This is a genomic window from Novosphingobium sp. HR1a (genome assembly GCF_015594425.1).
GTDB lineage: Bacteria > Pseudomonadota > Alphaproteobacteria > Sphingomonadales > Sphingomonadaceae > Novosphingobium > Novosphingobium resinovorum_A.
This window is the reverse complement of sequence record NZ_JABXWS010000033.1, coordinates 1-218,452: the sequence shown is the minus strand read 5'-3', so window position 1 is coordinate 218,452 and position 218,452 is coordinate 1. Positions and strand designations below refer to the sequence as shown.

Genomic DNA, 218,452 nt, shown 5'->3' with positions numbered 1-218,452 from the left:
CTGCGCCTCGATCGCGAGCAGTCGCTCAGCTTCCTCGAATTCAACTACATGATCCTGCAGGCCTACGACTTCCTGGAGTTGTCGCGCCGCGCCGCATGCCGCCTGCAGATGGGCGGATCGGACCAGTGGGGCAACATCGTCAACGGCGTGGAACTCGCGCGCCGCGTCGATGGCACGCAGGTCTTCGGCCTGACGACGCCGCTGCTCACCAATGCCGACGGCACCAAGATGGGCAAGACGGTCGGCGGCGCGGTGTGGCTGAACGAGGACCAGCTTTCGCATTTCGACTACTGGCAGTTCTGGCGCAACACCGACGACCGCGACGTGGGCAAGCGCCTGCGCCTGTTCACCGACCTGCCGCTGGACGAGATCGAGCGCCTCGAAGCCCTTGAAGGCAACGAAATCAACGCCGCCAAGATCGTCCTCGCCAACGAGGCGACGAAGCTGTGCCGCGGTGAGGAAGCCGCGAAGTCCGCCGAAGCCACCGCACAGGCGACCTTCGCGGGCGGCGGCATGGGCGGCGATCTGCCGACCATCGAGGCCGGAGCAGACGGCATCCGTCTCGGCGCGGCCTGTGTGGAACTTGGTTTCGTGGCATCCAACGGCGAGGCCAAGCGCAAGATCGCCGAGGGCGCGGTGCGTCTCGACGACGTGGTGATGGACGATCCCGCCCTGCTGATCACACTGGCGCCGGGCGAAAGCCGCAAGCTCAGTGTCGGCAAGAAGAAGCACGGCGTCATCACAAAGGCGTAATACTTAATCCCGCCGACCTGCCGGGGGCAAAGTCGGCGGGATTAACCGCTTGTTTGCCATTTGCGCCTAGAGTTCTTCGACGGCAAAAAGCAAAAGGCATGGAACCATGAGTGCAGGAGCGCAGCTCACTGTAACCGACAAACGGCGCGCAGCGCGTCACCCCGTCGATTACACCGTGATCGCCGAGCACCGCCAGCTCGGCGACCTCGACCTGCACATCGTGAACATTTCGGCCCAGGGCTTCATGATCCAGGGCGAGATGACGCTCGAGCGCGGCGAACGGCTGGTCATGCGCCTGCCCGTGGTAGGCCGGATCGAGGCGCACATGATCTGGACCCACGAGGGCCGTTCCGGTTTCCAGTTCGAGCGCATCATCCGGATCGATGACTTCCTCAAGCTGGTCGATACTCTCCAGCCCAATCCGCGCCTGCGTCCCAAGCGCTGAACATCAGGCAAGTCCCGTCAGGAAAATGCTGCGTACGCACAAAACCATATTGATATAATATAACATGACAATTAGAGGGCTTGGACATGACAGCCCGCCCTCCCCGAATCGCCCTGCTGGCCTGCGCCAGCCTTGTCGCAACCGTCGCCGCCGATCCCGCGCTGGCCCAATCCGTGCCGGGAGCGTCCGGACAGGAAGCATTTGGCCCCGCCACCGCGTCCAAGAGCGGCCACGCGCAGGAGAGTGGCCCTGAGATCATCGTCACCGGCCGCGTCATTTCCGGCAACGCCGACCCGATTTCGGCTCCGGTTGTGCTGACCGGCGATGCCCTCACCCGCAATCTGAAGCCGCAGATCGGTGACATGCTGAAAAGCCTTCCCGGCGTCACCAGCAGCGGTTTCGCCCCCGGCGTATCGCGCCCCATCCTGCGCGGCTTCGACGGCCCGCGCGTTCAGGTCCTGCTTGACGGTCTCGGCTCGCTCGACGCATCCGCCGTTTCCGCCGACCACGCGGTGTCGCTCGACACGCTGAACATCGAGCGCGTCGAAGTCCTGCACGGCCCGCGCGTCCTGCTTTACGCCAGCGATCCGGCAGGCGGCGCGGTCAACGCGCTGGACAAGCGCATCCCACGCGCGGTGCCGGACAAGGCGTTCACCATCGACGCGCTGGGCAGTTACGGCACCGCCGCCAACGACGTGAACGGCGGGGTCGCCGCCAACGTCAGGCTGGCCGACAAGTGGGTCGCGCACCTCGATGCCTCCTACTATCATTCCGACGATCTGCACGTCGGCGGCTACGTGCTTTCCCCTGAACTGCGCGCCGAGACTCTGGCTTCGGCCGACGCCCTTGCCGCCGACGGAGACGCCGCCGGCGCTGCCAATCTGACGGCTCAGGCAGGCCGCAAGGGCAAGCTCGCCAACAGCGGCACCGAGGGCTGGACATATGGCGGCGGCGTCGCGTTCATCGACGCGGGCGGCGACATCGGTGTCTCGGCCCAGCGCGTGGCCAACGACTACGGCATTCCCCCGCGCCCCTCGACGGATCCGTCCTCGACGATGATCAGCCTGCGCCAGACCCGCGTTGACCTGCGGGCGGGCCTCAACCTCGACGGTTTCCTCAAACGCCTCGAACTGCGCGGCGCGTACGGCGATTACACCCACGCCGAGATCACCGACGGCGCCGTCGGCACCCGTTTCAACAGCCAGTCGCTGTCGGCCCGGCTCCAGGCCGACCAGACGCGCCGGGGCATCTGGAGCGGTTCGAGCGGCGTCCAGTATTCGTCCTCCACGCTGGACATCACCGGCGACGAACTGCTGCTGCCGAACACCGAGACCAACCGCTTCGCGGCTTTCACGCTGCAGCAACTTGAAGTCGGCCGGTTCGATCTCGAAGCCGCGCTGCGCTACGAGAATACGCAGATCCGCGCCAAGCCCAATGGCGGCGACCTGCTGACCGGGCAGAGCCGCCAGTTCGACCAGTACTCCGCAGTCGTCGGTGCCGCATGGCACCCGACCGATACCTTGACCCTCTCGGTCAACTACCAGCACGGCGAACGCGCCCCGTCCGCGGAGGAACTGTTCGTCAACGGCGCGCATGACGCCACGCAGTCGTTCGAGGTCGGCAATCCCAACTTCACGCTCGAAAAGAGCGATGGGATCGAAGCCGGCATCCGTTACAGCGGCAGCAATTTCGCCGGATCGGTGACCGCATACGGCACCAACTTCGGCAACTTCATCGCCGCCGTCCCGACCGGCCAGATCGACGCGGAATCAAGCCTCCCGATCTACCAGTACCTTCAGGCCGCCGCTCGCTTCCGCGGCATCGAGGCCGAGGGCGCGCTGACCGTGGCCCGCACGCAGAGCGGCGGCACCTTCAAGATCGACAGCGGGGTCGACTATACTCACGCCAGGCTGGTCAATCTCGGCCCGGTCCCCCGCATCCCGCCGCTGCGCGTGCGCGGAGGGTTGGAGTACGATTCGCCGGTCTTCGACTTGCGCGGCGAAGTCGAATGGAACGCCCGGCAGAACCGCGTGGCCGAGAACGAGAACCCGACAGACGCCTTCACGCTCGTCAACCTCAGCGCCACCTGGCGCCCGGTCGGCGAGAAGGGGCCTCTCACCCTCATCCTCTCCGCCAACAACCTGCTCGACGCCTCGGGCCGCCTGGCGGCATCGCAGACCAAGGACTTCGTGCCGATCGCCGGGCGTGACGTGCGCCTGACGGCCCGGATCACCTATTAAAAGAAACAATCCGGTTTAGCCCAATCCAACTTGGCAAGGGGAGGCCACGCTGCCATGCAGCCCGCGTGAGTCTCCCCCATCCTTCTCCCGACGGCGCCCCCACTTCGCCGCTCCAGATCGCCGACTACCGCAAGTTCTGGCTGGCCCGCTTCTTCGCGGTGCTGGCGACGACGGGTACGGTCGTCATCATCGGCTACCAGCTCTACGACGTCGCCCGAACCGACTACGCCATGTCGATCACGCAGGCCTCGTTCCAGCTGGGCCTGCTCGGCTTCGCACAGTTCCTGCCGGTGTTCCTGCTGACCCCGGTGGCGGGCGTCGTCGCCGATCGTTTCGACCGCCGCAAGGTCGCCGGAACAGCCGCCCTGCTAGACATGTGCGTCGCGCTGGGCCTCGGCATCATCACCACGCTGGAAATCCGCAGCCTGCCGGTGCTCTATGCCTTCGCGGTGATGCACGGCATGGTCCGCGTATTCATCAGCCCGGCCATGTCGGCGATCGCGCCCAACATCGTGCCGCCCAAGCTGATCCCGCGCGCGATCGGCTTCAACTCGATCGCAATGCAGGCGGGCACGATCATCGGCCCTGCCGCTTACGGTTTCATGTTCGCGGCCCACCACGCCCTGCCCTACTGGTGCTCGGCGCTGTTCACGCTGGGCGCCTCGATCGCCATCCAGGCGATCCGCCACTTGCCCGCCATCCCGCGCGACCCGGCCAAGGCTCACCCGATCCGCCAGATCGTCGAGGGCTTCCGGTTCGTCTGGAGCGAGCGCTTCCTGTTCGGCTGCATCACGCTCGACCTCTTCGCCGTGCTGCTCGGCGGCGCGACCGCGCTGATGCCGGTCTTCGCCCGCGACCTGCTGCACGTCGGTCCCGAGGGTCTCGGCCAGATGCGCGCGGCGACGGCGGCAGGCGCGGCGGTGGTGGCGTTCTGGCTCTCGTTCCGCCCGCTGCAGTCGAACGTCGGCGTCAAGATGCTGGCGGCCGTCGTGGCCTACGGCGCCGCGACGATCGGCTTCGGCCTCTCGCGCCACTTCCTGCTGTCGCTCGCCTGCCTTGCCTGCCTCGGCGCCGCCGACATGATCTCGGTGTTCATCCGCAGCTCGCTCGTCCAGTTGCGCACGCCCGACACCGTGCGCGGCCGCGTCTCGGCGATTTCCGGTCTCGCCGTCTCGGCCTCGAACGAGCTGGGCGAGTTCCAGTCGGGCTTCGCCGCAGCCCTTCTCGGCGCTACCGGAGCAGTTGTCTTCGGCGGCAGCGCTGCCATAGTCATCACCCTTGCCTGGGCCTGGTTCTTCCCGGAACTGCGCCGGGCACGTACCTTCGAAGCCCGTTGGGAGCAGAAATCATGAAGGCCGACAGCATCCTCGCCACCATCGGCGATACCCCGCACATCCGCCTCTCCCGCCTGTTTCCGGACCATGAGGTCTGGGTGAAGGCGGAGCGCGCCAACCCTGGCGGCTCGATCAAGGACCGCATCGGCCTCGCCATGATCGAGGCGGCGGAAGCCGACGGCAGCCTCAAGCCCGGCGGCACCATCATCGAGCCGACTTCGGGCAATACCGGCATCGGCCTCGCCATGGCGGCAGCGGTCAAGGGCTACACCCTTGTCCTCGTCATGCCCGAATCGATGTCGGTCGAACGCCGCCGCCTGATGCTGGCCTACGGCGCCAAGTTCGACCTCACTCCGCGCGAAAAGGGCATGAAGGGCGCGATCGAGCGCGCCAAGGAACTGATCGAGGCGACCCCGGGCGCCTGGATGCCCCAGCAGTTCGACAACCCTGCCAACGTCGACGTCCACGTCAAGACGACCGCGCAGGAAATCCTCAAGGACTTCGCCGATGAGCCCATCGACGTGCTCGTCACCGGCGTCGGCACCGGCGGCCACCTGACCGGATGCGCCGAGACGCTGAAGGCCAGCTGGCCTTCGATGAAGGCCTATGCGGTCGAGCCGACGCTCTCGCCGGTGATCTCCGGCGGCCAGCCCGGCCCGCACCCGATCCAGGGTATCGGCGCCGGTTTCATCCCCGGCAACCTGCACACCCAGTCGATCGACGGGGCCATTCAGGTCGATCCCGCCGACGCCAAGGACTGGGCGCGTCGCTGCGCAACCGAGGAAGGCATGCTCGTGGGCATCAGCTCGGGCGCGACGCTTGCCGCCATCGCCCAGAAGCTGAAGGACCTGCCCGCAGGCAGCCGCGTCCTCGGCTTCAACTACGACACCGGCGAGCGCTATCTCTCGGTGCCCGACTTCCTGCCGGAGTGATATCCATCGTGACGACTACCCCCGCGCTCGAGCCCGTTTCCTACGAACACGCCGGTGTCGCCCTCACCGGCTGGCTCGCCCGCCCCGAAGGCGCGGCCCGCGCGGCCGTCGCCCTGTTCCCGACGATCGCCAACGTCATCCCGCTGATGGAGGAGCGCGCCCGCAAGCTCGCCGCAGAGGGCTATCTGGTGATGATCACCGACTTCTACGGCGAGCCGATCGAGAGCTTCGAGGCTTCGTTCCCCGTCGCCGAGAAGCTGCGCGCCGACAACGCCTACTACCGCGCCCGCATCATCGCCGGGATCGATGCGCTACGGGGGCTCGCCGATGGCATCAAGCTCTTCGCCGTCGGCCACTGCATGGGTGGTCAGGCCGTCCTCGAAGCCGCCCGCGCAGGTGAGGATCTGGCCGGCGTGGTCAGCTTCCACGGCACCCTGCCGACCACGGCTCCGGCCCAGCCCGGCGGGATCAAGCCCCGCATCCTCGTCTGCCACGGCGATGCCGACCCGCTCGTGCCCCGCACCGATGTCGTCGCCTTCTGGGAGGAAATGGATGCGGCCGGAGCCGACTGGCACTTCCACAGCTACGGCAACGTGAAGCACGGCTTCACCGACCCGCACAGCCCGGACAAGGGCATGGCCTTCCTCGACTACAACGTCAGCGCCGATCGCCAGTCCTGGGCCTCGATGCTGTCGTTCTTCAACGAGATACTGGGCTGACCTCCCATTCCTCCCTGAGCTTGCTCGGGGAGGAATTTGCAAACAAAGCCCGTCATCCCCAACATCGTCATCCCAGCGAAGGCTGGGACCGCTGGCCTGTTACGACCAACTATCGTCCGGACGCCCTGCCGAGGGTTGGGTTTTGCGCTGCCAGCGGTCCCAGCCTTCGCTGGGATGACGGGGGTGTGCGTGCAGTCAGCGCACGCAAAAACACCCGCTGGCGAGTGCGGGCATTACGCCGGGGAAATCAACGCATCCGAAGTGAACATCGGGTCGGCGTAGGGAGCGTCCAAGCAGGGACGCGGGGTTTTGTTTTCCGTGAAGCTCTGGCGAGCGGCCGGGTAACTCACGGTGCAGCCCGGCTCGACCTGTATTCCATCGGAAAGTCCCATGTGGCCGTCGTTAGGGTTCGCATCGTTATCGGCCGGAGGCTATCCGGGATGGCCGTCCCATGCCCAACGACGTGTCGAAGGATCGTATGGACGGCGTTTCCGGTAGCGCAGGGACAGTCCGGGTCTTCGAACGGACGCGTGGTTTGCGCGATCGCGGCTGAAACCGCATCCCGGCCCACGACGCCGACCCGATACACCTCTCCGGCGTGATCATCGCCGGATCGGATGTCGGGTCATATAACCTATTTGGCGATAAATGTCAAGAATGCGGCAGATGATCCCGGGTGCGCTCCAGCACTTCGCCATCAAGCCGCCGATAGAAGCAGCTGCGCGCACCGGTGTGGCAGGCCGGACCTTCCGGCGTCACGAGCAGTTCCAGCGCGTCCTGATCGCAATCGACGCGAATTTCCTCGACGCGCAGGGAATGGCCCGATGTCTCACCCTTCAGCCACAGCTTGCCCCGCGACCGCGAATGGAAATGCGCCAGCCCCGTTTCACGCGTCTTCGCCAGCGCCTCGGCATCCATGTAAGCGACCATCAGGATCTCGCGCGAGCGCGAATCGACGGCGATGGCGATGAGCAATCCCTGGGCGTCGAAGCGCGGCAGGAACGCCGTTCCCAGTTCACGCTCGGCGGCTGTCACGTCTGTCATCCTCGGACTAATCCCTGTTCCCGCTAACAGCGGCATAATTGTTGCACCACAGCCACAGCAAGGGACCAAAATCCACGTCAGTCAGCGAAGTCTCTTTCCAAAAAAGACGATTCGATGAATTCTGGCTTTGCAGCTGGGGGGCTGCTTCTGACCCACAGGTCGCTCGCAGGCAAGTGTTCGGCAAGGAACACCGGTCTGAAACGGAAAGCGGGCCACGGTTCAGGGAATGCTTTGATGAGGGATCGGACCAGGCGGTATCAGGGGCACCGCTGAACTGCGCAAGCAGGGTTCAAACAGTTTCGTCACGAGGACGCCCGGAACTCACAAGGTTCCGGGCGTTTTCGTATTCAGGGCGAATCGCCTCAGGTCACATCGAGAGCTTCATCCAGCACGCGGGCGAAGCAGGCGATCACCACACGCTCCGCTCCTGCCCGCTTCAGCGCCGAGACGCAGGCATCGCTGGTGGCACCGCTGGTCAGCACGTCATCGACGAGGACCACCTTCGCACCTTTCAGCGCTGCCTTCCGCTTCGGATGGACGGCAATCGCACCCGACAAGGTCCGCTTGCGTGCCAGCTTGCCCATGCCGCCCAGCGAGCGCGTCGCCTTGCGTCGCACCAGCGTATCGACCGCGAGGCCCGCGCCGCTGCGCCGCCCGATCTGCCGGGCCAGTTCCGCCGCCTGATTGTAGCCGCGTTTCCACAGCCGCCAGCGATGCAGCGGCACCGGCACCAGCAGCCAGTCGGCATCGACGAAAGGCAGCTTGGGCACCATCAGCCCGGCCATCATCGGTGCCAGCGCGATGCGATTCCCGTGCTTGAACGCCAGCACCAGCTTGCGCGAAGGTTCGTTGTAGAGCGTCGCGGCCGCGATCCCGGCATGGCGCGGCGGATCGGCAAGGCACGGGCCGCACGTGCCGCCCTCCGGCATCGTATCGCCGAAAGGCCGCTGGCAGGCCGCGCAGGCCGGATCGCCCGGGATCGCCAGCGTACTCCAGCAATCCGCACAGAGCCCCGCCGCCGAACCGATCGCCGCCCCGCACAGCGGACACCGCGGCGGAAACACGAGATCGACGAGCGGTGAAAGTACGTGTCCCAGGCCCATGGCGCGATCCTATGCACGCCGTGTTGCACGACAAGCACGCCACGAGGGCATTGCAAGGTTTTCATCGACGCGGCAGGGGAGCATCCATGGCAACCAAGGCTCCCCCCCGCATCTTCTCCCCCGCCCGCCGCGCCGCCCTGCGCCGCCGGATGCTCAGGCTCCAGCAGCAGCCGGATGCGCCGCGCTACCTGATCGACGACATGGTGGAGGACGTGCTCGAACGCCTCTCTTTCCTGCGCTTCGAACCGAAGACGGCGCTGGTTGTCGGCGACTATTCGGGCGCGCTGGCTCTGGCGCTACGGGCGCAGGGTGTGCCGGTGACCGAAGTGGACCCGGCCATTGGCTTCGTTGAGGAACAGCCCTGGCCGTTCGACGGCTTCGACCTCATCGCCAGCCTCGGCACGCTGGACACCGTCAACGACCTTCCCGGCGCCTTCGTCCACGCACGCAAGGCGCTGGCGCCGGGCGGACTGCTGATCGCCAGCTTCCTCGGCTCCGGCAGCCTGCCGGTCATGCGCGAAGTCATGATGGCGGCGGACGACGAGCGTCCCGCCCCGCGCCTTCACCCCTCGGTGGACGTGCGTGCAGGAGCGCAACTGCTCCAGCGCACGCTCTATGCCGATCCGGTGGCGGACCATCGCCATCTGGACGTGGGGTTCCGCAGCCTCGAACGCCTCGTCGGGGACCTGCGCGCGCAGGGTCTCGCCAATGTGCTCGCTGATCCCGGTCCGCAGCTGGGCAAGGCGGCGCTGGCGCGGGCGCACGATGCGTTTGCGGCCGCCGGTGAGGGCGGCCGCACGGTAGAGCGGTTCGAGATCATGACGCTGTCCGGCTGGAAGCGCTGAACCCGTAAATCTCATCGTCATTGCGAGGGCCGAAGGTCCGAAGCAATCCAGAGCGGCCCAAACCGCCCTGGATTGCTTCGCTCGCAATGACGAACGCTGGCTTGCTTACGCCAGCGCCGCCTGAGCCGCCGCCAGACGCGCGATCGGCACGCGATAGGGCGAGGCCGAGACGTAATCCAGACCCACCTTCTCGCAGAACGCGATCGAGGCCGGGTCGCCGCCGTGCTCGCCGCAGATGCCGAGCTTGAGGTCGGCATAGGTCGCACGGCCGCGCTCGGCGCCGAGCTGGACCAGCTGGCCCACGCCCTCGATGTCGAGGCTGACGAACGGATCGCGCGGGTAGATGCCCTTCTCGACGTAGGGGCTGAGGAAGCGCGCGGCATCGTCGCGCGAGACGCCCAGCGTGGTCTGCGTCAGGTCGTTGGTGCCGAACGAGAAGAACTTCGCTTCTTCCGCGATCTCGCCCGCCATCAGTGCCGCACGCGGCAGCTCGATCATGGTGCCCACGAGATAGTCGAGCGTCTTGCCCTTCTCCTCGAACACCTTGGCCGCGGCCTGATCGACGACCTTCTTGAGGATCGCCAGCTCGCGCTTGGTGGCGACGAGCGGGATCATCACTTCCGGCACGATCGCTTCACCCGAAGCCGCTGCGACGTCGCAGGCTGCCTCGAAGATGGCGCGGGCCTGCATCTCGTAGATTTCGGGGAAGGTGATGCCGAGGCGGCAACCGCGATGGCCGAGCATCGGGTTGAACTCGTGCAGTTCGTCCGCGCGGCGCTTGAGCGTGTCCACGCCGATGCCGATCGCGTCCGACAGCTCCGCGAATTCCGCGTCGCTGTGCGGCAGGAATTCGTGGAGCGGCGGGTCGAGCAGGCGGATGGTGACGGGCAGGCCCGCCATCACCTCGAAGATCGCCTGGAAGTCGGCGCGCTGTTCGGGGAGCAGCTTGGCCAGCGCCTCGCGGCGGCCCTTCTCGTCCTCGGCCAGGATCATCTGGCGCACGGCGGAGATGCGGCCTGCATCGAAGAACATGTGCTCGGTGCGGCAAAGGCCGATGCCTTCGGCGCCGAACTGGCGCGCCATCTTGCAGTCGGCGGGCGTTTCGGCGTTGGTGCGTACCTTCATGCGGCGGTGCTTGTCGGCCCACTCCATGAGCGTGCCGAAATCGCCTGCCAGTTCCGGCTCGATGGTGGCGACTTCGCCCGCCATGATCTCGCCGGTGGCGCCGTCGAGGGTGATGAGGTCGCCCTCCTTCAGCTCGCGGTTGCCGATGCGCAGGGTGCGTGCCTTCATGTCGATCGACAGCCCCGATGCGCCCGAGACGCAGGGACGGCCCATGCCGCGCGCCACGACCGCCGCGTGGCTGGTCATGCCGCCGCGTGCGGTGAGGATGCCCTTCGCCGCGTGCATGCCGTGGATGTCCTCAGGCGAGGTTTCCACGCGGACGAGGACGACCGCCTCGCCCATTTCCGCGCGCTTCTCGGCGGTGTCGGCGTCGAGCACGATCGCGCCCGAAGCCGCGCCCGGCGATGCGGGCAGGCCCTTGCCGAGAATGTCGCGCGGCGCCTTGGGGTCGAGCGTGGGGTGAAGCAGTTGATCGAGCGCCATCGGATCGACGCGCTTGATCGCGGTGGCTTCGTCGATCAGGCCTTCCTCGACCATGTCGACGGCCATCTTGAGCGCAGCCTTGGCAGTACGCTTGCCCGAGCGGGTCTGCAGCATCCACAGCTTGTTCTGCTGCACCGTGAACTCGATGTCCTGCATGTCGCGGTAGTGCTTTTCGAGCAGGTCGAACACCGCGGCGAGTTCGGCGTATGCCTCGGGCATCGCCTCTTCCATCGACAGCGGCTTGGCCCCGGCGCGCTCGCGGGCGGCCCTGGTCAGGTACTGCGGGGTGCGGATGCCGGCGACGACGTCCTCGCCCTGCGCGTTGACCAGCCATTCGCCGTAGTAGGCGCGCTCGCCGGTCGCCGGATCGCGGGTGAACGCGACGCCCGTTGCCGAAGTGTCGCCCATGTTGCCGAAGACCATGGCCTGCACGTTGACGGCGGTGCCCCAGTCACCGGGGATGTCGTTGAGGCGGCGGTAGACCTTGGCGCGGTCGGCGTCCCAGCTGTCGAACACGGCCTGGATCGCGCCCCACAGCTGCTCCTGCGGGTCCTGCGGGAACGGCTTGCCCAGTTCACGCTCGACGATCGCGGTGTACTGCTTGACCAGCCCCCGCCAGTCGTTCGCGGTCAGTTCGACGTCGTTGTCGTAGCCGTTGTCTTCCTTGGCGATCTCCAGCGCTTCCTCGAAAAGATGGTGTTCGACGCCGAGAACGACGTCCGAATACATCTGGATGAAGCGGCGGTAGCTGTCCCACGCGAAGCGGTCATCGCCCGAAGTCGACGCAAGACCCTCCACGGTCACGTCGTTCAGGCCGAGGTTCAGCACGGTGTCCATCATGCCCGGCATCGAAACGCGCGCGCCCGAGCGGACCGAGACCAGCAGCGGATCAGTAGAATCACCGAAGGACTTGCCGACCGACTTTTCGATATGGGCCAGCGCCTCGGCCACTTCGGCCCGCAGTTCGTCCGAGAAGTTCGCGCCCTCCGCGAGATACTTCACGCATTCTTCGGTGGTGATGGTGAAGCCGGGAGGCACCGGCAGGCCGATTCCGGCCATCTCGGCAAGGTTCGAACCCTTGCCCCCGGTGATCACCTTGTCCTTCGCGCGCGGATCGTCGTGCTTTACGCCGCCGCCGAACGTGTAGACCTGCTTAGTCATTAGTCCCAAATCTCCGGGATTTTTGCGCAAGAATGCAGACCGTGGGGAAACCCTCCTACCCCTCGATCCGCGAGAAATCCGCTACGTTGTGCACCGCAGCACGGAAGCGATCAAGCAGTGCAAGACGAGATGTTCTTTTTATGGAGTCAGTATCGTTGACTGTCACCTGATCAAAGAACCCGTCAATAGGTGCGCGAAGCGATGCCAGCGCACTCATTGCACTTGCGAAATCTTCTGCAGCAACGGCTGTGGCTGCCCGAGGTTCCGCAGCATCGAGCGCGTCGATCAACGCCTGTTCCGCCGGTTCGGCGGCATAGCCGAGCCCCGAACCCGCTGCAGCATAGATTTCCTGCATGTCGGGATCGTCCACGTTTTCGAGCGGGTCCTCGTCGCCGGTGTGCGGGTGCGCGGGTGCAGCATCGGACGCCGACCAGCCTTCCTTCTTGAGGATGTTGGCGGCGCGCTTGTAACCCGCGAGGAGGTTGGCGCCGTCCTCGCTGCCGACGAATGCCTGCAACGCATGGACGCGGGCGAGCAGGCGGACCAGATCGTCCTCGCCGCCGAGCGCGAACACCGCGTCGATCAGGTCATGACGAACGCCCGCTTCCTTCTGCTGGACCTTGAGGCGGTCGGCGAAGAAGTCGAGGAGTTCGATGATCTCTTCGTCGACAATGCTATCGCCGATGACGATCGCACCGGGTTCCAAACCTGCGGCCGTTCTAGCGTGATCAAGAATGGTTTCCTCATTCTTCACTGCGTCATCATGAACCGAAGCCATATGCTTCAAGAGTGTCGGTATTAAAGACAGCCGTATATTGGACGCCATCAGTATTTTGATAATGGCAAGTGCGGCTCGTCTAAGGGCAAAAGGATCTTTTGAACCGGTCGGCTTTTCACCAATGTAATAGAATCCAGCCAGCGTATCCAGCTTATCTGCCAGCGACACCGCCACAGTCACCCGCGCGGTGGGCACTTCATCGCCCTGCCCGACCGGCTTGTAATGGTCGCGGATGGCGTCGGCCACGGCGTCGGGCAGGCCCTCGGCGCGGGCGTAGTAGCCGCCCATGAGCCCCTGCAGCTCGGGGAACTCGCCGACCATCTCGGTGACGAGATCGGCCTTGCACAGTTCCGCCGCCTGACGCGCCAGCGCCGGATCGCAGTTCGGGACGATGCCCTCGGTGGCCAGCCACTCGGCCAGCTTGGCCACGCGCTCGACCTTGTCGGCGACGGTGCCCAGCTTTTCGTGGAAGGTGATGCGGGCCAGCTTCTTCGCCTGATCCGACAGAGTAACCTTGCGGTCCTGCTGCCAGAAGAAACGCGCGTCGGACAGGCGCGCGGCCAGAACCTTGCGGTTGCCCGCGACGATGCCCACGCCGCCGTCGGTGGCGTCGATGTTGGCGGTGCAGACGAAGGCGTCGGCGAGATTGCCGTTAGCGTCTTCGCAGACGAAATACTTCTGGTTGACGCGCGCGGTCAGCTGGATCGTCTCGGGCGGGACTTCGAGGAACGCCTCGTCAAAACGGCCGAGCAGCGGCACCGGCCATTCGGTGAGGCCGGCGTTCTCGATCACCAGCCCCTCGTCCTCGACCAGCTTGAGACCGGCGGCGGCAGCGACGTTGCGCGCCTCGTCGCGGATCAGGTCCTGACGTTCGACATGGTCGACGATGACGTGGCAGGCGGACAGCTTGCGGGCATAGTCATGCGCGCCGCCGATGGTGATCTCGCCGGGCGCGTGGAAGCGGTGGCCCTTCGTGGCATAGCCCGATCGGATGCCGCCGACTTCGCACTCGACAAGATCCTCGCCCAGAATGGCGACGATGCCGGAGAGCGGGCGCACCCAGCGCAGCGAATCCGTGCCGATCGACGCGGCGCCCCAGCGCTGCGACTTGGGCCAGGGGAAGGCGCGCACGATGGCGGGGATCGCCTCGGCCAGCACGTCCCTCACGGCGCGGCCGGGCTTCTCGACGACGGCGAAGTAGGTGTCCTTGCCCTTGACGTCGCGGACTTCGAGTTGGTCCTTGCTCAGGCCGGTCTTGCGCAGGAAGCCTTCGAGCGCCTGCTCGGGCGCGCTGGTGGCGGGGCCTTTGGTCTCCTCGCTGACGGCCTCGGTTACGTCCGGCAGACCGTTGGCGATCAGCGCGAGACGGCGCGGCGTGGACGATACGGTGATCTGGCCGGGCGTGACGCCAGCGGCGGCGAGTTCCTTGCGGAACAGCTTTTCCAGATCGGCGCGCGCGCCCGCCTGCATGCGGGCGGGGATTTCTTCACTGCGCAGTTCGAGAAGGAAGTCGGTCATGTCAGTGGCCCGTTTCGCGGGTTGATAGGTGGGCGCTGTGGTCCTTCGACAGGCTCAGGACGAGCGGAGTTGGGGGAAGACGTCCTTCTACACCCCGCTCAGGCTGAGCTTGTCGAAGCCTCATACGGTCCACCCGGGGAACTTGGCTTCCCACTTGTCCTTGTTCACGTCGATCCACGCCTGACACGATCCCTTGGCGAGATCGCGCACGCGGGCCATGTAGCTGGCGCGTTCCTGCACCGAGATCACGCCGCGCGCCTGTAGCAGATTGAACAGGTGCGACGCCTCGATCGCCTGGTCGTAAGCTGCAAGCGGCACCTTGGCGTCGATGCAGCGCATGCATTCGGCCTCGGCGGCCTTGAAGCCGGCGAACAGCGCATCGGTGTCGGCGATCTCGAAGTTGTACTTCGACTGCTGCTGCTCGTTCGCCAGGAAGACGTCGCCGTAGCTCACGCCTTCGTTGTTGAAGCGCAGGTCGTAGACCGAATCCACGCCCTGAATGTACATCGCCAGACGTTCGAGGCCGTAAGTCAGCTCGCCCGCGACGGGCTTGCAGTCGAAGCCGCCCATCTGCTGGAAGTAGGTGAACTGCGTCACTTCCATGCCGTCGCACCAGACTTCCCAGCCCAGACCCCAGGCACCCAGCGTCGGGCTTTCCCAGTCGTCCTCGACGAAGCGGATGTCATGCTCCAGCGGATCGACGCCGATCTCGGCGAGGCTCTGCAGGTACAGTTCCTGAAGGTTCTCCGGGTTCGGCTTCAGGATCACCTGATACTGGTAATAGTGCTGCAGCCGGTTCGGGTTCTCGCCATAGCGGCCGTCCGTCGGGCGGCGCGAGGGCTGGACATAAGCGGCCTTCCACGGCTCGGGACCGAGCGCGCGCAGCGTCGTAGCAGGGTGGAAGGTGCCTGCGCCCATGCGCATGTCGTAAGGCTGCAGGATGAGGCAGCCCTGCGCGCTCCAGAAGTTGTGGAGCGTCAGGATCATGTCCTGGAAGCTGAGCGGCTGTTTGGCGGCGGTCATCGGGGTTCCGTCGAATTCTTGAATGCGCGGCCTTTGGCGGATCGGGGCTGCCAAATCAACAACACAAAGCATTGCTTAGGGCATTGCGGCGCATTGCGGCACCGCCCGCGCCCGCGTCGTTTGCGGATCGTGTTCATCTCCATTGCCGTCTGCATCGTATGGTGCATAGGGTGGGACCGGCGTCGCTGGCGCTGATCCGTTCACGCCGCCTTACAGTTTCCTCCCCGATAGGTTTGCCATGCCCCGCGTTCGTACCCTTATTCGTAGCGGGCTCGGCTCCGCCCTGCTCGCCTTCACCGCCCTGTCGTCCCCGCTCGCCTCGGCGCAGGAGACGGCGCAAGCATCCGCCGTCCGACCGGCGCTCTGGAAAGTCGCGGACGAGGACACCACGATCTGGCTGTTCGGCACGATCCACGTCCTGCCCGAGCAGGTGGACTGGTACGCCGGTCCGGTCGCCAAGGCGCTCGACAGCGCGCAGGAATTGGTGACCGAGATACCCATAGACGACACCGAACAGGCGCAGGGCACGATCCTGCAGATGGCTGCGCGCAAGGATGGCAAGTCCCTGCGCGACACGCTCTCCGCCAAGGAGCGCACCGCCTACGAGGGCGCGCTGACATCCATCGGCATCCCGGCACAGGCTTTCGATGCCAACGATGCCTGGTTCGCCGCACTCATGCTGACGCTGATCCCGCTCAAGACCGCAGGCTACAGCACCGAGACCGGGATAGACCAGCAGGTCGCCGCCAGGGCGCGGGCGCGACATCTGGCCAACCATGCCTTCGAGACCGTCGACTACCAGATCGGCCTGTTCGACAATCTATCCGAGCCGACCCAGCGCGCCTATCTCGACGAAGTGGTCGAAGCGCTGCCCGACGTGAAAACCGACGTCGACAGGATGGTCGCCGCGTGGAAGGCAGGCGATGCCGACCACCTCGCCGAACTGATGAACGAAGACGAGAGCGATCCGGAAATCCGCAAGGTGCTGATCACCGATCGTAATGCCAACTGGGCGAAGTGGCTCAAGGCGCGCCTCGACAAGCCGGGTACGGTGTTCGTCGCGGTAGGCGCCGGGCATCTCGCCGGGCCGGGCAGCGTGCAGGACCAGCTTGCGGCGGCTGGCGTTTCCTCGACCCGGGTACAGTAGATGATCCGTCGTTTTGCGGTACTTCTGGCGATCGCCGGGCTGGTCGCCTGTTCGAGCGAGCCCCAGCAGGCCAACCCCGCGTTGTGGCGGGTCGAGGACGGTCGGGGCCACGTCGGTTGGCTCTTCGGCACGATCCACAGCGCCGAGCGCCCCCTCGTCTGGCGCACGGCGAAAGTCGGTTCCGCACTGGACGAAGCCGGATCGATCATGGTCGAAGTCGGCAACCTCGCGAACGAGGCGGAAGTCGCCGCCACTTTCGAAAGCCTCGCGCGCAGCGAGAACGAACCGCCGCTTTCCGAACGCGTACCGCCGAAAGACCGCGCCGCTCTGGCCACTTTGCTGAAAAAGAGCGGCCGGGGCGACGGCGACTTCGCGGCGATGGATACCTGGGCCGCAGCCCTGACGCTCGCCCGCGCAGGGGCTGACGAAGGCGATACCCGCAACGGTGTCGACCGCGCCGTGATCGCGGCGGCGGGGCAAAGGCCGGTGGTCGAACTCGAAGGCGCTGCCGCGCAGCTCGGCCTGTTCGACGCCCTGCCCGAGCGCGAGCAGCGCGACCTCCTCGCCGCAGTCGTCGCCGAAGCCGTCTCTCCCGACCGCGATCTTTCGGCCAGCTGGCGCAAGGGCGACGTGAACGCGATCGAGGCGGAGACCCGCTCGGGCCTGCTCGCCGACCCGGAACTGCGCGCGGTGCTGTTCACCGGCCGCAACCGGCGCTGGACTGGCCGGATCGCACAGGCGGTTCGCTCGGGCAGCAAGCCGTTCGTGGCTGTCGGCGCAGCGCACATGGCCGGGCCTGAGGGATTGCCCGCAATGCTGACGGCCGAGGGGTTCACGGTCACGCGGGTGGAGTGAGGCTTTGGGGGCTTCGACAAGCTCAGCCTGAGCGGAATTGGGAGATTTATTCCAACCCCGCTCACCCTGAGCTTGTCGAAGGGTCGCAACCGCCCCCTCAAACACCGCGACATCGCGCCCACGGACGCACGAACGGCTTGCTTTTCCGCCCATCTCCCAGTAAGGGCCGCGCCTTCCTGTCATGGTCATCCCTGGAGGCGTGGCAGGACGGTGCGCACCGATGAGCGGCGTGTCATCGCATTATTATCCAGTTTTGAAAGGCAAGATCCATGAGCGATACGCTTAACCTGCCGGCCGAGACGCGTGATCGGGCTGGCAAGGGAGCCTCCCGTGCACTGCGTCGTGAAGGTCGCGTCCCCGCCGTCATCTACGGTGGCAACGAAGAGCCCCTCGCGATCCACGTCCAGGAAAAGGAGCTGTCTCGCCAGCTCGGAACCGGCCACTTCTTCAACTCGATCATCGAAGTCGAAGTCGATGGCAAGAAGTTCCGCACCCAGCCCAAGGACGTTGCCTTCCACCCGGTCAGCGACCGCCCGCTCCACGCCGACTTCCTGCGTCTCGCCAAGGGCGCGACCGTGCACGTCAACGTGCCCGTCGTGTTCGAGAACGAAGAGCTGTCGCCGGGCCTGAAGCGCGGCGGCGTGCTGAACATCGTTCGCCACGACCTCGAACTGGTCTGCGACGCCGAGAAGATCCCGCACGAGATCACCATCGACGTGACCGGCTTCGACGTGGGCGAATCGATCCACATCAGCCACGTCAAGCTGCCCAAGGGCGTCGAGAGCGCGATCACCGACCGTGACTACACGATCGCGACGATCGCCGCTCCCTCTGCCCTGCGCAGCGAAGAAGGCGAAGCAGCGGCCGAGGCCGAGTAAGCTTCTCCTGCTTTCGGGTAGAAAACGGCCTCTCCCACCCCGCGTGGGAGGGGCCTTTTCTTTTCATGCAACCGCAAGGACGCAGGCAAGGAATACGGATGGCCACGCAGCTTTGGGTCGGTCTGGGCAATCCCGGTCCGCAGTATGTCTTCAACCGCCACAACGTCGGCTTCATGGTTGCCGACGCGATCGCCGAGATTCACGGCTTCGGCCCGGTCCAGAAGAAGTTCCAGGGCTGGCTGCAGGAAGGCCGCATCGGCAGCGACAAAGTGCTGCTGCTCAAGCCCGCTACCTTCATGAACGAGAGCGGCCGCTCGGTGGGCGAGGCGATGCGCTTCTACAAGCTGGACCTGTCCGCCCTCACCGTCTTCCACGACGAACTCGACCTGGCGTCGTTCAAGGTGAAGGTGAAGCAGGGCGGCGGCCATGCCGGGCACAACGGGCTGCGCTCGATCGACCAGCACCTCGGGGCGGAGTTCCGCCGCGTGCGGCTCGGCATAGGCCATCCCGGGCACAAGGACCGCGTCCACGGCTACGTGCTGGGCAACTACGCCAAGGCCGAGATGGACCCGCTGGCCGACATGCTGGGCGCGGTGGCGGCGGAAGCGGATCGGCTTGCGAACGGCGACGACGCCCGCTTCATGAACGACGTGGCGCTGCGCCAGCAGGACTGAAGGGTGTCGAGTTAGCTTACATATGGATCGCTTCACCCCTGCCTGATTCAATGAAATTGGCGGAAATTGGCGATTGGCACGGTGATTGCGTATTGCTGGTCAACCAACACGGGTAACTGGGGTAAGACTACGATGATCCGCAAGACTCTGATCGCTCTCACGATCACCGCCGGCGCCACCGTCGCCATGGCCTCGCCTGCGCAGGCGACCTATTCGAAGGGCAAGCATACGCACTCCTGCGATTGCGGCGACAAGATCGGCAGGAAGATGTGCGGCGGCAGCACCTCCACCAGCAGCTCGACTTCGGGCGGCACCACGACGACTTCGGGTGGCACGACCAGCACCTCGGGTGGCACGACGACTTCGGGCGGTTCGACCTCCGGCGGCACCACTACGACGACCTCCGGCGGCACCACCTCGACCTCGGGCGGTTCGAGCGGTGGTTCCTCGGGCGGCACCGCGGTTCCGGAGCCGGGCATGCTGGGCATGCTGGGTGCAGGCCTGATCGGCCTGGCCTACGCGCGCCGCCGCAAGGCCCGCGCCTGATATTTCGGCACTGGTGCCCACCCCGCTGCGACTAAGGCCTTTGGCCTAAGTCTCGCTCCCCTCCCGCAAGCGGGAGGGACGTCTCCGTTTCTCCCCTCCCGCAAGCGGGAGGGGGTGGGGGTGGGTTCTACCTAATCTGGCAAAAGGCCGTCGCCGGATCACCCGGCGGCGGCCTTCGCCTTTTTCAGTTCGCGCGCGATCGCACGGTTGGCGGGATCGAGATCGGCGGCTTTTTCAAGCAGTCGCTGCGCCTCGCCGAGATCGCGCCCCGCCACGACGCGCACCAGTCCGGCAACGAAAAGATAGTCCGGATTGTCGCTGCCCAGCGCTACCGCCTTGTCGGCAGCGCGGATGGCGGCATCCCCCTCACCCAGCCCGCTTCGCGTGAATGCGAGGCGCTTGAGCACCTCCGGGTCCTCACCGCGCATCAGCAGTCTCTCGTAGATTCCCGCCGCCGTGGCCCAGCGCTGCCCGGCGATGGCGGATTCGCCTTGGCCGACCAAGGCCATCGTCTCCTTGAGCCGCGCTGGATCGAGCCGCGCCTGCAGCGCCGCCGCCTCGGGCGCGCCGACCGCACGGGCAGCCTGTTCGGCAGCTTCCAGCACCTGCGGCCCGGCCAGCGTCGATGCCGCGAGCGGCTGCAGCGTTGCCCATGCCCCCTGACCGTCGCCGGTCGCCAGCTGCGACTCACCCAGCATCAGCCGGGCATAGGGATTGCCCGGAAGCGCCAGCACCGCCCGCCTGAAGATCACCCGCGCCTGCTCCGCATGGCCCAGCTGCAGCAATGCCTCGCCATAGCGCATGCTCAGCGTGGACCCTGCCGCCAGTTCGGATTCGCGCGTCTGGAGCGTGGTGCGGATCTTCTCCCACTGCCCTTGTTCGGACAGCAGCTGGATTCGCATTACCTCCACCTCCGGGTCGTCAGGCGCCACTTCGGCAGCCTGATCGACCAGCTTCGATGCTTCGTCCAGCTTGCCCAAACCGTCGTAATGCTCGGCCAGCGCCAGCATCGGCGCCGCACGGTCGGGAAACGCATCGATAGCTGTGCGATAGGCGCGCGCGGCATCCTCTTCGCGGCCCTGCGCCGATGCCAGATCGCCTGCCATCACCAGTGCCTCATACGATCGTGGCGCGATGCGCTGCATCTCTCCAAGCAGCGAAGCCGCGCGCGCCAGGTCACCGTTCTCCAGCAGATAGCGGGCGTAGGATTGCGCCAGCCGGATATCGCCCCCCGCTTTCATTCCCTTTTCGAAGGCATCGCGGGCGGCCTCTTCGTCTCCCAGCGCCAGTTGCGCCTCGGCGCGCACGCGCCATCCGTCCACCGAGGTCTCGTTGCCAAGCGTTGCCAATGCCGCCTTTGCGTCACCGCGCAGCAGGGCGACTTCGGCCTTCATTCGGGCCATATCCTTGCCCCCTGCCCGTTCGAGCCGTCCGATCGCCCCTTCGGCCCCGTCCGGATCGCCGAGCCGCAGTTGCGTCTCCACCAGCAGTGCCAGCATCGGGGCGTCCGTGGGCCTGTCCTTCAGCGCGGAGGCCACTTCCACACGCGCCCGCTGGTAATTCCCGGCGGCGAAGTCATCGCGCGCCTTGGCGTAAAGGGTTTCGGGACTGTCGCCACAAGCCGCCAGCGCGACGAGGGCCACAAGCGGAAGGGCTATGCGCATGGTGCTCTTCATGGCGGCGGGCTTACGGGTAAGACCTGAAATTTCCGTCAACCGCCTGCAACCGCTCTCGCTCTGGCCAAGCGCCCCGCACCCGGCTATGGGCGCGCCTTAAACAGTTTTCGGAGTTTTCGATGGGTTTCCGTTGCGGAATCGTGGGTCTGCCCAATGTCGGCAAGTCGACCTTGTTCAATGCGCTGACCGAGACGCAGGCGGCGCAGGCGGCCAACTATCCGTTCTGCACGATCGAGCCCAACGTCGGGCAGGTCGGCGTGCCCGACCCGCGCCTCGATGCGCTGGCGGAAATCGCGGGTTCGGCCAAGATCATCCCGACGCAGCTGTCGTTCGTGGACATCGCCGGCCTCGTGCGCGGCGCGTCCAAGGGTGAAGGCCTCGGCAACCAGTTCCTCGGCAACATCCGCGAAGTCGACGCGATCATCCACGTCCTGCGCTGCTTCGAGAACGACGATATCCAGCACGTCGACAACAAGGTCGATCCCATCGCCGACGCGGACACCGTCGAGACCGAACTGCTGCTTTCCGACCTCGAAAGCCTCGAGAAGCGCGTTCCCGCTGCCCAGAAGAAGGCGACGCAGGGCGACAAGGAGGCCAAGATCGTGGCGTCTGTGCTCGGCCAGGCACTCGACCTGCTGCGCGACGGTAAGCCCGCCCGCCTGACGCAGCCCAAGGACGAGGACGAAGCGCGCGTCTTCGCGCAGGCACAGCTGATCACCGCCAAGCCGGTGCTCTACGTCTGCAACGTCGAGGAAGAAGCCGCCGCCGAGGGCAATGCCTTCTCCGCGCGGGTATTCGAGAAGGCCAAGGCCGAAGGCGCCAGCGCCGTCATCGTCTCGGCCGCGATCGAGGCGGAACTGACCGGCATGGACATGGAGGACCGCATGGTGTTCCTCGAGGAAATGGGCCTTGCCGAAGCCGGTCTCGCGCGCATCATCCGCGCAGGTTACGAACTGCTCGAACTGCTGACGTTCTTCACCGTCGGCCCCAAGGAAGCGCGCGCCTGGACCGTGCACAAGGGCGCCAAGGCCCCCGAGGCTGCGGGCACCATCCACTCCGACATGCAGCGCGGCTTCATCCGCGCCGAAACCATCGCTTATCCCGACTTCATCGCCTGCAAGGGCGAGGCGGGCGCCAAGGAAGCCGGCAAGTTCCGCCAGGAAGGCAAGGAATACGTCGTCGCCGACGGCGACGTGATGCACTTCCGTTTCAACGTCTGAGTAAACGCAGAATAACCGTCGTCCCGGACTTGATCCGGGACCGCTGGCAGTCTTCCGGCGCGCCTCGTCAAGGACGCACCCTGCGGTTATGCTTCAATTCCATCTTCGTCATTCCCGCGAAGGCGGGAACCCATCTCCTGACTTCGCTTGTTGAACCGTCATCAGATGGGTCCCCGCCTTCGCGGGGATGACGGTTCTATTTTAACGGCAGCACTCCCCCTCCTCGAACGCCGCGATGATCGGGCATGGTCCGGTGTCGCTTCCGGCGCATTCCCGCTCCAGCTTGCGCAAGGCGTTTCGCGCCCGTTCGAGCCGGGCGATCTCCTCATCCAGATGCGCGATCCGGGCCTGCGCCATCGTTCGCGCCCGCGCCCGGTCGTCGCCCGCATCGAGGCCGAGCAATTCGGCAATCTCGTCGAGGATGAACCCGGCATCCTTCGCCGCCCTCACGAAGCGCAGGCGCCGCACGTCCTCCTCGCCGTAATGCCGCTGGCCTTTCGCCCCCCCGGTACTGGCTGGGCGCGGGTCGTGGAGGAGGCCCTTGCGCTGATAGAAGCGCACGGTCTCGACACCGACACCTCCGGCATGGGCGAGTTGGGAAATCGTCAGGGCCACGCTTGACTCCGTACTAGGGTACGGAAGTTATAAGCATGGCATGAGCGATCACCAAGCCCCCGCCAGAACCGCCGTGCTGTACCGCATGGTCATGGAAAAACACGTCTGCCCCTACGGCCTCAAGGCCCGGCACCTGCTGAAAAGCCGCGGTTACCGCGTAGAAGACCACTGGCTGACCACCCGCGATGAAGTGGACGCCTTCAAGGCCGAGTACGGCGTCGCCACCACGCCGCAGATCTTCATCGACGGCGAGCGTATCGGCGGCCATTCCGACCTCAAGCGCTTCCTCGGGCTCGATGATCAGGCCAAGCGCATGAGCTATGCGCCGGTGCTCTGGGTGTTCGGAACCGCCGCTGCCGTCGCGCTTGCCGCCAGTTGGGCTTCTCTCGGCTCCCCGCTGACGGTCCATGCGGCGGAGTGGTTCGTGGCTATCACCATGATGCTGCTGGCGATGCTCAAGCTGCAGGACATCGAGACATTCTCCTCGATGTTCCTGGGCTATGATCTGCTGGCGCGGCGATACGTGCCTTACGCCTATGCCTATCCGTTCCTGGAATGGTTCGCAGGCGCCTTCATGGCGGCGGGCGTGCTGAACTGGCTGTCGATCCCGGTGGCGCTGGTCATCGGCGGCGTCGGCGGAGCCTCGGTATTCTACGCGGTCTACGTCCAGAAGCGCGAGTTGAAATGCGCCTGCGTCGGCGGATCGGGCAGCGTGCCGCTGGGCTTCGTGTCGCTGATGGAGAACGTGTTCATGGTCGCCATGGCGCTGTGGATGCTGCTGAAACCGATGGCCATGGGATGAAGCTCAGCTGCGGCAGCGCATGACCCCGTCGGCGCGGTAAGCCACACGCTCCTGGGAATCGTGAACGATCAGACGGGCGGGCCAGGTCTGCTGGTCGCTGGCGTTCCCCGAGTCAGGGAGCCGCACGATATCGACCCAGCTCGACAGCCCGACATATGTGGTGCGCGCGCCGCCCGGCAGATCGGCGCTCTCGTCTTTCGCGGCGAAGCGCTTGAGGTCGGCTCCTACGCGCATGAAACCTTCGCCGCTGGTGGCGATGAAGATCGGGCCACGCTTTCCGGCGTCCTCTTCTTCGACCACGTCCTTCTCGAAATTGCACCCGGGCTTGTCGAGCCCATAGCGGTCCATGTCGAGTTCGGTGATCGGGATCGGCACGATGGGCTTGAAGGGTTCCTTGCTCATGCGTTCGACCATGGCGACGTCATGCGCATTCTCGGCGGCCTCCTCGGCAGGAGTTTCCCTGCCGCAGCCCGCCAGAAGAGCGAGCGCGGCCAATACCATCGCGTGTTTTCGCATCATTTCCGCCCGAACAGTTTCTCTATGTCGTTATGGGCAAGTTTAACCCACGTGGGGCGGCCATGGTTGCATTGGCCCGAGCGCGGTGTCCGCTCCATTTCGCGCAGCAGCGCATTCATCTCCGCGACCGACAGGAGACGCCCCGCGCGCACCGAACCGTGACAGGCCATCGTCGCCAGCACGAGGTCAAGTTTTTCGCCCAGCAGCAGCGCATCGCCGTTGCGCGCGAGGTCGTCCGCCACATCCTGCACCAGCGCGCCGACATCGCTCTTCGACAGCACCGAGGGCACCGCGCGCACCAGCATCGCCGCCGGTCCGAAGCGCTCGAGGATAAGGCCGTGGCGGGCAAGATCGGCCAGCTTGTCCTCCAGCGCATCGCAGGCGGCTTCCTCCAGTTCGACGACTTCGGGCAGCAGCAACGCCTGCGAGCGGTTCATCGCCTCCTCGGCGCCCGCCGCCTTGAGCTTTTCCAGCACGAGCCGTTCGTGCGCCGCATGCTGGTCAACGATGACGAGGCCGTCTTCCGCTTCGGCGACGATGTAGGTCCCCGCCACCTGCCCGCGTGCGACGCCGAGCGGATAGCGCAACGCTTCCTCGCTCGCTTCTTCGGCCGCTTCGGCGCGCGCGGCGGGCTGGGCCATGACCTCGGCCTCGTAGGAGCGCCACGCCGTGCCCGTCTCCGAAACGCGCGAGGGTTGGTAGTCACTGCGCGGCGCAGAATATTCGCGCGCGAACAGCGAGCCGATCGAGGGTGCGGGCGCAACCGGCTCGACCTGCCACATGTTCATCGCGGCGGCCTGAGGCGGCTGCGCGCTCTTCTGCCCTGCCCCCTCCAGCGCATGCCGCAGCGCGCCGACCAGGAAACCACGTACGAAGGCCGGATCGCGAAAGCGCACCTCGGTCTTGGCGGGATGGACGTTTACGTCCACTTCCTCAGGTGGAATCTCAAGAAACAGGGCCAGCACCGCATGGCGATCGCGCGCCAGCATATCGGAGTAGGCACCGCGCACCGCGCCGACGAGCAGCTTGTCGCGCACCGGACGCCCATTGACGAACAAGTACTGGTGATCCGCCACGCCGCGGTTGTAGGTCGGCAGGCCCGCCACCCCGGTAAGCCGCGCCGTTCCGCGCTCGGCCTCGATGACCACGCCGTCTTCGGCAAGCTCACGCGCGACGAGGCGGGCGACGCGGGCCGCCAGTTCCTCGCGCGGCTGCACGGAGATGGTGCGGCGCCCGTCATGCTCCAGCACGAAACCGACGTCGGGCCGCGCCATGGCGAGACGGCGCACAACATCGAGGCAGACCGCATATTCCGAGCGCGGCGAGCGCAGGAACTTGCGCCGCGCAGGCACTTTGCCGAAGAGATCCTCGACCCGGATGCGCGTTCCCGGCGGCAATGCGGCGGGCGCGTCCACCGCGACGGTGCCGTGATCGACCACCCGCTTCCAGCCCTCGGCAGCATCGTGCGGACGGCTTTCGATCGTCAACCGCGCGACAGAGCCGATCGATGGCAAAGCTTCGCCCCGGAAGCCCAGCGTGGCCACCAGTTCGATCGCCTCGTCGGGCAGCTTGGAGGTCGCGTGACGCTCCAGAGCAAGCGCGATCTCGTCAGGGCGCATGCCGCAGCCGTCGTCGGTCACCTCGATCATGTCGAGACCGCCCGAGGCGATCCTCACGGTGATCTGCGTGGAGCCCGCATCGATGGCGTTCTCGACCAGTTCCTTGAGCGCGGACGCCGGCCGTTCGACCACTTCGCCGGCGGCGATGCGGTTGACGAGGTGTTCGGGCAGGCGGCGGATCGTGGGCATCAGGGTCTCGGCAAAGATTGGGGGCTTCTCGACAAAATGCGGACGTTGAAGGCGTCATGGACGCATCGTGCGACGGCAGGTCAAACTAGCGACGAAACGGCGCTAATTCGAGACGGGCGATGAGCGTTTCCCCCCGGAATCGGGAACAAAATTTTGGCCTTTCGCGAATCGATGGGCTAAGGGGAGCCCTCCTACCCGCAACCCCCGGTCGTCGATGTCGAGAGTGATTCGGCAAACGATTGGTAAGAAACGGATTTTAGATGGCCGGCCCCTTCTCGCGATTCTTCAAACTCGGCTCCCAGAACATGGCGATCGACCTCGGCACAGCTAATACGCTGGTCTACGTACAAGATCGCGGAATCGTGCTGAACGAACCTTCCGTCGTTGCCATCGAAACCCTGAACGGCGTGAAGAAGGTCAAGGCCGTCGGTGACGACGCCAAGATGATGATGGGCAAGACCCCCGACAACATCGAGGCCATCCGCCCGCTGCGCGACGGCGTCATCGCCGACATCGAAATCGCGGAAGAGATGATCAAGCACTTCATCCGCAAGGTGCACGGCAAGAAGAACCTGTTCCGCTACCCCGAGATCGTGATCTGCGTTCCCTCGGGATCGACCTCGGTGGAGCGCCGCGCCATTCGCGACGCCGCCAGCAACGCGGGTGCCAGCCAGGTCTACCTGATCCTCGAGCCGATGGCCGCGGCGATCGGCGCCGACATGCCCGTCACCGAGCCGGTCGGCTCGATGGTCGTCGACATCGGCGGCGGCACCACCGAAGTCGCGGTGCTCTCGCTGCGCGGCCTCGCCTACACCACTTCGGTGCGCGTGGGCGGTGACAAGATGGACGAGTCGATCGTCTCCTACGTCCGCCGTCACCACAACCTGCTGATCGGCGACGCCACGGCAGAGCGCATCAAGAAGGACTACGGCATCGCCATCATGCCGGCCGACGGCATCGGCGAGACGATCCACATCAAGGGCCGCGACCTCGTCAACGGCGTGCCGAAGGAAATCACCATCAGCCAGGCGAACATCGCCGAGGCTCTGGCCGAGCCGATCGGACAGATCATCGAAGGTGTGCGAATCGCGCTCGAGAACACGGCGCCGGAACTCGCCGCCGACATCGTCGACCAGGGCATCGTCCTGACCGGCGGCGGCGCCCTGATCCAGGGTCTCGACGATTATCTGCGCGAAGAGACCGGCCTGCCCGTCAGCGTCGCGGAAGATCCGCTGTCCTGCGTCGCGCTCGGCACCGGCCGCGCGATGGAAGACCCGATCTATCGCGGCGTCCTGATGTCCGCCTGATCGAATAGGGAGCACCGCGCCGTGCGAGGTGCGGGCTCCTTGAAAAGCGCGGCGGATATCCTGCACCGGACCGCCGCGCGGGAATGACAGGAGTGCATGGCGCATGGCACCGCCAGCCAATCGGCGCTCCGGCTTTTCGCGCAGGGCGCAATATTCGACGTTCTTCCAGTACACCGCCGGCGTGCTCGGCGCGGTGGTGGGATTGGGCCTGCTCGTCGTCTCCATGGTCAATCCGAATGCGTTTTCGGCGCTGCGCGGTGCCGCTTCGGACCTGACGGAGTCACCTGCACAGGCGACCGCCGGCGGGCGGCGCGCTGGCAAGGACTTCATGGCGGAGATCGGCGGCTTCTTCCTTTCGGGACGCGAGCATGCCCGGCTGGAACGCGAACTGGCCGAAGCCAAGGTGCGCATCGCGCGGGCGCAGGCCACCGAAACCGAGAACCGCCGCCTCAAGCAGTTGCTCGATTTGCGCGAGGACGATGGGCGACCGGTCGCCTATGCGCGGCTGGTCAGTTCCACCGGCGCCAGCACCCGCCGCTTCGCGACGCTGGGCGCGGGGACCGACAAGGGCGTGGTAAAGGGCATGCCCGTCCGTTCGCCGATGGGCCTCGTCGGGCGCGTCCTCGAAGTCGGCATGTCGAGTGCGCGCGTGCTGCTCATCACCGATACCGAAAGCATCGTCCCGGTGCGCCGCGCGCGCGACGGCGTGCCCGCCTTTGCGCAAGGACACGGCGACGGCACGATCCGCATCCGACTCGTCAACCTCGGCCTCAATCCGCTGCGCAAGGGTGACGTGATGGTCACCTCCGGCTCGGGGGGGCTCTATCGGCCCGGCACGCCGCTTGCGGTCATCACCGAACTGCTGCGCGACGGTGCGATGGCGCGGGTCCTGAGCAACCCGTCCGACACCGACTACGTCGTCGTCGAGCGCGCCTGGGCACCGCCGCCCCCGCCGCCTCCCGCCGAACCCGCGCCCGGGAGCGAGTGATCGTGCCGCTGCTGTCCGGCAACGACACGGTCGTAAAGCAGAGGATCAACCGCAAGCCCTCGCGCACGATCGCGGGCGGGGTTCCGTGGCTGACGGTGATGCTGGGATCGCTGGCGCCGGGCTGGGTGCTGATCGCGTCGGCGCCCGTCCTGCCCCCGCTGGGCTTCCTCATGTTCATCGCCTGGCGGCAGTTGCGCCCCGGCCTGATGCCGATGTGGGCCGGACTCCCGCTCGGCCTCTTCGACGACCTGTTCTCGGGATCGCCGTTCGGCACCGCCGTGCTGCTGTGGTCCTTGTCGACGATCGTTCTGGACCATGTCGAGACACGCCTGCCCTGGCGCAACTTCCTGACCGAGTGGCTGGTGGCGATCGGGCTCATCGTGGCGTATATCGTACTTTGCCTCGGCGTATCGAACATCGCCGGTGCTTCCGCCCCCCTCAATGTGATCGTGCCCCAGATCGTGATTTCCGTGATTATCTACCCGCTCGTCGGCCGCTTCGTGGCCTTGATGGATCGCCTTCGCCTGACCCCCTTCGTGGTCATGCGATGAAGTCCTGCTCATGAAGTTCAATTTCAGGCGTCTGATCCGCGCCCCGCACGTCACCAACGGCACCCTGCGCAACAGCTTCGATCGGCGCACCATCGTCGTCGGCGGCATCCAGGGCGGAATCGGCTGCCTGCTCGCCGCGCGCATGACGTACCTCTCGGTCTTCGAGAACGAGAAGTACAAGCTCAAGGCGGAGAGCAACCGCGTCAACCTGTCGCTGATCCCGCCGCGTCGCGGCTGGATTCTCGACCGCCACGGCCAGCCTCTAGCCTCCAACCGCGCCGACTTCCGCGTCGACGTGATCCCCGAGCGGATGAGCGATCCCGAGCGCACCATCGCTGAACTCGGCAAGCTGCTGTCGCTCACGCCGATCGCGATGCAGGACCTGCAGGACAAGCTGGACCGCTCGCACGGGTTCGCCCCGGTCGAGGTCGCATCCCGCCTGGATTGGGAGCGTTTCGCCTCGGTCAGCGTGCGCCTGCCGGACCTTCCCGGTGTGGTCACCCAGCGCGGCTACTCGCGCTTCTACCCTACCGGCCCCTCTGTAGGCCATCTCATTGGCTACGTCGGCGCCGCCTCGGCCGAGGAGTACGAGAAGGACCATGATCCCGTCCTGCTGACCCCCGGCTACAAGCTGGGCAAGGATGCGCTCGAGAAGTTCTACGAGAAGGACCTGCGCGGCACCCCCGGCGCGCGGCGCGTCGAGGTGACCGCCTCGGGCCGCATCGTGCGCGACCTCGACACGCGCGAGGATGTTCCGGGCAAGACCATCAAGACGACCATCGACGCCGCGATCCAGGACTACGCGGCCCGGCGCATCGGCCCCGAATCGGCCGCCGTTGTCGTGATGGACTGCCAGACCGGCGACGTGCTCGCGATGGCGTCGATGCCCAGCTTCGATCCCAACAGCTTCTCCGACGGCATCGGCCGCCTCGAATGGAAGATGCTGTCGGACGACGATCACGTGCCGCTGCGCAACAAGGTGCTGCGCGGGCTCTATCCGCCGGGCTCGACCGTCAAGCCGATGGTGGCGCTGTCGTTCATGGAAGCCGGGCTCGATCCGAACGAAAGCGTGTTCTGCGGCGGTGGCCTGCGCGTCGGCAACCGCGTGTTCCACTGCTGGCAGCGGCGCGGCCATGGCCAGGTCAACATGGCCAAGGGCATCTACCAGAGCTGCGACGTCTACTTCTACCACTTCGCCCAGCGCATCGGCATGGATCCGATCGCGGCGATGGCCAAGCGGCTCGGCCTTGGGCAGGAGTTTCCGCTGCCGGTTGCGGGCCAGTCCTACGGCACGGTGCCGAGCCCCGCGTGGAAGCTCAAGAAGTACGATAAGCAATGGCAGACCTTCGACACGGTCAATGCCACGATCGGACAGGGCTACTTCCTCGTGAACCCGCTGCAGCAGGCAATCCAGGCCTCGCGCATCGCCAGCGGGCGGATCATCATGCCCAAGCTGATCCACGGCCACGAGCATGAGAAGCAGGCATCCCTCGGCGTGCCCGAGGAGCATCTCGCCTATATCCGGCAGGCCATGTCCGACGTCGCCAACGGTCCCGGATCCGCGCCCCATGCACGCTTGCCCTTCCCCGACATCAAGCTGGCGGGCAAGACCGGCACCGCGCAAGTCGTCGGCCTCAACGTCGGCAACGGCAAGGGCGGCTTGTGGAAGCACCGCGACCACGGGCACTTCATCTGCTTCGCCCCTGCCGATAACCCACGCTATGCCTGCTCCGTGGTCGTCGAACACGGCGGCGGTTCCGGCGCGGCCTATCCCATCGCGCGCGACGTGCTGACTTACATCTTCGACAAGGAGAAGGGCATGGAAGTCCTCACCGAACTCGAGACGAAGTGGGGCGGCACCGCCAAGGAGCGCCTCGACGCCCGCTTCCGCGCCTATTCCGCGCAGTACGGGGTCGGCGCCCCCAAGGTCTCGCCGGAAGAGGAGCGCCGCAAGCTGCAGGGCGCCGACCAGCCCGACGACCCGCGCCAGCCCATCAGCGAGGCGCAGTCGCCCGCGCCCGAGCCCGCCGATGACGCGGACCGGCCTGCGGCACCGCCCTCGCCCACTGCCACGCCCGCCACTTCGCCCGGGGCCGGAGGATCGCCGCAATGAGCCGCTCCATCGTTCCCGAGGCGATCTCGCGCCAACCCTGGCAGATGATCATCCCCCTATGCGGGCTCGTCGGACTCGGCGCAGCGGTGCTCTATTCGGCAGCCGGCGGCAGCCTGCAGCCTTACGCGCTCAGCCATGTCGTACGCTTCTGCGTGTTCCTGGTCATGGCCATGGTCATCGCCCGGATGAGCCGCAACCTGTTCCGGATGGCTGCCTATCCCATCTACGGCGCGATCCTGATCCTGCTGGTCCTCGTCGAACTGATCGGCGCGGTCGGCGGCGGCAGCCAGCGCTGGCTAAACCTCGGCTTCATGTCGCTGCAACCATCGGAACTGATGAAACCGGCGATCGTCCTCGTGCTCGCGCGCTTCTACGAGACATTGCCCCACGCCATGACCGCCAGCTGGCGCGGCCTCGTCCCGGCGGGCGTGCTGATCGGCGTTCCGGCACTGTTCGTGCTGATCCAGCCCGACCTGGGCACCGCCACCGCCGTATGCTTCGGCGGCGTGGTGACGATGTTCCTCGCAGGACTTCCCTTGTGGTGGTTCCTGGGCGCGGGCGGTGCCATGATGGTCATCGCCCCGATCGCGTTCTTCACGCTGCTCCACGATTACCAGCGTAACCGCGTGCTGGTGTTCATGGACCCGGAGGGCGACCCGCTCGGCACCGGCTATCACATCACGCAGTCCAAGATCGCGATCGGTTCGGGCGGCATCTTCGGCAAGGGCTTCGGCAACGGCACGCAGAGCCACCTGCAGTACCTGCCCGAACCCCACACCGACTTCGTCTTCGCGACCATGTCCGAGGAATGGGGTCTGATGGGCGGGCTGTTCGTCCTCTTCGTGTTCACCGTCGTGATCGGCTGGGGCATGGGCGTCGCCCGTCGCGCGCCCGACCGCTTCTCCAGCCTGCTGGCGGCGGGCATGACCGCGACGATGTTCTTTTACGTGATGATCAACCTGATGATGGTCATGGGCCTCGCCCCGGTCGTCGGAATCCCCCTGCCCTTCATGAGCCACGGCGGCACCTCCATGCTCACCAACATGATCTGCCTGGGCACGATCATGGCGGTAAACCGTTGGAATCAGGGCAGAGGCTCACTCGGCTGAAACTTTTTCAAGTTTTCGCTTCCAATGTAAAAATCTGCCGTTATAGGGGCCTCTCCGCCGCCGACCGGCGGGGCCGCAAGGCCCTTCGAGGACAGGTAGCGTGGACGCATAGCTCAGTTGGTAGAGCAGCTGACTCTTAATCAGCGGGTCCTTGGTTCGAGCCCAAGTGCGTCCACCATCCTGTTTCCACGAAGACCATGTGGGGACGCATAGCTCAGTTGGTAGAGCAGCTGACTCTTAATCAGCGGGTCCTTGGTTCGAGCCCAAGTGCGTCCACCATATACCAATCCTGCGGATACCCGTGGGGACGCATAGCTCAGTTGGTAGAGCAGCTGACTCTTAATCAGCGGGTCCTTGGTTCGAGCCCAAGTGCGTCCACCACCCCTTCTAAGCACCATGATCGTCTGCACCGCGATGGGTGACGCACCCCAGGCACATGGCCCGGGATGCGCCTGATAGGTCACAGATCGTGATCAGCAGCCACGCGACTTGAAGTGCTGCTCGATCGCATTGTGCAACCCTTTTCGGCCATGTTCGCCTGCGCGACCGAGCGCGTTGACAAACCCTCGGGGAAGCGAGCCTCGGCTCGATCGGATCGACTTGCCCTGATCCTTGGCAAAACCCACGACCGACTGCGCGGCCCTCGTCCCGGCCATGGCCTGCGTGCTGCCAAGCAGCGTGAAGGCAGCGGTCATCGCGACGAGAATCGTTCGTTTCATCATTGGAAGTGCGACCTTTCCGTTGGGAGTGATGCCGACGGTCGTACCCATCGAATTCAGCCCTTTCCCGTCGGCACGCAACGAATACCCCGGCCCGGTAAATATCGTCCGGACAACAGTGATGAAGGTATTGATTTAACGTCGGATTAAACATGCTGCAACGCAACATTCACAATCCGTCATCGCGGCGTCACTTGCCGGCTGAAGTTGCACCACAACGCAGCAATTCCATCATGGTCCGCTGGATTTCGTCGAAATCCTTCATCGAATTCCTGCCGCAAATGGCCTGGCGTCCGCCACGATGGTTAATCTTCGATGAGGGACGCCGAATTGTTGGCCTCGCATAAGGTTTCTCAGTTCGCCGATGGGCTCGCCTGGACCGGAATTCCATAAGCCTGACCCAGTTCCTGAATCACTCTTCCGGCGAGCGCACTGCGAAACTCGATGCCGACCGTGTTACCGTCCAGCCAGCGCACATGGGCAGGGATGGGCTTGAAGTTGGCGATGCGCAGTTCGATGGCCTCACCCGGCACGAAAGCCTCGGCGCTGCCGACAATGCTGCAGCCGCCTTGCGAAACGTCGCCCAGTTCGACCGGAAAAACGTGCCAACTCGATTTGCGGCACCGCGCCTGAAGCAGCACGGGGTGGCGCTGGGCCAGTCGGTCGTTCTCGTCAGCCAGCATTATACCCTCTTAGCTTCGCCTGAGGGTGCCTAGCGACCAGAAGTAAATCCGAAGTTTCAGTGCTCCGCCGAAAGTCCGTCGCTCTCGAGAGGCGGCGAACCGGTGGCGGCGATCTGTGCGTCGATCTCCTTGGCTCGGTCCACGATGGTCTTGTTCGCGGCCTTGTAGCGCTCTTCGAACGTCGGCTCGCGTTTGCAGCCCCCGAGGAGCGCTACAAGCGCGAATGCCGCGATCAGCCCCGTACGCATCAATAGTCCTTCTTGATGCGCACGTTCAGGCTGTTCACGCCCGAGCCGCCGGCCTGGCTGAGCACCGACAGCCACTTTGTCACGCTGACTTCCAGCTGCGTGGCAGTGAAGCCGCGCGCGTCGGTGATCAGTTCGACGTAGATGTCGTCGGTGAGGTACTGTCCTGCGGCGACGGCCGTGCCGCGACCGGCCTGCTCGTCCGGACCAAGGATACGCAGGCGGTCGATCCCGGCGGCGGAGCGCAGCTTGCCGAGCGGGTTGAGCCCACCGCCGGTCCCGCGCAGCGAATTGAGCGAGGATGCCAGCTGCACCGCCTGCAGTGCCGAAAGGTTGGCGATCGAGCTGCCGAACAGGATGCGCGATACCACTTCATCGTCAGGCAGGCTGGGATCGGACGAGAAGTCGATCTGCGGGTTCATCGCGCGCCCGGTGACGTTCACGTTGACGGTAACGTCCTCGATGTCGTCGGTAGCAGTGATCTGGACGGTGGGGTCGATCGTCGAGCCGCCAGTGAACAAGACGATGCCGTTTTCCAGCTGGAACGAGCGTCCGGCGAAGCCCAGAGTACCACGCACCAGCTTGACCTCACCCGAAAGCGAAGGGGCCGCGCTGGTGCCAGTGACGTTGAAGTCCGCACTCCACTCCGATTCGAGGCCCATGCCCGACACGTAGAGCTTCTCCGGCGCCCGCAGGTGCAGGTCGAGGCGAACGAGCGCGAAGGCGCTGGCGGCGGTCGGCGCGGGTTCGTCGCCGGTGATACGCTGCGGGCCGACCGGCGGCTTGAAGCGAACGCCGGTCAGGCGCGGCACTTGGGCGGCACCCTCGCGCACGATCTGGTAACGGGTTTCCGGCAGCTTGATCTCACCTGCGAGCAGGGCCGGCTCGCCCGCAACCTTGGTCAGGTGCAGGTTGCCCGTTGCCGTCGCCGAAAGCGCATCGCTGCGTGCAAGCCTTGCGCGGTCCAGCTTGACGTTGAGGTCCATCGGATAGCCCGCGTCGGCGGCGAGGCTGACACGGCCACTGGCGCTGACGGTGCCGTCTCCGGCCTTGGCGGTCAGCGAGGTCAGTTCAAGCGAGTCGCCGGTGAACTTGCCCGCCAGCGCCATGCGGCTGAGCCGCGTGCCATAAGCGAGGTTCTCGTAGACCATGTCCCGGCCCTGCACGACGCCGTTGATGCACGGGCTCGACACGCGGCAGGTGAAGTCCGCCGCCAGCCCGACCGAGCCTGTGAGCGTCTGTCCGGACAGCCCGGCGAACGAGAACAGCGTGTCGGCCGGACCGTTGTAGCGGATGCCGCCACCCAGCGGCGCATCCATCAGGCGCGCCATCCATGGGCCATCGCCCGGCGGCAACGGCTTCAGGCTTGCGGCCATGCGGCCGATGACGGTGCCGCGACGGCGGAACACCGCGCGTCCTTCGCCGCCATCCGGCAGCAGCTTGCCGACGAAGTTGATGTCGACACCCTGGCTGACCGCCGATGAACTGGTCCGGGTGAAATTGGTGAGGGAGAGGCGGGCATCGGCGCGGGGGAATGCGGTGGCGCTTGCCTGCTCGAAGTCGAAGCTGCCGCTGACCTTGCCGCCAATGCCGTAGCCCGGCGCGAAGGCGTTGAGGATGGCGAGATCGACGCCCTCCATGCGGCTCTGCACCTTGATGCCTTCGCCGTAAGTGCCCGCCAGCTTGAGGCTGCCGCCACCGAACGCGATGTTGGTGGGAAGCAGTTCGTACGTGCCGTTCTTCGGGATGATCCGCGCGGGCGTGGTCGTCTTGACGTCGAGGCCGCGCACCCTGCCCTGCAGCGCCACGCGCCACAGTTCGGGCTGCATGTCGGCGTTGAGGCCGAGCCGGAACGGTACGCCGCTGACGCCTTCGATCAGGCCCTTCGCCTTGCCGCGCCCGTCGCGATAATCGACGATTACGCGGGCCGCTGCCAGATCGAGCGCACCGATGCTGGTGCCCGCGATCTGCGCGTCGGCAACGACGTAAGGCTGGTCGTAGAGCACCGCCCGGCCGTCGATGATGGCCGATCCAATGGATAGCTTGGCAGGGCCGTCGAAGATCGCGTTCTTGGCGCGCAAGTTGAAGTCGGCCGCCTGGTACTTGCCCTCGGCATCCAGCCGCACGAGGCCGCCGATGCCGTTGCCGGTCGCGGTCAGTTGTCCCGCGAAGGGACCTGCAGGTGTCTGCACGATTCGCCCGGCGAAATCGACGCCGGACAAGTTGGCGCTGTTGATCTGTACCGAAGTCTGCTTGCCGAGGCCAAGCGTCACGTCAGCGCGCAGCGGTCCGTAGTCGGTGTCGCCCTTGGCATCGAGGCGATAGCCGCCCGGCGCGCCCTTGATCCGCGCATCGAGGTTGGCAAGGCCGATACCGAGACCCGGGCGCTCCGCCGTGACATGGGCGTCGGGGTTCGTGATGGTTCCCGTCACTCGAACGCCCAGGGCGCCGTACTGGCGCGAAGTCCCGTTCGCGGCGAGCGCAATGCGCCCGTCGGGCGACCAACTGCCCTGCCCGCCGGTGACTTTGAGCAGCGGCGCATTCATGCGGACGCTGGAGAAGCGCACCACGCCGTCCGAACCGTACTTCACGTTGGACGACGCCGAGAAATTGCCGCCGAGATAGGTCTGCAGGCTGGCGTTCAGCAGTTTGGTGGAGCGTGCGCGCACCGTGCCCTGCAGGGCGAAGCCCTGACCCTCGGTCTTGAGGTCCATGTTGGTACGGATGTTGAAGATGCCGACGCTGTCGACGCGGTAGTTGTCGATCTTGCCGTCGATCGCGCCGGTATAGAGCCCCTTGCTCATGTCGGCGACAAGGATCAGCCCGGCGTCGATACGATCGGAGCGCAGGCGCATGTTATCCGACAGGATGCGCGTTCCTTCGATCGCGAGATCACCGTTGAGCGTAACGTTCGCCAGCGTCCCCCCGGCGACGGTATCGAGCCCGGTGATCCGACCGACCCGTGCGGCGACGGGGATCATGATATGCCCGGCGTCCACTTTCGCAGCGCCGCGCGCCGTCAGGTTCTCCAGCCCCATGTCGTTCATCACCAGCCGCCGGGCGGCCAGCTGATAATTGACCACAGGCGTGGTGAACGCGCCGTCGAGCGCGAGGTCGGCGGTCAGGCCCGCACCGCTGAGGTTCTGCGCCATGGCGGCAGGCTTGAGCAGGACGAACGCGAGCTTGAGGTCCTCGAACCGGTTCTCGCCGAGATCGACGAGGCCGTTCGGGGTCAGGTTGAATGCGTCGCTCGAGATCATGCCCGACAGTCTGGCGCGGCGCTTATCGAAGGCCGCGGTCAGGTCGATATTGGTGATCGGCCCAAGCAGGCTGGCGGTCGGCCCGGTGAACATCCGGGCGATCTGCGTCGGTCCCTTGATGACGAACGTACCGTCCCGCGCGGTCAGCGCCAGCCGCGCCAGTTCGCCGCTGCCGAGGTTGGCATCGAGCTTGCCGTTCCAGGCCGCCCAGTCGCCCTTGCCCGCCAGCTTGAGCGTGACCGGCTGGGTAAACCCTGCGAGGCCCGCGATCAGGCCGCCCTTGGGCGCATCGATATCGACATCGAGGCCAAGGCGGTTGCGGTCGGGTACGGCGTCGAGCACGGCGTTGAAGCGATCGCCGCCGCCTTTGCCCGCGACGGCGATGGTGCCGCCCTTGGCGCTGACTTGCGCGCGGCCATCGGCGATATGCGCGCGTCCGGCGACCGTCATGATCCGGCGCTGGCCGGAAACCGGCGGTTCGGCAATGAAGCGGTCGATGCGCAGTTCGCCGACGTCGATATTGAGGTCGGGCAGCAGCGGCGCGTCGCTGGGCGGCGTCGCGCGGAAATGCGGGGTGCGGCGCAGCACCACGCGTTGCGCGGTAGCGCTGCGCACGTCCACATGGTTGTCGAGATAGGCGAACGGGCGCCAGTCCACGCGAATTTCGGGAGAGTACAGGAACTCGCCGCGCGGATCGCGCACGGACAGACCACGCAGGATCATCTTGCCGTAGAGCGAACCGTCGATCCGCGCGACGGTGATCTTCATGCCGTTCTGGAATTCAAGCGCGGCGATCTGGTCCGCGACGAAGCGGCGGCCGGGGCCGGTATTGATCCCCAGGACCACTGCGACAAGGAATGCGACGACGCCCAGCAGCACGAAGGCGACGGTCTTGAGCGCCCTTACGCGGATGCGATGCCAGCGCGAAGGCTGTTCGACCACGACCTCGGTGGCTTCGGTTTCCGGCTGGGGCGCCATGCCTTCGCTGTTCTCCTCCGGGCCGGCCATCAGAACGCCTGCCCGATCGATACGTAGATGTTGAAACGCGATTCACCCGGCTGCCGGTTGATCGGCGTCGCCACGTCGAGCCGCATCGGCCCGAAGTTGGTGTAGAAGCGGCCGCCGATGCCGACGCCATAGCGCAGATTGTTGAACTGCGGCATCGTCTCGCGGTAGGCCTGACCGGCATCGACGAAAGCAACGACGCCGTAGTTGCCGAAGCGATAGCGCGCCTCGAACGACCCCTCGTTCAGACTGCGACCGCCGACGGGGTTGCCGTCCGGCGCCTGCTCACCGAGTGCCTGATAGGCGAAGCCGCGCACCGAGCCGCCGCCGCCCGCATAGAGCCTGCGTGATGGGGCGATGTCGAACAGCCCTGCGCCCTGGATCGTGCCGAGGCGGATCCTTCCCGCCAGCACGAAGCTGTCGCTGATGGGGTAGTAGGTCGAGGCATCGAGCCGCGCGCGGATGTAGGGATCGAAGCCGTTCCTTACGGTGGCTTCCGGCTGGATCAGCGTAGTCAGGCGGTAGCCCTTGGTCGGGTTGAGCAGATCGTCGGAAGTGTCGAACCCGACCTGCCCGTTGAGCCCCGCAACGTAATAGGTGCGCCGCTTGCGAGTACCGCTTGCAGCATCGTAATCCGTCTCGGCTGTGCCCAGCATCTCGACGCCGAAGGCATAGGTGTAGCGCTTTTGCCAGATGGGCGTGGAATCCCGGGCGATGCGCGCGGCGATACGCCCGGTATAGGCGCTATAGGCGTCGTAGTCGTTGTGGAACGCCTCGGCGACCAGTTCGAAAGTGCGGTCGCGCTTGCCCGCATTGGAGCGGCGGAAGGTTACGCCCGCACCCTGTTGCCGCGTACCGGCGATGGCATGCGCGATCAACGCACCCTCGGGCGGGAACATATTGCGGTGAGTCCAGGTGGCCTGAGCCGTGATGCCCTCTCCGGCCGCATAGCCGACCGACCCGGCGATCGTGCGCGGCGGACCGGCATCCTGCTTCACGTGCAGCGTGACGTACTCGGTGCCGTCGCCGGCCTGATCGCCCGTCTTCTGCGGTTCGACCGCAACGGTCGAGAACAGGCTGGTGGCGACCAGCGCCTTGCGCAGATCATCGACCTTGCGGCTGTCGTAAAGCTCGCCGCGCTTGAACCGGGCGAGAACCTGAATGTGCTTCGCATCGAAGGCCATGTCACCGTCGGTTGTAAAACCGCCGAAGCGACCACGCGGGCCGACCGTCACCGGCAGCGTATAGACGCCGTTGCCCGCGTCCTGATCGAGCAGGATATCGCGCTGGCCGACTTCGGCGAAAGGATAGCCGTTCTCGGGAAGAGCCACGGCAACCCGTGCCTCGGCGCCCTGCACACGTTCCGCTACTATCGGCTCGCCCACCTTGAGCGGGAAGTTGTCCGCGATCAGGCTGGGCGGCACCGTCGGGTCGGCCTTCACCTGAATGTCGGAGAAGACATAGCGCTTGCCCGGGTTAACCTGAATCACCGCGGTCAAGCCTGGCTTGTCCTGATCCGATGACGGGTCCATGCGCGTACGCACCTGCGGGCTGTACCAGCCCTCGGACGCGAGGACCGTCTGCATGAGTTGGCTGTCCTCGGTCAGCCGCGCGGCGATCATGGCGCTGTTGGCGGCCTTGCCGTCACCCTTCTTCAGCGCGGAAAGCGCGTCGAACTGACCTTCGAGGTCGGTATCCGTCTCCTTGTCGGCAAGTTCGAGGCCCTTGATGTCGAGGCGATAACGCACCTCCACGTCCTTTTCGGCGGCATCACCCTCGGCGATCTGGACCGGAGTGACCTCGAACTGATCGATCGGCGGCAGCGGCGCAGTCAGTTCGGCGTCACGCACGGGTGCGTCGCCGATCGCCTCGACCGTGTCTCCATCCGCCAGAGCAGGGTCACCGGCGGGAGGCGCGGCACCTTCAGTGGGCTTCGCGCCACTCTGCTGCTGCGCCATGCGCCGTTCGAAAGCGTCGATCGATTCGAGCGGCTTGTCGAGTTCGGGATCGTCGGAGGTGTCGAGCGCAGGGATCGAGGAGTTGAACTCGCCATCGGGGATGATCGGATCGACCTGAGGCAGGGCGGAGTCGGACGGTAGCGCCGGCACCTGAACCTGCCCTGCTTCGAGATCCTGTGCCGCCCCCTGATCCGGCTTGGGCGAAGGGGCGGCGGTTGCTGTCTCTTCGGCAGGTTTCGTCTGCGCCGATGCATTGCCCGACGGCAACATCGTACCCAGAGCTAGTACCAGGGCGACCGCGCCGCCGGCACATCCATGACGCAAGGACAGGGAACGATCCGGCCGATGATCGATTAGCCTGAACATGGACACCGCGACGAATCACCCCTTTTCCGGACCGGTCTGCCCGGCCCCTCCTGAGAATGCCTATCGCATTGCAACAGCGAAAGTTCCCTCGTTCACACAGGCTTGTAGTGAATAGCGCGGGATCCGGGGCTGGCAACGCCGCATCCGAAACCGTCCCCGGCTCAGATGCCAGTTCCCCGCTGGCGATGCCGCGCGCGGCATGGTTTCGAGTGGTGAAGCGGGTCTATGTCATGATCGGGTTCCATGAACTGGGGCTTCTGTCGGCGGGGCTTGCGTTCTACACCTTCCTTGCCCTGACGCCGCTGATCGCCGCAACCGTGATGGTCTACGGCCTTGTCGCCGACGTCGGCATGGTGCGCGAGCAGATGGACAGCATCGTCGATGTCGTGCCGCCCGAAGTCGCCCGCCTGCTGGAAGAGCAACTCCTGCGGATCATCTCGACGAACTCGGGCGTAACCGGACTTGCCCTCGTTATCGCGCTGTTCTTCGCGGTCTATGGTGGCATGCGTGCGGCGGGCGGAATGGTCAGCGCGCTCAACATCATCAACGAGGAGCGCGAGACGCGCGGCGTGATCGCCCGCACAATGCGCACCGGCGGCCTGACGCTGGCGGCGATCCTGCTGGCCCTCACCGGAGTCCTCTCCGGCGGCGTCTTCGCCTGGCTGCAGACCGAGACCAGCGTATATCTCGGCAGCGCTACCCAGATGACGTTCAAGGTGCTGACCTGGGTGGCGGCAATCACGCTGGGCAGCGCCGGGTTCGCGCTCATCATGCGCTACGGACCGGACCGGCGCCCCGCCAAATGGCGCTGGCTGGCGCCCGGCTCACTGCTGGCCACGCTCTTGTGGCTGGCGGTGTCCTTCGGGTTCTCGCTCTACGTCGCCTACATCAGCGACTACAATGCGACGTACGGTTCGCTCTCGGCCATTGTCGTGTTCCTGATGTGGCTGTTCCTGTCGGCCTACGGTGTGCTGCTGGGCGCGCTGCTCAATGCCGAGATCGAGCGCCAGACCTTCTGCGACACCACGGTCGGTCCGGCTCGCCCAGCCGGAGAGCGCGGGGCGGTACTGGCCGACCTGATCGACGACGGCATACCGTCGGCAAGGCAACTCGAACGGCGCAAGCATCACCGCGCCGAAGCAGAGCGGCGTCGCGCGGACGGCGCCAGCGCCGAAGCGTAACGGCCGCGCGCCCGTAGCCGCCGATGGGCAAAGTGCCGAACCGATAGAAAGACGGCCTCCGCCATCGTGTCCGCGATGACCCGCCGCGACGGTTGAACCCGGGCCGCGACAGCGCATAGCTACGGGCAAAGGAAACGGCAGGTCCGGCCCCGGCCAGCACCACGCCCGTGAGAGGAAGGACCGACCAATGAGTGATGTTCTGGGCTACAAGGGCAAGCGCGTAATCGTCAGCGGCTGCTTCTCCGGCATGGGCGAGGCCGCCGCGAAGCTGCTGGTATCGCTCGGCGCCGAGGTCCACGGCTTCGACTTCAAGGAAAGCGCCGTGCCGATGGCCTCGTTCACGCAGATCGATCTGCGCGATCCGGCCAGCCTCGAGGCCGCCGTCAGCGGCGTAGGAGGCAAGATCGACGCCCTGTTCAATTGCGCGGGGCTGCCTGGCGGAGGCGGTTTTCCGGCCATGGACACGATGAAGGTCAACTTCCTCGGCACCCGTCACCTGACCGAGCAGGTCATCCCGCTGATGGGAAGCAAGGGCGCGATCGTCTCGATCGCCTCGACGGGCGGCCTCGGCTGGAGCCGCCGTATCCCGGTCCACATGCAACTGCTGGCGACGCAGGGCTTCCAGGCCGGTCTCGACTGGTGCGAGGCGAACATGGACCAGGTCGGCGAGGGCTACGCGTTCTCCAAGGAAGCCGTCATCGTCTGGACGCAGTTCATGGGTGCCCGCCTGATCAAGCAGGGCATCCGCATCAACTGCTCGCTCCCCTCGCCCACGCAGACGCCGATGATGGCGACCTTCCACGCGGTGTCCGGCAAGGAGGTCGTCGATGCCGCCGCCGAGCCGCTCGGCCGCTACACCACGCCGGAAGAACAGGCGGGGCCGCTGGTCCTGATCAACTCCGACCTCGCAGGCGTGGTCAATGGCGTCGTGCTACCGGTGGACGGCGGCTTCATGGGCGGCTTGGCCACGGGTCAGGTCGATATCACGAAGATGATGGCCCGAAAGCAGGATGCATAAGCAGGATGCATAGCTAGTCGTCGTCCCGGACTTGATCCGGGACCGCTGCCGGTCTTTAGGTTGAGCTTTCGACGCGACAGGACGGAAGAAGACAGGCGATGAGCGATGCGGTGCTGTACGAAATCGACGAGGAGGGCATCGTCCTCCTCACGCTCAACCGCCCCGAACTGCGCAACCCGATCTCCGACGCCGAGGTCATCGAGGCCCTGCTCGCCGCCCTCGCCCGGCTCGAGACGGACCCGCAGGCCCGTGTCGCCATCCTGACAGGCGCGGGCAAGGGCTTTTCCTCCGGCGGCAACATCAACGAAATGAAGCCCGGCGGCACCCTCAACGCCGGGTCTCCCGCCGCCACGCGTCTTTCCTACAAGCGCGGCATCCAGCGGCTCCCGCTCGCCTTTGCGGCGCTGGAAGTGCCGATCATAGCCGCCGTCAACGGCGCCGCCATGGGCGCGGGCTGCGACCTCACCTGCATGTGCGACTTGCGCATCGCGGGCGAGAGCGCGAAGTTCGCGGAGAGCTTCGTCAAGCTCGGCCTCATCGCGGGCGACGGCGGCTCGTGGCTGCTGCCGCGTGTGATCGGCTGGTCTAAAGCCGCCGAAATGGCCCTCACCGGCGATCCGATCGACGCCGCCGAGGCGCTGGCCTGCGGCCTCGTCAGCCGCGTGGTACCGGATGGCGAACTTCTCGACGCCGCCCGCGCCCTCGCCCGCCGCATCGCCGCCAATCCACCGCACGCGGTACGGATGACCAAGCGGCTGCTGTGGGAAGGCCGCCGTGCGGACCTTGCCACGCTGCTGGAGATGGCCTCGGCCATGCAGGCCGCCGCCCACGCCACGGCCGACCACGAGGAAGCCGTCGCCGCTTTTCTCGCAAAGCGGCCACCGCAATTCAAAGGCTCTTGATCCGAATGTGAAGCAAGCCTATTTCGATCACACTGAAATGTGAGATCGAACACTACAATGGCTACCGATGTGATCGACAAGGTCCGCAAGCTCGTAACCGAGGGCGGAATGAGCAAGTCCAGCCTGGCGCGCGCCGCCGGCCTCCACGCCAACACGCTGCGCGACTGCACCGAGGACGACTGGAACCCTACCGCCGAAACCCTCGGCAAGCTGGAGCGCGTCCTTTTCTCGAACGACGAGCGCGAAGTGCTCGTTCCGATCGAGGAGATCATCGACGAAGCCCGCAACGGCCGCATGTTCATCCTCGTCGACGACGAAGACCGTGAGAACGAAGGCGACCTCATCATCCCGGCCCAGATGGCGACTCCGGCCGCGATCAACTTCATGGCGATGCACGGGCGCGGTCTGATCTGCCTCGCGATCACCAGCCAGCGCGTCGATGAACTCGGCCTCAACCTGATGAGCCGCCATAACGGCACGCGCCATGAAACTGCCTTCACCATCTCCATCGAGGCACGCGAAGGCGTCACCACCGGCATCTCGGCGGGTGACCGTGCGCGCACCATTTCGGTCGCCATCGACGGCACCAAGACCCGCGACGACATCGTCACCCCCGGCCACGTCTTCCCGCTGCGCGCCCGCGACGGCGGCGTGCTGGTCCGCACCGGCCATACCGAGGCGGCGGTCGATATCTCGCGCCTCGCCGGGCTCAACCCCTCCGGCGTGATCTGCGAGATCATGAAGGAGGACGGCACCATGGCCCGCATGGACGACCTCATCGGCTTTGCGCGCCTGCACGACCTGAAGATCGGCACGATCCGCGACCTTATCGCCTATCGCCGCAAGCACGACCGCATGATCGAGAAGCGCAACGAGATCAGCTTCCACTCGCGCCATGGCGGCGACTGGGTGGCACGCTCGTACTTCAACCGCGCGACCGGCGACGAAACCGTGGCGCTGGTCAAGGGCCGCATCGACCCGTCGAAGCCGACCATGGTGCGCATGCACACCCTGTCCTTCTTCGCGGACATCTTCGGGGAGGACACCGGCGATCGCGGCGACCTGCTGCACCGCTCGATGGAAATGATCGGCGAGGAAGGCTCGGGCGTGATCGTGGTCATCAACCGGCCGATGAACAAGTTGATGTCGCGCGTGATGGACATCAAGCAGGAGTTCCGCAATGGCGGCACCCCGGACCTCGAGGAATTGAGGGACTACGGCGTGGGCGCGCAGATCCTGGCGGAACTGGGCATTCACGACATGGTCCTGCTGACCAACACGCACCACTCGCTGGTCGCTCTCGAGGGATACGGACTCAACATCGTCGGCGAGCGGCCCATCATCGCCCCGACCAGCGAAGGATCGAACTGACATGGCCCGTTTCCTCATCATCGAGGCGCGTTTCTACGACCATCTCAACGACATGCTGATCGCGGGCGCCAAGGCCGCGCTCAAGGCGGCGGGCCACAAGGCGGAGGTGATCACCGTACCGGGCGCGCTCGAAATCCCCGCCGCCATCTCGCTGGCCGATGCCACCGGCGACTATGACGGTTACGTGGCCATCGGCGTCGTCATTCGCGGCGAGACCTACCATTTCGAGATCGTCGCCGGCGAATCGGCGCGCGGGATCATGGCGCTGACCATGGACGGCATCGCCATCGGCAACGGCATCCTCACCGTCGAGAACGAGGAGCAGGCTCTCGTCCGCGCCGACGCCGCGCAGAAGGACAAGGGCGGCGAGGCCGCCAAGGCGGCCATCGCCCTCTACGACCTCAAAGGTCGCTTCGGCGGCTGAAAACCAATCGTCACGCGATGCCTGAAACGGATAATCCGGGGGCATCGCGTGATCGAATTGAATAAGTAACTATACCTAAATCCATTCAATACCGTTCACATCAGCGTAATTTCTCTACGATTAATCGCCGATTTCAGAATGTTCACTTACAGGACACCATCGGATTCGCGGTTTTCAATTATCATCCATCGTGTAGTTCGTGAGCAGGTCGCTCCGATTTTGCTCGAAAACGGATGTATAACCTAAAACAACTGACGCCGGGCAAACCGGCGGGTCGCAAACCATGGCTCGTGGTATCGGGTCCGGGAGGAGGCACTGCTTCCTCCCGCTGGAGAACGCTTGGGTGAACAAGGACGCAATCGCGAAGTCGCTGGCCGCCGATCTGGAGACGCGCCTCGACCAACTGGAAGAGATCGGCGCGATGATCGCCGCCGCCCATCTCCAGGCTGCCATCGAATCCTTATGCCGGGAATTCGGCATTCCGCGTAAAGCGTCCGATACGGATTAAGCTACGCGAGACGTTTCCTCGGAAGTTTGCCTATGATTTGTCCGTGGCGGATCAAGCAACACAGCGGCGACTGCAGGTCATAACCTGCTGAGCGCCGCTGCTTTTCTCGCAACGATGGGCATAATCGCCGCGATGACTTTCGCGAAGGAAGTCGTGCGGCCTGCATCAGGCGATCCTATTCGATGGAGAACACGGACCAGTTGATGCGCAATCGGGCGAAAGCGATCCGGCTGATCGGCATCGCCAACGAACTTCTGGCAATGGCGCGGGAACTGGAGATCGGAGAGAGTCCCTCGGCGATACTGGAAAGCCTCGCCATCACCGGGGAAGCTCGCGAACCCAAGGGCACGGCGAGCCAGGATCACCCGATCTGGGTGGAACTCGCCCGCCAGACTTACGACGACCGGCGGCGGCGCACCAAGATCTTCCGCTCGGAAGAACTGTTCGGCGAACCGGCGTGGGACATCCTGCTCGACCTCTTCATCGCCGCCAAGGAGCGCCGCCGCGTCTCGGTGACGAGCGCATGCATCGGCTCCGCCGTCCCGTCGACGACGGCGCTGCGCTGGATCGCGATTCTCGAAAAGCAGGGGCACCTCGTACGGGAGGCCGATCCCGGGGACGCGCGCCGGGTCTACGTCAAACTGAGCGCGCGGGGCTATGCCGCGATGCTCGAATACTTCGCCTCCGCATCCCGCTCAGTCGTGTTGATCGACGATACCGCAAGGGACAGTGTCGCCGCACGCTGAGGCGATCGGCCTCCAGCCACCTCTTCGCCCCATGGGGGGACAGGCTGGTCGCCGTGCGGAGGAAGCGGGTGATCGGCGCCATTTCCCCGGCGCCGATCACCCGCGACACTTCAGGTTCAGGCGCTCAGGCGACCGAACGCGCTCAGGCCCGCATAGCGCGCGGCCTTGCCCAGCTCTTCCTCGATGCGGATGAGTTGGTTGTACTTGGCGAGCCGGTCCGAACGGGCCAACGAGCCGGTCTTGATCTGGCCGCAATTGGTGGCGACGGCGAGGTCGGCGATGGTCGCGTCCTCGGTCTCGCCCGAACGGTGCGACATGACGGCGGTGTAACCGTTGCGGTTGGCGATCGAGACGGCTTCCAGCGTCTCGGTCAGGGTGCCGATCTGGTTGACCTTGACGAGCAGCGAGTTCGCCAGGCCCTTCTCGATGCCCATGGTCAGGCGCGCCGGGTTGGTGACGAACAGGTCATCGCCCACCAACTGCACCTTGTGGCCGATCTTATCGGTCAGCGCCTTCCAGCCCTCGAAGTCGTCCTCGCTCATGCCGTCCTCGATCGAGATGATCGGATAGGCTTCGGTAAGGTCGGCAAGGTAGTCCGCGAAGGCCACCGGCGACAGGCTCAGGCCCTCGCCGCTGATCTCGTACTTGCCGTTCTTGAAGAACTCGGTCGAGGCGCAGTCGAGCGCGAGCTTGATGTCGGTGCCCGGCTTGAAGCCTGCCTTCTCGATCGAGGCCATGATGAAGTCCAGCGCATCGCGGGTGCTGGCAAGGTTCGGCGCGAAGCCGCCCTCGTCGCCCACGGCGGTGGCGAGGCCCTTCTCGTGCAGGCCCTTCTTGAGCGTGTGGAAGATTTCCGCTCCCCAGCGCGCGGCTTCCGCCAGCGACGAGGCGCCGACCGGCATGACCATGAATTCCTGGAAGTCGATCGGGTTGTCGGCATGCTCGCCGCCGTTGATGATGTTCATCATCGGCACCGGCAGGACATGCGCCGAAACGCCGCCGACGTAGGAGTAGAGCGGCAGGCCGCGCGCATTGGCGGCGGCCTTCGCGGCGGCCATGCTGACGCCGAGGATGGCGTTGGCACCGAGGCGCGCCTTGTTCGGCGTGCCGTCGAGTTCGATCATGGCAAGGTCGAGGTCGCGCTGGTCTTCGGCGTCGAGCCCGACGAGCGCCTCGGCGATCTCCCCGTTGACCGAATCCACGGCCTTGAGCACGCCCTTGCCGAGATAGCGGCTCTTGTCGCCGTCACGCAGTTCCATCGCTTCGTGCGCGCCGGTCGATGCGCCCGAGGGCACTGCCGCGCGGCCGAAGCTGCCGTCTTCCAGCAGGACGTCCACCTCCACGGTGGGGTTGCCGCGGCTGTCCAGGATTTCCCGTCCGTGAATGTCGATGATCGCGGTCATGTCTGCGGTTCTCCTCAAGCGGGCGCATTACGCGCCATCCGTCCGGAGGCGGTCTTAGCAGGGGAACTTCGCGTGACAAGTTGCGTTGCAGCAAGGAACGACAAGTTGTGTTACTCTGTCCGCACATGGCTTATGATGCCAATTCGCGCCAAGGATAGACAAGGAAGGATAATCGCATGGTCGAACCCACCATCTCCGCCGGAAACGGCACCGAAAGCGCCAAGAATCACTTCTCCAAGGCGGTCGAGGAAGCCAAGGCCGGTGCGCAGGCTTTCGCCGGTGAAGTGTCTAGCGAATGCAAGACCCGCAGCGGCGAAGCCAAGGACAAGGCCAGCGCCTTCGCGGCCGATGCCAAGGTCAAGGCCGCCGGCTATGCAGAGGAAGGCAAGGCCAAGGCCAGTCAGGCGATCGTCGGCGTCTCCAAGCTGATCGACGACAATGCCGCCCTGATCGACGAGAAGGTCGGCGTGAAGTACGGCGATTACGCCCGCAGCGCATCGAAGTCGCTGGCCGACGCCGGAGCCAAGCTGGACGAGAAGTCGATCGAGGACATTGGCGAGGATGCCAAGACGTTCGTGCGCAACAGCCCGTGGCAGGCACTCGGCATCGCGGCCGCGACCGGCTTCGTGCTTTCCCGCCTGTTCAGGGGCAAGTGAAGGCGCTTCGGCGCCTGAGCTGACTTCCTGAGAGAATGCAGGACACCACACCCACCCTCGCCCCTGCGGCCGAGGATTACGAGAATCTGTCGCTGGCGCAGGATTTGCGCCAGCTGGCGGATGAAGCGAAGGTTTTTGCGCAAGCTGAACTCGCGTTTCAAAAGTCGCGCGCTGCATATGTTGGGTCGGAAACACGCACTATCGTCATGCTGCTCGTGGTGGCAGCGGTGCTGGTTTTCTTCGCTGTCATGGCCTTCGTCGTCGGTACGGTAATTGCTCTCGGCCCGCTGCTCGGACTGTGGGGCGCGATGGCGGTTATCACGCTGGTATTGCTTGCGCTTGCCGCATTCGGGGCCTGGAGTGCGCGCGCACGGCTGCGCCGTATGCTGCGTATCGCGGGCGGTTCTCAGGACGATTAATCTATTTAATCTATTACGGGGGCTCGAATGGGCAAGCAGGCAGCGCAGGTTCTGGTGGACCGGGCCGCGCGCGACGCCGCGAAGGCGAAGTTCGACGGACATTACCAGGCCTTCAGGGCCGACATGGACGAGCGCGGGATCGGCGGCCGGATCGCTGACGAGGCGCTCGATCAGGCCAAGCTGATGTTCGACGAGGCCGTTGCCGTTGTCGAGGAGCATCCCGCCGCAATCGGCGGAACCTTGGCAGCGCTCGTGCTTTGGTTTCTGCGTAATCCCATTATCGACCTGGCGCAGCGCCTGTTGGACAGTGCGCGCGACCGGGTCTCTTGACCAAGGAAGGAACGCCAGGTGAGCAAGACCGAGTCGTCCACCCCGATCGCTGCCGGTAAAGGCGCAAACGTCGTCGCCCTGCCCGCGAAAATCGCCGAGCCCACGCCGTCTGACAAAGTCATCGCCTTCGTCAAGAAGCACCCGGTACTGACCGTCGCAGGCGGTGTCGCCGTCGGCGTCGCGGTGAACGCCCTCCTGCCGCGCCGCGTCAGCAGGCGGATCGTCGCGCGCACGCTGGACCTCGCGGAGGCTGCCGGCACCGCCAGCGTCGTACTCGGCCGCAAGGCGGGCGACAAGGCGCATGACATCGGCATCGATGCACGCAAGCAGGCCTCGAAGTTCGCGGACAGCGCTGAAAAGGTCAGCGATCTGGCCATTCTCAATCTCGAAAAGTACGGCCTGGCTGCAGTAGGCGCCGCAAGTGCCCTCGGCCGTGCGACTGCCCGCCGAGCCAGCAGGCTTGGCGATGCGGCTGCCGACACCGCCAACCGCCTTGGAGACGCGGCGGCTGTCCGCTCGACTAAGGTTCTGCACATGGCCGAAGACCTCAAGAAGCGTGTCAGATCGTAAACGGCTCGTGAATTTCAGCTAAAGGCGCACCTTTTCGCTTACTGCGCGATCAAGGTGCGTCTTGTGCACTTGCTCCTTGACCTCTCCAAAATTATAGGCCGCTTATCTCCCAACCAGCAGGAAAGCGGCACTCTCCCATGCAGAAGCTTCACCTTGTAATGGGCGGCCGGGTCAAGGATCCGCGCAGCCTCGAATTCACCGACCTCAAGGCTCTCGACCTCGTCGGTGTCTATCCCGATTTCGCCGAGGCCCAGAATGCCTGGAAGTCGGCCGCGCAGCGCACCGTCGATGATGCCGAGATGAAGTACGTGATCGTGCATCTTCATCGCCTGCTCGAGCCGGAACTGCCGGCAGCCTGAGCAGCGGAAACGAAAAAGGCCGGCGGAAACGCCGGCCTTTTTCTTTATCCTGAAGCGGAGAGGATCAGATGAATTCGATCTTCTGCACCAGGTAGAACTTGTCGCCCGACGGGACGGTCACTTCGATCTCTTCCTCGACCTTGCGGCCGATCAGCGCCTTGCCGAGCGGCGAGTTGTAGCTGATGCGGCCGACCTTCGCGTCCGCTTCGTAAGGGCCGACGATCTGGTACTTCACCGGCTTCTCGTCATCGTCGAGAAGAGTGATGGTGGCGCCGAAGATGATCTTGTCGCCCGACAGCGTCGCGGGATCGATGATCTGCGCGCGCGTGATCTTGTCCTCAAGGTCGGCGATGGTCGCCTCGACCTGGCCCTGGCGCTCCTTGGCGGCGTGGTACTCGGCGTTTTCCGAAAGATCGCCGTGGGCACGCGCTTCCTCGATGGCGTCGACGATGAGCGGACGCTCATCGCGAAGCGCCTTGAGGTCCGCGGTCATCCGCTCGTAACCTTCCGCGAGCATCGGCAGCTTTTCGACACTTGCCATTCTAATTCATTTCCTCCTGCGGCCTTCCCCCAAAGGTCTTGCGACTAGTTTCCTGTCCCCGCCCTAGGCGGGCGGGGCCGATCTGCTGCGATGTGGGGGGAGGCGAGATCGATTTCAGCTATAGTAGTCCTGCAACGATCGCACTTCAAGTTTGCTCCCGCGAATTGTCGCGATCGCCTCCGCCGCAGCGACACTGGCCGCCGCCGTGGTGAAGATCGAAACCTTGCCGGTCAGCGCCGAGGCGCGGATCGACTGGGAGTCCACCAGGCTCTGCCAGCCTTCGGTGGTATTGAAGATCAGCGCGATCTCGCCATCGACGATCTTGTCGACGATGTGCGGACGGCCTTCGGCCACCTTGTTCACGAGATCGACCTGCAGGCCCGCCTCGGCCAGATACTTCTGCGTGCCGCTGGTGGCGACAATGCGGAAGCCCTGCTCGATCAGCGTCTTCACCGCGGGCAGGATCACCGGCTTGTCGCTGTCCTTGACCGAAACGAACACGGTGCCCTCGACCGGCAGCTTCATGCCGGCGCCAAGCTGCGCCTTGCCGAAGGCGCGAGCGAAATCGCTATCGATTCCCATGACTTCGCCGGTGGACTTCATCTCGGGGCTGAGCACCGGATCGACGCCGGGGAAGCGGTTGAACGGGAACACGGCTTCCTTGACCGCCATGTACGGCAGGTCGCGCTTGAACGGCGGGAAGGTGTCCAGCTTCTCGCCCGCCATGACGCGCGCAGCGATCTTGGCGACCGGCTGGCCCAGCGCCTTGGCAACGAAGGGCACCGTGCGCGAGGCGCGCGGGTTGACCTCGATGAGGTAGACCTCGCCGTCCTTCACCGCGAACTGGATGTTCATCAGGCCCTTGACGTTAAGGCCGAACGCCAGCTTCTCGGCCTGACGCTCCATTTCGGCGATGATCTCGGGCGGCAGGCTGTAAGGCGGCAGGGTACAGGCGCTGTCGCCGGAGTGGATGCCCGCTTCCTCGATGTGCTGCATGACGCCTGCCACGACCACGCGCTCGCCGTCGCACAGGGCATCGACGTCGCACTCGATGGCGTCGCGCAGGTACTGGTCGATGAGGACCGGGCTGTCGCCCGAGACCTGCACGGCGGTGGTGATGTAGTCGTCGAGCTGCTGTTCGCTGTCGACGATCTCCATCGCGCGGCCGCCCAGCACGTAGCTTGGGCGCATCAGCACCGGGTAGCCGATGCGATTGGCGACGTTCACCGCCTCGTCGCGGCTGCGGGCAATGCCGTTGGCGGGCTGCTTGAGGCCGAGCTTGTCGACCAGAGCCGAGAACCGCTCGCGGTCTTCGGCAAGGTCGATCGCGTCGGGCGAGGTGCCGAGGATCGGAATGCCCTCGTCTTCCAGCGCCTGCGCCAGCTTGAGCGGAGTCTGGCCGCCGAACTGCACCAGCACGCCGACGAGTTCGCCGCTCTGCTGCTCGACGCGCAGGATTTCCAGCACGTCCTCGGCAGTCAGTGGCTCGAAGTAGAGACGGTCCGAGGTGTCGTAGTCGGTCGAAACCGTCTCGGGGTTGCAGTTGACCATGATGGTCTCGTAGCCGGCCTCGGACAGGGCGAAGCAGGCGTGGACGCAGCAGTAGTCGAACTCGATGCCCTGCCCGATGCGGTTCGGACCGCCGCCGAGGATCACGATCTTCTTGCGGTCGGACGGCATGGCCTCGTCCTCGGGCTCGCCGAAGATCGGGGCCTCGTAGGTCGAGTACATGTAGGGCGTCACCGCCTCGAACTCGGCGGCGCAGCTGTCGATGCGCTTGAAAACGGGGACGACGCCCAGCTTGCGGCGAAGCTGGCGCACTTCCTTCTCGCTGGTGGCACCGGCCATGGCGCGCAGCGCGTCATGCAGCAGGCCCGAGCGCTTGGCCTGGGTCTCGCCCAGACCGCCCGCGACGCCGACCGAACGCACCGCCAGCGTGGCGAGGCGCTTGTCGGAGAAGCCCATCGCCTTCAGCTTGCGCATGCCCGCCGCATCGTTGGGCAGACCTTCAGCGAGGATCTTGGTTTCCTCGGCGATGATCTCCTCGATGTGGCGCAGGAACCACTTGTCGTAGTGGGCGATCGCGTGGATCTCGTCCACGGTGAAGCCTTCGCGGAAGGCCTGCGCGGCGTGCAGCAGACGCTCCGGCGTGGCGCGCGAAAGAGCGGCGGTGATGACGTCACGGCCGGCGCCTTCCAGCGCGGGCACGCGGTTGAAGCCGTCAAGGCCGGTTTCGAGGCCGCGCAGGGCCTTCTGCATCGATTCCTTGATGTTGCGGCCGATCGCCATGACTTCGCCGACCGACTTCATCGCGGTGGTGAGGTCGTTCTTGGCGCCCTTGAACTTCTCGAAGGCGAAGCGCGGGATCTTGGTGACGACGTAGTCGATGGTCGGCTCGAACGCGGCGGGCGTCGCGCCGGTGATCTCGTTCATGATCTCGTCGAGCGTGTAGCCGACCGCCAGCTTGGCGGCGACGCGCGCGATCGGGAAGCCGGTGGCCTTCGAGGCCAGCGCCGAGGAACGCGACACGCGCGGGTTCATCTCGATGACGATCAGGCGGCCGTCCTTGGGGTTCACCGCGAACTGGACGTTGGAACCGCCGGTCTCGACGCCGATCTCGCGCAGCACCTCGATCGAGGCGTTGCGCATGATCTGGTATTCCTTGTCGGTCAGCGTCAGTGCCGGGGCGACGGTGATCGAATCGCCCGTGTGGACGCCCATCGGATCGACGTTCTCGATCGAGCAGATGATGATGCAGTTGTCATGGCGGTCGCGCACGACCTCCATCTCGTACTCTTTCCAGCCGAGCAGCGATTCCTCGATCAGCACTTCGGTGGTCGGCGAGGCATCGAGGCCCGAACGCACGATCGCCTCGAACTCGGCCTTGTTGTAGGCGATGCCGCCGCCGGTGCCGCCCATCGTGAAGCTGGGGCGGATGATCGAGGGCAGACCGGTGCGCTCAAGCACCGCGAACGCCTCGTCCAGCGTATGGGCCACGCCCGAACGCGCCGAGTTGAGGCCGATCTTGTCCATCGCGTCGCGGAAGCGCTGGCGATCCTCGGCCTTGTCGATCGCGTCGGCGTCGGCGCCGATCATCTGGACGCCGAACTTCTCCAGCGTGCCGTCGTTGAACAGCGCCAGCGCGCAGTTGAGCGCGGTCTGGCCGCCCATCGTGGGGAGCACCGCATCGGGGCGCTCCTTCTCGATGATGCGCGCGACGACCTCGGGAGTGATCGGCTCCACGTAAGTGGCGTCGGCCATGTCCGGGTCGGTCATGATCGTGGCGGGGTTCGAGTTCACCAGGATCACCCGGTAACCGTCCTCCTTCAGCGCCTTGATCGCCTGAGTGCCCGAATAGTCGAACTCGCAGGCCTGACCAATGATGATCGGGCCTGCGCCGATGACGAGGATCGAGGAGATGTCTGTACGTTTGGGCATGTTAGATCGCAAAGCCTAGCAAATGAGCAATGAGCGCAAGGAGAGCGAGTGCCGCAGTACCTATAACGGCGGCGGCAGCCTCCTTCCCTATCCATTGCAGGGTTAACTTGGAACGTAGCCAAATTTCCTTTGGCCGGATAAACTCACGGTCCAGCGCATCCCCGAGCGCTGTAACTTCTTGCTCAGCTACGAGTTTCTCGCGCGAACTTAGATTTCCCACATCATTTGCGAGGGAAATTTGTTTGGCAAGCGAAGTCACCTCGCTCCGCACCTCGATAAACTGACGACTATTATGATCCAATCCGACTACGCGATCAGAGGCTGGAACCTCTTCAGATTCGTCAGCATCTTTCCGTCCATTAGCCCGGCCTTCGAGTTCTTCAGCATATTTGTAACCAGCGTCAGAAATCGCAAAACCATTTTCATCAACGTAGCTATATTCACCATCAACATAGCCACTCGACGCAAGATTTGAGACCGCCATCTCTACGCGCCGTTCAGACACGTCAAAATTCAAAAGTCTCTTGATTTGGCTGATCGTCAAACTTCCGCTGTGAACTTGAAAATAATTGTACAATGCGAGCAGAACGACTGCCTCTAATTCAGCTTGCTTGATCATATACCCGTTCTGCCCGCTCATTTTGCTTCAACCCATAAGATCGCCGAAGGCCTTGTCCCAGTAGTCAGGATCGGCTTTCGCGTTCTGGATGATGGGGTTGGCGTCCTGCTCAGTGCGAATGACTTCGCGAAAGCGGTCGGCCTGGAACTGGTGCATCGAGCCGCCGTACTCGCCCTGGTTGGTGGACCAGGCGCCCGTCTCGATCATGCGATCGATGAAGGCCTTGCCGGCTTCCTTGGAGTGCTTGCGCACCTTCGGGCCGAACTTGCGGACGGCGACGGAGACCTTGTCCTCGAAGATGAGCTGCAGTTCGCCGTAGGGATAAAAGCGCGGCGCGACCGAGAGTTCGGCCGCCGGCCCGGCGACGTAGTAGGCGATCATGTGGTCGATCAGAGCGGACATTGCGCTAGTCATTTCAGGCACCTTCTTTGTTATGAGGTGCCTGGATGCATAGGCAATCCGCCGGGCCGGGTCGAAAGCTCCCTTGGCCGCACCGGCAATCATCGCCGATGCGTGGGACGGCGCGAACGCCGCCAAGGGAGCCTGACCCGCTGCGACCATCAGCCGAGCATACCCACGAACTTCTCGAACAGGTAGAAGCTGTCCTGCGGGCCGGGGCTCGCCTCGGGGTGGTACTGCACGCCGAAAGCGCGCTTGCCCTTGATCGCGATGCCGCAGTTGGTGCCGTCGAACAGCGAGACGTGGGTTTCCTCGACATTGTCCGGCAGGCAGGTGTTGTCCACCGCGAAGCCGTGGTTCATCGAGGTGATCTCGACCACGCCGTCGGCATGGCGCTTGACCGGATGGTTGGCGCCGCGATGGCCCTGGAACATCTTGGCTGTCTTGGCGCCCGCCGCGATGCCGAGCATCTGGTGACCGAGGCAGATGCCGAAGACCGGCATGTCACGCTCCAGCAGCGCCGCGATTACGGGCACGGCATAAGCGCCGGTCGCCGCCGGGTCGCCGGGGCCGTTCGAGAGGAACACGCCAGCGGGTTCGAGCGACAGGATGGTTTCCAGCGAAGCCTCGGCCGGAACCACGGTGACGCGCGCGCCAGCCTTCACGAGATTGCGGAAAATGTTGTCCTTGGCGCCGTAGTCGATCGCGACGACGTGCGGGCGGGTCTCGCCGTCGGCAGTGCCGTAGCCCTCACCGAGTGTCCAAGTCGAGCCTTCCCAGCCCTGCTGGATTTCGCGGCTGACCAGCTTGGCAAGGTCCATGCCTTCGAGGCCCGGCCATTCCTGCGCCCGCTTGATGAGCGCGGGAATGTCGAAGTTGCCTTCGGGGTCATGGGCGATGACGGCGTTGGGCGCACCGGCGCTGCGGATGCGGCGGGTGAGCGCGCGGGTGTCGACGCCCGAAAGGCCGACCTTGCCCTTGCTCGCCAGCCACTCGGCGTAGCCGCCTGCGGAACGGAAGTTCGAAGGCAGCGTCACGTCCTCGCGGACGACGCAGCCGACGGCGCCGTCGACCAGCGATTCGAGGTCTTCCTCGTTCACGCCGACATTGCCGATATGCGGGAAAGTAAAAGTGACGATCTGGCCCGCATAGGACGGGTCGGTCATGACTTCCTGGTAGCCGGTCATCGCGGTGTTGAAGCAGACTTCACCCACGGACTCTCCGACATGACCGAAACCACGTCCCCAGACGACGTGTCCGTCGCTGAGAACCAGAACGCCCGTTGCCCCTTCGGGTTTGGGCGCAAGCGAAGATGCGGCGTCGGCCATGGTGGGTCGCTCCGTTGACGGCGTTTCTAACGTTGTGTGCTAAGACGCGGCCGCTAGAGAGGGTTGTGCACCGCGTCAAGGTGTGGGGGTGCAATTTGGGCGCGCACGTGCAAATCGGCGCGCAGGTTGCTAGCTTTGCCACACGCACCACCCCGTTCACTCAGTTCATTTGCAGGAAAACCCATGCTTCGTGATTCGATCAAGGCCGCGCAGATCACCGCCATGAAGGCCGGTGAGAAGCAGCGCCTCGCCACTGTCCGCCTCATCCTTGCAAAGATCAAGGACCGCGACATCGAGCTGCGCACCGCCGACACGCTGCCCGACGACGACGCGCTGGTGATCGACGTGCTGCAGAAGATGGTGAAGCAGCGCCGCGAATCGATCACCCTGTTCGAGCAGGGCGGCCGCCCCGAAAAGGCTGCCGACGAACAGGCCGAGCTGGAAGTCATCGAAACCTTCCTCCCCGCCCAGTTGTCCGAGGAAGAAACCATGGCCGCCATCGAGGCGATCAAGGCGGAGACCGGCGCCAGCGGCATGAAGGACATGGGCAAGGTCATGGGCGAACTGAAAGCCCGCCACGGCACCGTGCTCGACATGACCAAGGCGAGCGGCTGGGTTAAGGCGGCGCTGGCCTGATTTGCTGACAGGCGGCAGGTCTCGTGCTCACCCCCCAATGGCTCGACCAACTCCGGTCCCGCACCGCGCTTTCCGCTCTGATCGGCCGCTCCGTGCGGCTGCAGAAGGCGGGGCGCGAGCATCGGGCCTGCTGCCCTTTCCATAACGAAAACTCGCCCAGCTTCTACGTCAACGACGAGAAAGGGTTCTACCACTGCTTCGGCTGCGGCGCCCATGGCGACGCCATCCGCTGGATGACCGACCACCAGGGCCTCGCCTTCATGGACGCGGTCAAGGAACTGGCGGCCGAGGCCGGGATGGACGTCCCCGCGCCCGATCCGCAGATGGCGCGCGCGGCGGAGAAGCGCGACAGCCTGCACGACGTGATGGCCGCCGCGCAGGCGTGGTTCAAGGCCAGCCTGTCCGGCGCAGAAGGCGCGGCGGCGCGCGCCTATCTCGCCACGCGCGGATTCGATGCGCATACCGTGCAGCGCTTCGGCTTCGGCTATGCGCCCGAGGGGCGGCAGGCACTGAAAGAGGCCCTCTCCCGCTTCCCCGAGCCCATGCTGATCGAGGCGGGCCTGCGGATCGCCGTCGAGGAACGCGATCCCTACGACCGTTTTCGGGGCCGCCTGATGCTCCCCATCGAGGATGCGCGCGGCCGGGTCATCGCCTTCGGTGGCCGCATCCTCACCAAGGGCAAGACCGATGCGCCCAAGTACCTCAACTCGCCCGATACCCCGCTGTTCGACAAGGGCCGCACGCTCTACAACCTGCACCGCGCCGCGCCCGCCGCGCGCCAGTCGGGGCGGATCGTGGTGGTCGAGGGCTACATGGACGTCATCGCGCTGGCCGCCGCCGGGATCGCCGATGCCGTCGCGCCGCTGGGCACTGCGCTGACCGAGCACCAGATCGAGATGCTCTGGCGCCATGTCGAGACGCCGACCCTGTGCTTCGACGGCGACACGGCCGGCCAGCGCGCGGCGATGCGCGCGATCACCCGCGCCCTGCCGCTGCTGCGCCCTGCCCACTCCCTGCGAATCGTCCGCCTGCCCGAGGGGCTGGACCCCGACGATCTCATCAAGCAGCGCGGCTCCCGCGCGATGGAGGACATTCTCGGCGAGGCGAAGTCCCTCGTCGAAGTGCTGTGGGAGGCGGAGCGAGATGCCGTCCCGCTCAATACGCCCGAGGACAAGGCCGGCCTCAAGGCCCGCCTGATGGCCCACGTCGAGACGATCCAGCACCCCGACATCGCCGGGCTTTACCGTCGCGAACTGCAGGACCGATATTCCGAATTCGCCTTCCCGCGCCGGGAGAATCGCTGGCAACAGGGTGGAGCGCAAGGTGGTGGGGGAAACTTCCAGCCTCGCCAGAACCAGCGCGGAAGCGGCAAATGGAACGGCAAGCCGAGCCCTGCCCCCTCCTCGCCCGAATCGATCGAGCGCCTGAACACCCGATTCGCAGGCGCAGGCACCCGCGATGCGCTCTCCGCCGCGATCATCGCCGGGCTCATTCGCTGGCCCGCGCAACTTGCGCGCCACGCGGAAGCGCTCGCCCGCACCCCCGGTCTCGATCCGCGCTTCGAGACACTGGTGGACTGCTGCGGCGCCGCAGACGCGCTTGAAACCGAGGTTCTCGCCACCATATTGCGAGACAACGGCCTGGTGCAACCCAAGGCCGCCGAGTACGCAGGGCTTAGATTCGGCTTCCTGATTCCCGAAACGAGCGAGGAACAGGCGGCAGCCGAACTGGCCCAGGCGATCGACCTCCTCGTCGAGCGACCAGTACTCGAAGCGGCACTGGCAAAAGCAACGGCGCGGTTCGAATCAGAGCTTTCCGACTCGGCATTCGCCGAACAGCAGCGACTGCTGAAGAGAAAGCTGGAATTCGATAGCCGTCTCAGGCAAATGGCAACCAGACATGCGTCGTGATTGTATAATTATACAAGGTTTACGGACCCCAGGTTTACGCACTCACGACGGCACGGGATAACGGCGAACTGATGAGCAAGAACGACACCAACGGCGCGGACAACGAGGGTACGGACGCACCGCTGATCGACCTCAACGAAGGTTCGATCAAGAAGCTGATCGCGCGTGCCAAGCGTCGCGGCGTCATCACTTACGATGAGCTGAACGAGGCGCTGCCTCAGGACATGTCCTCGGACCAGATCGAGGACATCACCTCGGCTCTGAACGAGATGGGCGTCAACATCGTCGACAACGACGAGGATGCCGAAAGCCAGGAAAACGACGACCGCGATTCGGAAGACGATAACGACGACAGCGAAGGCGATGAAGTCTCGCCGCGCGTCAACGTCGATCCCGCGAAGAAAAAGGAAACGGTCGAGCGCACCGACGACCCGGTGCGCATGTACCTGCGCGAGATGGGCGCGGTCGAGCTGCTCAGCCGCGAGGGCGAAATCGCCATCGCCAAGCGCATCGAAGCCGGCCGCGACATGATGATCCTGGGCCTGTGCGAAAGCCCGATCACCTTCCACGCCATCATCCAGTGGTCCGAGGCGCTCAACAACGGCGAGATGCAGTTGCGCGAGATCCTCGATCTCGACGCGATGCTTTCGAAGGAGCCCGCGCCCGAAGCCCTGAGCGAGGACGGCGAGAGCGAGGACGACGGCGAAATCAGCGAAAAGACCGCCGGTCCCTCGTTCAAGGACGACGATTCCGACGACGAGGACAACTCCGAGGAACTCGACGAGGACGGCAACCCGATTCCCAAGCGTCAGGCCGAGGAAGAGGAAGAAGACAACACCCTCTCGCTCGCGCAGATGGAAGCGGCCCTCAAGCCGGAAGCGCTTGAGAAGTTCCTGCTGATCACCGAACTGTTCCAGACTTTCGAGCGCCTGCAGCGCGATCGTCTGGAAGCGCTGGCGCTGGGCATCGATTTCCCGGCCGCCAAGGAAGACCAGTACCAGCAGCTTCGTGAAGACCTCACGGCGCAGGTGGAATCGGTCAAGTTCCACGCGACCAAGATCGAATATCTGGTCGACAACCTCTACGCCTTCAACCGCCGCCTGACGACGCTGGGCGGGCAAATGCTGCGTCTGGCTGAGCGTCACAAGGTGAAGCGCACCGACTTCCTCGAATCCTACGTCGGCCGCGAACTGGACGATACGTGGATCACGGACGTCGCCAAGAAGGACAAGAAGTGGGCCGCCTTCGCCGAGAACGAAGCCGATCCGGTCGAGCGTATCCGTCTGGAAGTCTCGGACATCGCCGCCGCGACGGGCATGGCGCTTCCCGAGTTTCGCCGCATCGTGAACATGGTCCAGAAGGCGGAGCGTGAAGCGCGCATCGCCAAGAAGGAAATGGTCGAGGCGAACCTGCGCCTGGTGATCTCGATCGCCAAGAAGTACACCAACCGGGGTCTGCAATTCCTGGATCTCATCCAGGAAGGCAACATCGGTCTGATGAAGGCGGTCGACAAGTTCGAGTACCGCCGCGGCTACAAGTTCTCGACTTATGCGACCTGGTGGATCAGGCAGGCGATCACGCGCTCGATCGCGGATCAGGCCCGCACGATCCGCATCCCGGTCCACATGATCGAGACGATCAACAAGCTGGTGCGCACCAGCCGTCAGTTCCTCCACGAACAGGGCCGCGAGCCTACGCCCGAGGAAATGGCCGAGCGTCTGTCGATGCCGCTCGAGAAGGTGCGCAAGGTGATGAAGATCGCCAAGGAGCCGATCTCCCTCGAAACGCCGATCGGCGACGAGGAGGATTCGCACCTCGGCGATTTCATCGAGGACAAGAACGCGATCATTCCGGTGGACGCGGCGATCCAGGCGAACCTCAAGGAAACGGTCACCCGGGTCCTTGCGAGCCTTACCCCGCGTGAGGAGCGCGTGCTGCGCATGCGCTTCGGCATCGGCATGAACACCGATCACACGCTGGAGGAAGTCGGCCAGCAGTTCTCGGTGACGCGCGAACGCATCCGCCAGATCGAGGCCAAGGCGCTGCGCAAGCTCAAGCACCCGAGTCGGTCGCGCAAGATGCGCTCGTTCCTGGACCAGTAAGAGAAAAGCCCCGCTTCGGCGGGGCTTTTTTTACAGGCTCAATCGCCTTGCCCGCGCAGTTGCTCGCGAAACTCCCGCGCCGCTGCCTCGAGCCTTTCCGCGCCGACGTCGAACACCCAGCGTTCCAGAACCGGCGCCGGAGCAAGGCCCATGGGGACCAGCCTGTGCCGGGTGGCAAGCGCGGCGGCAAGCCCAGCGATCATGTGCGCGGGCGCTCCGGCCGTCCCGTCCGCCGAGAGGCCGCTGTCGCGCATGCCCGGTGCGAAGGCAGCGCTGCGCACACCGAGCGCCAGCGCGAAAGTGGCCGCCGAGCGCACCGCTTCGCGCAAGTGAAGCGGCGTCCACCCTTGCGGATGGCCCAGCCCGACCACCAGCAGCGCCTTGGCCGCAACCGTTTCGGGCGGCTGGGAAATCAGCAGGCATTCGCCCGGAGCACCGGTGAAATGGCCTTCGCGGCGCAGTTCGAGCAGCCGCCCGCCCAGCGCTGCGTCGAGGTGAGCCAGCCCGCCCGTGGGCGCGCCGGCCGGTTCCTCGCTGAACATCGCCGCGCACGAAAGGTCCACTTGCGCGCCCGCACCGTCCCACGCCGCCACATCCAGCGTCACGTCGAATGCCGAGCCGACGTTGTGTACGACGCCCCCGCTCCCGCTCATGCCGCCTCTCCCGCAGGACGGGCGGGGCGGAGAGGAAATGCGGGCCAGAGGGGCCAGTTGAGGATCATCGCGGTCTGCCTTCGTGAAGTTGCATCCCGGTGCTAGCCCGCCACCGAGGTCCGCATCAGACCAATAAGATCGTCGCAACTATTCGAAGAACCCGAAAACCCCGCTTCTGCCTCCGCGTCCGGCCCTCCTATTGCCCGCCGCGCTCGCAGGCGCCTGAGCTGACAACCCGGAACCCTTCGGCGCGCGCCATGCAGGCATTGCTGAAAGTCTGGCGATGGCGACGCTTTTGCGCACAGACCGGCGCATATTCGCGCGTACAGATCGCGGGCTTTTCCGGGCGCGGGCGATGGGGGCGATCCGGTCCCGGCATCGTCTCCAGACACCCTGTGAGAACCAGCACCCCGGCGAGGCTCAATGCGCGCATGACGGTCAGCTTCATGGCAATCCCCTTTCTTCTGTCGGCCCTGCGTCCGGCCTTTTCGGGCCAGCCTATCGGGAGCCGGAACTTGCGCCCCTGAACAAACCCTTGCAAGCATCATGCGGCTGAAACATCCATATGCGCTGCACAATTGCCCGCATGGCTCCATTGGCGATCCAAACGCTGTGCCCACAAGACTCGCAATATTGCAAAGCCGCGACTAAGGGAGCCGCAAACGAATCCCTCGCAGGCAGGAAGCACCTCTCCCATGCGTATCGCGATCGCATCCGACCACGCCGCCGTCGACCTCAAGGCGACCTTGCGCGAATACCTCATCGAGGCCGGCCACGAAGTCGCCGACCTCGGCCCCGAAACCGCCGACCGGGTGGATTACCCCGATTACGGATACAAGCTGGCCTCGGTCGTCGCCGACGGCACCGTGCAGTTCGGCGTCGCGCTTTGCGGCTCGGGCATCGGCATCTCGATCGCCGTCAACCGCGATCCCGCCTGCCGCTGCGCGCTGGTGGGCGAGCCGCTCTCGGCCGCCCTCGCCCGCGAGCACAACGACGCCAACGTCATCGCCATGGGCGCACGCCTGACCGGCGAGGACATGGCCAAGGCCTGCCTCGACGCTTTCCTCTCCACCGAGTTCGGCGGCGGCCGCCATGCAGGCCGCGTCGAAAAGCTCTCCAATCCGTCCTTCTGAAGGAGCCAAGAACCATGACCGTAGAAACCGCCATCCGTTCACCCGGCTTCTTCACCGACACGATCGCCCAGAGCGACCCCGCCGTCGCCGCCGCGATCGGCCACGAACTGAAGCGCGAACGCAAGCAGATCGAACTGATCGCCTCGGAGAACATCGTCTCCAAGGCCGTGCTCGAGGCGCAGGGCTCGGTGCTGACCAACAAGTACGCCGAGGGTTATCCCGGCAAGCGCTACTACCAGGGCTGCGAGCCTTCGGACGAAGTCGAGACCCTCGCCATCGAGCGCGCCAAGCAGTTGTTCGACTGCGGCTTCGCCAACGTCCAGCCCCACTCGGGCGCGCAGGCCAACGGCGCAGTGCTGCTCGCGACCGTCAAGCCCGGCGACACCATCATGGGCATGAGCCTCGACGCCGGTGGCCACCTCACCCACGGCGCCCGCGCAGCGCTTTCGGGCAAGTGGTTCAAGGCCGTGCAGTATGGCGTGACCAAGGACACCCACCTCATTGACTACGATGAGGTCGAGGCCCTTGCCAAGGAACACCAGCCCAAGCTCATTATCGCGGGCGGCTCGGCCTATCCGCGCGTGATCGACTTCAAGCGCATGCGCGAGATCGCCGACAGCGTCGGCGCGCTGTTCCAGGTCGACATGGCGCACTTCGCCGGGCTCGTCGCGGCTGGTCTGCACCCCTCGCCGTTCCCGCATGCGCACATCGCCACCACCACCACGCACAAGACGCTGCGTGGGCCCCGTGGCGGCATGATCCTGACCAACGACGAGGCGCTGGCCAAGAAGATCAACTCGGCGGTGTTCCCCGGCCTGCAGGGCGGCCCGCTGATGCACGTCGTCGCCGCCAAGGCCGTCGCCTTCGGTGAAGCGCTGCGCCCCGAATTCAAGGACTACGCCGCGCGCGTGATCGAGAACGCGCAGGTTCTGGCAGCCACCCTCAAGGCGCGCGGTGCCGCGATCGTCTCGGGCGGCACCGACACCCACCTCGCGCTGATCGACCTCTCGCCGCTGGGCGTCACCGGCAAGGACGCCGACGAGGCGCTGGAGCGCGCAGGGATCACCTGCAACAAGAACGGCATCCCGTTCGACCCGCTGCCGCCGATGAAGACGAGCGGCATCCGCGTCGGTTCGCCCGCCGGCACCACCCGCGGTTTCGGTCCCGAGGAATTCCGCGAGATCGGCAACATGGTCGCCGACGTTCTCGACGGTCTTGCCAAGTGCGGCGAAGCAGGTGACGCTCAGGTGGAGCAGAACGTTCGCACGCGCGTTGAAGCGCTGTGTGATCGTTTCCCCATCTACGAGGACTAAGTCTATGACCGACCCGCAGCGCCCCCAGAACTCCGGCCACTTCGTCAGCGATGCCCGCGAGGAACTCGCCGGAATGCTCAAGGATGGCATGGCTCATCCTTCGACCAAGCCGGTTCTGATCTGGGGCGCTGCGGGCGCGGTTGCGGGCGCGTTCCTGCCCTTCGTCTCCATCGGCCTCGGGCTGGCGGCGGGCGCAGGCTACAAGTTCTACAAGCGCGTCCGTCCTGAATGAAAGTAACCCACTGAATGCGCTGTCCTTTTTGCGCCCACGACGATTCCCAGGTCAAGGACAGCCGCCCGACCGAGGATGCCACTGCGATCCGCCGCCGCCGCCAGTGTTCAAGCTGCGGCGCCCGCTTCACGACGTTCGAACGCGTGCAGCTGCGCGAGATCGTGGTGGTCAAGAGCAACGATGCGGCCGGGCTCGAACGCCGCGAGCCGTTCGACCGCGCCAAGATCGAGCAGTCTGTCACCCTCGCCTGTCGCAAGCGCGGCATCGACCGCGAGAAGATCGAGCGGCTCGTCTCGGGCGTGCAGCGCCAGGTCGAGACGATCGGCGAGAACGAGGTGCCTTCGCGCGTCATCGGCGAACTGGTGATGGAAGGGCTGCGACAGCTCGACTCGGTCGCCTACATCCGCTTCGCCAGCGTCTACCGCGCCTTCAACGAGGCGAGGGATTTCGAGGAATTTGCAGGAACCGTGCGCGATGTCGGCGTCAATTGAAATGAAACAGCCCGTCATCGTACTGGTGCGCCCGCAGCTGGGCGAGAACATCGGCAAGGCCGCGCGCGCGATGCTCAACTTCGGGCTGACCGAGATGCGCCTCGTCTCCCCACGCGACGGCTGGCCGAACCCCTCGGCAGGCCCGGCGGCGGCCGGTGCCGACGACGTGCTGGAAAAGGCCGAGGTCTTTGAGACGCTCGCCGAAGCCGTGCACGACTGCGCCAACGTCTACGCCACCACCGTGCGCAAGCGGGGCGTCACCAAACCGGTCGTCACGCCCGAGGAAGCCGCGCGCGAGGTCTACGCGGCAACTGGCCGCTCGGCCTACGTGTTCGGGCCGGAGCGTTCGGGGCTGGAGACGGACGACGTTGCCCTCGCCCGCGCGATCCTGACGGTGCCGATCAACCCCGAGTTCGCCTCGCTCAACCTGGCGCAGGCAGTGATCCTGTGCGCCTACGAATGGTCGAAGGGCGCCGCATTGGCGCAGCCGACGGTTGAGGAACTGCTCCCCCCTGCCCCGCAGGACGAACTGGAAGGCATGATCCAGCAGTTCGAGAAAGTGCTGGAGCCGACCAAGTACTTCTACCCGGAAAGCCGCTCCGCCGCCACGCGCCGGACCTTGCGCAACATGCTTACCAAGCCGGGCTGGAACAGCCTCGAAGTGCGCACCATGCGCGGCGTGCTGAGCGCGCTGGGCGGCAACCGGCGGCCTAGGAATTCGGAAGAATAGCCTGGATTTCATTTGCGGGTTTATTGCTCCTGCGTAAAACGGCGGCTGCCTACAGTTTCGGGAATTTCTCAAACATGATCCGCATCATTACTGTCACCGCCCTGGCGCTTGCCACGCTGTCGCCCGCGATGGCCAAGGACAAGCAAGGCGAGCCGCTCAATCCCGACAAGAAAATATGCCGGTTCGAAGCACCCACGGGGACCATCATGCGCAAGCGCGTGTGCCATACCGCTGCGGAATGGAGTGCCATTGATTCGGCAGGTGCAAAACAGGCAGGGCAGATGATGGGGCGGGCCAACACCATGGGCAGCCCGCTCGGCACCGGTCAATAATCGCCCCAGACTTGGCTTGACTCCTGCGCCCGACCCTATAAGGGCGGCCCCTCACATGGCGCCTGCGTCTTCGCAGCACGTCCACTCGGCCCCGCACTCCCGGTGAAGCGGCGGCCGCATCCGGCATAATAGGCCTGATGGTGCGCCCCGGGGGAACCATGGATCGTGCAGCCACGATGGCCGCACGGCAAGCAGATTGAAGGACGACATTATGTCGAAGCGTCAAAGCTCGAAGTACAAACTCGACCGCCGCATGGGCGAGAACATCTGGGGCCGTCCCAAGAGCTCGGTCAACCGCCGCAGCTACGGCCCGGGCCAGCACGGCCAGCGCCGCAAGAGCAAGGTTTCGGACTACGGTCTGCAGCTGCGCGCCAAGCAGAAGCTCAAGGGCTACTACGGCGACGTGACCGAGAAGCAGTTCAAGCGCACCTACCAGGAAGCGTCCTCGATGAAGGGCGACACCAGCCAGAACCTGATCGGCCTGCTGGAGCAGCGCCTGGACATGGTCGTGTACCGCGCCAAGTTCGCGCCGACCATCTTCTCGGCCCGCCAGATCGTTTCGCACGGCCACATCCGCGTCAACGGCGTGAAGTGCAACATCGCCTCGCGTCGCGTGAAGGTCGGTGACATCATCACCCTGGGCAACAAGGCCAAGGAAATGGCTCTCGTTCTCGAAGCGCAGAACCTGCCCGAGCGCGAAGTGCCCGACTACGTCGCCCAGGACGGCACCGACAAGGTGACCTTCGTTCGCGTTCCGACGCTCGACGAAGTGCCCTATCCGGTGAAGATGGAACCGAATCTGGTCGTCGAGTTCTACTCGCGCTGATCCGGTTCTCCGGCAACGGAAACAAGAAAAGGCGGTCCTTCGGGGCCGCCTTTTTCTTATGTGTTTCGAACTGTTCAAACGACACGAAAAATTACACGATTTGCAGCACTTGTAAGGGAACTGCCGTCGAGATCGGGCATTAGCCTAGCATCATGACTCGCTACCGTTTCATCACTCCGCACCGCACCGGTAAATGGTACAATGATCTCAGGACAGCGCAGCGCCATGCCTGCGAGATCGGCGCCGGATTTCTCGACGAAATGACCGGCCGCTTCGTCGCCTATGTCGAGACGGTGCTGGAAACCATGCACGGCGAAGACGCACCGGGCATACCCGTCACTGCGTGACCGGGCTTCAGCTTAGCGGACGCTGATCCCCAGTTCGCCGAGAATCTGGCTTGCCTGCATGCGCGAGATGATCGCGCCACGGAACAGGGTAGCATCGACCAGACGCAGGCCACCCAAGTCAGCCCCACGCAGATCGGCGCCGTCGAACCGCGCCCCGGTCAAATCCGCATCGCGCAGGCTGCAGTCCAGCAATGCCGCTTGCCGGAAATCGCAGCGGCTCAGATCAGCCTGCGAAAAATCAACCTGCTGCAGCGTCGCGCCCCGGAACGAATGGCGAGGCAGGCGCGCGCTGACCAGCAGGGTCTCCTCGAAGACGGTGTCGAGAGACGCAGCATCCGACAAATCGGCACCCGTCAACTTGCACCGAGTTATCCTCGCCGAAGCCAGCGAAGCGCGTCGGAACGAAACGTTGTTGAAATCGCTGGCATGAAAACTGGCGCCGTCGAGGTCGCTCCCGGAAAAGTCGACGAAAGCGGCCCTGCAGGACTTCCAGGTCGTGCCGTCGAGCTTGGCCCTGCTCAAATCGGTTCGGCGCAGGCTGCAGGCCTCGAACGTCCAGCCCCACAGGTCAAGCCCGCTGAGTTGCGCCTCATCCAGATCGCAACCGACCAGATGGCGCACGGAATCGGGCAGCCGCTCGAAGTCGGCGCGCGTCAGTGTCCGGTCGCGAACGATGGTGCCGGTACTGTCGTCCATGCTCCGCTCCGACCGATCATTCCTTGCGGAAATAGTCCCGCCGGAAGTCGGCCGCGAACGCCGCAAAGCGTTGCTCTGCGATCGCGTCGCGCATGCCCTGCATCAGTTGCTGGTAGAACGAGAGATTGTGCTCGGTCAGCAGCATCGCGCCCAACATCTCGCCGGACTTGATGAGGTGGTGGATGTAGGCGCGGGTGTACGTACCGCAGGTCGGGCACTTGCAGCGCTCGTCGATCGGGCCGGTGTCTTCGGCGTGACGGGCGTTGCGCATGTTGAGCGGGCCGTTCCAGGTGAAGGCCTGCCCGTTGCGGCCCGAGCGGGTCGGCAGCACGCAGTCGAACATATCGACGCCGCGCTCCACCGCGCCGACGAGGTCATCGGGCTTGCCCACGCCCATCAGGTAGCGCGGACGGTCGGCGGGAAGCTGGCCGGGGGCGAATTCCAGCGTGGCGAACATCGCCTCCTGTCCCTCGCCCACGGCAAGGCCGCCGATCGCGTAGCCGTCGAAGCCGATCTCGGTCAGGGCATCGGCGCTGGTCTTGCGCAGGCCTTCGTCGAGCGCGCCTTGCTGGATGCCGAACAGGGCGGAACTTTCCGCATGCGCGCCACCGGTGTCGAAGGCGTCGCGGCTACGCTTCGCCCAGCGCATCGACATTTCCATAGAGCGGGCGATGACGTCGCGGGGCTCGTCGATCTTGGGGCACTCGTCGAAACACATGACGATGTCGGAGCCGAGCAGGCGCTGGATCTCCATCGACCGCTCGGGGCTTAGCATGTGGCGCGAGCCGTCAATGTGGCTGGCGAAAGTCACGCCTTCCTCGGTGATCTTGCGCAGATCCGACAGGCTCATCACCTGATAGCCGCCGCTGTCGGTCAGGATCGGGCGGTCCCAGTTCATGAACTTGTGCAGGCCACCGAGGCGCGCGACGCGCTCGGCGCCGGGGCGCAGCATCAGGTGATAGGTATTGCCGAGCAGGATGTCGGCGCCAGTGGCGCGCACGTCCTGCGGCTTCATGGCCTTGACTGTGGCAGCGGTGCCGACCGGCATGAAAGCGGGCGTGCGGATCTCGCCGCGGCGCATCTGGATGGTGCCGGTGCGGGCCTTGCCGTCCGTGGCGTGGATGGAAAACTGGAAACGAGGCTTCATGGCGCCGCCCTTAGAGCATTTTCAGGCGCGGTGGAAACATCCGATCGCCAACGATTTCGCCGCACCCTCCGTCACCCGCGAGCGCAGCTAAGCGCTCGCGGGTGACGAGAGGAAGGAGGACGATCAGAACCCGTAGACCAGCGAGAAGCGCGAGATCGTGTCGGTCTTGAGCGATCCGCTGGGCGGACGCGTCTCATGCTCGATGGAGTAGGACAGCTTGGCTTTCAGCCCCCTCATCATGCCGGCCTCGATCGCGGTCATCGAGGTGAAGGTGTTGTTGTCCGACCCGATGTAGCTGCTGGCGTCCTGCGTCAGCTTGATCGTCGGGTTGATCGTCCAGTCGAAGTCGATCGAGGTCAGCACCGACCATGTCGTCTGGTTGACGTCGTCCACATAGTTGGTGGCGCGAAACGCCGGACCTGCTTCCAGCGCCAGCGTCATGGCGGGACGGTTGAGCACCCGGTAACCGAGACCGCCCGAGAGCGTGTAACGATCAGCGAAGCCCTGAATGCGGTCACGCTCGTACTGCGTGCGACCATAGGTGAAGAAGCCGTCGTTCAGGGTGTAGCGCGGCTGGTAGCTGGCAGAATACTGTTCGCGGGTTACGGTGTCGCGATCTTCCTGATAGTCCGCGTTGGCCTGGATGATGTGCTCCCACTTGATACCCTTGCGGTTGAGCTTGAGGGCAGCGGTAAAACCGAAGTTCTCGGTGTTTCCTGTGGAGCGGAAGGCGCCGACCTCGATCTGGCCCTTCCACAGTTCGAGCACACCCGAGGCACGGATGCGGGCCAGTTCCGCCTCAGTCTTGGCGGCGATCTCCTTGGCGCGACGGTCGTTGTAGACCCGCTGCATGTCGCGGATCTCGTCCTTGTCGTAAGGCTGGGTCTGCTGCGCGAACTTGACCATCGCGGACACGGAGGCCCCGTCGTCGGTCTTCATCGCGGCTTCCAGCAGTGCGCGCACCGCCAGCGGCAGGCGCGGCCGCTCCGCCCTCACGTAAGGCACGAACTCGGGATAATCCGGCAGGTCGAGCACCAGCGGCGGCGGCGGGAGCGGGACCAGAACGAGCGGCTCGTCGAACTGGTGCACTTGCGCATGGGCGGGAACGGCAAGCAGCATAACGGGAAGGCCGGAGAGGACCGGTCGGAGCATCGTCATGCTGCAAACGCTAACGCGTCACGTGCGCAAACGCCACCCGCTCTTGAAGATCCATGTGATGAATCCGACGCAAAGGACGAGGAACAGAAGCGTCAGGCCGAGCGACAGCGCGATCGGCACGTCCGAACTGCCGTAGAACGTCCAGCGCAGCCCGTTCACGAGGTAGACCACCGGGTTCGCCATCGCAACCTGACGCCAGGGCTCGGGCAGCATGTCGATCGAGTAGAACGTGCCGCCGAGGAACGTCAGCGGGGTCAGGATCAGCAACGGTACGATCGTCAGCTTCTCAAAGCTGTCCGCCCAGATGCCGAGGATGAAGCCGAACAGCGAGAAACTGGCGGAAACCAGCAGCACGAAGAAGAACGCATAGACCGGATGCGCGATCGAGTAATCGACGAAAAAGCTGGCCGTCGCGAGGATGATCGCGGCAAGGATCAGCGACTTGGTCGCCGCCGCGCCGACGAAGCCGACGAGGGTTTCGGCGACGCCCACGGGCGCGGAGAGCAGCTCGTAGATCGCGCCGGTGAAGCGGGGCATGTAGATGCCGAAGCTGGCGTTGGAGACGCTCTCGCCCAGGATCGTCAGCAGCAGAAGGCCCGGTACGATGAACGCGCCGTAATTGAGGCCGTCCACCCCGCTCTTCATCTGGCCGCCGATCGCGGCCCCGAAGACGACGAAGTAGAGCGTGGTGGTCAGCACCGGCGCGAGGATCGACTGCATCGCCGTACGGAAGGCGCGCATCAGTTCCTGCCTGTAGATGGTCCAGGCGGAGCGGGCGTTGAACAGGCTCATGCCGCAGTCTCCTGAACAGGCGCGTCGGGCCCTTCGAGCAGGTTCACGAAGATGTCCTCCAGGCTCGATTCGTGGATGTCGATCGCGGTGTAGTCGATCCCGGCGCGGGTCAGGGCCTTGGTCAGTTCGGCGACTTCGGCGGTGCCCGCAGACGCCCCCTCCCCGCCGCCGCCGCGATAGACGAGCGTGCGGCCGTCCTCGGAAAGCGTCACGGGGAATGCCGCGATCCCGGCGGGAACTTCGGCCAGCGGCTGCGCGAGCGAGATCAGCGCTTCGGTGCGGCCCAGGCGTTCCATCATCGCCGCCTTTTCGTCCACCATCAGGATTTCGCCCTTGCGGATGATGCCGACGCGGTCGGCCATTTCCTCGGCTTCCTCGATGTAGTGGGTGGTGAGAATCACCGTGGTGCCACGCTCGCGCAGGAGGGCGATCTGCTTCCACATGTCGCGGCGCAGTTCGACGTCGACGCCTGCGGTGGGCTCGTCGAGGAACAGCAGTTCGGGTTCGTGCGCCAGCGCCTTGGCGATCAGCACGCGGCGCTTCATGCCGCCCGAGAGGTTGCGGATCTGCTCGTCGCGCTTTTCCCAGAGGCTGAGCGCCTTGAGGATGTCCTCGACCAGCGCCGGGTTGGGGGCGAGCCCGAAGAGCCCGCGCGAATGGTTGACCGAGCGCAGCACCGGCTCGAACATGTCGGTCGCCAGTTCCTGCGGCACGAGACCGACGCGCTTGCGCAAGGTGCGCCAGTGGCGGCCCATGTCCTCGCCGAACGCGGTGATCGTGCCCGAGGTCGGCCGCACCATCCCGCAGACCGCGCCGATCAGCGTGGTCTTGCCAGCGCCGTTCGGCCCGAGGAGCGCAAAAATCTCGCCCTTGTTGATGGTGAGATCGACGCCTTTGAGCGCCGTGAAACCGCCTGCGTAAGTTTTCGTCAGGCCGCTGATTTCGAGGATAGGCTGCATAGCCGCATGAATGGGGCCGAAACGTTCCGGTTCCAAGCCCCCGGACGCAGTATCTTTTGCAATGCGGCGTTGAGGAGATCAGCGCCGCCGATAGGGCTCGCAGGCGATCCCGTCGTTATCGCCGTCGAGTTGCGGGTTGTAACCCGGCTGCCCGCGCCGCATGGGCGCGGCACCGGCGGCACGCGCCTCCGCGCAGATGCGGAACGCCCCGGAAGGAACCGACCGCGCCACAACCGGGCGCGGCACGGTTGCGGATACCACGCGCGCTCCGGAATTTCGGGGATTGGCGGCGCGATAGACGGCCGGGGCATCGAACTCGGAACCCCAGATGCCCGCGCGCTGCGCCTTGCTGTGATCGGCAAGCGCGGCATAGCTGGCAGGCGCGTTGTCGAGCGCAATCGCCAGCCCCTTTTCCAGCATCGCCGCCGCAAGATCCACGCCCCCTGCCCGGCAGCTTGCGACCGTCCGGCCATAGACATCGCGGTCGCGGGAGGAGCAGGTCAGTTGCCGGGCATCGACCATGGCGCGCAAGGCAGCGGCTGCGTCGGAGCCGCAACTCCAGCTGCTCCAGTTCACGCGGCAGGTCTGGCGATATTCGGGTGCATCGATGCCGAACAGACGCACCTCACGCCCGCCGACGAACAAGGAGTCGCCATCCACGGCCCGGCCTGCGCCCGCGAATTCCTCCGCCGATGCGGGAGACACCGCCGCGACGAGCAATGCCGGCAATATCCAGGATTTCATGTGGCCGCCCCCATGCGCCCGGACCTTCCCGGGCATTGGGGCCGACAGTGCGCCGCAAAGGCTTACAGCAATTTAACAGCCATCCGTAACCTTCCCGTAACCACGCAAGTCACGGAAGCAGCAGCGAGGAATCCCCGTAGCTGTAGAAGCGATAGCCGTTGGCGATGGCATGGGCGTAGACCGCCTGCATCTTCTCCAGCCCCATCAGCGCCGAAACCAGCATCATCAGCGTGGACTTGGGCAGGTGGAAGTTGGTCATCAACCCGTCAATCGCGCGGAAGCGGTAGCCCGGGGTGATGAAGATCGCGGTGTCGCCCTCGAACGGACGGATCACGCCGTCTTCGCCGGTGGCGCTTTCGAGCAGGCGCAGCGAGGTGGTGCCTACTGCGATCACCCGGCCACCGGCGGCGCGCGCGGCGTTGAGGCGGTCGGCGGTGGCCTGATCGATGCGGCCGAACTCGGCGTGCATCTGGTGGTCCACGGTGTCGTCGGCCTTCACCGGCAGGAAGGTGCCTGCGCCGACGTGGAGCGTCAGCGTCTCGCGCGCCACGCCCGCCGCGTCGAGCGCCTCGACCAGTTCGGGGGTGAAGTGCAGCGCCGCCGTGGGTGCGGCGACAGCGCCCTTCTCGCGCGCGAACATCGTCTGGTAGTCGCTGGCGTCGGCCTCGTCGGTGGGTCGCTTGCCCGCGATGTAGGGCGGCAGCGGCATCCTCCCTGCACGTTCGAGCAGGACTTCGACCGGCTCGTCGCCCTCGAAGGCGAGCGTCCAGCTGCCGTCGGGCAGGCGGCTTTCCGCGATGGCGGTAACCTCCGCCGGGAAAGCGATGCGGTCGCCCTCGCGCAGGCGCTTGGCGTTGCGCACGAACGCCTGCCAGCGGCGAAGGTCGATACGCTTGTGGAGCGTGGCGCCGATGCGCGCTTCTCCGCGCGTGCCCTCAAGCTGGGCGGGGATGACGCGGGTGTCGTTGAAGACGAGGACATCGCCTGCGCGCAGTTGAGCAGGCAGGTCGCGGACGTGATGGTCGGCGAAGGGAGTGTCGCCGTCCACCACTAGCATCTTCGCCGCATCGCGCGGACGCGCCGGACGCAGGGCGATGCTCTCGGGCGGAAGGTCGAAGTCGAAGAGGTCTACGCGCATGGCGGCGCGCTAGACCAGAGCGGGGCTGCGGGCAAGGCGTCGTCCCGGACTTGATCCGGGACCGGTGGCTGTCTTTAGGCGCCCCCCGGCCACGGGTGCCCCGCCGGAAGAGGAGTTGTTTACGGCCAGCGGTCCCGGGCGAGCCTGGGACGACGCGATTGGCTCAGTTGGACTTGGAGTTGTTCAGGTCCGAAATCGAAGGCGCCTTCAGCGCAGGTGCCGCCGGAGCCACCGGCGCGGCCGGGGCCGGCTTGTTCTCCGACGCCAGCGAGGCCTGGACAATCTTCGTCGGGTCCTCGGGCGGCTCGCCGCGATGGATCGCATCGACGTACTGCATCCCCGAGATCACACGGCCGAACACCGTGTACTTCTTGTCCAGCGCGAAGCGCGGATAGAACACGATGAAGAACTGGCTGTTGGCGCTGTTCGGGTCGTTGGTGCGCGCCATCGAAACGGTGCCGCGGAGGTGCGGCATCGTGTTGAATTCGGCCTGAAGGTCGGGAAGCTGCGAGCCGCCCTGCCCGGTGCCGGTCGGATCGCCCGTCTGCGCCATGAATCCGTCGATCACGCGGTGGAATATCTGGCCGTTGTAGAAGCCCTGCGCCGCCAGCGTCTTGACCCGCTCGACATGGTGCGGAGCCCACTGCGGCATCATGCGAATGGCGACGCGGCCGCCGTCCGACAAGTCAAGCAGGAGCACGTTCTCGGGCTCATGCGTGATGTCGGTGTCGATCGTGGTCGGCAGGGGCGGAGGCGTCGGCGTGGCCGCTGCCTCGTCCTTTTTGTCCTTGTCCTTCGCGATGGCCGGGGCCGCGACGAGGGCGGCGCCGAGCATCAGCGCGGTCAGGGGAAGGCGAAACTTCATGTATCTGTCACCTGGGCAATGAACGGCCGAGCCGCGTAATCGGACGCGATAAAGCGCCCCCGCTGTCGGCACAATGAATGATTTCCACGCGGACCCGCCCATCCGCGCAAGCTCAGTAGTCCCCCAATAATCCGTTTTGCGCGATCCGCCCGACGACGTCCTCACGTACCGCCGGGCTGACGAACTTCACGATGTCGCCCCCGAACATCGCGATTTCCTTGACCAGCTTGGACGCGATCGGCTGCAGGCTGACGTCCGCCATCAGAAACACCGTCTCGATGGTGGAATTGAGCTGCTGGTTCATGCCGGCCATCTGGTATTCGTATTCAAAGTCCGCCACCGCGCGCAGGCCGCGCACGATCACGCTGGCGCCCTGCTTCTGGGCGAACTTCATCAGCAGCGCATTGAAGCCGACGACGCTGACGTTGTCGATCCCCATCGCCGCGACCTCGCGCTCGACCATGGCCATGCGCTCGTCCGGCGTGAACAGCGGGTTTTTCGACGGGTTGGTGGTGACGCCGATGATCAGCTTGTCCACCAGCTTGGCGCCGCGCCGGATGATGTCGGCATGGCCCAGCGTGATCGGGTCGAAAGTGCCGGGGTAGACGCCGATACGCTCAGCCGAAGCCATCAGTGATCCCTCTCGATGATATAGCGCGCAACGGCGCGAAGCAGGTCGGCTTCCTTCCCATGCTGGGCGAGATGGCCGACGGCTTGCTCGACCAGCATGCGCGCCTGTTCGCGGGCGCGTTCGGGGCCGAGCAGCGAGACGAAGGTTTCCTTGCCCGCCGCCGCGTCCTTGCCCACGGCCTTGCCCGCGAGAGCGGCGTCGCCCTCGTGGTCGATGAGATCATCGGCGATCTGGAAGGCCAGCCCGATGTCGCGGGCATAGCCGCGCAGATGTGTGCGCCCCTCCGGCGGAATGCGGCCGAGGATCGCGCCCATCTCCACCGCCGCGCCGAGCAGCGCGCCGGTCTTGAGCTGCTGCAGGCGGGTGACGGTCTGCAGGTCGAACTCGCTGGTTTCGGCGACGAGGTCCATCATCTGCCCGCCTGCCATGCCCTGCGCGCCGCTGGCGTGGCCGAGCGTGCGGACGAGTTCGATGCGGGTAAAGGGATCGGGCGTGGTCGCCGGATCGGACAGGACCTCGAAAGCGAAGGCGTGCAGCGAATCGCCTGCAAGCACGGCAGTGGCCTCGTCGAACGCCAGATGAAGCGTCGGCTTGCCATGGCGCAGGGCGTCATCGTCCATGCACGGCAGATCGTCGTGGATCAGCGAATAGACGTGGATCGATTCGATGGCGATACCGGCCCGGATCGCAGCTTCGCGCTGGACGCCGTACATCTCCGCGACGCTGGCGAGCAGCAGCGGACGCAGCCGCTTGCCCCCGCCGATCGCGGCATAGCGCATCGCCTCCACCAGCTTAGCGCGGGCATCGTCGGGAACGGCGAGCAGCGCGTCGAAGGCGCCGTCGATCTCCTCGGCGATCCGCGCGAGACCCTCGGCCAGCAGCGAATCAGGCGCGGCCACTTCGGTCACAGGTCGAAAGGCTGGGTGCCCGCCGCCGCGCCGTCCGGCCCGGCGACGATACGCTCGATCCGCGCCTGCGCAGCGTCGAGGCGCTTCTGGCAATGCTGCCGCAGCTTCTCGCCCTTTTCGTAGAGCGAGATCGAATCTTCCAGTGGCACGTCGCCGCTTTCGAGCTGGCGCACGATGGTTTCCAGCGCGCGCAGTGCATCCTCGAAGCTGAGCGTGTCGATGGTCGAAGTTTCGGATTCCATGGGCAAGCAATGGCGCTCGGCGCAGTAACGGTCAAGGTGGGGCCAGTATTTACCGGCCGTAACGTCGTATGGAAGACCTTGGTGCTGCCCAGCCCCTCTTCTAGACCCCCTTTAGGTGCCGTTGAGTGCCGTTATGTCCATACGCTCTGGCGCAGCCGGAAAGACGCGGCTAAGGGCTCCCCCATGAGCGGAATCACCCCTGACGTCGTCGAGGCGCATGGCCTCAATCCCGAAGAATACGAGCGCGTCCTGAATGCGCTGGGCCGCGAGCCGAACCTCGTGGAACTCGGCATTTTCTCGGTGATGTGGTCGGAGCACTGCTCGTACAAGTCGAGCCGCTTCCACCTCAAGAAGCTCCCGACGGAAGCGCCTTGGGTGATCTGCGGCCCCGGCGAGAACGCCGGCGTGATCGATATCGGCGACGGGCAGGCCGCCATCTTCAAGATGGAAAGCCACAACCACCCCAGTTATATCGAGCCTTATCAAGGCGCTGCGACCGGCGTGGGTGGCATCCTGCGCGACGTCTTCACGATGGGCGCGCGCCCGGTGGCGAACATGAACGCCCTGCGCTTCGGCCGTCCGGACCATCCGAAGATGAAGCACCTCGTCAAGGGCGTGGTCGCGGGCATCGGCGGCTACGGCAACTGCGTGGGCGTGCCCACGGTGGGCGGCGAGACCAACTTCCACAAGGCCTACGACGGCAACATCCTCGTCAACGCGATGACCGTCGGCGTCGCCGATACGAACAAGATCTTCTACTGCGCCGCCACCGGTCTCGGTAATCCGATCGTCTACGTCGGCTCCAAGACCGGCCGCGACGGCATCCACGGCGCCACCATGGCCTCGGCCGACTTCGGCGACGACATCGACGAAAAGCGCCCCACCGTGCAGGTCGGCGATCCCTTCGTCGAGAAGCTGCTGATCGAGGCGTGCCTCGAACTGATGGCGACCGACGCGATCGTCGCGATCCAGGACATGGGCGCGGCGGGTCTGACTTCCTCGTCGGTCGAGATGGCCAGCAAGGGCGGCGCGGGCATTCGCCTCAACATGAACAAGGTGCCCTGCCGCGAAGAGGCGATGACGCCTTACGAAATGATGCTGAGCGAAAGCCAGGAGCGCATGCTCATGGTGCTCCAGCCCGGCAAGGAAGCCATGGCCGAGGCCATCTTCAAGAAGTGGGAACTGGACTTCGCGGTCATCGGCGAAGTCACCAACACCGGCCACATGGTGCTGGAATTCGACGGCGAAGTGGTCTGCGACATCCCGCTCGGCCCCCTCGCCGACGATGCGCCGGAGTACGAGCGCCCCTACGTCTCGCCTGAGGAATACAAGGCCTGGGCGGCCGTCCCGGCGCTCGGCGAGGTGCCGGAAAGCACCGATCTCGGCGCCGACCTCATCAAGCTGATGGGCGGAGCGGACCTCGCTTCGCGCAAGTGGATTTGGGAGCAGTACGACAGCCAGGTCGGCGCGGACACGATGCAGAAGTCCGGCGGCGACGCAGCCGTAGTGCGCGTCCACGGCACGCAGAAGGCGCTGGCGATCAGCACCGACTGCTCGCCCCGCTACTGCTACGCCGACCCCTACGAGGGCGGCAAGCAGGCGGTCGCCGAGACCTACCGCAACATCAGCGCGGTCGGCGGGTTGCCGTTGGCGATTACCAACTGCCTCAACTTCGCGAACCCGCAGCGCCCCGAGATCATGGCACAGATCGTCGGCTGCCTGAACGGCATGGGCGATGCGTGCCGCGCGCTGGATTACCCGATCGTCTCGGGCAACGTCTCGCTCTACAACGAATCGAAGGCCACCGGCGGCGGCTCTGCGATCCTGCCGACCCCAGCGATCGGCGGCGTCGGCATCCTCGCCGACCATGACCAGATGGCGACAGTGGCGTTCAAGGCCGAGGACGAGGAAATCTTCCTGCTCGGCGGCGAAGGAACGCACCTTGGCCAGTCGCTGTGGCTCAAGGACATCGGCGGTCAGGAAGCTGGTGAGGCGCCGAAGGTCGACCTCAAGCTGGAAGCCCACAATGGCGGCCTCGTTCGCGGCTGGATCGGCGAAGGCAAGGTCACGGCGGTCCATGACGTCAGCGACGGCGGCCTGATCGTCGCGCTGGCCGAGATGGCGCTGGCAAGCGGCCTCGGCTGCACGCTGGACGCGGACCTCACCACCGCGCAGGCGTTCGGCGAGGACCAGTCGCGCTACGTCGTAACCGCGCCTGCGGGGACTGTCCTGCCGGAAGCGGTGAAGATTGGCACCGTCGGCGGCACTGCCGTTGCAGGCGTGGAGATCGCCGCGCTGCGTGAAGCCAACGAGGCATTCTTCAAGGACTGGATAGAGGGCTGAGAGCCCTTCCCCCGGCCCTTCGGGACAAAAGAAAACCCCGGCGCTCGAAGGAGCGGCCGGGGTTTTCTTTTGCTTCGCGTCTGGCCGATGGGGCTTCGACAAGCTCAGCCTGAGCGGGGACGGGAGGTTTGCCTTCGAACTCGCGCCACCTTGGAAACGGGGCGGTTTACACCAACCCCGCTCACCCTGAGCTTGTCGAAGGGTCGCCCCCCGTGTTTTCAGTACCTTACCAGCTCTTCTTCGGCTTCTTGTGGAACGGCTTGCCGCCGCCGCCACCCGCCGGACGGTCCTGGCGCGGACCGGTCGGGCGCGCGCGGTACGGGGCCGAGCCCTCGCCGCCGGGACCATCGGAACGCGGACCATTGCCGTGCGGACGGCGGCCACGACCCTGCGGGCCTTCGCGGTCGCGGCTGCGGTGACGGGCGGCGTCACGCGGCGCATCAGGCGCACGCTCGATGAGGATGGTGGCTTCGTACTCACCGTCTTCACGCGCGGTGCGGGCGACGGCGCGTTCGAACTGCTCGGCCTGCGCGGCAGGGATCTGGAAGTAGGTCTGGTCACCGTTGATGCGAATCTGGCCGACCGCATCGCGGGTGACATGGCCGCGGCGGCACAGCACCGGCAGGATCCAGCGCGCTTCGGCCCGCTCGTCGCGGCCCACGTTCATGCGGAACCACACGACGTCGTCGAAGCCCGGACGCTCGCGCTTCTGGCGGGATTCGGGCGAATTGCCGAGCAGTTCCTCGGGCTGCGGCATCGCGGCGCGGTGCGCGCGCACAAGCGCGGCAGCGACGTCCTCTGCGCTCAGCGTTTCCAGCACGACCTTCGCCAGTTCGCGGTCGTCGTCCTCGACTTCGACCGGCGCCAGCAGCTTTTCGAGCAGGCGGTCACGGTCCTGCGCACGGATCGCCTCGGGCGTCGGGGCCTCACCCCACTCGGCCTCGATGCGGGCGCCGCGCAGCATCATCTCGACGCGGCGGCGGCGCGGATACGGCACCAGCAGGACCGCCGTGCCCTTCTTGCCCGCGCGGCCGGTACGGCCCGAGCGGTGCTGCAGGGTCTCTGCATCGCGCGGAATCTCGACGTGGACGACGAGGCTGAGCGACGGCAGATCGATGCCGCGCGCGGCGACGTCGGTGGCGACGCAGACTTTGGCGCGGCGGTCACGCAGCGCCTGCAGCGCGTTGTTGCGCTCGTTCTGCGAATGCTCGCCCGAAAGCGCCACGGCCGAGAAGCCGCGCTCCACCAGGGTGGCATGCAGGTGCTTCACGTTGTCGCGCGTGGCACAGAACAGGATCGCGGTCTCGGCATCGTAGAAGCGCAGCAGGTTCACCACCGCATGCTCGATGTCGGAAGGCGCGACGGTGACAGCCTTGTAGGCGATGTCGCCATGGCCGCGGTTCTCGCCGACAGTGGAGATGCGCAGCGCGTTCTTCTGGTAACGCTGGGCCAGCGCCTCGATCGGGCGGGGCATGGTCGCCGAGAACAGCAGCGTGCGGCGGGTTTCCGGCGTCGCGTCGAGCAGTTCTTCCAGATCCTCGCGGAAGCCCATGTCGAGCATTTCGTCGGCTTCGTCGAGTACGACGGCGCGCAGGGCCGAGAGGTCGAGCTTGCCGCGCTCCAGATGGTCGCGCAGACGGCCCGGCGTGCCGACGACGATCGCCGCGCCGCGTTCCAGCTGCTTGCGCTCCTTCACCGGGTCCATGCCGCCGACGCAGGTGACGATGCGGGCGTGGGTCTTGGCATAAAGCCATTCCAGCTCGCGGCTGACCTGCTGCGCCAGTTCGCGGGTCGGCGCGATGGCGAGTGCCAGCGGCTTGACCGCGAAGGCGAGTTCGTCGTCGGCGAGCAGTTCGTCGGCCATGGCAAGGCCAAAGGCGACGGTCTTGCCCGAGCCGGTCTGCGCCGAGACGACGAGGTCGCGGCCATGCGCCTCCGATTCGGTCACGGCGGCCTGAACAGGGGTCAGGGTTTCATAGCCATGTCCGGTGAGGGCTTCGGCGAGAGGCGCGGGAATCTGCGGAAAAGTCATTATAGGGTCAACGGGTCCTGCCGCTTCGAGGCGGCTTTCAAAGAGCATAGGGAGGGCTGCGTGGCGGCCCTCGGGCTCACCTGTTGGGCGGCCCATAGACCAAACCGCGTGAATTTGCGCGCTACAATTTCACTTTCGCGACGATTCGTGCTGATTGACGGGATCAGGACTGCTCTGCCCAAAGCGGACGCGATGCCGGTTTCGCATCGGCGCATTGCTCGGGCAACTGGTCGAAACTCGGCTCGAAACCGAGCAGAACGTACATGTCCCGCTCAAGATAAGGCGCGGCATCGCCTGCACTCATATCGACACGGGCACACTCTCCGAGACCCGGCAATCGCGTCCTAAAAATTCCTTTGCGCACAGTACTTAAGCGCATGAGATTCACCCCCTGGAGTTGTCAGCCCGGCCTGCGGAGCGCCCGGCTAACGATCCCTTTTACGGCGATCAAGTCACACGAGAGGCTGTCATAATTCTGCAAGATGCACAAGCGCGGGACGATGCGGCGGGCGTGCTTGTGATGATGTCGTGACTTGCCCATAACCGGACGCAGATGAACCGCCCCGCCGACGCCGTTTCGATCTCCGCCCTGGTCGCTGCCGACCCTGCACGCGCAGTGCCAGTCTTGCGCGCCAGAATCCTGCGCGAACCCCGCAATGCCGTGGTCTACCGGATGCTTGGGCGGGCGCTGCGGGCCCTGGGGCGCGACGAAGAGGCGATTATGGCCGAAGGAGACGCAATCCGCGCTTCGGCGCACGACCCGGACCTCGTCATCATTGCCCGGGCGTTGTTCGCCGGTGATCTGCCCGTGGCGGAAGCCGGCCTGCGACAAAGGCTTCGCGACCAGCCCACCGATGTGGCAGCGATCCGGATGATGGCGGAGCTGGCGGGCCGCATCGGCCGCTATCGCGACGCCGAGGCACTGCTGCGCCGCGCCCTAGAACTGGCCCCCGGTTTCACGGCGGCACGCGCCAACCTCGCCATCGCGCTCTATCGGCAGAACCGTTTCGCAGAGGCCGTCGCCGTTCTCGACACAGTGCTCGCGCAAGGCGAAGCACAGGCGGGCGATCTGAACCTGCGTGCGGCGGCGCTGGGACGGATAGGCGACTATGCCGAAGCGCGGCGCATCTATGCGGACCTCACGGAAACGTTTCCGGATCACGCCAGGCTCTGGATGAGCTACGGGCACATTCTCAAGACGCTGGGCGAGCAGGCGCAAAGCGTTGCCGCCTACCGCCGCGCAATCGCCATCGAACCGGGGCTCGGGGAAGTCTGGTGGAGCCTGGCGAACCTCAAGACATGGCAGTTCAGCGACGCGGATCTCGCCGCGATGGAAGCCGCGCTGGAGGACGAGACGCTCTCTGACGACGACCGCCTGCACCTGCACTTTGCACTTGGCAAGGCGCTGGACGATCGCAATGTGGCGGACCTCGCTTTCAAGCACTACGAGACGGGTAATCGTGTGCGCCGCGAACAGCTCGATTTCGATCCGAAGGTCGTGCGCGAACAGGTGAATGCCGTGATCGCAGCGGTAACCCCCACACTGCTTGCCCGGATCGAGGGGGCAGGCCATCCCTGCCCCGACCCACTCTTCATCCTCGGCCTGCCGCGCGCAGGCTCCACGCTCATCGAACAGATTCTGTCGAGCCATTCCCGGGTGGAAGGCACCATGGAACTCCCAGACATTCCAGCCATGGCCATGCGGGAAGCACAGGCCTATGGCAGCAGCGCACGGGAATGGCCGGAAGCGCTCGCCGCGATGCCCCCTTCCCGCCTTGCCGAACTGGGCGCCGAGTTCATCGAGCGCACCCGCATCCAGCGCAAGACAGACAAGCCGTTCTACATCGACAAACTGCCCAACAACTGGGCTTATGCAGGCTTCATCGCCGCAATCCTCCCCAATGCCAGGATCATCGACGCTCGCCGCGCTCCGCTGGACTGCTGCTTCTCGAATTTCCGGCAGCATTTCGCGAAAGGGCAGGCGTTCTCTTACGATCTGGAGCACATCGGACGCTACTATGCCGAATATGTCCGCGCCATGGCACATTACGACGTGATCATGCCCGGACGGATCCATCGGGTAATTCATGAGCGCTTGCTGGACGATCCCGAAGCGGAAGTACGCGCCCTTCTCGCTTATCTCGCTCTCGATTTCGAGGAGGGGTGCCTTCAGTTCCATCGCAACGACAGGGCAGTTCGAACCGCGTCGAGCGAGCAGGTGCGCCGTCCCCTCAATCGCGATGGCGTGGACCAGTGGCGCCCCTACGACGCCTGGCTCGGCCCGCTACGCCGGGCACTTGGCGATCTGCCGGAGACGTATGCGACACGGTGAAGCGGCTCTGAAAATTGTGGCGAAAATGTCATACATTGCACTGCACAATTAGCGTTCGATTGCTGACCTATTGTCAAATCTCATGAATTGTGGCCGCTTCCCGATCAGGCAATTACAGGGGGAAGCGGGTGAATTCATCGCGTTTTGGTTGTCGTCGCAGCGTTGTCGTCGCGCTGCTCGGGTCGTCCGCGATTGCTGCAGCGCAACCTGCGTTGGCGCAAAGCGCTCCAGCCGCCGGTGAGGACGGCGTCATCCTCGTCACCGCGCAAAAGCGAACCGAAAACCTCCAGGACGTGCCGATCGCCATCACCGCGCTGGGCGGCGAGAAATTGCGCGAGTTGCAGGTCAAGGAACTGCAGGACGCGGTCAAGAACATCCCCTCGGTCACGATCCAGACTACTCAGCCCGGCTTCAGCCAGGTTTACTTCCGCGGTGTGGCCTCGGGGGAGAACGCCAATCACTCCGGTCCGCTGCCGACCGTGGGCACCTACCTCGACGAGATGCCGATCACGACCATCCAGGGCGCGCTCGATATCCATGCCTACGACATCGCGCGCGTGGAGGCGCTGGCGGGGCCGCAAGGCACCATCTACGGCGCAAGCTCGATGGCGGGGACGATCAAGATCGTGACCAACAAGCCCGACTACTCGGGCACCTACGGCGCGGCCGACATGGAACTGAACTCCGTCGCCCACGGCGATGTCGGCGGCGTGGCGCAGGGGTTCCTGAACTTCAGGCTGTCCGACCGCTCGGCCCTGCGCGTTGTCGGCTGGTATCGGCATGACGGCGGCTATATCGACAACATCGCCGGCAGCCGGACATACCCGGTCTCGGGCATAACCCAGACCAACGCAGACCTCGTCGAGAAGAATTACAACGACGTCGACACTTACGGCGCCCGCATGGCGCTGGGCATCGAACTGGACGACGACTGGACGATCACCCCGACGCTGATGGGGCAGGTCCAGAAGGTCAACGGCAGCTTCGCGCAGGAACGCTCGAGCGCGGTCAGCAAGAAGCTCCAGACCGTCCAGTACAACCCCGAAAGCAGCAAGGACGAATGGTATCAGGCCGCCCTCACCATCGAGGGCAAGATCGGCAACTGGGACCTCGTCGCCACGGGCGGCATCCTCAACCGCAAGGACCGCACGGAGTCCGACTATTCGGACTACTCTTACTTTTACGATGCGCTCTATGGCTCGGGCGAGTTCCTCTACGACAATGCGGGCGATCTCGTCAGCCCGAACCAGTACATCAAGGGGCGTGACAAATACCGCCGCCAATTCGGCGAACTGCGTATCTCTTCGCCGCAGGATAGCCGCCTGCGCCTGATGGCAGGGCTCTTCGCCCAGCGCCAGGTCCATGAAATTACGCAGAACTACATCATCGACGGCATCGCCGACGCCATCACCGTGCCCGGCACCGAAAGCGATATCTGGCTCACCCGCCAGAAACGCGTGGACCGCGACTATGCCGCTTTCGGCGAACTGAGTTTCGACATCACCGACCAGCTTACCGCGACAGGCGGCCTGCGGGTCTACAAGTACAAGAACTCGCTCGTAGGGTTCTTCGGCTACAGCGCCGGCTATTCGCCGCGCACCGGCGTCGCTGCCTGCTTCGAAGAGGCGAAGGTCGCCGGTTCGCCATGCACCAACCTCGATGCCAAGACGTCGGACACCGGATCTATCTACAAGGCCAACCTGACCTACAAGCTGACGCCTGACTGGCTGGTCTATGCCACCTGGTCGCGCGGCTTCCGCCCTGGCGGGATCAATCGTCGCGGCGGTCAGCCACCTTATGCGCCGGACACGCTGGACAACTACGAATTCGGCTGGAAGAGCCAGATCGGCGCGTTCCATTTCAACTATGCGATGTTCCGCGAAGACTGGAGCAACATCCAGCTATCATTCCTTGGTGAAAACGGGCTGACGCTTATCCGCAACGCGGGTCAGGCACGGATTTACGGCGTCGAATTCGACATGGGCTACCGCAAGGGCGGGCTGACGCTCAATGCCTCGGGCAGCTACAACGATGCCAAGATCACCAAGGATTTCTGCCTCATCGCCAATGCCACGTTCGATTGCTCGATTCCCGACGGGAACACCCGCCTGGCTCAAGCCGGAACGCATCTGCCGATCACCGCGCGCTTCAAGGGCAATGCCCTGGCTCGCTACGAATTCCCGATCGGCGAATGGACCGGTCATATCCAGGGCGCAGTCAATTACATCGGCAAGCGACGCAGCGATCTGCGCAATGCAGAGAACGCCATCAAGGGCGAATTCGCCGCCTACACCACCGCAGACTTCAGTATCGGTATAAAGAATGATATCTGGCGCTTTGATATTTATGCAAACAACATGTTCGACAGCAACGGGGTGATCAACAGCTCCGTCCAATGCCTTGAAACCACCTGTGGCGATCCCTTGGGGCAGACCGGTACGGGCGGCGTGTTCTACGACTATGTGATCCGGCCACGCGTGATCGGGCTGAAGATCGGACGGGACTTCTGATCGCTTGGACGTCGCAGGAGACGATACCGGTCCGCCCGCGGGAGTGAGCACCGCCAGCGATGGCACCGGCCTCGGCAAGGAGCATCTCGGGCTCCTTGCCGCGATGGCTCTGGTCATGGGCAACATGATCGGTTCCGGCGTCTTTCTCCTGCCGGCCAGTCTCGCCCCGCTTGGCTGGAACGCGGTCGCTGGATGGATCGTGACGACCGCAGGCGTCCTGGTCCTAGCTTACGTACTCACCGGATTGACCAAGGCCGAACCCGGCGCGGGAAGTCCAGCCGGCTTCGTGTCCGTCGCATTCGGTCAGATGACGGGTTTCTTCGTCAGCTGGATCTACCTCGTCTCTATCTGGACTGCGGTTGCGACGATCGCCGTAGCCGCAGTCAGTTATATGTCGAGCGTACTTCCAGCCCTGTCAGCCGCCCCATTCGGACCTGCGTTGGCGGCAATCGTCCTCTTGTGGCTGACCGCTCTCATCAACTTGCGCGGCTTGCGGTCGGCCGGCGGTTTTCAGATCGCGACCCTAGCCATCAAGATCGTGCCGCTGCTCGTCGTGATCGTCATAGCGGCAAGGCTGCTGTTCAACGGTGAAGCCCAGGTCATGCCGCTCGATGCCGTGCCGATCACACCGGGATCCATAAATGCGTCGGCGACGCTCACCTTGTGGGCTTTACTGGGGTTCGAATCCGCCAGCATCGTCGCGGCGCGGGTACGCAATCCGCAAGTGAACATTGCCCGCGCCACGCTATGGGGAACGGGACTAACCGGATTGCTGTACCTTATCGTCTGCTCCGCCATCGCGATGCTCTTGCCGATGAGCATCGCGGCCGCGTCCCCTGCGCCGTTCGCCACGTTCGTCGCGCGCTACTGGAACGGATCGGCGGCCGCCATGGTCACGCTCTTCGCCGTGGTCAGCTGCGTCGGAGCCCTGAATGGCTGGACCCTGCTCGAAGCCGAACTGTCACGCGACATGGCAGTTCGGGGACTACTTCCCCGGTGGTTTGCCTCCACCGATGGCGAGGGAACGCCCCGCCGCGCGCTTGTGGTATCGACCGGAATCACGACGCTTTTCGTGATCATGAACGGATTGCGCTCCATGCGCGGCCTGTTCGAATACCTGCTGCTGCTGTCCACTTCGGCGACCCTCTGGCTTTACCTCGCCTGCGCACTGGCCGCGTGGAAACTGCGGGTCTGTCGTCCGTTCGCCGCTCTGGGCACGCTCTACGCGCTGTGGGCCTTGTGGGGCGCAGGCATCGGCGCGAGCGGGATGAGCTTCATCCTCATGGCCTTGGGCCTGCCGATCTGGCTCTGGACCCGCCGCGAAACCTAAAGCAGCGCATCGAGCCACTTTTCGACGAGCCCTTCTGCTTCGTCAGGCGTAAACGGCGCCTTGCCCAGGCTAAGTTCCAACCACAGGCCATCGATCAGCGCAGTCAGGGCGATCGCAGGCAATCGGGCATCGCCCATGGCGGGATTCACTGCGAGGATAAGCTCCTCGATACCCGTCCTGAACTGACCGTATATCTGCTGATGTAGCTGGCCGATCCCGTCATTCACCGGGGTCATGCTCCAGAACGCAAGCCATGTCGCGAGCAGGGCCGGATCGGCGATCCGCGGCCGGAAACTGGCCGACAGATAGGCCAGAAGTCGCGCGCGGGGCTCCTCGCCCGCGGCGGCCACCGCATCCGCCAGCGCTTGCTCTACGCGGCCGCCGGTCCAACGATAGGCCTGTGCGATCGCATCGGTCACGCCTGCGAAGTAATGGCGCAGCAACCCCGGCGAGACACCCGCCTCGGCGCAGATCGCCCTTACCGACGTCCCGGCTACGCCATGTCGTGCAAGGCACCTGGCGGTAGCCTCCACCAGGCTCTGGCGGCGTTCGTCGGGATGCTCCCGCGTGAAGGATTGATGCTGGGCCATATGCTTGTTATACGATCGTATAGCAAGGAGCCCGCCATGGCAACGCAAGTCGCCGACGCCCCCATGACCGATCCGCTGGACGGCTGGAGCCTGCCCGCGTGGACTTACTCCGACGCCGAATTCTTCGAGGCGGAAAAGGAGCGCGTGTTCGCGCCCAGTTGGCAGATCGTCTGCCACGAAAGCGACATCCCCAACCCCGGCGACTGGCACACGCTCGACTATATCGGCGAGAGCGTGGTCGTGGTGCGCGGCAGGGACGATGCCCTGAGAGCCTTCACCAACGTGTGCCGACACCGCGGTTCGCGCATCGTCGATGGTTCGAACGGCTGCGCGAAGAAGTTGGTGTGCCCCTACCACGCCTGGACTTACGACCTCGACGGTCGCCTGACCGGCGTGCCGGACAGCGCCAGCTACCGTGCTTTCGACAAGGCCGGGCACGGGCTTGCACCGGTCGAGATCGAGGTCTGGAGTAGTTTCGTCTTCGTGCGGCTGGTGAATGACGGCGGCCCATCGGTGGCCCGGATGATGGCGCCTTACGAGCAGATGGTGGCACCCTATCGCTTCCGCGAATTGAAGGCGCTCGGCCGCGTGACCTTGCGCCCTCGCGATGTGAACTGGAAGAACATAGGCGACAACTATTCCGACGGGCTGCACATCCCGGTCGCCCATCCGGGCCTCACACGGCTGTTCGGTCGCAGCTATGGCGTAGAGGCTGAGGCAAACGTCGATCGCATGTGGGGCGACCTGATGGACATGCCCTCCGCCAACTGGTCGGAGCGGATGTACCAGCGCCTGCTCCCGCCGGTGCCGCACCTGCCGCCGGAACGGCAGCGTCACTGGCTCTATTTCAAGCTGTGGCCGAACGTCGCCTTCGACGTCTATCCCGATCAGGTCGATTTCATGCAATGGCTTCCGGTCAGCCCGACCACCAGCATTATCCGCGAGATCAGCTATGTCCTCGATGATCACCGGCGCGAAATGAAGGCGGCGCGCTACCTCAACTGGCGCATCAATCGCGAGGTGAACGCAGAGGATACCGCGCTCATCACCCGCGTGCAGGCGGGCATGGCGTCGCGCAGTTTCTCGATCGGGCCGCTCTCCGACAAGGAGGTCTGCCTGCGCCACTTCTGCAAGCGTATGCGGGAGATCATTCCCGCTGCCCGCTTCGAACATTCCCCCGCCCCCGGCTGGAGCAGGACCGCATGACCGACCGTTACGACGCACTCATCATCGGCGGCGGCCATAACGGCCTGACCTGCGCCTTCTATCTCGCCCGCGCAGGGCTAAAGGTGCGCATTCTGGAGCGGCGGGACATCGTCGGCGGGACGGCGGTGACGGAGGAGTTCCACCCCGGTTTTCGCAACTCGGTCGCCAGCTACACGGTCAGCCTGCTGCAGCCCAAGGTCATCGCCGACATGCGCCTTGCCGACCACGGCTACCGCGTGATCGAGCGGCCCATAAGCAATCTCCTGCCGCAAGAGGATGGCGGCTACCTCAAGCTCGGCGGCGGACTGGAGCGCACACAGACGGAGTTCCGCCGTTTCTCCGCGCACGACGCCGATGTTCTCCCGGCCTATTACGATGCCCTTGAAGGCGTCGCCGAGGTGCTGCGCGACCTCGCTCTTAGGACCCCGCCCGAGGCAGGCGGTGGTTGGCGCGCGCTGGTCGATGCGGCCCTGCAGGGGCGCAAGCTGGCTGGCCTGTCCATGGAAGCCCAGCGCGACGTGCTCGACCTGTTCACCAAGTCGGCCCGCAGCCTGCTGGACGGCTGGTTCGAGAGCGAGGCCGTGAAGGCCGCGTTCGGCTTCGACGCGGTGGTCGGCAACTATGCCTCGCCTGACACGCCCGGCAGCGCCTACGTCCTGCTGCACCATGTCTTCGGCGAGGTGAACGGCAAGAAAGGCGCCTGGGGTCACTCCGTCGGTGGCATGGGCGCGATCACGCAGATCATGGCCAAAGTCTGCCGCGACCTCGGTGTCGAAATCAGTCTGGAAGCGCCGGTTTCTCAGGTCATGGTCGATGGCGGCAAAGTCGCGGGCGTGCGCCTGGAAAGCGGTGAGGAGATCGCCGCACCCCGCGTGATCGCCAATGTCGGGCCGAAGCTGCTCTACGACCGGATGATCGCGCCCACCGACCTCGATGCCGACTTCCGGAGGCGGATGAAGGGCTTCAAGGCGGGAAGCGGCACGTTCCGGATGAATGTGGCGCTTTCGGAACTACCCCGCTTCACTTGCCTTCCCGAGCCCGGCGAGCATCATCAGTCCGGCATCATCATCGCCCCGACCCTCGATTACATGGACCGCGCCTTCATCGACGCCAAGCAGTTCGGCTGGTCGCGCAAGCCTATCGTCGAGATGCTGATCCCCTCTACCGTGGACGACAGCCTCGCCCCTCCGGGCCAGCATGTCGCCAGCCTGTTCTGCCAGCAATTCGCGCCCGAACTACCCGATGGACGCGACTGGGACATGGAGGAGGACAAGGCCGCCGATGCCATTATCGACACGGTGGAGGCGCATGCACCGGGCTTCCGCGCCTCGATCCTGGGACGACAGGTGCTCAGTCCCAAGGGGCTGGAGCGCAAATTCGGGCTGGTCGGCGGAGACATCATGCACGGGAATCTGACGCTCGACCAGATGTGGTCGGCGCGGCCGGTGCTGGGGCATGGCGCGTATCGGGGGCCGATCAAGGGGCTCTACATGTGCGGCGCGGGAACACATCCCGGCGGCGGCGTGACCGGGGCTCCGGGGCATAATTGCGCGCATGAGGTCATTGCCGACAGTCGCGGAATGGCGCTGGGTTTCGGTGGGATGTACCGACGTTTTCGCTAATTTTCAGCCGATTACGGCCAGGATCGCGGCGACAGCGGGGCGCGGAGTCAGGTCGGCGTTGAACAGGCCGAAGTTGTTCATCTCGCCGGGTCCGGCCCAGCAAAACAGTTCGTAAAGGCTGATCGCGCGGATGAAGGGCTGGGCGAGCGCAGCCTCAACATCGGAGGCGAGCAGGCTGGCCTGCTGGTCCAGCGAAACCGGCGGAGAAGTAACGTTTTTCGCGCTTCCACCCGTGGTTCTGCCCCATTCGGTGATCACGCCTTGTGTATGGCGACCTGCCTCTATCTTCTTGCCGAAGCCCTTCAGGCGGTCCGCTACCACGGTTGTGGGGCTGGGGTAGATATGGGCGTTGCCGTAAGTCGTGAAAGGCCCCTGGTCTGCCTGCATGAAGTCGTTGCTGGCGATGAGGGGAATCGTTTTCAGTCTTGATTCTGCTTTAAATTCTGCCGAGAAGTCTTTGATATACGAAATAAATGCCGGAGCATTTCCGGTTCTAAATCCTAGACGCGGATCGCGAACGCCGTTGTAGGTTACAGGATTCAGATCGGGCTCGTTCGGGAATTCGATGGCCCAGATCGCACCGGGAGCCTGAGCGGCGAAAGCCTTGAGATCGGCGATCGACTTTGCGATTTCCCGGCCGGAGAGGGTGAAGCAGAACGTCACGCCCGCCCGCGCGAGACCGATGTACGTGTTCCATCCGGGCGTCCCGCTGTAGGGCTCCCGGCATCGCATTCGCCGCAGGCCGCCAAGTTTATCCAGCGCAGGCAATATGTTGCGCACCTTGTAGAGCGAGGCCGTATCCTGCGGACGCCCCTGCACCATCACCCTGTCGAGCCGCGAGGGCGCCGCGCGGACGGTTGCCGGGACCAGCGGCAGGACCGCCAGCCCGGCCGCCGCTTGCCTGCGTGAAAACATTGCTGCGACCATGCGGACCTCCCGGCTACATAACGGCACTCAACGGCACCTAAAGATACCCTAACGCACCTCGACCATCGGACTACTTCGCTACCGCACCGGCCTTCATCACGTGGACGACCTGCTCCAGCACACGCACATCGGACAGCGGATCACCTTCCACTGCGATCATGTCGGCGAACTTGCCCGGCGCGATCGAGCCCAGTTCCTTCTCATGCCCGATCAGCGCGGCGGCATCGATCGTAGCGGCCCGGATCGCCTGCGCCGGGGTCATCCCGTAGCGGACCATGTACGCGAACTGCCGCGCATTCAGCCCGTGCGGATAGACACCCGCGTCGGTGCCAAAGCCTAGCTTCACACCCCGCTTCACTGCCTTGGCGAAGCCGTCGCGTTGCTGCTGCGTCGTCTCGCGGTTCTTGCGCAAGTATTCCTGCGGCCAGCCTTCGCGCGTACCCTGCTCGTCGATCCAGTCGCCGTCGTAGATGTCCATGACCAGCCAGACGCCCGCCTTCTTCGCCATGGCGAGGCCCTCATCGTCGATGAGGCTGGCGTGTTCGATGCTGTGTACGCCGGAGCGGATCGCCGCCTTGATGCCCGCCGCGCCGTGGGCATGGGCGGTCGCGTAGCTGCCGTGCGCCTTCGCGACGTCCACGACGGCGCGCATCTCGTCGTCGCTCAATTCGATCTGCCCCGGCTCGGTGCCGATCGCGAGGACCGCGCCGGTGGCGATCATCTTGATGAAGTCGGCGCCGTGATCGAACAGGTACTGCGCCTTCTCGCGCGCTTCACCGGCATTGTGGACGACGCCGAGGCGCATGTCGGCGGGAAGCTGGTCGTTGGGCACGATGCCGTTGAGTTCGCCGCCGCCGCCCGGCGACGTGATGTAGGCCCCCGCGACGAACATGCGCGGCCCCGGCACCAGCCCCTGCGCGATGGCATCACGCAAGGCCACGTCAGTCAGCCCGCGATAGGTGCCGACATCGCGCACCGTGGTGAAGCCCGCCTCCAGCGTCACTTTCGCGTTGTGCGCGCCGATCAGCGCCGTCAGTTGCGGCGAAGTCTTGAGCGGCGCGGCGACGTCGGCGCTCTGCCCGGTATCGGCGAGGTGCGTGTGGAGATCGATCAGCCCCGGCAGCACCGTATAGGCCGACCAGTCGGGCGTTTCGGCACCCGGCGGCGGCACGGCGCAAGGCTCGACCCTCGCCACCCGCTCGCCCTCAACCAGCACGCATTGCCCGGTGCTGGCAGTGCCGCTCTCCACGTCGAGCAAGCGCCCTGCCCTGACATAGACCGACGCCGCGCTCGCCGGAGCAGCCAGCCCCGCAAGAGCCAGAGCCGCAGCGAGCGCCGCCGCCCTCACTTGCCCGCGAGGTCCGTCAGCAAGGTGGTGTAGTAGACCACGCCCGGCGCGATGTTCAGCAGGCCGATGCGCTCGTTGAGGCCATGGGCGAATTCGTCGGAGTCCCGGATCATCGAGGCGCTGGCGCCATAGCTCGGCACGCCGAGCGCGCGATACCACATCGAGTCCGAAGCACCCGAGGACTGCGAGGGGATGATCGGCACCGGCCCCCAGGCCGCCTTTACCGCCTTGCCCACTGCCGCCACGAAGTCCGGCCGCACCGGCGATGCGGGCGCCTCGACCGAATCGTCGCCGGTCACGTCGGTGAACTTCGCCGCGGGCATCGCCGCCACCTTCTCCAGTTCCGCCATTATCTCGGGCCGGGTGTGGCCGGGGAAGATACGGCAGTTGATGTTGGCCGTCGCGCTCTGCGGCAGCGCGTTCTGGGCATGGCCGCCCGAGATCATCGTCGGCACGCAAGTCGTCGACACGCGCCCGACCGTCGCGGGATTGGCGCGCAGCACCTGCAACGCTGCCGGATCGTTCGGATTGGCAACGAAGGCCTTCATTGCCGCCGCGAGCTTGGGGTCGGGCTCGATCTTCGCGGCGCCGGTCCAGTACTGGCGCGTCACGTCGTTGAGTTCGGGCTTGAAGCGATAGGCGCCGATCCGCTCCATCGCCTGCGCCAGTTGCACGATCGCGTTATCGGGCCGGGGCGCGGAGCTGTGACCGCCGGGGTTCGTCACCTCGACCTTGTAGTCCACGTAAGTCTTCTCGGCCCCCTGCCAGCTCCAGTAGAGCGGCTTGCCCGCCTCCGACAGCGTGCCCGAGGAGCCGTCGACGTTGAGCACCAGTTCCGCGCCCTTCAGCCGCTCGGCGATGACCTTGGAGGTATCCATGGTCGTCTCCTCGTCGCCCGAATAGGCGATGACGATGCTGCGTTTCGGCCGGAACCCTTCGCGCCGCAGTTCGATCACCGAGGACAGCGCCAGCGCCGCCTCGAACTTGGTGTCGCTGGCGCCGCGCCCGAAGAGATAGCCGTTCTCCACCACCGGGGTGAAGGGATCGCGCTCCCAATCCTCCGGTTTCGCCTCGACCACGTCCATGTGCGCGGAAATGACGAGGGGCTTGAGGCCGGGGTCGCTGCCCTTCCACGTCGCGATCAGGTAGGCGGTGTCGCCGAGCGGCACGATCTCGATGTCGCTGGCGGTCCACCCGGCTTTCAGCAGCGCATCGCGGAACAGCGCCGCGACTTCGCCGGTCTTGTTGCCCGGCCCCTGCACCGAGCGAAGAGCGATGGCGCGCTTCGACAGGTCAAGCACTTGCGCTTCCGCCTCGGGATGGCCTTTCGCCTGCGCGGTACTCGATGCGAGCAGGCTGGCGCCGAGGGAAAGCAGGACCGGGATCGAAAAGCGCATCGTGATGAAGCCCCTGAACTTGGTGTCTTGCACGGTCGCGCCGACAAAGAATCGCCGCGATCGCGAGAGGGCTATCCTGTCGAGCGACCGGGGCCTGCGCAATCCCGCCCGCCACCCTTCGTCATTGCGAGCGCAGCGAAGCAATCCAGGGCAGCTTTAAACCGCCCTGGATTGCTTCGCTGCGCTCGCAATGACGGGGTGGGGGTGAAGTTGTCGCGCCATAGTGAGCACCACTCATCGCGACGTGAAGAAATCCCACACTAATCGCTGGCGCGATAAGCGCCTATCTCGCACTTGCGGCACGTGTGCCGATCCAGTTTCCATTTTCCTCCGACAGCAAGGACATTCCATGCAAGTCAACGCCTATGGCGCACATGCCGGCGACAAGCCCCTCGAAGCCATGACCATCGAACGGCGCGAGCCGGGCCCGCGCGACGTCGCGATCGACATCAGCTATTGCGGCGTGTGCCACTCGGACCTGCACACCGTGCGCAGCGAGTGGGGCGGCACCCTTTTCCCCTGCGTTCCCGGTCACGAGATCGTCGGCACCGTCAGCGCGGTGGGCGGCGAAGTCAGCCGCTTCAAGGTCGGCGACACCGTCGGCGTCGGCTGCATGGTCGACAGCTGCGGCCACTGCGGTTCGTGCCATGACGATCTCGAACAGTATTGCGAGAACGGCTTCGTCGGCACCTACAACGGCAAGACGGCGGATGCGCCCGGCCACACCATGGGCGGCTATTCGCGCGGGATCGTCGTCGATGAAGGCTTCGTCCTTTCGATCAGCCACCCGGCGGAGCAGCTTGCCGCCGTGGCGCCGCTGCTCTGCGCGGGCATCACCACGTACTCGCCGCTGCGTCACTGGAACGCCGGTCCGGGCAAGAAGGTCGGCGTCGTCGGCATCGGCGGTCTCGGCCATATGGCGATCAAGATCGCGCATGCCATGGGGGCCGAAGTCGTCGCCTTCACCTCGACGCCCGCCAAGCGCAAGGACGCGATCGACCTCGGCGCCGACAGCGCGGTGGTCAGCCGCGAGGCCGAGGAAATGGCTGCGCACACCGGCACGTTCGACCTGATCATCGACTCGGTCGCGGCGAGCCACGACCTCGACACCTATATCGGCCTGCTCAAGCGCGACGGCGCGCTGGTCATGCTGGGCGTGCCCGAGCATCCGCACCCCTCGCCCAATGTCGGCGGCATGATCTTCGGCCGCAAGACGATCGCGGGCTCGCTGATCGGCGGCATTGCCGAGACGCAGGAAATGCTCGATTTCTGCGCCGAGCACGGCATCGTCTCAGACGTCGAGATGATCGACATCCAGCAGATCGAGGACGCCTACGAGCGCATGATGCGCAGCGACGTGCGCTATCGCTTCGTGATCGACAGCGCGTCGCTCGACGCGGCGGCCTGACCGCAAGCCGGCGGTCGCCTTCGCAAGGAGGCGACCGCCGGCCCGGTGCTTGACGCGCGATCACCCAGGCCCGCGCGTTTGCTTGGCCTACGTACCTTTTCGGCGACGGCGCGGCGTTCGCCCCCGTCGGCATGGCGGCCGAAGTCTGGCGCTGGAACGTCCGGATACTGGGATCGAGGTGATCGATCACGGACGCCGCGCCCATACTCCTCACCCGGACACATCACACAGCGGGATTGCGCGCGCAACGATCGCTGTTGCAATTGTGTCGCAGTCGCGGAGCTTTCTCATCCGACCGTCTAAACGCAGCGGAATTTCGCTAAGAGTCATTTTATGATGCGTGCGATGATTTGAGCGCAACACCATGCCGCCCGAACGCCAAAGCGACGGGCTGGCTGGTGCGTACCGAGCCAGGGCGGTGCGGCAGGCATATCCAGAGGGGGATAAAGATATGAGGTTCGTTTCCAGCCACGCCGAGCGCAGCGCCGTCCGGAAAGCCTTGCTATGCGGCGCCGCGCTGACGCTGCTGCCGACCACCGCCTTCGCGCAGGACGCGACCGCCGAGGCCACCCTCGACACCAGCCGCACGACGATCGACGGCGAGAACGCCATCATCGTCACCGCGCCGCACTATGTGCCGGAAGGCACCAACACGGCCTCCAAGGCGAACATCCCGCTGATCGAGACGCCGCAGTCGGTGTCCGTCATCACCCGCGACCAGATCGACCTGCTCAACTTCGTCGATGCCCAGCAGGCCGTGCGCTATACCGCAGGCGTCTTCGGCGAGAGCTACGGCCCCGATTTGCGCTTCGACTTCCTGACCGTGCGCGGTTTCACGCCCAAGGAATACATGGACGGGCTGGCGACGCCGAACTCCACCTCGATCTCCAGCGTGGGCGTCGATCTCTACGCCTTCCAGTCGCTCGACGTGCTCAAGGGGCCTGCTTCGGTGCTCTACGGCTCGTCGCCGCCGGGTGGCCTTACCAACGAGACCAGCCGGCGCGCCAGCAGCGAATTCGGCGGCGAGATCGGCGTGAAGTACGGCACCGACGACTACAAGCAGATCGCCGGAACCATGACCGGGCCGGTCAGCGACATGCTCGACGTGCGCTTCACCGCCCTCTATCGCAATCGCGATGCCGAACGCGACCTCGTCCACGCCGAGCGCCTGCTCGCCGCGCCGACCGCGACGCTCAAGCTGGGTCCGGACACGAAGCTGACCCTGCTCGGCTACTATCAGTACGACACTGTGCGCGGCGACACCAACGGCTTCATGCCGGTCTACGGCACCCTGCTCGACAATCCGCTGGGCAAGATTTCGCACCGCGCCAACGTCGGCGATCCGAACAACCTCTACAAGCGCAGGCAATGGGGCGCGGGCTGGGATTTCAGTCACGACTTCGGCAGCGTCAGCTTCCATTCCAACACCAAGTGGAGCCGCTATAACGAAGATACGCCCACCCAGATCTACGGCAGCGGCGGTCTGATCGACAACAATTTCGACGGTATTCCAGACGATTATCGCACGGTCCTGCAGTCGAACTTCACCTACAAGGAACACGTCACCAGCTTCGCCACCGACAACCGGTTCGACGCGACGCTGGGAACCGGTCCGATCGAGCACAACCTGATCGCCGGAGTCGACTATCGCCGCACCTTCAACGATTCCGCCTATACCTTCAATTACGGGATCGGCACGGTGGACCTGTTCGACCCGGTCTACACCACCTACACAGACGCGCAGCTTCGCCCCGGCTATGCGACGCGCTTCAACACGCAGTGGCGCAAGCAAACCGGCATCTATCTTCAGGACCATGCCGCGATCGGCAACCTGTACCTGACGGTCAGCGGCCGGTACGACTGGGTCCGCATGAGCTACATGACGCCCTTCGCCGCAGCGGACGTCGATACCCCGCTCACCAAACAGAGGCAGAAGAAGTTCACCTGGCGCGCGGGCGCCAACTACGTCACCGACAGCGGCTTCGCGCCTTACGTCAGCTACGCGACCTCGTTCGAGCCGGTCGTCGGCACCGACGGCGTCACCCTGGCCCCGTACAAGCCGAGCGCGGGCAAGCAGTGGGAAGGCGGCGTCAAGTACGACGCGCGCGGCCTTGGCGAAGGCATCAAGCTGCTGGTGACGGCGACGGTGTTCAAGATCAACCAGACCAACGTGGTGGCGACGGCACCGTCGGTGTCCCCGGTCTTCGGCACGCAGTCCGGCGAAGTCGAGGTCAAGGGCGCGGAACTGGAATTCGTCGCCCGCCTGCGCGACCAGCTCTCGATCAACGGCGCCTACAGCTACAACGACAGCGAGGTCAAAAAGAGCAACGTTGCTGCAGAAATCGGCGCGCCGCTGCCCGTGACCCCCAAGCACAAGCTGTCGCTGTTCGTGGACTATACCATCCAGAAGGGCTCTCTGGGCGGTCTGGGCTTCGGCTTCGGCGGGCGCTACACCAGCGACAGCGCGGGCAGCCTGCCCGGCCCGTTCAATCCCGTGGTCTACTACGGAGAGGCGTCCACGCTGTTCGATGCGATCGTCCATTACGATATTCCGGGCTGGCGCATCGCGGTCAACGGATCGAATATCTTCAACAAGCTCTACGTCGCGCGCTGCTCGGGCCCGGCGGGCTGTACTTATGGGGCTGGACGTCAGGTAATCGGCACGGTTACCAAGACCTTCTGACCTGAATGACGGGAACTGCATGCGCGACATATCGGTACGACGGCTGATCGCGCATGCCGTCCTGCTGGCTCTGGCCACGGGAACTACACCGCTGCAGGCGCATGGTCCGCAGGAACTCGGCGAGCCACCGCTGCCTCTGTTGTCACCCACGGGCGGGGCAGCAGCCGAAGGTCCCTCCGGAACCCTGCCGCGCACCCCGGCCAAGGCCGGACAAACGCTGCCGCTCAAGCCCGACCGCAAGATCCGCTTCGACACGAGCGAACTGACGGCTGCCTCGATCGACCTGTCTCCGGACGGGCGGACCATCGTGCTGGATATGCTTGGCGACATCTACGTCATGGACGCCAAGGGCGGAGAGGCTAGGCCGATCAGCCGGGGTATGGCCTATGACAGCCAGCCCGCCTTCTCGCCCGACGGCAGGCGCATCCTGTTCCTCTCGGATCGATCGGGAGCCGAGAACCTGTGGGTCATGGATGCCGATGGCGGTGATGCCCGGCAGCTCAGCTTCTACGACGACGATCCGATATTCGTATCCCCCGTCTGGTCCAGCGACGGGAAGACGGCCTGGGTCAGCCGCTTCTGGCCGGACCGCAATGCCTACGAAGGCTGGCTCTTCGCCGCCGACGGCAGCGACAGGTTCGGCACCGCGGCGCTGCCGAACTGGCCGGATGCTGGCCAGACAGAGGACAAGATCAACAGCCTCGGACTCATGCCGAGCGCGGACGGCCGCTTGCTCTATTACGCCAGGCTCAAGGGATCGCCGGACTTCGACACCCTTGCCGAATGGCAGATCGCCCGCCGCGACCTCGCGACCGGCATCGACGATACGATCGTCAAGGCAATCGGCGACATTCGGCTCGGCCCCGTCCAGTCGAGCGCCTTTCGCCCCGTCCTCTCGCATGACGGACGCACGCTGGCCTACGGCATGCGCCGGGTGGGCAGGACGTTCCTCCACGTTCGCGATCTCGGCAGCGGCATGGACCGCGAACTGATCCGGATCGATCACGACGAACTTCAGGCATCGGCCTGGAGCGACATCATCCCCCACTTCGCCTTCACGCCCGACGACAAGGTGCTGGTACTGAACATGGGCGGCGGTATCAGCCGCATCGATATCGCCAGCGGCACGGCGACGGCCATCCCGTTCACCGCTCGCATCGACATGGACCTCGCCCCCCTCACCCGCCGTCCGATCCGGCAGGAGACCGGCCCTGTCCGCGCGCGGCTAATGCAGACGCCCGCTCTCTCGCCCGATGGAAGGACGGTCGCCTTCTCCGCGCTGGGCCATCTCTACACAGCCCCGGTCGAGGGCAGCGCACGCCCGCAGCGCATCGACGCCGACGAGACGCCGCAGTTCCATCCCAGCTGGTCGCCCGACGGCAAGCGGTTGCTCTATGTCACCTGGACGGCGCAGGACGGCGGCTTCGTGTGGGAGAAGCCGCTGGACGGTGGGCCTGCCCGGCGCCTGACCGATACCCCCGCGTTCTACACGCACCCCGTGTTCACGCCTGACGGCGCGTCGGTCCTCGTCATCAGATCGCCTCAGGCGGACCGGCTGAACAGCTATGTCGAATTCGGCCAGTTGCGCAGCGCCGACCTCGTGCGGCTGGGCAGAGGTGGGGATGACGACGGCGACAGCGACGGCGAGCAGGTCGTGCTGAGCGGCCGGATCGGCGGCACGCCGCATTTCGGGCCGCTGCCGGACACAGTCTACCTGAACGAGAGCGACGGCGTCCATGCCGTGAAGTGGCGGGGGCGTGCTAGCGACCACCTTGCCGTACAAGCTGCCGGGCCGAACTGGTATTTCGCGCAAGGCCTCGCGTCCGCCGACGATCTGAGGATCAGCCCCGACGGGCGCTGGGCGCTCGCCCATATCGCACAGCAACTGCATCTCTTCACCATGCCCGACAAGGCCGGCGAGACGGTGAACCTGACCGCGCCCGCCGTCAGGCACCGCCGCATCACCGACGTCGGTGCCGACTTCTTCGGATGGTCGCAGGACGGCCGGACGATATGGTGGTCTGTGGGGTCGACCCTGCACCGCCGCGCCCTCTCCGGCGTCAGGCTCGATGATGCGGGCACACCGCCCCGCGCGGCGGACGTCGGCGGCGCGGCGCGGCCGCTCGTCGTCACCGTTCCGCGCGATACGCCGCAAGGCACCCTGCTGCTGCGCGGTGCCCGGGCGATCACCATGAAGGGCGACGAGGTCATCCCTGACGCCGATATCCTGATCATGGACGATCACATCCGCGCCATTGGCCCCCGAGGCAGCTTTCCCGTGCCCGCCGATGCCGCGATCCGTGAGTTGGCAGGCGCAACGATCGTCCCCGGCTTCATCGACATCCACGACCACGTCGCCGACATCCGCCGCGACGTACTCGACATGCACAACTGGGGACCGGCGGCGAACCTGGCCTACGGCGTGACGCTGGCCTTCGATCCCTCCTCGCTCAGCATCGACATGCTGGCTTACGAGGACCTGGTCGACAGCGGCCAGATGATCGGCTCGCGCATCATGACGACGGGACCGGCCGTCTTTTCCTTCAACGACTTCCGCTCGAAGGCCGAAGTGAAGGCGGTCCTCTCCCGCTACCGGGACGATTACCGCCTCGGCAACATCAAGCAGTACCGCACCGGCAACCGCCGCACCCGGCAATGGGTGGTCGAGGCCGCGCGGGAACTGGGCCTCAACCCCACGACCGAGGGCGCGCTGTCCCGCAAGCTGGACATCACCCACATCATCGACGGCTTTTCAGGCAATGAGCACAGCATCCCTCCCGCCACACTGCATGACGATGTGCTGCAACTCCTCGCCCGCAGCGGCACGAGCTATACGCTGACCCTGCAGATCACCCATGGCGGCGTTCCGGGGCAGAACTACTTCATCGCGCGCGACGCTCCGCACGGCGATGCGAAGTATGCCCGGTTCGCCCCGGACTGGTTCCGCGACCAGAAATTCTGGCAGCGCGAGTGGCGCGATCCGGGCGAGTACCTGTTCCCCGATGTGGCGAAGAGCGCCGCCCGCTTTACGCACATGGGCGGCCTGCTCGGCCTCGGCGCGCATGGCGAAGTCCCGGGCCTCGGCACTCACTGGGAAATGCAGGCTTATGCCATGGGCGGGATGACGCCGCTGGAAGTGCTGCGCGCCGCGACGATCGATGGTGCCCGCGCGATCGGACGGGACGCCGACTTCGGCAGCCTCGAGCCGGGCAAATATGCCGACCTCGTCATTCTGGACCGCAACCCGCTGGATGGCATCGCGAACACGCTGTCGATCCGGCAGGTCATGAAGAACGGACGCCTCTACGAGAGCGATACGCTCGACGAAATCTGGCCACGCAAACGCGCGATGCCTCCGTTCTGGTTCAGCAAGCCGCGGGGCTAGGGTGTGATCGCATTTGACTGAAAAACCGTTCGTCATCCCCGCGAAAACGGGGACCCAACTGATGTCCTTGCAACAGTCACCATCAGGAGATGGATTCCCGCCTTCGCGGGAATGACGATGATACAGCTGAAGTCGATCACGCTATAGGACGTCAACGCATAAATGGACGTATCGATCGTGAAATGGTGCGCCCGACAGGATTCGAACCTGTGGCCCCCAGATTAGGAATCTGATGCTCTATCCTGCTGAGCTACGGGCGCGTGCCGAGGCGTCCTAGCGGCTGCATGGCAGCTTGGCAATCAGTTCGCCTGCTCGGGCGGGACAACCGGGAACGGCAGCGGCATGAGGCCGATTCCTTCCTCGATCAGTTCCTTCGCCTCGGCGGGGCTGGCCTGCCCGTGGATGGTCTCGACCTCACGCTCGCCGTAATGCATGGCCCGTGCATCCTTGGCGAAGCTCTCCCCGACATAGCGCGAGGATTTCAGCGCCTCGGCCTGCATCGTCGCCAGAGCCTGCATCAGTTCGGCGGCCTGCGGCGGCAGTGGAGCATTGGCGACGGGCGCACTCGGCGGCGGCGCCTTGGCGCGTGCCGGAGCAGGACTCGGCGCTACTTGCGGCAACTGGTTACCCTTACGCGCGAGACGCGGCGCCTGAACCGCCTTCGCCACCTCGCCGGAACCGCAATGCGGACACGCCACCAGGCCACGTTCCTGCTGGCGTGCATAGTCGTCCGAGGACTTGAACCAGCCCTCGAATCGATGCTGTGCCTCGCGGCATTCCAGGTCGAAAACGATCATGACACCAGCTATTTGGCGATGGTGCGACGGTTGGCAAGGCTTGGAAGCTGACCGCGCACTTCGGCGATGCGCGCCGCGTCGAGATCGACGAAACCCACGCCTGAGGTGCCACCGTCATCCGCACCGCCCATGTCGAGCAGGACCTCGCCCCAGGGGTCGATCGCCAGTGAATGGCCGTAGGTTTCGCGGCCATCGTCATGCCGCCCGCATTGCGCGGCCGAGAGCACGTAAGCACTGGCCTCGACCGCGCGGGCGCGCTGCATGAGGTGCCAGTGCGCCTTGCCGGTGGGCACCGTGAAGGCAGCGGGAATGGCGATCACGTCGCAGTGCGCACGGCCCAGCGCTTCGAACAGGGCCGGGAAGCGCACGTCATAGCAAATCGCCAGCCCCAGACGCCCGAGCGGCGTTTCCACCGTGACCACCTCATCACCGGCCACGTAAGCGTTCGATTCGCGCCAGCTTTCGCCGGTCGAAAGATCGACGTCGAACATGTGCATCTTGTCGTAGCGGGCGCGGATTTCCCCCGCGTCGTCGATCACGAAAGCCCGGTTGGCCCACTTGCCGTCTTCACGCGCGATGGCGAGCGATCCGATATGCACCCATATCCCTTCCCGCCGCGCCGCATCGCGCACCGCCGCAAGAACGGGATCGTCCGCCTCGCTCCGGATCGCCTCGCGCGCGCGCGCGCGCTTCCTGTCCAGCAGGCCGGACATCTCGGGCGTGAACAGCATGGCCGCCCCGCCCGCACGTGCCGCAGCGACGGCATCGACGATCGCCGCCGCATTGGCCTGCGGGTCGATGCCCGTCGTCATCTGGAACAGCGCCGCGCGGATCATCCGGTCAGAGCCCCAGTACCGGATCGAGCTTGCCCTCGCGGTCGAGCGCATTGATGTCGTCGAAGCCGCCGAAGGGCTTGTCGTCGATCAGGATCTGCGGGACCGTGGTGGCGCCGGGCACGCGCTCCAGCATTTCGGTGCGCTTCGGGCCGCCCATGGTCAGGTCGTATTCCTCGTAGGCGACGCCCTTCTTGTCGAGCAGCGACTTGGCGGCGACGCAGTAGGGGCAGCCCCACTTGGTGTAGATTTCAATCTTCGGCTGGCTCATGCCAAACTCCATTCAGATGCTCATTGAGGGTCAGGCCTTGAAAGGTCGGGCGGCTAGCATATCTAGGAATGCGAGTCATGGCCCGCCAAGGGGATGGCTCACAGAACGAGGCGCCGCATCGCGGGCCTCATCCACACGAAGATTGCTCATTGGAGGATTTTTGTCATGAACCGCATCGATTTTTCGCCCTATCGCCGCACCATGGTCGGCTTCGACCGCCTGTTCGACATGATCGAGAACCAGGCGCGCGCGAATTCGGGCGACAAGTACCCCCCCTTCAACATCGAACGGCGCGGCCAGGATGCCTACCGCATCACCCTGGCGGTGGCGGGTTTCAAGCCGGCCGACATCGACATCACCGCGCAGGCGAACCTGCTGGTCGTGAAGGGCCACAAGCCCGATGAGACCACCGATGGCGAAATGCTGCACGTCGGCATCGCCCAGCGCGGTTTCGAACGCCGCTTCGAACTCGCCGACTACGTGCGTGTCGATAGCGCAGACCTTGCCGACGGCCTGCTCGTCATCGACCTCGTGCGCGAGGTTCCCGAGGCGATGAAGCCTAAGAAGGTCGTGGTCGGAGGCAGCAAGCTGACCGTCGTGGAAACCGGCGAGGATACCACCGCAGCGGCGTAACCGCCCGCAACGGCGCTCGCGTTTCCCGTCCCTTTGCGTGAGTGCCGAGTACGGAGCTATGGGCGGTCCGGTTGTCCGGGCCGCCCTTTTGCATGCGATGTTGCGCAGAACGCATGCACGGTGCCGGATTAATCCTCGCATAGCGTGCTTCTCGACAGTAGCGCCTGCAGTCATGTTGCGGACCTTGTGCTCATGACCGCGATCCTCGGGATCGTGCTGCCCGTTTTCTCGCTAATCTTCGCCGGCTGGCTGGCAAGGCGGATCGGCGTCATGGGACCGCAAGCCACCAGTGAACTCAACCGCTTCGTCGTCTACCTCGCCCTGCCCGCGCTGCTGTTCGATATCGTCGCGAAATCCAGCTGGCACGAATTGTGGCAGCCCCATTTCCTGGCCGTGTTCACCCTCAGCACCATGGCGATCTTCACGCTGACGGTTGCCGCTCACGCCCGGCACTCCGGTTTCGAGGCCGATGGCCCCGTGCTGGGGCTCGCCGCGAGCTATCCGAACACCGGCTTCCTCGGCTTTCCCTTGCTCCTCGCCGCGCTGGGCCCATGGAGCAACACGCTCACGCTGATCTCCACGATCGTCGTCGCCTGCGTCCTGTTCGCGGGCGCCATCGTGCTGATCGAAATCCGCCTCCACGTCGGCAGCCATCCACTGCGCGTCGCTGCCAAAGTCGGCAAGTCGCTGGCGACCAACCCGCTCATCGTGGCACCCATGGTGGCCTGCTTCTTTCCCACCACCGGCATGGCCGTGCCTCAGCCTGTCGAGGTTTTCCTGAAACTGCTGGGCGGCGCGGCCTCTCCGGCGGCGCTGGTCGGCCTTGGCCTTTTCCTCGGAGAAAAGCGTCAGGCGGCAAAGGGAGCCGGTACGCTGACGGCGATGCTGGTGACGCTCAAGCTGGCGGTCCACCCGTTGCTGGCCTGGGTGCTGGCCGTCACGCTGTTCCCGCTTGACCCGCCCGCGCGCCATGCCGCCGTGCTCCTCGCGATGCTGCCGACCGGAACCGGCCCTTTCATGCTCGCGGAGTTCTATGGCCGTGAAGCCGGCGTCACCGCGCGCGTGATCCTGATTTCCACCGTGCTGTCGATCGTGACGGTTTCGGCCTACCTGACGATGATCGGCTGATCCGGAACCGCTGGACTCAGGCGCTGGAGACGGCGCCCGAGCCGCTGGCGGCAAGCGCATAAGCATCGAGCTTGCCGTGCAGTTCGCGCCGCAGGTCTTCGTCGATCCACGCGGCATCGAAGGCGTTGCGCGTCACGGTCAGCAGGTCTTCCCGTTCGAAACCGGCAAGTTCATGCACCATCAGCATGTTCTCGTTGATGTACTTGCCTTCCATGTAGGCCGGATCATCCGAGTTGAGCGTCAGCCGCAAACCCCGGTCCAGCATCCCCCGCGCGATCGACTGCCGCTCTCCGGGGCGCATCATTTCGTTCGCATACGGGCACACGGTGAAGAACAGCCCGCGCTCCCCGGCCATGGCGATCAGTTCGGGTCGGTCGAGCAGGTTGGCGCCATGGTCGATGCGCTCGACGCCGATCTCTTCGATCGCCTGCCGGATATGCTCGTGGGTATTCTTCTGGTCGACGTCGCAGTGCATCGTCAGCCGGAAGCCCTCTTCACGGCCGCGCCGGAATATCTCGGCGAACTTTTCGGGCGGGTTGTCCTTCTCACCGGAGTCGAGCCCCAGCCCGACGATCAGGTTCTTGTACGGCAGGGCCATCTCGAACACGGCCATCGCGCTTTCCGCACTGCGTTCCCGCACAAAGCACATGATCAGTTGCGAGCGGATACCGAAATCACGCTCCGCCTCGATGCGACCGCGCGTCAGGCCTTCGATCATCACCGAGAACGGGATGCCGCGATCGGTGTGCTGCTGCGGATCGAAGAACATCTCCGCATAGACGACGTTCTGCCCTGCGACCTTTTCCAGATAGGCGTAGACCAGATCGCGAAAGTCCTCCTCGCGGTGCAGGACGAAGCTGCCCTCGTAGAAGATCGCCAGAAAGCTGGGCAGGTCATGGTAAACGTAGCTGGCCCGCATCGCATCGACATCGGCGTAAGGCAAGTCCACCGCGTTGCGCGCCGCCAGCCTGAACTTGAGTTCCGCTTCCAGCGTTCCCTCCAGGTGGACGTGCAGTTCCGCCTTGGGAAGACCTGCGATGAACTCGACGATCGAACCGTTCCCCATGCTACCCCAAGCCTCCATTTTCGCGCGATCCTGCAGGCTATAACGGCGACGGCGAACGCGGAAGCGGAAATTGCTGCATTGCAAAAAGCGCTCAGGCGGCCACCTCCATCCGCGCGGGTGTGAGCAGCGAAGGCGCCGAAAAACGCCCTCCGACCTCTGCCAGATCGGCGAGCGTGGGTGCCACGCAGCGCAGCGACACGCGATCGGCGAGGCGCTCCGCCCGGATGCCCGGCCCCTTGATCCAGAACGCCCCGTCCGGATGATGCTTGCCGCTGCGCAGCGCCTCGAGCGGATAGAACAGGTCGGAGAAGCGCAGCACTTCGTTGGTGGCGGATGACGTCACCATCACGTCCTCACCCGGAGCCTGCTCGATCATGCAACCCGCATCCAGCATCGCGCCTTGCCGCCGCGCCCACATCGGCTGCCTGCCGTCGGACAGGCGCAGCGCCTCGATCCGTGTCGCCGCCGCTTGGGCCGACGCATCGCTCTCAAAGTGGAGCAGGAACTGTTGCGACATTACCGGGGCATAAGTCCACTCTGCCGCGACCCCACCGAACGCGAGCAGTCGATCGATATCCCGGTGCCGGAATATCTGTCGTCCGCCGTCTTCCTCGTGCGACAGCATAGGCTGCTGCCCCAGGGCGGTGACGAGCACGAGATTGTCGTCTTCCCTGGTCATGGCCAGCGCCTGCCCGACCATCCGGTCCATGTTGCGATAGCCGTCGAGCACGCTCCCCCCATATGTCTCCAGATCCTGCGCCGACGACTGGATGCTGAACAGCGCAGGCTCGAACTCGCGCCAGTGGAAATGCTGGAAATGCGCGGTGCTGTTCAGGAAGAACGTGGAGAAATGGGGGCGGGCGCTGCGGTGGATCGAGCGGAACAGGTCCCACTGCAGCCGGTCCAGTATCATCGCCCGTCGCCATTTGACGTTACCACTTCGCTCCCCCGCCAATTGGCGAATCGCGGCCAGCACCGACCTTGCGGAAAGCCCATGTGCGAGCATGAAACGGCCGAAACGCGCAAAGTCCGCCCCGGATACATCCGGTCTGGCGCTGTGTTCACGCACATAGCTGCGAACCAGCCCTGTGTAGGCGTCGAAATGGCCGGGCGGCTGGGCGATCGGCTCCGTCGCCCAGGGATCGGGCAGGAAATGCCCCCGGAAGCCCGGCTGCGACGCCGCATTCATACTACCGCAGATCCAGTTGCTGCGCCCGCTGCGGCTCACCAGATCCCAGATGCGCGGCGCATCCAGCGCGGCGCCGTCATTGAGCTGGAAACAGCGATGCTCCGCGTAGGAAAGCCCGGTGTGGACCGTGACCCACTGGATCCACGGTTCGAGATACGGCGCTTCCTCCTCCGCATCGGTGACGGCGACCAGCGCGCTGTCGCGCAGGCGCCGGAAGTTCGGCAGATGCCCCTCGGCTATGAAGCGGTCGAGCAGCCTTGGCGACAACTCGTTGAATTCGAGGACGATCGTGGACATCCGTGGCTCCGCATCGGCATTGCGCCAAGCATGCCCGGATGTGCCGTCCCGCCGCCAGACGAGATGGCTCCGTTACGGAGATAGGAGAAGCCCTTCCCCTCCCGCACCGGGAGGGGAAACAAGCATCGTCAGACCAGACGCGCCTGACGCAGCGCCGCGGCGACGAAGCCGGCGAACAGCGGATGCGGCTCGAACGGGCGCGACTTGAGTTCCGGGTGGAACTGCACGCCGACGAAGAACGGGTGGTCCGGGCGCTCGACGATCTCGGGCAGCAGGCCGTCGGGCGACATGCCGGAGAAGATCAGGCCATTGCCTTCCAGCGCCTCGCGGTACGAACCGTTGACTTCGTAGCGGTGGCGGTGCCGTTCGCTGATCTCGGTCGAACCGTAGATCGCGGCGACGTGGCTGTTGGGCGAGAGCGCGGCGGTGTAGGCGCCAAGGCGCATGGTGCCGCCAAGGTCGCCGCCTTCGGCGCGGGTCTGCAGGCCGTCCTCGGTCATCCACTCGGTGATGATGCCGACGACGGGTTCCTCGGTCGGGCCGAATTCGGTGGAGCTGGCCTTGGCGATGCCCGCCGAGCGCGCGCCCTCGATGCAGGCCATCTGCATGCCCAGGCAGATGCCGAAGAACGGCACCTGACGTTCACGCGCGAAGCGAACCGACGCGATCTTGCCCTCGGTGCCGCGCTCGCCGAAGCCGCCGGGGACGAGGATGCCGTGCATCGGTTCGAGCGCGGCGGCGATCTCGGAATCTTCCTTCTCGAAGATTTCGGCGTCGATCCAGCGCACGTTGACTTTCACGCGGTTGGCCATGCCGCCATGGACGAGCGCTTCGTTCAGCGACTTGTAGGCGTCCTGCAGGCCGATGTACTTGCCCACGACGCCGATGGTCACTTCACCCTCAGGGTTCTGGTAGCGGTCGGTGATGTCGTCCCAGCGCTCAAGCACCGGCGCCTTGGCCGATTCCAGCATGCCGAAGTGATGCAGGACTTCGGCGTCGAGGCCCTCGCGGTGATACTGCAGCGGCACGGCGTAGATGTTGGGCGCGTCGAGCGCCTGGATAACCGCCTGCGGGCGCACGTTGCAAAACAGCGCGATCTTGCGGCGCTCGCTCTCGGGCAGCTCGCGGTCGCAGCGGCACAGCAGGATGTCGGGCTGGATGCCGAGGCCGGTCAGTTCGCGCACCGAGTGCTGCGTCGGCTTGGTCTTCAGTTCGCCGGCAGCGGCGATGTAGGGGACCAGCGTGACGTGGACGAAGCAGGTGCCCTCACGGCCGAGTTCGTTGCGCAGCTGGCGCATCGCCTCGACGAAGGGCAGGCCCTCGATATCGCCGACGGTGCCGCCGATCTCGCACAGCACGAAGTCGAGATCCTCGGTCTCCGTCAGGGCGAAGTCCTTGATCGCATCAGTGACGTGCGGGATCACCTGCACGGTCGCGCCGAGGTAGTCGCCGCGGCGCTCCTTGGCGATGATGTCCTGGTAGATGCGGCCCGAGGTAATGTTGTCGGCCTTGCGACCCGAGACGCCGGTGAAGCGCTCGTAGTGGCCGAGGTCGAGGTCCGTCTCGGCGCCGTCGTCGGTCACGAAGACCTCGCCGTGCTGATACGGGCTCATCGTGCCCGGATCGACGTTCAGGTAGGGGTCGAACTTGCGAATGCGGACCTTGTAGCCACGCGCCTGCAGCAGAGCCGCGAGGCTCGCCGCCATGAGACCCTTGCCCAGCGAGGAGACCACGCCGCCGGTGATGAAAATATGCCGCGCCATGGGAATCGGGCCTTAAATTGCATGGGGGCCCTCAGGCAAGCGCCCGGAGCCTCATTCCACAGATCAAACACATGGAAATGCCGTCTGACTGCGCCAGACGGCATTCCGATTACGGTGAGGCGCTCGAAAGCGCCTGCAGGGATTACTGCTTGGCAGCACCACCAAGCGGATCGGTCGGAACCGAGTCGCCAGCGGGAGCACCCTGCTGGGGTGCAGCGGGAGCTGCCGGGTTGGCCGCGCCGCCGAGCGGATCGGCAGGCTGGACCGGAGCAGACTGCGCAGGAGCGGTGTTGCGCTGGAGCGAGGTGTCGATGTCGCGGCCGCTCGTCTCATTGACGGCGAGAGCGGCAAGACCGATGCTCAGCACCACGAAGACAGTCGCCAGAACGCCGGTCGCGCGGGTCAGGAAGTTGGCCGCGCCGCGCGCCGACATCAGGCCCGAGGGGCTGCCGCCGACGCCGAGGCCGCCGCCTTCGGACTTCTGCACCAGGATCACGCCCACCAGCATGGCGGCAACCAGAGCCTGCACCACGGTCAGGAAAAGGAACATCTTCGTCTCAGCCTTATTGCGGGGACATACCCCGCTTTCTTGACCGGGCAGATAGGCGCTCGCGGGCGAGCGCGCAACCCGGCAACTTTATTGCTGCGCCGCCCCGCAGGACGGCGCATGGATCGGGCTTACTCCGCGAGCGAAGCCGCCGCGCCGACGATCGCCAGGAAGCTCTCGGCGGTCAGGCTCGCACCGCCGACCAGAGCGCCGCCGACATCCGGCACCGCAAGGAGTTCGGCCGCGTTGTCGGCCTTCACCGAACCGCCGTAAAGAATGCGCACCTCGGCGCCGGCATCGCCATAGATGGCGACCAGCTTGGCGCGAATCGCCTTGTGCATGGCTGCCACGTCCGCGACCGAAGGCACCCGGCCGGTGCCGATGGCCCATACCGGCTCATAGGCGACCGAGAGCTTTTCCGGCGCGCCGTCTGCGATGGGGCACGAACCTTCGAGCTGCGCGGTGACTACGCCCTCGGCATCGCCCGCATCGCGCTGGGCCTCGGTTTCGCCGACGCACAGGATCACCGCCAGACCGGCCGAAAGCGCGGCCTGCGCCTTGGCGTTGACGTCCGCGTCGCTTTCGCCGTGATATTCACGGCGCTCCGAATGGCCGACGATCGTGAAATCGGCGCCTGCATCCTTGAGCATCGGTGCGGAAACGTCACCCGTGTAAGCGCCGTTTTCCTTCGCATGGCAGTCCTGCCCGCCGACGCCGATCAACTCGACCGCGTCCCGCATGCGGAAGATCAGGGTCGAGGGCGGCGCCAGTCCGACCTGCACCTTGGGGAAACGCTGGGCGGAACGATCGATTGCGCGCGCCTCGTTCAGCATGGCGCGCGTGCCGTTCATTTTCCAATTTCCGACGATGTAAGGCAATCCAGCCATTTCAATCCTTTGATCGATCTCGGCGAACCTTCGGGAACTCCCCCGCGGGTCCCCCTCGCAGATTTCCGGTAATGCCGTTGCCGCGGAACCGGGAATCAGGTCGTCGCTGTCGCCGGGCAGCTAGGGCACCAGAGCATCGCTTGTCAAAATTCATGGATGGTTAAGCGCGGGGATTCTCCACCAGTGTCGTAGTAATGCCACCTCGCGGCTTTTGCCCAAGGCTTGTGCAAGCGGCATTGCAGGATGCGCGAAGGCCCCCTAAAGCCTGCGCCGTTTACATGCGAAGCCTCACGGTTTCGCGCCAATATTCTGCTGATCGGCACGGTTCATGCTCCATTTCTTCCGCTCGTTTCTGAAGTCCAAGGTCGGCGCGATCGTCGGCCTCGTCGTTCTCGGCCTTATCGCCCTCGCGTTCGCCAGCGGCGATATCGCGGGCCTCGGCGGTTCCGGCAGCGCGGCTCCGGGGGTTGCCGTCGCCACCGTCGGCGGCGAAAAGGTGACCACCGATGAACTGTCCCTCGGCGCCAAGCGCGGCCTCGAGCGGGTCAAGCAGCAGAGCCCGACCGCGACGATGAAGCAGCTGATCGCCGAGGGCGGCCTCCAGCAGGTGCTGGACAGCCTGATCGACGGCGTCGCTTTCGCCGTCTACGGCGAGAAGCACGGCGTCGTCCTCAGCGACCGCCTCGTCGACAGCGAACTGACGCAGATCCCCGCGTTCCAGGGCGTCGACGGCAAGTTCGACCAGAACGTGTTCCGCCAAGCCCTCGCCCAGCAGGGCCTCTCCGAACAGGCGCTGCGCGAGGACATTCGCAAGAACATGATCGCGCAGGAACTGGTCGTGCCCGCGCAGATCGGCTCGGTCATGTCCGAATATGCCGCGAAGCGTTACGCCTCGCTGCTCAGCGAGACCCGCAGCGGCACCGTGGTCGCCCTGCCCTCGCTGCTCTTCGCGCCCGACAAGCAGCCGACCCAGGCCGAACTCGCTACCTTCTACAAGGCGCACACCGGCCAGTTCGTCCGCCCCGAGCGTCGCACGATCCGCTATGCGCTCGTCAGCGCCGACAAGATCCCGGCCCCGGCTGCACCGACCGACGCCGAGATCGCCGCGCGCTTCGAGGCGAACAAGGCCGCCTATGCCGCCAAGGACGATCGCCGCATCACGCAGCTGGTCGTGCCGACCGAGCCGGCCGCCAAGGCCATCGTCGCCGAAGTCGAGAAGGGCAAGTCGCTCGAAGCCGCCGCTTCGGAAAAGGGCCTGTCCGCCGCGAAGCTCGAATCGTTCAGCCGTGAGGATCTCTCGCGCCAGTTCTCGGCCGCCGTCGCGCAGGCCGTCTTCGCCGCGCCGGTCGGCAAGCTGGCCGCACCGCAGAAGAGCGTGCTCGGCTGGCACGTCATCCGCGTCGACGAGGAGATCAAGACCCCGGCCAAGACCCTTGCCGAAGTGAAGGGTGACCTCACCAAGCAGATCGCCGAGGAAAAGACCCGCAAGTCCTACAGCGACGCCTTCTCGAAGATCGACGCGCAGCTTTCGGGCGGCTCCAACCTCGCCGAAGTCGCCAAGTCGCTCGGCGCCGAGGTCAAGCAGACCCCGTCACTGACCGCTGATGGGCAAGTCTACATGAAGCCCGGCGAAACGATGCCCGCCGAATTGCAGCCGCTCCTCAAGACCGCGTTCGAAATGGGCCAGGAACAGCCGCAGGTCGCCGAGATCGAAAAGGGCAAGTCCTTCGCGATTTACGACGTCACCGACATCCAGGCGTCCGCCCCGGCTCCGCTGGCGCAGATCCAGAACGACGTGAAGCTCGCCTGGGCCATCGACGCCGGTTCGAAGGCCGCCAAGGCCGCCGCGCTCAAGATGCAGGCCGCGATCCGCAAGGGCCAGTCGATCGAGCAGGTCATGGCTGCCTCGGGCAAAAAGCTGCCCGCGCCGCAGCAGGTCTCGATGTCGCGCCCGACCCTGGCCGCCGCGCTGCAGTCGGGCCGTCAGGTGCCGCCGCCGGTCTCGCTGATGTTCCACATGGCCAAGAACACCGTGAAGGTGCAGTCGGCCGAGGGTGAACGCGGCTGGTTCGTCGTCCAGCTCAAGGACATCGTGCCCGCCACGATCGATTCGCCCGACATGATCCGCCGTGCCCAGACCGAACTCGGCCAGCAGCTCGGCCAGAGCTACGCCTCCGCGCTCGGTGCCGCGATGCGCAAGGACGTCGGCGTGAAGCGTCACGACGATGCCATCACCGCCGTGCGCGACCAGCTCGCCGGCACCGCCGCCGCCAACTGAGCCGAAGCGAGGGGTGGCAGCAATGGAGCGCGAATTCGATCGCAAGGCGACGCTTGAGCAGCTGGCGCAGGGCAAACCCGCGCTGGTCTGGCGCAAGCTCGTCGCCGACACCGAAACGCCGGTTGGCGCCGCCCTCAAGCTGATCGAGGACGGGCGCGGCGACTTCCTGCTCGAATCGGTCGAAGGCGGCGAGACGCGCGGGCGCTACAGCCTGCTCGGCCTCGACCCGGACCTCGTGTTCCGTGCGAGCGGCGAGGCCTGCGAGATCAACCGCGCATGGCAGGCCGACCGCGAGGCGTTCGCACCGCTCGGCGGCGGCACCCTCGCCGAACTGCGCGCGCTGGTCGAGACCTGCCGCTGCGAGGTTCCGGCCGCGCTGCCCAAGGCTCTCGCCTGCCTCGTCGGCTACTTCGGCTACGAGACGATCGGCCTTGTCGAGAAGCTGCCGCGCGCGCCGCAAAGCCCCCTCGAAGTGCCCGACATGCTGTTCGTGCGCCCGTCGCTGATCCTGATCTTCGACCGGCTTTCGGACGAACTGTTCTGCGTTGCGCCGGTGTGGCCGGAAACGGGTGACGCCGCTCTGGCCGTCGACCGCGCCGCCGAGCGCATCGACGAAGCCCTGCGCCGCCTCGCCGCCCCCGCACCCGTCGTGCCCGTCGCCACCGATCTCGCCGAGCCGGTGCGCACGCCCGTCGTCGCGCCGGAAGACTACAAGGCGATGGCCCTGCGCGCGAAGGACTACATCGAGGCGGGCGACATTTTTCAGGTCGTGCTGGCCCAGCGCTTCACTTGCGAATTCCCGCTCCCGCCGCTGGCGCTTTACCGCAGCCTGCGGCGCGTGAACCCCTCGCCGTTCCTCTATTTCCTCGACCTGCCCGGCTTCGCGCTGGTCGGCTCCAGCCCGGAAATCCTGGTGCGCGTGCGTGACGGCGAAGTCACCATCCGCCCGATCGCGGGCACCCGTCCGCGCGGCGCCAGCCCGGCCGAGGACAAGGCCAACGAAGCCGGCCTCCTCGCCGATCCCAAGGAGCGCGCCGAGCACCTGATGCTGCTCGACCTCGGCCGCAACGACGTCGGCCGCGTCGCCGCTGCAGGCACCGTCGAGGTCACCGACAGCTACACCATCGAGCGCTACAGCCACGTCATGCACATCGTCTCGAACGTTGTCGGCCGGCTCGACACCGCGAAGCATGATGCCATCGACGCGGTCTTCGCGGGCTTCCCGGCAGGCACCGTCTCGGGCGCGCCCAAGGTCCGTGCCTGCGAGGTCATCGCCGAACTGGAGCCCGAGACGCGCGGCCCTTACGCGGGCGGCGTCGGCTACTTCGCGCCGGACGGTTCGGTGGACAGTTGCATCGTCCTGCGCACCGGCCTGCTCAAGGACGGCGTGCTGCACGTGCAGGCAGGCGCAGGCATCGTGGCGGACAGCGACCCGGCCTACGAACAGCGCGAATGCGAAGCCAAGAGCGGCGCCCTCTTCGCCGCCGCGCGCGAAGCGATCCGCGTGGCCGGGGAACCCGGGTTCGGGCAGTGAGCGCCTTCACGACTGAATACCGCTATCCCGATTATCTGCACGCCAACCGGCTATATCTGCTCCGACAGTGGCTGACATTGCGGTCGGCCCTGTTCTTGCTGGCGCTGTTTGTGACCGTCTCCGCGCTGAACGTCGGCGCTTATGCCGGGTCCCTTCTTTCAAGGATCGGCGCATCGGCATTGCATTCACTGGCCTATTTCGTTGGAGCCGGAGTGCTGCTCGCGATCGGCTTTTTCTATTCGTTGCCCCGCACGGCCCTTACCCATTGGCAGAAAAACGATCTTGCCGGAAATGCCGCCAGCTATCGGATGCAAGGCGACGGCTTCACCGTGGCCAGCCCCTCGGTCGACCTGAGCCTTAACTGGAAGGACTTCCGCTGGTGGACCGAAGACGATCGGCTTCTCCTCGCCAAGCCTGAAGCTGGCTGCACCATGATATGGTTGCCCAAGGACCAGGTTGGCAACGACATTCTCGACAGCTTTCGCGAAGGCTTCGGGCGGTGTCAGGTCAAGCGGATCTGATCGCATGCGAACGCCCCTAGCCCTCGCAGCTTGCGCGATCCTCGCCGCCTGCTCCGCCGACGAACCCGCAGCCAAGCCATCGGCCCCGCCTCCTCCGCCATGCCAGGGCGCGAGCTTCGAGGGCGCCAGCTTCACGCACTGTACCGCCGTGCCGGGTCGTCACACCATTCACACCGTCCTCGGCCCCAAGGGCGGCGCGCCGTATCGCAGCCTCTCGCAACTCGCGGTGGACCGCCCGGCGCGCAGCCACGAAGTTGCCTTCGCGATGAACGGCGGCATGTTCGACGCCGATGGCAAGCCGATCGGCTACTACGTCGAGAACGGCGAGAAGCAGCATGCCCTCAATACCAACGAAGGCTGGGGCAACTTTCACCTCAGCCCCAACGGCGTCTTCTACGGCGACGCGGCAGGCAACTGGCATGTCCGCGCCAGCGACGACTTCGCAAAGTCCGTCACCGACCGTCCCGATTTCGGCACCCAGTCCGGCCCGATGCTGGTCATCTCCGGCAAGCTGCACCCGAAGATCGACGATGACGGCACATCGCTGAAGCTGCGCAACGGCGTCGGCATCGATGACAAGGGCCGCGCCCACTTCGTCATTTCCGACGAGCCGGTATCCTTCGGCAAGCTCGCGCGCTATTTCCGCGACGCCCTGAAATGCGACAATGCGCTGTTCCTTGACGGCAGCGTATCCTCGCTCTGGGACCCCGAACATGGCCGCGTCGACGGCGGCCCTCCGCTCGGCCCCTTGATCGTCGTCGAGAAAAGCGCAAAGGCGAAGTCATGATCCTCGTCATCGACAATTACGACAGCTTCACCTGGAACCTGGTCCATTACGTGATGGAACTGGGCGCCGAAGTGGAGGTCGTGCGCAACGACGCGCTCAGCGCAGGCCAGGCCATTTCCAGCGGTGCGAAGGGCTTCCTGATCTCGCCCGGCCCCTGCACCCCCAACGAGGCGGGCATCAGCCTCGACCTCGTCGGCGCGGCAGCGGATGCGGGGATGCCGCTCCTCGGCGTGTGCCTCGGCCATCAGTCGATCGGCCAGTATTTCGGCGGCAAGGTCGTGCGCGGCGGGCTGATGCACGGCAAGACCTCTCCTGTCACGCATGACGGCACCGGAGTCTTCGCCGGGCTGCCCTCGCCCTTCACCGCGACGCGCTATCACTCGCTGATCGTCGAGGATATCCCTGAGACGCTGGTGGTGAACGCCCGCTCGGACGACGGCCATGTCATGGGCTTCCGCCATGCGAGCCTGCCGATCCACGGCGTCCAGTTCCATCCGGAAAGCATCGCCACCCAGCACGGCCATGCCATGCTCGCAAACTTCCTGCGCACTTGCGGTATCGAGGCCAAACTGCCGGAACGGCTGAGCGCATGACCCTTCCCGACCCTCTCCACCCGATCGCCGAGGACGAGGCCCAGGCAGCCTTCGCCGCAATCCTCGACGGCGAAATGCCCGAATCCGAAATCGCCGAGTTCCTCGTCGCCTTGTCGGATCGCGGCGAGACCGCCAGCGAAATCGCGGGCGCGGCTCGCGCCATGCGTGAGCGGATGATCCCGGTGAAGGCGCCCGCAGGCGCCATCGACGTCTGCGGCACCGGCGGCGACGGCTTCCACACCCTCAACGTCTCGACCGCCGTTTCTCTGGTGGTCGCGGCTGCGGGCGTCCCCGTCGCCAAGCATGGTAACCGCGCTGCCAGTTCCAAAGCGGGCGCCGCCGATACCCTCGAAGCGATGGGGCTGAACCTCGACCGCGCCGTCGAGACTGCAGAATCCACGCTCGCCGAAATCGGCATCGGCTTCCTGTTCGCCGCGCGCCACCACCCGACGATGGGTCGGCTGATGCCGCTGCGCAAGTCGCTAGGCCGCCGCACGATCTTCAACCTGATGGGGCCGCTGGCGAACCCGGCGCAAGTCTCGCGCCAGCTAGTCGGCATCGCACGCCCGGCTTATGTGCCGATCTACGCCGATGCCCTGCTGCGGCTTGGCACCGAGCACTCGATGGTCATTTCCGGTGATGAGGGCCTCGACGAGTTGAGCCTCGCAGGCGGCAACGAAGTCGCGGATATTCGCGGCCGGGAACTGTCGATGCGCCGCGTCGCTCCGCAGGATGCCGGTTTACCGACGGCCGCAGTCGATGCCATTCGCGGCGGCGACCCCGCCTACAACGCCCGTGCCCTCAACGACCTGCTGATGGGCGCTCCCGGCGCCTATCGCGACGCCGTCCTGTTCAATGCCGCAGGCGCGCTGCTTGTGGCCGGTGAAGTGGACACCTGGGCCGAGGGCGTCGAAGAAGCGGCAGAAACGATCGACAAGGGCCTCGCCAAGGCTTTGCTCGACTGCTGGATCGCGGCAACCCGTGCCTGACGAGGATTCCATGTCCGATAAACTTACCGAAATCTGCGATACCAAGCGCGAGGAGGTCGCCGCCCGCAAGCCGCTGGCCACGATCGCCGATCTCGACGCCCGCGCTGCCATGCAGACGCCCCCTCGCGGCTTCGAGGCGGCACTGCGCGCCAAAGCCGCGACCGGCTACGCCTTGATTGCAGAAATCAAGAAAGCATCGCCTTCCAAAGGATTGATCAGAAGCGACTTCCAGCCATCACAGCACGCGGTCGCCTATGAGCGGGGCGGCGCCGCGTGCCTGTCCGTGCTCACTGATGCTCCCTACTTCCAGGGCCACGAGGATTTCCTCATCCAGGCCCGCGCCGCCTGCGGCCTTCCGGTGATCCGCAAGGATTTCATGGTCGATCCCTGGCAGGTCGCGGAAGCGCGCGCGATCGGTGCCGATGCCATCCTCATCATCGTCGCCGCACTGGACGACGTGCTGATGGCGGAAATCGAAGCCGCTGCGACCGAGCGTGGCCTCGACTGCCTCGTCGAAGTTCACAACGAATCTGAAATGGAGCGTGCAAGTCGTTTGAAATCGCGCCTTATTGGTGTGAATAACCGTGACCTGCGACGTTTCGCCACCGATATCGGCACGACTGAGCGCCTCGCCCCGCTGGCGCCGGCAGGCACGCTGCTGGTGAGCGAAAGCGGCATCAACGTCCATGCCGATCTGGTACGCCTGTCCTCGTGCGGCGCCCGGACATTCCTCGTCGGCGAAAGCCTCATGCGCCAGAACGACATCGAGGCAGCCACGCGCGCGCTACTAACCGGAGCCTGAACGCCATGGGTTCGCGATGAGCAAGTCCCTCACTCACATCGACCCGGACGGCAACGCGCACATGGTCGACGTTGGCGCCAAGGCCGAGACGCAGCGCATCGCCGTGGCATCCGGACGCATTTCCATGAGCGCGGATGCCCTTGCCGCGATCCGCGCCGGGAATGCTCCGAAGGGTGACGTGCTTGGAACCGCGCGCATTGCTGGCATCATGGCGGCCAAGCGGACGGCCGATCTCATCCCCATGTGCCACCCGCTGCCGCTCGATGCCGTAAACCTCGACTTCGCTTTCGAGGATAATGCTATCCGCGTCATCGCGAAGGCTTCGCTGACCGGTCGCACCGGGGTAGAAATGGAAGCGATAACAGCAGCTTCTATCGCACTTGTCACAATTTACGACATGGCCAAAGCGCTCGACAAGGGCATGGTCATCGGAGACATCCGCCTGGTCGAGAAAATCGGCGGTAAATCAGGCCATTGGAAGATGGACGGATGGACTGAATGAACGGCTCCGCGCCGCTCTCTCTGGAGGAGGCACAAGCTCGCCTCCTCGCGCTCGTCACCCCGCTGTCGATAGAGCGTGTCGATATCGAAGGCGCGCTCGGCCGTTTCCTGGCTGAACCGCTGCACGCCAGACGCACGCAGCCCTCCGCAAATCTGTCAGCCATGGACGGCTACGCCGTCACGGCAGGCGACATGCGCGGCCCCTGGAGGATCGTCGGTGAAAGTGCCGCCGGGCATCCTTATGTCGGCCCGCTCTCGCAAGGAGAGGCAGTCCGAATTTCGACGGGCGCGATGCTGCCGCCCGACGCGGCGGCCGTCATAATCCAGGAAGACCTGACACGCGAGGGCGCGAACCTTATACTCTCGGGCGAGCCGCCCGCACCGGCGCACAAGCACATCCGCCATTGCGGGATGGATTTTGCCCAGGGCGTGGAAGTCCTGCCCGCTGGTCTGCACATCGCGCCCGCGCAGATGGCGCTGGCGATCGCGGCCGGCCATACGCACCTTCCCGTGCATCGCACACCGCGCCTGACCGTGATCGACAGCGGCGACGAACTCGCCTCCGATCCGGAGCGCTGTGCACCGCACCAGGTTCCCGCCAGCAACGGCGCGATGCTGACGGCCATGGCGCGTTCGCTGGGCGTGGATGCGCGGCGGATCGGCCCGGTGCCCGATACGATCAAGGCAATAACCTCCGCTTTCGAAGCATCCGCCGATGCCGACCTCATCGTAACGAGCGGCGGCGCTTCGGTCGGCGATCACGACCTCATTCGTCCGGCACTCGAAAGCTGGGGCGCGGGCATCGATTTCTGGCGTGTCGCGATCAAGCCCGGCAAACCAATCCTAGTCGCCACCCGCGACGTGGCAGGACGCCGTCAGATCGTGCTGGGCCTGCCGGGCAATCCGGTCTCCAGCTACGTCACCGCTTACCATTTCCTGCTCCCCGTCCTGCGCGCGATGCAGGGGGCTGCGCGCCCCTTGCCCATGCGGCTGACAGCCCGGCTGGCCATGCCGCTGCACCCAAGCGGCCGTCGCCGGGAATTCCTGCGCGGTTGGTGGGACGGAGAAAATGTGACGGTAAGCCCGCTGCAGGACAGCGGCGCCCTGTCGTCCCTGGCGGCAAGCAACGTGCTGGTCGATCGGTCGGCGCTGGCCGGTCCGGCACAGGCTGGTGAAGAAGTCCGGATATACTTGCTCCAGAACGGCGGTATTGCCTGAAGTATCGGCAATTGGTTGCTTGATTGTTCCCTCAATGTTCACTACCAGAACAAACGCGATCAGGGTTTGCCTGGTTCGGAGGTCACGAGAAGGCAGCGACATGTTGACGCGCAAGCAGCACGAATTGCTCCGGTTCATCCAGGTCCGGCTTGAGGAGACAGGCATCTCCCCCAGCTTCGAGGAGATGAAGGAGGCGCTCGACCTCAAGTCCAAGTCCGGTGTTCACCGACTGATTTCCGCACTGGAAGAACGCGGCTTCATCCGCCGCCTTCCCAACCGTGCACGTGCGCTCGAAGTCTTGCGCCAGGCCGATGACACGGGAAGCAAGGCCCTGCGTCCTTCTGCAGCGAACAGCAATGATGGATTGGCGCGTCCGCAGACGCCGCGTCGTTCCGTCGAAGCCGCCAACGACGTTATCGAGATCCCGCTGCACGGGCGTATTGCCGCAGGTGTGCCGATCGAGGCTCTCGAAGGACAGTCCATGTTGCCTGTCCCTGCCGCCCTGCTTGGCTCCGGCGAGCATTACGCGCTCGAGGTCTCCGGCGACTCGATGATCGAGGCGGGCATTCTGGATGGTGATTTCGCCCTCGTGAAGCGCACGAATGCCGCTCGCGACGGCGAGATCGTCGTTGCCCTGATCCGCGGGGAAGAGGCCACCCTCAAGTACCTTCGGCGCGAGGCGGGAATGGTGCGGTTGGATCCCGCAAATGCCGCTTACGAACCGCAGATTTACGGTGCGGACGAAGTGGAAGTCCAAGGCAAGCTCGCCGGCCTGCTTCGACGGTACAACTGACACGGCCACGCTGCGCCATGAAGGCCTTGGCGCAGCAGCAACCGGTAATTACTGCGATTTGCGCGGCGCAGGAGCATTCCTGTAACGGTGAACAGGCCGGGGACGCCACCAGCCGTGTTCACCTTGGGTCTGGGCTACCGTATCGATACGGGCCTTGCCCAGATATACCGCCAGCCCGCCAGTCTGCCCAAGCGATCCTCGATCGGCCTTGAACCAGCGCGGCTTGCAACTGCGCGGCAGCCAGCGATCCGATATGACGATGTCGCTGCGTTCGCATGCAGCGGCGAGCGACCGTTCCGCGACGGCATCGCGGCCCCGCGAAACCAGCACATGCCACGTGGTGCCGGAGCGTCTGACCGGCAAGGCGCAGAAATCACGGTTGCAGCGGGCACCCGGGAACTTGTCGAACGTGACCGGGTCTGCCTCGATCCCGGCGAATTCCATGAGATTGTCCCGGGCGTAGCCGCTTTCGCTGTTTCGAAGCAGGTAAAGCCGTTTCCCGCCATCTTCGACCAGCCCGACATGGCGACCATCTCCGGACACCAGCATGTCCGCCGCCGGTGCGGTCGCCAGCAAGAACACACCGACCGAGGCGATCGGTAGCCCGGCCCAGCGAATGCGGCCGCTCCAAAGGCCCATCCACAGACCTCCCGCGACGAAAAGCAGGAATGCCCAGGTGTCTGTACCGGGAAGCAGGTTCACAGCGCCCGGTCTCGACGCGAACCAGCGGGCCAGGCCGACCAGCAGGTCTATCGAGATTCCGGCGAGCCACCAGACCGGCCCGCCCAGCCCGGCGATATCGAGGACCAATGCACAAGCCAGCAAAGGCATCACGACAAAGGTAGACAGCGGAATTGCCGCCACGTTGGCCAGCGCTCCATACACTCCGGCGCGGTGGAAATGATACAGGCCGATCGGCATGAGCGCGAGGTCGATGACCACGCCCGTCAGCAGCAGGAGGGAAAGATGGCGAAGCCCGGTCATGGCAAGCCCTTCGTCGCGCGGTCCAAGGAAGTGCCGCACGGGCTTGGCCGTACTGACGGCGATCAGCGCCAGGACCGCGCCGAAGCTCAGTTGGAAGCTCGGCCCGATCACCGCCTCCGGCCAGAGCAACAGGACGCAGAACGCCGCCACCGCAAGCATGCGCAGGGACAAGGGCTCCCGCCCCAAAGCCAGTGCGATCAGGACCAGGAGGGAGCCGATGCAGGACCGAACGGTCGGAACTTCCGACCCGGAAAGCAAAGTGTAAGCGACGCCTGCAGCGGCCCCCGCACCGGCCGCGACGACCGGCAGCCTCACCCTCAGGGCCACCCACGGGAACAGCGCCAGCAACCGGATGACCAGTAGATAGACCGCCCCGACCATCGCGCTGACATGCAGGCCGCTGATCGAGAGCAGATGCGCCAACCCCGAGTCGCGCATGGCCTGGTCGTCAGCCTCCGTAATGCCGCCGCGATCGCCGGTGACGAATGCAGCGGCGATGCCCGCTCGTTCGTCCCCGATGCGGGCGCGAATATGGTTCGTCAAAGATTGTCGGATATCCAGCAATCCCCACTCGCTTCGCTTGCCTTTCCGGACGACCTTCACCTCACCTGTGACCGAACCGCTCGCGGCGATGCCTGTGAACCAGGACGTGCGCGCAAAGTTGTAGGCGCCGGGCAGCATGGGCGGCGCCGGCGGCATCAACCGTGCCCGGAAAGCCACCAGATCGCCCACCGCGATCCCGGTCGTCGATCCCTTGCCGGGAACGTTGAGCCGGACCTTGATCGCGTTGCCGGGCGAAGCGTCATGGCCGGAGCCGCTCAGGGGGTCACGCATGGCCAGCAGCAACCTGTCGCGTCCCAAGGCCGGCTGCGATTCGATCGCCAGAACCTGCGCGCTGAAATTTCCCGATAGCGGGCGCTCGATGGCGGGTTGTCCCACCAGTTCGGAACGCGCCCAGACGACGAGGCAACCGGCAACCACCACCAGCGGCAACAGCGACAACGCCCGACCGAGATGCGGGTAAACCACGCGCAAGGGAAAGGATGCATAACAAATTGCACAAATTGCAACAAGAGCGCCGCAAAGGCCTGCCCAAGCAGGTGCCGAAGGCAGCCAAAACCACGCAATTATGCCGGTTGCGAAGGCCACCGTCACCCATGGTGCGCGTTCGAATTCCGCCCCGGAAAGAAATCGCTCGACGACTGCCAAAACCCTCGACAAGAGGCCCTTGGCGGTCCATGGCCCATGCTGCAATGCAGCGGTTCCGGGGCTTTCCGGAGGCGGAATTTCACAAGTTGCGGCGTGGGTCCCCATTGCCGCCAATAGGACAGGAAGGTCGGGTAGATGGCAAGCGGTAGTGCATCGGGCGAAGCGACTGGCAAAAAGGCCGTCGTAACGCGCTTTGCTCCTTCGCCGACCGGTTACCTTCATATCGGTGGCGCTCGTACGGCACTGTTCAACTGGCTGTTCGCGCGCCGTCATGGCGGCAAGTATCTGCTGCGTATCGAGGATACCGATCGCGCCCGTTCGACGGAACCCGCGATCGACGCGATCTTCGACGGCTTGTCCTGGCTGGGCCTCGACGGTGACGAGGCGCCGGTGTTCCAGTTCGCCCGCTCGGACCGTCATGCCGAAGTCGCTGCGCAGCTGATGGAAAACGGCCACGCCTATCGCTGCTACCTGACCCAGGAAGAACTCGCCGAGCGCCGCCAGAAGGCGCAGGAAGAACGCCGCCCGTTCCGCATCGACAGCGAATGGCGCGATGCCGATCCCGCGACCTGGCCGGCCGACCGTTCCTGGGTGGTGCGCGTCAAGGCCCCGCGTGAAGGTTCGACGACGATCGAGGATCTCGTGCAGGGCACGGTCACCGTGCAGAACGAGGAAATCGACGACTTCGTCATCCTGCGCGGCGACGGCACCCCGACTTACATGCTGGCCGTGGTGGTGGACGACAACGACATGGGCGTCACGCACGTCCTGCGCGGCGACGATCACCTCAACAATGCGTTCCGTCAGCTCGTCGTCATCAACGGCATGGGCTGGGACGTGCCGGTCTACGGCCACGTGCCGCTGATCCACGGCTCGGACGGCGCCAAGCTGTCCAAGCGCCACGGCGCGCTGGGCGTCGATGCCTATCGCGACGAAATGGGCCTGCTGCCCGAGGCCGTGTTCAACTACCTGCTGCGCCTCGGCTGGGGCCACGGCGATGAGGAAATCATCAGCCGCGAGCAGGCGATCGAATGGTTCGACATGGTCGATGTGGGCAAGAGCCCCTCGCGCTTCGACCTTGCCAAGCTCCAGAATCTCAACGGGCATTATCTGCGCGAGGCCGACGACGTGCGGCTTGCGGGCCTCGTCGAAGCGCGCCTCGATGGCGTCGACGGCGATGAGCCTGCCGACCTGCTGGTCCGCGCGATGCCCGTGCTCAAGGTCCGTGCCAAGGACCTCAACGAACTTGCAGAAGGCTCTGCCTTCCTCTTCGCCCAGCGTCCGCTCGCCATGAGCGAGAAGGCGCTGGCGCTCCTGACCGACGAGGGGCGCGAGCGCCTCGCCGCGATCCATGAGCGCCTGTCCGGCCAGGCCGACTGGACTCTCGAGGCATTGGAAGCCAACCTGAAGGCAATGGCCGAAGACCTGGGACTGGGTCTCGGCAAGCTCGCGCAACCCTTGCGGGCAGCCCTGACGGGTCAGACGACCTCGCCGGGGATATTCGACGTACTGGTATTGCTCGGACGGGAAGAGAGCCTCGCGCGCATCGGCGAGCAGGCTCAGGTTCCCGCCGGGTCGCAGTCATAAGGAGATAATTGGTGGGTGATCAGGCTAAACTGAGCGTCGGCGGCGCGGAACACGACTATCCCGTTCTCAAGGGAAGCGTGGGTCCGGACGTCATCGACATCCGCAAGCTCTACGGCCAGACGGGCGCGTTCACGTTCGATCCGGGCTTTACCTCGACCGCGAGCTGCGAGTCGGCGCTGACCTACATCGACGGCGACGAAGGCGTTCTGCTGCACCGTGGCTATCCGATCGGCCAGCTGGCCGAGAACTCCTCGTTCATGGAAACGAGCTACCTGCTGCTGAATGGTGAACTGCCGAGCAAGGACGAGCTTGCCACGTTCGAGAACACCATCACGCGCCACACCATGCTGCATGAACAGCTGGCGACGTTCTATCGCGGTTTCCGCCGCGACGCGCACCCGATGGCGATCATGTGCGGCGTGGTCGGCGCGCTTTCGGCATTCTACCACGACTCGACCGACATCGCCGATCCCGAGCATCGCAAGATCAGCTCGCACCGCCTGATCGCCAAGATGCCAACGATCGCGGCGATGGCCTACAAGTATTCGGTCGGCCAGCCGTTCCTCTACCCGGACAACAAGCTGAGCTACACCGGCAACTTCCTGCGCATGACCTTCGGCGTGCCCGCGGAAGAGTACGAGGTGGTTCCGGCGGTCGAAAAGGCGATGGACCGCATCTTCATCCTCCACGCCGATCACGAGCAGAACGCCTCGACCTCGACCGTGCGTCTTGCCGGTTCGTCGGGCGCGAACCCCTTCGCGTGCATCGCAGCGGGCATCGCCTGCCTGTGGGGCCCTGCGCATGGCGGCGCGAACGAAGCCGCGCTCAACATGCTCAAGGAGATCGGCACCCCCGATCGCATCCAGCACTACATCGACCGCGCCAAGGACAAGAGCGATCCGTTCCGCCTGATGGGCTTCGGTCACCGCGTCTACAAGAACTACGACCCGCGCGCGACGGTCATGCAGTCGACCCTGCGCGAAGTGTTCGAGGCCCTCAACGTCACCGATCCGCTGTTCGAGACCGCGCTGCGCCTCGAAGAGATCGCGCTCAGCGATCCCTACTTCGCGGAGAAGAAGCTGTTCCCGAACGTGGACTTTTACTCGGGCATCATCCTTTCGGCGATCGGCTTCCCGACCACCATGTTCACCGTGCTCTTCGCCCTCGCCCGTACCGTGGGCTGGGTCGCGCAGTGGAACGAAATGATCTCCGATCCCGGCCAGAAGATCGGTCGCCCGCGCCAGCTCTACACCGGCCCGACGCAGCGCGACTACGTGCCGCTCGACAAGCGCTAAGGTTCATTCCGCGCGCAGTCGTGGATATCCGAAGCAAAGGCCCTCGCGAAAGCGGGGGCCTTTTTGTTTGCCGTCATCGTCAAAACCGATCCATTTGAGCATTCACGCCACAATCCGGCCGCATCCGGCGTGCAGCCTCTCCTCGAAAGGGGCGCACAATCATGATGTTTGTTAGAATTCTGGCGACGACCCTTGGCCTGCTGATGATGGCGGCAGGGATTTTCGTGGTCTTGCAAGGCACCGGCGTGCTCAGGTGGCCGGCCGACAGCGTGATGGTTGCTGACCGGGCATGGGCCGTGCGCGGGGCAGTCTTCGCGATGGTGGGCGGCATTGTCGTGTGGCTCGCCCGCAGATGCTAAAACCAGTCAGGCGTCGGGATCGACCGGCACTGCGAGGATGAACCGGGCACCCTGCCCCGGCGAGCTTTCGATGGAAAGCTCGCCGCCCATCGCGCGGGCAAGGCGCCGGGAAATATAGAGACCAAGGCCGGAGCCGCCGTCACCGCTGCGGCCCAGACGCTCGAACTTCTCGAATACCCGGAGCTGATCTTCATCGCTGAGGCCAGGCCCCTGATCCGCGACGAAGACGATGGCGCGTCCTCCCTCGACCGAAACCCGCACATCGATGCGCGACCCTTCCGGCGAGTAGCGAATGGCATTGCCGATGAGGTTCAGCAGAACCTGCAGGACACGGCGGAATTCCGCCAGAGCCGGGGCATGGTCATCGAGCGGCGGCGCCACGATCGAGATGTCTTTCTCCCGCGCCCGGACGCCCAGGATACCGGCGGCCTGCCGCGAGACATCAGCGAGATCGATGTAATCCGGCGTCGTCGAGAAACCGTCCTCCTCTACGACTTCCAGATCGGCCATGTCCTCCAGCAGACCAAGCAGCAGCTTGCCCGCGCCGGCGATCTCTCCGGCATATTCGGCATAGGCATCGGGAAGCGGTCCGGCGAGGCGCGTGCGGATGGTCTCGGCGTTGGCGACGATCCGCGCGATCGGCTGCTTGAGCACCGGCGCCAGATCCTGCCCCACCAGTCCGCGGCGCTGCAGCGGCGCTTCAGGCTCCGCTACCGGCACCCAGTCCGACGGTGCCTCGTCGGAAAGCAGCAGCAGTTCGAAGCCCGACGGCTCGAAGCCGGGCCGGATATGCGGCACCAGCGAGACGCGCCAGGATCGCGGCGAGCCCGCGACGACCACCGGCGCGCCGTCGAGCAGTCGCCAGTGAAGCGGCTGCTGGTGCGTCACGTTCTCCGGCGGCAGGAAGTCGGTCCAGCAGCGCCCCGCGCCTTGCTCCATCGCGGCGGACACTTGCGCCAGTTCGGGAGAATCGCACGTCACCGCGACCAGACGCTGCCCCGCGTCGAGCCATGCACATAGTTCCGCGACATGGCGATCGGTCACCGCGCGGCGATGTTCGCCCGGACTGCCTTCTTCGGAATCCAGAGCGGCCGTCTGCCAGCTGCGCACATGGATCGAGCATCCCTCGCCCTCCGGCTCGACTTCGATCCACGAAGAAATCGCATCGTTGCCATCCTGCGCCCTGATCGCCTGAGCCAGGCGGCGGCGCGCCTGTCGGGCACGGCGCACCAGTTCGAGCAATTCCGGCACCGCGATCGTACCGGGCATTTCGCCACCACAGCGCAGCTGCAGTCCGGCGAGAGGCTCGTCGGCGCTGATCAGACGATCGTGCTCATCGCACGTCGCATGGGCCAGAATGGCGCCTTCGCCCGGGCTCATCGCGAAGTCGCACCGTTCGAGAGGATCGACGCAGCGCGCCATGCATCGATGCCGGATAGCCCGTTCGGAAGGTTCGCCCCCGCGTGAATCGCCAACACCTGCTCCTCGGCAAGACCGGAGGGCAGTTGCGCGGCGAGCAGGCTCAGCGCCAGTCGCGCCTGCTGGCCCGGCTGCGTCGCCGTGGCGGCCACGTCGCGTGGTTCTCCCGAACGCAAGGACAGAGCCGTCAGGAACAACGCGACCCCGGCATGAGATATCGACAAGGCCGTCTCGGTGTCCAGATCGGCGACCAAGCGTTCCGCCCACTGCAGCCGATTGGCGTGGGCCGCGTGATGACGCCGGGCCTCCGCTTCGACCGCAGACGCGCGTTCGGATAGAGCAGGTTCGGCACCGACAAGCGCCCGCAGGATCGCAAGCACCGCTTCCAGCACGGCGTCAGGCAGTTCCGCCAAGGGCAGAGCCATCCGCCGTTGCCCCTGGCTCCAGTTCGCCTGAGCCGCAAGGAAGCCGCGCGCCAGGGCATCGCCGCAGCCCGCTCGTTCGCGTATGAGCGGCGAAGCTACCGGGTCGAGGCCGATCCGCTCCTGCAATCGTTCGGTCAGTTGCCATTCCAGCGCGGCGGCGTGGATATGCGCCAGCAACACCGGCTCATCGAGGAAAGCCCGCGTCAGCACCGCGATTTCCTCGGGAGCATGCGCACGCCGGTCGGCACTTCCGATCAGGGCATCGAGCAATTGCCCGGCGATGTCGGCGAGAATGCCCTTTACGCGCGCGAGAATCTCTTCGCTCAGAGCCGCGTTCTGTTCGGCGGCGACGAGATAGCGCAGCACCGGAAGCGCAGACGCCGCCGCAGCGTCACCGCGCACGAGGTCGCGTCGCAGAGCGGCCTCCACGGCTTGCGTATCCGCCGGATGAGCGGCCTGATCGATCATATGACCCGTCTAACCGGCATCTGGTTAATTCGAGGTTAGCCGTCGCGCCGACGCGGCAGCACGAGTGCCGCAGCGACCAGCCCGGCCGAAAGTAGCCTCACGACAAGCAGCACCTGCCCGAACCCGGACGCGAACGCGAGGATCAGGCCCAGCAACGCCCGGTCTGCGAAGAGACCGGCGAACCGCCCGGCGGCGATGCGCGGCAGCAGCACCAGAAGCATCATGAGAACAGCCGGAGTGCACAGCCACGCCAGCACCGGCTCCCCCGGAAAGCGCGGCGTGTCCAGCAGTATCAGCGCGGCGAAGACCACGTCGACCAGCCAGACCAGTGCATCCGCGCGCGGGATCGCCGGAGATGCCTGGCCCAGCGCGTGCCGCTCCGCCGCGCGCAGCAGTCTGCTCGCCTCCACCAGCAGCCAGGCGATCGCCAGGAACCCGAAGGCGCACCACAGGAAGCCGAACCAGCCCGCACCCGCCGCAATAAAGAGCATGACCAGCACCGCCGCCGACACCACATTGCTGGCATTGCCCGCATGCAGCAGCGACGATCCGAAGCTCAGGACCGCAAAGCGCGCGATCGTACGTCCCGGCGTCCGCGCTCCCTCCTGCGCGAAGCGCGTACGCATCCACTCGTCCTCCAGCGCGTAGGCTTCCGCCTCGCTGCGGACCATACGCCAGCCTGACCCCGCCCGCGCCGCAGGCGGAACCTCGCGCATGGTGATGCCGGACTGGAGCGCGATGCGTGTCAGCGCCGAGATCGCATCCACGTCGAGCGGCAATTCGTGCAATCGCTCGACCAGCGCCCCCGGCACGCGCATCAGCCCGGCGGTGGCGCGATTGATGTCGATCCGCTCGAAACCGGCGGCAAGCGCGCCTTCGACCGGCTGCACCAGCACGGTCGGAGCCCGTCCTTCGAGAAGCGCCGCAGCCGCCGTCGGATCGGCGAAAAGCCCCTCCGAAACGACGATCAACTCGTCTCCGGCCGTAACCAGACCGGCCAGTTGACCCGCCCCCGTCGCAATGCCGAACTGAAGCCCCGCGTCCTCCGCATCGTGTTGAAGGGCGATCAGTTCTGGCGTGGTGCCGCGCGCCATGCAGATGACGCGCTGGCATTCCAGCGCCAGCGCCATACCGAGTTGGTGCTGCGCCACGCTCGCCCCTGCAACGCGCAGGAATGCGCGCGGGAACGGCTGCCCTGTCGCGGCAGGCTCCGTCATGGCCAACAATGCTATGCGCAAATCCGAAACTCCAGCACCCCGGCCAAGGATGTAGGCAGGTCGGAGCCCAGTGCCAAGCCCCAGTGCCAAACCCCAGTACCCGACCAAACCGGCAGTCGGCCTGAACGGGGGATCAGGTTCCGGAAAACTCCGTCAGGTAGGTCTTGAGGCGGCGCACCACGGCAGGCTCACCCGGCGCGGCATCGAGGGCATCCTGTGCCAATCCCAGCAGATGCACCGAGTGAAAGCTCGCCGCCAGCCCCTTCAGCCGCGTCGCTGCGACCACCCAGTTGCCGTCGCACCGCGCCCGCTCGAGGAGATCGACCTGCCGACCGACGCCCTCGATATAGGCCGCTCGCAGTTCCGCCATCAGTACGGGATCGCCCCCGGCTGCAGCGGCGAGAGTGGCTTCCAGGGCTCCTGCTTCATATGCCATTTCCCCAGTTTAATCCCGGAAGTCTTAAACCGGGGTTTATCGGTCCGGTGCACGTGGTATCCTGGCTGGATGGTTGGGGAAAACAGGATCATCGCGTTCGGCGCGGGCACCGGCGAGCCGTCGGACACCCAGATGTCGGAAACCGCCGTGGAATCGGCGACGGAGTCGGACACCTCCGAAACCTGGGACGACGCCTGGGTGGCGGCAGATGACGCCGGCGAATCCTTCACGCCCTCTTCCGGGCGCGAATGGATCGCGCCCGCCGTTGCCGGGGCGGCGGTCGTCGCATGGAGCGGCCTGTTCCTGTTCGCGCAAGTGCCCGCAATGAAAACCGGCCTGACGCTCGCCGCGGTTCCCGCGCTCGTCATGCAATGGTGTGTGCCCGTGCTGCTGGTCGGCGTCGTCTGGTTGATCGCGATGCGCCGCAGCACACGGGAGGCACGGCGCTTCGGGCATATCGCGCAAACGCTCTCGGCCGAATCCGCCCTGCTCGAACGCCGCCTCACCACGGTGAACCGTGAGTTGAGTCTCGCACGCGAATTCGTCGCCGCACAAGCGCGCGATCTCGAAACGCTGGGCCGCCTCGCAGCGGAACGTCTTTCCCAGAATGCCGAACGCCTGCAGGAACTCGTGCGCGACAACGGCGCGCGGGTCGATTCGATCAGTTCGGTCAGCACCGCCGCGCTCGACAACATGGAGAAGCTGCGCGGCCAGTTGCCCGTCATCGCCAGTTCGGCGAAGGACGTCACCAACACCATCGCCAATGCCGGTCGCACCGCCCATGCCCAGCTTGAGGACATGATCAACGGCTTCAACCGGCTCAACGAGTTCGGTTCCGCCAGCACCCGGCAGGTTTCGATGTTGCGCGATCAGGTCAACGAGACGCTCGACGGCTTCAGCGCCCGCAGCGAACAGCTCGAACAGGCCGTCACCGCGCGTTTCTTGGCCCTCGACGAACGCGGAGAGGAATTCCGCACCCGACTGGACAAGCACGAGGTCGATGCCCTCGCCGCGATTCGCGTCCGCGCCAAGACGCTGACCGACGAAATCGACGAAGGGCGTCGCCAGCTCGACCGTCAGGAAGCCGAAAGCCTCACCTCGCTGCGCGCCCGCCTCGGTGCCCTGCGCGACGAGAGCGACGTTGTCTCTCGCGCGCTGCGCCAGGCCGAGGAACGTGCGACCGAGCACCTGCGTACGTCGCTTTCCAACCTGTCGGAAGAACAGGCCGCCACCGGCGTCGCCATCATGGAGGCTCAGCAAACCGCTGTCGATGCGCTGGCCAGCCGTCTGGCGGCGATCGCCGGCGAAGCCTGCCAGATCGACGAATCGATCGGCCTTCGTGCCGAACACCTCGCCATGGAAGCCGAGGAACGCCAGTCGCGCCAGGTCGAGCAGGAGCGGCACGCGATCGCCCGCATCGACCACATGCTGGGTGAACTCGACGCCTCGATCGCCGAGCGGCTCGAACGGCACCGTATCCAGGCCGCTGCCCTTGCCGAACGCGCGGCTGCGGTCACCGGCGAACTCGGCCGTTTCGAGGCCCGCCTCGAAACCATCGCCGCGCAAACCGGCGAAGCGGAAGATCGCTTGTCCATCAGCCTCACGGCGCTCACCGACCGCCTCACTGCCGCGCGCGCCACGCTCGCGGTCACCGACGATGAGGTGGAGAAGCTCACCGAAGACAGCGTGCGCCTGCTCGAACTCATCCAGGCGAGCGCCCGCCAGACCGGCAGCGCCCTTCCCGAAGCGCTGGCGGTTTCGGAAGACCGCCTGCGGCGTATTCAGGAAGGGCTCGGCAGCGTGCTTGCGCAGCTGCGCGAAGCGGCACAGGGCGGCGAGGATGTCGCAGCCGAAATCGGTGTATCCGGTCGCGATCTCGACGCGCTCATCGGTGGACTTTCGCAGGCACAGGCGCAGATTTCCGCACGCGGCGCCGATCACGTCGCCTTGTTCGGGCGCCTGCAGGACACGCTCGGCGAGATCGACGCGGCCACACAGACGGCCGCCGACAAGGCGGGAGGCGCCCTGGTCGGCGCCCTCGCCGCGCTCGGCACCACCCTCGACGAGACGGTGTCCGCGATCGAGGAAGACAGCGCCGAACGCATCGTGCGCATCGCCGAAACCCTCGGCGACGAAAGCGCCGCCGCTATCGAAAAGGCCATGCGCGGCAAGGTTTCGGAGATTTCCGGCCAGCTCGAGCAGGCCGTGGCTCATGCCTCGGGCGTCACCCGCGAAGCCGCCACGCAGCTACGCGAACAGATCGCCAAGGTGGATGACCTCGTCGGCAATCTCGAAGGCCGGGTCACGCAGGCACGCGAACAGGCAACGGAGCAGGTCGACAACGACTTTGCCCGCCGCGCCGCGTTCATCACCGAATCGCTCAATTCAAACGCCATCGACATTGCCACGGTTCTGTCGAGCGACATCTCGGACAGTGCCTGGGCCGCATACTTGCGTGGCGACCGGGGCATATTCACCCGCCGGGCAGTAAGCCTGCTCGACGCCGGCGAGGCCAAGGCCGTCCAGCAGGTCTTCGAGCGTGACGACGCCTTCCGGGCCAACGTCAGCCGCTACATCCACGATTTCGAATCGATACTGCGGCAGGTGCTCTCGACCAGAGACGGAAACGCCCTTGGCGTCACCCTGCTGTCGTCGGACATGGGCAAGCTCTACGTCGCGCTGGCACAGGGCATCGAGCGCCTGCGCGGGTGAGGTTGGGCTGACCGACCTTTCGTCATTGCAAGCATGGTGAAACAATCCAGGGCCGCGCTGAACCGCCCCGGCATTGTTTCACCATGCTCGCAATGACACAATATTAGGACGTTGCGGCAGATACCTCAGCCCTCTTCGCGGCCTTATTCGCCCCGATATACCGCCCCGACATGAGCCTCACCCCGCCGGGCAGCGAGCTTTTCCTGCCGTTCGCGTTCGCGGTAGGCGGCGCGCTGTTCCTCGGTACGCTCACCGTGACAGGCCGGGCAACTGACGCCAATCTCATAAAATTCCGAAGCCCGGTCTTCGGCGCTGATCGGGCGGCGGCAGGCATGGCATAGTTCATAGCTGCCCGGTGCCAGCCCATGGCCGATGGTCACCCGCTGGTCGAAAACGAAGCACTCGCCTTCCCACAGGCTCTGCTCCTCCGGCACGGTCTCCAGATACTTCAGGATGCCGCCCTTGAGGTGAAAGACGTCCTCGACGCCTTCCTGCTTGAGAAAGGCCGTGGACTTCTCGCAGCGAATGCCGCCGGTGCAGAACATCGCCACTTTCGGCGCCTTGCCCTGCCCGAGCAGCCGCTCGCGCTCGCTACGGAACCACTCTGGAAACTCACGGAAAGTCTTCGTGTGCGGATCGATGGCCCGCGCGAACGTACCCACCGCTACCTCATAGTCGTTGCGGGTATCGATCACGATCGTATCCGGATCGGCAATCAGCGCGTTCCAGTCCTGCGGCTCGACATACGTGCCCACGATCGCCAGCGGGTCGATGTCGGGCTGGCCCATCGTCACGATCTCACGCTTGAGGCGCACTTTCATGCGGTGGAACGGCATGTGCGGCGCGTCGGAGAACTTGACGTCCACGCCCTCGCAGCCCGGCAGCCCACGCACATGCGCCACGATCGCATCGATCCCCGCGTCGGTCCCGGCGATGGTCCCGTTGATCCCCTCACCCGCCAGCAGCAGCGTGCCGCGAATGCGGTGCTCATGGCACAGCGCCTCAAGCGGCGCTCTCAGCGCCGCCGGGTCGTCAAAACGGGTAAAGCAGTAAAGCGCCGCCACGCGCAGGCGCGGCGCGCTGGTATCCAGTGGTTCCATGGCGTGCCTCTAGCGCGGAACGGCGCCAAAGCCAAAGCTCAGTAGCCGAGATCCTTGACCGGCGGCGTCCCGAACAGGTTGACGTCGTCCACGGTGATCCACCCGTTCGCGTAATTGGCGTAGTAGAGCCCGAAAAGCACCACCGCCACGATGGTCGCCCGGCGCGCGACCAGCTTTGGGCGGAAGTTCACCGGCGCGCTGGTGGCGTGGCCCTTCTCGATGACATGGCCCTCCACTTCGTCCGGCGTGCGCAGGCCGACCGGGAGGACGATGAACGCGCTGAGCACCCAGAACAGGGCGTAGATCGCGATCATCGAGGTCCAGTTCATCGCCATCGCATCAATCCTCCAGCAACAGCACCTGCACTTGCGGCTTCTTGCCCGACCAGCGCGTCGCAGCGCGGCGAGCGGCAAGGCGCGCGGCTTCGGAGCGCGTATCGCGATCCGCCTTGCCCGCGCGCTTCAACGCCTCAGCAACGTCGCGCCTGGCTTCCTCGACGAACCCAGCGTAGTCCTCGTCGAGCGGCAGGCCCAGCGCCGAGATTTCGACCCTGCCCTTGCGATCCGCTGCCACTGAAATGACGCCGTTGAAGGCGATGCGGCGGCGCATGATGATCGCCTCGCCGTCAGCGGGCGCGATGATGTCGCCGTCGAGCACCAGACGGCCCGCGCGCACTTCGCCGAACTTGCCCGGGTGGTTGGGCGCGAGGCGCACGAGATCGCCGTTCTTCTGGAAAATCGCCTTGGGAATGCCGCTGGCGACGCCGAGACGTGCTTGTTCCTTCATGTGGCGGATTTCGCCGTGCACCGGCAGCAGGATCTGCGGCCGAATCCACGAATAGAGCGCTTCCAGCTCCGGGCGGCCGGGGTGGCCCGACACATGGATTTCGCTCTGACGATCGGTGACGACGATGACGCCCTGCTCGGCCAGACGGTTCTGGATGCGGCCGATCTGGATCTCGTTGCCGGGAATCTGGCGGCTGGAGAACAGCACGACGTCGCCCTTGTCGAGCTTGATCGGGTGATTGCCCTCGGCCACGCGGGCGAGTGCCGCGCGCGGTTCGCCCTGACCGCCGGTGGCGACGATCAGCACGTCGCCGCGCGGCAAGTCCATCGCGGTGTCGGGATCGACGAGGTCAGGCAAGTCCTTGAGATAACCGCAGGACTGGCCGGTCTGGATGATGCGGTCGAGCGAGCGGCCCGCCACGCACAGCTGACGGCCGGTCTTCTTCGCCACATCGCCCAGCGTCTGCAGGCGCGCGACGTTGGAGGCGAAAGTCGTCACCAGCACGCGGCGGCCCTTGTGCTTCTTCACTTCGGCCAGCAGGCCCCGGTAGACGTCACCCTCCGAACCCGACGCTTCCGGATTGAAAACGTTGGTGGAATCGCAGACCAGCGCGAGCACACCTTCGTCACCGATGGCGGTCAGTTCAGCCTGCGTCGCCGGGGTGCCGACTTGCGGCTCGTCGTCGAGCTTCCAGTCGCCGGTGTGGAAGATACGGCCATACGGCGTCTCGATCAGCAGCGCGTTGCCTTCGGCAATCGAGTGCGCCAGCGGGACGTAGCGGATGCCGAACGGGCCGATCTGGAAGTTCTCCAGGTCATCGACCACGTTGAGTTCGACCCGGTCGAGGATGCCCGCCTCTTCCAGCTTGGCGGCGACCAGCTTGGCGGTGAACGGCGTCGCATAGAGCGGCACGCCCAGTTCCTCGGCGAAGTACGGGACCGCGCCGATGTGGTCCTCATGCGCGTGAGTCAGGACGATGCCGAGCAGGTTCTCGCGCTCGTTCTCGATGAATTCGAGGTCGGCGAAGACCAGGTCGACGCCGGGGTATTCGTTACCGGAGAACGTCATCCCCAGATCGACCATCAGCCACTTGCCCTGACAGCCATAGAGATTGACGTTCATGCCGATTTCGCCCGAACCGCCGAGCGCACAAAATAGAAGTTCCTTACCGGGAATCACTTAGAAGCTGCCCTTTCGGCAATGATGGCGAGGCCGTCGATCGTGAGATCGGCGTCGACCGCGTCGAAGATATTGGTGGCCTCGTCGAACAGGACGGCGAGGCCGCCCGTGGCGATGACCTTGGCGGTACGGCCGATCTCGGCACGGATGCGGGCGATCAGGCCCTCCATCATCGCGACGTAGCCCCAGAAGACGCCGATCAGCATCTGGTCCTCGGTGTTGCGGCCGACGACGCTGGTGCTCTTGGGCGCCGCGATGGCGATGCGCGGCAGCTTCGCCGTATTGCCAACCAGCGCGTCGAGCGAGAGGTTGATGCCCGGCGCGATGATGCCGCCCTTGTAGGCTCCGTTGAAGTCTATCACGTCGAAGGTGGTCGCGGTGCCGAAATCGACGACGATGAGGTCGCCCGCATGCTTGTCGTGCGCGGCGATGGCGTTCACCGCCCGGTCGGCGCCGAGCGAACTGGGCTGTTCCACGTCAATGTCGATGCCGTACTCGGCCTTGCCCTGCCCGGCGATCAGCGGCTCGATCTCGAAGTAATGGCGCGCCAGTATCTCGAGATTGTGCAGCGCTCGGGGCACGACGGTGGAAATCACGATCTGCGTGACTTCCTGCGCCTTCACGCCGCGAATGGCGAGCAATTGCATCAGCCAGACGGCGTATTCGTCGCCCGTGCGGCGCGGGTCGGTGGCGATGCGCCAGCGGCCCTTGATCGTGCGACCTTCCAGCAGCGCGAAGACGACATTGGTATTGCCGGCGTCGATAGCGAGCAGCATGCTCTTTCAGTTCCTCATACGAGCAGGACGTCACCCGCGTGGATCGTCCGGATCGATCCGTCAAGCAGGGCGAGGCGGAGGTTTCCGTCCTCCGCCAGTCCCGCGAACGCACCTTCGACCGCGTCTTCACCGGGCGGAAGCACCCGAAGCGGGGTTCCCTGCGGGTGTGCCGCACTCTGCCAGCGACGCAGCAGCGGGGCAAGGCCGACCGAGCGCCAGCGCTGCAGTTCGGTGTCGAAGCTGGCTGCCAGCGCCTCGGCGAAGATATCGCGGCTGGGGGCCAGCTCGCCCAGCGCAGCGGTCCGGCGACCCGGGACTTCGGGCGCATGGACGAGGTTCACACCGATGCCGACGATGACCACGCCCGAAACCATCTCCAGCAGGATGCCCGCGACCTTGGCTTCGTGAAGCAGCAGGTCGTTCGGCCACTTGAGCATCAAGCCGGAACTGACGAAGCGGGACAGCGCCTCGTGAACCGCAAGGCCCGTCAGCAGCGCCAGCGTGGCAGGCGACGGGTCGCCCGGCGCGATGCGCACCACGGTCGAGCCCATGAAATTGCCCGCACCGTCATCCCAGACGCGGCCAAGACGCCCCCTGCCCGCATTCTGCCGGTCCGCAACGAGCCAGCGGCCCTCTGGCAGGTATTCACCGCCGGAGAGCCGCTGCGCGAGATCCTGATTCGTGGACCCCGTTTCTGCTACGATTTCGATCAAAGCGTGTGGAACAGCGCGGTCGCGGCAGTGTCCGTCAGGCCCTGCAGCCATCCGCTCAGCAGATAGCCCAGCGGCGAGATGAACAGGCAGGTCACGACCAGGATCGCCTTGTGCCACACGTCGCTCTTCCACTTGATGGCATCGACCGGCTCATCGAAGTAGATCACCTTGACGACCTTCAGGTAGTAGAACGCGCCGATCACCGAGGCCGCGAAGCCGATCGCCGCGAGCGGCATCATGTTCGCATCGACGGCAGCCTTGAACACCAGGAACTTGCCCCAGAAGCCGAACATCGGCGGGATACCGGCAAGGCTGAACATCACGAATGCCAGCGCAGCGGCAAGACCCGGACGGGTGCGCGAGAGGCCCGCGTACTGGCCGATTTCCTCGACGTTGTCGCCGTTCTCGTCCCGCAGCATCAGCACGGTGACGAAGCCCGCAACGGTCATCGCGACATAGATCACGAGGTAGAACAGCATCGCCGAAGCACCCTGCGGGTTCGCCGCAGCGAGGCCCACGAGGATGAAGCCGACGTTGTTGATCGACGAATAGGCCATCAGGCGCTTGATGTTCTTCTGACCGATCGCACCCAGCGCACCAACCACGATCGAGGCGAGCGCCACGAAGACGATGATCTGGCGCCATGCGTCCGACTGGTCGCCGAAGGCATCGAGCATCACGCGCATGGTCAGGCCGATGGCCGCGACCTTGCCCGAAGTGGCGAAGAACTTCGTCACCGGGGTCGGCGCGCCTTCGTAGACGTCCGGCGTCCACATGTGGAACGGCACGGCGCTGATCTTGAAGGCAAGCCCCGCCAGCATGAACACGATGCCGAACAGCGCGCCGTTGGACAGGCCACCGGCCAGCGCGGCGTTGATGCCCGCAAACGAGGTGGTGCCGGTGAAGCCGTAAGTCAGGCTCATGCCGAACAGCAGGATGCCCGAGGCCAGCGCGCCCAGCACGAAGTACTTGAGGCCCGCTTCCGCCGAGCGTCCGTCGGTCCGCACGAAGGCGGCCAGCACGTAGGCGGCCAGCGAGTTCATTTCGAGGCCGATGTACAGCGCCAGCAGATCGCCCGCCGACACCATCATGCCGCTGCCGACCGCCGCGAAGATCACGAGGATCGGGAACTCGGCCCGCATCGCGCCGAGGCGCTCGAAGAAGGCAGGCGCGACGACGAGCGTGGCGGCGGCCGAAAGGTAGATCAGGATCTTGCCGAAGGCCGAGAAGGCATCGGCGTGAACCTGGCCGAAGAACGCGGAGTAGTCCGGACCCATGTGCCCGCCGCACAGCGCGGGGGCAACGAGGAATGCGGCCCCGACCAGCGCCGTGACGGCAAGGATCGAGATCAGGCGGCTTGCCTTGTCACCGCCCCAGGCGGCGATCAGAAGCAGGATCAGACCTGCAATGCTCAGCGTTTCTTCCGGCGCGATCAGGCGCAGGGAGTGCGACCAGTCCATCAGTGTGACCCCCCATGCGCAGCGGCTTCTTCGTGCGCAGGCTTAGCTTTTCCAGGTGTAGGCGCGCTGTCGCCGGCCGGCTTGGCACGGGCGAGGCGCGCGTCGAGCGCGGCGATGTCGGCACGCATCGGAGCGATGAAGCTCTCGGGATACACACCCATCCACAGCGCGGCGAGCGCGAGCGGGATGACCATCGCCAGTTCGCGGGCGTCGAGGTCGGGCATCGCGGCAGCATCGGCGTTCTTCTGCTCGCCGAACACGACCCGGCGGTAGAGGTACAGCATGTAGGCCGCGCCCAGGATGATGCCGGTGGTGCAGATCAGCGCCGTCCAGGTCGAGACCTGATAGATGCCGCCGAGGCTCAGGAATTCGCCGACGAACCCGCTGGTGCCCGGCAGGCCGATCGAGGCCATCGTGAACAGCAGAAAGAACACGGCGTAACGCGGCATGTTGATCGCGAGGCCGCCGTAACGGCTGATCTCGCGGGTGTGCAGGCGATCATAGATGACGCCGACGCACAGGAACAGCGCGCCTGCGACCAGACCGTGGCTGAGCATCACCAGCATCGAGCCTTCGAGGCCCTGCACGTTGAAGGCGAACAGGCCGATGGTGACGATCGCCATGTGCGCGACCGACGAATAGGCGATCAGCTTCTTCATGTCGCTCTGCACCAGCGCAATCAGCGAGGTGATGACGACGGCGGCCATCGACAGGCCCCACACCAGAGGTCCGAAATAGACCGAGGCTTCGGGGAACATCGGCAGCGAGAAGCGGATGAAGCCGTAGCCGCCCATCTTCAGCAGCACGCCCGCCAGGATGACCGAGCCGCCCGTCGGCGCCTGAACGTGCGCGGCGGGAAGCCAGGTGTGGACCGGCCACATCGGCATCTTCACCGCGAAGCTGGCGAAGAAGGCGAGCCACAGCCAGGTCTGGACATGCGGGTCGAAGTCGTAGGCCATCAGCGTCGGGATGTCGCTGGTCCCGGCCGTGTGGACCATCCACAGCATCGCGACGAGCATCAGCACCGAGCCGAGCAGCGTGTAGAGGAAGAACTTGTACGAAGCGTAGATGCGGTCCGCACCGCCCCAGATGCCGATGATGAGATACATCGGGATCAGACCGGCTTCGAAGAACATGTAGAACAGGTACATGTCCTGCGCCATGAACACGCCGAGCATGAACACTTCGACGAGCAGGAAGGCGGCCATGTATTCGCCCACGCGCTTCTCGATCGAGCGGCTCGCGCCGATGCAGATCGGCATGAGGAAGACCGAGAGCATGATGAGCAGCAGGGCGATGCCATCGATGCCGAGGGCGTAAGAGAAGCCCGAGAAGATGTTCAGGCGCTCGGTGAACTGCCACTGGGCGCCGCCCACGTCGAAGTTCATCCACAGGGCGATGCCGAGGACGAGATCGACGAGGGTTGCGAGCAGCGCGACGGTGCGCGCCGCTTTCGCTTCGAGGAAGAGGCATGCCAGTGCGCCGAGGAGCGGCACCAGCAGCATCAGGCTGAGGATCGGAAAACCAGTCATCATCTTATCCCGCGATCACCCAGCTGATGGCGCCGACAAGGCCCAGCAGCATGACAAGAGCGTAGCTGTAGAGATAGCCCGATTGGACTTTCTGCGCGTAAGTCGAACCCCTGGCGACGACAGCCGCCGCACCGTCGGGACCGAAGCGATCGATCACGCCGATGTCGAGCACCTTCCAGAACACGCCGCCCAGCCAGAAGGCAGGCTTGACGAAGATCGTGTTGTAGAGCTCGTCGAACATCCACTTGCGGTAGACGAAGGTGTGGACCGGGCCGAGTTGGTCGGCGACCGCCTTCGGGAACGCGGTGTTCTTGATGTAGCCGTACCAGGCGGTGACGAAGCCGATGGCCATGACCGTGAACGGCGCCCACTTCACCCACATCGGAACGCCGTGCATGGCGTGGATCAGGTGCTCGTGGAAGACCAGCGCGCCCTTCCAGAACTCGCCCTCGCCTTCGGAGACGAAGGCATGGTTGAAGACGAAACCGGCAGCTACAGCGCCGACCGACAGGATCAGCAGCGGCAGCAGCATCACCAGCGGGCTTTCGTGCGGGTGATAGCCACCCGTGCCGTCGCCATGGTCGCCATAGTCCGGACCGCGCATGCCGAGTTCGGCAGGTGCGTGGGCGTGGTCATCATGCGCCGCATCATGAGCGTGGTCATCGTGACCGTGCGCGTCGTGGGCATGATCGTCATGACCGTGGCCATGGGCGTCATGCACAGCGTGCTGGACGTGCTCCGACTGGTTCCAGCGCGGCTTGCCGAAGAAGGTCAGGAAGACCAGGCGCCACGAATAGAAGCTCGTCATGAGCGCGGCGAAAATGCCCATCCAGAAGGCGAACGTGCCGACCTGGCTGCCCGAACCGAAGGCCGCTTCGAGGATCGCGTCCTTCGAGTAGAAGCCCGCGAAGCCGATCACGCCGGCAATGCCGACACCGGTGATGGCCAGCGTACCCGCCGTCATCGTCCAGAAGGTGATCGGGATCTTCTTACGCAGACCGCCGTAGAAACGCATGTCCTGCTCGTGGTGCATCGCGTGGATGACCGAACCGGCGCAGAGGAACAGCAGGGCCTTGAAGAAGGCGTGCGTGAACAGGTGGAACATGGCCGCACCGAACGCGCCCGAACCGGCCGCGAAGAACATGTAGCCCAGCTGCGAACAGGTCGAATAGGCGATGACGCGCTTGATGTCCCACTGCGTGCAGCCGATCGTGGCGGCGAAGAAGCAGGTGCAGGCACCGATCACGGCGACGACGTGCATCGCGGTCTCGCTCTGCTCGAACATCGGCGAGAGACGGCAGACCATGAAGACGCCCGCGGTGACCATGGTGGCCGCGTGGATCAGCGCCGACACCGGGGTCGGGCCTTCCATCGCGTCGGGAAGCCAGGTGTGCAGGCCAAGCTGCGCCGACTTGCCCATCGCGCCCACGAACAGCAGCAGGCACAGCACCGTCATGGTGTCGAACCGGTGGCCGAGGAAGCCGATGGTGGAACCGGCCATCGTCGGCGCGGCGTGCAGGATCTCGGGGATCGAGACCGTGCCGAACACCAGATAGGTGCCGAAGATGCCGAGCATGAAGCCAAGGTCGCCCACGCGGTTGACCACGAAGGCCTTGATCGCGGCGGCGCCGGCCGAAGGCTTGCGGAACCAGAAGCCGATCAGGAGGTACGAGGCAAGGCCCACGCCTTCCCAACCGAAGAACATCTGCACCAGGTTGTCCGCCGTCACCAGCATGAGCATGGCGAAAGTGAACAGCGAGAGGTACGCGAAGAAGCGCGGCTGATCCGGCTCCTCGCTCATGTAGCCCCAAGAATAGAGGTGCACGAGCGCCGAGACCGAGGTGATGACCACGAGCATGACGGCGGTGAGCGTATCCACGCGCAGCGCCCAGTCGAAGGTCATCGTGCCCGAGGCCACCCACTTCAGGACCGGGAAGACGCTGGCTTCAGCGCTGCCGGTCAGGAAGGCAATGAAGATCGGCCAGGACAGGCCGCAGGCGATGAACAGCGCGCCGGTCGTCAGCACCTTGGGCACGACGAAGCCGAGCGACTTGTTCGCGAACCCGGCAAGGATCGACGCCAGCAGCGGCAGGAAGACGATGAGGTAGATCGACACGGACTTACCCCTTCATCCGGTTGACGTCGTCGACGGCGATGGTGCCGCGGCCACGGAAGTAGATCACGAGGATAGCAAGCCCCACTGCGGCCTCGCCCGCAGCCACCGTCAGCACGAACATGGCGAAGATCTGGCCAGTCAGGTCGTGCAGGAAGGCGCTGAACGCGACGAGGTTGATGTTCACCGCAAGCAGGATCAGTTCGATCGACATCAGGATGACGATGATGTTCTTGCGGTTGATGAAGATGCCGAGGACGCCGAGCACGAAGAGGATCGAGCTCACGACCACGTAATGTTCGACGCCGATCACAGCGAGACCCCCTTGCCGATTTCAGGCTTGACGTTGACCGTCGCGTCCTGCGGACGGCGCTGGTTCTGCTTGCTGATCTTCTGGCCGCGCGTGTCGTTACGCTGGCGATGGGTCAGCACGATGGCACCGATCATGGCGACGAGCAGGATGACGCCCGCTGCCTCGAACAGGAACAGGTAGCGGCTGTAGAGCAGTCCGCCGATCGCCTCGATGTTCGAGAGACCCGCAGCCGTTGCAGCAGTACCATCCGGCGTGCCCAGTTCCAGGTTACCGGCGCGGTAGGCACCGATGCCCAGCACGATCTCGGCCAGCAGCACGATGGCCACCAGCGCCCCGAACGGGAAGTAGCGGACGAAACCGGCGCGCAGTTCGGCGAAGTCGATGTCGAGCATCATGACGACGAACAGGAACAGCACCGCGACCGCACCGACGTAGACGATGACCAGCAGCGCCGCGATGAACTCGGCGCCGGTCAGCACCATCAGGCCGGCGGCGTTGAAGAACGCCAGGATCAGCCAGAGCACCGAATGCACCGGGTTGCGCGAGAGGATGGTGATGGCGCCGGAGGCCACCGTCATCACCGCGAAGAGGTAGAAGGCGATAATATGGATCATGGGAAGCCCGTTTCCTTGCGCGCGCCGGTTAACGGTACGGCGCGTCGGCTTCAAGGTTCGCGGCGATAGCACGCTCCCACTTGTCCCCGTTCGCCAGCAGCTTGGCCTTGTCGTAGAGCAGTTCTTCGCGCGTTTCGGTCGCGTATTCGAAGTTCGGCCCTTCGACGATGGCATCGACCGGGCAGGCTTCCTGGCAGAAGCCGCAGTAGATGCACTTGGTCATGTCGATGTCGTAGCGCGTGGTGCGGCGCGAACCGTCGACGCGGGGCGCCGCCTCGATGGTGATCGCCTGCGCCGGACAGATCGCTTCGCACAGCTTGCAGGCGATGCAGCGTTCCTCGCCGTTGGGATAACGGCGCAGGGCGTGCTCACCACGGAAGCGGGGCGAAAGCGGGTTCTTCTCGAACGGGTAGTTGATCGTCGCCTTGGGCTTGAAGAAATACTTCAAGGTCAGCCAGTGCGCCTTCACGAACTCCCAGAGCGTGAAGCTCTTGATGAGGTATGCGACGGTCATGCGAAGTGTCCGGTAGCCATGAGGTAGCCGCTGACGATCACGACGAAAGCGAGCGAAACGGGGAGGAAGACCTTCCAGCCCAGGCGCATCAGCTGGTCGTAACGGTAACGGGGCACCGTCGCCTTGACCCAGCTGAATACGAAGAAGAAGAAGAAGATCTTGAGCAGGAACCACACGAAGCCCGGGATCAGGTACAGAACCGGGATATCGAGCGGCGGCAGCCAGCCACCCCAGAACAGCGTCGCGTTGAGCGCGCACATCAGGAGCACGTTGGCATATTCACCCAGCCAGTAGGCGGCGAAGGCCATCGACGAATATTCGGTCTGGTAACCGGCGACGAGTTCGGATTCCGCTTCGGTAAGATCGAACGGCGCGCGCTGCGTTTCCGCAAGGCTCGACACCAGGAACATCACCCACATCGGGAACAGCAGCGGGTTCGCGACGAAGCCGTTGATGATGCCGAGGACGTGGCCCTTCTGCGCGAGGACGATGCCGTTCATGTTGAACGTGCCCGCCCACAGGACGACGCAGATCAGGATGAAGCCGATCGAGACTTCGTAGGAGATCATCTGCGCCGAAGCGCGCATCGCCGAGAAGAACGGGTACTTCGAGTTCGAAGCCCAGCCCGCCATGATCGTGCCGTAGACGCCCAGCGAGCTGATCGCGAGGACATAGAGCAGGCCGATGTTGATGTTGGCCAGGATCGCGTTCGAATTGAACGGGATCACCGCCCAGGCCATCAGCGCCACGGTGAAGGTCACGACCGGCGCGATCAGGAAGATGCCCTTGTTCGCGGCCGAAGGGATGATGGTTTCCTGCAGGAAGACCTTCAGGCCATCCGCGAAGGACTGCAGCAGACCGAACGGGCCGACCACGTTGGGACCACGGCGCAGCGCCATGGCGGCCCAGATCTTGCGGTCGACGTAGATGATCATCGCGACGGCCAGCATCAGCGGCAGCGCGATCAGCAGGATGCCGCAGATCGTCGAGAGCAGCCATGCCCCCTCGAAAGGCATCCCGAGGGACTGGAAGAACGAAGTCATTCCGCGGCCTCCGCGAACTCTTCACCGTGCAGCAGCTCGGCCGAGCAACGCTGCATCGTCGCGCTGGCGCGCGCGATCGGGTTGGTCATGTAGAAGTCCTTGATCGGATAGGCGATCGCGCCCGAAGCCGAACCGCCACCCGCCGGGAGCGCAGCGCCGTAGTCGGCCAGACCCTCGACGCCGAGCGCCGGGACCGAGGCGACCATGGCGGCGCGAAGCTGGTCGAAGCTGTCGAAGCCAACCGAGACGCCGAAGGCGTCGGCCAGTGCGCGCAGGATCGTCCAGTCCTCACGCGCGTCGCCGGGCGCGAAGACGGCCTTGTCGGCGAACTGCACGCGGCCTTCGGTGTTGACGTAAGTGCCGGCCTTCTCCGTGTAGGCCGAGGCGGGCAGGATCACGTCGGCAGCGTGCGCCGCCTTGTCACCGTGGTGACCGATGTAGACGATCATCGAGTCTGCGAACCTGGTGTAGTCCACTTCGTCGGCGCCGAGCGAGATCAGCACCTTGGGCTTGGCGGCGGCGAGGTCGGCGATGCCGCCCTTCTGCGCGTAGCCCAGCATCAGGCCGCCCATGCGCGAAGCGGCCATGTGCAGGACGTTGAAGCCGTTCCAGGCGGTGCCGTCTTCCAGAGTGCGGACAAGGTTGAACTGGCCTGCAAGAGCAAGGCCGGCTTCCAGACCGCCACGGCCGAGAGCCGCGCCGCCCAGGATCACCGCCGGGCGCTTGGCGCCCGAAAGCGCCTCCGCGACGTGGCCCGGCAGGTTGCCGATCAGCGAGAGGTCTTCGCCGAGGAACTCGCCGCCGAAGGTGGTTTCCCACTCGGGACCGATCAGGAACACCTTGGCGCCGCGCTTCACGGCCTTGCGCAGACGGACGTTGACCGTCGGCGCTTCCCAGCGAACCATCGAGCCGACGATCAGGATGGCATCGGCCGTCTCGATGTCGTTGAAGGTGGTGTTGAAGTTGACGGCGGCCAGGCTCGACGTATCGTAGTCCATGCCGGTCTGGCGACCTTCGAGGAGGGTCGAGCCGAGCGCACCGACGAGCGCCTTGGCGGCGAACATCGTCTCGCAATCGACCATGTCGCCCGCGACAGCCGCGATCGAGGCGCCGGGGTTCAGGGTCGACAGCGCGGCGAAAGCCTCGTTCCAGGTGGCCTGGACCAGCTTGCCGTCACGGCGCAGGAACGGCTTGTCGAGGCGGCGCTTGGTCAGGCCGTCGACCTGGAAGCGCGCCTTGTCGCTCAGCCATTCCTCGTTCACGTCGTCGTTGTTGCGCGGAAGTGCGCGGAGCACTTCGCGGCCGCGCGCGTCGATGCGGATGTTGGCGCCGGTCGCGTCCGAAACGTCGATCGAGAGCGTCTTCTTCAGCTCCCACGGACGCGCTTCGAACGCATAAGGACGGCTGGTGAGCGCGCCGACCGGGCAGAGGTCGATCACGTTGGCCGACATCTCGTGATGCGCGGCCTCCTCCAGATACGTGGTGATCTGCATCGTCTCGCCGCGATAGAGCGCGCCGATCTCGTCCACGCCGGCGATCTCTTCCGAGAAGCGCACGCAGCGGGTGCAGTGGATGCAGCGCGTCATCGTGGTCTTGATGAGCGGGCCCATGTACTTCTCGGTCACCGCGCGCTTGTGCTCGTGATACCGCGAACCGCCGCGACCGTAGGCGACCGACTGGTCCTGCAGGTCGCACTCGCCGCCCTGATCGCAGATCGGGCAGTCGAGCGGGTGGTTGATGAGAAGGAATTCCATCACCCCTTCCCGCGCCTTCTTGACCATTTCGGAGTCCGTGCGGATCTCCTGGCCTTCGGTGGCGGGAAGCGCGCAGCTTGCCTGCGGCTTGGGCGGTCCGGGCTTCACTTCGACCAGGCACATGCGGCAGTTGCCGGCGATGCTCAGGCGCTCGTGATAGCAGAAGCGCGGGATTTCCTTGCCGGCGAGTTCGGCGGCCTGCAGCACGGTGGCGCCTGCAGGAACGTCGATCTCGACGCCGTCTACTTTTACCTTAGGCATTATTCTGCAGCCTCTTGCAGCGAGCCGTGGCGCGCTTCGATACGGCGCTCGATCTCGGGACGGAAGTGCTTGATGAGGCCCTGGATCGGCCACGCGGCTGCGTCGCCGAGCGCGCAGATGGTGTGGCCTTCGACCTGCTTGGTGACCTGCTGGAGCATGTCGATTTCCTCGACATGCGCGTCGCCGGTGCGCAGGCGTTCCATCACGCGCCACATCCAGCCGGTGCCTTCACGGCACGGCGTGCACTGGCCGCAGCTCTCATGCTTGTAGAAGTACGAGAGGCGCGAAATGGCGCGGACGATGTCCGTGGATTTGTCCATGACGATGACGGCGGCGGTGCCGAGGCCCGAGCCGACCGCCTTGAGGCCGTCGAAGTCCATCGGCGCGTCCCAGATGTCGGCCGAGGGCACCAGCGGCACCGACGAACCGCCGGGGATCACCGCCAGCAGGTTGTCGCGGCCGCCGCGAATACCACCGCAGTGACGCTCGATCAGTTCGCTGAACGGGATCGACATCTCTTCCTCGACCACGCAGGGACGGTTCACGTGCCCGCTGATCTGGAAGAGCTTGGTGCCCTTGTTGTTCTCGCGCCCGAAGGAAGAGAACCACGAGGCGCCGCGACGCAGGATGGTCGGAGCCACCGCGATCGATTCCACGTTGTTCACCGTGGTCGGGCAGCCGTAGAGGCCCGCGCCGGCCGGGAACGGCGGCTTCAGGCGGGGCTGGCCCTTCTTGCCTTCGAGGCTTTCGATCATCGCGGTTTCTTCGCCGCAGATGTAGGCGCCGGCACCGCGATGGACGAAGACGTCGAAGTCGTAGCCCGAACCCGCCGCGTTCTTGCCCAGCAGGCCCGCCGCATAGGCTTCCTCACGCGCGGCGAAGAGCACTTCGGCCTCGCGGATGTATTCGCCGCGGATGTAGATGTAGGCTGCCCGCGCACCCATCGCGAAACCGGCCACCAGAGCGCCTTCGAACAGCAGGTGCGGATCGTGGCGCATGATCTCGCGGTCCTTGCACGAACCCGGTTCGGATTCGTCCGCGTTGATGACCAGGAAGCTGGGCTTGGGGTTGCCGTTCTGGTCGAGCGGCGGCTGCTTGGGCATGAAGGACCACTTCATGCCGGTGGGGAAGCCCGCACCGCCGCGACCGCGCAGACCCGATGCCTTCATCTCGTCGATGATGGCGTCACGTCCGCGCGCGATCAGGTCCTTGGTGTTGTCCCAGGCGCCGCGCGCCTGCGCTTCCTTCAGGTTCCACGGCTGGAAGCCGTAGAGGTTGGTGAAGATGCGATCCTTATCGAGGAGAGCCATTACCACTCGCTCCGATAGTCATGGTTTTCGGTCATCATGGCGACGAGGTTGGTCGGCTCACCCACCGGTTCCACGGTGTGACGGGCCGGGTCCTGCGTGCCCGCCTTCGGCGTCTCGCCGCGCGCCAGTGCGTCGAGCACGGCGTTCAGGCGGTCCGAGGTCAGGTCCTCGTAGTTGTCGTCGTTGATCTGGACCATCGGGGCCGAGGCGCAGTTGCCCATGCACTCGACTTCGGTGAACGACCAGAGGCCGTCTGCCGAGATGTGGCCCTTCTTCATGCCGCGCGACTTGCAGGTCGCCAGCAGATCGTCCGAACCGCGCAGCATGCACGGGGTGGTGCCGCAGACCTGCACGTGGAAGCGGCCGATCGGCGCGATGTTGTACATCGTGTAAAACGAGGCGACCTCGACCACGCGGATGATCGGCATGTCGAGCTCAGCCGCGACATATTCCATCACCGGGATCGGCAGCCAGCCCTGCGTGTTCTCTTCGGCGCCGACCTGGCGCTGGGCAAGGTCGAGCAGCGGCATCACCGCCGAGCGCTGACGCCCTTCGGGATAGCGCGCGACGATGTCCTTGGCCTTGGCGGCGTTCGCCTCGGTCCAGGCAAAATTACCCCAACGGGCCCGCAATTCGGGCGTATCGGGTTCGATATAGCGGTCAGCCATGCTTACCTCTGCGCTTCAGCCACTGATCCTGGCCGAAAAAGAAAATCTCGAAGCCGCCGATGGCAGTCGCCAGCATGGCGATCATCGGCGAGGGAGCGATCCCGAGCCAAAGAACGACGAAGTAGAGCCCGACGAGGAACAGACCCGTGAGGGTCGCCCAGATGCGGATCATTTCTACAGTGTTGAACTTCGTCACAGGTCCCACCCCTTTGCGATCATCAACGAATGAATTCGACGCGCGAACACTTGTCGCCTTCGAAGCTGTAGACCGCGATCACGTCGAACGGGTCCACGAGTTCCGAACCGTCGCTCGCAGGGCCGCGCGTCACGTGCTCGCGCATCAGCACGTAAGCGCCGATCTGCGAGGCTTCGACGATCTCGGCCTTGTTCTGCGGCCACTTGGCGAAAGCGGCGGCGAGGCCCGAGCGGGTGCCTTCCTTGCCTTCGCGCACTACGGCGCCACGATAGTTCGCTTCGCAGGCATCATCGGTCATGTACGAAACGTACGTGTCCACGTCCTGCGCGTTGTAGGCCGCGATCATGGCCTTTGCGGTGTCCAGGTTGCTCAACGGTCGCACTCCCCGAACACGATATCCATGGCGCCCAGGATCGCCGTGGCGTCAGGCAGCATGTGACCCTTGGACATGAAGTCCATCGCTTGCAGGTGACTGAACGCGGTCGGGCGGATCTTGCAGCGGTAAGGCTTGTTGGAGCCGTCCGAGACGAGATAGACGCCGAATTCACCCTTTGGGCTTTCGGTCGCGACGTAGACTTCGCCCGCCGGGACGTGGAAGCCTTCGGTGTAGAGCTTGAAGTGATGGATCAGCGATTCCATCGAGCTCTTCATCTCGGCGCGCTTGGGCGGAACCACCTTGCGGTCGGTGGAGGCCACCGGACCTTCGGGCATCTCGCGCAGGCACTGCTTCATGATGCGGGCCGACTGGCGCACTTCCTCAGCGCGGCACATGAAGCGGTCGTAGCAGTCGCCGCTGGTGCCGACGGGAACCTCGAAGTCCATGCGGTCATAGACGTCGTAGGGCTGCGCCTTGCGGATATCCCAGGCGATGCCCGAACCGCGGATCATCGGGCCGGAGAAGCCCCATGCCAGCGCGTCTTCCTTCGATACCGTGGCGATATCGACGTTGCGCTGCTTGAAGATGCGGTTGTCGGCGACGAGGCTCAGTGCATCCTCGAACAGTTCCGGCAGGCGCGTGTCGAGCCAGTCGGCGATGTCGGTCAGCAGCTTGAGCGGCACGTCCTGATGCACGCCGCCGGGACGGAACCAGGCCGAGTGCATGCGGGCGCCCGAGGCGCGCTCGAAGAAGTTGAGGCAATCCTCGCGGATTTCGAACAGCCACAGGTTCGGCGTCATCGCGCCGATGTCCATGATGTGCGAACCCATGTTCATCATGTGGTTGCAGATGCGGGTCAGCTCGGCGAACAGCACGCGAAGGTACTGGGCGCGCAGCGGAACCTCAAGGTTCAGCAGCTTCTCGATCGCGAGCACATAGGAGTGCTCCATGCCGAGCGGCGAGCAGTAGTCCAGGCGGTCGAAGTACGGCAGCGCCTGGAGGTAGGTCTTGTGCTCGATCAGCTTCTCAGTGCCGCGATGGAGCAGGCCGACGTGCGGATCGATCCGCTCGATGATCTCTCCGTCCAGCTCCATGACCATGCGCAGAACGCCGTGGGCCGCCGGGTGCTGGGGACCGAAGTTGATCGTGTAGTTGGTGATGACCTCGTCGCCGGTGGTGGGCGACTGTTCAAGCAGCATGCTCACTTGGCGTCTCCCTTGTCCGGACGGCTTTCGGTTTCCTTGGGCGCCTCAGGGGCCTTCCCGTCTTCGGTCTTGGCCGGAGCGGGCGCGGATTCCTTTTCGGCGGCCTTTTCGTTCGCCTTGTCACCGGCGCCGGTATCGGCCTTGCTCTCGGTCGCCTTGGGCGTCGGAGCGGCGGCCGGGGCTGCGGGCGCAGGCGCCTTCTCGTCACCCGGCAGGATGTAGTCGGCGCCTTCCCACGGGCTCATGAAGTCGAACTGGCGCAGATCCTGCGCGAGGCTGACCGGCTCGTACACAACGCGCTTGTCCTCTTCGGAATAGCGCAGTTCCTGGTAGCCGGTGAGCGGGAAGTCCTTGCGGAACGGGTGACCCTCGAAACCGTAGTCGGTGAGGATGCGGCGCAGGTCCTTGTTGCCGGCGAAGATCACGCCGTACATGTCGAACACTTCGCGTTCCAGCCAGCCGGCGTTCGGCCACAGCGTGGTGATCGTAGGGACCGGGGTGTGCTCAGCCGCCGTCACCTTCGCCATGATGCGATGGTTCTTCGTGACCGAGAGCAGCATGTAGACGACTTCGAAACGCTCAGGACGCGACGGATAGTCGACGCCGGCGATTTCCATCATCTGCTGATATTCGTGATCGTCGCGCAGGATGCGCAGCGCGTTCTCGATCTCGTCACGCGCGATGGTGAGCACGATCTCGCCATGCTCCTCCTTCGCGGAGACGAGCTTGGGGCCCAGCGCGGCGACGAGAGCGTCGAGGACGCCCTCGTTCGAGGCGATCTTCGGAGCGGAATGCAGAACGGGCATCTGGCCTTACCTCTCGACGGTGCCCACGCGGCGGATCTTCCGCTGCAGCTGCATCACGCCATATAGCAGCGCTTCGGCAGTCGGCGGGCAACCCGGCACGTAGATGTCGACGGGCACGATGCGGTCGCAGCCGCGCACCACCGAGTAGCTGTAGTGATAGTAGCCGCCGCCGTTGGCGCAGCTGCCCATCGAGATGACGTACTTCGGCTCCGACATCTGGTCGTAGACCTTGCGGAGCGCCGGGGCCATCTTGTTGCAGAGCGTGCCTGCCACGATCATCACGTCCGACTGGCGCGGAGAGGCGCGCGGCGCGGCGCCGAAGCGCTCCATGTCGTAGCGGGGCATGTTGACGTGAATCATCTCGACCGCGCAGCATGCGAGGCCGAAGGTCATCCACCACAGCGAACCCGTGCGGGCCCACTGGAACAGTTCCTCGGTCGAGGTGACCAGGAAGCCCTTGTCGGACACTTCCTGATTGAGATCCTTGAAGAACGACTGGTCGGGCGCGGTGATCGCGCCGCCGACCGGCGACATCGGGGCCAGAGGCTGGCCCGCCGAGTTAACGAGCGTGCTCATTCCCAGTCCAAAGCTCCCTTTTTCCATGCATAGGCGAGGCCGATGGCCAGTTCGCCCAGGAATACCATCATCGTCGCCCAGCCGGCCCAGCCCGTCAGCTTGAGCGACACGGCCCAGGGGAACAGGAAGGCAGCTTCGAGATCGAAGATGATGAAGAGGATCGCCACCAGGTAGAATCGCACGTCGAACTGGCTGCGCGGATCTTCGAAGGCGGGGAAGCCGCACTCATATTCGCTGTTCTTGTCTGCGCTGGGCTGGTGCGTGCCGGTCAGCCGGGCAACGCCCAGCGGAAGGAACACGATCACGGACGAAAGCCCAAGCGCGATCACCAGGAAGATGAGGATCGGCAGGTATTGCGACAGATCGGTCAATGTTCTTGCCTCTTACCGCGAATGCGACGTTGGCGGACTCGAATATGTCATGGTGAGCCCGTCAAGTTGGCGCGTCCTTAGGCCAGCCTACCGCGCCTCGCAAGGGTATCCCGGCACAATAATCCGCCATTCGCATTGCATTGCAACACGACAAAGTGTCCAATCCCGCAGTTTCCCGGCGCTTGCCCACCCCGAGGCGCCTGACGCAATCGTCAAGTCGCTTCGCGCAACCGGTTTATTGCGAATTGTTCGCGAAACGCGGCCGACATATCTTGGCAATCAGGCAAGGCTTCCCATCTCCTGGCCATCGTCCGAACGAAACCGGCGGGACGGTGTAGAGGCGGCTCGTACTGTCGCATCATTGCAATTGACGCAGCGCAACATTATCCCGTTCGTCAACTAGAACAGTCATCAGTGTGAAAGGTATGCCAATGGCCCAGATTTCGGCTTCCGACCCGATCGTCATCCTCTCTTATGCGCGCACCCCCATGGGCGGTCTGCAGGGCGTGCTGGCGGACGTATCGGCGACCGACCTCGGCGCGACCGCGGTGAAGGCCGCCGTCGAGCGTGCAGGCGTCGCTGGCGAGGACATCGAGCGAATCTACATGGGCTGCGTGCTGCCTGCCGGTCTCGGCCAGGCCCCTGCCCGCCAGGCCGCGCTGAAGGCCGGCCTGCCCAAGTCGGTGCAGGCGACGACCGTCAACAAGGTCTGCGGCTCGGGCATGCAGACCGTCATCATGGGCGCCGAGGCGCTGGCCGCCGGTTCGCTCGACGTGGTGATCGCGGGCGGCATGGAATCGATGACCAACGCCCCGTATCTTTCGAAGAAGCACCGTTCGGGCGCACGCGCCGGTCATGACACGATCTACGACCACATGTTCCTCGACGGTCTGGAAGACGCCTACGAAGGCGGCTCGATGGGCTCGTTCGCGCAAGTCACCGCCGACGAATACCAGCTGACCCGCGAGAACCAGGACGATTACTCGATCGAGTCGCTGCGCCGCGCGCAGGAAGCGATCACCTCGGGCGCCTTCGCCGCGGAGATCGTCCCCGTCACCGTGAAGACGCGCAAGGGCGAAGTCGTCGTCGATACGGACGAGCAGCCGCCCAAGGGCAACCCGGACAAGATCCGCACCCTGCGCGCCGCCTTCGCCAAGGACGGCACCATCACTGCCGCCAGCTCCAGCTCGATCTCGGACGGCGCGGCCGCCGTGGTGCTGACGCGCAAGAGCGTGGCCGATGCCAAGGGCCTGACGCCGGTGGCCACCGTCGTCGGCGTCGAGGCCCACGCACAGGAGCCGGCCAAGTTCACCACCGCCCCGGTCGGCGCGATCACCAAGCTGGTCGAGAAGGTTGGCTGGAACCTCGCCGACGTCGACCTGTTCGAAGTCAACGAAGCCTTCGCCTGCGTCGCCATGTTCGCGATGCACGACCTCGGCATCCCGCATGACAAGGTCAACATCCACGGCGGCGCCACCGCGCTCGGCCATCCGATCGGTGCTTCGGGCACGCGCATCATCGTGACGCTCATCAACGCGCTCAAGGAAAAGGGCCTCAAGAAGGGCGTCGCCAGCCTCTGCATCGGCGGCGGCGAAGCCACGGCGATCGCGGTCGAACTGGCCTGACGACAAGGAAATGCCCCCTGCCCGCAACCCGGGCAGGGGGCATTTCCTAACGCGCGGCGTGTCTTGTGGTGGGCGATCCGTGTCATCGTCATCCCCGCGAAGTCGGGAACCCCTCTCCTGACAGTTCCTGTTGCACCGGCATCAGCTGGGTCCCCGCCTTCGCGGGGATGACGAACGGTGTTTCAGTCAGACATGACCTCACTGCGGGAACAGAGTTAGGCCCGTGTTAACCAATCAACCCTAACAGCCATCAGGTTTCTGATGACTAGGGTTGCCGATGTTCGACGTTCTGCTGTGCATTCACGATCAGCATGACAGATGGTTTGTCCTGCTGGCAGCCGCGATCTGCGTCGTCTCCACCCTGTGCGCGGTGCAGCTGCTGCGTCATGCCCGTCACTTGTCGGGATCGGCTGCTCGCCATTGGATCGTGGGTGCGGGCAGCGCCATCGGCTTCGGCGTCTGGGCAACGCACTTCGTCGCGATGCTCGGCTACGGCCCGGGACTGGTCGTGGGATATCACGTTCCCGCTACCGTGATCTCGCTGCTCATCGCGGTGGTCATGACCTCGCTGTCGTTCGCGGTCTCCCTCGCCCTGCCGCATCGCAAGGGTTTCGCGCTTGCCGGCCTGCTCGCGGGCTCGGGCGTCATCGCGATGCACTACATCGGCATGTCCGCGATCGAGTTTCCCGCCGACATCCACTGGCGTCCCGCCTTCGTCGCGGTGTCGCTGCTCTTCGCGGTGCTGCCCGCCTGCCCCGCCCTCGCGCTTTCGGTCAAGGGGCGTTCGATTCCCAGCGCGCTGGCGGCTGCGGGCCTGCTGGCCCTCTCGATCGTGTTGCTGCACTTCACCGGCATGGCCGCGATGCAGTTGACGCCCGCGCCGCTCGACCTGCACGGCGGCACCCTGCTCTCCCCCGACAGCATGGCAGCCGCTATCAGCGCCGGATCGCTCGCCCTGCTCGCCATCAGCATCGCGGTCCTGAGCATCGCCCGCCGAGCCCGTCTGGTTCTCCATGCGACTGAGCGCGACATGAGCATTCTCGTCAAGGGCATCACCGACTGCGCCATCTACATGCTCGACCGCGACGGTCAGGTGGTCAACTGGAACGCGGGCGCACAGCGCCTGAAGGGCTACACTTCCGATGAAGCCGTCGGAATGCCGCTCGCCGCGTTCTACACGCCCGAAGATCAGGCCGACAACCTGCCCCGCCGCGCCGTCGCCGATGCCGCCAAGACAGGCAAGTTCAGCGGCGAGGGCTGGCGCGTCCGGCGCGACGGCACCCGCTTCTGGGCTCACGTCACCATCGAGAAGGTCGCCAACGAACTTGGCGAGCACATCGGCTTCGCCAAGATCACCCGGGACATGACGCGGTTCAAGGAAGACGAGGACCGCGTTCGTGAAATGACGGGCCACCTCGACGCGGCGCTGGCCAACATGCACCAGGGCCTGTGCCTGTTCGACGCGGACGGCCGCCTGCGCATTGCCAATCCGCGCTTCAACGCGATCTGGGGAATCGCCCCGGACACCTCCCTGTCAGGCATGAAGGCCGAAGCCGTCGCGGGCGCCGTTCTCGCCGCGCCCGCCGGGCGCTCGGCCTCGCGCGGGCGCCGCGATGACCTGCATCGCCATTTCACGCGCCCCGTCGCCGACATGGCCGCCGCGTCGGTCACCCTCGACCTCGGCGAAACCCTCGTCGTATCGATGACGAGCCGCGCGATGCCCGGCGGTGGGCGCGTCGTGACGTTCGACGACATCACCGAACGCCGCCGCTCCGAGGCGAAGATCGCGCACATGGCGATGCACGACAACCTGACCGGCCTGCCCAACCGCAACAGCTTCGCCCACTGGATCGACGCCGAACTGGAAGAGGCGCGCCACTTCGGGCACCAGCTTGCCGTAGTCATGATCGACCTCGACCGCTTCAAGGAAATCAACGACACCCGCGGGCATTCTGCGGGCGACGCCGCTCTGCAACATCTCGCCCAGCGCATGGTCGATGTGCTGGACGACGGCGAGATCGTCGCACGCCTTGGTGGCGACGAATTTGCCGCCGCCAAGCGCTTCCGCGACCGGAACGAACTCGATGTATTCCTGCGGCGCGTCGAAGAGTGCTTCGCGACTCCTTTCGGGACGGACGACAACGCCTTCCATCTCGGCGGCAGCATCGGCCTCGCGGTGTTTCCCGAGGACGGCTCCCGGCGCGAGCAACTGCTCAACAACGCCGACCTTGCCATGTACCGCGCCAAGGGCAGCGTCACCGAACGCATCGCCTTCTACGAGCCGGAAATGGACGAGACGGCGCGTGCCCGCCGCCAGATCGCCAATGACCTGCGCCATGCGGTCGATCGCGGCGAACTCACGGTGCTGTATCAGCCCCAGCATGAACTCGCGACCGGCAAGCTGTCCGGCTACGAGGCCCTGCTGCGCTGGCGCCACCCGACGCGTGGCCTTGTCTCACCGGTCGAATTCATCCCGATCGCGGAGGAGACCGGCGAGATTTTCCGCATCGGCGAATGGGTCATGCGCGAAGCCTGCCGCGAGGCGCGGTCCTGGCCGGATCACCTTAAGGTCGCCGTGAACCTCTCGCCCATCCAGTTGCTACAGAACGACTTCGTGGCGATCGTGCAGAACATCCTGATTGAGACCGGCCTGTCGCCGCGCCGCCTCGAACTGGAGATCACCGAGACCGCGATCATCGCCGACAAGCTGCGCGCCCTGCATTTCCTGCGCCAGATCAAGACGCTGGGGGTTAGCATCGCGATCGACGATTTCGGGACCGGCTATTCCTCGCTCGACACGCTGCACTCGTTCCCGTTCGACAAGATCAAGATCGACAAGTCGTTCGTGCTGCGATCACAGCAGAGCGTGGAGGCCTGCGCGATCATCAAGGCCGTCCTCGCGCTCGGCCACAGCCTCAACGTGCCGGTTCTGGCGGAAGGCGTGGAGACGATCGAGCAACTGGACCTGCTTCGGGAACAGGGCTGCGACGAGGCGCAGGGATTCTACTTCGGCAGGCCGGGCCTGTCCCCGAGCCTCATCGGCCAAGCGGCGGACAACCTGCAGGCCGGCTGAGAACCGAATCTCAGGGCTCCCCGGTGCCCCAAAGCTGCTCTTCGCGTACGAAGCCCTTGTGCCCGTCGGTGTCGAACGGACACCAGCCCTCCTTGCACTCGCCAAGCAGGCCGACCACGCCCGGCTCGACGCGCCAGAGCATGGCGGCCGCGCTGCTGCCCTTGGCGCGCATCTCGATCAGGCTGCCGTCCTTGACCATGGCCGCGCGCTGGCGGGACAGCAGGAGGTCGCGCATCCAGCCCTTCGAGCCCTCGGGGTCTTCCACCAGGCGCCACGGGCCTTCGCGGCGCAATACCTTCACCGGAAGATGTGGGCGGCGATAGACCCAGTCGATCCGGTACGAATCGCCCGGCCCTACGCGCAAGTTGGCGATCTCCGCATCGATCGAGGCCCAGTAAGGCACCTTGTCGTCATTGGCGGCGCGCGCGGGCTGCCCGGCCAGAAAGGCAAGGGCAACGAGAGGCAGAAGGAAGGCGGGACGGTTCATCGCGGCGATCTTACCGCGCGGCGCCGAGGCCCATCAAGGGTGCTTGACCACGCCCCTGTGGACGGCCTAGCCCATGTCCCGAAATGGACACCGCGCGCCCGCTCCCGCCCCGTCCCCGGGTGATCGTCACGCGGCGGCTTCTGCCGCAGGTGGAAGCACGCATGGCCGAGCTTTTCGACCTCGTCCCCAGCCCCGACGACAGACCGATGACACGGGCGCAACTGGAGGCGGCGATGCGCGATTGCGACGTGCTGGTGCCGACCGTCACCGACATGATCGACGCCGCGATGATCGCCGGAGCCGGAGAGCGCATCGCGATGATCGCCAGCTTCGGCGCGGGAACCGATCACATCGACCTCGCCGCCGCGCGCGCCCACCGCATTCTGGTGACCAATACGCCCGGCGTGTTCACCGACGACACCGCCGACCTGACGCTCGCGCTGATCATTCTCGTCTCACGGCGCTTCAGCGAGAATGCCAGGACCTTGCGCGAGGGGCGCTGGGAAGGTTGGGCACCTTCCTCGATGCTGGGCCATTCGCTCAGCGGCAAGACGCTGGGCGTCGTAGGCATGGGGCGGATCGGTCAGGCGGTGGCGCACCGGGCGCGGGCTTTCGGGCTGGAGATTCGCTACCACAACCGTCACCGCCTGCCCCCGGCGGTCGAGAACATGGTTTCGGCGCGATATGAGCCCGAACTCGACCGGCTCGTCGCCGAAGCCGACATCCTGACGCTCCATTGCCCGGCCGGACCGGAAACCGAGCACCTGATCGACGCGCGCCGGCTCGGACTGATGAAGCCGGGCGCGTGCATCGTGAACACGAGCCGCGGCCGCCTCATCGACGAGGAGGCACTGATCGCGGCGCTGTCCCACGACCGCATCGCCGCCGCTCTCGACGTATTCGAGCGCGAGCCGCAGGTCGATCCGCGTCTTCTGGCGATGCCCGGTCTCGTCGCCCTCCCCCACCTCGGCAGCGCTACGTACGAAGGGCGCGGCGCGGCGGGGCACAAGATCGTGACCAATATTCGGTCGTGGGTGGACGGCCATCGCCCGCCCGACATGGTGCTGCCCGACCTGATCTGAAATCGCAGGCACCGATCCACTTCGGGATCGCAACCCCTTGTCCCGAATTAGCTTCCTGATCTAACCCGGCGTAAAGGGTTCGGCCGCTATCGCGGGATCGAATCTCTTGAGGAATGACCGCGCGATGTTCAGGCGTTCGACAATGGCTGCTCGTCTGCTGCTACCTGCGGCGCTCGCCGCGCTGGCGCCGACGGCCGCCTTCGCGCAGGACGGGCGGCTCGACGTCGCGGACGGCGGCGACACCGCGTGGCTTCTTGCGGCCTCGGTTCTGGCGCTGTTGGTGCTGCCGGGCGTCGCACTGCTTTATGCGGGACAGGTCCGGGCGAAGAACGTGCTGTCCATCCTGATCCAGTGCGGTGCGATTTTCGCGGCGGCCTCCACGTTGTGGGTCATGGTCGGCTATACGCTCGCTTTCGGCGACCTGGCGGGAGGCTGGCTGGGCAAGGGCAATGCGTGGATGCTGATCGCGCTGGGCAACGTGCGCGCGGGAACTGCCGTACCGGAAAGCACCTATGCACTGTTCCAGATGGTCTTCGCCGCCCTAGCCCCGACCCTGATCGTCGGCGCCTGCGCAGAGCGGGCACGGTTCGGCTGGGTCGTCGCCTTCGCCGCGCTGTGGAGCCTTGTCGTCTACGCGCCGGTCGCGCACTGGGTCTGGGGCGGAGGCTGGCTGGCGCAAGGCGTGGGCACGCTCGACTGGGCGGGCGGGATCGTCGTCGATGTGACCGCCGGTGCCTCGGCGCTGGTCGTCGCGGTGATGCTCGGGCGGCGCAAGGGCGTCGTGCAGGGCCTGACCGCGCCGCATGCGCCCGCGCTCGCCATCGCGGGCGCTGCGCTGCTGTGGGTCGGCTGGCTGGCGCTGAGCGGAGGATCGGCCGTCGCCGCCAACGACGATGCCGCCGCCGCCATCATCGCCATGCACGTAGGCACCGCGGCCGCCGCCATGGCATGGCTTCTGGTAGAGCGGCTGACGATCGGCAAGCCGACCGCGATCGGCTTCGCGAGCGGCGCGGTCGCCGGAATGGCGACGCTGGCCCCGGCGGCGGGCTTCGTATCGCCGGGCGCCGCCATGCTGATGGGCGTGCTGGGCGGAGTGACCTGCCATTTCGCCATGCGGCTGGTGCGTCGCAAGCTGCTGATCGACGATGCCCTCGGTGTCTTCGCAGTGCAGGGCGTCGGCGGGATCGTCGGCTCGCTGCTGCTGGCGGTGTTCCTTTCGGAGGGTCTCGGCGGCGTCGGCTATGGCGAGGACATGAACCCGGTCGCGCAACTTGCGGCGCAGGGGATCGGCGTGCTGGTGGTCGCGGTATGGTCGATCGTCGGAACGGTGATCCTCGCGCTCATGGCGTCGCTGGCGTTCCCCATGCGGGTGTCGGAGGATGCCGAACGCGAAGGACTGGACAGCGCCACCCACGGCGAACGGGCATGGAATTTCGATTGACACCCACCCCCGCAAAACCGGAAATGCGGCGATGATCACCTATTTCCGGCAGGCTGGCCGCAGTGTCGCCCGCTCCCTGGACTTTCGGGGCAAGGCCGACCGCCGCGAGTTCGTCACCTACATCCTGATTTCACAGATCCCGGTCGCAGTGCTGGCCCTGGCGACGAGTTGGCTCGATCCCAGCCCTGTCCTGCGCGCCGTCATGCTGGGCGTACAGGTGAAGGTCGCTCTGCCCCTGTTCGCCCTGTCGATCCGCCGCTTCCACGACCTCGGCCGGAGCGGCTGGTGGAGCGCCCCTCTGCTGATCCTCGTCGCCCGCATGCTGCTGCTGGAACTCGTAAGCATCCTTGCCGGATGGAGCGTGCGCAGCGCGATCGAGGCCGTGCTCAGCTATGTCGACTGGTTGCTGACCTTGCCCGCCGTCGCCAGCTTCCTTGCAATGGTCGCCTGGCCGTCCCGCTCCGAAACCACAACGGCCGGCACGGATCGCTCCGTACCGGCCGCTTGAAAGCCGCGTTGTCCTGTCCGATCAGTCGCCGGTCAGGATACGATCCACCAGTTCCTTGACGGTCGGCGTGAAGCCATTCGAATAGAACGGGTCCTGCTTGAACTTATAGGCCGCGTGACCCGCGAACATCAGGTTCTCGTCGATCGGACCGCCGTGGGCGATGTCCTGCAGGGTCTTCTGGATGCAGAAGCTGCGCGGGTCGGCAAGGCGGCCAGTGGTGTAGTCGTCGTGGTCCTTCCACGAAGAGAAACCGCAGTGCGACAGGCAGCCCATGCAGTCGGCCTGATCCTTGCGGATTTCGTCGCGCTCTGCCGGGTTCACGAAGATGATCGTGTCGTCCGGCGTACGCAGGCCATCGGTGAAGCCCTGCGCCGACCAGGTCCGCGCGCGCTCCAGATCCTTGGGGGCGACCCAGAAGTTCTTGCCCTTCACACCGACGTCGAGACGCACGGTGTGCACGCCCGCCTCAACTTTCGAATAGGGGATCTGACGCTCCGAGCGCGCTTCCAGATTGCGCAGGAACGGGTTGCGCACGGCCGAAGAATAGAAGCCGGTGGGCGAGAAGCGGTGGAGCAGCACGTCGCCGGGCTCCAGCGTGCGCAGGTGGTCCTTCCACGCCTGCGGGATCGGGCTCTCGTGCGTCAGCAGCGGACGGGTGCCGTACTGGAACGCGATCGAGCCGAGTTCCGGGTTGTCGATCCATTCGTTCCAGTCACGCAGGAACCAGACGCCGCCCGCCATCACGATCGGCACGCTGTCCGGAACCCCTTCGGCGCGCATGGTGTCGCGCAGGGCCTTGACGCGGGGATACGGATCCTCGGGCTTGAGCGGGTCTTCGGCGTTGGACAGGCCGTTGTGACCGCCCGCCAGCCACGGATCCTCGTAGACCACCGCGCCCATCAGGTCGGCGACCTTGTGATAGGCACGCTTCCACAGCGCGCGGAACGCACGCGCGGAGCTGACGATCGGCAGGTAGTTGACGTTGAAGCGCGCCGCGATCTCGGACAGCTTGTAAGGCATGCCCGCACCGCAGGTGACGCCCGTGACCATGCCCCGGGTCTTTTCCAGAACGCCTTCGAGAATCTGCTGCGCGCCGCCCATTTCCCACAGAACGTTGATGTTGATCGCGCCCTTGCCGCCCGAAATGTCGAAAGCCCGGCGGACCTGCTCGACCGCGCCGTCGATTGCGTAGTCGATCAGTTCCTGGTGGCGCTCCTTGCGGGTCAGTGCGTTGTAGATCTGCGGGATGATCTTGCCTTCGGCGTCGTAGCTGTCGGCATTCACCGCGCTGACCGTGCCGATACCGCCCGCAGCCGCCCACGCGCCCGAACTCATGTGGTTCGTCGCGGCGACGCCCTTGCCGCCTTCGACCAGCGGCCAGACTTCACGGCCACCATAGATGATCGGCTTGAGACCCTTGAAACTCATTTTCTCTCGTCTTTCCCCAGGCTTTCGCGGCTCAGCCCTGCGATCCATTGGTTTTCGGCGGCGCTACCCCCGAAATTCGGCACGGCTTGATATCTGCCGGCGCAGGCCTTGCCCCTGCGGCTTCAAACTGCGCATAATAGCTCTGTAATTCGGGCTTGCGAACAAATTCCGTCAACCGATAGCCCACCGACGCAAATTCGCAGAAAAGCAGCGAAGGCGGCAGGCCATGCCCACCGGCGGGGCGATCGACATCCACGACCACCAGCTTACCGCCGGGACGCAGCGCCGGGCGCAGCCTCCAGAGGAAACCGTAAGGGTCGCCGACCTCGTGGTACATATGGACCAGGAAGATGCGGTCGAAACTCTTCTCGGGCAGGCTGGGATCGCTCGGGCGGCCCAGCTTGATCGAGACGTTCTCCAGTTCCTCGCGCATGACGCGCGTGGCGAGGCGTTCGTTGGCACCGCGATCGATATCCTCGCCCAGAACCCGGCCCTTCTTGCCGACGCGGTGCGAGAGGCGGACGGTGTAGTACCCCTCGCCCGCGCCGAGATCGGCCACGCTCATGCCGGGCGCCACGCCTGCAAGGTCCATTACCGTGTTGGCCTCGCCCGCGCTGTCGCGCTGGGCTTCGGTGGAGAACGTGCTGGAGGTGCTTTGCGCAACGGGGCGATCGGGCTTGGGGAACTTCGGCGCGCCCTTTTCCCGGCCGTCATCGACGGCGGGCTGCTGGCAGGCGGCCAGGCTCAACAGAGCAGGCACCAGCACGGCCGGAAAGAGGGTATGCGCGCGAAACATGCGGCCCCTTAGCGCCTGTGCGCCCGATTGGCAAAACGGTTGAAAGAGATCCGTCGCATTCATGCCCTCTCGCCCCGGCCACTGTCCCGGGACGAGACGGCCGCCACGTTTCAGTCGGCGTCTTCGACTTCGACCTTCTCGCCGGTCACGCGCTGCGACAGGGCCGCGGCCATGAACGGATCGAGGGCGCCGTCGAGCACGTCGTCAGGCGCGGTCGAGACCACACCCGTGCGCAAGTCCTTCACCTGCTGGTACGGCTGCAGCACGTAGGAGCGGATCTGATGCCCCCAGCCGATGTCGCTCTTGCTCGCGTGTTCGGCGCTGGCGGCTTCCTCGCGGCGGCGCATCTCGGCCTCGAACATGCGCGCTTTCAGCATGCCCATGGCGATTTCGCGGTTCTTGTGCTGCGAACGGTCGATCTGGCTGGCGACGATGATCCCCGAGGGCTGGTGCGTGATGCGCACGGCCGAATCGGTGGTGTTGACGTGCTGACCGCCCGCGCCCGAAGCGCGATAGGTGTCGATCTTCAGATCAGACGGGTTGATCTCGATCTCGAAGGTATCGTCGATCACCGGATAGACCCACACCGACGAGAAGCTGGTGTGGCGCCGGGCCGCGCTGTCATAAGGGCTGATGCGGACCAGGCGGTGGACGCCGCTTTCGGTCTTGGCATAGCCATAGGCGTTTTCGCCCTTGATGAGCAGGGTGCAGCTCTTGATGCCCGCCGCTTCGCCCGCGTGATAGTCGACCAGCTCGACCTTGTAGCCGTGGCGCTCCGCCCAGCGCGTGTACATGCGCTGAAGGATTTCCGCCCAGTCCTGGCTCTCGGTTCCGCCGGCCCCGGCGTGGACTTCGAGATAGGTGTCGTTGCCGTCCGCCTCGCCCGAAAGCAGCGCGGTGACCTTGTCCTGATCGGCGCGCTCGGCCAGCGCAGCGAGCGCCGACAGGCCCTCGGCGATGGTTTCCTCATCGCCTTCCATCTCGCCCAGTTCGACGAACTCGACGGCATCGGCCATCTCGGCGCTGATCGAGTTCACCGCGCCGATCGCGGCCTCGAGACGGCGACGTTCCTTCATGACCGCCTCGGCCTCCTTGGGCTTTTCCCAAAGGGTCGGGTCCTCGACGCGCGCGTTCAGCTCGTCGAACCGGCGCAGCGCGCGGTCCCAGTCGAGGAACTTGCGGACCAGCGCGAGGGCCTTCTCGATACGGACAATGTGGGCCTGCCCCTCGGCACGCATGGCGAAAATCTCCGATGAGCCGGGATCACGACCGGCCTGAAACAAACGAGCCGCACCGCTTAGCGCAGTACGGCTGTTTGTAAAGTGGCGCTCAGGCGGTTCGGCGCAAGGGGCCGGGTTCAACCGGGGCGCTTGGCCTTCATCGCCTTGACCGCCGCCAGCGTCATCGTGACGTGTTCGCGGTAGTCCATGTCGGAGTGGACGAAGGCGACGTGGCCGCTCTGGTCGATGACGTAGCTGACGCGCTGGGTCATACCTGCCGGGACGCCCGGCCGGGTGAGTGCGACGTCGTAATCCTTGGTCACCTTGGGGCTGGCGGTGGCGACCGCGAACTTGTCGCGGCATTCCTCGGTCGAGAATTTCTTGAGCGTCGGCAGGTCGTCCGCCGACATGCCCACCACGGTTGCGCCAAGCTGCGCGAACTCGGGCGTGGCTTCAGCGAAGGCGTGGGCCTCCAGCGTGCAGCCCTGCGTGAATGCCTTGGGATAGAAGTAGAGCACGACCGGCCCCTTCTTCAGCGCCTTGGCGAGATCGAAGTCGACTTCCTTGCCCGCCTTGGCGCCCTTGGCCGCGAACTGCGGCGCCTTCGCGCCGACCGCGAGACTGGCATGCGCGGTGCCCGAAACGGCGAGGAGCCCGAAGGCGGCGACAGCGGTAAGAAGGCGGTTCATGGCGCGGATAGTGACCCGACGATCCGCGCCTGTCCAGCCGGTTACTCGATCCAGCCGAGAACGGTGCCGACTTCGTAAGTCTCGCCCGTCTGCGTGACGATCTTGAGCGTGCCGGTGGCGGGGGATTCGACCTCGTTGGTGGACTTGTCAGCCTCCAGCGAGAACAGAGGCTGGCCTTCGGTCACTTGCGCCCCATCGGCGGCGAGCCATTCGGCGACCTGGCCCTCCTGCATGGAGAAACCGATCTTCGGGAGCAGGATTTCGACGGCCATGGTGGTTATGATCCCCTTCACGCGCCCGGCATGGCGGGCTGTTCGATCGATGGGTAGCGCACTCGCGGCGGCAGGCAAGCGAGGGGCGGACATATCCGTCTCGGCGATGTTGCGGGTGATCGGAGAGGGCTTCGACAGGCTCAGCCTGAGCGGGGTCGGAGGTTGGAAGAACCTTGCGATGGGGCAGGAAATCCACTCCACCCCGCTCACCCTGAGCTTGTCGAAGGGTGCCTGCGCTACCCCCGCCCGTCCTCGTGCGCCATCCAGTGCACGAAGCGGTGAAGCGGGTACATCGCGTCGTGCGGATTGCCGATGGTCGAAGGCCCCGCCTCTCCCAGATGCACGATGCGCTGCGCGCCCCCGGCGGCGAGGCGGTCGCGGTAGGCGGCCATGCGGTCGAACGGGTAGAAGCCGACCGTCTGCGTCGCCACGTTGATCCACTTCACCGCGTCGTCGAGGCTGTCCACGCGCACGACGTTGGCGGTCTTGTTGATCGGGTGGAAGTCCACCGGCTCATCCGAGCGGATCACCAAGCCCCGCCCGTCGGTGCGGCCCCAGACGCCGTACTCGTCATCCATCAGCGTCATCGATTCGACCGCCTCGCGCATGTCCCTATCGAGCGGGCGCACATCACCGCTTTCCGCCGCACGGCGAGCCACGTGATGGTGCAGGCGCGCGCAGAAACGGTCTACCGCCGCCTCGTCCCCCTCGACGAACTGGAAGCGGCTGGCGACGCAGGCCTCCTGGTTGAGCGTCATCACGTCCGCCGAGCACAAGTCCGCGACGCGGTCGATGGTCGCCTCGTCCACCAGCGCCTCGCGCCCGACCATCGAGATCGAAGTCTTGGGATCGAAGGACACCAGCTGGAAGCCGGGGCCGAGGTACTTGATGACGTTGTTGATCGCGTCCCCGCCGCCCCAGGCGACGATCTTGTCGAAGTACTGCGGGCGATAGAGCACCCGCTCGGTCGCATCGTCGCCGCCGCGCCAGTAGACCGCCGACATCGAGCGCACGATCGGATGGGTGGGATCGAGGTCCGCCATCGTGCGCAGGATCGCGACCATGGTGAAGGGATCGGCGCTGCTCATCTTGAACAGGTTGATGCCCTTGACCATCGCCCCCTGCGCCACCGACTTCACCGCGACGCCGGGAGAATTGCCCGGCAGCACATGGATCAGGCGCGGTGCGAAGGCGCGCACGAAGCTCTTGCGGCCGGTGAAGTCCTGCTTCGGCACCCATTCGTCGAGCGCGCGCGGATCGGGGAAGTTCTGCTCGACTTCGGCCATCAGCACCCGCTTGTCGAGATAGGCCGCCGCGTGGCGCGCGGTATTCTCGACGACGGCGCGAGGCAGGATATGCGTGCGGCACATGCGCTCGATGCATTCCTGCATGTGCGGGTTGTCGCTGGCGAGCAGGCGCTGACCGGTCTCGACGAGGAAGTCGATGATCTCGGCCAGCGGCACATTGAGGAGCGGCGGCACTTCGGTGCGCGGCGGCACCGCGCGATCGAACGGAATGCGCGGCGTAGCGAACGTGACGCCGAGGTCGCGCGACGTCTGGATCACGTCGGTCCCGTGCAGCACTTCGCCGCGCAGGAAGAACGGGGCGGAGACGAGGTCTTCGCTGACCTCAGGCTGTGCGATCTCGTTCATGCCACACCTCGCACATAAGCGTCGACCGTGCCTGCGCAGCCGATCTTGTCGTCGCCTTCCAGATCCGCATAACGGGCGATGTCGTCGCGGATCGACGGGCCGTGGTTCCCGCAGGCGCAAGGGGAATGGTCCAGCGAAATCCTGTCGCCGGTGATGACGCCGCCCCAGCGTCCGTCGAGCGAGAGGTCGAAGAACGCCGCGCGCCCTTCCTGTTCGCCGCCCGCATGGGGAAGCGCCTCGTCACCCGACTTGTCGAGCAGCACCGGCACGATCCACGGCGGCACGTGATAGCGCCCGCCCTCTCGGCACTTCGGCATGCCGGAGTTCAGTTCCTGCATCGAATAGTTCTGGAAATGCCGGTCGGCCGGGATGTTGAACGTCTCGAACACATAGTCCTGATAGTCCGCCGGAAGCTGCGCGCGCTTGAGCCCCCCGCCGACGTAGATCGAGTTGTCCGGATTGAAGTCCTCACGCCCGTAGCCCGCGTCGCGCACGGCCTTGGCGACCTGCCACAGCCCGTTCCACAGCCCCGAAAGCTGGAGCTTGCGGTGGCGGTTCTCGATGATGAACTGCGCCGTCGCGGGCACCGCATCGGCGACCAGCCGCGCGCGCTCGGCCGATGTTTCCTCGAAGGCGGCGATCTCGTCCGGACGGGCGGTGCCCTCGGCAATCTTCTTGCGCATGACCACCATCGCCGTCAGCGAACCGACCGTGATCGGCGGCACCGGATAGGCCCAGCGCGGCCACTCGGGATTGGCGAAAGCCTCGTACTGCGCCTGCGCGATCGCCGCGTTCTTGGGCACCGTCGCCACGGGCGCGCAGCCGACGATCAGCCGGTCCTGCGCCGGCACGACGCCCGAACCCCAGGCGAAGACGTTGACCGTGTCGATCCGTGACCAGTCCATGTCCTTCTGCGAGGCGATCAGCATCGCCGACTTGCCGGTGGTGCCGCTGGAGCAGGAGATGAAGTGCCCCTGCTCCGCCAGCCGCGCGATCCAGTCGTCGATCCCGGCGATCCCGTCCGTCGCGATGCCCTCGAGCGGATGGGCCGAGACCGTGCCGAGCCACTTGGTCAGCCGATCCCAGCGCTCGTCCATCAGGTAGCTTTCCGGATAGGACTTGTAGGCGGTGTGCGGAAACAGCACCGGCACCACGTCCTCGATCCGCGCGATGCTGTCGATCCCGGCGTCGCGGGCGCGCAGGCCGAGCAGCCTGATCCGATCGCGGCGCTCCTGAAACCGCTCGTCCAGCGCGGCGACCTGGGTTTCGCGCAAGTCGCCCGCGGAGAACGCGAAGCGCTCCGGGTCAGCGACCAGCGCAGTGAGTTTGTCCGCAGCAATGCCCATGCTTCCCTTACTCCTCTCCCTTGCCGCCGCGACGGACTGGACAGTCCATCGCGACTCGATTAATAACACCTTATGCGTTTCATTATTCACGAGCCTCTTGGCGACGCAAGCCAAATCGGGTCCATGGGGATCATGCTCGAAGACACGCACCCTGCGCTCCCCAAGGCGGGCCGGCCCACGCGCGAACAGGCGCAGGCCCGGCAGGTCGCCCTGCTCGACACCGCGCTCGAACACTTTCTCGACAAAGGATACGAAAGCGCCACGATCGAGGGGATCGCCGCCGACGTGAACATGACCAAGCGGACGGTCTATGCGAAGTACCCGGACAAGGCCGCGCTGTTCCGCGCCGCCGTCCGCCACGGCACCGAGGCCCGCGCGGTCGGTGCCGAGGTCATCGCCGCCACGCGCAGGGACACGCTGGAGGATACGCTCATTGCCATCGCGATGCTGCGGATCGGACTGGTGGGAGAACCTGCGGGTGCGAAGCTGCAACGGCTCATCAATACCGAGAGCTACCGCTTCCCGGACATCTTCCAGACCTATTACGACATCGCCGCGCTGCCGACCGTGCGGTTCCTCGCGCAGATCCTCGAGGAAGAGACCGAGGCAGGCCGCCTCGCCATCGGCGACGCGATGCTTGCGGCCAACGTGTTCATGAGCATGGTCGTCAGCGGCCCGGTGCGCTTCATTCTCTCGGGCAATATGCTGACCGCACAGGACATCGACCGGCGCGTGCGCTTCGCGGTCGATCTGTTCCTCAAGGGGGCGGAGCCGCGCTAGACAGGAAACACCGCGACCCGCGAACATCGGGCGCGGCAGGGGAGAATGCCGAAATGTCCGATAATTCCGCGAAGCCGCAGCCCGTCGTAGTGATCACCGGCGCCAGTTCCGGCATCGGCAAGGCCAGTGCGGCCGAGTTCGCCCGCATGGGCTGGCACGTCATCGCGACCGGGCGCGATCCGGCGCGCTGCGACGCGGCCGAGGCGCAGCTGCGCGCCTTCGGCAAGGTCGATTTCCTGCGCGGAGACTTCGCCGAAATGGCCGACGTGCGGCGCGTCGCACGTGAGATCGCGGCCCTGACCGACAAGGTCCACGTCCTCGTCAACAATGCAGGCGGCATCCGCGACGGGCTCTACGTGTCCTCCGAGGGACTGGAGGCGACTTTCGCCGCCAACCACCTCGCGCCGTTCCTGCTGACGCGCGAACTGCTGCCCCTGCTGGAGCGCGCGGGGCAGGACAGCCCTCCCGGCACGGTGCGCGTGATCGCCGTCTCATCGCTCGCGCATGAGCAGGCGAAAGCGATGCGCTGGGACGACCTGATGATGCTGGACGACTTCGCCACCGGTCCCGCCTATTGCCAGGCCAAGCTTGCCAATCTGCTGTTCACCCGCGAACTGGCCAACCGCCTCGCCGACAAGGGCATCACCGCGCAGGCCATGCATCCGGGCAAGGTCGGCTCGAATTTCTGGAGCCACGGCGAAGCCTCGCTGCAGGCCTATGGCAAGGGACAGGATCTCGTCTCGCCCGAGCAGTCGGCGCGCACGATCGTCTGGCTCGCCACCGCGCCCGAGGCGGGCGTGAACGGCGGGCGCTATTTCCACGACCTTGCCGAGATCGCCGCCGCCCCGCAGGCGCTCGACGACGCGGCGGCCGCGCGGTTGTGGCAGGAGAGCGAGCGCATTCTCGCCGATCTCTGAGGAAGTGCCCCGTGCCCGATCCTTGATGGAGCAGGTCACGGGGCGACGTCTGCGACCCGCATGGGCTACCGCTCAGGGCGCGGAGGAAGGGAGAGGACTCCGCGCCCCTGGCCGCGATGCGCGGGCGACCATTTGCGGCTGATAAAGGGTATATAGCAGGCAAACGATTGCAAATTGTTCTTTAGGCCTAGAGGAATTTGCGTAGCGGTTGGTCGATACCCTAAAAACCACGGCGCCCGCGCTTGACCCCGTGGCGCCGCGCGCCGCAAGGAGGCGGCGACATACTCGACACGGGAACCCGCCCTGATGACTCCGATCGACCGCCCCCGCCGCAGCGCGCTCTACCTGCCCGCCTCGAATGCCAAGGCTCTCGCCAAGGCGCGCACCCTGCCCTGCGACGTGGTGATCCTCGACCTCGAGGACGCGGTCGCGCCCGAGGCCAAGGAAGAGGCCCGCGCCGCCGCCGTCGCCGCGATCGCGCAAGGCGGCTTCGGCCACCGCGAAGTCGCGATCCGCGTCAACGGGCTCGATACCGAATGGGGCGCGGCGGACCTTGCGGCCGTCGCCGGGTCGAAGGCCGACGCGGTGCTGGTGCCCAAGGTCAACGGCCCGCAGGACATCGACCGGCTGCAGGATGCGCTGAGCGGCGCTCCCGAGGCCATGCAACTCTGGGCGATGATAGAGACTTGCGCGAGCGTCTTCGCACTGGAGCCGATCGCGGCGAAGGCCCGTTCGACGCGGCTGTCGCTTTGGATCATGGGCCTCAACGATCTCGCCAAGGAGATGCGCGCGCAGTCCGTGCCCGAGCGCACGCCGTTCCTGCCGTTCCTGTCGATGGCGGTCGCGGCCGCGCGGGCGCACGGCGTCACCGTGCTCGACGGCGTCTGCAACGAATTCCGCGATTTAGGTGTGTTCGAGGCGGAGGCGCGGCAGGGGCTGCTGTTCGGCTTCGACGGCAAGAGCCTGATCCATCCCGCGCAGATCGAGCCCTGCAATACGGTGTTCTCACCGAGCGAGGCGGACCTCGGCTGGGCAGCGTCGGTGATCGCGGCGTTCGCGCTGCCGGAGAACAAAGGCAAGGGCGCGATCAAGGTCGATGGCAAGATGACCGAACTGCTGCATCTGGAGCAGGCCCGGCGGCTGGTCGCGGTGGCGGAGCAGATCGCAGCCTCGGTTTGAGGCCACGATCATTCTCATTGGGTCGTCATTCCCGCGCAGGCGGGAACCCATCTCCTGACGGCGCCTGTTGCAGCTCCATCAGATGGGTCCCCGCTTTCGCGGGGATGACGAAGAATGTTTAAGGCTGGCACGTCGAAAGAACCGGAGTGGAGACCGACTGCTACTCGCTCTTGGCCCCGGCTTTCCCGATCACCCCAGGCTCATTCGCGATCACCCTCAAAACCGCCGCCCAGGCATCGACGTTCTGCTGAAGCGCCGCAGGATCGACCTTGTCGAGCGTATCGTCCGGCGTGTGGTGCAAATCAAAGTAGTGCATCCCGTCCTGCCCGAGATCGATCACCGCCAAATCCTGTGCCTTGATGATCGCGGCGACGTCGGCCCCGCCCTCGGTCTCGCCCTCATGCGGGACCACGCCCATCGGCCAGAGCGCCGCCTTCACCTTGTCCACCAGCGGCTTGTTTTCAGGTGCAGTGTTGAACTTCGCCGCCCAGACCTTGTCCGCGCCGAAGTCGCTCTCCATCGCGACGGCGTGAGGCTCCGACCCGTGCATGCGCGCATAGGCCGCGCCGCCGCCGCCTCCGACGCCCATTTCCTCGTTGCCGGACCACAGCACGCGGATGGTGCGCAAAGCCTGCCCGCCCTGCTGCGCGGCAAGCGCCGCCGCCGTCACGATTGCACAGCCCGAAGCATCATCGATCGCGCCGGTGCCAAGGTCCCAGCTGTCGAGGTGACAGGCGATGACGATGATCGGCAGCGAGGGATCGCGCCCCGGCAGGTCGGCGATGACGTTGCCCGATGGCGCGTCAGGGAATGGCTTGCCCTCCAGCGTCAGGTCGATGGCCATCGGCTTGCCCCCCGCCGCAGCCCTTGCGGCAGTGCGGGCGATCAAGTCGGCGTCGGGGTTCGACACCGCCCCTGCCGGGATCGGCTGCACATCCTTGGCGAAGATGGTGACGCCGGTATGCGGGTTGCGGTGGCTGTCGGTGCCCGCCGAGCGGATCACCACGCCCGCCGCGCCCTTGCGCGAGGCAATCGTCGGCCCCTGACGGCGCACATTGCCGTAAGGGCCATAGCCCGAACCATCCTGCGCCGCGCGCATCGCGTGGTCGATGAAGGCCACCTTGCCCTTGAGCGATCCCTCGGGCGCCGCTTCCAGCGCGTCGAGCGTCGGGAAGTAGACCAGCGGCGCCTTCAGCCCGCCCTTGGGCGTCGGAACCGAGAAACCGAGCGCGGTGATCGCCAGCGGCTGCGCGTAAGGCGCAGTCAGCTTCGCGCTCTCGGGACCGCGCTTCCAGGCGAGGGTCTTGAACTCCTCCACCCGCACGTTCTGGAAGCCGAGCGCCTTGAGCTTGGCCGAACCCCAGTCGCGTGCGCGCGCCTCGGCCTCGGAGCCGGCCATGCGCGGGCCGATCTCGGTGGTCAGGCCCTCGACGATGTCCCAGGCGACGCCTGAGCCCTGCTGGGGAGTTGCGAAAGCCGGGACGGCAGCGGACAGCGCGGCGGCAAGAAGCCCCGCGCGAAGGACTGGGAGGGTGCTCATGTGCGCAAGTGCTAACCGAGCGATCCGTCGCTGCCAAGCGTCGTCCCGGCCTTGAGCCGGGACCGGTGGCTGCCTTTAGACATGCCCTATCGTCGGGGCTCGGCGCGAAATGGGCTATTCTCGGCCAACGGTCCCGGAGCAAGTCCGGGACGACGAAGAGTTGCCATGTGGATAAGCAGTGCCGCGTCTTGTCGCCGCCGGTATGAGCGAACACAACCGCGCCATGCTCGCCGCCCTCACCCGTCTTCAGGCCCTCGCCGTGATCGCCCTCTTCGTGGTGCTCGCACTGGCGACGCTGACGATCGGCGCCTCGCAGTCCGGTGAGGCGATCAGCGGCGACGGGCGCTATTCCGACGTGCAGCTTTATCACGACATCGGCAACGCAGTGGCCGGGGGCGAGGGCTACTACCATGCCGCCACCCGCCTCCAGCGCGCGCACGGCTTTCCGACCAGCCCCTTCGTGACGGTGCGCCTGCCGACGCTGGCGTGGATCGAGGCAGCGCTGGGCTGGCGCACGGTGCATGTCCTCCTCTGCGTGCTGCTTGCCGTCACCGCCGCCGCATGGTTTACGATGCTGCGGCCGCTGGTGAGTGGACGCGAGCGGATGCTGGCCATGCTGCTCGTTCTGGTCGGCGGCGCGATGGTCGCGAGCCCCGGGCTTTCGGTGTCGCATGAATTGTGGGCGGGCGTGCTCGTGGCGCTGGCCATGGCACTGCGGGTCAAGGGCCTGACGGCTCCCGCCTTCCCGACCGCCGCCTTCCTTGCCGCCGCATCGGCGCTGGCGATCCGCGAACTGGCGCTGCCCTTCGTGCTGCTCGCGGCATTCTGGGCTTGGCGGAGCGGCCGATACCGGGAACTGGCCGCGTGGGCTGCGCTGATTGCAGGCTATGCCGTGGTATTGCTTCTGCACCGGCAGGCGGTCGTGCCGCTCTCGCTTCCCGGCGATGCGCTGTCACAAGGCTGGGACGGCCTTCGCGGCCCCGGAGCGGTGCTGCAGGACATCGCCGACGTGACGCTGCTGCACCTGATCCCGGCTCCGTTCAGCTATCTCGCCGTGCTGCTCTGCTTGCTCGGGTTTTTGGGAGCGCCGCCGCCGCTGGCCCGCTTCGCGCTGCCGTGGCTCGCGACGATCGCGCTGCTGCTGGCGGTCTTCGCAAGGCCGGTGAACTTCTACTGGGCGATCCTGAGCGTGCCGACCGTCATGGCCGGACTGGCCTTCCTGCCGCGGACGCTGCGTGACTTGATCAGAGCGGCATCGTCATCCCGGACGTGATCCAGGACCGCTGGCCCTGACCAGCCCACGTTGCTTCGCGCGCCTTGAACGATGGTTCATGCCTGAAGACCGCCACCGGTCCCGGAGCAAGTCCGGGACGACGCGTGTACTTTGCCTCACCCTTGGCAATGTGCCCTCACCCCTGTAGTAGCGGCCCCAACTGTTTTCCAGACTTCGAATTCCATCCAGAGGAACCGCATGGCCGCCCAATACGCCTATGTCATGAAGGGCATGACCAAGACCTTCCCCGGTGCCCAGAAGCCGGTGCTCAGCGACATCTCGCTGCAGTTCTACCAGGGCGCCAAGATCGGCATCGTCGGCCCGAACGGCGCCGGTAAGTCCACCCTGATCAAGATCATGGCCGGCATCGACACCGACTTCACCGGCGAAGCCTGGCCTGGTGAGAACATCACCGTCGGCTATCTCGAGCAGGAGCCGGAACTCGATCCGACCAAGACCGTCCTCGAAAACGTCAAGGACGGCGCGCGCGAGACCGCCGATCTGGTCGACCGCTTTAACGAGATTTCCAACATCATGGGCGATCCGCCGGAGGACGTCGATTTCGACGCGCTCATGGAGGAAATGGGCGACCTGCAGGGCAAGATCGACGCGGTCGACGGCTGGACGCTCGACAACCAGCTCGAAATCGCGATGGAGGCCCTCCGCTGCCCGCCGAGCGACTGGCCGGTGAACAGCCTGTCGGGCGGTGAAAAGCGCCGCGTCGCGCTGACCCGCCTGCTGATCCAGAAGCCCTCGATCCTGCTGCTCGACGAACCGACCAACCACCTCGACGCCGAATCCGTCGAATGGCTGGAAAACCACCTGAAGGAATACGCGGGCGCGGTCCTGATGATCACCCACGATCGCTACTTCCTCGACAACGTTGTGAACTGGATCCTCGAACTCGATCGCGGCAAGTACTTCCCCTATGAGGGCAACTACTCGACCTACCTCGAGAAGAAGTCCAAGCGCATGGAGCAGGAGGACCGCGAGGAATCCGGCCGCGCCAAGGCGCTCAAGGAAGAACTCGAGTGGATCCGGCAGACCCCGGCCGCGCGCCAGACCAAGTCCAAAGCGCGTATCCGCAAGTTCGAGCAGTTGCAGGAAGCGCAGTCGGGCCGCCGTCCCGGCAAGGCCCAGATCGTCATCCAGGTGCCCGAGCGCCTCGGCGGCAAGGTCATCGAGGTCAACAACATCTCGAAGGCCTACGGCGACAAGCTATTGTTCGAGAACCTGTCGTTCATCCTGCCGCCGGGCGGCATCGTCGGCGTCATCGGCCCGAACGGCGCGGGCAAGTCCACGCTGTTCAAGCTGATCACCGGCAAGGAAACGCCGGACGAAGGCACCATCGAGATGGGCTCGACCGTCCACCTCGGCTTCGTCGACCAGAGCCGCGACCACCTCGACCCCAAGAAGAACGTCTGGGAGGAAATCTCCGACGGGCTCGACTACATGAAGGTCAACGGTCACGACACCTCGACCCGCGCCTACGTGGGTGCGTTCAACTTCAAGGGCGCCGACCAGCAGAAGAACGTCGGCAAGCTGTCGGGTGGTGAGCGCAACCGCGTCCACATGGCCAAGATGCTCAAGGAGGGTGGCAACGTCCTCCTGCTCGACGAACCGACCAACGACCTCGACGTGGAAACGCTGGGCGCGCTGGAAGAGGCGATCGAGAACTTCGCGGGCTGCGCCGTGGTCATCAGCCACGACCGCTTCTTCCTCGACCGTCTCGCAACCCACATCCTCGCATTCGAGGGCAACAGCCACGTCGAATGGTTCGAGGGCAACTTCGCCGCTTACGAAGAGGACAAGCGCCGCCGTCTGGGTGATGCCGCCGACCGTCCGACCGCGCTGGCGTATAAAAAGCTGACGCGCTGATTTGCGCTGTTTCGAAAGCCGCCATCCGGCGGCTTTCGGTACGGCACCGGCCCAGACAAAGCCGTTGCTCGGGAAACCGGGCGGCGGCTTTTTTTGTCGCTGCAACATTACGAAACTTAACGGTGAGCAACGCCGCCATTCACCATTGCGACAGCGCTGATCCGGTACACCCCGTTCAACGATGAGCCGCGCTTCGCCGTCCGGCACTTCGGTTTGGAGACCGGAACAATGGCAACGATAAACAGAAAAGCAGGTGTACTGATCGCCGCCGCCACCATGGCGCTCGCGATCACAGGCATGTCGAGCCCGAGCTTTGCCCAGGACCAGGGCCGTGATCGCGGCAACAACGCCCGTGCAGAGCGTCCCCAGTCCCGGCCGCAGCCCCAGCAGCAGCAGCGCCTGAACGGCCGCAGCGAGATCGGGCCGCAGCTTCGCCAGATGCGCGAGCAGCAGCGCCAGCCTCAGGCTCAGCCTCAGACACGCCCCGCCCCGCAGCAGCAAGTGCGCGGCGACGACCGCCCCAACTGGCAAGGCTCGCGCCCTGCGCAGGGTCAGCAGCAGGGCCAGCAACAGGGACGTCCGGGCTGGCAGGGCAACGACCAGCGCCCTGGCGGCGATCGCGGCGCCGGACAGGCGATCCGCCGCGACGATAATCAGAACCGGGATCGCGGCAACGGGTGGCAGGCCGGCAACGACCGCCGAGGCGACGACAACCGCGACCGCAACAATGCATGGCGCGCGGACAACAACCGCCGAGACGACAACAACGGTTGGCGAGGCAACGACCGTCGCGGAGACAACAATAACGGCTGGCGCGGTAATGATCGCCGCGGAGACAACAATAACGGCTGGCGAGGCAACGACCGGGGCGATCGCTATCAGGCGTGGAACCGCAACGACTGGCGCCGTGACAACCGCTACGACTGGCAGCGCTATCGCGATCGCAATCGCAACACATACCGCATGGGCCGGTATTATGCGCCCTACGACGGCTATTCCTATCGCCGCGTGAGCATCGGCTTCTCGCTCGGCTCGATGTTCTACGGCAACCGGTACTGGATCAACGATCCTTACGCCTATCGCCTGCCGCCGGTCTATGGCCCCTATCGCTGGGTCCGCTACTACGACGACGTTATGCTGGTGGACATCTATAGCGGCGAAGTGGTGGACGTGATCTACGACTTCTTCTGGTAAGCCGCAAAAACGTGAAGCAAGACAAGCTCCCGGATGTAAAACTCCGGGAGTTTTCTTATGTCCTACGACGATCCGGCAGACTGATACTTCACACGGGCGATTGAACTCCCGGCGAATGCGGATAGTCTGCCTGTCATGACAACGCCCGCCCATCCCGACTGCAAGGCTCTTGCCCGTATCGGCGCGGCAGTGCGGGAACGGCTGGCAGCCGAGCCCGGCATCCGTCGTTTCCCGGAAGAACGCGCGGAAATCTACGCCATCGACGGCTTTCTCGCGGCGCCGACTTGCGCGCGCCTGATGACGCTGATCGACGGTGTCGCCTGCCCGTCCAGCTTGGTCGATGGAACGTCCTGGCCGGATTACCGCACCAGCTATTCGGGCGACATCGACGAAGCCGACGAATGCGTCCGCATTCTCGAAGCGCGCCTCTCGGCGGTAACCGGCATATCGCCCATGTGCGGAGAAGCGGCGCAGGGCCAGCGCTACCTTTGCGGGCAATACTTCAACGAACATTGCGACTGGTTCGATACGGCCGCCGGTTACTGGCGCGACGAACGGCGCTGCGGCGGACAGCGCAGCTGGACCGCCATGGTCTATCTCAACACGGTAGACGAAGGCGGCATGACCGATTTCACCCGCGTCGCGCTCAGCATTCCGCCTTGCGCCGGTACGCTGCTCTTGTGGAACAATGCCCTGCCCGACGGTTCGCCAAATCCATGGACCATGCATGCGGCACGGCCGGTGGTGCGCGGCGTCAAATACGTCGTCACCAAATGGTTCCGCACACGGGCATGGCAATGATGTCTTGACATTTATAACCAAATAGGTTATATGGCCCAGCATCCGATCCGGCGATGATCACGCTGGAGAGGTGTATCGGGTCGGCGTCGTGGGCCGGGATGCGGTTTCAGCCGTAGCTACGCAACCCACGCGTCCGTTCGAAGACCCGGACTGTCTCTGCGCTACCGGAAACGCCGTCCATACGTTCCTGCGACATACGGCAGGGCATGGGAGGGCCATCCCGGATAGCCTTCGGCCGATAACGATGCGAACCCTAACGACGGCCACATGGGACTTTCCGATGGAATACAGGTCGAGCCGGGCTGCACCGTGAGTTACCCGGCCGCTCGCCAGAGCTTCACGGAAAACAAAACCCCGCGTCCCTGCTTGGACGCTCCCGACGCCGACCCGATGTTCACTTCGGTTGCGTTGATTTCCCCGGCGTAATGGCCCGCACTCGCCAGCGGGTGTTTTTGCGTGCGCTGACTGCACGCACACCCCCGTCATCCCAGCGAAAGCTGGGACCGCTGGCCTGTTACGGCCAACTAGCGTCCGGACGCCCTGCCGAGGGTTGGGCTTTGCGCGGCCAGCGGTCCCAGCTTTCGCTGGGATGACGACGTTGGGTATGCCGACGTTGGGGATGGTGACACGCGCGCATCCTTCCCACGGGGGCAGGATTCAGGTGTCTTCGCCGCTCCGCGCACAATCCCGATTGTCGAGGTAAGCGAACAGATGATCCATCCGCTTGTGCAACCGGATGATCTCCAACTGCGTGCGCAAGTTGACTTCGTAGTCATGCCGCGCCGCGATGCGATCCTTGTCGGAGGCGCGGTTCTGGCTCATCATGATGACCGGCGCCTGAATCGCCGCCAGCATCGAGAGCATCAGGTTGAGGAAGATATACGGGTAGGCATCGAAGGGGTGCAGCCCGAATGCCTCCAGAATGCGGCTGTTCACCAGCATCCATCCAAACAGGATCACACCGAACGCGATGATGAAGCCCCAGGACCCTCCGACGGCCGCAACGCGATCCGCCAGCCGGTCGCCGAAGCTGGCGTGGAGCGCCGCTTCCTCCTGCGCATCCGGCCCCATCACCTGACCAGAGGCGATGCGCTGCAGCACCCGTCGTTCCTCGGCATCGACATCGTTCAGAGTGCGTCCGAGCAGTTCCTCGCAGAGCTGTTCGGGCGTCAGGTCGGTCCGGTGCATCGCGTCTCCGTCAGGTCAGGCAGCAAGCGCCTCGGCAATCAGCAGCCTCGTTTCGGGAACGCCGTAAAGGGCGATAAAGCTCCCCATCCGCGGCCCCTGCGGCGATCCGAGCAGCGTTTCATACAGCGCCTTGAACCAGTCGCGCAGGTTTTCGAAGCCGTAAGCCTCGTTCTTGCCGATCTCGTACACGATGTTCTGCAGGTCTTCGGCCGAGGCCCCGTCCAGCGAAGCCAACTGCGTATCGAGGTCCTTCAGTGCCGCCGCCTCGTTCTCCGTCGGCGCACGGCGATGAAGGGTCGGCGCGATGAAGTCGCGATTGGTGGCGAGCGCGGCGCGGACCATCTCTGCAAGGTCCGGATGCGCTTCGGGGCTGGCCTCGGCCACATAGTTGCCGAGGTAGGACCACACCTGCTCCGCCGTCGCGTCCGCGCCGAGCACGCCGACGAGGTTGAGCAGCAGCGAGAACGTCACCGGCACGGTGTCGCCCGCACCTTCACCACCGCCATTGGCGCGCAGCAGGTGCCAGGTCGGATTGCCCAACTGCTTGTCGAGCGCCTGCCCGGCGAGGTTGCCACGGAACTGCCAGTATTCGTCGACCGCCTTGGGGATCACGCCGGCGTGGAGCTGCTTGGCGCTCTTGGGCTCGCGGAACAGGTAGAAGCCGAGCGACTCCTCGGTGCCGTAGGTCAGCCACTGGTCGATGGTCAGGCCATTGCCCTTGGACTTCGAGATCTTCTCGCCGTTCTCGTCGAGGAACAGTTCGTAGATCAGCCCCTCGGGCTTACGCCCGCCGAGAACCTGCACGATCTTGCCCGACTGGGTGACCGAGTCGGTCAGGTCCTTGCCGCACATCTCGTAGTCGACACCCAGCGCAAACCAGCGCATCGCCCAGTCGACCTTCCACTGCAGCTTGGCCTTGCCGCCGAACGCCGACTGCTCGACGACGGTGCCGTCCTCGTCGGTGAAGCGGATCAGGCCGGTCTTAGCGTCGACGACCTCGACCGGCACCTGCAACACCACGCCCGTGGTGGGCGAGACCGGCAGCACGGGCGAATAGGTCCGGCGGCGCTCCTCGCGCAGCGTCGGCAGCATGACATCGAGGATCGCCTGGTTGCATTCGAGCACCCGCGCCAGCGCGGCGTCGAACGCGCCCGAATTGTAGCGGTCACTGGCCGAGACGAACTCGTAGTCGAAGCCGAAGCGGTCGAGGAATTCGCGCAGCATCGCATTGTTGTGATGCGCGAAGCTCTCGTGCGTGCCGAACGGATCGGAGATGCGGCTGAGCGGCTTGCCGAGGTTGGCGGCGAGTACGTCAGCATTCGGAATGTTGTCCGGAACCTTGCGCAGCCCGTCCATATCGTCGGAGAACGCGACAAGCCGCGTCGGCGCGCCGCCGGTCAGCGCCTCGTAAGCGCGGCGGACGAGCGTGGTGCGCAGGACTTCCTGGAAGGTGCCGATATGCGGCAGGCCCGAGGGACCATAGCCGGTCTCGAACAGCACCGGCGCGCCGTCCGGTTTGCCCTGCGGGAACCGCTTGAGCAGCTTCTGGGCCTCCTGGAAGGGCCAGGCCTTGGACACACGTGCGGCTTCGATCAGGGCATTTTCAGTCATGGCCCGCGCTCTAAGGCGAAATGCGCGATTATCGCAAGGGTTCAGTCGATGGCTCACGTACTCCAGCACCAAAACACGCCGTCATCCCAGCGAAGGCTGGGACCGCTAGCCGCGTAAAGCCCAACCCCTCGGCCGGGCGCCCTGACGATAGTTGGCAATAACAGGCTAACGGTCCCAGCCTTCGCTGGGATGACGGCGTATGAGGAGGAGCGTTCAGCCCCTCCTTGCACGCTCAGTCCCGCCACGCCCAATCATAGACCAACGCGTCCTCGCGGAACGCGAACCGGTCGATGTGACGGGCGACCACGTCGGTCAGGCCCTGCACCGCGTCGCGGTCCTCGCCGGTGATGGTGATGGCGATGCCTTCCGCATCGGCGTCCATCACGGTGACGGCATTGGGGAACGTCACCGTTCCCTTATCGCCGTCCACTGCGGTTTCCAGCTTGTGGCTCCAGTGCTTGCAGAGCTGGCGAACGTACTTGCCGCCATTCGGTGTCTTCACGGTCGCGGCGATGGTGCTCACTTCTCGATCCTTTCGATCTTGCGGGTGGCCTCGTCGATGACATCCGCGATCTGCAGGATGAAATCACGATCAGCCCCTTCGGTCGAGAGCCGGTCGAACACCGCCGTCTTGAGCGCGTGGAACGCCCGGCGCACCGGCGCCGGATCGACCCGGTCGCGTTGTGCGGCAAGCGCCCCGAGGCGGCCCTTGAGTTCGGCGAACTTCTCCGCATCGGCCTCGGCCTTGGCGCGACCTTCGGCGGTGGCCTCGAAAGCCTTGCGGGCGCTGTCGCCGGAGACCGGGGCGATCAGGCCGGTCTCTTCCATGTAGATCAGCGCGGGGTAGACCACGCCCGGGCTCGGCGCATAGTCGCCGCCCGAAAGCGCCTCGATCTCGCGGATCAGTTCATAGCCGTGGCGCGGCGCCTCGACGATCAGGGCGAGCAGCAGGGTCTGCAGTTCGGCCTGGTCGAACAGCCGCTTGCGACGACCGCCGCCGCGCGGACCGTCAGGACCACCGCGTCCGCCGCGACCTTCAAAGCCGCCACCGAAGCCGCCGGGAAAGCCCTTCCCGAACCCGCCACCAAGCGGTCCACGGGCCAGCCCGTACAGGCCGTGCCTGCCGCCGTGGCGGCCAAGCATCGCGCGCAAGTCTTCGGCGCCTTCGGCCATCGCTGCCATCATGTCCTCGCGCCCGAAGCGGCGCTCTCCACCGTGACGGCCGCGTCCGCGACCGTGGTTGCAATCTGAGTTTCTCATCATTCGTTCCATATGTTTCATGATGGTCTCAAGATATATCTTGAGTGAAATCCAACAAGAGGGAAATTTGTATCGAGCCGTAATTTTTTCCGTGGAGCGCGAGAGCCCGGCGTTTCCAATTCCGCCCCCCGTGCCTAATGAGAGGCCATGGCCGCCCTGCCCCTCCCTGCCCTCCACGCCAGTCATGGCGGCTGCTGGCTGCGCGAGAAGGATCTGACGGGCCTCGGCACCCGCCCTCTTTCCAAGGGCGAGGCGGTGATGGCCGCCGCCGACACGCCGCTGCTGATCCTCAACGCGCCCCTGCTGGCGACACGGCTGGGCTATCCGGACCTCTCGGGGCTGGACCTGCTGGAGCTTTACGCCTTCGTCCATCCGGCGCGCTTCGTGGTGCCGACGCCCAAGGGCCTTGCCCATGCCCTCGGCCTCGCCGAGCCGGAGGGTGATTCCGATGTGCCGCGCCTGCTGCAGGAAGCGGCCGGCGCCCTGCTCGACATGTGCGAGAACGGCGCATGGTCGGAACGCGAGGGCGCGTGGACCTCGCTGCAGTCGCTGGTGCGCATGCGCTGGCCCTGGGCCACGCTGCTGACCGGCCGCATCCGCAAGCCCGAACGCGCCGAACGCTGGCTGTTCACCCGCCTGCCCGAATGGGAGGAAACCCCCGAAGTCCCCCAGCCTCGACAAGTCGTGCTGGAGGACGAGGAAGTCCTGCAGCGCCTCGCCAGCCTCACCGGCAGCGCCGCCGAGCAGCGCCCCGGCCAGCGTGCCTATGCGGTGGAGACCGCCCACGCCTTCGCCCCGCGCGAACGGTCCGGCCGCCCGCACGTCCTGCTGGCGCAGGCGGGCACCGGCATCGGCAAGACGCTGGGCTATCTCGCCCCCACTTCGCTGTGGACCGAGAAGGCGGGCGGCACCGTCTGGGTCTCCACCTATACCAAGGCGCTGCAGCGCCAGCTGCGCGCGGAAAGCCGCCGCGCCTGGCCCGAGCGACGCGCCGACGGCACCCGTCCGGTCGTAGTGCGCAAGGGCCGCGAGAACTACCTCTGCCTGCTGAACCTCGAAGATGCGCTGCAGGGTGGCTTCAACGGGCGCGCGGCGATCCTCGCGCAACTGGTGGCGCGCTGGGCGGCGTACTCGCAGGACGGCGACATGATCGGCGGCGACCTGCCCGGCTGGCTCGGCACCCTGTTCCGCCAGCGCGGCATCGCGGCGCTGACCGACCGACGCGGCGAATGCGTCTACGCCGGGTGCCCGCATTACCGGAAGTGCTTCATCGAGCGTGCGACCCGCGCCAGTGTCGGCGCCGATCTCGTGATCGGCAATCACGCCCTCGTCATGGTCAATGCCGCGCGCGGCCGCGATCCGGCTTCCCGCCCGACCCGCGTGGTGTTCGACGAAGGCCATCACGTTTTCGACGCCGCCGACTCCACGTTCGCCGCCGCACTCACTGGCGCCGAGGCGATCGAACTGCGCCGCTGGGTGATCGGCCCGGAGAAAGCCTCCAAGGGCCGCCGCCGGGGCCTCTCCGCCCGCCTCGCCGACGTCGCCAGCTACGACGAGGCAGGCGCCAAGGCCATCGCCGCCGCGCGCGAGGCCGCAGAGGCACTTCCCGGTGACGGCTGGATGGGCCGCATCGCCGAGAACGCCGCGAGCGGGCCGCTGGAAGAACTGCTCGCGGCGGTGCGCGCCACGGTTTATGCGCGTGACGAAAGCGGCGGGCAGGAAGCGGGCTATGGCCTCGAAACCGAAGCGGCCAGCCTCGAAGGTTCGTTCGTTGAGATCGCGCAAGGCGCCCGCGCGGCGCTGGCGGAACTGCGCCAACCGCTGATCCGCCTCGGCATGCGTCTCGAAGCGCTGCTGGAGGAGCCGCCCGACTGGCTCGACGGACCGGGGCGCGCCCGCATCGAAGGCGCACGCCACTCGCTGACATGGCGCGTCGATACGCTGGGCGCGTGGGAATCGCTGCTCGACCGCATGGGCGGCCCGGCCGATCCCGAATACGTCGACTGGCTCGCCGTCGATCGATCGGAAGCGCGCGAGTTCGACATCGGCATCCACCGCCGCTGGCTCGATCCGATGAAGCCGTTCGCGCAAGTCGTGCTCGGACCGGCGCACGGCGTCGTCATGACCTCGGCCACGCTGCGCGACGGCGAGGACTGGGCCAAGGCCATCGCCCGCTCCGGCGCGACGAACATCGAGGTGATGCCGCGCCTGTCGATCCACCAGAGCCCGTTCGACTACGCGACGCAGGCCGAAGTGCTGATCGTCACCGACGTGCTAAAGGGCGACATTCCCGCCCTCTCCGCCGCGTTCGGCCGCCTGATCGAAACCTCGCGCGGGGGCGTGCTCGGCCTGTTCACCGCGATCCGGCGGCTGCGCGCGGTCTATGGCCGCATCGCCGACCGGCTCGCGCGCGGAGGCCTCCCGCTCTACGCGCAGCACGTCGATCCGATCGATACCGGCACGCTGGTCGACATCTTCCGCGACGATCCCGCCGCCTCGCTGCTGGGCACCGATGCCTTGCGCGACGGGGTGGACGTTCAGGGCGATTCCCTGCGCCTCGTCGTGATGGAGCAAGTGCCCTGGCCGCGCCCGACGATCCTGCACCGTGCCCGGCGTCTGGCGGGCGGCGGCAGCGCCTACGACGACACGCTGATCCGCGCCAAGCTGGCTCAGGCGTTCGGCCGCCTCATCCGCAGCCGCGAGGACCGGGGGCACTTCGTCGTGCTCTCGCCCGCGTTCCCCTCGCGCCTGCTCTCCGCCTTCCCGGCAGGCACACCGATCCGCCGGGTTACGCTGGAGGAGGCTTTACAGCGCGTGGCCGGTCATGCTCAAGGAGCCGCAGCGGACCGGGCGGAAGACTCGCAGTCGCTATCCTGATCCGCTGTTGTAGAGTTGGCCCCATGAAAATCCTCGGCATCTTCCGTCACGCCAAATCGGACTGGACCGATGCCCGTCTGCGCGACTTCGACCGCCCGCTCAACAAGCGCGGGCGGGTCGGGGCGGGTGTCATGGGCAAGCACATCCTCGAACACGGTGTAGGCTGGCGCTACATCCTCGCCTCGCCCGCCGTGCGCGTCACGCAGACGATCGAGCTTGCCGGTGAAGCGGCCGGAGAGACGCCGCCCGTCACCTGGGACCGGCGCATCTACCTCGCCAGTTCGGCAGCGTTGATCGATGTGCTGAAAGATCAGGAAACGGACCCGCGCTCGATCCTGCTGGTCGGGCATAATCCGGGGCTGGAGGATCTGATCTTCGACCTCGTGCCGGATGATGGCTCCAGTCCGTTGCGCGATGTGGTTGAGGACAAGTTCCCCACCGCTGCCTATGCGGTGGTGGAACTGGACATAGAGCACTGGTCTGACTTGCGCGAAGGCTGCGGTCGGCTGACGCATCTGGTGCGCCCGCGCGACCTCGATCCCTCGCTCGGGCCGAGCCTGACCGAGTAACACCGCGCCAGGGCATACAAGCACCCGTCATCCCAGCGAAAGCTGGGACCGCTGGCAGTGCTTGAGGCGAAACCTATCGTCGAAGTGCCCTGACGCTGGCTCACGCCTAAAGATTTTCCAGCGGTCCCAGCCTTCGCTGGGATGACGGGCGTTTTGCTGGGAACGGGGAGAGCATTGCCCTCCCCCCGAAATCACCCCTGCACCGTCTCCGTAATTCCCGCCAGGTGCAGCTTGTGCGCGAGATACCGCTCGGCATCGAGCGCGGCCATGCAGCCCACGCCCGCAGCGGTGATCGCCTGACGGTAGACATGGTCCGACACGTCGCCCGCCGCGAAGACGCCGGGAATGGCGGTCTTGGGGGTGCCCGGCTCGACGATCAGATAGCCGGTGTCGTCCATCGCCAGCTTGCCCTTGAACAGCTCGGTCGCGGGCGCGTGGCCGATCGCGACGAAGGCGCCGTCGGCCAGCAGCTCGCTCTGCTCGCCGGTCTCGGTGTCGATCAGCGCTAGAGCGCGCAGGGCGCCGTTCTCACCCGCGAGGAAGCGGTCGACCTTCTTGTTCCAGACCGTCGTGATCTTGGGGTGCGCGAAGAGGCGATCCTGCAGGATCTTCTCCGAACGCAGCGAATCGCGGCGGTGCACCAGCACCACCTCGGTCGCGTGGTTGGTGAGGTAGAGCGCTTCCTCAACCGCGGTGTTGCCGCCGCCGATCACGACCACCTTCTTGCCGCGATAGAAGAACCCATCGCAGGTCGCGCAGGCCGAGACGCCCTTGCCCGAAAGTTCCTGCTCGCCGGGGACGCCCAGCCACTTGGCCTGCGCGCCGGTGGCGATGACGAGGGTGTCGCCTTCGTAGATATCGCCGCCGTCACCGGTCGCGATGAAGGTGTCGCCCGAAAGATCGACGTTGGTGATCGTGTCCCACATCATGCGGGTGCCGACGTGGACCGCCTGCGCTTCCATCTCCTGCATCAGCCAGGGGCCCTGGATGACCTCGCGGAAGCCGGGGTAGTTCTCGACGTCGGTGGTGATGGTCAGCTGGCCGCCGGGCTGCAGGCCCTGCACCACGATCGGCTCCATCCCCGCGCGCGCGCCGTAGATGGCGGCGGAAAGTCCGGCCGGGCCGGAACCGATGATGAGCATGCGGGTCTTGTGCGTGGTCGCCATTTCGTAACTCTCGCGTGAAATCCTTGGCCCGCGAGATAGGGCCTTGCGCCTCGCTCGCCAAGCGCTGCGGCGGAAAAGCATTACTTTCATCCCCGCAAATTCGCCCTTGGATTGACCTGTGCGGCGCGCGTCCCCATCCAACGAGGATGAAGAACCAGCTCGGCCCCACCTCGAACCGTTTCGTCTCGCAGCGCCTGCGCCTGCACTATGTCGATTGGGGCAATTCCGATGCCCCGCCGCTGATCCTGCAGCATGGCGGGCGCGACCACTGCCGCAGCTGGGACTGGGTGGCCGAGGAACTGCGCCGCGACTGGCACGTCATCTGTCCGGACCTGCGCGGCCACGGCGACAGCGAGTGGAGCCCGGAGGGGCACTACGGCATGGACGCCTTCGTCTACGACTTCGCGCAGCTGGTGCATACCCTCGGGCACGAGCAGGTGACGATCGTAGCGCACTCTCTGGGCGGCAACATCGCGACGCGCTTCACCGGGCTGTTCCCCGAGAAAGTGGCGAAGTTCGTCAACATCGAGGGCCTCGGCCCGCCGCCGGCCATGCGGCGCGAGCAGGAGAGCGAGGGCGCGGGGCCGCGCCTGCGCAAGTGGGTGGAAGACAAGCGCAAGGCCTCGGCTCGCACGGTACGCAAGTACGCCTCCCTGCGCGACGCCTACCAGCGCATGAAGGAGGAAAACGGCTTCCTCACCGACGAACAGGCCCGCCATCTCACCATCCATGGCGCCACCCGCAACGAGGACGGCACCTGGAGCTGGAAGTTCGACAATTACCTGAACGTCTGGACCGCCTCGGACCTGCCCACCGATCACATCGTCGAACTGTGGCGGGCGATAACCTGTCCCACGCTGATGCTGTGGGGCAAGGACAGCTTCGCCGCCAGCCCGGCAGGCGACGGACGGATGGAGTTCTTCCCGAGCGCGCGGCTGATCGAGTACGAGAACGCCGGGCACTGGCTCCACCACGACCAGTTCGACCGGTTCATGGGCGATGTGCAGGCGTTTCTGGCATAAGTTACTCCCCCCGTGGGAAGGATGCACGCGCGTCGCCATCCCCAACGTCGGATCCCCAACGTCGTCATCCCAGCGAAGGCTGGGACCGCTGGCCGCGCAAAGCCCAACCCTCGACAGGGCGTTTGAACGATAGTTGGCCGTAACAGGCCAGCGGTCCCAGCTTTCGCTGGGATGACGAGGTTGGGCGTGCAGTTAGCGCACGCGGAAATACCCGCTGGCGAGTGCGGGCCATTACGCCGGGGAAATCAACGCATCCGAAGTGAACATCGGGTCGGCGTCGGGAGCGTCCAAGCAGGGACGCGGGGTTTTGTTTTCCGTGAAGCTCTGGCGAGCGGCCGGGTAACTCACGGTGCAGCCCGGCTCGACCTGTATTCCATCGGAAAGTCCCATGTGGCCGTCGTTAGGGTTCGCATCGTTATCGGCCGAAGGCTATCCGGGATGGCCCTCCCATGTCCTGCCGTGTGTCGCAGGAACGTATGGACGGCGTTTCCGGTAGCGCAGAGACAGTCCGGGTCTTCGATGGACGCGTGGTTTGCGCGATCGCGGCTGAAACCGCATCCCGGCCCACGACGCCGACCCGATACACCGAAGCAATGTGATCTGCACCGCTCCGGATGCTGGGGCATATAACCCATTTGGTTACCAATGTCAAGTCTCAACAAGAGCCGCAAGCATTCGTTCCCGCTTTACGGCATCCACGCCCAGCGCCTGTTCCAGATAGGCATCGAACGTGCCGTATCGTTCCTCGACCGCTTGCCACGCGGCTTCCAGATAGTCGGGCTCGACGCCCATCAGCACCTGCAGCACGGCATCGTCGAGTTGGCCGGTGATCGCCCGGATCGCCTCCGCACCCGAGGCGATGCGCGCCTTGACGTTTCCGGCACTGTTGGTGAGCAGATAGTCCGCCATGATGTCATCGCGGTGGATACCCAGCGCAGCGTGCAGCATCGCGACCGCAATCCCGGTGCGATCCTTGCCCGCCATGCAATTGACCAGGCTGGGTCCCCGCCCCCGCGCCAGTTCGTCGAACCAGTCCCGTATCATCGCCTGCAGTTCAGGCCGGAAGCAGATGCCCCCGTAATTGCGCGTCAGGCTCTCGCGCGTGGACTGCGCGGTACGCTGCCGGGTCGTCTTCGCCGCGGCCAGATGCGGGGCGTGGCGCAAGTCCGGATCGTTGGCGAAGAACACTCGCGCGGCGAATGTCTGGGGGCGGCGGCAGGGATGCACACTCCGTTCCCTGGACGTCCGCAAGTCGAAGACGCTCGTGAGCCCAAGCGCGGCGATATGCTCGAGGTCTGTATCGCTTGCACCGTGATGCTGGCCGGATCGCCACACCACCGCGCACTTCATCTTCCCGCCCGCAGCAACCGCATAGCCGCCCGCATCGCGGAAATTGTGCACCCCTTCAAGGAGCAGGATACGATCGTTCAAGCGACCCACCGAGCCTCCAGCCATTGCCGAACAATAGCCGTGTTCAGTATCTCTTCTCACACGATCGGGACAGGCTTTTCAGGAACGCCGGGGCGACGATCACCGCTTGCCGACATGCACAAGGCGCGTGCTGCGCAGATGACCTCGGACGCGGACGTGAGCTTGCGGCGGTAGGTAAAACAGTCCGGAGCCGCGCCATCGGACGCGGCACGAACGGTCAGGCCAGAAGGAAGTACCCAAGCGCGGCCCAGCAGGCCATGCAAAGCAGGATCGCGATCGTCAGGCCGCGCCCGTCATGCTCCTCACCACGGTCCATGCGCTCTGCGGCGTAGACCATGCCCGCCGACAGGCGCGTGGAGAAATCGCGTCCGCTATCAGGGATACGTTCGAAACGGAGAATATTGTCGTCAGCGACCTTCATAACGCATCCTCAAATGGTCGAGGCGGTTGTCACGCGTGGTTCCCGCGCCATGGCCGCCCGGATCAATCCCGAAAGGGTGCGCCTGTTGACGTCACTCCGATTTCTTTGCTGGGACAAGTTCTACCAGAATCCGTCGCTTTGTTCCAGAATATCCCGAATGCCTCACATCATTTTAATCCCCAATGCGGCAGCGATATTATACTCATAACGAAGGTAATTTTCGTACCGATTGGTGAAATATCCGCACTAAGAAGGTGGAGGGCGTTATTGCGGTGCAAAACGATCGCAAGCCCCGGAAATGCGGTCCAACTGCAATCGTTGCGCAAGTCCGGGATACCGGTTTCGCCGCAGGGCAGCAGCAACAGAACGCGGCTGCGGCGAATCTCGCGGACCGCACGGAGAACGACGACGCGACCGTCGCCCCTGCGCCGGTTTTCCGTCCGGCTGTTCCGCCGCCGCGCCGAGGTGATTCGGGCGGCGCGACGGATCATCGGCGGTTAAGCTCTCCGCCATCTTGCTGCCGACGCAAGCGCGGCCTAGGAACGGGGCCATGACCGCTCACCCGCGCCTGAAGATCAAGATCCAGATCCATTCCGGCGACGAGATCGCGATGGGACCGGGAAAGGCCGACCTTCTCGATGCAATCCGCGAACACGGATCGATCTCCGCCGCAGGGCGCGCGATGGCGATGAGCTACCGCCGGGCGTGGCTTCTGGTCGATGTCATGAACCGCTGCTGGGATGCCCCGCTGGTCCAGACCGCCCCCGGCCGCGCGGCGACGAGCGGCGCGCGGCTGACCGAACTCGGAGAGGCGGTGCTCGCCCACTACCGCGCCTTGCAGGATGGCATCGCGCACGCCGCGCGCGGTCCCGACTACGACGCGCTCGCCGCACGCCTGCTGCCCGAGCCGCGCGCCTCGCAGAAGGATTGAACGGCGCCTTACCGCGCCCGGCTTGCAATCGACCACACGCGATATACTGTCGAATACAATACGCCTTCCCGGAGATTTGTGATGCGCAAGTTCGTGGCCCTGCTGCTGGCGGTCCTGGCCGTCCTGTACGGAGCCGCCGCTCCCGTTAGCGCGGCTTCGGGCGGACAACCGCCGCTGGTGCTGGCCGCGGCGAGCCTGCAGGAATCGATGAACGCCGCCGCCGACGCCTGGGCGCGCAAGGGGCATCCGCGCCCGCGCATCTCGTTCGCCGCGTCCTCCGCGCTTGCCCGCCAGATCGCCTCGGGCGCTCCGGCGGACCTGTTCGTCTCCGCCGACGAGCCGTGGATGGACGACGTGCAGGGCAAGGGACTGGTGCGCAAGGGCACGCGCGTCTCATTCCTGCGCAACGACCTCGTGCTGATCGCCCCGCGCGCCAGCACTATCCGCCTGCGGATCGGGCGCGGCATGCCGCTGGCCAGGGCGCTCGGCAACGGGCGGCTGGCGATCGCCGACCCTGCGGGCGTTCCGGCGGGCATCTACGGCAAGCAGGCGCTGACCCGGCTGGGCGTGTGGCCCTCGGTTCAGGACCGGCTCGCCCCGGGGGACAGTGTGCGCGGCGCGCTCGCTCTGGTGAGCCGGGGCGCCGCGCCGCTCGGCATCGTCTACGCGACGGACGCCCGCGCCGATCCCGGCGTGCGCGTGGTCGGCACCTTCCCGCCCGCGAGCCACGACCCGATCAGCTACCCGGTCGCCACCCTTTCCTCCTCCCGCAACCCGGAAGGCGAGGGATTCCGCCGCTACCTGATCTCGGCCGAGGGCAAGGCGCTGTTCCGCCGCTTCGGCTTCGGGACGAAGTAAGCCACAGGTGAACCCGCTTTCACCGGCCGAATGGGAGATACTGGTTCTCTCGCTCAAGGTCGGCGGTGTCGCCATAGCGGCGGCGCTGCCGGTGTCCTTCGCGCTCGCCTGGGTGCTGGCGCGCTGGCGCTTTCCGGGCAAGGTGCTGGTCGATGCGATGGTCCATCTGCCGCTGGTGCTGCCGCCGGTCGTGACCGGCTGGCTGCTGCTGCTGGCCTTCAGCCCGAACGCCCTGCTCGGCGGCTTCCTAGAGCGCACGCTCGGCCTGACCTTCCTGTTCCGCTGGACCGGCGCGGCGCTGGCCGCCGCCGTGATGGCGCTGCCGCTGATGGTGCGCGCGATGCGCCTCTCGCTGGAAGCGGTCGACCGCCGACTGGAGAGCGCCGCGCGCACGCTCGGCGCGGGGCCGTGGCGCACCTTCGTCACCGTCACCCTGCCTCTCAGCGCCAATGGGGTGCTGGCGGCGCTGGTGCTCGGCTTCGCGCGCTCGGTCGGGGAGTTCGGCGCGACCATCACCTTCGCCTCCAACATCCCGGGCGAGACGCAGACCCTGCCGCTGGCGATCTACAGCGCGCTGCAGGTGCCCGGCTCCGACCTGCAGGTGGCGCGTCTCGCGGGACTTTCGGTCGCGCTGTCGGTCGCGGCATTGGTGCTGTCCGAATGGCTCGCCCGGCGCAGCGGGCAGGAGCGGGGTCGCCATGTCGTTTGACGTCGCCCTCACCCTGAAACGCGGCGAGCGGCGGATGGACTATGCCTTCGTCGCCGGAGCGGGCCTGACGGCGCTGTTCGGCCCCTCCGGTGCAGGCAAGACCAGCCTGCTCGACGCCGTCGCGGGCCTGCTGCGCCCGGCGGAGGGACGCATCGCGGTCGCCGGAGCCACTCTGTTCGACAGCGCCGCGCGCATCGACCTCCGGCCCGAGAAGCGGCGCTGCGGATACGTCTTCCAGGACCTGCGCCTGTTCCCCCACCGCTCGGTCCGCCGCAACCTCGAGTTCGGCCGCCGGGAGGGCTCGACGCTCGACCGGGATCATACGCTCGACCTGCTCGGCATCGCCGGATTGCTCGACCGCATGCCCGCGACGCTGTCCGGCGGCGAGGCCCAGCGTGTCGCAATCGGGCGCGCGCTGCTGTCCGCGCCCGAATTCCTGCTCATGGACGAGCCACTCGCATCGGTCGACGTGGCGCGGCGCGAGGATATCCTGCGCCTGATCGAGCGCATTCGCGACGAACTGCGCCTGCCGATCCTCTACGTCAGCCACGACCGCGCGGAAGTGGAGCGGCTCGCGCAGACGATCGTGCCGGTTGCCGGTCCGGGGATTGACGCGGCCTGAGCGCACCGCAAGTCTGGTAACGGGACTTGTCAGTTCTCTCGCGCCGGGCGTCCGCGTATGGGCGTCGCGCGGAAAAACGGAGGGAATCAATGCGCATTCTGGTGGTGGGACCGACGGGCCGGACAGGCAGTCATGTGATCGACGCACTGCGCGGCCGCGATCCCGACGCCGATATCCGGGGCCTGTGCCGCTATCCACAGGAGCCTGCGCGCGCGATCGAAACGGTCCCCGGCAATCTCGACACCGGCAGCGCCAAGGCACGCGCCATCGAGACTGTTCCCGGCAACCTCGATACCGGCACCAGCAGGAAGCGCGCCATCGAGACGGTCCCGGGAAATCTCGATACGGGAAGCGCCAGGGCACGCGCCATCGAAACCGTTCCCGGCAACCTCGACACCGGCAGCGGCAAGAAGAAGCGCGCGGTGGAACTGGTTGTCGACCCGCTCGAAGGCAGCATCGCCATGTCGCGCGCGATCGAGACGGTGCCCGGCAATCTCGACACCGGCACGCGCCGCGCCCATTCCATCACCTGCCTGACCGGCGATCTCGAAAACCCTGCCGACCGTGCGCGGGCGGTCGAGGGCATCGACGTCGTCATCCACTACGCCCCCGCCTTCCACCCGCGCGAAGCGGCGATGGGCACCGGGATGATCGACGCGGCGGTGGCGGCGGGCGTCTCGCGCTTCATCTACGTCTCGGCGCTGCATGCGCAAGTCACCAGCGTGCCCGGTCATGCCGCCAAGCTGGCGGTCGAGGCATACCTCGCGGAATCCGGCCTCCAATGGACGGTGCTGCGCCCGCAGACCTACATGCAGAACATCGATGTCGCCGCCGTGCTGGAAGCCGGTGCGCTGGACCTGCCCTTTGCGCTCACGACGCGGCAGGGCTATCTCGACATGGCCGATCTGGCGGATGTGGTCGCCAAGGTCGCGAGCGAGGACGGCCATGCCCTCGCGACTTACGATCTGGCAAGCGACGAGGCGCTGAGCACGGCGGAGATCGCAGCCCTCGTCACCACAGTGAGCGGACGATCGGTGACTGCTGGGGAACTCCCCGTCGCACAGCTCGTCGCCGGACTGGAAGCGGCAGGCCCTGCCTTTGCTTACGTCGCCGATGCGGTCACGCGCCTCAACGCCTGGCAGGCCCGCAGTGGCGGCCGGGGCAACCCCGGCGCGCTGCGCTGGCTGCTCGGCCGCGAACCTGCGAGCTTCGAGGACTACGTGCGCCGCAGTCTGACCGAATAGATCAGCCTGCGCCGATCAGTTCGCGGCCGATGAGCATGCGGCGGATTTCGTTCGTGCCTGCGCCGATGTCGAGCAACTTGGCATCGCGCAGGTAGCGTTCGACCGGCCAGTCCTTGGTATAGCCTGCGCCGCCCAGTGCCTGCACCGCCTCGCCCGAGACGCGGAAGGCGTTCTCGCTCGCCAGCAGGATCGCGCCCGCTGCGTCGAAGCGCGTGGTCTGCCCGGCATCGCAGGCGCGCGCCACGGCATAGACGTAGGCGCGCGCGGACTGCAGCGCGACGTACATGTCCGCGACCTTGGCCTGCATCAGCTGGAACGCGCCGATCGGCTTGCCGAACTGCCTGCGCTCGCGAAGGTAGGGAATGACGGTGTCGAGGCATGCCTGCATGATGCCAAGTTGAAGGCCCGCCAGCACCACCCGCTCATAGTCGAGCCCGCTCATCAGCACGCCGACGCCGCCGTGCAGCGGCCCCATGACGTTCTCTTCCGGCACCAGGCAGTCGTCGAACACCAGCTCGCACGTGGGCGAACCGCGCATGCCCATCTTGTCGATCTTCTGGCCGATGGAGAAGCCCGGCATGCCCTTCTCGATCAGGAAGGCGGTGATGCCTTTGGAGCCCTCGCCGGTCTTGGCATAGACGACCAGGGTATCGGCATAAGTGCCGTTGGTGATCCAGAACTTGGTGCCGTTGAGGCGGAAGCCTCCAGTAACCGCATCGGCGCGCAGTTTCATGCCGACGACGTCGGACCCGGCGCCCACCTCGGACATGGCGAGGCTGCCGATGTGCTCGCCCGAGATCAGCTTCGGCAGATACTTCGCCTTCTGTTCCTCGGTGCCCCAACGGCGGATCTGGTTGACGCACAAGTTCGAATGCGCGCCGTAGGACAGCCCGACCGAGGCCGATGCGCGGCTGACCTCCTCCACCGCGATGACGTGTTCGAGATAGCCCAGGCCGATGCCGCCCCACTCCTCCTCGACCGTCAGGCCATGGAGGCCCAGCGCGCCCATCTCGGGCCAGAGATCGCGGGGGAACCAGTCTTCGGCGTCCACTTTCGCGGCGATGGGGGCGATCCGCTCGTCAGCGAAGCGCGAAACGCTTTCGCGGATCATCTGCGCGCTTTCGCCCAGAGCGAAGTCGAAATCGGGGGTGGCGCGCATGGGTTCCTCTCCTCTGGCTGCCTGATCTTTGACAACGCTCCTAGAGCAATATCGATGCAGCGCGAAGACGGAATATTACGAGAACCCGCGCAATTATGTCTCCGCACCAATTCTCAGCGAGGCGAGCGCCGCGACCAGCAGAGTGCCCGCTGCGAAGGCCATCGTCCAGATCGGCTCGCCGGGAAAGAAGGCCTTCATGATCGAGCCCATCACCGTCGCGACCAGCAGTTGCGGCAGCACCACGAAGACGTTGAACAGGCCCATGTAGATGCCGAGCTTCGACTGCGGCAGGCTGCTCGCGAGGATGGCGTAAGGCATCGCGAGGATCGAGGCCCAGGCGATGCCGATGCCGATCTCGCACGCGATCAGGGCCTTGGGATCGCGCAGCAGCAGGAACCCGGCAAAGCCCAGCGCTCCCGCCACGAGGCACAGCGCATGCGTCCGCGCCTTGCCCAGCCGGGCCGAAAGCATCGGCAGCAGCGCCATCGCGGCGATAGCCGCCACGCCGTTGTAGACCGAGAACAACACGCCGACCCAGTTGCCCGCTTCCTGATAGGCAGCACTCGCGGGGTCGGCCGATCCGAAGTGGTACTGCGCCACTACCGGCGTCGTGTTGATCCACATGATGAACAGCGCCGACCAGCTGAAGAACTGCACGAAGGCGAGCCGCTTCATCAGCGGCGGCATTCCCGCGAAGTCACCGACGATCCCTGCCAGCATCGAAGCACTGCGGCCCGAGCGCGCAAGGCCGATAGCGGCCATGATGGCGATGCCGTAGCCTGCGAGGAGCGCGGCGAGGAGATAGACTTCCTTCTCCAGAGCCCATGCCTTGACGAGCGCCGCAACGACAGCACCGGCGACGATCCACGGCAACCCGTTCCAGATCGGGCGCCCGGCGAGTGCAGCAGCACTGGCGCCCTCCGCCTCCTGCGCATCCCCGAACGCCGCTTGCTCCTCGGGCGAGTATTCGCGCGTCGTCAGCACCGTCCAGAGCACGGCAGCCAGCAGCGCCAGTCCCCCTGCCCAGAAGCTGTAGCGTACCGTATCGGGAATCTCGCCGAGCGCCGCCGCGTTGGAGACGCCGAAGTGCTCCAGCGCATAAGGAAACAGCGACCCCACCACCGCGCCCGCGCCGATAAAGGCGGTCTGCACGGCATAGCCCGCCGTGTGCTGATCCTTGCGCAGCATATCGCCCACGAAGGCGCGGAAGGGCTCCATCGAGACGTTGAGGCTGGCGTCGAGCATCCACAGCAGCAGCGCCGCCATCAGCAGGCCCGACGAGGATCCGGCGCTCTCCGGCATCGCCAGCAGCGCGATCGTCGCCAGCACCGCGCCCGCCAGGAAATAGGGACGGCGACGACCGAGGCGCCCCAGCCACGTCCGGTCTGACATGTGACCGACGATGGGCTGGACCAGCAGGCCGGTCAGCGGCGCGGCGACCCAGAGCGCGGGGAGATCATCGATCCCCGAGCCCAGCGACTGGAAGACGCGGCTCATGTTGGCGTTCTGCAGCGCGAAGCCGATCTGGATGCCGAAGAACCCGAAGCTGATGTTCCACAGCCCCGCCCAGCCCTGCCGGGGTTTCTCCGAAGCCATGTCCGTCATCGCATCCCTTCCCTAAGCTCGCGGACTTGACGCCGCGCAGTCCGCCCGCCTTGCACGATGCGCCGGATGCGACAACATGCATACGAATGCCTAGCCGGTCATGCCCAAGCTGATCCGGATGAAACCGGCACCCGTTCCTTCCCGCTCAGGCTGAGCTTGTCGAAGCCCCCTCGACAAGGCACCTGCCTAACTACGCTACCCCGCCGTGCTTCGCCGCACCACCAGACGCGCCGGCAGCGTGCGCGAGGGCGCCGCGCGGTCCGCGATCTGGTCGGCCAGCGTCTCGACCAGAATTTCTCCGGCGCGCCTGAGGTCCTGCATCATCGTGGTCAGCGGCGGGTTGGTCATGCTGGCAGCGGGAAGGTCGTCGAAGCCCATCACCGCCACGTCGCCGGGGATCGACAGGCCCGCCTCGCCCAGCGCGCGCATGGCGCCGATGGCGATGAGGTCGCTGGCCGCGAAGACGGCGTCGAAAATCACCCCTTCGCCAATCACCTCGCGCATCGCCGCATGGCCCATGTCCTCGAGGTTTACCACGTCGCGTTGCAAGCGCGGGTCCACCGTCACCCCCGCCTCGCCGAGCGCCTCGCACAGCCCCCGGTAACGATCGGCAAACTCGGGATAATGCTCATCCGCCTGCCCGAGAAAGACGATGCGCCGACGGCCAAGGCCGAGCAGATGCTCCCCAGCCAGCCGCCCCGCGCCGAGGTTGTCGGAACCGACCGTCGCCCCGATATTGACCTCGTCCACGCTGCCCCAGCGCACGAAGTGCGTGCCCTGCCCGACCAGTTGGCGCAGACGGCTCTCGTAAAGCGTATAGTCCCCGTAGCCGAGCAGGATCAGGCCGTCGGCGCGGTGGCTGTCCTGATAGCGCACGTGCCAGTCGTCCTCCAGCTTCTGGAACGAGATCAGCAGGTCCAGCCCCCGGCTGGCGCACTCGCGCGTGATCGCGCCGAGCATGGCGAGGAAGAACGGGTTGATCTTGGAATCGTCGGGCGACTGTTCCTCGAAGAACAGCAGCGCGATCGTGTTCGAACGCTGCGACCGCAGCGACGAGGCGTTCTTGTCCACCGAGTAGTTCAACTCGCGCGCGATCGCCTCGATCCGCTCGCGCGTAGCGGCGCTGACCGACTTGCTCCCCCGCAGCGCGCGGCTGACGGTGGGCTGCGAGACACCGGCGCGATAGGCGATGTCGAAGCTGGTCGGGCGGTTGGTCGGCTTGCGTCCCATGGTCTCCTCCACCCGATGCTGCGCCGCAACAATGCCACAGTACCAGGTAGCTAACTTCATATAATCACGTAATTACGCGGTATCCTGATCGTTGCACGGAAGACACGCCGCGTTTCCCTCCGGCATCTACGTATACGTATGCCATATTATGCGCAACGTAGGACCGCCTTAAGCAGAGGGGGTCGAATGGAGTCGCGGCAGAAATGCACGGGCTCATCAGGAGGAGATGCCGGGCGCCAGGTGTGCTGTCCCGGCCAGAACAGGGGAGGACACTTCATGTCGCTTCGTAACGAGTTTTCGGCCGCGGGCACTTCGTCCCGCATGGCCATCGCCGCCGCCATGATCGCGGCTGCCCTTCCTGCCGCAGCGTGGGCGCAGGACGCCGCCCCGGCGGAGGACAACGCCAGCGCCGACACCATCGTCGTCACCGGCTACCGCGCATCGCTGCTCAACGCGATCAACCAGAAGCGCAACGCCGAGCAGATCGTCGAGAGCGTCTCGGCCGAAGACATCGGCAAGCTGCCTGACGCCTCGATCGCGGAATCGATCGCCCGCCTGCCAGGCCTGACCTCGCAGCGCGTCAACGGCCGCTCGAACTCGATCGCCATCCGCGGCTTCGCGCCGGACTTCTCGACCACGCTGCTGAACGGCCGCGAGCAGACCTCGACCGGCGACAACCGCGCGGTCGAATACGATCAGTATCCGTCCGAAGTCGTCAGCGCCGTCAACGTCTACAAGACGCCGATGGCCAGCCTCGTCGGCCAGGGCCTGTCGGGCACCGTCGACATGCGCACGATCCGTCCGCTCGACACCGGCAAGCGCGTCATCTCGGTCGGCGCGCGCGGCACTTATGCCGATCTCGGCAAGCTGAACGCGGGCTCCAAGGACAAGGGCTACCGCCTCAACGCCACGTACGTGGACCAGTTCGCCGATGACACCATCGGCATCGCGCTGGGCGCCAGCTATCTGAACGAGCCTTATCAGGTCCAGGAATTCAACTCCTGGGGCTATGCCGACACGCCCGAAGGCGACAAGGTCATCGGCGGCTCCAAGTCCTACGTGACCTCGACCACGCTCAAGCGCCTCGGCCTCAACGGCACGCTGCAGTGGAAGCCGACGCCGAACCTGACGATGACGCTCGACGGGTTCTACTCGAACTTCAAGGACAACCAGGTCAAGCGCGGCATCGAACTGCCGCTGTACTACGACCCCGACACTGCCTCGCTCGCCAATGCGACGGTGACGGACGGCATGGTCACCTCGGGCACCTTCAACGGCGTCAAGAGCGTGGTGCGCAACGACCTGTTCCAGCGCCACGCGAAGCTCTATTCGTTCGGCTGGAACACCAAGTGGGAAGGCGACGACGGCTGGAAGGCGTTCTTCGACGTCAGCTATTCCAAGACCGACCGCAGCGAACTGACCATCGAGACACTGGCCGGGACCGGCCGCAACACGATCGGCGCGCTCGACAGCATCGGCTTCACCATGACCGACAAGGGCGCGGTGTTCTCGCCCAGCCTCAACTACGGCGACTACAACCTGATCCTGCTGACCGGCCCGCAGGGCTGGGGCGGCGATCAGACCGCCGTGGACGGCACCAAGATCCTCAACGGGCAGGACGGCTACTACAACAATCGCCACATCAAGGATGAGTTGTGGCAGTACCGGGTCGAGGTCGAGCACGAGTTCGAGAGCGGCCTGCTCCACTCGTTCCAGGTCGGCTGGAACTACACCAACCGCTCCAAGACGCTGGTTCCGGAAGAGTATTTCCTCGGCCTGAAGGCCAATACCGATGGCCTCACCAGCGTCACCATCCCCGAGGAATACCGCCTCAAGGGCGAGACGCAGCTCAGCTACCTCGGCCTCGGTCCGGTCGTCAGCTACGATCCGGCAGCGCTGGTGCGAGACGGCATCTATAACCTTGTCGCGAACCCCTACGGCGACGTCATCGTCAAGAGCTACGCCATCCGCGAGCGCCTGATGACCGGCTATATCCAGGGGAACCTCGATGCCGACATCGGCTCGGCGCACCTGACCGGCAACTTCGGCGTGCAGGCGCAGTGGACCGACCAGAACTCGGTCGGCGCCGGTGCCATCCTGCTGCAGCCGCCGGTGAACCCGAACGGCTCGCCCAACATCGGCGCCCGCGTCCGCAAGGTCAGCACCGACTATCTCGACGTGCTGCCCAGCCTCAACCTCTCGCTGCGCTTCCCGAGCGACACCGTGATCCGCTTCGCCGCCGCGCGCGAGATCATCCGCCCGCGCCTCGACGACATGCGCGCCTCGGAGAAGTTCGACTACACGATCACCGGCAACGTGGCCCAGGTCACCGGCGAGTCCGGCAACCCATACCTGCGTCCCTGGCGCGCCAATGCGCTCGACCTGACGTTCGAGCAGTACTTCGGCGGCAAGGGCGTGATCGCGGCGCAGTTCTTCTGGAAGGACCTGAAGAGCTACATCTACAACCAGCAGTCCACCGTGCCCACCGACAGCCTCGCGCTGCAGGACCCGGGCGCAGGCGTGGTGCTGTCGCCGACCGCGCAGTACACGATCCCGGTCAACGGCAAGGGCGGCAAGCTCTACGGCGTCGAAATCGCCACCACCCTGCCGTTCGAGACCATCATTCCGGCACTCGAAGGCTTCGGCGTGACCGGCTCGGTCGCCTATACCAAGAGCAAGATCCAGGCGACGCCGGACTCGCCCTCGGGCGATCTGCCGGGCTATTCGAAGTGGGTCGCCAACGGCACCGCCTACTTCGAGAAGTGGGGCTTCAACGCACGCGGTTCGGTGCGCTACCGTTCGACGTTCCTGGGTGAAGTCTCCGGCTTCGCCGCCAACCGCGTACGCCGCCGCGCGGCTGCGGAAACGATCGTGGACGCGCAGATCGGCTACGACTTCCAGGCCGGTAGCGCGCTGGAGGGCCTGTCGCTCTACGTGCAGGGGCAGAACCTGACCAATGCGCCGTTCATCACGACCAACCCGGGCGATAGCCGCGAGGTCATCGACTACCAGACGTACGGCCGCCGTTTCCTGGCCGGTTTCACGTATAAGTTCTAACTCCCCCCGGCGCCGCGATGGAACCCTCCTCCTCCTCAACGGCGCCACACCGGCGGAACCGTCGAAGTTATCCCTCCCTTCGACGGTTCCGCCTACCCTTCCCCGACGGCCATCCGGAGATCGCCTGTGATGAACCGCCTGATACCTTCTCTCTCGGCCCTCGCGCTGGCCCTCTCCAGCGGCGGCGCGTTCGCCGGGACGGTCGAGGACATGCGCGCCCGCACGCCCGAGCAGGAAGTGATCTATTTCGTCCTGCCCGACCGTTTCGAGAACGGTGACACCGCCAACGACGAAGGCGGTCTTGGGAGCGGCCTCAAAGGCGGCAAGCTGCAGACCGGCTTCGACCCCACCGACAAGGCGTTCTACCACGGCGGCGACCTCAAGGGCCTGACCGCGCGGCTGGATTACATCCAGGGCCTCGGCGCCAGCGCACTGTGGGTCGGGCCGATCTTCAAGAACAAGCCGGTGCAAGGCCCCAAGGGCAACGAGAGCGCGGGATACCACGGCTACTGGATCACCGATTTCACGGCTGTCGATCCGCACTTCGGCACCAACGAGGACTTCAAGGCGCTCGTCGAGGCCGCGCATGCCCGGGGCATGAAGGTCTACATGGACATCATCGTCAACCACACGGCGGACGTGATCCAGTACAAGGAAGGGGTCTCGCAGGGGTATCCCTATCGTTCCAAGGCGGACTATCCGTTCTCGACCCGGGGCGGCGTGAAGGGTCCGGCGATCAACCCCGGTTTCCTTGGAGAAACGGTGCAAACGCCTGAGAACTGGGCGAAACTGACCGATCCCTCGTTCGCCTACACCCCCGTCGTGCCCAAGGCGGAGAAGGACGTCAAAGTCCCCGCCTGGCTCAACGATCCGATCTACTACCACAACCGCGGCAACACCGACTGGAAGGGCGAGAGCGCGCAGTACGGCGACTTCGTCGGCCTCGACGACCTCGCCACCGAGAACCCGCGCGTGGTCGATGGGATGATCGAGATCTACGGCAGCTGGATCGACCGCTTCGGCATCGACGGCTTCCGCATCGACACCGCGCGCCATGTAAACGCGGAGCTGTGGCAGAAGTTCGTGCCCGCCATGCTGGAGCGCGCGAAGGCAAAGGGAATCAACAACTTCCATATTTTCGGCGAAGTCGCGACGGGCGATTACGACCCTGCCCTCCTCGCCTCATGGACGCGCAATGCGGGCCTGCCGGGCGTGCTCGACTTCGCGTTCATGCGGGCGGTCGACGATGCTGCCGGCGGCGCCAAGGATGGTGGCACCGAGACGCTGGCGCGCCTCTTCGACGACGATGCCCTCTATGCGGGCGGCAAGGCGGGCGCGCTGCAGCTGCCGACGTTCCTGGGCAACCACGATGCCGGGCGCCTGCCGATGTTTCTCAAGCTGGGTAAACCGCTTGCGAGCAACGACGAACTGCTGAAGCGCTCGATGCTGGCCCATGCCATGCTGCTGACGCTGCGCGGTGTGCCGACGATCTACTACGGCGACGAACAAGGTTTCATCGGCCATGGCGGAGACCAGTGGTCGCGGCAGGATATGTTTGCTTCCAAGGACTTGCGCCTGACGGACGAACCGCTGCTGGGCACGACCCGCGCCCCGAATGCCGAGCATTTCGACCCGACGCACCCGCTCTACAAGCTGATCGCGCAGCTCGCGACCTTGCGCCGCCAGACTCCGGCGCTGACGGGCGGCATGACCAAGGTTCTCACCGCGTCCGACAAGCCGGGGCTGTTTGCGGTCTCCCGCTTCGATCCGGCTACCGGGAATGAGGTCGTGCTGGCCTTCAACACCTCCACCGAGGCGGTCGAAGGCAACCTCGCGGTTGAGCCGAAATCGGCGCAATTCCAGACGCTTGCGGGCTCCGCATGCCCTATGAAGGCGACCGCTCCGGGATCGGTTTCGATCGCCATGCCACCGCTCGGTTTCGCCGTCTGCGCGGCCCGGCCCTGAGCGGCACACGGGCGGCACCCAACGGCACCCTAACGACACCTAGACGTACCAGAGAACGCCATGACGAACCCAGAAACCTCCTCCAAGGCGCCATGGTGGCGCGGCGCGGCGATCTACCAGATCTATCCGCGCAGCTTCGCCGATTCCAACGGCGACGGCATCGGCGACCTGCCCGGCATCACCTCGCGCCTCGACCATGTCGCCCGGCTCGGCGTCGAGGCGATCTGGATCTCGCCGTTCTACCAGTCGCCGATGGCCGACTTCGGCTACGACATTTCCGACTACTGCGCGGTCGACCCGATGTTCGGCACGCTGGAGGATTTCGACGCGCTGATCGCGAAGGCGAAGGCGCTTGGCCTGAAGGTCATCGTCGATCAGGTCTATGCCCACACCTCGGACCAGCACCCGTGGTTTGCCGAGAGCCGGTCCAGCCGCGGCAATGCGCGGTCGGACTGGTACGTCTGGGCCGATCCCAAGGTGGACGGTTCGCCGCCCAACAACTGGCAGTCGGTGTTCGGCGGCCCGGCGTGGCGCTGGGATGCGCGGCGCGGGCAGTATTACATGCATAATTTCCTGGCCGAGCAGCCGCAGCTCAATTGCCATAACCCCGAGGTACAGGACGCGCTGCTGGCGGTGGCGAAGTTCTGGCTGGACCGGGGCGTCGCGGGCTTCCGCATCGATGCGCTCAACCACTCGATGCACGACCCGATGCTGCGCAACAATCCGCCCGCGCCGGACGACGGGAAGGTGCGCACGCGGCCCTACGATTTTCAGCTGCAGGTCTACAATCAGTCGCACCCGGACATCCTCAAGTTCATCGAGCGGCTGCAGGCGCTGATCTCCTCCTATCCCGATACCTATTCGCTGGCCGAAGTCGGCGGATCGCGGGCGATGGAAGAGAAGCGCACCTTCACGCAAGGCCCTGCCCGTCTGGACAGCGCCTACGGTTTCGATCTGCTCTATGCCGACGCGCTGCGTCCCGCGCACATCGCCGAAGTGCTGCAGTTCTGGCCCGACGAACCCGACGCCGGATGGCCGAGCTGGGCCTTCGAGAACCACGACGCCCCGCGCGCCCTGTCCCGCTGGTGCGCACCTGACCAGATCGACGCCTTCGCGCGGATGAAGATGCTGACGCTCCTGTCGATCCGGGGCAATCCGATCCTGTTCCAGGGTGAGGAACTCGGCCTGCTGCAGGACGAGATCCCGTTCGAGATGCTGCAGGATCCGGAGGCAATCGCCAACTGGCCGCTCACCCTCTCACGCGACGGCGTGCGCACGCCGCTGCCGTGGATGGCGCAGAGCGAGCATGGCGGCTTCACCTCCTCCGCACCATGGCTGCCGCTGAGCGAGCAGAACCTGTCGCGCGCGGTCGACCGGCAAGAGACGGACCCGGCTTCGCTGCTCAACCTGACGCGGCATCTGCTGCAGCTTCGCGCCGCCGATCCGGCGCTGCGCCGGGGCTCCGGCGAAGTGCTGCTCGCCGACGACACGCGCCTCGTGCTGCGCCGAGAACTTGAAGGGCACCGTGTGCTGGTCGTCGTCAACATGAGCGATGCGCCTGCAGCATGGCCTGCAGCAATTCCGACCGGCGGCCGCGTTCTGGCCGCTGTGAATAACGCCGAATGCGCCCTCACCTTGGGCACGCTCCCCGCATGGGGCGCCTTGTGGATCATCGAAGGAGAAACGGCATGAAGCCGCTCGCCCTGCTGGCTAGTGCCGGCATCGTCATCGCCGCCCCTGCCATGGCGCAGGAAACCAAGCCGCAAGTCACCGCTCAATCGCCCGACGGCTCGATCGTGCTGACGGTCACCATCGACAACGACAGCCGCCCGATGTGGTCGCTCACCCGCAAGGGCAAGCTGCTGATCGCGCCGAGCAAGCTGGGCTTCATCCTGACGGATGGCCTCAACATGACGCGCGGCTTCGCCATCGAGAGCAGCGATACCGCGAAGGGCGACGACACCTGGGAACAGCCCTGGGGTGAGCGCCGCTTCGTCAAGGACACGTACAATCAGGTCACCGTCCGCTTCAAGCAGGGCAAGACCTACGGGACGCGGCTGATGAACGTCACCTTCCGCCTCTTCGACAACGGCGTGGGCTTCCGCTACGAGATCCCCGAACAGCCCGGCCTCAAGACGATGAAGATCGCCGACGAGACGACTGAGTTCGACATCGTCCCCAAGGGCACTGCATGGTGGATCCCCGGCGGCGAGTGGAACCGCTATGAGCAGGTCTACCAGAAGACCCCGATCGACGCCGTCTCTACCGCACACACGCCGATCACCATGAAGCTGGAGGACGGCACCCATCTGTCGTTCCACGAAGCGGCGCTGGTCGACTATGCCGGTTACTGGTTCAAGCGCGCGACCGGGCAGACCTTCCGCACAACCCTTTCGCCCTCCTCGCGGGGCCCGCGCGTGGTGCGCGATCTGCCCTTCGCGACGCCGTGGCGCACGGTGCGCATCGCGGATGACGCCGAAGGTCTGGTCGACAACGATCTGGAGCTGAACCTCAACGAGCCCAACAAGCTGGGCGATGTCAGCTGGGTGAAGCCGGGCCGCTACATCGGCATCTGGTGGGGCATGATCCGCAACGACTGGACCTGGGCGGAAGGCCCGAAGCACGGCGCCACCACCGAGCGGACCAAGCAGTACATCGACTATGCCGCGAAGCACAAGTTCCGCGGCGTGCTGGTCGAGGGCTGGAACAAGGGCTGGAACGGCGACTGGTTCGGCCACGGCGACGAATTCAGCTTCACGCAGGCGACGCCCGATTTCGACATCGAAGCGGTGACGAAGTACGCCGCGAAGAAGGGCGTCAAGCTGATCGGTCACCACGAGACCGGCGGCAACATCGCCAATTACGAAGCGAACATGGACGCCGGTTTCGCGCTCTACCAGAAGCTGGGCGTGGACACGGTGAAGACCGGCTACGTCGCCGACCATGGCGGCGTGATCGCGAACACCGACTATCCCGGCGGCCCGGTCGGCCCGGTCCGCATGGAGTGGCACGACGGCCAGCGGCAGGTCGAGCACCACCTCGCCGTCGTCGAGGATGCCGCGAAGCACCACATAGCCATCGACGCGCATGAACCGGTCAAGGACACGGGCCTTCGCCGCACGTACCCCAACTGGGTCTCGCGCGAAGGGGCGCGCGGCATGGAGTATAACGCCTGGGGCAAGTTCGCCAACGGCCCGGACCATGAGCCTACGCTGGTCTATACCCGCATGCTGTCCGGCCCGATGGACTTCACGCCCGGCGTTCTGAGCCTCGAAGGCGCGAACGGTCCCCTCGCCTCGACGCTGGCGAAGCAGCTGGGGCTGTACCTCGCGATCTACTCGCCGATCCAGATGGCAGCAGACTTCATCGAGCAACTCGACAAGTACCCGCGCGAGATGAACTTCATCGAGAGCGTGCCGACCGACTGGGCCGAGAGCCACCTGATCGCGGGCGAAGTAGGCGACTATGCGATCTTCGCACGCAAGGACCGCGCTTCGCCGAGGTGGTTCGTCGGCGGCGTGAACGATGCGACGGCGCGCACGGTGACGCTGAAGTTCGACTTCCTCGATGCGGGCAAGAGCTACAAGGCCAGCGTCTGGAAGGACGGCGAAGGCGCGACGTATGAAACCGAAGCGCGCCACAACATCGCCTACGACACGCGCACGGTGAAGAAGGGCGATACCATGGACGTGTGGCTGGCCCCCGGCGGCGGCACCGCGATCCGGCTGGAGCCGCGCTGACGATCCGCACGAAGGCCCCGTCGTCCCGGACTTGATCCGGGACCGGTGGCTGTCTTTAGGCGCGGTTCATCGACCGGGCACCCTGCGCGCAAGTGGGTCCCGGCGCGGCCACCGGTCCCGGATCAAGTCCGGGACGACGATTTGACGGGGCCGAACTCAACTGCAGCTGGCCTTCGTGGTCGTCGTCGCGTCGGAGATGCCGTCGCCCGAGCTGGCGCCAAGGCTGCGATCGTCGCGGATGATGTAGGCGGCCTCGCGGCGGAAGTTGGGCTGGCCGACGAACCAGGTGCCGAACAGCGGCTGGTAGGTGTAGTTCACCTCCACATACATCACCGCCGAACCCGACACCGCCGTGATCGTCGGATTGCCCATGCCCGCCAGCGTGGTGCCGGTCAGGCCGGCCTTGGCGACGCCGTATTGCGACTTCACCTTGAGGCTGCCCTGGCAGCGCTGCCAGTGGATGTACTGGCGCTTGGTCGCAGTGTCGTATTCGAGGCTGGAGAGGATGATCCGCCCGTTGGCGGCGAAGTTGAAGTACGACCCCTGCACCAGCGCTCCCGACATCACCGAAGCGACGTCCGCTTCCTTGACGGTGGGGGTCACCGCGCTGTTGTCGGTCTGGCCGAGGCGCGAGGCGTTATCGGCCACCGAGCTGGCGATCTGGGCGATCTGCATGTTGATCATCGCCATCCATGCCAATTCGGTTCCGTAGAAACCCATTGTGACGATGATCGGCAGGATCAGCGCGAACTCCATGAAAGAGACACCGCGCTGATCGCGGCGCAGCCTTCCGGCAAGACCCGCAGCAAGGCGCGCGATCATGGGCAGCTCCCCGCATCCGAGCCATACTTGGCCTGTAGCTCGTAAGGCTGGTTCTTGCGCACCGTGCTCGCGGTCAGCGTGCGCTGGCTCGTCGAATTGGGCATGAACGGCACGATGAACACGGGCGTATAGGTCACCGTCGCGGTGTAGAGCACGACGTCGTTGCCGCCACCGTTGTCGCTGTTCCCCACATCCGCGTCCCATCTGCCGTTGCGGTTCTCGTCGGTGTAGGTTTCGCCGTTGTCGCACTTGCCGTTGGTGTTCTTGTCGTTCCAGGCCTCGGCGCGTTTTATGTCGGCGAAGTCGTAGTAGCTGGAGCGCTTGAAGGCGACCGTCGCGCCCGGCGCTACGCGCTGGACCATCGCGGTGACGTAGGCGTCGGCCTTGGTGTTGTCGGCGATCTCCAGTCCGTCCTGACGCGAGGCCTCTTCCACCGCGCCGTGCAGGATCGCGGTGAGATAGGCGCGGTGCGCCATGTCGTAGATGCCGATGAGCAGCAGCAGGAGCACCGGCGCGGCGACGGCGAACTCGATCACCGCCGAGCCGCGCTCGCCCGCCCGGAGGCGACGGAGCAGCGGCGCCGTCACTGCACGACCCTCAACTCGCCGACCTGCTTGGCGATCTCCTGGAACGCGGTGTTCAGTTCGGACGAGCTGTTCGCGGTGTACGAACTGTCGTCGGATGCGCAGGTCGTCAGATCGCTGCTCAGGCTGGACGTGAACGCCACGACCCAGACGCGGATACCCTTGGCCTTGATCGCCTCGCACGTCGCAAGGAAGCGCTGGGTGTGGCGGGCGGTGTCGTTGGTCGTACCGTCGGTGGTGACGCGGCGGTCCCAGTACTCGATGCCCCAGGCCTGGGCGATGTACTGGTTGGGCTCCATCTGGCCGTCGGTCATGAAGATGACGTGGCGCGAAACCTTGCCGCCGTTGGACGGTTCGTCGCTGTTGAGGGTCGACCACATGCCCTGCTGCGACATCAGGCGCCCGCCCCAGATCATCCCGACGTCGAGGTACGTGCCCCCGATCGCCACGAGCGAGTCCGCGTAGGAATTGAACGCGCTCTGCGTCATCGTCGCCAGCAGCTTTGCCTGCGCCGGGCAATACGTTCCCGCATCACCGCCGTTGTTGGTGGTCGCGGTGGTGTAGTAGCCGCTGTCCGACCAGCGGCGGTAGGACACCTCCGGCCAGAGCGGACGCCACTTGGTCTTGTCGTCCGACGTCGGCGCCGTGTCGAGGTCGAGATCGAGCGCGGCCTTGGGCGAGATGCCCGTGCTGGTCGAGTAGCTGAAGGTGGCCTGCGCCACGGTGTCGCGTTCCTGGATGCAACCGCCCCAGGTCGAGGACACGTTCGCGCCGTTGGTTCCGGTAGGCGTGGCGACCGAGTTGAACTTCTTGAAGCTGCTCGTGTCGTACGTAACCTGATGGTAGCGCATCGTGTAGGGACGGGTCAGCCAGCGCCAATAGACGTAGTATGGCGAGTTTCTATCGGAACGAATACACGAGTATTCCTTCTTCACTTGCGATCGTGCCTGCCCGGACCCCTGCTCGCTGAACGCCGTATCTGCGGGCTTGGCATTATTGCAGTCGTTCTGCGAACTGTAGCTCGTCGTCGGAATAACGGCAGTCCATGTGCCGCTGTAATCGCTGCCGCCCGAATCGTCGGGCTCGTAGGCGCGCGACTGGTAGGGATAGCTGTCGACGATATAGCTGCTGTTGACCGCCGTAAGCAGCCTGCCGACGTTCACCGTCGAACTGAACGGCACGAAGCCGTAGCGCACGCGCGCATTGCTGTTCGCGGTGGCGTTGTAGATCGTCGTGTAGAAATTCTTCATCGCCGCGCGCAATGCCTGGATGCGCGTCTGCGAGCCCGAAAGCGTGTAGTCCATCGAACCGGTGGTATCGAGCACCATCATCACGTCCGCGTTGCCGACGCCCATCGAGCTTCCGCAGTTTACCCGGATGTCGAAGCTGTCCTTGCCGAAGATGCGCATCAGCAAGGTGTCGAGCACGGTCGTCGCGGTCGCGGTGACGGTCTGGCCGTCGTCGGTGGAAGTCACGGTGAACACCGTGGAGCGCGTGCCCTGCTGCGCGTCGTTGAAGTTGGTGTTGAAATACGCCGTCGCGGCCGCCTTCGAGGCGGTGTCGAAACCAGCCGTCGTCACCGTGCGCCGCCCCGCCAGCACCGCCGCGTCGCAGGCAGACTGGATTTGTTCACGCACGAGGTAATCGCGGCTCAGATCAACCGCCGAGCCCACCACGACCGCCGCCACGAGCATGCCGATCGCTGCGATCGGAAGGATGTTGCCGCCGGAATCGCGCAGGACACCGTTCAGCACTTCGCGAACGGCCTTGGCGGGATAGAGACATGCTTGACGCATCGTAAACCAGGCTCGCTCTTGGAATTGCCCCGATAATCTCCTGCCGATACCAGCAATGTCTTAAGGAAGTTTTGGCGAGCGCGCGGCTTTGCGTCCGGCCGCAGTCCGCGGCGAAAATATTTCGGTCCGTCGGGAACCGGGGAACGCCGTTAACGTTATCCGACCTGATCCGGGGACCGTGCGTGATGGGGGAGCGGTCCGGCTGCAGCGGTTTTTTACCCCCGCGAGACGAGTGAATGGCAACCGCCCGCGGACTGGATTCCACCAAGTTTCTCTACATCCTGCTACCCATCGTCATCGGCCTGACCTTCATCGCCGACACCCGTTTCCCGCTGGGCACCTCGATCTGGGTCATCTATTTGCTGCCTACGGTGCTGGCTTATCTCGCGCCGCATCGGCTGGCGCCCCTTGCCGTGGCCGCCGCGACGACCGTGCTGATCGTGATCGGCTACCAACTCGCGCCCGAAGGCGTGGCCAAGGAAATCGCGCTCATCAACCGCACCCTGGGCACGATCACCAACCTGACGCTGGCCGGCATCGGCGCCGCGTTCATCAGCTACCGCAATTCCACCCGCGCCCTGCAGGCCCTGCGTGAAGGCGAGGCCAGGCTGGCGCGGGAGACCACCGGAAACCTCTCCCTCGACGACCTCTCGCACCGCGTGATCAGCTTCCTCGTCGACCGTTTCGGCGCGGCGGCGGGGATCGTCTACGTCAATGACGAAGGCGCCTTTCGCCGCGTCGCCAGTTACGGCGTACCCAAAGGTGCCGGGGTTCCCGACCAGCTCGCGCCCGACGACGGCCTGCTTGCCGAAGTGATCCGCGACGGGCGCACCCGTACGATCGCGAAGGCCCCTGCCGGCTATCTCTCGTTCGGGACCGCGCTCGGGCAATCGCCGCTGGACCGTCTGGTACTCGGCGCGGCCGCGATCGACGGCAAGGTCAATGCCGTCATCGAACTCGGCTTCCTTGACACGCCCGAGGCCCGCCCCGAAGACGCGCCCCGCTTCCTCGACACGATTTCCGGCGCGGTCGGCCTCTCGCTGCGCTCCGCCAAATACCGCGCGCGGCTGGAGCACCTGCTCTCCGAAACCCAGCAGCAGGCCGAGGAACTCGCCAACCAGAGCGAGGAACTGCGCGCCACCAACGACGAACTGGAAGCGCAGGCCAAGGCCCTGCAGAATTCCCAGACCGAACTAGAAGCCCAGCAGGCCGAGCTGGAACGCTCCAACGCCCAGCTGGAGGAACAGGCGACCTCGCTCGAAGCCCAGCGCGACGAGCTGACCCGCGCCCAGACGATGCTGCGCGGACAGACCGAGGATCTGGAACAGGCGAGCCGCTACAAGAGCGAATTCCTCGCCAACATGAGCCATGAGCTGCGCACGCCGCTCAACTCGCTGCTGATCATGGCGCGCCTGCTGGCCGACAATCGCGGCGGCAACCTCTCGTCCGAGCAGGTCCGCTTTGCCGAGACGATCGAGACGTCCGGCAACGACCTGCTCGCGCTGATCAACGACGTGCTCGACATTTCCAAGATCGAGGCGGGCAAGCTGGAGCTGGAACCGCGCACGGTCCCGGTCGCCGCGATCCTCGCCAAGCTGCGCGATACGTTCGCCCCCGCCGCCGCCAAACGCGGCCTCGAACTACGCATCGCCGACGTGGCGGGCGAAATCGAGACCGACCCTCTGCGGCTGGAGCAAGTGCTCAAGAACTTCCTGTCGAACGCGATCAAGTTCACCGAGCGCGGCCATGTCGCCGTCGAGGTCGGCCGCGCCGCCGGCAACGTCGCCTTCACCGTGCGGGACACCGGCACCGGCATCCCCGCCGACAAGCAGGGCGCGATCTTCGAGGCGTTCCGTCAAGCCGACGGCGGCATCGCCCGCAAGTACGGCGGCACCGGCCTCGGCCTCTCGATCTCGCGCGAGTTGTCGCAGTTGCTCGGCGGCACGATCTCGCTGGAGAGCGAGCCCGGCAAGGGCAGCGCCTTCACCATCACCCTGCCCGAGCACTTCGACGCCGAAGCCGCGCCCGAACAGGTCCGCCGCCCCTCGCCCACACCGCTTGCCACGTCGCCGACGCCCGCGCCGACGGCCCCGCGCCGCCTCGCCGCTATCGCCGACGACCGTGAAACCCTCAGCGGCGATTCGCGCGTGATCCTCATCGTCGAGGACGATCCGGCTTTCGCGGGTATCCTCGCCGATCTCGCGCACGAAGTCGGCTTCTCGTGCCTGATCGCGGGGACCGCCGACGAAGGCGCCCTGCTCGCGCGTCAGTATCTGCCGCAGGCGGTGATCCTCGACATGCACCTGCCCGACCATACCGGCCTCTCGGTGCTCGACCGCATCAAGCGCGACGCCCGCACCCGACATATCCCGGTCCATATCGTCTCGGCCGACCATGACGACCATGCGGCGCTCGCCAGCGGCGCGGTCGGCTACCTGTTCAAGCCGGTCAGCCGCGACACCCTGGTCGACATGCTCGAAGGGCTGGAGGCGCGCATGGCCCAGCGCCTGCGCCGCGTGCTGGTGGTCGAGGACGACGCCCAGCAGGCCGAGGCGATCCACCTCCTGCTCGCCTCGCGTGATGTCGAGACGGTGGAGGTCCACTCCGCCGCCGAATGCCTGGGCAGCCTCGGCACCGAGACGTTCGACTGCATGGTGCTCGACCTCAACCTGCCCGACATGTCGGGGCTGGACCTGCTCGAACGCCTTTCGCACGACGAGAGCGTCGGCTTCCCGCCGGTGATCGTCTACACCGGCCGCGACCTCTCGCCCGAAGAGGAGATGCGGCTGCGGCGCTATTCCAAGTCGATCATCGTCAAGGGCGCCAAGAGCCCCGAGCGCCTGCTCGACGAAGTGACGCTGTTCCTCCACCAGGTCGTCTCCGAACTGCCACAGGAAAAGCAGCAGCTGCTCGCCCGCTCGCTGGGCCGCGACCAGGCGCTGGAAGGCCGCCAGATTCTGGTTGTCGAGGACGACATCCGCAACGTCTACGCGCTCACTTCGGTGCTGGAGCCGCACGGCGTCGGGGTACGCATCGCCCGCAACGGGATCGAGGCGCTGAACGAACTCGCCCGCAGCGTCGACAGCGACGGGGCGCCGGTCGATCTCGTGCTGATGGACGTGATGATGCCCGAGATGGACGGGCTGACCTGCATGAAAGAGATCCGCAAGGACCCGCAGTGGTCGCGCCTGCCGATCATCGCGCTCACCGCCAAGGCCATGGAGCGCGACCACCGCGAATGCATCGACGCGGGCGCCAACGACTACCTCTCCAAGCCGCTCGACATCGACAAGCTGCTCAGCCTCGTGCGCGTATGGATGCCGCGATGATCGGGCGAGAGAGATGATGGTCATCCGCTCCGGCGACAGCCTGAACGACATCGAACTGGACCTCATCGTCGAGGCCATCTGGCGGCGCTACCAGTACGATTTCCGCGATTATTCGCGCGCCTCGCTGCTGCGCCGCCTCGAACGCGCGCAAGCCCATTTCGGCGTGGCGCACCTCTCCGGTCTGCTCGACGTGATCCTCCACGATTCCGCCAGCCTGCCGGTGCTGATCGGCTTCCTGACCATCCAGGTCAGCGACATGTTCCGCGACCCCGAATATTTCCGAATGATCCGCGAGACGGTGATCCCCCACCTCGCCACATGGCCGACGATCAAGGTGTGGATCGCGGGCTGCGCCAACGGCGAGGAGTTCTACTCCCTCGCCATCCTGTTCCGCGAGGCGGGGCTGGAGGATCGCACGATGTTCTATTGCACCGACATCAGCCGCCCCGCGCTGGCCAAGGCCGAGGCAGGCATCTTCGATATCGAGCGCATTGCCGGCTTCTCGCGCAATTACCGCGAGGCGGGCGGCAAGGGTTCGCTTTCGGACTACTACACCGCCAACAGCAACGTCGCCCGCTTCGATCCGGCGCTGCGCCGCCGCGCGGTCTTCGCCGACCACAATCTCGCCAGCGACGCGGTGTTCTCCGAGGTCCAGCTGGTGTCGAGCCGCAACGTGCTGATCTATTTCGACCGCGCCCTGCAGGACCGCGCGCTCGGCCTCTTCGCCCAGTCGCTGCCGCCCGGCGGCTTCCTCGGCCTCGGCTCCAAGGAGACCGTCGCGTTCTCGGCGGAGACCGAGTGCTTTTCAGACTTCGCCCCGGCCGAGAAAATCTGGCGGCGCACCACGCACGATGTGCAGGAGGCCGCCTTTGCCGAATGAACCCTTGCGCATCCTTGCGGTGGACGACGTCCGCGAGAACCTGATCGCGCTGGAAGCCGCGCTCGACCAACCCGGCGTCGAACTCGTCACCGCATCCTCCGGGTTCGAGGCGCTGGAACTGCTGCTCAGGCAGGACTTCGCGCTGGCCCTGCTCGACGTGCAGATGCCCGAGATGGACGGCTTCGAACTGGCCGAACTCATGCGCGGGACCGAGCGGACGCGCGGCGTGCCGATCATCTTCCTCACCGCCGTCGCCACGGACGAGCGGCGCAAGTTCCGCGGCTTCGAGACCGGCGCGGTCGATTACCTGCTCAAGCCCATCGACATCACCGTACTCAATTCGAAGGTCACGGTGTTCGTCGAGCTGGCCCGCCAGCGCCGCGAGATCGCATTCCAGCGCGATGAACTCGGCGCCGCGCTGGGCCGTCTGCGCGCGCATGGCGACAATTCGCCAATGGCGGTGCTGGAGATCGACTCCAGCCTGCGCATCGTCGGTTGGTACAAGGGCGCCGAACGCACGATGGGCTACACGGCAGCCGACATGCTCGGCGTGCCCCTTTCGGAAGCGCCGTTCCTGCCGCCGAACGGCGGGCGCGAGGCGTTCCTCAAGGGCATGGGCGAACTGCTCGAAGGCGGCGACCGCCGCGCCATGCAGGAGCACCGCTACCGCCGCGCTGACGGGGTGCTGCGCGAAGGCGAATGGTACTGTTCCTCGCTCGCGGGCACTGGCCTGCGCCCGGGCAGCGTGATGATCGAGATGCTCGACATCACCGAACGCCGCCGCGCCGAGGACACCCAGCGCCTGCTCATCGGCGAACTCAACCACCGGGTGAAGAACACGCTGGCAACGGTGCAGGCGATCGCCTCGCAGGGGTTCCGCCATGCCCGCTCGCACCGGGAGTTCCAGGACGCCTTCACCGGCCGCCTGCAGGCACTGGCGCGCGCACACTCGATGCTCAGCGCGACCACGTGGGAGAGCGCGAGCCTGCGCCGCCTCATCGCCGACCACGTCGCCATCGGTGCGCTCAGCGAGGATAGGCTGCTGCTCGACGGCCCCGACGCCGACCTGCCACCCGAACTGGCGCTGCGCTTCTCGCTGGTGTTCCACGAACTCGCCACCAATGCGCACAAGTACGGGGCGTTCTCCAATGCGGTCGGCACCGTGCGCCTCGCCTGGACCGTCACCAGCCACGTGCTGGCGATGGAATGGAGCGAACACGGCGGCCCGCCAGTCTCTCCCCCTGAGCGGCGCGGCTTCGGCTCGACCCTGATCGAGCACAGCATGGTTTCCGACGGCGCGCGCATCGTCTCCGAGTTCGCGCCCGAAGGCGTGCGTTGGTCGATGGTGCTGCCCCTAGTTGCAGGCGCGGGCGTCGCCGAACCCGCCCCGCAGCCCGTCCCGCCACCACCCGTCGCAAACGCGCCCGCCTCCCTGCCGCCGATGCGCATCCTCGTCGTCGAGGACGAGCCGCTGGTCGCGATGGAACTGATCATGGAGATCGAGGACGGCGGCTGCATCGCCATCGGCCCTGCGACGTCGTGCGATCAGGCCCTCGCCATGATCCGCGAAACCGGGCCGGACCTCGCGCTTCTCGACGGCAATCTCAACGGCGAGAAGATCGACCCCGTCGCCGACGCCCTTGCCGCACGCGACACGCCCTTCGCTTTCGTCAGCGGCTACGACCGCGAGCATCTGCCGCGCGGACATGCCGACCGGCCGATGCTCAACAAGCCCTTCGTCGTCGCCGACGTGCGGGCGATGCTGCTGCAGCTGGCCGAAAGCGCGAAGGCGCCTATCCCCCAGAAACTCGCGGAGTGACGCAGGCACGGCAGGGCGCTATCGCCGAACCATGTCAAACGTACCGTCCGTCCTGTTCGTCTGCCTCGGCAACATCTGCCGCTCCCCCCTCGCCGAAGCCGCGCTGCGTCATGAGGCCGAGCGTGCCGGGCTGGAGGTGATCGCCGATTCGGCCGGCACCGGGTCATGGCATGTCGGCAAGGGACCGGACCCGCGCTCCTGCGCCGAGGCCGCGCGCCACGGCATCGACATCCACTCCTACCGCGCGCGGCAGGTAAAGGCGCAGGACTTCCGCCGTTTCGACCGCATCGTCGCGCTCGACGCCTCCAACCTCGCCGACTTGCGCCGCCTCGCGCCCTCGGATGGCGAGGCGCGCCTGTCGCTGCTGCTCGACCACGTGCCGGGGCTGGAGGGGCAGGACGTGGCCGATCCGTACTACGGCGGGCCGGAAGGGTTCGAGTCGACGTGGGAGCAGGTCAGCGCAGCGGCACGGGCGCTGGTGGCAGAGTTGAAGGCGCGATAGGCCCACCCCGCTGCGACTAAGGCCTGCGGCCTAAGTCTCGCTGCCCCTCCCGCAAGCGGGCCGGGGAAAACCGTTTCAGCCCTCCCGCTTGCGGGAGGGCTGGGAGGCTTGGTCCGAGGGACCTAGCCGGACGGGGTGGGCCCGACGGCAAGCCACTACCCCTGCTCCCGCATCCAGTACTGCATCGGCTTCGGACGATCGCCCTCATCCCGGTGGTCCTTCCACGCCAGTTCGGTGACCAGTCCCTCGACCGGCACATACCCGCGCCTGCGCCAGAACCCGTCGAGCGGCACGTATCCCTCCGGAAGGTCCGGATGATCGAGAGGCCGCACAACCGCCGCGAACGTCGTCGCCTTCGCACCGCACCGCCGCGCCTGCGCCTCGCGATGGTCGAAGAAGGCATGGCCGATCCCCTGCCCGCGATATTCCGGCAGCAGCACGGATTCGCCGAAGTAGAACAGCCCCGCCACGTCCAGCCCGCGCGACTCGAAAGGCCCGCGAAACTCCGCCTTCTGCACCGCCATGGGAGAGGCCGTCGCCATACCCACGACCCGGGCTCCATCGCGCGCCGCCACCAGCACGGCATCGGTCGCCTCGGCAAATTCGCGCAGGTAGCTTTCCTCGTAAGCCTCCGCGCCGTCGTAGAGGTAGGGCCATTCGGCGAAGACCGCGATCCGCAGCCGCGCAAGATCGCCGACGGCCGCCAGCATCTGCGCCCCCGTCAGCACCTGGATAGTCACGCTCATCCGCACAATTCCTCGCTCATCTTCGCCCCGGAGGCCCCTGCCGCGCGGGCAGTTTGCTTTTACACCGGCTTCCATTATATGCCCGCTCGAATGCCCCGGCCTTCCCGAAGCGCCGGGGCTTGCTCTTTCGCACGTTTTGCAAGGACCCAAGCGCATGTCCCGTCGCCGCCAGATCTACGAAGGCAAGGCCAAGATCCTTTACGAAGGCCCCGAGCCCGGCACGCTGATCCAGTACTTCAAGGACGATGCGACCGCGTTCAATGCCCAGAAGAAGGGCACTATCCAGGGCAAGGGCGTCATCAACAATCGCATCAGCGAGTATGTGTTCACGCGCCTGAACCACATCGGCGTGCCCAACCACTTCATCCGCCGCCTCAACATGCGCGAGCAGCTGGTCCGCCAGGTCGAGATCATCCCGATCGAGGTCGTGGTGCGCAACGTGGCCGCCGGTTCCATCTCCAAGCGCCTCGGCATCCCCGAGGGCGAGATGCTGCCGCACACGCTGATCGAGTACTACTACAAGGACGACGCGCTGGGCGACCCGCTGATCGCCGAGGAACATATCGCCTGCTTCGGCTGGGCCAACCATGACGAGATGCAGGACATCGCCGCCATGGCGATCCGCGTGAACGACTTCATGGCGGGCATGTTCGCGGCGATCAACATCCGCCTCGTCGACTTCAAGCTCGAATTCGGGCGCATCTGGGACGGCGACTTCAGCCGCGTGATCCTCGCCGACGAGATCAGCCCCGACGGCTGCCGCCTGTGGGACATGACCACCGGCGAGAAGCTCGACAAGGACCGCTTCCGCCGCGACCTCGGCGGCGAGGAAGAGGCCTACCAGGAAGTCGCCCGCCGCCTCGGCCTGCTGCAGGACGACAACGGCCCGAGCGAAGTGCTGGACCTCACCAAGCACCGCAAGCTGCGCGGCAAGTAAGCCTCGCAAGGCGTTGAATTGAAAGGGCGGTGTTCCGGTGGGAGCGCCGCCTTTTTTATTCTGCAATCCTCCCTGTCGCGCAGCGATGGGGAGGTGGCAGTCGCGTCAGCGACTGACGGAGGGGGCCTTCAAA

General features: G+C 65.6%; 194 protein-coding genes and 4 tRNA genes. 100 read left to right on the top strand and 98 right to left on the bottom strand.

Going from position 1 to position 218,452, the window contains the following annotated elements; genetic code table 11:
• From tyrS to HWN72_RS07240, 6 genes are all read left to right on the top strand, one after another.
• On the top strand, positions 1-753 hold a 753-nt coding region (tyrS, locus tag HWN72_RS07265; RefSeq protein WP_211149994.1), incomplete at its 5' end, for a tyrosine--tRNA ligase.
• Positions 754-859: 106 nt separating this feature from the next.
• Positions 860-1,198: a PilZ domain-containing protein gene (locus HWN72_RS07260; RefSeq protein ID WP_008830574.1), complete on the top strand. Its 339-nt coding sequence runs from the start codon at positions 860-862 to the stop codon at positions 1,196-1,198.
• A gap of 86 nt (positions 1,199-1,284) precedes the next feature.
• Entirely contained in the window at positions 1,285-3,438 is a 2,154-nt protein-coding gene (locus HWN72_RS07255; RefSeq protein WP_036523101.1) for a TonB-dependent receptor, read from the top strand.
• Between the two features lie 65 nt (positions 3,439-3,503).
• Positions 3,504-4,790 carry an MFS transporter gene (locus tag HWN72_RS07250; RefSeq protein WP_036523098.1) on the top strand — a complete coding sequence of 429 codons (1,287 nt, stop codon included), beginning with the start codon at positions 3,504-3,506 and terminating at the stop codon, positions 4,788-4,790.
• Positions 4,787-5,704, top strand: coding sequence for a cysteine synthase A (gene cysK, locus HWN72_RS07245; RefSeq protein ID WP_008832783.1), 918 nt, complete (start codon positions 4,787-4,789; stop codon positions 5,702-5,704). The genes HWN72_RS07250 and cysK overlap by 4 nt, the downstream gene beginning before the upstream one ends.
• A gap of 8 nt (positions 5,705-5,712) precedes the next feature.
• Entirely contained in the window at positions 5,713-6,423 is a 711-nt protein-coding gene (locus HWN72_RS07240) for a dienelactone hydrolase family protein (protein WP_211149993.1), read from the top strand.
• Positions 6,424-7,074: 651 nt separating this feature from the next.
• Here the strand turns inward: HWN72_RS07240 and hisI are convergent.
• Entirely contained in the window at positions 7,075-7,467 is a 393-nt protein-coding gene (gene hisI / locus HWN72_RS07235; RefSeq protein ID WP_211149992.1) for a phosphoribosyl-AMP cyclohydrolase, read from the bottom strand.
• 362 nt (positions 7,468-7,829) lie between these two features.
• On the bottom strand, positions 7,830-8,570 hold the full coding sequence (locus HWN72_RS07230) for a ComF family protein (protein WP_036523093.1): 741 nt from the start codon (positions 8,568-8,570) through the stop codon (positions 7,830-7,832).
• 86 nt (positions 8,571-8,656) lie between these two features.
• Between HWN72_RS07230 and HWN72_RS07225 the strand changes: the two genes are divergently transcribed.
• A complete protein-coding gene (locus HWN72_RS07225; RefSeq protein WP_036523090.1) occupies positions 8,657-9,415 on the top strand; it encodes a methyltransferase domain-containing protein in 759 nt (252 codons plus the stop codon).
• 105 nt (positions 9,416-9,520) lie between these two features.
• On the opposite strand, the gene ppdK is transcribed toward HWN72_RS07225, so the two are convergent.
• From ppdK to HWN72_RS07210, 3 genes are all read right to left on the bottom strand, one after another.
• Positions 9,521-12,184: a pyruvate, phosphate dikinase gene (gene ppdK / locus HWN72_RS07220; protein ID WP_036523088.1), complete on the bottom strand. Its 2,664-nt coding sequence runs from the start codon at positions 12,182-12,184 to the stop codon at positions 9,521-9,523.
• 55 nt (positions 12,185-12,239) lie between these two features.
• Positions 12,240-14,480 (bottom strand): glycine--tRNA ligase subunit beta, encoded by a 2,241-nt coding sequence (glyS, locus tag HWN72_RS07215; protein ID WP_211149991.1) that lies wholly within the window; start codon positions 14,478-14,480, stop codon positions 12,240-12,242.
• Between the two features lie 120 nt (positions 14,481-14,600).
• The gene (locus HWN72_RS07210) at positions 14,601-15,503 is read right to left on the bottom strand and encodes a glycine--tRNA ligase subunit alpha (protein ID WP_008831867.1); all 903 of its coding nucleotides are present in this window, start codon (positions 15,501-15,503) and stop codon (positions 14,601-14,603) included.
• Positions 15,504-15,741: 238 nt separating this feature from the next.
• Between HWN72_RS07210 and HWN72_RS07205 the strand changes: the two genes are divergently transcribed.
• From HWN72_RS07205 to HWN72_RS07185, 5 genes are all read left to right on the top strand, one after another.
• Positions 15,742-16,650: a TraB/GumN family protein gene (locus HWN72_RS07205; RefSeq protein WP_008831868.1), complete on the top strand. Its 909-nt coding sequence runs from the start codon at positions 15,742-15,744 to the stop codon at positions 16,648-16,650.
• Positions 16,651-17,505, top strand: coding sequence for a TraB/GumN family protein (locus HWN72_RS07200; protein ID WP_051586686.1), 855 nt, complete (start codon positions 16,651-16,653; stop codon positions 17,503-17,505).
• Between the two features lie 269 nt (positions 17,506-17,774).
• Positions 17,775-18,383, top strand: coding sequence for a 50S ribosomal protein L25/general stress protein Ctc (locus HWN72_RS07195; protein ID WP_008831870.1), 609 nt, complete (start codon positions 17,775-17,777; stop codon positions 18,381-18,383).
• Positions 18,384-18,481: 98 nt separating this feature from the next.
• Positions 18,482-19,057 carry an aminoacyl-tRNA hydrolase gene (pth, locus tag HWN72_RS07190; protein ID WP_211149990.1) on the top strand — a complete coding sequence of 192 codons (576 nt, stop codon included), beginning with the start codon at positions 18,482-18,484 and terminating at the stop codon, positions 19,055-19,057.
• 132 nt (positions 19,058-19,189) lie between these two features.
• On the top strand, positions 19,190-19,603 hold the full coding sequence (locus HWN72_RS07185; protein WP_036523082.1) for a PEP-CTERM sorting domain-containing protein: 414 nt from the start codon (positions 19,190-19,192) through the stop codon (positions 19,601-19,603).
• Positions 19,604-19,761: 158 nt separating this feature from the next.
• On the opposite strand, the gene HWN72_RS07180 is transcribed toward HWN72_RS07185, so the two are convergent.
• Positions 19,762-21,279 (bottom strand): tetratricopeptide repeat protein, encoded by a 1,518-nt coding sequence (locus HWN72_RS07180; protein WP_036523080.1) that lies wholly within the window; start codon positions 21,277-21,279, stop codon positions 19,762-19,764.
• A gap of 119 nt (positions 21,280-21,398) precedes the next feature.
• On the opposite strand from HWN72_RS07180, the gene ychF reads away from it, so the two are divergent.
• Positions 21,399-22,499 carry a redox-regulated ATPase YchF gene (gene ychF / locus HWN72_RS07175; RefSeq protein ID WP_036523078.1) on the top strand — a complete coding sequence of 367 codons (1,101 nt, stop codon included), beginning with the start codon at positions 21,399-21,401 and terminating at the stop codon, positions 22,497-22,499.
• Positions 22,500-22,700: 201 nt separating this feature from the next.
• Here ychF and HWN72_RS07170 read toward each other — a convergent pair whose 3' ends face one another.
• Positions 22,701-23,114: a MerR family transcriptional regulator gene (locus HWN72_RS07170; RefSeq protein ID WP_036523075.1), complete on the bottom strand. Its 414-nt coding sequence runs from the start codon at positions 23,112-23,114 to the stop codon at positions 22,701-22,703.
• A gap of 40 nt (positions 23,115-23,154) precedes the next feature.
• On the opposite strand from HWN72_RS07170, the gene HWN72_RS07165 reads away from it, so the two are divergent.
• Entirely contained in the window at positions 23,155-23,916 is a 762-nt protein-coding gene (locus HWN72_RS07165) for a MauE/DoxX family redox-associated membrane protein (RefSeq protein WP_008831876.1), read from the top strand.
• A 3-nt stretch (positions 23,917-23,919) separates the two neighbouring features.
• Here HWN72_RS07165 and HWN72_RS07160 read toward each other — a convergent pair whose 3' ends face one another.
• Together HWN72_RS07160 and mutL are read right to left on the bottom strand one after the other, a co-directional pair.
• Positions 23,920-24,435, bottom strand: a complete 516-nt coding sequence (locus tag HWN72_RS07160; protein WP_036523073.1) for a hypothetical protein — start codon at positions 24,433-24,435, stop codon at positions 23,920-23,922.
• A complete protein-coding gene (gene mutL / locus HWN72_RS07155) occupies positions 24,432-26,240 on the bottom strand; it encodes a DNA mismatch repair endonuclease MutL (RefSeq protein WP_036523070.1) in 1,809 nt (602 codons plus the stop codon). The genes HWN72_RS07160 and mutL overlap by 4 nt, the downstream gene beginning before the upstream one ends.
• A gap of 260 nt (positions 26,241-26,500) precedes the next feature.
• On the opposite strand from mutL, the gene HWN72_RS07150 reads away from it, so the two are divergent.
• From HWN72_RS07150 to HWN72_RS07115, 8 genes are all read left to right on the top strand, one after another.
• Positions 26,501-27,547: a rod shape-determining protein gene (locus tag HWN72_RS07150; protein ID WP_008831879.1), complete on the top strand. Its 1,047-nt coding sequence runs from the start codon at positions 26,501-26,503 to the stop codon at positions 27,545-27,547.
• A 103-nt stretch (positions 27,548-27,650) separates the two neighbouring features.
• The gene (gene mreC, locus HWN72_RS07145; RefSeq protein WP_008831880.1) at positions 27,651-28,535 is read left to right on the top strand and encodes a rod shape-determining protein MreC; all 885 of its coding nucleotides are present in this window, start codon (positions 27,651-27,653) and stop codon (positions 28,533-28,535) included.
• Between the two features lie 2 nt (positions 28,536-28,537).
• A complete protein-coding gene (gene mreD / locus HWN72_RS07140; protein ID WP_231958158.1) occupies positions 28,538-29,086 on the top strand; it encodes a rod shape-determining protein MreD in 549 nt (182 codons plus the stop codon).
• A 10-nt stretch (positions 29,087-29,096) separates the two neighbouring features.
• Positions 29,097-31,199 (top strand): penicillin-binding protein 2, encoded by a 2,103-nt coding sequence (gene mrdA / locus HWN72_RS07135; RefSeq protein WP_155986159.1) that lies wholly within the window; start codon positions 29,097-29,099, stop codon positions 31,197-31,199.
• Entirely contained in the window at positions 31,196-32,308 is a 1,113-nt protein-coding gene (gene rodA / locus HWN72_RS07130; RefSeq protein ID WP_008831883.1) for a rod shape-determining protein RodA, read from the top strand. Before mrdA ends, rodA begins: the two co-directional genes overlap by 4 nt.
• Before the next feature lie 102 nt (positions 32,309-32,410).
• Positions 32,411-32,486: transfer RNA gene (locus tag HWN72_RS07125), tRNA-Lys, on the top strand.
• Between the two features lie 25 nt (positions 32,487-32,511).
• Positions 32,512-32,587: transfer RNA gene (locus HWN72_RS07120), tRNA-Lys, on the top strand.
• Positions 32,588-32,613: 26 nt separating this feature from the next.
• Positions 32,614-32,689: transfer RNA gene (locus tag HWN72_RS07115), tRNA-Lys, on the top strand.
• Positions 32,690-32,781: 92 nt separating this feature from the next.
• On the opposite strand, the gene HWN72_RS07110 is transcribed toward HWN72_RS07115, so the two are convergent.
• The gene (locus HWN72_RS07110; RefSeq protein WP_069707707.1) at positions 32,782-33,108 is read right to left on the bottom strand and encodes a hypothetical protein; all 327 of its coding nucleotides are present in this window, start codon (positions 33,106-33,108) and stop codon (positions 32,782-32,784) included.
• 71 nt (positions 33,109-33,179) lie between these two features.
• Here HWN72_RS07110 and HWN72_RS07105 point away from each other — a divergent pair, with 71 nt between their 5' ends.
• Positions 33,180-33,374, top strand: a complete 195-nt coding sequence (locus HWN72_RS07105) for a hypothetical protein (RefSeq protein WP_155986158.1) — start codon at positions 33,180-33,182, stop codon at positions 33,372-33,374.
• 6 nt (positions 33,375-33,380) lie between these two features.
• Here HWN72_RS07105 and HWN72_RS07100 read toward each other — a convergent pair whose 3' ends face one another.
• The 4 genes from HWN72_RS07100 to HWN72_RS07085 are packed head-to-tail and all read right to left on the bottom strand — an operon-like array spanning position 33,381 to position 40,448.
• The gene (locus HWN72_RS07100; protein WP_036523063.1) at positions 33,381-33,710 is read right to left on the bottom strand and encodes a PilZ domain-containing protein; all 330 of its coding nucleotides are present in this window, start codon (positions 33,708-33,710) and stop codon (positions 33,381-33,383) included.
• Between the two features lie 56 nt (positions 33,711-33,766).
• Positions 33,767-33,958 carry a hypothetical protein gene (locus HWN72_RS07095; RefSeq protein ID WP_008833495.1) on the bottom strand — a complete coding sequence of 64 codons (192 nt, stop codon included), beginning with the start codon at positions 33,956-33,958 and terminating at the stop codon, positions 33,767-33,769.
• The gene (locus tag HWN72_RS07090; protein WP_081798890.1) at positions 33,958-38,223 is read right to left on the bottom strand and encodes a translocation/assembly module TamB domain-containing protein; all 4,266 of its coding nucleotides are present in this window, start codon (positions 38,221-38,223) and stop codon (positions 33,958-33,960) included. Before HWN72_RS07090 ends, HWN72_RS07095 begins: the two co-directional genes overlap by 1 nt.
• Positions 38,223-40,448 carry an autotransporter assembly complex family protein gene (locus tag HWN72_RS07085; RefSeq protein ID WP_036523059.1) on the bottom strand — a complete coding sequence of 742 codons (2,226 nt, stop codon included), beginning with the start codon at positions 40,446-40,448 and terminating at the stop codon, positions 38,223-38,225. Before HWN72_RS07085 ends, HWN72_RS07090 begins: the two co-directional genes overlap by 1 nt.
• A 203-nt stretch (positions 40,449-40,651) precedes the next feature.
• On the opposite strand from HWN72_RS07085, the gene HWN72_RS07080 reads away from it, so the two are divergent.
• The 7 genes from HWN72_RS07080 to HWN72_RS07050 all read left to right on the top strand — a co-directional run bounded on the left by HWN72_RS07080 (position 40,652) and on the right by HWN72_RS07050 (position 46,694).
• A complete protein-coding gene (locus HWN72_RS07080; RefSeq protein WP_036523056.1) occupies positions 40,652-41,725 on the top strand; it encodes a YihY/virulence factor BrkB family protein in 1,074 nt (357 codons plus the stop codon).
• Between the two features lie 187 nt (positions 41,726-41,912).
• Positions 41,913-42,743: a coniferyl-alcohol dehydrogenase gene (locus HWN72_RS07075; RefSeq protein ID WP_008828695.1), complete on the top strand. Its 831-nt coding sequence runs from the start codon at positions 41,913-41,915 to the stop codon at positions 42,741-42,743.
• Between the two features lie 98 nt (positions 42,744-42,841).
• Positions 42,842-43,645, top strand: a complete 804-nt coding sequence (locus HWN72_RS07070; protein WP_036523055.1) for a crotonase/enoyl-CoA hydratase family protein — start codon at positions 42,842-42,844, stop codon at positions 43,643-43,645.
• Positions 43,646-43,702: 57 nt separating this feature from the next.
• Positions 43,703-45,016, top strand: a complete 1,314-nt coding sequence (ribB, locus tag HWN72_RS07065) for a 3,4-dihydroxy-2-butanone-4-phosphate synthase (RefSeq protein WP_008828697.1) — start codon at positions 43,703-43,705, stop codon at positions 45,014-45,016.
• Position 45,017: 1 nt separating this feature from the next.
• Positions 45,018-45,440, top strand: coding sequence for a 6,7-dimethyl-8-ribityllumazine synthase (gene ribH / locus HWN72_RS07060; protein WP_036523054.1), 423 nt, complete (start codon positions 45,018-45,020; stop codon positions 45,438-45,440).
• A 343-nt stretch (positions 45,441-45,783) separates the two neighbouring features.
• On the top strand, positions 45,784-45,948 hold the full coding sequence (locus tag HWN72_RS07055; RefSeq protein ID WP_231958153.1) for a hypothetical protein: 165 nt from the start codon (positions 45,784-45,786) through the stop codon (positions 45,946-45,948).
• A 182-nt stretch (positions 45,949-46,130) separates the two neighbouring features.
• Complete coding sequence (locus tag HWN72_RS07050; protein ID WP_008828699.1) at positions 46,131-46,694, top strand: MarR family transcriptional regulator; 564 nt, start codon at positions 46,131-46,133, stop codon at positions 46,692-46,694.
• A gap of 116 nt (positions 46,695-46,810) precedes the next feature.
• Here the strand turns inward: HWN72_RS07050 and eno are convergent, their stop codons facing one another.
• Positions 46,811-48,097 carry a phosphopyruvate hydratase gene (gene eno / locus HWN72_RS07045; protein ID WP_036523052.1) on the bottom strand — a complete coding sequence of 429 codons (1,287 nt, stop codon included), beginning with the start codon at positions 48,095-48,097 and terminating at the stop codon, positions 46,811-46,813.
• 176 nt (positions 48,098-48,273) lie between these two features.
• Here eno and HWN72_RS07040 point away from each other — a divergent pair, with 176 nt between their 5' ends.
• The 5 genes from HWN72_RS07040 to HWN72_RS07020 all read left to right on the top strand — a co-directional run bounded on the left by HWN72_RS07040 (position 48,274) and on the right by HWN72_RS07020 (position 50,431).
• Entirely contained in the window at positions 48,274-48,753 is a 480-nt protein-coding gene (locus tag HWN72_RS07040) for a DUF883 C-terminal domain-containing protein (protein ID WP_008828701.1), read from the top strand.
• 35 nt (positions 48,754-48,788) lie between these two features.
• Positions 48,789-49,172 carry a phage holin family protein gene (locus HWN72_RS07035; RefSeq protein ID WP_036523050.1) on the top strand — a complete coding sequence of 128 codons (384 nt, stop codon included), beginning with the start codon at positions 48,789-48,791 and terminating at the stop codon, positions 49,170-49,172.
• A 27-nt stretch (positions 49,173-49,199) separates the two neighbouring features.
• Positions 49,200-49,502, top strand: a complete 303-nt coding sequence (locus tag HWN72_RS07030) for a hypothetical protein (protein ID WP_036523048.1) — start codon at positions 49,200-49,202, stop codon at positions 49,500-49,502.
• An 18-nt stretch (positions 49,503-49,520) separates the two neighbouring features.
• A complete protein-coding gene (locus tag HWN72_RS07025) occupies positions 49,521-50,072 on the top strand; it encodes a hypothetical protein (protein ID WP_036523046.1) in 552 nt (183 codons plus the stop codon).
• Between the two features lie 137 nt (positions 50,073-50,209).
• Positions 50,210-50,431: a DUF4170 domain-containing protein gene (locus HWN72_RS07020; protein WP_008828705.1), complete on the top strand. Its 222-nt coding sequence runs from the start codon at positions 50,210-50,212 to the stop codon at positions 50,429-50,431.
• A gap of 64 nt (positions 50,432-50,495) precedes the next feature.
• Here the strand turns inward: HWN72_RS07020 and greA are convergent, their stop codons facing one another.
• The 5 genes from greA to carA all read right to left on the bottom strand — a co-directional run bounded on the left by greA (position 50,496) and on the right by carA (position 56,756).
• Entirely contained in the window at positions 50,496-50,972 is a 477-nt protein-coding gene (gene greA / locus HWN72_RS07015) for a transcription elongation factor GreA (protein ID WP_008828706.1), read from the bottom strand.
• Between the two features lie 114 nt (positions 50,973-51,086).
• Entirely contained in the window at positions 51,087-54,410 is a 3,324-nt protein-coding gene (gene carB, locus HWN72_RS07010) for a carbamoyl-phosphate synthase large subunit (RefSeq protein WP_008828707.1), read from the bottom strand.
• A gap of 1 nt (position 54,411) precedes the next feature.
• Positions 54,412-55,029, bottom strand: a complete 618-nt coding sequence (locus HWN72_RS07005; protein WP_155986157.1) for a hypothetical protein — start codon at positions 55,027-55,029, stop codon at positions 54,412-54,414.
• A gap of 27 nt (positions 55,030-55,056) precedes the next feature.
• Complete coding sequence (locus HWN72_RS07000; RefSeq protein WP_248005853.1) at positions 55,057-55,443, bottom strand: hypothetical protein; 387 nt, start codon at positions 55,441-55,443, stop codon at positions 55,057-55,059.
• A gap of 146 nt (positions 55,444-55,589) precedes the next feature.
• On the bottom strand, positions 55,590-56,756 hold the full coding sequence (gene carA, locus HWN72_RS06995; RefSeq protein WP_036523042.1) for a glutamine-hydrolyzing carbamoyl-phosphate synthase small subunit: 1,167 nt from the start codon (positions 56,754-56,756) through the stop codon (positions 55,590-55,592).
• Positions 56,757-56,939: 183 nt separating this feature from the next.
• Here carA and HWN72_RS06990 point away from each other — a divergent pair, with 183 nt between their 5' ends.
• From HWN72_RS06990 to rpoD, 3 genes are all read left to right on the top strand, one after another.
• Positions 56,940-57,392: a GatB/YqeY domain-containing protein gene (locus HWN72_RS06990; protein WP_008828710.1), complete on the top strand. Its 453-nt coding sequence runs from the start codon at positions 56,940-56,942 to the stop codon at positions 57,390-57,392.
• A gap of 23 nt (positions 57,393-57,415) precedes the next feature.
• The gene (dnaG, locus tag HWN72_RS06985) at positions 57,416-59,302 is read left to right on the top strand and encodes a DNA primase (RefSeq protein ID WP_069707705.1); all 1,887 of its coding nucleotides are present in this window, start codon (positions 57,416-57,418) and stop codon (positions 59,300-59,302) included.
• 71 nt (positions 59,303-59,373) lie between these two features.
• On the top strand, positions 59,374-61,404 hold the full coding sequence (gene rpoD, locus HWN72_RS06980; RefSeq protein WP_211149989.1) for an RNA polymerase sigma factor RpoD: 2,031 nt from the start codon (positions 59,374-59,376) through the stop codon (positions 61,402-61,404).
• A 38-nt stretch (positions 61,405-61,442) separates the two neighbouring features.
• Here rpoD and HWN72_RS06975 read toward each other — a convergent pair whose 3' ends face one another.
• Positions 61,443-62,057 (bottom strand): M17 family peptidase N-terminal domain-containing protein, encoded by a 615-nt coding sequence (locus tag HWN72_RS06975; protein ID WP_036523036.1) that lies wholly within the window; start codon positions 62,055-62,057, stop codon positions 61,443-61,445.
• 196 nt (positions 62,058-62,253) lie between these two features.
• Positions 62,254-62,505, bottom strand: a complete 252-nt coding sequence (locus HWN72_RS06970; RefSeq protein WP_008831230.1) for a Kazal-type serine protease inhibitor — start codon at positions 62,503-62,505, stop codon at positions 62,254-62,256.
• Positions 62,506-62,752: 247 nt separating this feature from the next.
• Here HWN72_RS06970 and rpiB point away from each other — a divergent pair, with 247 nt between their 5' ends.
• From rpiB to HWN72_RS06930, 8 genes are all read left to right on the top strand, one after another.
• Positions 62,753-63,190, top strand: coding sequence for a ribose 5-phosphate isomerase B (rpiB, locus tag HWN72_RS06965; protein WP_008831229.1), 438 nt, complete (start codon positions 62,753-62,755; stop codon positions 63,188-63,190).
• Positions 63,191-63,204: 14 nt separating this feature from the next.
• Complete coding sequence (glyA, locus tag HWN72_RS06960; RefSeq protein ID WP_069707703.1) at positions 63,205-64,503, top strand: serine hydroxymethyltransferase; 1,299 nt, start codon at positions 63,205-63,207, stop codon at positions 64,501-64,503.
• Between the two features lie 4 nt (positions 64,504-64,507).
• Positions 64,508-64,735 carry a hypothetical protein gene (locus tag HWN72_RS06955; protein WP_008831227.1) on the top strand — a complete coding sequence of 76 codons (228 nt, stop codon included), beginning with the start codon at positions 64,508-64,510 and terminating at the stop codon, positions 64,733-64,735.
• 14 nt (positions 64,736-64,749) lie between these two features.
• On the top strand, positions 64,750-65,226 hold the full coding sequence (gene nrdR, locus HWN72_RS06950) for a transcriptional regulator NrdR (protein WP_008831226.1): 477 nt from the start codon (positions 64,750-64,752) through the stop codon (positions 65,224-65,226).
• A complete protein-coding gene (locus tag HWN72_RS06945) occupies positions 65,210-65,956 on the top strand; it encodes an RNA methyltransferase (protein ID WP_081798889.1) in 747 nt (248 codons plus the stop codon). Before nrdR ends, HWN72_RS06945 begins: the two co-directional genes overlap by 17 nt.
• Positions 65,957-66,030: 74 nt before the next feature.
• A complete protein-coding gene (locus HWN72_RS06940; protein ID WP_036523028.1) occupies positions 66,031-66,288 on the top strand; it encodes a hypothetical protein in 258 nt (85 codons plus the stop codon).
• Between the two features lie 211 nt (positions 66,289-66,499).
• Positions 66,500-67,114 carry a 30S ribosomal protein S4 gene (gene rpsD / locus HWN72_RS06935; RefSeq protein WP_008831223.1) on the top strand — a complete coding sequence of 205 codons (615 nt, stop codon included), beginning with the start codon at positions 66,500-66,502 and terminating at the stop codon, positions 67,112-67,114.
• A gap of 152 nt (positions 67,115-67,266) precedes the next feature.
• The gene (locus HWN72_RS06930; protein ID WP_008831222.1) at positions 67,267-67,461 is read left to right on the top strand and encodes a hypothetical protein; all 195 of its coding nucleotides are present in this window, start codon (positions 67,267-67,269) and stop codon (positions 67,459-67,461) included.
• A gap of 12 nt (positions 67,462-67,473) precedes the next feature.
• On the opposite strand, the gene HWN72_RS06925 is transcribed toward HWN72_RS06930, so the two are convergent.
• The 11 genes from HWN72_RS06925 to HWN72_RS06875 all read right to left on the bottom strand — a co-directional run bounded on the left by HWN72_RS06925 (position 67,474) and on the right by HWN72_RS06875 (position 76,741).
• Positions 67,474-68,157 carry a pentapeptide repeat-containing protein gene (locus tag HWN72_RS06925; protein ID WP_036523026.1) on the bottom strand — a complete coding sequence of 228 codons (684 nt, stop codon included), beginning with the start codon at positions 68,155-68,157 and terminating at the stop codon, positions 67,474-67,476.
• A gap of 16 nt (positions 68,158-68,173) precedes the next feature.
• Positions 68,174-69,304 (bottom strand): tRNA guanosine(34) transglycosylase Tgt, encoded by a 1,131-nt coding sequence (gene tgt, locus HWN72_RS06920; protein WP_211149988.1) that lies wholly within the window; start codon positions 69,302-69,304, stop codon positions 68,174-68,176.
• 123 nt (positions 69,305-69,427) lie between these two features.
• Positions 69,428-70,456, bottom strand: a complete 1,029-nt coding sequence (locus tag HWN72_RS06915) for a YdiY family protein (protein ID WP_248005852.1) — start codon at positions 70,454-70,456, stop codon at positions 69,428-69,430.
• A gap of 24 nt (positions 70,457-70,480) precedes the next feature.
• Positions 70,481-71,254: an ABC transporter permease gene (locus HWN72_RS06910; protein WP_008830313.1), complete on the bottom strand. Its 774-nt coding sequence runs from the start codon at positions 71,252-71,254 to the stop codon at positions 70,481-70,483.
• On the bottom strand, positions 71,251-72,213 hold the full coding sequence (locus HWN72_RS06905; RefSeq protein WP_036523021.1) for an ABC transporter ATP-binding protein: 963 nt from the start codon (positions 72,211-72,213) through the stop codon (positions 71,251-71,253). Before HWN72_RS06905 ends, HWN72_RS06910 begins: the two co-directional genes overlap by 4 nt.
• Before the next feature lie 78 nt (positions 72,214-72,291).
• Positions 72,292-72,993, bottom strand: coding sequence for a thermonuclease family protein (locus HWN72_RS06900; protein WP_248005851.1), 702 nt, complete (start codon positions 72,991-72,993; stop codon positions 72,292-72,294).
• A gap of 73 nt (positions 72,994-73,066) precedes the next feature.
• A complete protein-coding gene (gene queA / locus HWN72_RS06895) occupies positions 73,067-74,095 on the bottom strand; it encodes a tRNA preQ1(34) S-adenosylmethionine ribosyltransferase-isomerase QueA (protein ID WP_008830310.1) in 1,029 nt (342 codons plus the stop codon).
• A 163-nt stretch (positions 74,096-74,258) separates the two neighbouring features.
• Positions 74,259-74,960, bottom strand: a complete 702-nt coding sequence (locus HWN72_RS06890) for a peptidylprolyl isomerase (protein ID WP_069707702.1) — start codon at positions 74,958-74,960, stop codon at positions 74,259-74,261.
• A 112-nt stretch (positions 74,961-75,072) separates the two neighbouring features.
• Complete coding sequence (gene coaD, locus HWN72_RS06885) at positions 75,073-75,591, bottom strand: pantetheine-phosphate adenylyltransferase (RefSeq protein WP_008830308.1); 519 nt, start codon at positions 75,589-75,591, stop codon at positions 75,073-75,075.
• Positions 75,591-76,499, bottom strand: coding sequence for a polyprenyl synthetase family protein (locus HWN72_RS06880; protein WP_051586684.1), 909 nt, complete (start codon positions 76,497-76,499; stop codon positions 75,591-75,593). Before HWN72_RS06880 ends, coaD begins: the two co-directional genes overlap by 1 nt.
• Positions 76,496-76,741: an exodeoxyribonuclease VII small subunit gene (locus tag HWN72_RS06875; protein ID WP_008830306.1), complete on the bottom strand. Its 246-nt coding sequence runs from the start codon at positions 76,739-76,741 to the stop codon at positions 76,496-76,498. The genes HWN72_RS06880 and HWN72_RS06875 overlap by 4 nt, the downstream gene beginning before the upstream one ends.
• A 183-nt stretch (positions 76,742-76,924) precedes the next feature.
• Here HWN72_RS06875 and purL point away from each other — a divergent pair, with 183 nt between their 5' ends.
• A complete protein-coding gene (gene purL / locus HWN72_RS06870; protein ID WP_036523019.1) occupies positions 76,925-79,084 on the top strand; it encodes a phosphoribosylformylglycinamidine synthase subunit PurL in 2,160 nt (719 codons plus the stop codon).
• 226 nt (positions 79,085-79,310) lie between these two features.
• On the opposite strand, the gene HWN72_RS06865 is transcribed toward purL, so the two are convergent.
• Both HWN72_RS06865 and HWN72_RS06860 read right to left on the bottom strand, forming a co-directional pair.
• Positions 79,311-81,116 (bottom strand): DEAD/DEAH box helicase, encoded by a 1,806-nt coding sequence (locus HWN72_RS06865; RefSeq protein ID WP_008830304.1) that lies wholly within the window; start codon positions 81,114-81,116, stop codon positions 79,311-79,313.
• 163 nt (positions 81,117-81,279) lie between these two features.
• A complete protein-coding gene (locus tag HWN72_RS06860; protein ID WP_248005850.1) occupies positions 81,280-81,420 on the bottom strand; it encodes a hypothetical protein in 141 nt (46 codons plus the stop codon).
• A gap of 249 nt (positions 81,421-81,669) precedes the next feature.
• Here HWN72_RS06860 and HWN72_RS06855 point away from each other — a divergent pair, with 249 nt between their 5' ends.
• The 3 genes from HWN72_RS06855 (at position 81,670) to HWN72_RS06845 (ending at position 87,288) form a co-directional block, all read left to right on the top strand.
• Positions 81,670-83,448, top strand: coding sequence for a tetratricopeptide repeat-containing sulfotransferase family protein (locus HWN72_RS06855; RefSeq protein ID WP_036523016.1), 1,779 nt, complete (start codon positions 81,670-81,672; stop codon positions 83,446-83,448).
• A gap of 212 nt (positions 83,449-83,660) precedes the next feature.
• The gene (locus HWN72_RS06850; RefSeq protein ID WP_081798888.1) at positions 83,661-85,958 is read left to right on the top strand and encodes a TonB-dependent receptor; all 2,298 of its coding nucleotides are present in this window, start codon (positions 83,661-83,663) and stop codon (positions 85,956-85,958) included.
• A gap of 43 nt (positions 85,959-86,001) precedes the next feature.
• On the top strand, positions 86,002-87,288 hold the full coding sequence (locus HWN72_RS06845; RefSeq protein WP_051586699.1) for an amino acid permease: 1,287 nt from the start codon (positions 86,002-86,004) through the stop codon (positions 87,286-87,288).
• On the opposite strand, the gene HWN72_RS06840 is transcribed toward HWN72_RS06845, so the two are convergent.
• Positions 87,285-87,878, bottom strand: a complete 594-nt coding sequence (locus tag HWN72_RS06840; protein ID WP_036523012.1) for a TetR family transcriptional regulator C-terminal domain-containing protein — start codon at positions 87,876-87,878, stop codon at positions 87,285-87,287. The genes HWN72_RS06845 and HWN72_RS06840 overlap by 4 nt on opposite strands.
• Positions 87,879-87,914: 36 nt before the next feature.
• Between HWN72_RS06840 and HWN72_RS06835 the strand changes: the two genes are divergently transcribed.
• Positions 87,915-89,084 (top strand): aromatic ring-hydroxylating dioxygenase subunit alpha, encoded by a 1,170-nt coding sequence (locus HWN72_RS06835; protein ID WP_211149987.1) that lies wholly within the window; start codon positions 87,915-87,917, stop codon positions 89,082-89,084.
• Positions 89,081-90,706, top strand: a complete 1,626-nt coding sequence (locus tag HWN72_RS06830; RefSeq protein ID WP_036523008.1) for an NAD(P)/FAD-dependent oxidoreductase — start codon at positions 89,081-89,083, stop codon at positions 90,704-90,706. The genes HWN72_RS06835 and HWN72_RS06830 overlap by 4 nt, the downstream gene beginning before the upstream one ends.
• Positions 90,707-90,709: 3 nt before the next feature.
• Here HWN72_RS06830 and HWN72_RS06825 read toward each other — a convergent pair whose 3' ends face one another.
• The 3 genes from HWN72_RS06825 to HWN72_RS06815 all read right to left on the bottom strand — a co-directional run bounded on the left by HWN72_RS06825 (position 90,710) and on the right by HWN72_RS06815 (position 94,378).
• Complete coding sequence (locus HWN72_RS06825) at positions 90,710-91,633, bottom strand: hypothetical protein (protein WP_036523005.1); 924 nt, start codon at positions 91,631-91,633, stop codon at positions 90,710-90,712.
• A gap of 70 nt (positions 91,634-91,703) precedes the next feature.
• On the bottom strand, positions 91,704-92,981 hold the full coding sequence (locus HWN72_RS06820; RefSeq protein WP_289357657.1) for an amidohydrolase family protein: 1,278 nt from the start codon (positions 92,979-92,981) through the stop codon (positions 91,704-91,706).
• Positions 92,978-94,378 carry a M20/M25/M40 family metallo-hydrolase gene (locus HWN72_RS06815; protein WP_036523416.1) on the bottom strand — a complete coding sequence of 467 codons (1,401 nt, stop codon included), beginning with the start codon at positions 94,376-94,378 and terminating at the stop codon, positions 92,978-92,980. Before HWN72_RS06815 ends, HWN72_RS06820 begins: the two co-directional genes overlap by 4 nt.
• A 349-nt stretch (positions 94,379-94,727) precedes the next feature.
• Here HWN72_RS06815 and HWN72_RS06810 point away from each other — a divergent pair, with 349 nt between their 5' ends.
• The 3 genes from HWN72_RS06810 to HWN72_RS06800 all read left to right on the top strand — a co-directional run bounded on the left by HWN72_RS06810 (position 94,728) and on the right by HWN72_RS06800 (position 101,854).
• On the top strand, positions 94,728-95,786 hold the full coding sequence (locus HWN72_RS06810; RefSeq protein ID WP_036523003.1) for an NAD(P)-dependent alcohol dehydrogenase: 1,059 nt from the start codon (positions 94,728-94,730) through the stop codon (positions 95,784-95,786).
• A 451-nt stretch (positions 95,787-96,237) separates the two neighbouring features.
• Positions 96,238-98,469: a TonB-dependent siderophore receptor gene (locus HWN72_RS06805; RefSeq protein WP_069707698.1), complete on the top strand. Its 2,232-nt coding sequence runs from the start codon at positions 96,238-96,240 to the stop codon at positions 98,467-98,469.
• Between the two features lie 19 nt (positions 98,470-98,488).
• Positions 98,489-101,854, top strand: a complete 3,366-nt coding sequence (locus HWN72_RS06800; protein ID WP_083274577.1) for an amidohydrolase family protein — start codon at positions 98,489-98,491, stop codon at positions 101,852-101,854.
• A 183-nt stretch (positions 101,855-102,037) separates the two neighbouring features.
• Here HWN72_RS06800 and HWN72_RS06795 read toward each other — a convergent pair.
• From HWN72_RS06795 to grxC, 4 genes are all read right to left on the bottom strand, one after another.
• Positions 102,038-102,114: transfer RNA gene (locus tag HWN72_RS06795), tRNA-Arg, on the bottom strand.
• A gap of 39 nt (positions 102,115-102,153) precedes the next feature.
• Positions 102,154-102,651, bottom strand: coding sequence for a DUF1178 family protein (locus HWN72_RS06790; RefSeq protein WP_008830291.1), 498 nt, complete (start codon positions 102,649-102,651; stop codon positions 102,154-102,156).
• Between the two features lie 8 nt (positions 102,652-102,659).
• Entirely contained in the window at positions 102,660-103,487 is an 828-nt protein-coding gene (locus HWN72_RS06785) for a carbon-nitrogen hydrolase family protein (protein ID WP_211149996.1), read from the bottom strand.
• 4 nt (positions 103,488-103,491) lie between these two features.
• Positions 103,492-103,755, bottom strand: coding sequence for a glutaredoxin 3 (gene grxC / locus HWN72_RS06780; protein ID WP_036523411.1), 264 nt, complete (start codon positions 103,753-103,755; stop codon positions 103,492-103,494).
• A gap of 165 nt (positions 103,756-103,920) precedes the next feature.
• Here grxC and HWN72_RS06775 point away from each other — a divergent pair, with 165 nt between their 5' ends.
• Both HWN72_RS06775 and HWN72_RS06770 read left to right on the top strand, forming a co-directional pair.
• Positions 103,921-104,388: an Hsp20 family protein gene (locus HWN72_RS06775; RefSeq protein ID WP_036522995.1), complete on the top strand. Its 468-nt coding sequence runs from the start codon at positions 103,921-103,923 to the stop codon at positions 104,386-104,388.
• Between the two features lie 192 nt (positions 104,389-104,580).
• Entirely contained in the window at positions 104,581-105,516 is a 936-nt protein-coding gene (locus tag HWN72_RS06770; protein ID WP_036522993.1) for an AEC family transporter, read from the top strand.
• Between the two features lie 16 nt (positions 105,517-105,532).
• Here the strand turns inward: HWN72_RS06770 and add are convergent, their stop codons facing one another.
• From add to tpiA, 5 genes are all read right to left on the bottom strand, one after another.
• Positions 105,533-106,582, bottom strand: coding sequence for an adenosine deaminase (gene add / locus HWN72_RS06765; protein WP_211149986.1), 1,050 nt, complete (start codon positions 106,580-106,582; stop codon positions 105,533-105,535).
• Between the two features lie 91 nt (positions 106,583-106,673).
• The gene (locus HWN72_RS06760; protein ID WP_036522984.1) at positions 106,674-108,068 is read right to left on the bottom strand and encodes a hypothetical protein; all 1,395 of its coding nucleotides are present in this window, start codon (positions 108,066-108,068) and stop codon (positions 106,674-106,676) included.
• 128 nt (positions 108,069-108,196) lie between these two features.
• Positions 108,197-109,831 (bottom strand): CTP synthase, encoded by a 1,635-nt coding sequence (locus HWN72_RS06755; RefSeq protein ID WP_008833022.1) that lies wholly within the window; start codon positions 109,829-109,831, stop codon positions 108,197-108,199.
• Between the two features lie 142 nt (positions 109,832-109,973).
• Entirely contained in the window at positions 109,974-110,381 is a 408-nt protein-coding gene (secG, locus tag HWN72_RS06750) for a preprotein translocase subunit SecG (RefSeq protein WP_008833023.1), read from the bottom strand.
• A gap of 128 nt (positions 110,382-110,509) precedes the next feature.
• Complete coding sequence (gene tpiA, locus HWN72_RS06745) at positions 110,510-111,265, bottom strand: triose-phosphate isomerase (protein WP_036522980.1); 756 nt, start codon at positions 111,263-111,265, stop codon at positions 110,510-110,512.
• Positions 111,266-111,593: 328 nt separating this feature from the next.
• Here tpiA and HWN72_RS06740 point away from each other — a divergent pair, with 328 nt between their 5' ends.
• From HWN72_RS06740 to lexA, 10 genes are all read left to right on the top strand, one after another.
• Positions 111,594-113,543, top strand: a complete 1,950-nt coding sequence (locus HWN72_RS06740) for a peptidylprolyl isomerase (protein ID WP_069707695.1) — start codon at positions 111,594-111,596, stop codon at positions 113,541-113,543.
• A 22-nt stretch (positions 113,544-113,565) separates the two neighbouring features.
• The gene (locus tag HWN72_RS06735) at positions 113,566-115,077 is read left to right on the top strand and encodes an anthranilate synthase component I family protein (RefSeq protein ID WP_036522975.1); all 1,512 of its coding nucleotides are present in this window, start codon (positions 113,566-113,568) and stop codon (positions 115,075-115,077) included.
• The gene (locus HWN72_RS06730; protein WP_036522972.1) at positions 115,074-115,598 is read left to right on the top strand and encodes a YcxB family protein; all 525 of its coding nucleotides are present in this window, start codon (positions 115,074-115,076) and stop codon (positions 115,596-115,598) included. The genes HWN72_RS06735 and HWN72_RS06730 overlap by 4 nt, the downstream gene beginning before the upstream one ends.
• A 4-nt stretch (positions 115,599-115,602) precedes the next feature.
• A complete protein-coding gene (locus tag HWN72_RS06725) occupies positions 115,603-116,385 on the top strand; it encodes a phosphodiester glycosidase family protein (protein WP_036522970.1) in 783 nt (260 codons plus the stop codon).
• Positions 116,382-116,978, top strand: coding sequence for an aminodeoxychorismate/anthranilate synthase component II (locus HWN72_RS06720; protein WP_008833029.1), 597 nt, complete (start codon positions 116,382-116,384; stop codon positions 116,976-116,978). The genes HWN72_RS06725 and HWN72_RS06720 overlap by 4 nt, the downstream gene beginning before the upstream one ends.
• Positions 116,975-117,967: an anthranilate phosphoribosyltransferase gene (gene trpD / locus HWN72_RS06715; protein WP_036522967.1), complete on the top strand. Its 993-nt coding sequence runs from the start codon at positions 116,975-116,977 to the stop codon at positions 117,965-117,967. The genes HWN72_RS06720 and trpD overlap by 4 nt, the downstream gene beginning before the upstream one ends.
• A gap of 10 nt (positions 117,968-117,977) precedes the next feature.
• Positions 117,978-118,769 carry an indole-3-glycerol phosphate synthase TrpC gene (trpC, locus tag HWN72_RS06710; RefSeq protein ID WP_036522965.1) on the top strand — a complete coding sequence of 264 codons (792 nt, stop codon included), beginning with the start codon at positions 117,978-117,980 and terminating at the stop codon, positions 118,767-118,769.
• A 16-nt stretch (positions 118,770-118,785) separates the two neighbouring features.
• Positions 118,786-119,271: a cyclic pyranopterin monophosphate synthase MoaC gene (moaC, locus tag HWN72_RS06705; RefSeq protein WP_036522961.1), complete on the top strand. Its 486-nt coding sequence runs from the start codon at positions 118,786-118,788 to the stop codon at positions 119,269-119,271.
• Complete coding sequence (locus HWN72_RS06700; protein WP_036522959.1) at positions 119,268-120,488, top strand: molybdopterin molybdotransferase MoeA; 1,221 nt, start codon at positions 119,268-119,270, stop codon at positions 120,486-120,488. Before moaC ends, HWN72_RS06700 begins: the two co-directional genes overlap by 4 nt.
• Positions 120,489-120,588: 100 nt before the next feature.
• On the top strand, positions 120,589-121,281 hold the full coding sequence (gene lexA, locus HWN72_RS06695; protein WP_036522957.1) for a transcriptional repressor LexA: 693 nt from the start codon (positions 120,589-120,591) through the stop codon (positions 121,279-121,281).
• A 48-nt stretch (positions 121,282-121,329) separates the two neighbouring features.
• On the opposite strand, the gene HWN72_RS06690 is transcribed toward lexA, so the two are convergent.
• A complete protein-coding gene (locus HWN72_RS06690) occupies positions 121,330-123,579 on the bottom strand; it encodes a ComEC/Rec2 family competence protein (protein WP_248005849.1) in 2,250 nt (749 codons plus the stop codon).
• Between the two features lie 30 nt (positions 123,580-123,609).
• Here HWN72_RS06690 and gltX point away from each other — a divergent pair, with 30 nt between their 5' ends.
• The 3 genes from gltX to HWN72_RS06675 all read left to right on the top strand — a co-directional run bounded on the left by gltX (position 123,610) and on the right by HWN72_RS06675 (position 126,715).
• Positions 123,610-125,061 (top strand): glutamate--tRNA ligase, encoded by a 1,452-nt coding sequence (gene gltX / locus HWN72_RS06685; protein WP_008833036.1) that lies wholly within the window; start codon positions 123,610-123,612, stop codon positions 125,059-125,061.
• Between the two features lie 11 nt (positions 125,062-125,072).
• Entirely contained in the window at positions 125,073-126,356 is a 1,284-nt protein-coding gene (locus HWN72_RS06680; RefSeq protein WP_008833037.1) for a citrate synthase, read from the top strand.
• 161 nt (positions 126,357-126,517) lie between these two features.
• Entirely contained in the window at positions 126,518-126,715 is a 198-nt protein-coding gene (locus HWN72_RS06675; RefSeq protein ID WP_008833038.1) for a hypothetical protein, read from the top strand.
• A 6-nt stretch (positions 126,716-126,721) separates the two neighbouring features.
• Here HWN72_RS06675 and HWN72_RS06670 read toward each other — a convergent pair whose 3' ends face one another.
• From HWN72_RS06670 to HWN72_RS06655, 4 genes are all read right to left on the bottom strand, one after another.
• Positions 126,722-128,137 (bottom strand): sensor histidine kinase KdpD, encoded by a 1,416-nt coding sequence (locus tag HWN72_RS06670; protein ID WP_083274576.1) that lies wholly within the window; start codon positions 128,135-128,137, stop codon positions 126,722-126,724.
• Positions 128,092-129,027 carry a hypothetical protein gene (locus HWN72_RS06665; RefSeq protein ID WP_036522954.1) on the bottom strand — a complete coding sequence of 312 codons (936 nt, stop codon included), beginning with the start codon at positions 129,025-129,027 and terminating at the stop codon, positions 128,092-128,094. Before HWN72_RS06665 ends, HWN72_RS06670 begins: the two co-directional genes overlap by 46 nt.
• A 35-nt stretch (positions 129,028-129,062) precedes the next feature.
• The gene (locus HWN72_RS06660) at positions 129,063-130,244 is read right to left on the bottom strand and encodes a hypothetical protein (RefSeq protein WP_036522951.1); all 1,182 of its coding nucleotides are present in this window, start codon (positions 130,242-130,244) and stop codon (positions 129,063-129,065) included.
• 133 nt (positions 130,245-130,377) lie between these two features.
• Complete coding sequence (locus HWN72_RS06655; protein ID WP_008833042.1) at positions 130,378-130,680, bottom strand: hypothetical protein; 303 nt, start codon at positions 130,678-130,680, stop codon at positions 130,378-130,380.
• Between the two features lie 69 nt (positions 130,681-130,749).
• Between HWN72_RS06655 and HWN72_RS06650 the strand changes: the two genes are divergently transcribed.
• Positions 130,750-133,392: a hypothetical protein gene (locus HWN72_RS06650; RefSeq protein ID WP_036522945.1), complete on the top strand. Its 2,643-nt coding sequence runs from the start codon at positions 130,750-130,752 to the stop codon at positions 133,390-133,392.
• A 143-nt stretch (positions 133,393-133,535) separates the two neighbouring features.
• Here the strand turns inward: HWN72_RS06650 and HWN72_RS06645 are convergent, their stop codons facing one another.
• From HWN72_RS06645 to HWN72_RS06545, 21 genes are read right to left on the bottom strand one after another with little or no spacing between them, the layout of a single operon-like run.
• The gene (locus HWN72_RS06645) at positions 133,536-134,492 is read right to left on the bottom strand and encodes a rhodanese-related sulfurtransferase (protein ID WP_036522942.1); all 957 of its coding nucleotides are present in this window, start codon (positions 134,490-134,492) and stop codon (positions 133,536-133,538) included.
• A gap of 38 nt (positions 134,493-134,530) precedes the next feature.
• Positions 134,531-134,821, bottom strand: a complete 291-nt coding sequence (locus tag HWN72_RS06640) for a DUF1467 family protein (protein ID WP_036523404.1) — start codon at positions 134,819-134,821, stop codon at positions 134,531-134,533.
• A gap of 10 nt (positions 134,822-134,831) precedes the next feature.
• Positions 134,832-136,457, bottom strand: a complete 1,626-nt coding sequence (locus tag HWN72_RS06635) for a ribonuclease J (protein ID WP_036522938.1) — start codon at positions 136,455-136,457, stop codon at positions 134,832-134,834.
• Positions 136,454-137,233: a type III pantothenate kinase gene (locus HWN72_RS06630; RefSeq protein ID WP_036522935.1), complete on the bottom strand. Its 780-nt coding sequence runs from the start codon at positions 137,231-137,233 to the stop codon at positions 136,454-136,456. The genes HWN72_RS06635 and HWN72_RS06630 overlap by 4 nt, the downstream gene beginning before the upstream one ends.
• Positions 137,234-137,247: 14 nt before the next feature.
• Positions 137,248-137,946 (bottom strand): biotin--[acetyl-CoA-carboxylase] ligase, encoded by a 699-nt coding sequence (locus tag HWN72_RS06625; RefSeq protein WP_036522932.1) that lies wholly within the window; start codon positions 137,944-137,946, stop codon positions 137,248-137,250.
• Positions 137,943-139,406 (bottom strand): NADH-quinone oxidoreductase subunit NuoN, encoded by a 1,464-nt coding sequence (nuoN, locus tag HWN72_RS06620; RefSeq protein WP_036522929.1) that lies wholly within the window; start codon positions 139,404-139,406, stop codon positions 137,943-137,945. Before nuoN ends, HWN72_RS06625 begins: the two co-directional genes overlap by 4 nt.
• Positions 139,406-140,938, bottom strand: coding sequence for an NADH-quinone oxidoreductase subunit M (locus HWN72_RS06615; protein WP_036523402.1), 1,533 nt, complete (start codon positions 140,936-140,938; stop codon positions 139,406-139,408). The genes nuoN and HWN72_RS06615 overlap by 1 nt, the downstream gene beginning before the upstream one ends.
• Positions 140,939-140,942: 4 nt before the next feature.
• Complete coding sequence (gene nuoL, locus HWN72_RS06610) at positions 140,943-143,054, bottom strand: NADH-quinone oxidoreductase subunit L (protein ID WP_069707691.1); 2,112 nt, start codon at positions 143,052-143,054, stop codon at positions 140,943-140,945.
• A gap of 4 nt (positions 143,055-143,058) precedes the next feature.
• The gene (gene nuoK, locus HWN72_RS06605) at positions 143,059-143,364 is read right to left on the bottom strand and encodes an NADH-quinone oxidoreductase subunit NuoK (protein ID WP_008833052.1); all 306 of its coding nucleotides are present in this window, start codon (positions 143,362-143,364) and stop codon (positions 143,059-143,061) included.
• A complete protein-coding gene (locus tag HWN72_RS06600; protein ID WP_008833053.1) occupies positions 143,361-143,978 on the bottom strand; it encodes an NADH-quinone oxidoreductase subunit J in 618 nt (205 codons plus the stop codon). The genes nuoK and HWN72_RS06600 overlap by 4 nt, the downstream gene beginning before the upstream one ends.
• Positions 143,979-144,006: 28 nt before the next feature.
• Positions 144,007-144,492, bottom strand: a complete 486-nt coding sequence (gene nuoI, locus HWN72_RS06595) for an NADH-quinone oxidoreductase subunit NuoI (RefSeq protein ID WP_008833054.1) — start codon at positions 144,490-144,492, stop codon at positions 144,007-144,009.
• Positions 144,489-145,535 carry an NADH-quinone oxidoreductase subunit NuoH gene (gene nuoH, locus HWN72_RS06590; RefSeq protein WP_008833055.1) on the bottom strand — a complete coding sequence of 349 codons (1,047 nt, stop codon included), beginning with the start codon at positions 145,533-145,535 and terminating at the stop codon, positions 144,489-144,491. Before nuoH ends, nuoI begins: the two co-directional genes overlap by 4 nt.
• Positions 145,532-147,550, bottom strand: a complete 2,019-nt coding sequence (gene nuoG / locus HWN72_RS06585) for an NADH-quinone oxidoreductase subunit NuoG (RefSeq protein WP_211149985.1) — start codon at positions 147,548-147,550, stop codon at positions 145,532-145,534. The genes nuoH and nuoG overlap by 4 nt, the downstream gene beginning before the upstream one ends.
• The gene (nuoF, locus tag HWN72_RS06580) at positions 147,550-148,860 is read right to left on the bottom strand and encodes an NADH-quinone oxidoreductase subunit NuoF (RefSeq protein WP_036522913.1); all 1,311 of its coding nucleotides are present in this window, start codon (positions 148,858-148,860) and stop codon (positions 147,550-147,552) included. Before nuoF ends, nuoG begins: the two co-directional genes overlap by 1 nt.
• Positions 148,860-149,528, bottom strand: a complete 669-nt coding sequence (locus HWN72_RS06575) for an NAD(P)H-dependent oxidoreductase subunit E (RefSeq protein ID WP_036522910.1) — start codon at positions 149,526-149,528, stop codon at positions 148,860-148,862. Before HWN72_RS06575 ends, nuoF begins: the two co-directional genes overlap by 1 nt.
• On the bottom strand, positions 149,521-149,724 hold the full coding sequence (locus HWN72_RS06570; protein WP_008833059.1) for a hypothetical protein: 204 nt from the start codon (positions 149,722-149,724) through the stop codon (positions 149,521-149,523). The genes HWN72_RS06575 and HWN72_RS06570 overlap by 8 nt, the downstream gene beginning before the upstream one ends.
• A 22-nt stretch (positions 149,725-149,746) precedes the next feature.
• Positions 149,747-150,097 carry a nuclear transport factor 2 family protein gene (locus HWN72_RS06565; protein WP_036522908.1) on the bottom strand — a complete coding sequence of 117 codons (351 nt, stop codon included), beginning with the start codon at positions 150,095-150,097 and terminating at the stop codon, positions 149,747-149,749.
• Entirely contained in the window at positions 150,094-151,299 is a 1,206-nt protein-coding gene (locus HWN72_RS06560) for an NADH-quinone oxidoreductase subunit D (protein ID WP_036522905.1), read from the bottom strand. Before HWN72_RS06560 ends, HWN72_RS06565 begins: the two co-directional genes overlap by 4 nt.
• Positions 151,300-151,301: 2 nt before the next feature.
• Positions 151,302-152,111 (bottom strand): NADH-quinone oxidoreductase subunit C, encoded by an 810-nt coding sequence (locus HWN72_RS06555; RefSeq protein ID WP_036522903.1) that lies wholly within the window; start codon positions 152,109-152,111, stop codon positions 151,302-151,304.
• 6 nt (positions 152,112-152,117) lie between these two features.
• Positions 152,118-152,645: an NADH-quinone oxidoreductase subunit B family protein gene (locus HWN72_RS06550; RefSeq protein ID WP_197524448.1), complete on the bottom strand. Its 528-nt coding sequence runs from the start codon at positions 152,643-152,645 to the stop codon at positions 152,118-152,120.
• Positions 152,646-152,683: 38 nt separating this feature from the next.
• Complete coding sequence (locus HWN72_RS06545; RefSeq protein WP_036522900.1) at positions 152,684-153,058, bottom strand: NADH-quinone oxidoreductase subunit A; 375 nt, start codon at positions 153,056-153,058, stop codon at positions 152,684-152,686.
• Positions 153,059-153,489: 431 nt separating this feature from the next.
• Here HWN72_RS06545 and HWN72_RS06540 point away from each other — a divergent pair, with 431 nt between their 5' ends.
• Both HWN72_RS06540 and HWN72_RS06535 read left to right on the top strand, forming a co-directional pair.
• The gene (locus HWN72_RS06540; protein WP_008833065.1) at positions 153,490-154,683 is read left to right on the top strand and encodes an acetyl-CoA C-acyltransferase; all 1,194 of its coding nucleotides are present in this window, start codon (positions 153,490-153,492) and stop codon (positions 154,681-154,683) included.
• 277 nt (positions 154,684-154,960) lie between these two features.
• Positions 154,961-157,756 carry an EAL domain-containing protein gene (locus tag HWN72_RS06535; protein WP_036522895.1) on the top strand — a complete coding sequence of 932 codons (2,796 nt, stop codon included), beginning with the start codon at positions 154,961-154,963 and terminating at the stop codon, positions 157,754-157,756.
• 10 nt (positions 157,757-157,766) lie between these two features.
• On the opposite strand, the gene HWN72_RS06530 is transcribed toward HWN72_RS06535, so the two are convergent.
• Positions 157,767-158,243 (bottom strand): SH3 domain-containing protein, encoded by a 477-nt coding sequence (locus HWN72_RS06530; protein ID WP_069707688.1) that lies wholly within the window; start codon positions 158,241-158,243, stop codon positions 157,767-157,769.
• A gap of 83 nt (positions 158,244-158,326) precedes the next feature.
• Here HWN72_RS06530 and HWN72_RS06525 point away from each other — a divergent pair, with 83 nt between their 5' ends.
• The 3 genes from HWN72_RS06525 (at position 158,327) to HWN72_RS06515 (ending at position 161,274) form a co-directional block, all read left to right on the top strand.
• On the top strand, positions 158,327-159,325 hold the full coding sequence (locus HWN72_RS06525) for a D-glycerate dehydrogenase (RefSeq protein WP_036522889.1): 999 nt from the start codon (positions 158,327-158,329) through the stop codon (positions 159,323-159,325).
• Positions 159,326-159,467: 142 nt separating this feature from the next.
• Positions 159,468-160,766, top strand: a complete 1,299-nt coding sequence (locus HWN72_RS06520) for an ammonium transporter (RefSeq protein WP_069707687.1) — start codon at positions 159,468-159,470, stop codon at positions 160,764-160,766.
• Positions 160,767-160,797: 31 nt separating this feature from the next.
• A complete protein-coding gene (locus tag HWN72_RS06515) occupies positions 160,798-161,274 on the top strand; it encodes a DUF805 domain-containing protein (protein WP_051586682.1) in 477 nt (158 codons plus the stop codon).
• 21 nt (positions 161,275-161,295) lie between these two features.
• On the opposite strand, the gene HWN72_RS06510 is transcribed toward HWN72_RS06515, so the two are convergent.
• From HWN72_RS06510 to HWN72_RS06480, 7 genes are all read right to left on the bottom strand, one after another.
• Positions 161,296-162,702: a nitronate monooxygenase family protein gene (locus HWN72_RS06510; RefSeq protein ID WP_008830975.1), complete on the bottom strand. Its 1,407-nt coding sequence runs from the start codon at positions 162,700-162,702 to the stop codon at positions 161,296-161,298.
• Positions 162,703-162,733: 31 nt separating this feature from the next.
• Positions 162,734-163,498, bottom strand: a complete 765-nt coding sequence (locus tag HWN72_RS06505; RefSeq protein WP_211149984.1) for a class I SAM-dependent methyltransferase — start codon at positions 163,496-163,498, stop codon at positions 162,734-162,736.
• 110 nt (positions 163,499-163,608) lie between these two features.
• Positions 163,609-164,736, bottom strand: coding sequence for a peptide chain release factor 2 (prfB, locus tag HWN72_RS06500; protein WP_036522883.1), 1,128 nt, complete (start codon positions 164,734-164,736; stop codon positions 163,609-163,611).
• Positions 164,737-164,855: 119 nt separating this feature from the next.
• The gene (locus HWN72_RS06495; RefSeq protein ID WP_008830978.1) at positions 164,856-165,407 is read right to left on the bottom strand and encodes a peroxiredoxin; all 552 of its coding nucleotides are present in this window, start codon (positions 165,405-165,407) and stop codon (positions 164,856-164,858) included.
• 41 nt (positions 165,408-165,448) lie between these two features.
• Positions 165,449-165,679, bottom strand: coding sequence for a biotin/lipoyl-containing protein (locus HWN72_RS06490; protein WP_008830979.1), 231 nt, complete (start codon positions 165,677-165,679; stop codon positions 165,449-165,451).
• A 236-nt stretch (positions 165,680-165,915) separates the two neighbouring features.
• Positions 165,916-167,331 carry an acyl-CoA reductase gene (locus tag HWN72_RS06485; RefSeq protein ID WP_036522880.1) on the bottom strand — a complete coding sequence of 472 codons (1,416 nt, stop codon included), beginning with the start codon at positions 167,329-167,331 and terminating at the stop codon, positions 165,916-165,918.
• Positions 167,328-168,677, bottom strand: a complete 1,350-nt coding sequence (locus HWN72_RS06480) for a hypothetical protein (protein WP_008830981.1) — start codon at positions 168,675-168,677, stop codon at positions 167,328-167,330. The genes HWN72_RS06485 and HWN72_RS06480 overlap by 4 nt, the downstream gene beginning before the upstream one ends.
• Before the next feature lie 132 nt (positions 168,678-168,809).
• On the opposite strand from HWN72_RS06480, the gene HWN72_RS06475 reads away from it, so the two are divergent.
• The 3 genes from HWN72_RS06475 (at position 168,810) to HWN72_RS06465 (ending at position 171,553) form a co-directional block, all read left to right on the top strand.
• Positions 168,810-169,457, top strand: coding sequence for a TetR/AcrR family transcriptional regulator (locus HWN72_RS06475; protein ID WP_036523398.1), 648 nt, complete (start codon positions 168,810-168,812; stop codon positions 169,455-169,457).
• A gap of 53 nt (positions 169,458-169,510) precedes the next feature.
• Positions 169,511-170,374: an SDR family NAD(P)-dependent oxidoreductase gene (locus tag HWN72_RS06470; protein WP_036522874.1), complete on the top strand. Its 864-nt coding sequence runs from the start codon at positions 169,511-169,513 to the stop codon at positions 170,372-170,374.
• A gap of 306 nt (positions 170,375-170,680) precedes the next feature.
• Complete coding sequence (locus HWN72_RS06465) at positions 170,681-171,553, top strand: CoA ester lyase (RefSeq protein WP_036522872.1); 873 nt, start codon at positions 170,681-170,683, stop codon at positions 171,551-171,553.
• 160 nt (positions 171,554-171,713) lie between these two features.
• On the opposite strand, the gene HWN72_RS06460 is transcribed toward HWN72_RS06465, so the two are convergent.
• On the bottom strand, positions 171,714-173,093 hold the full coding sequence (locus HWN72_RS06460; RefSeq protein WP_036522869.1) for a M20/M25/M40 family metallo-hydrolase: 1,380 nt from the start codon (positions 173,091-173,093) through the stop codon (positions 171,714-171,716).
• A 202-nt stretch (positions 173,094-173,295) separates the two neighbouring features.
• On the opposite strand from HWN72_RS06460, the gene HWN72_RS06455 reads away from it, so the two are divergent.
• From HWN72_RS06455 to HWN72_RS06440, 4 genes are all read left to right on the top strand, one after another.
• Positions 173,296-174,366: a hypothetical protein gene (locus HWN72_RS06455; protein ID WP_036522866.1), complete on the top strand. Its 1,071-nt coding sequence runs from the start codon at positions 173,296-173,298 to the stop codon at positions 174,364-174,366.
• A 198-nt stretch (positions 174,367-174,564) separates the two neighbouring features.
• A complete protein-coding gene (gene ettA / locus HWN72_RS06450; protein ID WP_008830987.1) occupies positions 174,565-176,244 on the top strand; it encodes an energy-dependent translational throttle protein EttA in 1,680 nt (559 codons plus the stop codon).
• Positions 176,245-176,472: 228 nt separating this feature from the next.
• Entirely contained in the window at positions 176,473-177,438 is a 966-nt protein-coding gene (locus tag HWN72_RS06445; protein ID WP_231958149.1) for an RcnB family protein, read from the top strand.
• Positions 177,439-177,573: 135 nt separating this feature from the next.
• Positions 177,574-178,239, top strand: a complete 666-nt coding sequence (locus HWN72_RS06440; protein ID WP_008830989.1) for a 2OG-Fe(II) oxygenase — start codon at positions 177,574-177,576, stop codon at positions 178,237-178,239.
• 657 nt (positions 178,240-178,896) lie between these two features.
• Here HWN72_RS06440 and HWN72_RS06435 read toward each other — a convergent pair.
• The 4 genes from HWN72_RS06435 to HWN72_RS06420 form a co-directional block, all read right to left on the bottom strand.
• Complete coding sequence (locus HWN72_RS06435) at positions 178,897-179,427, bottom strand: DUF1003 domain-containing protein (protein WP_008832978.1); 531 nt, start codon at positions 179,425-179,427, stop codon at positions 178,897-178,899.
• Between the two features lie 15 nt (positions 179,428-179,442).
• Positions 179,443-181,038 carry a lysine--tRNA ligase gene (locus HWN72_RS06430; protein WP_069707685.1) on the bottom strand — a complete coding sequence of 532 codons (1,596 nt, stop codon included), beginning with the start codon at positions 181,036-181,038 and terminating at the stop codon, positions 179,443-179,445.
• A 232-nt stretch (positions 181,039-181,270) separates the two neighbouring features.
• A complete protein-coding gene (locus tag HWN72_RS06425) occupies positions 181,271-181,561 on the bottom strand; it encodes a DUF2218 domain-containing protein (RefSeq protein WP_008832215.1) in 291 nt (96 codons plus the stop codon).
• On the bottom strand, positions 181,558-182,298 hold the full coding sequence (locus HWN72_RS06420; protein WP_231958147.1) for a PadR family transcriptional regulator: 741 nt from the start codon (positions 182,296-182,298) through the stop codon (positions 181,558-181,560). The genes HWN72_RS06425 and HWN72_RS06420 overlap by 4 nt, the downstream gene beginning before the upstream one ends.
• Positions 182,299-182,445: 147 nt before the next feature.
• Between HWN72_RS06420 and HWN72_RS06415 the strand changes: the two genes are divergently transcribed.
• A complete protein-coding gene (locus HWN72_RS06415) occupies positions 182,446-185,175 on the top strand; it encodes an ATP-dependent DNA helicase (protein ID WP_211149983.1) in 2,730 nt (909 codons plus the stop codon).
• Positions 185,176-185,198: 23 nt separating this feature from the next.
• The gene (locus HWN72_RS06410; protein WP_008832212.1) at positions 185,199-185,744 is read left to right on the top strand and encodes a histidine phosphatase family protein; all 546 of its coding nucleotides are present in this window, start codon (positions 185,199-185,201) and stop codon (positions 185,742-185,744) included.
• A 191-nt stretch (positions 185,745-185,935) separates the two neighbouring features.
• Here the strand turns inward: HWN72_RS06410 and trxB are convergent, their stop codons facing one another.
• On the bottom strand, positions 185,936-186,910 hold the full coding sequence (trxB, locus tag HWN72_RS06405) for a thioredoxin-disulfide reductase (RefSeq protein WP_069707683.1): 975 nt from the start codon (positions 186,908-186,910) through the stop codon (positions 185,936-185,938).
• A gap of 146 nt (positions 186,911-187,056) precedes the next feature.
• Between trxB and HWN72_RS06400 the strand changes: the two genes are divergently transcribed.
• Positions 187,057-187,932 (top strand): alpha/beta fold hydrolase, encoded by an 876-nt coding sequence (locus tag HWN72_RS06400; protein ID WP_211149982.1) that lies wholly within the window; start codon positions 187,057-187,059, stop codon positions 187,930-187,932.
• Positions 187,933-188,580: 648 nt separating this feature from the next.
• On the opposite strand, the gene HWN72_RS06395 is transcribed toward HWN72_RS06400, so the two are convergent.
• The 3 genes from HWN72_RS06395 to HWN72_RS06385 all read right to left on the bottom strand — a co-directional run bounded on the left by HWN72_RS06395 (position 188,581) and on the right by HWN72_RS06385 (position 190,275).
• Positions 188,581-189,372 (bottom strand): tyrosine-protein phosphatase, encoded by a 792-nt coding sequence (locus tag HWN72_RS06395; protein ID WP_231958145.1) that lies wholly within the window; start codon positions 189,370-189,372, stop codon positions 188,581-188,583.
• Between the two features lie 208 nt (positions 189,373-189,580).
• Positions 189,581-189,784 carry a hypothetical protein gene (locus tag HWN72_RS06390; RefSeq protein ID WP_008832158.1) on the bottom strand — a complete coding sequence of 68 codons (204 nt, stop codon included), beginning with the start codon at positions 189,782-189,784 and terminating at the stop codon, positions 189,581-189,583.
• A 167-nt stretch (positions 189,785-189,951) separates the two neighbouring features.
• On the bottom strand, positions 189,952-190,275 hold the full coding sequence (locus tag HWN72_RS06385) for a hypothetical protein (protein ID WP_156799756.1): 324 nt from the start codon (positions 190,273-190,275) through the stop codon (positions 189,952-189,954).
• Positions 190,276-190,334: 59 nt separating this feature from the next.
• On the opposite strand from HWN72_RS06385, the gene HWN72_RS06380 reads away from it, so the two are divergent.
• The 5 genes from HWN72_RS06380 to HWN72_RS06360 all read left to right on the top strand — a co-directional run bounded on the left by HWN72_RS06380 (position 190,335) and on the right by HWN72_RS06360 (position 194,148).
• The gene (locus tag HWN72_RS06380) at positions 190,335-190,715 is read left to right on the top strand and encodes a winged helix-turn-helix domain-containing protein (protein ID WP_036522849.1); all 381 of its coding nucleotides are present in this window, start codon (positions 190,335-190,337) and stop codon (positions 190,713-190,715) included.
• 81 nt (positions 190,716-190,796) lie between these two features.
• Positions 190,797-191,573, top strand: coding sequence for a molybdate ABC transporter substrate-binding protein (gene modA / locus HWN72_RS06375; protein WP_069707680.1), 777 nt, complete (start codon positions 190,797-190,799; stop codon positions 191,571-191,573).
• A 7-nt stretch (positions 191,574-191,580) separates the two neighbouring features.
• A complete protein-coding gene (modB, locus tag HWN72_RS06370; protein WP_069707679.1) occupies positions 191,581-192,282 on the top strand; it encodes a molybdate ABC transporter permease subunit in 702 nt (233 codons plus the stop codon).
• Positions 192,272-192,904: an ATP-binding cassette domain-containing protein gene (locus HWN72_RS06365; protein WP_211149981.1), complete on the top strand. Its 633-nt coding sequence runs from the start codon at positions 192,272-192,274 to the stop codon at positions 192,902-192,904. Before modB ends, HWN72_RS06365 begins: the two co-directional genes overlap by 11 nt.
• 89 nt (positions 192,905-192,993) lie before the next feature.
• Positions 192,994-194,148, top strand: a complete 1,155-nt coding sequence (locus HWN72_RS06360) for an NmrA family NAD(P)-binding protein (RefSeq protein WP_069707678.1) — start codon at positions 192,994-192,996, stop codon at positions 194,146-194,148.
• A 1-nt stretch (position 194,149) separates the two neighbouring features.
• Here HWN72_RS06360 and HWN72_RS06355 read toward each other — a convergent pair whose 3' ends face one another.
• The 3 genes from HWN72_RS06355 to HWN72_RS06345 form a co-directional block, all read right to left on the bottom strand.
• Positions 194,150-195,307: an isovaleryl-CoA dehydrogenase gene (locus HWN72_RS06355; RefSeq protein WP_069707677.1), complete on the bottom strand. Its 1,158-nt coding sequence runs from the start codon at positions 195,305-195,307 to the stop codon at positions 194,150-194,152.
• A gap of 93 nt (positions 195,308-195,400) precedes the next feature.
• The gene (locus HWN72_RS06350) at positions 195,401-196,912 is read right to left on the bottom strand and encodes an MFS transporter (protein WP_211149980.1); all 1,512 of its coding nucleotides are present in this window, start codon (positions 196,910-196,912) and stop codon (positions 195,401-195,403) included.
• A gap of 195 nt (positions 196,913-197,107) precedes the next feature.
• The gene (locus HWN72_RS06345; RefSeq protein WP_069709135.1) at positions 197,108-198,142 is read right to left on the bottom strand and encodes a LacI family DNA-binding transcriptional regulator; all 1,035 of its coding nucleotides are present in this window, start codon (positions 198,140-198,142) and stop codon (positions 197,108-197,110) included.
• 276 nt (positions 198,143-198,418) lie between these two features.
• Here HWN72_RS06345 and HWN72_RS06340 point away from each other — a divergent pair, with 276 nt between their 5' ends.
• The 4 genes from HWN72_RS06340 (at position 198,419) to HWN72_RS06325 (ending at position 206,904) form a co-directional block, all read left to right on the top strand.
• Positions 198,419-201,199: a TonB-dependent receptor gene (locus tag HWN72_RS06340; RefSeq protein WP_231958143.1), complete on the top strand. Its 2,781-nt coding sequence runs from the start codon at positions 198,419-198,421 to the stop codon at positions 201,197-201,199.
• Between the two features lie 129 nt (positions 201,200-201,328).
• Positions 201,329-203,164, top strand: coding sequence for an alpha-amylase family glycosyl hydrolase (locus HWN72_RS06335; RefSeq protein WP_069707674.1), 1,836 nt, complete (start codon positions 201,329-201,331; stop codon positions 203,162-203,164).
• A 60-nt stretch (positions 203,165-203,224) separates the two neighbouring features.
• Positions 203,225-204,856: an alpha-amylase family glycosyl hydrolase gene (locus HWN72_RS06330; RefSeq protein WP_211149979.1), complete on the top strand. Its 1,632-nt coding sequence runs from the start codon at positions 203,225-203,227 to the stop codon at positions 204,854-204,856.
• On the top strand, positions 204,853-206,904 hold the full coding sequence (locus HWN72_RS06325; protein WP_069707672.1) for a glycoside hydrolase family 97 protein: 2,052 nt from the start codon (positions 204,853-204,855) through the stop codon (positions 206,902-206,904). Before HWN72_RS06330 ends, HWN72_RS06325 begins: the two co-directional genes overlap by 4 nt.
• A 156-nt stretch (positions 206,905-207,060) precedes the next feature.
• On the opposite strand, the gene HWN72_RS06320 is transcribed toward HWN72_RS06325, so the two are convergent.
• Genes HWN72_RS06320 through HWN72_RS06310 form a run of 3 tightly spaced genes read right to left on the bottom strand, consistent with a single transcriptional unit; the run spans position 207,061 to position 210,106 of the window.
• Complete coding sequence (locus HWN72_RS06320; protein ID WP_008832171.1) at positions 207,061-207,726, bottom strand: TadE/TadG family type IV pilus assembly protein; 666 nt, start codon at positions 207,724-207,726, stop codon at positions 207,061-207,063.
• Complete coding sequence (locus HWN72_RS06315; protein WP_008832172.1) at positions 207,723-208,313, bottom strand: TadE/TadG family type IV pilus assembly protein; 591 nt, start codon at positions 208,311-208,313, stop codon at positions 207,723-207,725. Before HWN72_RS06315 ends, HWN72_RS06320 begins: the two co-directional genes overlap by 4 nt.
• Positions 208,310-210,106: a pilus assembly protein TadG-related protein gene (locus tag HWN72_RS06310; protein WP_008832173.1), complete on the bottom strand. Its 1,797-nt coding sequence runs from the start codon at positions 210,104-210,106 to the stop codon at positions 208,310-208,312. The genes HWN72_RS06315 and HWN72_RS06310 overlap by 4 nt, the downstream gene beginning before the upstream one ends.
• 236 nt (positions 210,107-210,342) lie before the next feature.
• Between HWN72_RS06310 and HWN72_RS06305 the strand changes: the two genes are divergently transcribed.
• From HWN72_RS06305 to HWN72_RS06290, 4 genes are read left to right on the top strand one after another with little or no spacing between them, the layout of a single operon-like run.
• A complete protein-coding gene (locus HWN72_RS06305) occupies positions 210,343-213,435 on the top strand; it encodes a response regulator (RefSeq protein WP_069707671.1) in 3,093 nt (1,030 codons plus the stop codon).
• Positions 213,436-213,448: 13 nt separating this feature from the next.
• Positions 213,449-214,315, top strand: coding sequence for a protein-glutamate O-methyltransferase CheR (locus HWN72_RS06300; RefSeq protein ID WP_008832175.1), 867 nt, complete (start codon positions 213,449-213,451; stop codon positions 214,313-214,315).
• Positions 214,305-216,134: a response regulator gene (locus HWN72_RS06295; protein ID WP_083274573.1), complete on the top strand. Its 1,830-nt coding sequence runs from the start codon at positions 214,305-214,307 to the stop codon at positions 216,132-216,134. Before HWN72_RS06300 ends, HWN72_RS06295 begins: the two co-directional genes overlap by 11 nt.
• Positions 216,135-216,165: 31 nt before the next feature.
• Positions 216,166-216,636, top strand: a complete 471-nt coding sequence (locus HWN72_RS06290; protein ID WP_069707668.1) for a low molecular weight protein-tyrosine-phosphatase — start codon at positions 216,166-216,168, stop codon at positions 216,634-216,636.
• A 155-nt stretch (positions 216,637-216,791) separates the two neighbouring features.
• Here HWN72_RS06290 and HWN72_RS06285 read toward each other — a convergent pair whose 3' ends face one another.
• A complete protein-coding gene (locus HWN72_RS06285; RefSeq protein ID WP_069707667.1) occupies positions 216,792-217,382 on the bottom strand; it encodes a GNAT family N-acetyltransferase in 591 nt (196 codons plus the stop codon).
• 154 nt (positions 217,383-217,536) lie between these two features.
• Between HWN72_RS06285 and purC the strand changes: the two genes are divergently transcribed.
• On the top strand, positions 217,537-218,319 hold the full coding sequence (purC, locus tag HWN72_RS06280; protein WP_008832179.1) for a phosphoribosylaminoimidazolesuccinocarboxamide synthase: 783 nt from the start codon (positions 217,537-217,539) through the stop codon (positions 218,317-218,319).
• Positions 218,320-218,452 lie beyond the last annotated feature (133 nt).

Coding starts and splice junctions, on each gene's coding strand:
- HWN72_RS07260 (WP_008830574.1), top strand. CDS start 860: ATGAGTGCAGGAGCGCAGCTCACTGTAACCGACAAACGGCGCGCAGCG.
- HWN72_RS07255 (WP_036523101.1), top strand. CDS start 1,285: ATGACAGCCCGCCCTCCCCGAATCGCCCTGCTGGCCTGCGCCAGCCTT.
- cysK (WP_008832783.1), top strand. CDS start 4,787: ATGAAGGCCGACAGCATCCTCGCCACCATCGGCGATACCCCGCACATC.
- hisI (WP_211149992.1), bottom strand. CDS start 7,467: ATGACAGACGTGACAGCCGCCGAGCGTGAACTGGGAACGGCGTTCCTG.
- HWN72_RS07230 (WP_036523093.1), bottom strand. CDS start 8,570: ATGGGCCTGGGACACGTACTTTCACCGCTCGTCGATCTCGTGTTTCCG.
- HWN72_RS07225 (WP_036523090.1), top strand. CDS start 8,657: ATGGCAACCAAGGCTCCCCCCCGCATCTTCTCCCCCGCCCGCCGCGCC.
- ppdK (WP_036523088.1), bottom strand. CDS start 12,184: ATGACTAAGCAGGTCTACACGTTCGGCGGCGGCGTAAAGCACGACGAT.
- glyS (WP_211149991.1), bottom strand. CDS start 14,480: ATGACCGACTTCCTTCTCGAACTGCGCAGTGAAGAAATCCCCGCCCGC.
- HWN72_RS07210 (WP_008831867.1), bottom strand. CDS start 15,503: ATGACCGCCGCCAAACAGCCGCTCAGCTTCCAGGACATGATCCTGACG.
- HWN72_RS07205 (WP_008831868.1), top strand. CDS start 15,742: ATGCCCCGCGTTCGTACCCTTATTCGTAGCGGGCTCGGCTCCGCCCTG.
- HWN72_RS07200 (WP_051586686.1), top strand. CDS start 16,651: ATGATCCGTCGTTTTGCGGTACTTCTGGCGATCGCCGGGCTGGTCGCC.
- HWN72_RS07195 (WP_008831870.1), top strand. CDS start 17,775: ATGAGCGATACGCTTAACCTGCCGGCCGAGACGCGTGATCGGGCTGGC.
- pth (WP_211149990.1), top strand. CDS start 18,482: ATGGCCACGCAGCTTTGGGTCGGTCTGGGCAATCCCGGTCCGCAGTAT.
- HWN72_RS07185 (WP_036523082.1), top strand. CDS start 19,190: ATGATCCGCAAGACTCTGATCGCTCTCACGATCACCGCCGGCGCCACC.
- HWN72_RS07180 (WP_036523080.1), bottom strand. CDS start 21,279: ATGAAGAGCACCATGCGCATAGCCCTTCCGCTTGTGGCCCTCGTCGCG.
- ychF (WP_036523078.1), top strand. CDS start 21,399: ATGGGTTTCCGTTGCGGAATCGTGGGTCTGCCCAATGTCGGCAAGTCG.
- HWN72_RS07165 (WP_008831876.1), top strand. CDS start 23,155: ATGAGCGATCACCAAGCCCCCGCCAGAACCGCCGTGCTGTACCGCATG.
- HWN72_RS07160 (WP_036523073.1), bottom strand. CDS start 24,435: ATGATGCGAAAACACGCGATGGTATTGGCCGCGCTCGCTCTTCTGGCG.
- mutL (WP_036523070.1), bottom strand. CDS start 26,240: ATGCCCACGATCCGCCGCCTGCCCGAACACCTCGTCAACCGCATCGCC.
- HWN72_RS07150 (WP_008831879.1), top strand. CDS start 26,501: ATGGCCGGCCCCTTCTCGCGATTCTTCAAACTCGGCTCCCAGAACATG.
- mreC (WP_008831880.1), top strand. CDS start 27,651: ATGGCACCGCCAGCCAATCGGCGCTCCGGCTTTTCGCGCAGGGCGCAA.
- mrdA (WP_155986159.1), top strand. CDS start 29,097: ATGAAGTTCAATTTCAGGCGTCTGATCCGCGCCCCGCACGTCACCAAC.
- rodA (WP_008831883.1), top strand. CDS start 31,196: ATGAGCCGCTCCATCGTTCCCGAGGCGATCTCGCGCCAACCCTGGCAG.
- HWN72_RS07105 (WP_155986158.1), top strand. CDS start 33,180: ATGCTGCAACGCAACATTCACAATCCGTCATCGCGGCGTCACTTGCCG.
- HWN72_RS07100 (WP_036523063.1), bottom strand. CDS start 33,710: ATGCTGGCTGACGAGAACGACCGACTGGCCCAGCGCCACCCCGTGCTG.
- HWN72_RS07095 (WP_008833495.1), bottom strand. CDS start 33,958: ATGCGTACGGGGCTGATCGCGGCATTCGCGCTTGTAGCGCTCCTCGGG.
- HWN72_RS07090 (WP_081798890.1), bottom strand. CDS start 38,223: ATGGCCGGCCCGGAGGAGAACAGCGAAGGCATGGCGCCCCAGCCGGAA.
- HWN72_RS07085 (WP_036523059.1), bottom strand. CDS start 40,448: ATGTTGCCGTCGGGCAATGCATCGGCGCAGACGAAACCTGCCGAAGAG.
- HWN72_RS07075 (WP_008828695.1), top strand. CDS start 41,913: ATGAGTGATGTTCTGGGCTACAAGGGCAAGCGCGTAATCGTCAGCGGC.
- HWN72_RS07070 (WP_036523055.1), top strand. CDS start 42,842: ATGAGCGATGCGGTGCTGTACGAAATCGACGAGGAGGGCATCGTCCTC.
- ribB (WP_008828697.1), top strand. CDS start 43,703: ATGGCTACCGATGTGATCGACAAGGTCCGCAAGCTCGTAACCGAGGGC.
- ribH (WP_036523054.1), top strand. CDS start 45,018: ATGGCCCGTTTCCTCATCATCGAGGCGCGTTTCTACGACCATCTCAAC.
- HWN72_RS07050 (WP_008828699.1), top strand. CDS start 46,131: ATGGAGAACACGGACCAGTTGATGCGCAATCGGGCGAAAGCGATCCGG.
- eno (WP_036523052.1), bottom strand. CDS start 48,097: ATGACCGCGATCATCGACATTCACGGACGGGAAATCCTGGACAGCCGC.
- HWN72_RS07040 (WP_008828701.1), top strand. CDS start 48,274: ATGGTCGAACCCACCATCTCCGCCGGAAACGGCACCGAAAGCGCCAAG.
- HWN72_RS07035 (WP_036523050.1), top strand. CDS start 48,789: ATGCAGGACACCACACCCACCCTCGCCCCTGCGGCCGAGGATTACGAG.
- HWN72_RS07030 (WP_036523048.1), top strand. CDS start 49,200: ATGGGCAAGCAGGCAGCGCAGGTTCTGGTGGACCGGGCCGCGCGCGAC.
- HWN72_RS07020 (WP_008828705.1), top strand. CDS start 50,210: ATGCAGAAGCTTCACCTTGTAATGGGCGGCCGGGTCAAGGATCCGCGC.
- greA (WP_008828706.1), bottom strand. CDS start 50,972: ATGGCAAGTGTCGAAAAGCTGCCGATGCTCGCGGAAGGTTACGAGCGG.
- carB (WP_008828707.1), bottom strand. CDS start 54,410: ATGCCCAAACGTACAGACATCTCCTCGATCCTCGTCATCGGCGCAGGC.
- HWN72_RS07005 (WP_155986157.1), bottom strand. CDS start 55,029: ATGATCAAGCAAGCTGAATTAGAGGCAGTCGTTCTGCTCGCATTGTAC.
- HWN72_RS07000 (WP_248005853.1), bottom strand. CDS start 55,443: ATGACTAGCGCAATGTCCGCTCTGATCGACCACATGATCGCCTACTAC.
- carA (WP_036523042.1), bottom strand. CDS start 56,756: ATGGCCGACGCCGCATCTTCGCTTGCGCCCAAACCCGAAGGGGCAACG.
- HWN72_RS06990 (WP_008828710.1), top strand. CDS start 56,940: ATGCTTCGTGATTCGATCAAGGCCGCGCAGATCACCGCCATGAAGGCC.
- rpoD (WP_211149989.1), top strand. CDS start 59,374: ATGAGCAAGAACGACACCAACGGCGCGGACAACGAGGGTACGGACGCA.
- HWN72_RS06975 (WP_036523036.1), bottom strand. CDS start 62,057: ATGAGCGGGAGCGGGGGCGTCGTACACAACGTCGGCTCGGCATTCGAC.
- HWN72_RS06970 (WP_008831230.1), bottom strand. CDS start 62,505: ATGAAGCTGACCGTCATGCGCGCATTGAGCCTCGCCGGGGTGCTGGTT.
- rpiB (WP_008831229.1), top strand. CDS start 62,753: ATGCGTATCGCGATCGCATCCGACCACGCCGCCGTCGACCTCAAGGCG.
- glyA (WP_069707703.1), top strand. CDS start 63,205: ATGACCGTAGAAACCGCCATCCGTTCACCCGGCTTCTTCACCGACACG.
- HWN72_RS06955 (WP_008831227.1), top strand. CDS start 64,508: ATGACCGACCCGCAGCGCCCCCAGAACTCCGGCCACTTCGTCAGCGAT.
- nrdR (WP_008831226.1), top strand. CDS start 64,750: ATGCGCTGTCCTTTTTGCGCCCACGACGATTCCCAGGTCAAGGACAGC.
- HWN72_RS06945 (WP_081798889.1), top strand. CDS start 65,210: ATGTCGGCGTCAATTGAAATGAAACAGCCCGTCATCGTACTGGTGCGC.
- HWN72_RS06940 (WP_036523028.1), top strand. CDS start 66,031: ATGATCCGCATCATTACTGTCACCGCCCTGGCGCTTGCCACGCTGTCG.
- rpsD (WP_008831223.1), top strand. CDS start 66,500: ATGTCGAAGCGTCAAAGCTCGAAGTACAAACTCGACCGCCGCATGGGC.
- HWN72_RS06930 (WP_008831222.1), top strand. CDS start 67,267: ATGACTCGCTACCGTTTCATCACTCCGCACCGCACCGGTAAATGGTAC.
- HWN72_RS06925 (WP_036523026.1), bottom strand. CDS start 68,157: ATGGACGACAGTACCGGCACCATCGTTCGCGACCGGACACTGACGCGC.
- tgt (WP_211149988.1), bottom strand. CDS start 69,304: ATGAAGCCTCGTTTCCAGTTTTCCATCCACGCCACGGACGGCAAGGCC.
- HWN72_RS06915 (WP_248005852.1), bottom strand. CDS start 70,456: ATGCTCCGACCGGTCCTCTCCGGCCTTCCCGTTATGCTGCTTGCCGTT.
- HWN72_RS06910 (WP_008830313.1), bottom strand. CDS start 71,254: ATGAGCCTGTTCAACGCCCGCTCCGCCTGGACCATCTACAGGCAGGAA.
- HWN72_RS06905 (WP_036523021.1), bottom strand. CDS start 72,213: ATGCAGCCTATCCTCGAAATCAGCGGCCTGACGAAAACTTACGCAGGC.
- HWN72_RS06900 (WP_248005851.1), bottom strand. CDS start 72,993: ATGCCCGGGAAGGTCCGGGCGCATGGGGGCGGCCACATGAAATCCTGG.
- queA (WP_008830310.1), bottom strand. CDS start 74,095: ATGCGCGTAGACCTCTTCGACTTCGACCTTCCGCCCGAGAGCATCGCC.
- HWN72_RS06890 (WP_069707702.1), bottom strand. CDS start 74,960: ATGAAGTTTCGCCTTCCCCTGACCGCGCTGATGCTCGGCGCCGCCCTC.
- coaD (WP_008830308.1), bottom strand. CDS start 75,591: ATGGCTTCGGCTGAGCGTATCGGCGTCTACCCCGGCACTTTCGACCCG.
- HWN72_RS06875 (WP_008830306.1), bottom strand. CDS start 76,741: ATGGAATCCGAAACTTCGACCATCGACACGCTCAGCTTCGAGGATGCA.
- purL (WP_036523019.1), top strand. CDS start 76,925: ATGAGCGGAATCACCCCTGACGTCGTCGAGGCGCATGGCCTCAATCCC.
- HWN72_RS06865 (WP_008830304.1), bottom strand. CDS start 81,116: ATGACTTTTCCGCAGATTCCCGCGCCTCTCGCCGAAGCCCTCACCGGA.
- HWN72_RS06860 (WP_248005850.1), bottom strand. CDS start 81,420: ATGAGTGCAGGCGATGCCGCGCCTTATCTTGAGCGGGACATGTACGTT.
- HWN72_RS06855 (WP_036523016.1), top strand. CDS start 81,670: ATGAACCGCCCCGCCGACGCCGTTTCGATCTCCGCCCTGGTCGCTGCC.
- HWN72_RS06840 (WP_036523012.1), bottom strand. CDS start 87,878: ATGGCCCAGCATCAATCCTTCACGCGGGAGCATCCCGACGAACGCCGC.
- HWN72_RS06835 (WP_211149987.1), top strand. CDS start 87,915: ATGGCAACGCAAGTCGCCGACGCCCCCATGACCGATCCGCTGGACGGC.
- HWN72_RS06830 (WP_036523008.1), top strand. CDS start 89,081: ATGACCGACCGTTACGACGCACTCATCATCGGCGGCGGCCATAACGGC.
- HWN72_RS06825 (WP_036523005.1), bottom strand. CDS start 91,633: ATGGTCGCAGCAATGTTTTCACGCAGGCAAGCGGCGGCCGGGCTGGCG.
- HWN72_RS06815 (WP_036523416.1), bottom strand. CDS start 94,378: ATGCGCTTTTCGATCCCGGTCCTGCTTTCCCTCGGCGCCAGCCTGCTC.
- HWN72_RS06810 (WP_036523003.1), top strand. CDS start 94,728: ATGCAAGTCAACGCCTATGGCGCACATGCCGGCGACAAGCCCCTCGAA.
- HWN72_RS06805 (WP_069707698.1), top strand. CDS start 96,238: ATGAGGTTCGTTTCCAGCCACGCCGAGCGCAGCGCCGTCCGGAAAGCC.
- HWN72_RS06800 (WP_083274577.1), top strand. CDS start 98,489: ATGCGCGACATATCGGTACGACGGCTGATCGCGCATGCCGTCCTGCTG.
- HWN72_RS06790 (WP_008830291.1), bottom strand. CDS start 102,651: ATGATCGTTTTCGACCTGGAATGCCGCGAGGCACAGCATCGATTCGAG.
- HWN72_RS06785 (WP_211149996.1), bottom strand. CDS start 103,487: ATGATCCGCGCGGCGCTGTTCCAGATGACGACGGGCATCGACCCGCAG.
- grxC (WP_036523411.1), bottom strand. CDS start 103,755: ATGAGCCAGCCGAAGATTGAAATCTACACCAAGTGGGGCTGCCCCTAC.
- HWN72_RS06775 (WP_036522995.1), top strand. CDS start 103,921: ATGAACCGCATCGATTTTTCGCCCTATCGCCGCACCATGGTCGGCTTC.
- HWN72_RS06770 (WP_036522993.1), top strand. CDS start 104,581: ATGACCGCGATCCTCGGGATCGTGCTGCCCGTTTTCTCGCTAATCTTC.
- add (WP_211149986.1), bottom strand. CDS start 106,582: ATGGGGAACGGTTCGATCGTCGAGTTCATCGCAGGTCTTCCCAAGGCG.
- HWN72_RS06760 (WP_036522984.1), bottom strand. CDS start 108,068: ATGTCCACGATCGTCCTCGAATTCAACGAGTTGTCGCCAAGGCTGCTC.
- HWN72_RS06755 (WP_008833022.1), bottom strand. CDS start 109,831: ATGGCGCGGCATATTTTCATCACCGGCGGCGTGGTCTCCTCGCTGGGC.
- secG (WP_008833023.1), bottom strand. CDS start 110,381: ATGTTCCTTTTCCTGACCGTGGTGCAGGCTCTGGTTGCCGCCATGCTG.
- tpiA (WP_036522980.1), bottom strand. CDS start 111,265: ATGGCTGGATTGCCTTACATCGTCGGAAATTGGAAAATGAACGGCACG.
- HWN72_RS06740 (WP_069707695.1), top strand. CDS start 111,594: ATGCTCCATTTCTTCCGCTCGTTTCTGAAGTCCAAGGTCGGCGCGATC.
- HWN72_RS06735 (WP_036522975.1), top strand. CDS start 113,566: ATGGAGCGCGAATTCGATCGCAAGGCGACGCTTGAGCAGCTGGCGCAG.
- HWN72_RS06725 (WP_036522970.1), top strand. CDS start 115,603: ATGCGAACGCCCCTAGCCCTCGCAGCTTGCGCGATCCTCGCCGCCTGC.
- HWN72_RS06720 (WP_008833029.1), top strand. CDS start 116,382: ATGATCCTCGTCATCGACAATTACGACAGCTTCACCTGGAACCTGGTC.
- trpD (WP_036522967.1), top strand. CDS start 116,975: ATGACCCTTCCCGACCCTCTCCACCCGATCGCCGAGGACGAGGCCCAG.
- trpC (WP_036522965.1), top strand. CDS start 117,978: ATGTCCGATAAACTTACCGAAATCTGCGATACCAAGCGCGAGGAGGTC.
- moaC (WP_036522961.1), top strand. CDS start 118,786: ATGAGCAAGTCCCTCACTCACATCGACCCGGACGGCAACGCGCACATG.
- HWN72_RS06700 (WP_036522959.1), top strand. CDS start 119,268: ATGAACGGCTCCGCGCCGCTCTCTCTGGAGGAGGCACAAGCTCGCCTC.
- lexA (WP_036522957.1), top strand. CDS start 120,589: ATGTTGACGCGCAAGCAGCACGAATTGCTCCGGTTCATCCAGGTCCGG.
- HWN72_RS06690 (WP_248005849.1), bottom strand. CDS start 123,579: ATGGGGACCCACGCCGCAACTTGTGAAATTCCGCCTCCGGAAAGCCCC.
- gltX (WP_008833036.1), top strand. CDS start 123,610: ATGGCAAGCGGTAGTGCATCGGGCGAAGCGACTGGCAAAAAGGCCGTC.
- HWN72_RS06675 (WP_008833038.1), top strand. CDS start 126,518: ATGATGTTTGTTAGAATTCTGGCGACGACCCTTGGCCTGCTGATGATG.
- HWN72_RS06670 (WP_083274576.1), bottom strand. CDS start 128,137: ATGGCGCGCTGCGTCGATCCTCTCGAACGGTGCGACTTCGCGATGAGC.
- HWN72_RS06665 (WP_036522954.1), bottom strand. CDS start 129,027: ATGATCGATCAGGCCGCTCATCCGGCGGATACGCAAGCCGTGGAGGCC.
- HWN72_RS06660 (WP_036522951.1), bottom strand. CDS start 130,244: ATGACGGAGCCTGCCGCGACAGGGCAGCCGTTCCCGCGCGCATTCCTG.
- HWN72_RS06655 (WP_008833042.1), bottom strand. CDS start 130,680: ATGGCATATGAAGCAGGAGCCCTGGAAGCCACTCTCGCCGCTGCAGCC.
- HWN72_RS06650 (WP_036522945.1), top strand. CDS start 130,750: ATGGTTGGGGAAAACAGGATCATCGCGTTCGGCGCGGGCACCGGCGAG.
- HWN72_RS06645 (WP_036522942.1), bottom strand. CDS start 134,492: ATGGAACCACTGGATACCAGCGCGCCGCGCCTGCGCGTGGCGGCGCTT.
- HWN72_RS06640 (WP_036523404.1), bottom strand. CDS start 134,821: ATGAACTGGACCTCGATGATCGCGATCTACGCCCTGTTCTGGGTGCTC.
- HWN72_RS06630 (WP_036522935.1), bottom strand. CDS start 137,233: ATGCTGCTCGCTATCGACGCCGGCAATACCAATGTCGTCTTCGCGCTG.
- nuoN (WP_036522929.1), bottom strand. CDS start 139,406: ATGGACTGGTCGCACTCCCTGCGCCTGATCGCGCCGGAAGAAACGCTG.
- HWN72_RS06615 (WP_036523402.1), bottom strand. CDS start 140,938: ATGACTGGTTTTCCGATCCTCAGCCTGATGCTGCTGGTGCCGCTCCTC.
- HWN72_RS06600 (WP_008833053.1), bottom strand. CDS start 143,978: ATGATCCATATTATCGCCTTCTACCTCTTCGCGGTGATGACGGTGGCC.
- nuoI (WP_008833054.1), bottom strand. CDS start 144,492: ATGACCGTCGCATACCTCATCAAGAGCTTCACGCTCTGGGAGTTCGTG.
- nuoH (WP_008833055.1), bottom strand. CDS start 145,535: ATGACTTCGTTCTTCCAGTCCCTCGGGATGCCTTTCGAGGGGGCATGG.
- nuoG (WP_211149985.1), bottom strand. CDS start 147,550: ATGCCTAAGGTAAAAGTAGACGGCGTCGAGATCGACGTTCCTGCAGGC.
- nuoF (WP_036522913.1), bottom strand. CDS start 148,860: ATGGCTCTCCTCGATAAGGATCGCATCTTCACCAACCTCTACGGCTTC.
- HWN72_RS06575 (WP_036522910.1), bottom strand. CDS start 149,528: ATGGCTGACCGCTATATCGAACCCGATACGCCCGAATTGCGGGCCCGT.
- HWN72_RS06560 (WP_036522905.1), bottom strand. CDS start 151,299: ATGCTGCTTGAACAGTCGCCCACCACCGGCGACGAGGTCATCACCAAC.
- HWN72_RS06555 (WP_036522903.1), bottom strand. CDS start 152,111: ATGCCCGTTCTGCATTCCGCTCCGAAGATCGCCTCGAACGAGGGCGTC.
- HWN72_RS06550 (WP_197524448.1), bottom strand. CDS start 152,645: ATGTCGCCGGTCGGCGGCGCGATCACCGCGCCCGACCAGTCGTTCTTC.
- HWN72_RS06540 (WP_008833065.1), top strand. CDS start 153,490: ATGGCCCAGATTTCGGCTTCCGACCCGATCGTCATCCTCTCTTATGCG.
- HWN72_RS06535 (WP_036522895.1), top strand. CDS start 154,961: ATGTTCGACGTTCTGCTGTGCATTCACGATCAGCATGACAGATGGTTT.
- HWN72_RS06530 (WP_069707688.1), bottom strand. CDS start 158,243: ATGAACCGTCCCGCCTTCCTTCTGCCTCTCGTTGCCCTTGCCTTTCTG.
- HWN72_RS06525 (WP_036522889.1), top strand. CDS start 158,327: ATGGACACCGCGCGCCCGCTCCCGCCCCGTCCCCGGGTGATCGTCACG.
- HWN72_RS06520 (WP_069707687.1), top strand. CDS start 159,468: ATGGCTGCTCGTCTGCTGCTACCTGCGGCGCTCGCCGCGCTGGCGCCG.
- HWN72_RS06515 (WP_051586682.1), top strand. CDS start 160,798: ATGATCACCTATTTCCGGCAGGCTGGCCGCAGTGTCGCCCGCTCCCTG.
- HWN72_RS06510 (WP_008830975.1), bottom strand. CDS start 162,702: ATGAGTTTCAAGGGTCTCAAGCCGATCATCTATGGTGGCCGTGAAGTC.
- HWN72_RS06505 (WP_211149984.1), bottom strand. CDS start 163,498: ATGTTTCGCGCGCATACCCTCTTTCCGGCCGTGCTGGTGCCTGCTCTG.
- prfB (WP_036522883.1), bottom strand. CDS start 164,736: ATGCGTGCCGAGGGGCAGGCCCACATTGTCCGTATCGAGAAGGCCCTC.
- HWN72_RS06495 (WP_008830978.1), bottom strand. CDS start 165,407: ATGAACCGCCTTCTTACCGCTGTCGCCGCCTTCGGGCTCCTCGCCGTT.
- HWN72_RS06490 (WP_008830979.1), bottom strand. CDS start 165,679: ATGGCCGTCGAAATCCTGCTCCCGAAGATCGGTTTCTCCATGCAGGAG.
- HWN72_RS06485 (WP_036522880.1), bottom strand. CDS start 167,331: ATGAACGAGATCGCACAGCCTGAGGTCAGCGAAGACCTCGTCTCCGCC.
- HWN72_RS06480 (WP_008830981.1), bottom strand. CDS start 168,677: ATGGGCATTGCTGCGGACAAACTCACTGCGCTGGTCGCTGACCCGGAG.
- HWN72_RS06475 (WP_036523398.1), top strand. CDS start 168,810: ATGCTCGAAGACACGCACCCTGCGCTCCCCAAGGCGGGCCGGCCCACG.
- HWN72_RS06470 (WP_036522874.1), top strand. CDS start 169,511: ATGTCCGATAATTCCGCGAAGCCGCAGCCCGTCGTAGTGATCACCGGC.
- HWN72_RS06465 (WP_036522872.1), top strand. CDS start 170,681: ATGACTCCGATCGACCGCCCCCGCCGCAGCGCGCTCTACCTGCCCGCC.
- HWN72_RS06460 (WP_036522869.1), bottom strand. CDS start 173,093: ATGAGCACCCTCCCAGTCCTTCGCGCGGGGCTTCTTGCCGCCGCGCTG.
- HWN72_RS06455 (WP_036522866.1), top strand. CDS start 173,296: ATGAGCGAACACAACCGCGCCATGCTCGCCGCCCTCACCCGTCTTCAG.
- ettA (WP_008830987.1), top strand. CDS start 174,565: ATGGCCGCCCAATACGCCTATGTCATGAAGGGCATGACCAAGACCTTC.
- HWN72_RS06445 (WP_231958149.1), top strand. CDS start 176,473: ATGGCAACGATAAACAGAAAAGCAGGTGTACTGATCGCCGCCGCCACC.
- HWN72_RS06440 (WP_008830989.1), top strand. CDS start 177,574: ATGACAACGCCCGCCCATCCCGACTGCAAGGCTCTTGCCCGTATCGGC.
- HWN72_RS06435 (WP_008832978.1), bottom strand. CDS start 179,427: ATGCACCGGACCGACCTGACGCCCGAACAGCTCTGCGAGGAACTGCTC.
- HWN72_RS06430 (WP_069707685.1), bottom strand. CDS start 181,038: ATGACTGAAAATGCCCTGATCGAAGCCGCACGTGTGTCCAAGGCCTGG.
- HWN72_RS06420 (WP_231958147.1), bottom strand. CDS start 182,298: ATGAGAAACTCAGATTGCAACCACGGTCGCGGACGCGGCCGTCACGGT.
- HWN72_RS06415 (WP_211149983.1), top strand. CDS start 182,446: ATGGCCGCCCTGCCCCTCCCTGCCCTCCACGCCAGTCATGGCGGCTGC.
- HWN72_RS06410 (WP_008832212.1), top strand. CDS start 185,199: ATGAAAATCCTCGGCATCTTCCGTCACGCCAAATCGGACTGGACCGAT.
- trxB (WP_069707683.1), bottom strand. CDS start 186,910: ATGGCGACCACGCACAAGACCCGCATGCTCATCATCGGTTCCGGCCCG.
- HWN72_RS06400 (WP_211149982.1), top strand. CDS start 187,057: ATGAAGAACCAGCTCGGCCCCACCTCGAACCGTTTCGTCTCGCAGCGC.
- HWN72_RS06390 (WP_008832158.1), bottom strand. CDS start 189,784: ATGAAGGTCGCTGACGACAATATTCTCCGTTTCGAACGTATCCCTGAT.
- HWN72_RS06385 (WP_156799756.1), bottom strand. CDS start 190,275: ATGATCCGTCGCGCCGCCCGAATCACCTCGGCGCGGCGGCGGAACAGC.
- HWN72_RS06380 (WP_036522849.1), top strand. CDS start 190,335: ATGACCGCTCACCCGCGCCTGAAGATCAAGATCCAGATCCATTCCGGC.
- modA (WP_069707680.1), top strand. CDS start 190,797: ATGCGCAAGTTCGTGGCCCTGCTGCTGGCGGTCCTGGCCGTCCTGTAC.
- HWN72_RS06365 (WP_211149981.1), top strand. CDS start 192,272: ATGTCGTTTGACGTCGCCCTCACCCTGAAACGCGGCGAGCGGCGGATG.
- HWN72_RS06360 (WP_069707678.1), top strand. CDS start 192,994: ATGCGCATTCTGGTGGTGGGACCGACGGGCCGGACAGGCAGTCATGTG.
- HWN72_RS06355 (WP_069707677.1), bottom strand. CDS start 195,307: ATGCGCGCCACCCCCGATTTCGACTTCGCTCTGGGCGAAAGCGCGCAG.
- HWN72_RS06350 (WP_211149980.1), bottom strand. CDS start 196,912: ATGACGGACATGGCTTCGGAGAAACCCCGGCAGGGCTGGGCGGGGCTG.
- HWN72_RS06345 (WP_069709135.1), bottom strand. CDS start 198,142: ATGGGACGCAAGCCGACCAACCGCCCGACCAGCTTCGACATCGCCTAT.
- HWN72_RS06340 (WP_231958143.1), top strand. CDS start 198,419: ATGTCGCTTCGTAACGAGTTTTCGGCCGCGGGCACTTCGTCCCGCATG.
- HWN72_RS06335 (WP_069707674.1), top strand. CDS start 201,329: ATGAACCGCCTGATACCTTCTCTCTCGGCCCTCGCGCTGGCCCTCTCC.
- HWN72_RS06330 (WP_211149979.1), top strand. CDS start 203,225: ATGACGAACCCAGAAACCTCCTCCAAGGCGCCATGGTGGCGCGGCGCG.
- HWN72_RS06325 (WP_069707672.1), top strand. CDS start 204,853: ATGAAGCCGCTCGCCCTGCTGGCTAGTGCCGGCATCGTCATCGCCGCC.
- HWN72_RS06320 (WP_008832171.1), bottom strand. CDS start 207,726: ATGATCGCGCGCCTTGCTGCGGGTCTTGCCGGAAGGCTGCGCCGCGAT.
- HWN72_RS06310 (WP_008832173.1), bottom strand. CDS start 210,106: ATGCGTCAAGCATGTCTCTATCCCGCCAAGGCCGTTCGCGAAGTGCTG.
- HWN72_RS06305 (WP_069707671.1), top strand. CDS start 210,343: ATGGCAACCGCCCGCGGACTGGATTCCACCAAGTTTCTCTACATCCTG.
- HWN72_RS06300 (WP_008832175.1), top strand. CDS start 213,449: ATGATGGTCATCCGCTCCGGCGACAGCCTGAACGACATCGAACTGGAC.
- HWN72_RS06290 (WP_069707668.1), top strand. CDS start 216,166: ATGTCAAACGTACCGTCCGTCCTGTTCGTCTGCCTCGGCAACATCTGC.
- HWN72_RS06285 (WP_069707667.1), bottom strand. CDS start 217,382: ATGAGCGTGACTATCCAGGTGCTGACGGGGGCGCAGATGCTGGCGGCC.
- purC (WP_008832179.1), top strand. CDS start 217,537: ATGTCCCGTCGCCGCCAGATCTACGAAGGCAAGGCCAAGATCCTTTAC.